Origin of the sequence: Lysobacter panacisoli (genome assembly GCF_009765165.1) — a bacterium.
In the GTDB taxonomy this organism is placed as follows: domain Bacteria; phylum Pseudomonadota; class Gammaproteobacteria; order Xanthomonadales; family Xanthomonadaceae; genus Lysobacter_J; species Lysobacter_J panacisoli.
Window position 1 is genome coordinate 1,466,259 of sequence record NZ_VLNU01000001.1, and the last position, 193,742, is coordinate 1,660,000.

The 193,742-nt window shown below is 68.4% G+C and carries 168 protein-coding genes and 3 pseudogenes (2 of these 171 cut by a window edge); 101 read left to right on the forward strand and 70 right to left on the reverse strand.

Annotation, left to right across the window (positions count from 1 at the left end; genetic code table 11):
• The 5 genes from FOF45_RS07030 to dnaA all read right to left on the reverse strand — a co-directional run.
• Positions 1 to 591, reverse strand: the 5' portion of a protein-coding gene (locus FOF45_RS07030) for a M48 family metallopeptidase (protein ID WP_158983359.1). Its footprint begins 216 nt before the window's first position; the window shows 591 of its 807 coding nt (coding positions 1-591); the start codon lies at positions 589 to 591; its stop codon lies off the left edge, out of view.
• 127 nt (positions 592 to 718) lie between these two features.
• Complete coding sequence (gene gyrB, locus FOF45_RS07035) at positions 719 to 3,184, reverse strand: DNA topoisomerase (ATP-hydrolyzing) subunit B (RefSeq protein WP_158983361.1); 2,466 nt, start codon at positions 3,182 to 3,184, stop codon at positions 719 to 721.
• Positions 3,185 to 3,308: 124 nt separating this feature from the next.
• Positions 3,309 to 4,460 carry a DNA replication/repair protein RecF gene (gene recF / locus FOF45_RS07040; RefSeq protein ID WP_158983363.1) on the reverse strand — a complete coding sequence of 384 codons (1,152 nt, stop codon included), beginning with the start codon at positions 4,458 to 4,460 and terminating at the stop codon, positions 3,309 to 3,311.
• Positions 4,461 to 4,539: 79 nt separating this feature from the next.
• Positions 4,540 to 5,640 carry a DNA polymerase III subunit beta gene (dnaN, locus tag FOF45_RS07045; protein ID WP_158983365.1) on the reverse strand — a complete coding sequence of 367 codons (1,101 nt, stop codon included), beginning with the start codon at positions 5,638 to 5,640 and terminating at the stop codon, positions 4,540 to 4,542.
• A 301-nt stretch (positions 5,641 to 5,941) separates the two neighbouring features.
• Positions 5,942 to 7,270, reverse strand: coding sequence for a chromosomal replication initiator protein DnaA (dnaA, locus tag FOF45_RS07050; RefSeq protein WP_158983367.1), 1,329 nt, complete (start codon positions 7,268 to 7,270; stop codon positions 5,942 to 5,944).
• A 481-nt stretch (positions 7,271 to 7,751) separates the two neighbouring features.
• On the opposite strand from dnaA, the gene rpmH reads away from it, so the two are divergent.
• The 6 genes from rpmH to FOF45_RS07080 all read left to right on the forward strand — a co-directional run bounded on the left by rpmH (position 7,752) and on the right by FOF45_RS07080 (position 13,994).
• A complete protein-coding gene (rpmH, locus tag FOF45_RS07055; RefSeq protein ID WP_031374044.1) occupies positions 7,752 to 7,892 on the forward strand; it encodes a 50S ribosomal protein L34 in 141 nt (46 codons plus the stop codon).
• Positions 7,893 to 7,944: 52 nt separating this feature from the next.
• Positions 7,945 to 8,376 (forward strand): ribonuclease P protein component, encoded by a 432-nt coding sequence (gene rnpA, locus FOF45_RS07060; protein ID WP_158983369.1) that lies wholly within the window; start codon positions 7,945 to 7,947, stop codon positions 8,374 to 8,376.
• A 14-nt stretch (positions 8,377 to 8,390) separates the two neighbouring features.
• Positions 8,391 to 10,064, forward strand: coding sequence for a membrane protein insertase YidC (yidC, locus tag FOF45_RS07065; protein ID WP_158983371.1), 1,674 nt, complete (start codon positions 8,391 to 8,393; stop codon positions 10,062 to 10,064).
• Positions 10,065 to 10,144: 80 nt separating this feature from the next.
• Positions 10,145 to 11,488 carry a tRNA uridine-5-carboxymethylaminomethyl(34) synthesis GTPase MnmE gene (mnmE, locus tag FOF45_RS07070; protein ID WP_158983373.1) on the forward strand — a complete coding sequence of 448 codons (1,344 nt, stop codon included), beginning with the start codon at positions 10,145 to 10,147 and terminating at the stop codon, positions 11,486 to 11,488.
• A 96-nt stretch (positions 11,489 to 11,584) separates the two neighbouring features.
• The gene (gene ubiM / locus FOF45_RS07075; RefSeq protein WP_199244450.1) at positions 11,585 to 12,823 is read left to right on the forward strand and encodes a 5-demethoxyubiquinol-8 5-hydroxylase UbiM; all 1,239 of its coding nucleotides are present in this window, start codon (positions 11,585 to 11,587) and stop codon (positions 12,821 to 12,823) included.
• Between the two features lie 130 nt (positions 12,824 to 12,953).
• Positions 12,954 to 13,994 (forward strand): TonB family protein, encoded by a 1,041-nt coding sequence (locus FOF45_RS07080; protein WP_158983375.1) that lies wholly within the window; start codon positions 12,954 to 12,956, stop codon positions 13,992 to 13,994.
• A 373-nt stretch (positions 13,995 to 14,367) separates the two neighbouring features.
• Here the strand turns inward: FOF45_RS07080 and FOF45_RS07085 are convergent, their stop codons facing one another.
• The 4 genes from FOF45_RS07085 to FOF45_RS07100 form a co-directional block, all read right to left on the reverse strand.
• Complete coding sequence (locus FOF45_RS07085) at positions 14,368 to 15,570, reverse strand: ABC transporter permease (RefSeq protein ID WP_158983376.1); 1,203 nt, start codon at positions 15,568 to 15,570, stop codon at positions 14,368 to 14,370.
• On the reverse strand, positions 15,567 to 16,313 hold the full coding sequence (locus FOF45_RS07090) for an ABC transporter ATP-binding protein (RefSeq protein WP_158983378.1): 747 nt from the start codon (positions 16,311 to 16,313) through the stop codon (positions 15,567 to 15,569). The genes FOF45_RS07085 and FOF45_RS07090 overlap by 4 nt, the downstream gene beginning before the upstream one ends.
• A 28-nt stretch (positions 16,314 to 16,341) precedes the next feature.
• Positions 16,342 to 17,868 (reverse strand): alpha/beta fold hydrolase, encoded by a 1,527-nt coding sequence (locus FOF45_RS07095; protein ID WP_158983380.1) that lies wholly within the window; start codon positions 17,866 to 17,868, stop codon positions 16,342 to 16,344.
• Between the two features lie 90 nt (positions 17,869 to 17,958).
• Positions 17,959 to 18,684, reverse strand: a complete 726-nt coding sequence (locus FOF45_RS07100) for an FAD-binding oxidoreductase (RefSeq protein ID WP_233264077.1) — start codon at positions 18,682 to 18,684, stop codon at positions 17,959 to 17,961.
• Positions 18,685 to 18,827: 143 nt separating this feature from the next.
• On the opposite strand from FOF45_RS07100, the gene FOF45_RS07105 reads away from it, so the two are divergent.
• Genes FOF45_RS07105 through panE form a run of 3 tightly spaced genes read left to right on the forward strand, consistent with a single transcriptional unit; the run spans position 18,828 to position 21,582 of the window.
• A complete protein-coding gene (locus FOF45_RS07105; RefSeq protein WP_158983383.1) occupies positions 18,828 to 19,838 on the forward strand; it encodes an ABC transporter ATP-binding protein in 1,011 nt (336 codons plus the stop codon).
• 8 nt (positions 19,839 to 19,846) lie between these two features.
• Positions 19,847 to 20,650 carry an ABC transporter permease gene (locus FOF45_RS07110; protein WP_158983385.1) on the forward strand — a complete coding sequence of 268 codons (804 nt, stop codon included), beginning with the start codon at positions 19,847 to 19,849 and terminating at the stop codon, positions 20,648 to 20,650.
• Positions 20,650 to 21,582 carry a 2-dehydropantoate 2-reductase gene (panE, locus tag FOF45_RS07115; protein ID WP_158983387.1) on the forward strand — a complete coding sequence of 311 codons (933 nt, stop codon included), beginning with the start codon at positions 20,650 to 20,652 and terminating at the stop codon, positions 21,580 to 21,582. Before FOF45_RS07110 ends, panE begins: the two co-directional genes overlap by 1 nt.
• 28 nt (positions 21,583 to 21,610) lie before the next feature.
• On the opposite strand, the gene FOF45_RS07120 is transcribed toward panE, so the two are convergent.
• Entirely contained in the window at positions 21,611 to 22,102 is a 492-nt protein-coding gene (locus FOF45_RS07120; protein ID WP_233264078.1) for a winged helix-turn-helix domain-containing protein, read from the reverse strand.
• Between the two features lie 95 nt (positions 22,103 to 22,197).
• Positions 22,198 to 22,992 (reverse strand): TatD family hydrolase, encoded by a 795-nt coding sequence (locus FOF45_RS07125; protein ID WP_158983389.1) that lies wholly within the window; start codon positions 22,990 to 22,992, stop codon positions 22,198 to 22,200.
• Positions 22,993 to 23,032: 40 nt separating this feature from the next.
• On the opposite strand from FOF45_RS07125, the gene hrpB reads away from it, so the two are divergent.
• Both hrpB and FOF45_RS07135 read left to right on the forward strand, forming a co-directional pair.
• Positions 23,033 to 25,552, forward strand: coding sequence for an ATP-dependent helicase HrpB (hrpB, locus tag FOF45_RS07130; protein WP_158983391.1), 2,520 nt, complete (start codon positions 23,033 to 23,035; stop codon positions 25,550 to 25,552).
• A 25-nt stretch (positions 25,553 to 25,577) separates the two neighbouring features.
• Positions 25,578 to 26,582: a sulfotransferase gene (locus FOF45_RS07135; protein WP_158983392.1), complete on the forward strand. Its 1,005-nt coding sequence runs from the start codon at positions 25,578 to 25,580 to the stop codon at positions 26,580 to 26,582.
• Between the two features lie 26 nt (positions 26,583 to 26,608).
• On the opposite strand, the gene FOF45_RS07140 is transcribed toward FOF45_RS07135, so the two are convergent.
• Positions 26,609 to 27,226, reverse strand: a complete 618-nt coding sequence (locus tag FOF45_RS07140; protein WP_158983394.1) for a hypothetical protein — start codon at positions 27,224 to 27,226, stop codon at positions 26,609 to 26,611.
• Between the two features lie 153 nt (positions 27,227 to 27,379).
• Positions 27,380 to 28,045 (reverse strand): Fe2+-dependent dioxygenase, encoded by a 666-nt coding sequence (locus tag FOF45_RS07145; protein WP_158983396.1) that lies wholly within the window; start codon positions 28,043 to 28,045, stop codon positions 27,380 to 27,382.
• Positions 28,046 to 28,179: 134 nt separating this feature from the next.
• Here FOF45_RS07145 and FOF45_RS07150 point away from each other — a divergent pair, with 134 nt between their 5' ends.
• The gene (locus FOF45_RS07150) at positions 28,180 to 28,545 is read left to right on the forward strand and encodes a hypothetical protein (protein ID WP_158983397.1); all 366 of its coding nucleotides are present in this window, start codon (positions 28,180 to 28,182) and stop codon (positions 28,543 to 28,545) included.
• A gap of 1 nt (position 28,546) precedes the next feature.
• On the opposite strand, the gene FOF45_RS07155 is transcribed toward FOF45_RS07150, so the two are convergent.
• Positions 28,547 to 29,659: a hybrid sensor histidine kinase/response regulator gene (locus FOF45_RS07155; RefSeq protein ID WP_158983398.1), complete on the reverse strand. Its 1,113-nt coding sequence runs from the start codon at positions 29,657 to 29,659 to the stop codon at positions 28,547 to 28,549.
• Between the two features lie 229 nt (positions 29,660 to 29,888).
• On the opposite strand from FOF45_RS07155, the gene FOF45_RS07160 reads away from it, so the two are divergent.
• Both FOF45_RS07160 and FOF45_RS07165 read left to right on the forward strand, forming a co-directional pair.
• The gene (locus FOF45_RS07160; RefSeq protein ID WP_158983400.1) at positions 29,889 to 30,842 is read left to right on the forward strand and encodes an aldo/keto reductase; all 954 of its coding nucleotides are present in this window, start codon (positions 29,889 to 29,891) and stop codon (positions 30,840 to 30,842) included.
• Positions 30,839 to 31,792: a DMT family transporter gene (locus tag FOF45_RS07165; RefSeq protein WP_158983401.1), complete on the forward strand. Its 954-nt coding sequence runs from the start codon at positions 30,839 to 30,841 to the stop codon at positions 31,790 to 31,792. Before FOF45_RS07160 ends, FOF45_RS07165 begins: the two co-directional genes overlap by 4 nt.
• A 3-nt stretch (positions 31,793 to 31,795) precedes the next feature.
• Here FOF45_RS07165 and FOF45_RS07170 read toward each other — a convergent pair whose 3' ends face one another.
• The 4 genes from FOF45_RS07170 to FOF45_RS07185 form a co-directional block, all read right to left on the reverse strand.
• Entirely contained in the window at positions 31,796 to 33,220 is a 1,425-nt protein-coding gene (locus tag FOF45_RS07170) for a nicotinate phosphoribosyltransferase (RefSeq protein WP_158983403.1), read from the reverse strand.
• A 28-nt stretch (positions 33,221 to 33,248) separates the two neighbouring features.
• The gene (locus FOF45_RS07175; protein WP_158983405.1) at positions 33,249 to 33,785 is read right to left on the reverse strand and encodes a pseudouridine synthase; all 537 of its coding nucleotides are present in this window, start codon (positions 33,783 to 33,785) and stop codon (positions 33,249 to 33,251) included.
• 198 nt (positions 33,786 to 33,983) lie between these two features.
• Positions 33,984 to 34,835, reverse strand: coding sequence for a class I SAM-dependent methyltransferase (locus FOF45_RS07180; protein WP_158983407.1), 852 nt, complete (start codon positions 34,833 to 34,835; stop codon positions 33,984 to 33,986).
• 64 nt (positions 34,836 to 34,899) lie between these two features.
• The gene (locus FOF45_RS07185; RefSeq protein WP_158983409.1) at positions 34,900 to 35,874 is read right to left on the reverse strand and encodes a LysR substrate-binding domain-containing protein; all 975 of its coding nucleotides are present in this window, start codon (positions 35,872 to 35,874) and stop codon (positions 34,900 to 34,902) included.
• A 165-nt stretch (positions 35,875 to 36,039) separates the two neighbouring features.
• Between FOF45_RS07185 and FOF45_RS07190 the strand changes: the two genes are divergently transcribed.
• From FOF45_RS07190 to FOF45_RS07225, 8 genes are all read left to right on the forward strand, one after another.
• Entirely contained in the window at positions 36,040 to 36,249 is a 210-nt protein-coding gene (locus tag FOF45_RS07190; RefSeq protein ID WP_158983410.1) for a hypothetical protein, read from the forward strand.
• Between the two features lie 345 nt (positions 36,250 to 36,594).
• Positions 36,595 to 38,655, forward strand: a complete 2,061-nt coding sequence (locus tag FOF45_RS07195) for a TonB-dependent siderophore receptor (protein ID WP_233264079.1) — start codon at positions 36,595 to 36,597, stop codon at positions 38,653 to 38,655.
• Between the two features lie 32 nt (positions 38,656 to 38,687).
• Positions 38,688 to 38,969, forward strand: coding sequence for a hypothetical protein (locus FOF45_RS07200; RefSeq protein ID WP_158983414.1), 282 nt, complete (start codon positions 38,688 to 38,690; stop codon positions 38,967 to 38,969).
• The gene (locus FOF45_RS07205) at positions 38,969 to 39,232 is read left to right on the forward strand and encodes a hypothetical protein (protein ID WP_158983416.1); all 264 of its coding nucleotides are present in this window, start codon (positions 38,969 to 38,971) and stop codon (positions 39,230 to 39,232) included. The genes FOF45_RS07200 and FOF45_RS07205 overlap by 1 nt, the downstream gene beginning before the upstream one ends.
• Positions 39,233 to 39,236: 4 nt before the next feature.
• Entirely contained in the window at positions 39,237 to 40,847 is a 1,611-nt protein-coding gene (locus FOF45_RS07210) for a PepSY-associated TM helix domain-containing protein (RefSeq protein ID WP_158983418.1), read from the forward strand.
• Positions 40,848 to 40,877: 30 nt separating this feature from the next.
• Positions 40,878 to 41,702 carry an AraC family transcriptional regulator gene (locus FOF45_RS07215; RefSeq protein ID WP_158983419.1) on the forward strand — a complete coding sequence of 275 codons (825 nt, stop codon included), beginning with the start codon at positions 40,878 to 40,880 and terminating at the stop codon, positions 41,700 to 41,702.
• Between the two features lie 53 nt (positions 41,703 to 41,755).
• Positions 41,756 to 42,724, forward strand: a complete 969-nt coding sequence (locus FOF45_RS07220) for a DMT family transporter (protein WP_158983421.1) — start codon at positions 41,756 to 41,758, stop codon at positions 42,722 to 42,724.
• Positions 42,725 to 42,843: 119 nt separating this feature from the next.
• Complete coding sequence (locus FOF45_RS07225) at positions 42,844 to 43,887, forward strand: DUF4344 domain-containing metallopeptidase (protein WP_233264080.1); 1,044 nt, start codon at positions 42,844 to 42,846, stop codon at positions 43,885 to 43,887.
• Between the two features lie 73 nt (positions 43,888 to 43,960).
• Here the strand turns inward: FOF45_RS07225 and FOF45_RS07230 are convergent, their stop codons facing one another.
• Both FOF45_RS07230 and FOF45_RS07235 read right to left on the reverse strand, forming a co-directional pair.
• Positions 43,961 to 46,186 (reverse strand): NADP-dependent isocitrate dehydrogenase, encoded by a 2,226-nt coding sequence (locus tag FOF45_RS07230; protein ID WP_158983425.1) that lies wholly within the window; start codon positions 46,184 to 46,186, stop codon positions 43,961 to 43,963.
• Positions 46,187 to 46,402: 216 nt separating this feature from the next.
• The gene (locus tag FOF45_RS07235; RefSeq protein WP_158983427.1) at positions 46,403 to 47,110 is read right to left on the reverse strand and encodes a UPF0149 family protein; all 708 of its coding nucleotides are present in this window, start codon (positions 47,108 to 47,110) and stop codon (positions 46,403 to 46,405) included.
• 99 nt (positions 47,111 to 47,209) lie between these two features.
• Here FOF45_RS07235 and FOF45_RS07240 point away from each other — a divergent pair, with 99 nt between their 5' ends.
• A complete protein-coding gene (locus FOF45_RS07240) occupies positions 47,210 to 47,593 on the forward strand; it encodes a YchJ family protein (RefSeq protein WP_158983429.1) in 384 nt (127 codons plus the stop codon).
• Between the two features lie 79 nt (positions 47,594 to 47,672).
• Here FOF45_RS07240 and FOF45_RS07245 read toward each other — a convergent pair whose 3' ends face one another.
• The 3 genes from FOF45_RS07245 to queF form a co-directional block, all read right to left on the reverse strand.
• Positions 47,673 to 48,170, reverse strand: coding sequence for a hypothetical protein (locus FOF45_RS07245; protein WP_233264081.1), 498 nt, complete (start codon positions 48,168 to 48,170; stop codon positions 47,673 to 47,675).
• Between the two features lie 47 nt (positions 48,171 to 48,217).
• Positions 48,218 to 48,532 (reverse strand): LysM peptidoglycan-binding domain-containing protein, encoded by a 315-nt coding sequence (locus FOF45_RS07250; RefSeq protein WP_158983431.1) that lies wholly within the window; start codon positions 48,530 to 48,532, stop codon positions 48,218 to 48,220.
• A 108-nt stretch (positions 48,533 to 48,640) separates the two neighbouring features.
• Positions 48,641 to 49,465 carry an NADPH-dependent 7-cyano-7-deazaguanine reductase QueF gene (queF, locus tag FOF45_RS07255; RefSeq protein WP_158983433.1) on the reverse strand — a complete coding sequence of 275 codons (825 nt, stop codon included), beginning with the start codon at positions 49,463 to 49,465 and terminating at the stop codon, positions 48,641 to 48,643.
• A gap of 120 nt (positions 49,466 to 49,585) precedes the next feature.
• Between queF and FOF45_RS07260 the strand changes: the two genes are divergently transcribed.
• A complete protein-coding gene (locus FOF45_RS07260; protein WP_158983435.1) occupies positions 49,586 to 50,227 on the forward strand; it encodes a glutathione S-transferase family protein in 642 nt (213 codons plus the stop codon).
• 179 nt (positions 50,228 to 50,406) lie between these two features.
• On the opposite strand, the gene FOF45_RS07265 is transcribed toward FOF45_RS07260, so the two are convergent.
• The 7 genes from FOF45_RS07265 to FOF45_RS07295 all read right to left on the reverse strand — a co-directional run bounded on the left by FOF45_RS07265 (position 50,407) and on the right by FOF45_RS07295 (position 60,982).
• The gene (locus tag FOF45_RS07265) at positions 50,407 to 51,750 is read right to left on the reverse strand and encodes a M20 family metallopeptidase (protein WP_158983437.1); all 1,344 of its coding nucleotides are present in this window, start codon (positions 51,748 to 51,750) and stop codon (positions 50,407 to 50,409) included.
• Between the two features lie 153 nt (positions 51,751 to 51,903).
• A complete protein-coding gene (locus tag FOF45_RS07270; protein WP_158983439.1) occupies positions 51,904 to 53,211 on the reverse strand; it encodes a M20 family metallopeptidase in 1,308 nt (435 codons plus the stop codon).
• Between the two features lie 91 nt (positions 53,212 to 53,302).
• Positions 53,303 to 53,662 carry an MmcQ/YjbR family DNA-binding protein gene (locus FOF45_RS07275; RefSeq protein WP_158983440.1) on the reverse strand — a complete coding sequence of 120 codons (360 nt, stop codon included), beginning with the start codon at positions 53,660 to 53,662 and terminating at the stop codon, positions 53,303 to 53,305.
• Between the two features lie 263 nt (positions 53,663 to 53,925).
• Positions 53,926 to 57,612 (reverse strand): indolepyruvate ferredoxin oxidoreductase family protein, encoded by a 3,687-nt coding sequence (locus tag FOF45_RS07280; RefSeq protein ID WP_158983441.1) that lies wholly within the window; start codon positions 57,610 to 57,612, stop codon positions 53,926 to 53,928.
• Between the two features lie 346 nt (positions 57,613 to 57,958).
• On the reverse strand, positions 57,959 to 59,110 hold the full coding sequence (gene nagA / locus FOF45_RS07285) for an N-acetylglucosamine-6-phosphate deacetylase (RefSeq protein WP_158983443.1): 1,152 nt from the start codon (positions 59,108 to 59,110) through the stop codon (positions 57,959 to 57,961).
• A gap of 2 nt (positions 59,111 to 59,112) precedes the next feature.
• Positions 59,113 to 60,126 (reverse strand): SIS domain-containing protein, encoded by a 1,014-nt coding sequence (locus FOF45_RS07290; protein WP_158987316.1) that lies wholly within the window; start codon positions 60,124 to 60,126, stop codon positions 59,113 to 59,115.
• Between the two features lie 112 nt (positions 60,127 to 60,238).
• The gene (locus FOF45_RS07295; RefSeq protein ID WP_158983445.1) at positions 60,239 to 60,982 is read right to left on the reverse strand and encodes a GntR family transcriptional regulator; all 744 of its coding nucleotides are present in this window, start codon (positions 60,980 to 60,982) and stop codon (positions 60,239 to 60,241) included.
• Positions 60,983 to 61,313: 331 nt separating this feature from the next.
• Between FOF45_RS07295 and zwf the strand changes: the two genes are divergently transcribed.
• Genes zwf through eda form a run of 4 tightly spaced genes read left to right on the forward strand, consistent with a single transcriptional unit; the run spans position 61,314 to position 66,037 of the window.
• Positions 61,314 to 62,762: a glucose-6-phosphate dehydrogenase gene (gene zwf / locus FOF45_RS07300; protein ID WP_158987318.1), complete on the forward strand. Its 1,449-nt coding sequence runs from the start codon at positions 61,314 to 61,316 to the stop codon at positions 62,760 to 62,762.
• The gene (gene pgl / locus FOF45_RS07305) at positions 62,746 to 63,516 is read left to right on the forward strand and encodes a 6-phosphogluconolactonase (protein ID WP_158983447.1); all 771 of its coding nucleotides are present in this window, start codon (positions 62,746 to 62,748) and stop codon (positions 63,514 to 63,516) included. The genes zwf and pgl overlap by 17 nt, the downstream gene beginning before the upstream one ends.
• A gap of 6 nt (positions 63,517 to 63,522) precedes the next feature.
• Entirely contained in the window at positions 63,523 to 65,355 is a 1,833-nt protein-coding gene (edd, locus tag FOF45_RS07310; RefSeq protein ID WP_199244451.1) for a phosphogluconate dehydratase, read from the forward strand.
• A gap of 55 nt (positions 65,356 to 65,410) precedes the next feature.
• Positions 65,411 to 66,037, forward strand: a complete 627-nt coding sequence (gene eda, locus FOF45_RS07315; protein ID WP_158983449.1) for a bifunctional 4-hydroxy-2-oxoglutarate aldolase/2-dehydro-3-deoxy-phosphogluconate aldolase — start codon at positions 65,411 to 65,413, stop codon at positions 66,035 to 66,037.
• A gap of 72 nt (positions 66,038 to 66,109) precedes the next feature.
• Here eda and FOF45_RS07320 read toward each other — a convergent pair whose 3' ends face one another.
• From FOF45_RS07320 to FOF45_RS07335, 4 genes are all read right to left on the reverse strand, one after another.
• Complete coding sequence (locus FOF45_RS07320; RefSeq protein WP_158983451.1) at positions 66,110 to 66,475, reverse strand: cupin domain-containing protein; 366 nt, start codon at positions 66,473 to 66,475, stop codon at positions 66,110 to 66,112.
• Positions 66,476 to 66,661: 186 nt separating this feature from the next.
• Complete coding sequence (locus FOF45_RS07325; RefSeq protein WP_158983453.1) at positions 66,662 to 67,981, reverse strand: peptidase MATCAP family protein; 1,320 nt, start codon at positions 67,979 to 67,981, stop codon at positions 66,662 to 66,664.
• Between the two features lie 73 nt (positions 67,982 to 68,054).
• Positions 68,055 to 69,089, reverse strand: a complete 1,035-nt coding sequence (locus FOF45_RS07330) for a LacI family DNA-binding transcriptional regulator (RefSeq protein WP_158983455.1) — start codon at positions 69,087 to 69,089, stop codon at positions 68,055 to 68,057.
• Between the two features lie 153 nt (positions 69,090 to 69,242).
• Complete coding sequence (locus tag FOF45_RS07335; RefSeq protein ID WP_158987323.1) at positions 69,243 to 70,538, reverse strand: sugar MFS transporter; 1,296 nt, start codon at positions 70,536 to 70,538, stop codon at positions 69,243 to 69,245.
• Positions 70,539 to 70,928: 390 nt separating this feature from the next.
• Here FOF45_RS07335 and FOF45_RS07340 point away from each other — a divergent pair, with 390 nt between their 5' ends.
• The 6 genes from FOF45_RS07340 (at position 70,929) to FOF45_RS07365 (ending at position 80,861) form a co-directional block, all read left to right on the forward strand.
• A complete protein-coding gene (locus tag FOF45_RS07340) occupies positions 70,929 to 71,927 on the forward strand; it encodes a glucokinase (protein ID WP_158987325.1) in 999 nt (332 codons plus the stop codon).
• Between the two features lie 132 nt (positions 71,928 to 72,059).
• A complete protein-coding gene (locus FOF45_RS07345; RefSeq protein ID WP_158983456.1) occupies positions 72,060 to 74,834 on the forward strand; it encodes a TonB-dependent receptor in 2,775 nt (924 codons plus the stop codon).
• A 100-nt stretch (positions 74,835 to 74,934) separates the two neighbouring features.
• On the forward strand, positions 74,935 to 77,304 hold the full coding sequence (locus FOF45_RS07350; RefSeq protein ID WP_158983458.1) for a family 20 glycosylhydrolase: 2,370 nt from the start codon (positions 74,935 to 74,937) through the stop codon (positions 77,302 to 77,304).
• A gap of 177 nt (positions 77,305 to 77,481) precedes the next feature.
• Positions 77,482 to 78,111: a tetratricopeptide repeat protein gene (locus FOF45_RS07355; RefSeq protein WP_158983460.1), complete on the forward strand. Its 630-nt coding sequence runs from the start codon at positions 77,482 to 77,484 to the stop codon at positions 78,109 to 78,111.
• 331 nt (positions 78,112 to 78,442) lie between these two features.
• Positions 78,443 to 80,158, forward strand: coding sequence for a gamma-glutamyltransferase (gene ggt, locus FOF45_RS07360; protein ID WP_158983462.1), 1,716 nt, complete (start codon positions 78,443 to 78,445; stop codon positions 80,156 to 80,158).
• A gap of 4 nt (positions 80,159 to 80,162) precedes the next feature.
• Positions 80,163 to 80,861 (forward strand): 2OG-Fe(II) oxygenase, encoded by a 699-nt coding sequence (locus FOF45_RS07365; RefSeq protein WP_158983463.1) that lies wholly within the window; start codon positions 80,163 to 80,165, stop codon positions 80,859 to 80,861.
• Position 80,862: 1 nt separating this feature from the next.
• Here FOF45_RS07365 and FOF45_RS07370 read toward each other — a convergent pair whose 3' ends face one another.
• On the reverse strand, positions 80,863 to 82,014 hold the full coding sequence (locus FOF45_RS07370; RefSeq protein ID WP_158983464.1) for an MBL fold metallo-hydrolase: 1,152 nt from the start codon (positions 82,012 to 82,014) through the stop codon (positions 80,863 to 80,865).
• 77 nt (positions 82,015 to 82,091) lie between these two features.
• Positions 82,092 to 83,579: an AAA family ATPase gene (locus tag FOF45_RS07375; RefSeq protein WP_158983465.1), complete on the reverse strand. Its 1,488-nt coding sequence runs from the start codon at positions 83,577 to 83,579 to the stop codon at positions 82,092 to 82,094.
• A gap of 108 nt (positions 83,580 to 83,687) precedes the next feature.
• Between FOF45_RS07375 and FOF45_RS07380 the strand changes: the two genes are divergently transcribed.
• The 14 genes from FOF45_RS07380 to FOF45_RS07445 all read left to right on the forward strand — a co-directional run bounded on the left by FOF45_RS07380 (position 83,688) and on the right by FOF45_RS07445 (position 95,960).
• The gene (locus tag FOF45_RS07380; protein ID WP_158983466.1) at positions 83,688 to 84,593 is read left to right on the forward strand and encodes an AEC family transporter; all 906 of its coding nucleotides are present in this window, start codon (positions 83,688 to 83,690) and stop codon (positions 84,591 to 84,593) included.
• A gap of 58 nt (positions 84,594 to 84,651) precedes the next feature.
• Entirely contained in the window at positions 84,652 to 85,284 is a 633-nt protein-coding gene (locus FOF45_RS07385) for a ParA family protein (protein WP_158983467.1), read from the forward strand.
• A 59-nt stretch (positions 85,285 to 85,343) separates the two neighbouring features.
• A complete protein-coding gene (locus FOF45_RS07390) occupies positions 85,344 to 85,820 on the forward strand; it encodes a SixA phosphatase family protein (protein ID WP_158983468.1) in 477 nt (158 codons plus the stop codon).
• A gap of 83 nt (positions 85,821 to 85,903) precedes the next feature.
• Positions 85,904 to 86,425, forward strand: a complete 522-nt coding sequence (locus FOF45_RS07395; RefSeq protein ID WP_158983470.1) for a YceI family protein — start codon at positions 85,904 to 85,906, stop codon at positions 86,423 to 86,425.
• Complete coding sequence (locus tag FOF45_RS07400) at positions 86,422 to 88,440, forward strand: phospholipase D family protein (RefSeq protein ID WP_158983472.1); 2,019 nt, start codon at positions 86,422 to 86,424, stop codon at positions 88,438 to 88,440. Before FOF45_RS07395 ends, FOF45_RS07400 begins: the two co-directional genes overlap by 4 nt.
• A 359-nt stretch (positions 88,441 to 88,799) precedes the next feature.
• On the forward strand, positions 88,800 to 88,985 hold the full coding sequence (locus FOF45_RS07405; protein ID WP_158983474.1) for a hypothetical protein: 186 nt from the start codon (positions 88,800 to 88,802) through the stop codon (positions 88,983 to 88,985).
• A gap of 34 nt (positions 88,986 to 89,019) precedes the next feature.
• Complete coding sequence (locus tag FOF45_RS07410) at positions 89,020 to 89,205, forward strand: hypothetical protein (RefSeq protein WP_158983476.1); 186 nt, start codon at positions 89,020 to 89,022, stop codon at positions 89,203 to 89,205.
• A gap of 189 nt (positions 89,206 to 89,394) precedes the next feature.
• A complete protein-coding gene (locus FOF45_RS07415; protein WP_158983478.1) occupies positions 89,395 to 89,841 on the forward strand; it encodes a hotdog fold thioesterase in 447 nt (148 codons plus the stop codon).
• A gap of 102 nt (positions 89,842 to 89,943) precedes the next feature.
• Positions 89,944 to 90,750 carry a lysophospholipid acyltransferase family protein gene (locus tag FOF45_RS07420; protein WP_158983479.1) on the forward strand — a complete coding sequence of 269 codons (807 nt, stop codon included), beginning with the start codon at positions 89,944 to 89,946 and terminating at the stop codon, positions 90,748 to 90,750.
• A gap of 134 nt (positions 90,751 to 90,884) precedes the next feature.
• Positions 90,885 to 91,871 carry a YheT family hydrolase gene (locus FOF45_RS07425; protein ID WP_158987327.1) on the forward strand — a complete coding sequence of 329 codons (987 nt, stop codon included), beginning with the start codon at positions 90,885 to 90,887 and terminating at the stop codon, positions 91,869 to 91,871.
• Between the two features lie 128 nt (positions 91,872 to 91,999).
• A complete protein-coding gene (locus tag FOF45_RS07430; RefSeq protein ID WP_199244453.1) occupies positions 92,000 to 92,494 on the forward strand; it encodes a hypothetical protein in 495 nt (164 codons plus the stop codon).
• A 79-nt stretch (positions 92,495 to 92,573) separates the two neighbouring features.
• Positions 92,574 to 94,646, forward strand: a complete 2,073-nt coding sequence (locus FOF45_RS07435) for a tetratricopeptide repeat protein (RefSeq protein WP_158983481.1) — start codon at positions 92,574 to 92,576, stop codon at positions 94,644 to 94,646.
• Between the two features lie 78 nt (positions 94,647 to 94,724).
• Complete coding sequence (locus FOF45_RS07440; protein WP_158983484.1) at positions 94,725 to 95,351, forward strand: YbhB/YbcL family Raf kinase inhibitor-like protein; 627 nt, start codon at positions 94,725 to 94,727, stop codon at positions 95,349 to 95,351.
• A gap of 81 nt (positions 95,352 to 95,432) precedes the next feature.
• Positions 95,433 to 95,960, forward strand: a complete 528-nt coding sequence (locus tag FOF45_RS07445) for an RDD family protein (RefSeq protein WP_158983487.1) — start codon at positions 95,433 to 95,435, stop codon at positions 95,958 to 95,960.
• A 22-nt stretch (positions 95,961 to 95,982) separates the two neighbouring features.
• Here the strand turns inward: FOF45_RS07445 and FOF45_RS07450 are convergent, their stop codons facing one another.
• The gene (locus tag FOF45_RS07450) at positions 95,983 to 96,816 is read right to left on the reverse strand and encodes an META and DUF4377 domain-containing protein (RefSeq protein WP_158983489.1); all 834 of its coding nucleotides are present in this window, start codon (positions 96,814 to 96,816) and stop codon (positions 95,983 to 95,985) included.
• 85 nt (positions 96,817 to 96,901) lie between these two features.
• A complete protein-coding gene (locus tag FOF45_RS07455) occupies positions 96,902 to 97,756 on the reverse strand; it encodes an undecaprenyl-diphosphate phosphatase (protein ID WP_158983492.1) in 855 nt (284 codons plus the stop codon).
• Positions 97,757 to 98,056: 300 nt separating this feature from the next.
• Between FOF45_RS07455 and glnA the strand changes: the two genes are divergently transcribed.
• The 5 genes from glnA (at position 98,057) to FOF45_RS07480 (ending at position 102,935) form a co-directional block, all read left to right on the forward strand.
• Positions 98,057 to 99,466, forward strand: coding sequence for a type I glutamate--ammonia ligase (gene glnA, locus FOF45_RS07460; protein ID WP_158983495.1), 1,410 nt, complete (start codon positions 98,057 to 98,059; stop codon positions 99,464 to 99,466).
• A gap of 79 nt (positions 99,467 to 99,545) precedes the next feature.
• Positions 99,546 to 100,001: a GNAT family N-acetyltransferase gene (locus FOF45_RS07465; RefSeq protein ID WP_158983498.1), complete on the forward strand. Its 456-nt coding sequence runs from the start codon at positions 99,546 to 99,548 to the stop codon at positions 99,999 to 100,001.
• Positions 100,002 to 100,183: 182 nt separating this feature from the next.
• A complete protein-coding gene (locus FOF45_RS07470) occupies positions 100,184 to 100,942 on the forward strand; it encodes a TorF family putative porin (RefSeq protein WP_158983501.1) in 759 nt (252 codons plus the stop codon).
• Between the two features lie 24 nt (positions 100,943 to 100,966).
• Positions 100,967 to 101,305 (forward strand): P-II family nitrogen regulator, encoded by a 339-nt coding sequence (locus FOF45_RS07475; RefSeq protein WP_158983504.1) that lies wholly within the window; start codon positions 100,967 to 100,969, stop codon positions 101,303 to 101,305.
• 181 nt (positions 101,306 to 101,486) lie between these two features.
• Complete coding sequence (locus FOF45_RS07480) at positions 101,487 to 102,935, forward strand: ammonium transporter (protein ID WP_199244454.1); 1,449 nt, start codon at positions 101,487 to 101,489, stop codon at positions 102,933 to 102,935.
• Between the two features lie 55 nt (positions 102,936 to 102,990).
• Here the strand turns inward: FOF45_RS07480 and FOF45_RS07485 are convergent, their stop codons facing one another.
• A complete protein-coding gene (locus FOF45_RS07485; protein ID WP_158983510.1) occupies positions 102,991 to 104,391 on the reverse strand; it encodes an amino acid permease in 1,401 nt (466 codons plus the stop codon).
• Between the two features lie 121 nt (positions 104,392 to 104,512).
• On the opposite strand from FOF45_RS07485, the gene FOF45_RS07490 reads away from it, so the two are divergent.
• The 8 genes from FOF45_RS07490 to FOF45_RS07525 all read left to right on the forward strand — a co-directional run bounded on the left by FOF45_RS07490 (position 104,513) and on the right by FOF45_RS07525 (position 117,115).
• On the forward strand, positions 104,513 to 104,752 hold the full coding sequence (locus FOF45_RS07490; RefSeq protein WP_158983513.1) for a hypothetical protein: 240 nt from the start codon (positions 104,513 to 104,515) through the stop codon (positions 104,750 to 104,752).
• A gap of 275 nt (positions 104,753 to 105,027) precedes the next feature.
• Positions 105,028 to 106,062 (forward strand): NAD(P)H-dependent flavin oxidoreductase, encoded by a 1,035-nt coding sequence (locus tag FOF45_RS07495; RefSeq protein ID WP_158983516.1) that lies wholly within the window; start codon positions 105,028 to 105,030, stop codon positions 106,060 to 106,062.
• A gap of 140 nt (positions 106,063 to 106,202) precedes the next feature.
• Complete coding sequence (locus FOF45_RS07500) at positions 106,203 to 106,946, forward strand: endonuclease/exonuclease/phosphatase family protein (RefSeq protein WP_158983518.1); 744 nt, start codon at positions 106,203 to 106,205, stop codon at positions 106,944 to 106,946.
• Positions 106,943 to 108,181, forward strand: coding sequence for a cardiolipin synthase ClsB (gene clsB, locus FOF45_RS07505; protein WP_158983521.1), 1,239 nt, complete (start codon positions 106,943 to 106,945; stop codon positions 108,179 to 108,181). Before FOF45_RS07500 ends, clsB begins: the two co-directional genes overlap by 4 nt.
• Positions 108,178 to 109,131 carry a lysylphosphatidylglycerol synthase domain-containing protein gene (locus tag FOF45_RS07510; RefSeq protein WP_233264082.1) on the forward strand — a complete coding sequence of 318 codons (954 nt, stop codon included), beginning with the start codon at positions 108,178 to 108,180 and terminating at the stop codon, positions 109,129 to 109,131. Before clsB ends, FOF45_RS07510 begins: the two co-directional genes overlap by 4 nt.
• A gap of 69 nt (positions 109,132 to 109,200) precedes the next feature.
• The gene (locus tag FOF45_RS07515) at positions 109,201 to 114,747 is read left to right on the forward strand and encodes a HAMP domain-containing protein (protein ID WP_199244455.1); all 5,547 of its coding nucleotides are present in this window, start codon (positions 109,201 to 109,203) and stop codon (positions 114,745 to 114,747) included.
• Complete coding sequence (locus tag FOF45_RS07520) at positions 114,744 to 116,453, forward strand: response regulator (protein ID WP_158983527.1); 1,710 nt, start codon at positions 114,744 to 114,746, stop codon at positions 116,451 to 116,453. The genes FOF45_RS07515 and FOF45_RS07520 overlap by 4 nt, the downstream gene beginning before the upstream one ends.
• Positions 116,450 to 117,115, forward strand: a complete 666-nt coding sequence (locus FOF45_RS07525; RefSeq protein WP_158983530.1) for a sensor histidine kinase — start codon at positions 116,450 to 116,452, stop codon at positions 117,113 to 117,115. The genes FOF45_RS07520 and FOF45_RS07525 overlap by 4 nt, the downstream gene beginning before the upstream one ends.
• Before the next feature lie 42 nt (positions 117,116 to 117,157).
• Here the strand turns inward: FOF45_RS07525 and FOF45_RS07530 are convergent, their stop codons facing one another.
• The 4 genes from FOF45_RS07530 to FOF45_RS18265 all read right to left on the reverse strand — a co-directional run bounded on the left by FOF45_RS07530 (position 117,158) and on the right by FOF45_RS18265 (position 124,848).
• A complete protein-coding gene (locus FOF45_RS07530; protein ID WP_158983533.1) occupies positions 117,158 to 121,483 on the reverse strand; it encodes an ATP-binding protein in 4,326 nt (1,441 codons plus the stop codon).
• Between the two features lie 216 nt (positions 121,484 to 121,699).
• A complete protein-coding gene (locus FOF45_RS07535) occupies positions 121,700 to 122,599 on the reverse strand; it encodes a DUF2950 domain-containing protein (protein ID WP_158983536.1) in 900 nt (299 codons plus the stop codon).
• Positions 122,600 to 122,612: 13 nt separating this feature from the next.
• Positions 122,613 to 124,022 carry a DUF3300 domain-containing protein gene (locus FOF45_RS07540; RefSeq protein WP_158983539.1) on the reverse strand — a complete coding sequence of 470 codons (1,410 nt, stop codon included), beginning with the start codon at positions 124,020 to 124,022 and terminating at the stop codon, positions 122,613 to 122,615.
• A 55-nt stretch (positions 124,023 to 124,077) separates the two neighbouring features.
• Entirely contained in the window at positions 124,078 to 124,848 is a 771-nt protein-coding gene (locus FOF45_RS18265) for an OmpA family protein (RefSeq protein WP_158983542.1), read from the reverse strand.
• A gap of 593 nt (positions 124,849 to 125,441) precedes the next feature.
• Between FOF45_RS18265 and FOF45_RS07550 the strand changes: the two genes are divergently transcribed.
• From FOF45_RS07550 to FOF45_RS07565, 4 genes are all read left to right on the forward strand, one after another.
• On the forward strand, positions 125,442 to 126,500 hold the full coding sequence (locus FOF45_RS07550; RefSeq protein WP_158983545.1) for a two-component system sensor histidine kinase NtrB: 1,059 nt from the start codon (positions 125,442 to 125,444) through the stop codon (positions 126,498 to 126,500).
• A 34-nt stretch (positions 126,501 to 126,534) separates the two neighbouring features.
• On the forward strand, positions 126,535 to 127,947 hold the full coding sequence (gene ntrC / locus FOF45_RS07555) for a nitrogen regulation protein NR(I) (RefSeq protein WP_158983547.1): 1,413 nt from the start codon (positions 126,535 to 126,537) through the stop codon (positions 127,945 to 127,947).
• A gap of 88 nt (positions 127,948 to 128,035) precedes the next feature.
• Entirely contained in the window at positions 128,036 to 128,611 is a 576-nt protein-coding gene (locus tag FOF45_RS07560) for a superoxide dismutase family protein (RefSeq protein ID WP_158983550.1), read from the forward strand.
• A 43-nt stretch (positions 128,612 to 128,654) separates the two neighbouring features.
• Positions 128,655 to 129,146, forward strand: a complete 492-nt coding sequence (locus tag FOF45_RS07565; RefSeq protein WP_158983552.1) for a GNAT family N-acetyltransferase — start codon at positions 128,655 to 128,657, stop codon at positions 129,144 to 129,146.
• A 506-nt stretch (positions 129,147 to 129,652) separates the two neighbouring features.
• Here FOF45_RS07565 and FOF45_RS07570 read toward each other — a convergent pair.
• Complete coding sequence (locus tag FOF45_RS07570) at positions 129,653 to 130,564, reverse strand: hypothetical protein (protein ID WP_158983555.1); 912 nt, start codon at positions 130,562 to 130,564, stop codon at positions 129,653 to 129,655.
• Between the two features lie 120 nt (positions 130,565 to 130,684).
• Here FOF45_RS07570 and FOF45_RS07575 point away from each other — a divergent pair, with 120 nt between their 5' ends.
• Together FOF45_RS07575 and FOF45_RS07580 are read left to right on the forward strand one after the other, a co-directional pair.
• Positions 130,685 to 131,962, forward strand: coding sequence for an acetyl-CoA C-acetyltransferase (locus FOF45_RS07575; RefSeq protein WP_158983557.1), 1,278 nt, complete (start codon positions 130,685 to 130,687; stop codon positions 131,960 to 131,962).
• Positions 131,963 to 132,174: 212 nt separating this feature from the next.
• A complete protein-coding gene (locus FOF45_RS07580) occupies positions 132,175 to 132,675 on the forward strand; it encodes a hypothetical protein (protein ID WP_158983560.1) in 501 nt (166 codons plus the stop codon).
• A gap of 34 nt (positions 132,676 to 132,709) precedes the next feature.
• On the opposite strand, the gene FOF45_RS07585 is transcribed toward FOF45_RS07580, so the two are convergent.
• Genes FOF45_RS07585 through FOF45_RS07595 form a run of 3 tightly spaced genes read right to left on the reverse strand, consistent with a single transcriptional unit; the run spans position 132,710 to position 135,785 of the window.
• On the reverse strand, positions 132,710 to 133,960 hold the full coding sequence (locus tag FOF45_RS07585; RefSeq protein ID WP_158983563.1) for a heme biosynthesis protein HemY: 1,251 nt from the start codon (positions 133,958 to 133,960) through the stop codon (positions 132,710 to 132,712).
• Positions 133,961 to 133,994: 34 nt separating this feature from the next.
• Positions 133,995 to 134,975: a uroporphyrinogen-III C-methyltransferase gene (locus FOF45_RS07590; protein WP_158983566.1), complete on the reverse strand. Its 981-nt coding sequence runs from the start codon at positions 134,973 to 134,975 to the stop codon at positions 133,995 to 133,997.
• 48 nt (positions 134,976 to 135,023) lie between these two features.
• Entirely contained in the window at positions 135,024 to 135,785 is a 762-nt protein-coding gene (locus FOF45_RS07595; protein ID WP_158983569.1) for a uroporphyrinogen-III synthase, read from the reverse strand.
• 65 nt (positions 135,786 to 135,850) lie between these two features.
• Between FOF45_RS07595 and FOF45_RS07600 the strand changes: the two genes are divergently transcribed.
• The 5 genes from FOF45_RS07600 (at position 135,851) to FOF45_RS07620 (ending at position 139,091) form a co-directional block, all read left to right on the forward strand.
• On the forward strand, positions 135,851 to 136,321 hold the full coding sequence (locus tag FOF45_RS07600; RefSeq protein WP_158983572.1) for a YiiD C-terminal domain-containing protein: 471 nt from the start codon (positions 135,851 to 135,853) through the stop codon (positions 136,319 to 136,321).
• Between the two features lie 54 nt (positions 136,322 to 136,375).
• Entirely contained in the window at positions 136,376 to 136,804 is a 429-nt protein-coding gene (locus FOF45_RS07605; RefSeq protein ID WP_158983575.1) for a hypothetical protein, read from the forward strand.
• A gap of 97 nt (positions 136,805 to 136,901) precedes the next feature.
• A complete protein-coding gene (locus FOF45_RS07610; protein ID WP_158983578.1) occupies positions 136,902 to 137,339 on the forward strand; it encodes a rhodanese-like domain-containing protein in 438 nt (145 codons plus the stop codon).
• A gap of 194 nt (positions 137,340 to 137,533) precedes the next feature.
• A complete protein-coding gene (gene secB, locus FOF45_RS07615) occupies positions 137,534 to 138,049 on the forward strand; it encodes a protein-export chaperone SecB (RefSeq protein ID WP_158983580.1) in 516 nt (171 codons plus the stop codon).
• Between the two features lie 13 nt (positions 138,050 to 138,062).
• Positions 138,063 to 139,091 (forward strand): NAD(P)H-dependent glycerol-3-phosphate dehydrogenase, encoded by a 1,029-nt coding sequence (locus tag FOF45_RS07620; protein WP_158983583.1) that lies wholly within the window; start codon positions 138,063 to 138,065, stop codon positions 139,089 to 139,091.
• Positions 139,092 to 139,148: 57 nt separating this feature from the next.
• On the opposite strand, the gene FOF45_RS07625 is transcribed toward FOF45_RS07620, so the two are convergent.
• The 4 genes from FOF45_RS07625 to FOF45_RS07640 all read right to left on the reverse strand — a co-directional run bounded on the left by FOF45_RS07625 (position 139,149) and on the right by FOF45_RS07640 (position 142,114).
• The gene (locus tag FOF45_RS07625) at positions 139,149 to 139,784 is read right to left on the reverse strand and encodes an outer membrane beta-barrel protein (RefSeq protein WP_158983585.1); all 636 of its coding nucleotides are present in this window, start codon (positions 139,782 to 139,784) and stop codon (positions 139,149 to 139,151) included.
• 162 nt (positions 139,785 to 139,946) lie between these two features.
• The gene (locus tag FOF45_RS07630; RefSeq protein WP_158983588.1) at positions 139,947 to 140,603 is read right to left on the reverse strand and encodes a hypothetical protein; all 657 of its coding nucleotides are present in this window, start codon (positions 140,601 to 140,603) and stop codon (positions 139,947 to 139,949) included.
• Between the two features lie 191 nt (positions 140,604 to 140,794).
• Positions 140,795 to 141,403, reverse strand: coding sequence for an outer membrane beta-barrel protein (locus FOF45_RS07635; protein ID WP_158983591.1), 609 nt, complete (start codon positions 141,401 to 141,403; stop codon positions 140,795 to 140,797).
• Between the two features lie 291 nt (positions 141,404 to 141,694).
• On the reverse strand, positions 141,695 to 142,114 hold the full coding sequence (locus FOF45_RS07640) for a nuclear transport factor 2 family protein (RefSeq protein WP_158983594.1): 420 nt from the start codon (positions 142,112 to 142,114) through the stop codon (positions 141,695 to 141,697).
• A 400-nt stretch (positions 142,115 to 142,514) separates the two neighbouring features.
• On the opposite strand from FOF45_RS07640, the pseudogene FOF45_RS18515 reads away from it, so the two are divergent.
• Both FOF45_RS18515 and FOF45_RS07645 read left to right on the forward strand, forming a co-directional pair.
• Positions 142,515 to 143,150, forward strand: a pseudogene (locus tag FOF45_RS18515) (ESPR-type extended signal peptide-containing protein); the annotation flags it as partial.
• Between the two features lie 159 nt (positions 143,151 to 143,309).
• Positions 143,310 to 145,628 (forward strand): YadA family autotransporter adhesin, encoded by a 2,319-nt coding sequence (locus tag FOF45_RS07645; protein WP_233264085.1) that lies wholly within the window; start codon positions 143,310 to 143,312, stop codon positions 145,626 to 145,628.
• A gap of 77 nt (positions 145,629 to 145,705) precedes the next feature.
• Here FOF45_RS07645 and FOF45_RS07650 read toward each other — a convergent pair whose 3' ends face one another.
• Both FOF45_RS07650 and FOF45_RS07655 read right to left on the reverse strand, forming a co-directional pair.
• Complete coding sequence (locus FOF45_RS07650; RefSeq protein WP_158983599.1) at positions 145,706 to 146,188, reverse strand: tRNA (cytidine(34)-2'-O)-methyltransferase; 483 nt, start codon at positions 146,186 to 146,188, stop codon at positions 145,706 to 145,708.
• A gap of 30 nt (positions 146,189 to 146,218) precedes the next feature.
• Positions 146,219 to 146,932, reverse strand: coding sequence for an SDR family oxidoreductase (locus FOF45_RS07655; protein WP_158983602.1), 714 nt, complete (start codon positions 146,930 to 146,932; stop codon positions 146,219 to 146,221).
• A gap of 197 nt (positions 146,933 to 147,129) precedes the next feature.
• Between FOF45_RS07655 and FOF45_RS07660 the strand changes: the two genes are divergently transcribed.
• The 4 genes and pseudogenes from FOF45_RS07660 to FOF45_RS07675 all read left to right on the forward strand — a co-directional run bounded on the left by FOF45_RS07660 (position 147,130) and on the right by FOF45_RS07675 (position 152,766).
• On the forward strand, positions 147,130 to 149,982 hold the full coding sequence (locus tag FOF45_RS07660; RefSeq protein WP_158983605.1) for a M16 family metallopeptidase: 2,853 nt from the start codon (positions 147,130 to 147,132) through the stop codon (positions 149,980 to 149,982).
• 168 nt (positions 149,983 to 150,150) lie between these two features.
• A pseudogene (locus FOF45_RS07665) lies at positions 150,151 to 150,450 on the forward strand (DUF4156 domain-containing protein); the annotation flags it as partial.
• A gap of 308 nt (positions 150,451 to 150,758) precedes the next feature.
• The gene (locus FOF45_RS07670) at positions 150,759 to 151,781 is read left to right on the forward strand and encodes a 3-oxoacyl-ACP synthase III (protein WP_158983611.1); all 1,023 of its coding nucleotides are present in this window, start codon (positions 150,759 to 150,761) and stop codon (positions 151,779 to 151,781) included.
• Positions 151,782 to 151,866: 85 nt separating this feature from the next.
• Positions 151,867 to 152,766 carry an alpha/beta fold hydrolase gene (locus tag FOF45_RS07675; RefSeq protein ID WP_158983614.1) on the forward strand — a complete coding sequence of 300 codons (900 nt, stop codon included), beginning with the start codon at positions 151,867 to 151,869 and terminating at the stop codon, positions 152,764 to 152,766.
• A 151-nt stretch (positions 152,767 to 152,917) separates the two neighbouring features.
• Here FOF45_RS07675 and FOF45_RS07680 read toward each other — a convergent pair whose 3' ends face one another.
• Positions 152,918 to 153,301 (reverse strand): YkgJ family cysteine cluster protein, encoded by a 384-nt coding sequence (locus tag FOF45_RS07680; RefSeq protein WP_158983616.1) that lies wholly within the window; start codon positions 153,299 to 153,301, stop codon positions 152,918 to 152,920.
• A gap of 99 nt (positions 153,302 to 153,400) precedes the next feature.
• Between FOF45_RS07680 and oleC the strand changes: the two genes are divergently transcribed.
• The 6 genes from oleC to FOF45_RS07710 all read left to right on the forward strand — a co-directional run bounded on the left by oleC (position 153,401) and on the right by FOF45_RS07710 (position 159,504).
• Complete coding sequence (gene oleC / locus FOF45_RS07685) at positions 153,401 to 155,050, forward strand: olefin beta-lactone synthetase (RefSeq protein ID WP_158983619.1); 1,650 nt, start codon at positions 153,401 to 153,403, stop codon at positions 155,048 to 155,050.
• Between the two features lie 49 nt (positions 155,051 to 155,099).
• Positions 155,100 to 156,110, forward strand: coding sequence for a 2-alkyl-3-oxoalkanoate reductase (gene oleD / locus FOF45_RS07690; RefSeq protein ID WP_158983621.1), 1,011 nt, complete (start codon positions 155,100 to 155,102; stop codon positions 156,108 to 156,110).
• Between the two features lie 62 nt (positions 156,111 to 156,172).
• Positions 156,173 to 156,331, forward strand: coding sequence for a DUF1328 domain-containing protein (locus FOF45_RS07695; protein WP_158983624.1), 159 nt, complete (start codon positions 156,173 to 156,175; stop codon positions 156,329 to 156,331).
• A gap of 85 nt (positions 156,332 to 156,416) precedes the next feature.
• Positions 156,417 to 157,058 carry a ubiquinone biosynthesis accessory factor UbiJ gene (locus FOF45_RS07700; protein ID WP_158983627.1) on the forward strand — a complete coding sequence of 214 codons (642 nt, stop codon included), beginning with the start codon at positions 156,417 to 156,419 and terminating at the stop codon, positions 157,056 to 157,058.
• Complete coding sequence (ubiB, locus tag FOF45_RS07705; protein WP_158983630.1) at positions 157,055 to 158,746, forward strand: ubiquinone biosynthesis regulatory protein kinase UbiB; 1,692 nt, start codon at positions 157,055 to 157,057, stop codon at positions 158,744 to 158,746. The genes FOF45_RS07700 and ubiB overlap by 4 nt, the downstream gene beginning before the upstream one ends.
• Complete coding sequence (locus FOF45_RS07710) at positions 158,743 to 159,504, forward strand: pseudouridine synthase (protein WP_158983632.1); 762 nt, start codon at positions 158,743 to 158,745, stop codon at positions 159,502 to 159,504. The genes ubiB and FOF45_RS07710 overlap by 4 nt, the downstream gene beginning before the upstream one ends.
• Here FOF45_RS07710 and FOF45_RS07715 read toward each other — a convergent pair.
• On the reverse strand, positions 159,491 to 159,835 hold the full coding sequence (locus FOF45_RS07715) for a hypothetical protein (RefSeq protein ID WP_158983635.1): 345 nt from the start codon (positions 159,833 to 159,835) through the stop codon (positions 159,491 to 159,493). The genes FOF45_RS07710 and FOF45_RS07715 overlap by 14 nt on opposite strands.
• 104 nt (positions 159,836 to 159,939) lie before the next feature.
• Between FOF45_RS07715 and arfB the strand changes: the two genes are divergently transcribed.
• Together arfB and FOF45_RS07725 are read left to right on the forward strand one after the other, a co-directional pair.
• Positions 159,940 to 160,359 carry an alternative ribosome rescue aminoacyl-tRNA hydrolase ArfB gene (arfB, locus tag FOF45_RS07720; protein ID WP_158983638.1) on the forward strand — a complete coding sequence of 140 codons (420 nt, stop codon included), beginning with the start codon at positions 159,940 to 159,942 and terminating at the stop codon, positions 160,357 to 160,359.
• Positions 160,360 to 160,410: 51 nt separating this feature from the next.
• Positions 160,411 to 161,019: a lysophospholipid acyltransferase family protein gene (locus tag FOF45_RS07725; RefSeq protein WP_158983641.1), complete on the forward strand. Its 609-nt coding sequence runs from the start codon at positions 160,411 to 160,413 to the stop codon at positions 161,017 to 161,019.
• A 49-nt stretch (positions 161,020 to 161,068) separates the two neighbouring features.
• On the opposite strand, the gene FOF45_RS07730 is transcribed toward FOF45_RS07725, so the two are convergent.
• Positions 161,069 to 162,037 carry a LysR family transcriptional regulator gene (locus FOF45_RS07730; protein WP_199244549.1) on the reverse strand — a complete coding sequence of 323 codons (969 nt, stop codon included), beginning with the start codon at positions 162,035 to 162,037 and terminating at the stop codon, positions 161,069 to 161,071.
• A gap of 110 nt (positions 162,038 to 162,147) precedes the next feature.
• Here FOF45_RS07730 and aceB point away from each other — a divergent pair, with 110 nt between their 5' ends.
• From aceB to FOF45_RS07750, 4 genes are all read left to right on the forward strand, one after another.
• Positions 162,148 to 163,770, forward strand: a complete 1,623-nt coding sequence (gene aceB, locus FOF45_RS07735) for a malate synthase A (RefSeq protein WP_158983644.1) — start codon at positions 162,148 to 162,150, stop codon at positions 163,768 to 163,770.
• 68 nt (positions 163,771 to 163,838) lie between these two features.
• A complete protein-coding gene (aceA, locus tag FOF45_RS07740; protein ID WP_158983647.1) occupies positions 163,839 to 165,140 on the forward strand; it encodes an isocitrate lyase in 1,302 nt (433 codons plus the stop codon).
• A gap of 171 nt (positions 165,141 to 165,311) precedes the next feature.
• On the forward strand, positions 165,312 to 166,364 hold the full coding sequence (locus FOF45_RS07745) for a GGDEF domain-containing protein (RefSeq protein WP_158983650.1): 1,053 nt from the start codon (positions 165,312 to 165,314) through the stop codon (positions 166,362 to 166,364).
• Between the two features lie 22 nt (positions 166,365 to 166,386).
• A complete protein-coding gene (locus tag FOF45_RS07750; protein WP_233264087.1) occupies positions 166,387 to 169,035 on the forward strand; it encodes a putative peptide modification system cyclase in 2,649 nt (882 codons plus the stop codon).
• Here FOF45_RS07750 and FOF45_RS07755 read toward each other — a convergent pair.
• The gene (locus FOF45_RS07755; protein ID WP_158983655.1) at positions 168,975 to 169,352 is read right to left on the reverse strand and encodes an NHLP-related RiPP peptide; all 378 of its coding nucleotides are present in this window, start codon (positions 169,350 to 169,352) and stop codon (positions 168,975 to 168,977) included. The two genes, FOF45_RS07750 and FOF45_RS07755, sit on opposite strands and share 61 nt — an antisense overlap.
• 114 nt (positions 169,353 to 169,466) lie before the next feature.
• Here FOF45_RS07755 and FOF45_RS07760 point away from each other — a divergent pair, with 114 nt between their 5' ends.
• On the forward strand, positions 169,467 to 170,636 hold the full coding sequence (locus FOF45_RS07760) for a putative peptide maturation dehydrogenase (protein ID WP_158983658.1): 1,170 nt from the start codon (positions 169,467 to 169,469) through the stop codon (positions 170,634 to 170,636).
• A gap of 9 nt (positions 170,637 to 170,645) precedes the next feature.
• Here the strand turns inward: FOF45_RS07760 and FOF45_RS07765 are convergent, their stop codons facing one another.
• Both FOF45_RS07765 and ubiK read right to left on the reverse strand, forming a co-directional pair.
• Positions 170,646 to 172,160 (reverse strand): YifB family Mg chelatase-like AAA ATPase, encoded by a 1,515-nt coding sequence (locus tag FOF45_RS07765; protein ID WP_158983660.1) that lies wholly within the window; start codon positions 172,158 to 172,160, stop codon positions 170,646 to 170,648.
• 10 nt (positions 172,161 to 172,170) lie between these two features.
• The gene (gene ubiK, locus FOF45_RS07770) at positions 172,171 to 172,437 is read right to left on the reverse strand and encodes a ubiquinone biosynthesis accessory factor UbiK (RefSeq protein ID WP_158983663.1); all 267 of its coding nucleotides are present in this window, start codon (positions 172,435 to 172,437) and stop codon (positions 172,171 to 172,173) included.
• A gap of 182 nt (positions 172,438 to 172,619) precedes the next feature.
• Between ubiK and FOF45_RS07775 the strand changes: the two genes are divergently transcribed.
• The gene (locus tag FOF45_RS07775; protein WP_158983665.1) at positions 172,620 to 172,958 is read left to right on the forward strand and encodes a P-II family nitrogen regulator; all 339 of its coding nucleotides are present in this window, start codon (positions 172,620 to 172,622) and stop codon (positions 172,956 to 172,958) included.
• A 15-nt stretch (positions 172,959 to 172,973) separates the two neighbouring features.
• Here FOF45_RS07775 and FOF45_RS07780 read toward each other — a convergent pair whose 3' ends face one another.
• On the reverse strand, positions 172,974 to 173,630 hold the full coding sequence (locus FOF45_RS07780) for a phosphotransferase (protein WP_158983668.1): 657 nt from the start codon (positions 173,628 to 173,630) through the stop codon (positions 172,974 to 172,976).
• Between the two features lie 232 nt (positions 173,631 to 173,862).
• Complete coding sequence (gene speE, locus FOF45_RS07785) at positions 173,863 to 174,714, reverse strand: polyamine aminopropyltransferase (RefSeq protein WP_158983670.1); 852 nt, start codon at positions 174,712 to 174,714, stop codon at positions 173,863 to 173,865.
• 199 nt (positions 174,715 to 174,913) lie between these two features.
• On the opposite strand from speE, the gene speA reads away from it, so the two are divergent.
• A complete protein-coding gene (speA, locus tag FOF45_RS07790; protein ID WP_158983673.1) occupies positions 174,914 to 176,803 on the forward strand; it encodes an arginine decarboxylase in 1,890 nt (629 codons plus the stop codon).
• Between the two features lie 117 nt (positions 176,804 to 176,920).
• Positions 176,921 to 177,781, forward strand: a complete 861-nt coding sequence (locus FOF45_RS07795; protein ID WP_158983675.1) for an NAD(P)-dependent oxidoreductase — start codon at positions 176,921 to 176,923, stop codon at positions 177,779 to 177,781.
• 25 nt (positions 177,782 to 177,806) lie between these two features.
• Here the strand turns inward: FOF45_RS07795 and FOF45_RS07800 are convergent, their stop codons facing one another.
• From FOF45_RS07800 to radC, 4 genes are all read right to left on the reverse strand, one after another.
• Entirely contained in the window at positions 177,807 to 178,199 is a 393-nt protein-coding gene (locus FOF45_RS07800; RefSeq protein WP_158983677.1) for a hypothetical protein, read from the reverse strand.
• A 117-nt stretch (positions 178,200 to 178,316) separates the two neighbouring features.
• Positions 178,317 to 179,135 carry an SPOR domain-containing protein gene (locus tag FOF45_RS07805; RefSeq protein WP_158983679.1) on the reverse strand — a complete coding sequence of 273 codons (819 nt, stop codon included), beginning with the start codon at positions 179,133 to 179,135 and terminating at the stop codon, positions 178,317 to 178,319.
• Complete coding sequence (argS, locus tag FOF45_RS07810; protein ID WP_158983681.1) at positions 179,136 to 180,824, reverse strand: arginine--tRNA ligase; 1,689 nt, start codon at positions 180,822 to 180,824, stop codon at positions 179,136 to 179,138.
• Between the two features lie 71 nt (positions 180,825 to 180,895).
• Complete coding sequence (gene radC, locus FOF45_RS07815) at positions 180,896 to 181,570, reverse strand: RadC family protein (RefSeq protein ID WP_158983683.1); 675 nt, start codon at positions 181,568 to 181,570, stop codon at positions 180,896 to 180,898.
• Positions 181,571 to 181,777: 207 nt separating this feature from the next.
• On the opposite strand from radC, the pseudogene coaBC reads away from it, so the two are divergent.
• The 3 genes and pseudogenes from coaBC to FOF45_RS07830 all read left to right on the forward strand — a co-directional run bounded on the left by coaBC (position 181,778) and on the right by FOF45_RS07830 (position 185,868).
• Positions 181,778 to 182,994, forward strand: a pseudogene (gene coaBC / locus FOF45_RS07820) (bifunctional phosphopantothenoylcysteine decarboxylase/phosphopantothenate--cysteine ligase CoaBC).
• A gap of 83 nt (positions 182,995 to 183,077) precedes the next feature.
• On the forward strand, positions 183,078 to 183,536 hold the full coding sequence (dut, locus tag FOF45_RS07825; protein WP_158983685.1) for a dUTP diphosphatase: 459 nt from the start codon (positions 183,078 to 183,080) through the stop codon (positions 183,534 to 183,536).
• Between the two features lie 13 nt (positions 183,537 to 183,549).
• Positions 183,550 to 185,868 carry a phosphomannomutase/phosphoglucomutase gene (locus tag FOF45_RS07830; RefSeq protein WP_158983687.1) on the forward strand — a complete coding sequence of 773 codons (2,319 nt, stop codon included), beginning with the start codon at positions 183,550 to 183,552 and terminating at the stop codon, positions 185,866 to 185,868.
• 189 nt (positions 185,869 to 186,057) lie between these two features.
• Here the strand turns inward: FOF45_RS07830 and FOF45_RS07835 are convergent, their stop codons facing one another.
• The 3 genes from FOF45_RS07835 to FOF45_RS07845 all read right to left on the reverse strand — a co-directional run bounded on the left by FOF45_RS07835 (position 186,058) and on the right by FOF45_RS07845 (position 187,995).
• A complete protein-coding gene (locus FOF45_RS07835; RefSeq protein WP_158983689.1) occupies positions 186,058 to 186,717 on the reverse strand; it encodes a hypothetical protein in 660 nt (219 codons plus the stop codon).
• An 82-nt stretch (positions 186,718 to 186,799) separates the two neighbouring features.
• Positions 186,800 to 187,462: an orotate phosphoribosyltransferase gene (pyrE, locus tag FOF45_RS07840; RefSeq protein WP_158983691.1), complete on the reverse strand. Its 663-nt coding sequence runs from the start codon at positions 187,460 to 187,462 to the stop codon at positions 186,800 to 186,802.
• Positions 187,459 to 187,995: a GNAT family N-acetyltransferase gene (locus tag FOF45_RS07845; protein ID WP_158983693.1), complete on the reverse strand. Its 537-nt coding sequence runs from the start codon at positions 187,993 to 187,995 to the stop codon at positions 187,459 to 187,461. Before FOF45_RS07845 ends, pyrE begins: the two co-directional genes overlap by 4 nt.
• A gap of 77 nt (positions 187,996 to 188,072) precedes the next feature.
• Here FOF45_RS07845 and FOF45_RS07850 point away from each other — a divergent pair, with 77 nt between their 5' ends.
• From FOF45_RS07850 to FOF45_RS07860, 3 genes are all read left to right on the forward strand, one after another.
• A complete protein-coding gene (locus FOF45_RS07850; protein WP_158983695.1) occupies positions 188,073 to 188,846 on the forward strand; it encodes an exodeoxyribonuclease III in 774 nt (257 codons plus the stop codon).
• Positions 188,843 to 190,174, forward strand: coding sequence for an AmpG family muropeptide MFS transporter (locus tag FOF45_RS07855; RefSeq protein WP_158983697.1), 1,332 nt, complete (start codon positions 188,843 to 188,845; stop codon positions 190,172 to 190,174). The genes FOF45_RS07850 and FOF45_RS07855 overlap by 4 nt, the downstream gene beginning before the upstream one ends.
• Before the next feature lie 203 nt (positions 190,175 to 190,377).
• A complete protein-coding gene (locus FOF45_RS07860; protein WP_158983699.1) occupies positions 190,378 to 190,713 on the forward strand; it encodes a hypothetical protein in 336 nt (111 codons plus the stop codon).
• Positions 190,714 to 190,720: 7 nt separating this feature from the next.
• Here FOF45_RS07860 and FOF45_RS07865 read toward each other — a convergent pair whose 3' ends face one another.
• Both FOF45_RS07865 and FOF45_RS07870 read right to left on the reverse strand, forming a co-directional pair.
• The gene (locus FOF45_RS07865) at positions 190,721 to 191,884 is read right to left on the reverse strand and encodes an anhydro-N-acetylmuramic acid kinase (protein ID WP_158983701.1); all 1,164 of its coding nucleotides are present in this window, start codon (positions 191,882 to 191,884) and stop codon (positions 190,721 to 190,723) included.
• Positions 191,885 to 191,891: 7 nt separating this feature from the next.
• Positions 191,892 to 193,331, reverse strand: coding sequence for a peptidoglycan DD-metalloendopeptidase family protein (locus tag FOF45_RS07870; RefSeq protein ID WP_158983703.1), 1,440 nt, complete (start codon positions 193,329 to 193,331; stop codon positions 191,892 to 191,894).
• Between the two features lie 193 nt (positions 193,332 to 193,524).
• On the opposite strand from FOF45_RS07870, the gene tyrS reads away from it, so the two are divergent.
• Positions 193,525 to 193,742, forward strand: partial view of a tyrosine--tRNA ligase gene (gene tyrS / locus FOF45_RS07875; RefSeq protein WP_158983705.1) — the start only. Its footprint extends 1,003 nt past the window's final position; only the first 218 of its 1,221 coding nucleotides appear in the window; the start codon lies at positions 193,525 to 193,527; its stop codon lies beyond the right edge, outside the window.

Genomic DNA, 193,742 nt, shown 5'->3' on the forward strand with positions numbered 1-193,742 from the left:
GACCACATCGGCCTCGGTTTCCTGCGTGCGCGAGTTGGGCAGCAGGTAGAAGGTCTGCGCGGCGGCACCGCCGAGCTGGCCCGCGGCGTTGCCGACGTTCGAGCCATAGGCGCCGCCGAGGATGGCACTGCCGATGCCCAGAAGCGTCGAGGTGCCCTGCTGCTTGGTGATGCGCTCGTCGTGGTGCCGCGAAACGACGTGGCCGATCTCGTGGCCGATGACGGCGGCGAGCTGGTCCTGGTTCTTGGCGACGGTGAAGATGCCGGTGTTCACGCCGACCTTGCCGCCAGGCAGTGCAAAGGCGTTGGGCGAATCGTCGACGAACAGCGCGACGTCCCACTGCGTCTGCCAGCCGGCGGGAAGCTCGCGGGTGATGTCGTCGACCACGCAGCGCACGTAGGCGTTCTGGCGGGCGTCGGTGCTGACCTTCTGCTTGGCCTTGGCGTCAGCGAAGGCCTGTGCGCCGAGCTGGTCGAGCTGTGCCTGCGACACGGCGCCGACGTACTGCGTCCGGCCAGTGGGCGATTGGGTGGTGGCGCAGGCGGTCACCAGGCAAGCGGTGACGGCCGCAACAAGCAATGCACGCTTCATCGTCGAAAACCCCCGGGACAGGTGGCTGACTGCGTTGTAGCCTTCGTCGGATTAACACATCGTCAATGGCGGCCCCGGCGCCGCGAGGCCGCCTGGGGCGGCCCGCGGTGCAGGTGCGGCGCGACGATCACACGTCGAGGTTGGCGACCTTGAGCGCGTTGTCCTCGATGAACACCCGGCGCGGTTCGACCACGTCGCCCATCAGGGTGCTGAAGATCTGGTCGGCGGCGACCGCGTCCTCGATACGCACCTGCAGCAGGCGGCGGGTTTCCGGGTTGACGGTGGTTTCCCACAGCTGCTCGGGGTTCATTTCGCCCAGGCCCTTGAAGCGCTGGATCTGGCGGCCCTTCTTGGCCTCATCGAGCAGCCAGGCCTGCGCCTGGGCGAAGCTCGCGATCGCCTGCGCGCGATTGCCGCGCACGATCTGCGCGCCTTCGCGCACCAGACCGTGCAGCTGCGAAGCCGCTTCGCGCACCGAGCGCAACTCGCCGCCTTCGAACACGGTCAGCGGCAGCACCTGGGTGAGTTCCTCGCCCATGTGCAGGCGCTTGACCAGCAACGCCGGCTGGCGCGATTCGCCGCCTTCGTGCAGTTCGAGCTTGTAGCGGGGCTTGCCGAGGCCGCCACGGTTGAGGCGCGCTTCGAGCGCATCGAACTCGCGACGCAGTGCGGCGTGATCGGCGAGCGCGGCGGCATCGAGCGGGATCGAATCGATCAGCGCTTCGATCACGTTCGGATCGTAGCGGTGCGCGTTGCGCTGGATCGCTTCGCGCGCGCCGGCATAGGCCAGCAGCAGCTTTTCGAGCGAGGCGCCTTCGATCGCCGGTTCGTTCGCGGCCGGCACCAGCGATGCGCCTTCCACGGCGTTGCTCGCCAGGTAGGCGTCGAGCGCCGCATCGTCCTTGAGGTAGAGCTCGTTCTTGCCCTGCTTGATCTTGTACAGCGGCGGCAGGCCGATGTAGACGTGGCCGCGCTCGATCAACTCCGGCATCTGCCGATAGAAGAACGTCAGCAGCAGCGTGCGGATATGGCTGCCGTCCACGTCCGCGTCGGTCATCAGGATGATGCGGTGGTAGCGCAGCTTGTCCGGGTTGTACTCGTCCTTGCCGATGCCGGTGCCGAGCGCGGTGATCAGCGTGCCGACTTCGGCGCTGCCGAGCATGCGGTCGAAACGCGCGCGCTCGACGTTGAGGATCTTGCCCTTGAGCGGAAGGATCGCCTGCGTCTTGCGGTTGCGGCCCTGCTTGGCCGAGCCGCCTGCGGAGTCACCCTCGACGATGAACAGTTCCGACAGCGCCGGATCCTTCTCCTGGCAGTCGGCCAGCTTGCCGGGCAGGCCGGCGATGTCGAGCGCACCCTTGCGGCGGGTCAGGTCGCGCGCCTTGCGCGCGGCTTCGCGGGCGCGGGCGGCGTCGACGATCTTGCCGGCGATGGCACGGGCCTCGTTGGGGTGTTCCTGCAGGAACTCCTCCAAACGTGCGCCGAACGTGCTCTCAACGACCGGGCGAACCTCGGAACTGACCAGCTTCTCCTTGGTCTGCGACGAGAAGCTGGGGTCGGGCACCTTCACCGACAGCACCGCGATCATGCCTTCGCGCATGTCGTCGCCAGACAGCGTGATCTTGGCCTGCTTGGCGATGCCGTTCTGTTCGATGTAGTTCGACAGCGTGCGCGTGAGCGCGGCACGGAAGCCGATGAGGTGCGTGCCGCCGTCCTTCTGCGGGATGTTGTTGGTGAAGCAGAACATCGTTTCCTGGTAGGCGTCGGTCCACTGCAGGGCGACGTCCACCGTGATGCCGTTCATTTCGCCCGACACCGAGATCACGTTCGGGTGCAGCGGGTTCTTGAGCTGCGCCAGGTGCTCGACGAACGAGGCGATGCCGCCCGCGTACTGGAAGACATCGCGCTTGCCTTCGCCGCGCTCGTCGATCAGCGTGATCTTGACGCCGGAATTCAGGAACGACAGTTCGCGCAGGCGGCGCGCCAGGATGTCGTAGTGGAATTCGATGTCGGTGAAGATCTCGCGCGCCGGCAGGAAGCGCAGCGTGGTGCCGCGACGCGTGGAGGCTTCGAGCTGCTTGAGCGGATAGACCGGCTCGCCTAGCGCGTATTCCTGCTGGTGGTGGTGGCCATCGCGCCAGATATCCAGCCACAGCTTCTCGGACAGCGCGTTGACCACGGACACGCCCACGCCGTGCAGGCCGCCGGAAACCTTGTAGCTGTTGTCGTCGAACTTACCGCCGGCGTGCAGCACGGTGAGGATCACCTCGGCCGCGGAAACGCCTTCTTCCTTGTGGATGTCGACCGGGATGCCGCGGCCGTTGTCCGACACCGAGCAGGAACCATCGACGTGCAGGGTGACGGTGACTTCGTCCGCATGACCGGCGAGGGCTTCGTCGATCGAGTTGTCGACGACCTCGAACACCATGTGGTGCAGGCCGGTACCGTCGTGCACGTCGCCGATGTACATACCCGGTCGCTTGCGCACGGCTTCCAGACCACGCAGCACCGTGATCTTGCTGGAGTCGTAGGTCTGGGAGACAGGGGGCGTGGCGATCGGGTCTTGCGGGGTTTCGTGCTCGGTATGGGTCATGCGGCAACAGGCTCCGTCGACACGGATCGCGGCGGGGCCGGGCGCGTCGAGACACATTAGCTATATGGATTGGGAGTATAGCAGCCGTACCCCAAAGGCTGGTTGACTCGCCGTTTCGGGCGGGCTAAGGGACCGGTGCTCCGTGCGAGCGCGAGATCGCGCCATGTTCCACGTGGAACCACTCGAAAGGCATCATTGAGGGCATGCCGGGAGGAACGTCTGTGCCGGTCACGAACACCTGTGCCCGGCTGGCCTGCAAACGGCCCAGTACGCGCGCCTGGTGTTGCCGGTCGAGTTCCGAAGCCAGATCGTCGAGCGCCACGACTGGCCATTCGCCGTGGACCGCGTCGTGGTGCTCCGCCTGCGCCAACAACGTGGAAAGGGCTGTCAGCTTGGCCTGCCCACGCGACAGGGCCTCACGGCCGGGAAGATTGCCGTAGGCGATGCGCCAGTCGGCCCTGTGCGGACCGACCGTGGTGTAGCCGGCGGAGAGGTCGCGTTCGCGGGCGACAAGGAGCGCGTCGGCCAACGGCATGTCCTCGCGACGCCAGCCGGGCTGGTATTCCATGCGGCTGGCACCGAGCGCGGGCGCCAGCTCCGCCAGCAAGGCCGAGAATCGTGGCTGCAGGTCTTCCAGATAACGTTCACGGAATCGATCCAGGGGCTCACCAGCGTCCGCCAGCTCCCGATCCCATGAATCCAGCTGTGTATCGCGAGCGCGGGCCTTCAGGAGTGCATTGCGTTGCTTGAGTGCCCTCGCATAGCGCCGCCAGACCGGGAGGAAGCCCTGTTCCACGTGGAACAACCCCCAATCGAGGTACCGTCGCCGTGATTCACCGCCTCCCGTGATAAGGGCATGGCTTCCGGGCTCGAACGTCACCACCGCCAGGGCCGCGCAGAGGTCGCCGAGCTGGGCGACGTTCGCGCCATCGAGCCGTCCCGTCCAATCCTGCCCGGAATGCCGAAGTCCGGCCTTTCGGGCGCGGCCGGCAGTTTCCGCCGAAGAGTTCCCGTCGCCCAAGCCGACGTCTCGCGTCCCTAAGTCACGCTCGCGCCACTCAACGAACACTTCCAGCGCCGGATCACCGGCGCGGATCAGCCCATCCCGCACACGACCACGAAAGCTGCGGCCATAGGCCATCAGATGCAGGGCTTCGAGCACGGACGTCTTGCCGGCGCCGTTGTCGCCGGTGATGAGGTTAAGACCCGGGGTCGGATCCAAACGGAGTTCTTCGAACCGGCGCAGGTGGCGCAGCTCAAGACGGGTGACGTGCATTGTTCTCAGTGTACCGGGAGCCCAAAACGAAACGCCCGGCCAGAGCCGGGCGTTTGATGTTCCACGTGAAACCTGCCGGTCAGAGACGCAGCGGCATCACGACGTGGCGGCAACGGTCGTTCGCGGCCTCGCGCACCAGCGCCGAGGAGTTGGCGTCGCGCAGCGCGATCACCACGTGCTCGTCGCGCAGGGCGGTGAGGGCGTCCAGCAGGTAGTTGACGTTGAAACCCACCGCCAGATCGTCGACGCGGGTCTCGGCCTCGACTTCTTCCTGCGCTTCTTCCTGTTCCGGGTTGTGCGCGCTGATCTTCAGCTGGCCCGGCGAGACTTCCAGGCGAACGCCACGGTACTTCTCGTTCGACAGGATCGCGGCGCGCTGCAGCGAGGCGCGCAGCACTTCGCGGTCGATCCGCACTTCGCGGTCCGCGCCGATCGGGATCACTGCTTCGTAGTCCGGAAAGCGCCCGTCGATCAGCTTGCTGGTGAAGGTGACATCGTCGCGCTTCACGCGCAGGTGGCCACGACCCATCTCCAGCTCCAGCTCACGCTCGCCGCCTTCCAGCAGGCGCTGCAGTTCCTGCACGCCCTTGCGCGGCACGATGATCTGGCGCTTGGTCTGGGCACCGTTCTCCAGCGGCGATTCGCACAGCGCCAGGCGGTGGCCGTCGGTGGCCACGCAACGCAGGCTGGCCTCGCGCAGGTCGAACAGCAGTCCGTTGAGGTAGTAGCGAACGTCCTGCTGCGCCATCGCGAACGCCGTGCGCTCGATCAGTTCCTTCAGCGCAGCTTCGCCAACGCGTACGCGCTCGGTCGCTTCGACTTCGTCGATCGAGGGGAAGTCGTTGGCCGGCAGGCTCGCAAGGGTGAAGCGCGAACGTCCCGCCTGCACCGTGATCTTCTCCGCCGACTGCGACACCGTCACCTTGCTGCCGTCGGGCAGGGCGCGAACGATCTCGAACAGCTTGCGTGCCGGGATCGTGGTTTCGCCATCCTGCGCGTCATCGACGAGCACGCGCGAGACCATCTCCACTTCCAGATCGGTACCGGTCAGCGAGAGCTGCCCGTCCTGCACCTGGACCAGCAGGTTGGCCAGGACCGGCAAGGTCTGGCGGCGCTCGACGACGTTGACGACCTGGGCGAGCGGCTTGAGAAAGACTTCGCGTTGAAGGCTGAAACGCATGCGGACCCCGTCCCCTTGCCATTACTAAGATGTGGAATAAATCAAAAGCATGGTGGTGATGGTGTCGCCGAAAATCCGGGAAAACCATCTCAAGCTTTTGATTCTGAAGATTTTTATTACTGGTGAAACTTCGGTAGAACCGACCGGGCAACCAGCGGACAAACTGTGGACAACTTTACCTCACCGCGCGGGCGGCAAAAGTGTCCACAACTTGTGCCCGCACGATACACGGGTTGCCCGATCTTCCTGAGGATAAGTATGTCGCGGCCCGCGCGATTGCGCTGCGACCCGCGCATCGGCCTTACTCGCTGAGCTTGCGGATCAGCTTGTCCCAGTCCTCGCGCAGCTTGCCGTCGGTTTCCATCAGCGTGCGGATCTGCCGGCAGGCGTGCAGCACGGTCGTGTGGTCGCGGCCGGCGAACGCGTCGCCGATCTCCGGCAGGCTGTGTTCGGTCAGTTCCTTGGCCAGCGCCATCGCCATCTGGCGCGGACGCGCCAGCGAGCGCGTGCGGCGCTTGGACAGCAGGTCCTTGATCTGCAGGCCGTAGTAGTCGCCCACGACCTTCTGGATGTTCGGGATGCCGATCGCCTGCTGCTGCGCGCGCAGCAGGTCGCGCAGGGTTTCCTGGGCGAACTCGACCGTGATCGCGCGGCCGGTGAAGTTGGCGCGAGCGGCGAGCGTGTTGAGCGCGCCTTCCAGGTCGCGCACGTTGCTGCGCATCTTCTTGGCAAGCAGGAACGCGACTTCCTCGGGGATGTTCGCGCCGCGCTCGCGCGCCTTGGACAGCACGATCTGCGCGCGCGTCTCGAAGTCCGGTGGCTCGATCGCCACGCTCAGGCCCCAGGCCAGGCGCGACTTCAGGCGCGGTTCCAGGCCTTCGACTTCGCGCGGGTAGCGGTCGCAGGTCAGGATGATCTGCTGCCTGCCGTCGAACAGCGCGTTGAAGGTGTGGAAGAACTCCTCCTGCGTGCGGTCCTTGCCGGCGAAGAACTGGATGTCGTCGATCAGCAGCGCGTCGACCTGCTGGAACTGACGCTTGAACGCGTCCATCGTCTTGTCCTGCAGCGCCTTCATCATGGCGCTGAAGAACTGCTCGCTGCGCAGGTACAGCACGCGCATGTTCGGATTGGCATCGCGCATGGCGTTGCCGGCGGCGAACATCAGGTGGGTCTTGCCCAGGCCGGTGCCGCCGTACAGCAGCAGCGGGTTGTGCGCACGGTCTCCGGGCTTCTGCGCGGCCTGCCAAGCGGCGGCGCGACCGAGCTGGTTGCTGCGGCCTTCGACGAAGTTCTCGAAGTTGTAGTGGTTGTCGAGGTGGCCGTTGAACGGCTCGGTCGGCACGGAGGTGCGCGCGACGACGGGCACGAACTCCGGCTCGCGCGCCGGCATGGCGCGCGGCAGCGAACCGATCTCCAGGCTCACCTCGCCGGTGCCGGCGAAGTGCGCCAGCAGCTCGCGGATGCGGGCCAGGTAACGCTCGCGCACGTGCTCGACCACGAAGGCGTTGGGCGCGTACAGGACGGTCACGTCGTTGCGTTGCGTCGCCTGCAGGGGCTTGAGCCAGGTATGGACATCCTCGGCCGGCAGTTCGGCTTCAAGGCGTTCGAGGCAGCGGGGCCAGGCATCCATCTGTCGGGGATCTTCTTCTCTGAGCAGCCGTCGCGTGGGCGCGCCGGCAAAAACCTTGGCGAAAAGCGTCCCGCCGCGCGATGCGGCCATCGCGGCGAACGGTTCGGGGGGTGGCGGCCAGACTATCACCGCGGCCGGGCTCGGAACAGGACTTGTCCACAGGGCGGTGAACAAGGTAGTCCACAGGCAAGGCCGGCCTCGCCGGCCTTGCCCCCAAAGTTCGCACGCGAACTTTGGGCCCCGTGTTCGTGCCTGCCAAACCCCATTCGCGCTGCGCGCGAATCGCCCCCTGACTCAGGGGGCTAGTTGGCCGCGACTGACGCGTGCGTCGCTTGATGCGGGGGTTCGCGGCGACCATGATGGCGGTCATCAGGCGAGGCGTTCAGTGCCCGCAACTTCCGCGCGCTGATTCCAGTTGACCTGCCCGGCAAAGTCCCGCTAGAATCCGCGGTCTTTTCCGCCGTTTACGCAGAGCCGGACCATGGCCACCAAGCGCACCTACCAGCCCAGTAACCTCAAGCGCAAGCGCGACCACGGCTTCCGTGCCCGCATGGCGACCGCCGATGGCCGCAAGATCCTTGCCCGTCGTCGCGCCAAGGGCCGCAAGCGTCTCTGCGCCTGAGCCCCGCTGCCGCTTCGCGCGGCAGCCGACCGGCCTTAGCCGGTAGCTCGTCATGACATCGGCCCGCTTCCCGCGCAGCGCGCGGGTTCGCGCGAAGCCCGATTTCGACCGAATCTTCCAGCACGGGCGGCGCGTCGCGCTGCCCGTGCTGGCGTTGCATTGGCAATCCAGTCAGGACGCTCCGCGTCTGGGCTTGGCCGTGTCACGCAAGGTCGATCCGCACGCCGTCGGTCGCAACCGCATCAAGCGCGTCCTCCGCGACACCTTCCGCCACCTGCGCGCTGAGCTCGCCGCGGGTGACTACGTCGTGGTCGCGCGTTCCCCGGCCGCGCGCGCCGACAGCGCGGAACTCGCCGCCGCCCTGCGCGGTCTGTTGCAGCGCTGCGGCGCCCTGGCGCCGGCCGCGTTGCCCCTGTCTCCCGCGACCGGCACAATGCCGGCCGCTTCCCCTTCCGTCCCCACGCCCGACTCCGGTCGCGGCTGAGCTGCCTGTCGCCCATGAACCAGACCCGTGTCTTCCTGATCTTCGCCTGGCTGATGGTGGCGACCCTGTTGTGGATGGAGTGGGGCAAGGAGAAGGCCACGCCGGCTCCTGCGCCCGAGCAGACCTCGTCGGTCGCATCCAGCAACCCGGCCGTGCCGAGTGCGTCCGGCACCAGCGTGCCGAGCGCACCGGGCATGGCCGCCGCGCCGCAGGGTGCCGCGCCCAACGCCGCCTCGCCGACCGTCACCGTCACCACCGACGTGCTGAAGGTCGTGCTCGACGGCGGTGAGCTGCGCGAAGCCGACCTGCTCAAGTACCCGACCACCGCCGACAACAGCAGCGCGCCGGTGCGCCTGTTCGCGCAGGACGGTGCCAACTACTTCGTCGCGCAGAGCGGCTGGGTCAGCGAGAAGGGTTCGCCGGCGCCGGATCGCTACGGCTTCCAGCCCGAAGGTGGCAAGAAGGACTTCGTCCTCGCCGACGGCGCGCGTTCGATCGACGTGCCGTTCGTGTGGACCGGCGCGGACGGCGTGACCATTCGCCGCACCTATACCTTCAGCCGCAGCGACTACGTGGTGAAGGTCCGCGACGAGGTGATCAACGCCGGCACGCAGCCGTGGCAGGGCTACATCTACCGCCAGCTCAGCCGCGTGCCGCGCGCGCTGGTGAAGAAGGGCCCGATGAATGCCGAGCAGTACAGCTTCCAGGGTGCTGCGTGGTACTCCAGTGTCGACAAGTACGAGCGTCGTCCGTACGACGACTTCGTCGACGGCCCGCTCGACAAGCAGGTGACCGGTGGCTGGATCGGCATGCTGCAGCACCACTTCTTCGCCAGCTGGATCCCGCAGGCCGACCAGGCCGCGCTGTTCCGCCTCGACCAGAGCAACGGTCGCTACACCATCGAGTCGCGTGGCCCAGCGTTCGACGTGCCGGCCGGCGGCAAGGCCGAGACGGCCGCGCGCCTGTGGGTCGGCCCGAAGCTGGTCAAGGCGATCGAAGCGCAGAACGTCGCGGGCCTGGACCGCGCGATCGACTTCAGCCGCTTCAGCGTGATGGCCGCCATCGCCGGCTGGCTGTTCTGGGTGCTGGAGAAGATCTACGGCCTCGTCCACAACTGGGGCTGGTCGATCGTCGGCCTGGTGCTGCTGATCAAGCTCGCGATGTATCCGCTGTCGGCCGCGCAGTACAAGTCGATGGCGAAGATGCGCAAGTTCCAGCCGCGCATCGCCCAGCTCAAGGAACGCTACGGGGACGACAAGCAGAAGTTCCAGATGGCGATGATGGAGCTGTACAAGAAGGAGAAGATCAACCCGGTCGGCGGCTGTCTGCCGATCCTGCTGCAGATGCCGGTGTTCCTGGCGCTGTACTGGATGCTCTCCGAGTCGGTCGAGCTGCGCCACGCACCGTGGATCGGCTGGATCCACGACCTGACCTCGCGCGATCCGTACTTCGTGCTGCCGATCATCAACGTCGCGGTGATGTGGTTCACCCAGAAGTTGAACCCGACCACCGGCATGGATCCCATGCAGGCCAAGATGATGCAGTTCATGCCGCTGGTGTTCGGCGTGATGTTCGCCTTCTTCCCGGCCGGCCTGGTGCTGTACTGGGTCACCAACGGTGCGCTCGGCCTGCTGCAGCAGTGGTGGATGATCAAGAAGTACAGCGAGGCTCCGGCCAAGGCGACCTGATCGCCTCCGCCGGCAGTTTCCGAAGCCCGCCGCAAGGCGGGCTTCGCGTTTGCGCAATGCGATTCTGCGACCATGACGCCATGAGCGATCCCGACCGCGACACCATCGCCGCCATCGCGACCGCGCCCGGTGCGGGCGGCGTCGGCATCGTGCGCCTGTCGGGCCCGCGCGCCCGCGCGATCGGCGAAACGCTGGGCGGTCGCACGCTGTCGCCGAGGCAGGCGCATTACCTGCGCTTCACCGATGCGGCGGGCGAAACCATCGACGACGGCATCGCGCTGTTCTTCGCCGCGCCGGCCAGCTACACCGGCGAGGACGTAGTCGAACTGCAGGCGCACGGCAGTCCGGCCGTGTTGCACGAACTGGTCGCGCGTTGCGTCGCGCTCGGTGCGCGTCGCGCGCGGCCGGGCGAGTTCAGCGAACGCGCTTTCCTCGAAGGCCGCCTCGACCTCGCCCAGGCCGAAGCCGTCGCCGACCTCATCGCCGCCGCCGACGTGCGCGCCGCGCGCGCGGCACGACGCGCGCTCGACGGCGAATTCTCACGCCGCGTCGATGCGCTCGGCGACGAGTTGCTCGCGATCCGCGTGCACGTGGAAGCGGCGATCGATTTCGCCGATGAGCCGATCGACACGCTCGGCGGCGCGCAGTTGCGCGCGCGGCTGGGCGCCGCCGTGCAGGCGCTCGATGAACTGCTGCGTGCGGCCGAACGCGGCCGCCGCCTGCGCGATGGCCTGCATGCGGTGATCGTCGGCCCGCCCAACGCCGGCAAGAGCTCGCTGCTCAACGTGCTCGCCGGCAGCGACCGCGCCATCGTCACCGACATCGCCGGCACCACGCGCGACCTGCTGCACGAGACCATCCGCATCGATGGCGTCGAACTGACCCTCGTCGACACCGCCGGCCTGCGTGAGGGCGGCGATGCGATCGAACGCGAAGGCATGCGTCGCGCGCGCGGCGAACTCGGTCGCGCCGACCTCGCCATCGTCGTGCTCGACGCGCGCGATCCCGCAGGGGGGCGCGTCGCCGTCGCGGACGCCATCGCCGAGGTGCCGACGCGGCTGTGGCTGCACAACAAGTCGGACCTGCTCGACAAGGCGTCGCCACTCGGCGACGACGCGCTGCGGGTTTCCGCGCGCACGGGCGAGGGCATCGACGCCCTGCACGCCCGCCTGCGCGGCCTCGCGCAGGGCAATGCCGATGCGGCAGGCGAGGGCGCGTTCACCGCGCGAGCACGCCACGTCGATGCCCTGGTCGAGGCCAGCGAACACCTTGCCCTCGCCCGGCAGGAACTCGACCGCGAATCGCTCGACCTCGCCGCCGAATCCCTGCGCCTGGCCCATGACGCGCTCGGCGAAATCACCGGGCGCATCCACGCCGACGACCTGCTCGGCCACATCTTCTCGAGCTTCTGCATCGGCAAGTAGCCGGTCCTACACGCCCGGCGCGTGCTTGATCCGGATCAAGGCCCGACCCGTGGCCGCGGGGGCACAGTGACGTCCCGCACCGCGCAGGAACGCAGCATGGATCCGATCCACTCCGACGTGACCATCATCGGCGCCGGCCCCGCGGGCCTGTGCCTGGCCCGGGCGCTGTCCGGCGCAGGCCTGCGCATCGTGCTGGTGGAACGCCTGCCGGAAGACGCGCTGCGCGCGCCTGCCTTCGACGGCCGCGAGATCGCCCTGACGCATCGTTCGCGCACGCTGATGCAGCGCCTCGACCTGTGGCGGCGCCTGCCGGTGGACGAGATCCATCCGCTGCGACATGCCCACGTCTTCAATGGCGATTCTCCGCACGCGATGCGCATCGCCGCCGACAGCACTGGCCGGGATTCGCTGGGCTTCCTGGTCCCCAACCATGAAATCCGCCGCGTCGCCTTCGAGGCGGCGCTGGACTCCAACGACGTCACCCTGCTCGCGTCCGCCAAGGTCGTCCGGATCGAGCGCCACGCGGACCGCGCCGAAGTCCACCTCGACGACGGCCGCCGCATCGTGTCGCGCCTGCTGGTCGCGGCCGACAGCCGCTTCTCCGAAACGCGCCGCGCGGCCGGCATCTCCACGCGCATGTTCGACTTCGGCCGTTCCATGCTGGTGTGCCGCGTGACCCAGCAGGAACCGCACCACGACACCGCGTGGGAATGGTTCGACCACGCGCAGACGCTCGCGCTCCTCCCGCTCGGACGCGCGACCCCGCACGGCCATCGCGCCTCCGTCGTGCTGACCCTGCCCGCGCCGCGGATGCGCGAGGTGCAGGCGCTCGACGACGAAGGCTTCGCGCGCGACATCGCACAGCGCTTCCACGGACGCCTGGGACGCATCGAGAGTGTCGGCGAGCGCCACGTCTATCCGCTGGTCGGGACCTACGCCGACCGTTTCGTCGCCGAACGCCTGGCCCTGATCGGCGACGCCGCGGTCGGCATGCATCCGGTGACGGCACACGGCTTCAACCTCGGCCTGCTCGGCGTGGAACGCCTCGCCGATGAAGTCCTGGCGGCGGCCGCCAGCGGTGCCGACATCGGCGCCGGCGCACTGCTGGCCCGCTTCGATCGCGGCCACCGTCGCGCGACGCTCCCGCTCTACCTAGCCACGCGCGGCATCGTTGGCTTGTTCACCGACGACCGCTGGCCGGCGCGGCGTCTGCGCGCGGGATTGCTGCGGGCCAGCGAGGCCCTGACGCCGTTCAAGCGCCTGTTGGCGGCGACCCTGGCCGACGAAGGACGCCCCGGTCGGAGGCGCGGTCGGGTTGCGCAGGCGGGCGACTGAACAGGGCACGGACCGACCGGAACCCGGTCGATGTTACGCTGCGACCGTCGTTCGCTTGACAAACACAGGCCGGTCACGCGATTTAAGTGCCTGTGTGCTCGTGACGGCGCACTTCAGGGGAGCTTTGCCAATGACCGTCGTAAATCCACAAGCCCGGCGCTCGCGTCGGCTTTCTGTCGTATCGCAGTTGACCATCGCGCTCGCCATCGGCGTCGTGCTGGCCGCTTGCCAGAAAGACCAGCCCGCGCAGGACAGCGCGGCTGCCCCGGCCGCGACTGCGGCCGCTCCCGCGGTGACGGCGGAAACCGCCGTATCGGCCAAGGTGTCGGCCCTGACCGCGGACCAGCTGCGTGAGGCCGCCCGCAAGGCCTACGCGGAGAACCGCCTGTACGCACCGGCCGAAGACAACGCGGTCGAGTACTACCTCGCACTGCGCGACAAGGCGCCGGGCGATGCGGCGGTGTCCAGCGCGCTGACCGACCTGCTGCCGATGACGGTGATCGCCACCGAGCAGAGCGTGAACCGCGAGGACTTCACCGAAGCGCAGCGACTGGCCGCGTTGCTGGAGAAGGCCGATGCGCAGCATCCGGCGCTCGCGCGCCTGAAGGCGAGCATCGCCCAGGCCCAGGACTCCGCCGGCAAGCGCGCGGCGCAGCAGCAGCTGACCGCCGAGGAAGAGGCCAAGAAGAAGGTCGACCTCGAGAAGAAGCGCCTGGAAGACCAGAAGAAGCAGCAGGAAGACGCCGCACGGCAGCTCGCCGCGCAGCAGAGCCGCCAGGCCGAGGACAAGGCTGCCGCCGACAAGGCCGCCGCCGACCGCGCCGCCGCGGAACAGCGCGCTGCCGACCAGCGTGCGGCCGAGGCCCGTGCCGCTGCCGCCCGCCAGGCGGCCGCGACGCCGGCCACCGCCGACGCCAGCGACCTGCGTCCGCTCTCGATGCCGCCGCCGCGCTATCCACCGGAAGCGCTGCGTGCCGGTACCTCGGGCGAAGTGCAGGTCGAGTTCACCGTCGGCACCGACGGTTCGGTGACCGCGGCCCGCGTGGTGCGCTCCAACCCGGCGCGCATCTTCGACCGCGAAGCGGTGAACGCCGTGCGCAAGTGGCGCTTCCAGCCGGTGGATTCACCGGTGACGACGCGCCGCACGATCGGCTTCAACCCGCAGAGCTGACGCAACACGCGCGGCGACGCAGGTTGGGGAACCGGCGTCGCCGTGTCGGCGACAGAACGAAGAAAGCCCGGCTTTGGCCGGGCTTTTTTTTGGGTTCCTGAGCCCCTCTCCCCGTTCGAGAGGGGTTGGGGTGAGGGCACGGGACGTGCGATGCGTTGGCGATCGCGGTGTGGACTCGCTTTGAAGCTGGAAAGTCCCGGGGCCCGGTCCTCGGGGACGACAAACTAAAGTCCAACGGTTCTTTAGGACGCAGCTCGGATGACGTGGTCGCTGCCGTCCGTGGCGGTGCGCGACCGGCTTCGGGTCGCCCGGCCCGGCCATCCTTGGCCGGGCGTTCGCATGGCCACGCGGCATGCCGCGTAAGCGGCCATGCTCACCCCGAAATCGCCAGTCGTTCCTGGTGGTAGCGGCGCACCGCGGCGAACCACAGCAAGGCGACGAGGCCGAAGCCGGCGCCGAGGTAGATGCCCCACACCTGCATCGTGATCGCCTCGCCGCGGATCACCTTCAGCAGCATCTGGTTCTGCGCGAGGAACGGCACCATGAACTGCCACGACTGCGTCTTGATCGGGTTCACCATCAGCGCGATGGTCGGGATCATCGGCAGCAGCATCAGCCAGGTCATGTGGCTCTGCGCTTCCTTCATGCTCTTGGCCGCCGCCGACAGGTAGGTCAGCAGCGTGGTGCCGATGAACAGCATCGGCAACAGGATCAGCAGCATCCGGCCCATCGCGACGAAACGCACGTCCAGCATCTTCGCCGTGCCGCTGCTGAACTGCGCGCTGATCTTGAACGCCATCAGCGTCAACAGCAGCGACAGCAGGCCGAGCGCGCACGCAGCGGCGATCTTGCCGCTGACGATCGCGCCGCGTCGCGCCGGCGTTGCGAGCAGCGGTTCCAGCGACTGGCGTTCGCGCTCGCCTGCGGTCGCGTCCATGATCAGGTACGCGCCACCGAGGAACGACATCAGGATCAGCAGGTACGGCATGATCGCCGACAGCACCAGGCCGCGCTTGGCGTCCTCGGTGGCGAGGTCGCGACTGCCGACGTTGATCGCGCGCGTCACCGACGGTGCGATGCCTCGCGCAAGCAGGCGCAGCGCGCTGACCTGGTCGCCGTAACCGGCGAGCGCCGCACGCACGCGTGCCGCGGGGATCTCGCTGTCGCGTCGCGTCGTGTCCTGCACGACTTCCACCAGCGCCGGACGACCCGCGCGCCAGTCGCGCGCGAACGACTCGTCGATGCGCAGTGCGACGTCGACGTCCTGGTTGCGGATCGCCGCATCCAGATCCTTCGGCGCCGCGACCGCGCGAATGCCCTGCGTGCCGAGGAATGCCACCAGATTCGGCGCGCGTTCCATGCCCACCGTCGGCACGTCCAACACCTTGTCCAGCTGCGTGCGTGCGCGGTTCTCCGCGAGCGAACCGATGCCGATCATCAACACCGGATACAGCAGCGGCCCCAGCAGCAACGCCAGCGCAAGCGTGCGTCGATCGCGCGAGATGTCGCGCAGCTCCTTGCGCATCACCGCCCACACGGTCGCGAGCACGCCGAGTCCCGAATTCGATGCGCTCATGTGTGCAGGCCCTCCTCGGAGCCGATCGCCTTGACGAAGGCGTCTTCCAGGTTGGCTTCACCGGTCTGCGCGCGCAGTTCGTCGGCGGTGCCGGACGCGACCACGCGACCGTGCGCGATGATCACGATGCGATCGCACAGCGCGGCGACCTCCTGCATGATGTGGCTGGAGAAGATCACGCAGCGCCCTTCCGCGCGCAGCTGCTGCAGGAAGCCACGCATCGCGCGCGTGGTCATGACGTCGAGCCCGTTGGTCGGCTCGTCGAGGATCACGTTCTTCGGATCGTGGACCAGCGCCCGCGCGATGGCGGTCTTGGTGCGCTGGCCCTGCGAGAAGCCTTCGGTCTGGCGGTCGAGGATGTCGTGCATCTGCAGCGCATCGGCGAGCACCTGCGTGCGCTGCGCAATCTGCTGCGGCGTCATGCCGTGCAGCTCGCCGAAATAGGCGATGTTCTCGCGCGCGGTCAGGCGCTTGTACACGCCGCGCGCGTCGGGCAGAACGCCCAGTGCGCGACGCACCGAGGCCGGATCACGCGCCGCGTCGATGCCGTCCACTTCGATCCGGCCCGCGTCGGGCTTCATCAGCGTGTACAGCATGCGCAGCGTGGTGGTCTTGCCCGCGCCGTTGGGGCCGAGCAGGCCGGTGATCTGGTCGTCGTCGGCGCGAAATTCCACGCCGTCGACTGCGCGCACCACGCCGGTCTTGGTCTTGAAGCTCTTGTGCAGATCGTTCGCGATGATCATCGGTTCGATTCCTGGCGGAGCGCGCGGCTCACGGTTCCCATCCGTTGAAGCCGGTGAACGGCGGCACGTAGCCGATCGCGTCCAGGCACGTGGCATCGAGCTGCTTGGCATCGCGCGACTCGATGAACTGTCCGACCAGCTTGGGCAGGCAGCCCACGCCGCCGACGTTGTGGCCCTGTCCGCGCAGCACCAGGTGGCGGCCGTTGGGCAGGCCCTTGAGCACGCGTTCGGCGTACTCCGGCGGCGTCACCGGATCGATCTCGCCCGACAACAGCAGCGCCGGCACGTTCGAGCGCAGCGGCTGCGTGAAATCCGCCGGACGCTCGCCTTTCGGCCACGCCTGGCATGCGGCGAAGAACGCCTTGGCCATCTCCGGCCCGAGCACGGTGTTGGCGTCGGACGCTTCCGGGCGATAGCGGTCCGCGTCCTCGGCGCAGATGACCGACCACTGCATGCCGCGCGACATCTGGTCACCGACCGAACGCGTCATCAGGTCGGCCAGCGCCATCAGCGGTTCGTAGTGGCCGCGATCGGCCTCGTCGATCACCACCGGCAGCAGCGACGCCATCTGCGGCATGTACGAGAACAAGTGCGTGAGCCCGACCACCGTGTCGGCGGTGAGCGTGTCGCGCTTGCGCTGCGCGGTGGACGGATCGCGGTACTCGACCTCGACCGGCGCCGTTTCCAGTCGCGTTTTCAGCTCGATCAGCTGGGTGCGCAGGTCCTTGGCGAAACGTTCGCGGCAGCTCGGATGGCTGCTGCACTGCGCGACCTGCAAGCCAAGCGCGCGCTCGAAGGTACGCGCGAACTCGCCGCCGACGACAAGATCGTCCGGCGCTACGCCATCGAGCACGATCGAACGCGTATGTTGCGGATACCGCCGCGCGTACTGCTGCGCGACGCGCGTGCCGTACGACACGCCGACGAGGTTGATCTGCGACACGCCCAGCGCCTTGCGCACGGTATCGAGGTCGGCGATCGTGCGCGTAGTCGTGTACTGGCGTGGATCGGCCTTGCCTTCCAGCGCCTGCGCACACTTCGTCGCGTAACCGACGATCGCGTTGGCGTCGGCCTCGTCGTCGGTCGGCAGCTCCAGCGGACGGCCGTTCGCGTCGCGACATGCAAGCGGACTGAGCTTGCCGGTGCCACGCTGGTCGATCAGCACGATGTCGCGCTGCTTGCGCACATCGCGCAGCGCCATGTCGATCTGAGCCGCGTACTCCGTGGCCGCCTGGCCCGGGCCGCCGGCGAGGAAGAACACCGGATCCGGCGTGCCGCCGGCCTGGTCCTTCGCGGGCAGCCACGCGATGTTCAGCGCGACCTGCCGGCCCTTCGGCTGCGCGGGATCCTCTGGCACTTCGAACCGCGCGCATTGCGCGTCGGTGCTGGCCTGCGCCATGTCGCTCGACAGCGTGCACGGCTCGAATGCGATCGAACCGAATTTCCTCTGCGCGGCATCGCCGTCCGCGCCTGCATCGTCCAGTCCCGGCCCACTGCAGCCGGCCAACCACCAGACCGCCGCCAGTGCGACGATCCATCCTTGGGTGTTGCGCATGATCCCCTCAGCTCCGAAGGCACATCGCCTTCAGCATGACACAGACACCGCTGCGCGAAGCGTGCGGGTCGGCAGGGGAACGCGGGGGACTTACTTGCTGCTGACGTACTTCTCGCGACGGATCTGCGGCACCGGCAGGCCGTACGCCTTGAGCGCGTCGAAGCACGCATCGACCATGTTCGGATTGCCGCACAGGTAGGCGATGTCGCCGTCGGCGCTGGGGCCGAACTCGTCGAGGAACTGCTGCACGTAACCGTGGCGCACATCGGCATGCGCCTGCGCGGAACCCGGTGCGGGCAGTTCGCGCGAGAAGCACGGGACGAAGCGGAAATGCTCCGGATGCTTGGCGGCGAAAGCGCGGAACTCATCGCCGTAGAGCAGCTCCTCCGGCGTGCGAGCGCCGAACAGCAGCACGGCGCGGATACCGCGTTCGCGGATCAGTGCGTCGAGTTGCGGCAGCATTGCGCGGTACGGCGTGACGCCGGTGCCGGTGCCGATCAACAGGTAACGCGCGTTGGCATCGCCCGGCATCAGGCAGAAGCGGCCGAACGGGCCACTCGCATCGACCTGCCCGCCTGCATCCAGACCTTCGAACAGCGCCGTCGCCGCGCCGCCCTTCACGTAACTCACCGCGATCTCCACCGCCTCGCCCGGACCCAGCGCGTGGTCGTGGATCGTCGCCAGCGAATAGCTGCGCTTGGTGGCGGTGCCGTCGGCGTACTGGAAATGCACCTGGATGAACTGTCCCGGGATGAAATCCAGCGGCTGGCCATCGTCGCGCACGAAGGTGTAATGGCCCACGGTCGGGGCCAGCATGCGGCGGGAGACGAGCTTCAGAGGGAAATGCTGGATGGCCACGAGACACCGACGGTGATGCAACAGACTGTGGCCGGGGTGCCGCCACGGGGCCGCCTATACTACCGTCTATCGCCGCGCGGCTCGCGGCGCAGGCCTTGACGATGACCCCGGATTCACGCTCTTCCCCCGCGGCTGCGGCCGTTCCCGCCCTTTCCGTGCGCGACCTGCGCAAGACCTACGAGGGCGGCTCCGGCAAGGCGGGGGTGCAGGCGCTCAAGGGCGTTTCGCTCGACGTGGCGCCCGGCGATTTCTTCGCGCTGCTCGGCCCCAACGGCGCCGGAAAGAGCACGCTGATCGGCATCGCCAGCTCGCTGGTGAACCTGAGCGCAGGATCGGTGTCGATCTTCGGCGTGGACATCACGCGCGACCGCAGCGCCGCAATGCGCCTGATGGGCCTGGTGCCGCAGGAACTGAACTTCAACATGTTCGAGAAGCCGCTCGACATCCTGGTGAACTACGCCGGTTTCTACGGCGTGCCGCGCGAGGAGGCGATGCGCCGCGCCGAGGTCGAACTCAAGCGCGCGCATCTGTGGGAAAAGGCCACGATGATGAGCCGCACGCTCTCCGGCGGCATGAAGCGCCGCCTGATGATCGCGCGAGCGATGATGACGCAGCCCAAGCTGCTGATCCTCGACGAGCCCACCGCGGGCGTGGACATCGAGATCCGCCGCGGCATGTGGAAGACGCTGAAGGAGATCAACGCCGCCGGCACCACGATCATCCTCACCACGCATTACCTGGAGGAAGCGGAGAGCCTGTGCCGCAACCTCGCCATCATCGACCGCGGCCGCATCGTCGAGCAGGGCCCGATGAAGGCACTGCTGGCCAAGCTCGACGTCGAAGGCTTCCTGCTCGACATCGACGGCAGCCTGCCGGACACGCTGCCGCTGATCGAAGGCACCACGCTGGTGGCGACCGACGACCACACGCTCGACATCGAGATGCCGCGCGCGATGGACCTCAACCGCGTGTTCGCCGCGCTCGGCGACGCGGGCATCCGCGTGCGCTCGATGCGTACCAAGTCCAACCGCCTCGAAGAACTGTTCGTGCGCCTGACCGGCGAGAACGCGCAGGACAGCACCGCCCAGACGCCGCCGGAGCAGGTGGCGTGAGTACCGGAATGAACACCACGATCGCGACCACCGAACCCACCACGATGCAGCGCAACCTCGTCGCGCTGGGCACCATCGTCCGCCGCGAAGTCACGCGCATCCTGCGCATCTGGGGCCAGACGCTGGTGCCACCGGCGATCACGATGACCCTGTACTTCCTGATCTTCGGCGGCCTGATCGGCTCGCGCGTGGGCTCGATGGACGGGATCAAGTACATGGACTTCATCGTCCCCGGCCTGGTGATGATGAGCGTGATCCAGAACAGCTACGGCAACATCTCCTCGTCGTTCTTCGGCGCGAAGTTCGGCCGCCACGTCGAAGAACTGCTGGTCAGCCCGATGCCGCACTGGGTGATCCTCACCGGTTACGTCGCCGGCGCGGTCCTGCGCGGACTGATGGTCGGCGCGATCGTGCTGGTCATCGCGATGTTCTTCACCAAGGTGCGCATCCCGCATCCGCTGGTCACGCTGACCACGGTGCTGCTCGGCGCGACGATCTTCTCGCTGGCCGGCTTCGTCAACGCGGTGTACGCGCGCAAGTTCGACGACATCGCCATCGTGCCGACCTTCATCCTCACTCCGCTGACCTACCTCGGCGGCGTGTTCTATTCGGTGAAGCTGCTGCCGCCGTGGGCCGAGGCGATGACCCACGCGAACCCGATCTTCTACATGGTCAACGCGTTCCGCTACGGCCTGCTCGGCGTGTCCGACGTGCCGGTGTGGGTGGCATATGCACTGATGCTGGCCTTCGTCGCCGCACTCGCCACGCTCGGCCTGTGGCTGCTCAAGCGCGGCGTGGGCCTGCGCAGCTGATGCGCATCCTCGTGCTCGGCGCCGGCGGCACCGGCGGTTACTTCGGTGGCCGGCTGGCGCAAGCGGGCGTCGACGTCACCTTCCTCGTGCGTCCCGCGCGCGCGGCGCAACTGGACGAACACGGCCTGGCGATCCGCAGTCCGCTCGGCGATGCAGACGTGCGCGTGGCCCACGTCACGGCCGATGCGTTACCGGAGCTCGTCGCGCAGCGTCCGTTCGACATGGTGCTGCTGAGCTGCAAGGCCTACGACCTCGACAGTGCGATGGACGCGATCGCGCCCGCGATGGGCGAGGGCACGTGGCTGCTGCCGATCCTCAACGGCCTGCGCCATTACGCGCCGCTGGACGAGCGCTTCGGCGCGGACGCGGTGGTCGCCGGGTTGTGCTTCATCAGCGCGATGAAAGGTCCGGGTGGCGAGATCCTGCACCTGGGCAAGCCCGCTTCGATCACGTTCGGTGAAAGACGCGGAGATGGCGACGGCACGCGCACCGAAGCCTTCGCGCAGGCATGCGCGAAGGCCGGGATCGACCATGTGCGGTCGCCGCGCATCGCGCAGGAACAGTGGGCGAAGTTCACCTTTCTCGCCACGCTCGCCGCGGGCACCTGCCTGATGCGCACCAGCGTGGGCGGCATCGTCGCCACCGAAGGCGGCGAGGCGTTCATGCAGTCGCTGTATCGCGAGTGCCTCTCCGTCGCCGAAGCCGAAGGCCAGCCCGTCGCCGACACGGCACGGCAGGCCGCGCTGACCACGCTCACCCAGTCGGGTTCGGCGCTGAAGGCCTCGATGCTGCGCGACCTCGAAGCCGGACAGGCGGTGGAGGCGATGCAGATCGTCGGCGACATGCTGCATCGCGCGCACGCCGCCGGACAGCACGCGCCGCTGCTCGCGGCGGCATGGTGCCATCTGCAGGCCTACGAAGACGCGCGCTGAGCCAAGTCGCCAGTAACCGCCACTGCGCTCAGTGGCTGAAATCGCGAGCCATCAGCACGACCCGCGGGGTCCACGGCCGGGACGACGAGACATCGCCGCGATCGCCGGTCCGCTGCAGTGGGCGATCCGGTCCGGTCTCGTCATCCCTGGGCGAGTCGGCCGACGCGGGCGTGTCCGTCGCGAGCGGCGGGCGATCGAAGCGGTAGCCGTAGCCGTGCACCGTGTGCAGGTAGCGCGGATGTTCCGCGTCGTCGCCGAGCGCGTGACGGAGCAGGGCGATGGTCCGGATCAGCGCACCCGCCGGGACCAGTCGTTGACCCCAGGCCTCCTCGGCGATCTCGTCGGGCGAGAACACCTGGCCCGGTGAGCGCGCCAGCAGGCACAGCACGGCGAAGGCGGCGGGATCGAGCCGTTGCAGGATTCCGCCGCGCAGCAGGCGTCGGCCGGCGAGGTCGAGCCGGATGTCGTCGAATTCGAGGACGGGCGGGTCGGGTCGGTTCATGCGGAAGGTCGGGATCACCCATCCAGGAATACGCGGACCGCGTCGTGGCGCGGCCCCTGTTTTCCCAATCCCGGGATGAACGCGGCGTCATGGCCGCGGACCCACCCCTCCGGTCAGCGCGGCGGCAGGCGGAAGAATGCGCGCGCGGTGTCCGTGGTCCGCTGGGCCGTGGTCGCGACGTCCTCGCCGCGGTCGCGGGCCAGTTCCTCGACGATGTGCGCCAGGAACATCGGCTCGTTGCGCCGGTGCGGCGGCGCCGGCTTGATCGTGCGCGGCAGCAGGTAGGGCGCGTCGGTCTCGATCATCAGCCGGTCGGCCGGGATGTGCCGGACCAGCTCGCGCAGGTGCTGGCCGCGGCGCTCGTCGCACAGCCAGCCGGTGATGCCGATGTGCCAGTCGCGGTCGAGGTAGTCGAACATCTCCTCGCGCGTGCCGGTGAAGCAGTGCACCACCGCCGGGCCGAGACGGCCGTCGAAGTTGTGCATCATCGCCATGAAATCCGCATGCGCATCGCGCTGATGCAGGAACAACGGCTTCTTCGTATCCACCGCGATCTGCAGCTGCAGTTCGAACGCGCGCCGCTGCGCCGGCCGCGGCGAGAAGTCGCGGAAGTAGTCCAGCCCGCATTCGCCGACCGCGACGACTTCGGAATGCGCGTGCAGCTCGCGTATTTCCGCGTCGCATTCGGCCGTGTACTCGGTGGCGTGGTGCGGATGCACGCCGGCGGTCGCGAACAGCTCGCCCGGATGTCGCCTGGCCAGCTTCAGCGCCAGCGGCGAATGCTCGCGGCTGGCCCCGGTGATCACCATCTGCGCGACACCGGCCTCGCGCGCGCGCGCCAGCACCGCGTCGCGGTCGTGGTCGAAGGAGTCGTGGGTGAGGTTGGCGCCGATGTCGATCAATTCCATGTGCGAAGTCTAGCCGAGCGCAGCCAGTAGACTGTCGCGCGTGAATCGCCCCGCCTTCCCCATCGACGAGCTGCTCCCGCGCATCCGCGAGAGCCTGGCCGCCCATCCGCGCCTGGTGCTGGAAGCGCCGCCCGGCGCCGGCAAGACCACGCAGGTGCCGCCGGCGCTGCTCGACGAGCCGTGGCTGCAGGGGCGCAGGATCGTCATGCTCGAACCGCGCCGCGTCGCCGCGCGCGCCGCCGCGAACTTCATGGCACGCCAGCGCGGCGAGGACGTGGGCGAGACCGTCGGCTACCGGATCCGCTTCGAGAACCGCGTCTCGGCGCGCACCCGGATCGAAGTCGTCACCGAGGGCATCCTCACCCGCATGCTGCAGGACGATCCGATGCTGGAAGGCGTCGGCGCGCTGCTGTTCGACGAATTCCACGAGCGCCATCTCGCCGCCGACCTCGGACTTGCGCTCGCGCTCGACGTGCAGTCCGGGCTGCGCGAAGACCTGCGCATCGTGGTGATGTCGGCCACGCTCGACGGCGAACGGCTGGCGACGTTCCTCGACGCGCCGCGCCTGAGCAGCGCAGGACGCAGCTTTCCGGTCTCGATCGCGCATTTCCCGGCGCGTCGCGAAGAAGCGCTCGAACACCAGACGCGTCGCGCGGTCGAACATGCGCTGACGCACCATCCGGGCGACGTGCTGGTGTTCCTGCCCGGCCAGCGCGAGATCGCACGCACGCACTCGGTACTGGAAAACAGCGACGCGACGCGTGGCATCGACGTGCTGGCGCTGCACGGCGAACTGCCGGTGGAACAGCAGTCGCGCGTGCTGCAACCCGATCCCGACGGCCGTCGCCGCGTGGTGCTGGCGACCAACGTCGCCGAATCCAGCGTGACGCTGCCCGGCGTGCGCGTGGTGGTCGATTCCGGCCTCGCACGCGAACCGCGCTACGACCCCAACAGCGGCTTCGCGCGGCTGGACGTGGCCAACATCGCGCAGGCCTCCGCCGACCAGCGCGCCGGCCGTGCCGGCCGCGTCGCCGAGGGCTGGGCGTGTCGGCTGTGGCCGGAATCGCAACGGCTGGAACCGCAGCGCCGTCCCGAGATGGCGCAGGTGGAACTGGCAGGACTCGCGCTCGAACTCGCCGCATGGGGCGACGCCAACCTGCGCTTCGTCGATGCGCCGCCGCCCGGTGCGCTCGCCGCCGCGCGCGAACTGTTGCAACGACTCGGTGCGCTCGACGGTGGCACGATCACACCGCTGGGACGACGAATGCTTGGCCTCGGCACGCATCCGCGTCTGGCTGCGATGCTGCTCGCGCCATCGAATCGCGACGAACAGGCGCTTGCCTGCGACCTCGCTGCGTTGCTCGAAGCGCGCGACCCGCTGCGTTCGCGCAGCGATGCCGTCGCCGAACGCTGGCAGGCGCTGGCGGCGTTCCGCGCGGGACGCGTCGCCGCGGACGCCTCGCGTTCGGCGCTCGCCGCGCTCGACCAGCAGGCACGGCAGTGGCGACGTCGCCTGCGGCTGGAGCATGCGCCGCCTTCGAATGCACCCGCGCACCTGCTCGGCGACGTGTTGCTGCATGCATTCCCGGATCGCATCGCGCGCCAGCATCCGTCCGATCCCTACCGCTACCAGCTCGCCAACGGGCGCAGCGCGAAACTGTTCGACGACAGTGCGCTGTACGGCGAACCGTGGATCGCGATCAGCGAACTGCGCGACGATCCGCGCGATGCGCGCGTGCTGCGCGCCGCGCCACTCGACGAACAACGCCTGCGCGAGGACTTCCAGCGACGTTTCGTCACCGAGGACCGCGTCGTGTGGGACGCGAACGCGCGTGGCATCGCCGCGGTGCGCGAAACGCGTTTCGACCGCATCGTGATCGAGAGCAAGCCGCTGGCGAAGCCGGATCCATCGCGCTATGCCGATGCGCTGGTGGACGCCGTGCGCCAGCTTGGCCTGCGCGCGCTGCCGTGGACGCCATCGCTCGCGCAATGGCGGGCGCGCGTGCGTTGCCTTCGTGCATGGCTGCCCGAACTCGCGCAGGGACCAGCGGCGCTGCCCGACCTGTCCGACGCGGCGTTGCTGGACACGCTCGACGCGTGGCTGAAGCCCGCGCTGACCGGCAAGACGCGACTGGACGCACTTGGCGAGCAGGAACTCGGCGAGGCGCTGCGCTCCACGCTCGAGTGGTCGCAGCGCCAGCGCATCGACGCGCTCGCGCCAGTGCGCATCGCGGTGCCCTCCGGGATGGAACGCGCGATCGAGTACGACTACGACGACGAGACTGACGCGCCTGTTGCGCCCGTGCTCGCCGTGAAGCTGCAGGAACTGTTCGGCCTCGCCGATACGCCGCGCATCGCCGACGGTCGAGTGCCGCTCACGCTGCACCTGCTTTCGCCCGGCGGCAAGCCGCTGCAGATCACCCAGGACCTGCGCGGCTTCTGGGATCGAACGTACCCGGAAGTGAAGAAGGAAATGAAGGGTCGTTACCCCAAGCACCCGTGGCCCGACGATCCGTGGACGGCGGCCGCGACCCACCGCGCCAAGCCGCGCGGAACCTGACCGGCGCAGTCGCTACACTGCGCCCATGCCGCCTCTCGACGCCGAGTACCTGCCCTTCAAGCTGGACCCGATCGCGCGCCGCGTGCTGTGGCTGCGGTTGAATGCGCAGCAGCGTCGCGAGGCCGCGTTCCTCGACGATCGTGCGATCCCGCCGCGCGCCGATGGTGCGTGGCGGCCGCTTGAATCGCTGATCGAACACAACGACGGTGACGACGCGCCGCCCGCGCATGCGATCTTCCACATCGGACATTGCGGCTCGACGCTGCTGAGCCGGTTGCTCGACAGCTGGCCCGACGTGCAAGGCCTGCGCGAGCCGCTGCCGCTGCGCACCCTGGCCGAGGCATGGCCGCTGCTCGACTCGCCGCAGTCGCGACTGTCGCCACGACAGGCCGACGACCTTCTGCGCGCGCTGTGGCGAACGTGGTCGCGCGCGCTGTCGCCACAGCGACGCAGCATCGTCAAGGCCACCAGCGGTTGCAACGGACTGGTCGCCGCTTTACTCGCACAACAGCCGGCGATGCGCGTGGTCCTGCTCGACATGCCGCTACGCCCGTACCTGGCGACGCTGCTGAAGGCGCCGGCCTCGATGCATGACGCCGCCGCTGCCGCCGGCGAACGCCTGCGCGACCTGCACGCGCGCGGCATCGCGCGCGACGTCGCGCTGCATGCACTGTCGCTGCCGCAGCAGTGCGCGATGGGATGGCTGGCCGAGCGCCTGCGCTTCTGTGCACTCGCGCAGGGCGAACATGCCGGACGTGTGCTGCGCGTCGATTTCGAGACGCTGCTCGCGCAGCCGGAGCGGGAACTCCGTCGTGTCGCCGCGCACTTCGACCTCGATGTCGCGCGTGTGGAAGACGCGCTCGCGTCGGACGAATGGAATCGCTATTCCAAGGCGACCGCACACGGCTACGGCCGCGACGATCGCGCGCACGACCTCGCATTGTCGATGCAGCAGAATGCCGCTGCGATTGCCGATGGTGAGGACTGGGTCGCGCGCTGGTCGCCGACTCCACATCGCGCGACCGTCTGATCGAACGGCCGCGCGTACGTATTGAGTCAGTGCTTGCGCATCCGGTCGCGCGACTGCTCCGCACGTGCCGCACCGATCGCGGTCTCGACCTGCTTGACCTCTTCCGGTGGCGGCAGCACCGCGGGGATGCCCAGCGACTGCAGCCACAGTTCGCGACTCCAGCCGCGCGTATGGTAGAGGTGGTGGTCCTCGTCCTTCTCGACCGCTTCGTGCGCCTGCTTGAGCACGCGCGACACATCACCGGTGGTGTTCTCGGCGACCTTCCCGATCAGCTCCCAGTTCGCATGGTCCTTGGTCTCGGCCAGGACCACGCACTCGGTCGCGACGAGTTCTGCTGCGATAGCGTCGCCGCTGGCCTTGGCGATCTCCATCGCCTTCACCAGCGACTTGCCGATGTGTCCGACGACCTCGCGGCCGGGCGTCTTCTGCTCCGGGTCCAGTCCCAGGGACTGGAACACGTTGAGCAGCACCTTGCGGTGAGTGCGCGTCTCCTCCAGGTATTCGCCCCATTCCTTGCGCAGGTCGTCGTTGACCGCGCAGCTCACCGCCGTTTCGTACACCTGGATGCCACCGAGTTCGGTTTCCAGGGCCTGGTAGAGCAGCTCGTGGACCTGCTCCTGTTCGATGGAAGCCTTCTTCGCCATCGTCCGTCTCCGTCGCTTTGCTTGGGCGCACACGATTACCGGCACGACGTTAACCGTCTGTCACGCGATCCTTGAATGCGCGTGACGAGCGTCGCGCGGGCGTCACATGAACGCGCTGGTCACACCGAATCGAAGCTCGGCCTGTCGTGAGCCCTATGTGTCGGCCCACATCCGGAAAAGGTTGGTGCGCAGCGATTCGAGCAACACCTGCAGGCGTTGCCGATCGCCACCGCTCGCGGCGAGTGCGCGCGCTTCTTCCAGCTGTATCAGCAGTTCGCGGCGGTTGCTGTCGGCCACCCAGCTCTGCAGCCAGGTGATCGCCGCGATGCGCACGCCGCGCGTCACCGGCGTGACGCGATGGATCGTGGTGGAGGGATACAGGATCGCGCTGCCGGGTTCGAGCTTGTACGACAGCTCCTGCGCGCCGAGCTGGATGGTGAGTTCGCCGCCGTCGTAGTCGGCGGGATCGTTGAGGAACACCGTGCACGACAGATCGCTGCGGATCGGCGGCTGCGACGGGAACAGCGCCTCGTCGACGTGCCAGCCGTAGTTCATCCCGGGCTCGTAGCGCACGACGGTGGTGCGCGCCATCGTGCGCGGATGCGCGAACACGCGCAGGTCCGGATAGCGCATCAGCGCGTCGCGCGCGATCAGCGCGATGCGCTGGTTGGCCGGGTCGTCCTGTGGCGCTTGCAGGTTCTGCTTGATCGTCGATTCGGGATTGGTGATGCGCCCGTCGGCGAAGCGCACCTGCGGAAGCAGCTCGCGCACGGCGTTGAGCTCGGCGGCGGAGAGCACATTGGGCAGGACTCGGATCATGTCGGCTCGCGCGAGGCTCGGCTGGCGCCATCATCGGCATTCAGTTACGGGCCGGCAACCGCGCCCTCCGCTCACGCCGCTTCAACGATGCGCCGGGGACACTGGATGCCCTCCGCAGCCGCCGGAACGCCATGATGACCAAGCTGACTTCGCTCCCCGAACGCGCCCTGGAACTGGCTTCCGCGGTCGGCGACAACCTGCGACACGCCGTGCCCGCGGTGAGCCAGCACGCCGGCAAGTGGCTGGAGACCGGAGCCAAGCTCGGCGCGCTCAAGGGCGGCGCTCGCATCGCGGGCGGTTTCGTGCGCCGGAATCCGGTGTTGATCGCGGCGGCGGTCGCCGGTGCGGGCCTGCTCTGGTACGCGGCCAAGCGTCGTGCGCGCCAGGCCGAGAACGGTGAAGGCGAGGCGATCGAAGGTCAGTCGCGCCGGATCGAAGCCCGCCGCGCCGCGCGCGCATCGACCCCGCGCCGGACGACCCGGCACACCCCGCCGTCGTAACTCAGGCGAACGCGGGCGACGGCGCTTCGGGCAGTTCGATGATGAACCGGGCGCCGCCACGGCGTCGCGGTTCGTACCACAGCTGCCCACCCGCGCCGGCAATGATGCGCTTGGCCAGCGACAGGCCCAGTCCGCTCGACAGGCCGTTGTCCTCGGCGTCGTCGTGCAGGCGCACGAACGGCTTGAACAGTTCGCGCTGGCGTTCGGGCGGAATGCCCGGCCCACGGTCGGCGACGATCAGCTGCCAGTAGCCCGGTGCGCCGACGCGTGCACTCAGCAGCAGCTCCGTACCCGGCGCGTACTTCATTGCGTTGGTGACGAGGTTCTCGGCGACCTGGCGCAGCACGCGCGGGTGGATGCACACCTGCGCCGGCACCGGCGGCGGATGCAGTTCGACGCGGATGCCGCGCGCTTCCAGCTGCATCTCGTAGCGCTGCAGCAGCCAGTCCAGCGTCTCGCCGAGATCGGCGCGCTCGAGCAGGATGTCTTCCTCGCGCGGCTCGGCCTCGGCCTGACTTTCCAGGTAATGGCGGATGTAACCGAGCGCGTCGTCGGCGCTCTCGTGGATCATCTGAAGGTAGCGCGGGATGCGCTCGGACTTGCACAGCCCGCTGCGCAGCAGTTCGGCGGCGAACACCACGCTGCTGAGCGGATTCTTCAGATCGTGCGCGACCAGGTTGACCAGTTCCTCGCGCTCACGCGCCACGCGTTCGAGTCGGTCGCGCGTGAGCTTGAGGCCGACGTGCGCGTTGACGCGCGCCAGCAGTTCCTCGGGCAGGAAGGGCTTGGTGACGTAATCGACGACGCCGGCGTCGAAGGCGCGCAGCAGCAGGTCGCGGTCGTGCGCGGCGGTGACGAACACCACCGGCACCTGCAGCGGACCCAGTTCATGCAGCGCGGCCAGCACGTCGAAGCCGTCCATGCCGGGCATCATCATGTCCAGCAGGATCAGGTCGGGCGGGGTTTCCACGTAGCGCTGCAGCGCTTCCTCGCCGCTGCCGGCGGAGATCACTTCGTAACCCTGCCGGGCCAGCAGCGTGCCGACGACGCGCAGGTTCACGCTCTGGTCGTCGACGACCAGGATCCGGCCCGAATTGCCTGCGGCTATGGCCATGCGTCCCTGTCCCCGGGGCAGCGTCGACCCCCTTCGCGCCGCGGTTTCATCGTGGCCAAAGTTAGCAGAAAGGAATCGGATTGCGAGCATGGCCCCTCCCTGGATCCCCGATCGGCGCGCTTCCGGTCCGTCATGGACCTCTCCCGCAACACGCTGTCGCGATCGCACGCCTGTGCACCGCCTGTAACGCATCGCATCATGTGTCCCCCTACTCGTCCCGGAGCCGCCGATGCGTCCGACCCTTCGCCCCATCGGTCGATCCGCCCTGCGGGTGGCGCCTTTCGCGTTCGGCGGCAACGTGCTGGGCTGGAGCGTGGATGAGGCGGAGGCCTTCGCCCTGCTCGATGCCTTCGTCGACACCGGTTTCGACCTGGTCGACACCGCCGATTCCTACTCGTACTGGGTGCCCGGCAACGAGGGCGGCGAATCGGAGACGATCCTCGGCCGCTGGTTCCGCCGCAGCGGCAAGCGCGACCGGGTCACGCTTGCGACCAAGGTCGGTAAGTGGGAACGCCACCGCGGCCTCGCCCCGGCCACGGTGCAGGCGGCGGTCGAGGGTTCGCTGCGTCGCCTGCAGACCGACGTCATCGATCTCTATCAGGCCCACCAGGACGATCCCGACACGCCGCTCGCCGACACCCTGGGTGCATTCGCGCGGCTGATCGAACAGGGCAAGGTGCGCGCGATCGGCGCGTCCAACTACGAAGCCGCCCGCCTGGCCGAAGCGCTGGACACCTCCGAACGCCTCGGCCTGCCGCGCTACGAATGCCTGCAACCGCACTACAACCTGTACGACCGCGCCGGCTTCGAGGCGGAGCTGGAACCGCTGGCGCGCGAACGTGGCATCGCGGTGATCCCGTACTACGCTTTGGCCAGCGGTTTCCTCAGCGGCAAGTACCGCAGCGCGGACGACCTGGGCAAGAGCGCCGCGCGCGCCGGCGCCGTGAGTCGCTACCTCGAACCGCGCGGCCTGCGCATTCTGCAGGCGCTGGACGACGTCGCCGCCGATCATCGCGCCACTCCGGCGCAGGTCGCGCTGGCCTGGCTGATGGCGCAGCCGGCCGTCACCGCGCCCATCGCCAGCGCCACCAGCGTCGTGCAGCTGCACGAACTGCTCGCCGCCGCGCGCCTGTCGCTCACGCAGGAGAACCTCGCCCAGCTCGATGGAGCGAGCGCGCCATGACATCGTCCGTACCCGCTACCGATGCGCACGCCGCGAACACGCGTCGCGTCGGCCTCGCGCTCGCCGCAACCGGCGCGGTGCTCTTTTCGGCCAAGGCGATCCTGGCGAAGTTCCAGTACCGCCACGGCATCGATGCACTCGACGTGCTGGCGCTGCGCATGCTGCTGTCGTTGCCGCTGTTCGTCGCGCTCGGCGTGCGCGAATCGCTGCGCCCGGGCCATGCACGCATCACGCGCCGCGACTTCGGCCGGATCCTGGTGCTGGGCGTGCTCGGCTACTACCTCTCCAGCCTGTTCGATTTCTGGGGACTGGAATACGTCCCGGTGTCGCTGGAGCGGCTGATCCTGTTCCTCAATCCGACCTTCGTGCTGCTGATCGGCGTGTTCGCGTTCAAGCGCAAGGTCGCGCGGCGCGAGTGGGTCGCGCTGGCGGTGAGCTACGCAGGCGTGGCCTTCGTGTTCGTCGAAAACCTGCGCGTGCAGGGCGACCATGTGCTGTTCGGCAGCGCGCTGGTGCTGTTGGCGGCGCTGAGCTACGCGCTGTACCTGTCGATGTCGGGACAGCTGATCTCGCGCATCGGATCGCTGCGGCTGGTCGCGCTGGCGATGTGCGTATCCACGGCAGCGACGCTGCTGCATTACGTCATCGCGCGCGATCCGACGCGACTTCTGCACCTCTCGCCGGAGGTGTACGGCCTGGCCGCGATCAACGCGGTGTTCTGCACGTTCCTGCCGGTGACGTTCACGATGGGTGCCGTCGCGCGGCTGGGCGCGGGAACGGCAGCGCAGCTCTCCGTGCTGGGGCCGGTATCGCTGGTGTTTCTCGGCGCATGGCTGCTGGGCGAGGCGATCACGCCGATCCAGCTGATCGGTACGGCCGTGGTGCTCGGCGGCGTTCTCCTGCTGACGCGACCGGGCGCGAACTCGGTGCCGGTGGCGCCGCCGCGCTGATCGTTACAGGCGCTCGGCGGCGGCGCGCTCGCGCACCTGCGCCAGCGTCCAGTCGCGCAGCAGCGTGCCGTTCTCCCACACGGTGACCATCGCGTCTTCGTAACCCGCCGGTGCGTCGGCCACATCGAGGGACACCGCTTCGTCGGCCAGCGGCACGGTGCGGTAATGACCGGTGGCGGCATTGCGCGCCAGCGTCATGCGTCCGCGCTTGCTGGTCTTGCCCTTGTCGGTCACCGGTTCCTTGTAGACGTCGATCCAGCATCCATCGACACGCGCGGCCGAGCACTTCAGCGCGAACTTCTGCGTGTCGCGATCCAGCCGTTGCAACAGCGCGCCGCCCATGCCGAAGGCGAGATTGTCGGTCGCGTAGCCGGCGCTGGTGATGCGTTCGAGGATCGCGCGCAGGCTGGTTGGATCGATACCGTCGCCCTGGATCACGCGCACGTGGTTGAGCACCTTGAAACCCTTGCCGTTGACGACGTGGCCGAAGGCCTCGTCGAGTCGCTGCAAGCATTGATGGACGACGTCGGCCGGATCGCCGGAGTCGGGACGGATCACCACCGTAGCGCCCGACTCGATGACTTCGTCACGCAAGGTCTGGCCCCAGTGCTCCGACACCGCCTTGAAGATGTCGTAGCTGTCCGACACCACCGCGACGATCGAACCCGGGCGCGCGAACTGGCGCAGCATGTTGCGGTACGCATCGACCTCGCGATCGCGGCCCCACGCGGTGATCGTGCTGTGCTCGGCGGCGGGAATCGAGAAGCCCGCCATCGGTTCGTGGTAGTACGCGCGCGCCGCGAGCAGGCCCGCCACCGTGTCGGTACCGAGGAAATTCACCAGGTGCGACAGGCCGCCGATCGCCGCGGATTCCGCGCTGGACACGCCACGCGCGCCGAAGTCGTGCAGCTTGAACGGCAACTGCGCCTCGACGTCGTCGCTGGTGCGTTCCAGGAACTGGCGCAGCGTCTGCCGTGCGTGCCAGCTCACCGTCGCGACCGTCACCGGATACCACAGGCGCAGCAGCAATGTTTCGATGTAGGACGGTACCCAGAACGCGTCCGGATCGGTGGATTCGATGGTCACCAGCGCCTGGTGCGTCGGTACGACGCTGCCTTCCGCGACCGCGCGGATGCGCAGCGGCAGGCGGCCTTCGTGGCGATCGACGACGCGCCGCCAGCCGGCTTCGTTGAACGGCTCGCCGTGGGCGGCGAAGAGATCGCGCGCCTCGTCGACGTGCGCGTGCGTCACCGGTCGGCCGAGGTACTCCTTGAGGATGGTCTGCAGCCCGAAGAAAAGCGTGCGGTCGTACACGCCGCCGCGCGACTCGACGTAGAAGAACGTCGCGTCGGTGCGCGGCGGATACTGCAGCCAGTGGCTCGCCTTGTAGCTGTCGGTGTTGAGCAGCAGGTTGTCGAGGTAATGCATGGCGGCTCCAGCATCGTGCCCCGCGCGCTCAGTCGCAGATGCGCCACTCGCCGGGCATCAAAGTATCCAGCCGATGCGCGCCGATCGCCACGCGCACCAGTCGCAGCGTCGGCAGTCCGACCGCGGCGGTCATGCGCCGTACCTGGCGATTGCGGCCTTCGCTGATGGTCAGTTCGAGCCAGGCATCGGGCACGGTCTTGCGAAAACGCACCGGTGGATCGCGCGGCCACAGGGCCGGATCGTCGATGCGTCGCGCCTTGGCAGGACGGGTCGGTCCGTCGTTGAGTGTCACGCCGCGGCGCAGCGCGTCGATATGGTCATCGTGCGGTTCGCCCTCCACCTGCACGAAGTAGGTCTTGGGCGACTTGTGGCGCGGATCGGTCAAACGGTGCGCGAGCGCACCGTCGTCGGTGAGCAGCAGCAGTCCTTCGCTGTCGTGGTCCAGCCGGCCCGCCGCGTAGACATCGGGCGGCAGGCCGAACTCCGCCAGCGTGCGTCGCGGCGGCGTGCTGCGGTCGGTGAACTGACACAGCACGCCGTAAGGCTTGTTGAACGCGATGAGCATGGGAAGCGACGGCTCGAGATGGACGATGCCGTCATCCCCGCGAAGGCGGGGATCCAACTCGACGGCCTATCTCCGGTCTCCGCAGAGGTGATGCATCGGACAGTTGGATTCCCGCCTTCGCGGGATGACGGCCTTGGCGGAAGCGACGGATGAACGCCCGGATTCCCGCTTTACAGCAATGACGAACTCCGCGACCCGTTACGGCTTCACGAAGCGCAGCGTCATGCGATCGCTTTCGCCGATCGCCTTGTACTTGGCGTCGTCCTTGGCGTCGTGCTGGTTGGTCGGCGGCAGCGTCCACACGCCATTGGGATGGTCGGCGGTGTCCTTCGCATTCGCATTGACCTCGCTCTTCGCGTCAAGCTTGAAGCCGGCCTTTTGCGCCAGTTCGATCACCAGCGCTTCGGTGAGGTAACCGGACGTCTTCATCTTCTCCAGGTCGGTGCCCGGCTTGGCGCGATGGTCGACCACGCCAAGCGTGCCGCCCGGCTTGAGCACGTCGAAGAACGCCTTGAAGTACGCATCCGCCGTGCCGTCGTCGACCCAGTTGTGCGCGTTGCGGAACGTCAGCACCAGGTCGGCCGAACCGGCCGGACCGAAGTTCGGTGCCTTCGGATCGAAGTTGCGCACCGCCGGCTTGCCGTACACCGCGGTGTTGGCGAAGCGCTCGTCGAGCGCCTTGCTCTGGCGGTAGCGATACTGCGGCTGGTTCGGGATCGCGGGGTCGTACATGGCCGCGACGTACTGGCCGCCGTCCTTCAGGTACGGCGCGAGTATCTCGGTGTACCAGCCGCCGCCAGGCGTGATCTCGATGACGTTCTGGTTCGGCTTGAGGCCGAAGAACGACAGCGTCTCGGCCGGATGGCGGTACTGGTCGCGCAGCACGTTCTTGGCATCGCGCGCGGGCGAGCGCAGCGCGGCCTGCAGTGCGGGATCGACCGCAGTCGCGGCAGTCGCCTTGGCGGCGGGCTTCGACTTGGCCTGCGCGGCGACGTCGGCGTGTGCGATCAGCAGGGCGGGAACCAGTGCGGCGAGCAGCAGACGTTTCATGCGGTGCTCCATTGCCTTCGGGAAGGGGCCGCCAGACTAGCGCGTGGACGTGAAGGCGGCCACGTCAACGAACGGCACGTGCGCCGGGCTTGTTCGCCTTCTTCGGCTTGGCGCGCGCCGTCTTCTTCGCGGCGCGGGCGCCGGCGGGCGCCATCGCATCGCTGCTGGCGTAAACCTCCGCTTCGCCGAGCAGCCAGTCGCGGAACGTCGCCAGCCCGCGATGGTCCGCCGAGCGCGACGGGTAGACGAGGTAGTGCGCGAATTCCGTCTTCAGCCGCTCGTCGAACAGCTCGACCAGCCTGCCGGCCTCGATCAGCGGGCGCGCCAGGGTGATGCGCCCGAGCACGATGCCCATGCCTTCGGCAGCGGCACGGTGCAGGTTCTCCGAATCGTCGAAGATCGCCACGAAGCGCGCCGGCGGCGAACCGCCATAACGCGCGAACCATTCGCTCCAGCGCCCGCCCGGCGCACCGAGCAGCGGGAACTCGCTGAGCGTGGCGAGCGTCGGCCGGCCGAGGCGTTCGATCAGCTTCGGGCTTGCGGTCGGCGTCATCCAGTCGTCGAACAGGTGCACCGCTTCCAGTCCCGGCCACTTGCCCGGACCAAAGCGGATGCCGGCGTCAATCGAGCTCTCGCGCGCGAAATCGATCGGATCGATGTTCGACTGCAGGCTGATCTCCAGCTGCGGGTGCGCGGCGAGGAAACTCGGCAGGCGCGGCACCAGCCAGCTGGATGCGAACGAGGGCATCAGGGTCAGCGCGAGCGCATCGTCGCGGCGTCCGCGTCGCGGCTGCAGGGCCTGCTCGATCGCTTCCAGATGCGGTGCGATGCGGTCGAACAGGGCTTGGCCGTGCTCGGTGAGTTTCACGCCGCGCGCGCCACGCACGAACAGGCGGCGGTCGAGGCGTTCCTCGATCGCGCGGATCTGGTGGCTCAGGGCGCTGACGGTCAGATGCATCGACTCGGCCGCGCGGGTCAGGTTGCCGGTGCGTGCGGCGGCGATGAAACCGAGCAGTGCCTGCAGCGGTGGACGGCTCATGCGACCCCTCCGGAAAGCCGCGTCCTGCGGCCCTCAGCGTTTAGATGGATTCAAGCCTGACTTGCGAAACGGTCGCTTTTTCGGGCGATCCGGCGGGCGTATCTTGCAACGCACTCAAGGAAGTTGTCCACGCCAGGACGCCGCCAAGCGCACCAGGAGTACGCCATGAACGTGTTCACCAATCTGCTGTTCCTGCAGGGCCATCTGGCCGACCCGCACCTGTTCGACGACGAAGACGACCGTTACGCCAAGGGCTATGGCAACCGCATTGCCTCGGAACGCTTCTTCGCGCCGCTGGGCCATCACAAGACCGTCCGTACTCGCGATGCCGACGCGCCGCAGGGTCTGGACCTCGCCCTGGACGGCTGTCGCTGATCCCATCGCGAGCGTCTGACGCGCACGCCAACCCCATACCCGCCTTCCTCCCCCAGCGCGCCGCCGGCCTCGTCCGCGGCGCGTTTTCTTTTGCGCGTCGCCGAGCGGCCCATCCCGAGTTCCCGGCCATCCAGCCATCGGCGTCGGGCGCCGGCCCTGCTTGGTCCTGAACGGGGTCCTGCCTTACAATCGATAACGATTCTTATTTATGTTGGCCACCGGTGCCATGCCGGTCGCGGCCCAGGGACGGGCAGGTCGACTCCTTCCTTCAGGCCCCCTATGTCCATCCGTCCTCGCGTTCGCTCCCTGCCGGCCTCGGTCCGGCTCGTCCTGACCGGTCTCTTCATGGCCGGCGCTTCCTCTGCCGCATTCGCCCAGTCCGCGCCGGCGCGGGACAGCGCCACCGACCTCGACTCGGTCGAAGTCCGCGCGCCGATCGCCCGCAGCAGCGGCACCGTCACCAAGACCGACACGCCGATCCGCGAGATCCCGCAGTCGATCTCGGTGGTGACCGACCAGCAGATGCGCGATCGCGCAGTCCACGGCGTCGAGGAAGCGGTGTGGTACACGGCCGGTGCGCAGGGCGGCGGCTACGGCGGCGATCCGCGCAGCGACTGGTTGCTGCTGCGCGGCTTCACGCCGGCGCGCTACATGGACGGCCTGTCGCTGGCGGAAGGTTCCGGCACCGGCATCACCCGCATCGAACCGTACGGCCTGGAGCGCATCGAAGTACTGAAGGGCCCGTCGTCGGTGACCTACGGCGCGATGCCTCCGGGCGGCATGATCAACTACGTCAGCAAGCGTCCGACCGAAGAAGCGCTGCGTGAAGTCGAACTGCAGGTCGGCAGCTACGACATGTTCCAGCTCGCCGGCGATTTCGGCGGCAAGCTGACCGACGATGGCGTGTGGACATATCGCCTCACCGCGCTGGCGCGCAACAGCGACGACCAGGTCGACTACGTGCACGACGACCGCTACTACTTCGCGCCCTCACTGACGTGGAAGCCGGACGAGGCCAACTCGCTGACGCTGCTCGCGCGCTGGCAGAAGAACGACACCGTCGCCGGCGCAGGCTTCCTGCCGGCGGAAGGGACGCTGCTGCCGAACCCGCACGGCAAGATCCCGGCGGACCGTTTCACCGGTGAGCCGGGGTACAACAATTACGACAAGACGATGGCGTCGGTCGGCTGGGAGTACTTCCACGACTTCGGCGGCGGCACCACGTTCCGCCAGAACCTGCGCTACGGCGAGACGACGATCGACCCGAGCACGTCGGTCGGCGCGTTCGGCCTGCTGGCCGACCAGCGCACGCTGTTCCGCTACCTGTGGAACACCGAGGAAGAGAGCAAGACTTTCGGCGTCGACAACCAGCTGCAGTTCGAGTTCAACACCGGCGCGGCGCAGCACACGCTGCTGACCGGCCTGGACTACCGTCGCCTGCGCAATGAGTACGCCTCGGCATTCGCGTTCACCGCACCGACGCTGGACATCTTCAATCCGGTGTACGGCGCGCCGATCGTCGAGCCCGACTTCACCTCGCGCACGCGCCAGGAGCAGTCGCAGTTCGGCCTGTACGCGCAGGACCAGATCAAGGTCGGTCGCTGGGTGGCGACGCTGGGCGCACGCCAGGACTGGGTCGGCACCGATACGCATGAAGTCATCGGCGGTGCGCAGGGCCATCAGAGCGACGACAAGTTCTCCGGTCGTGTCGGTGTGAACTACCTGTTCGATAACGGCATCGCGCCGTACGTGGGCTGGTCGCAGTCGTTCCAGCCGACGGTGGGCACCGACTTCGCCGGCAACGCGTTCGTGCCGACCACGGGCGAACAGATCGAAGCGGGCGTGAAGTACCAGCCGGCCAGCAACCGCATCCTCGCCACGCTGGCCGTGTACAAGCTGGTGCAGGAGAACACGCTGGTGGTCGATCCGAACCACACGCTGTATTCGATCCAGCAGGGCGAAACGGAAGTGCAGGGCGTCGAGCTGGAAGGCCGCTGGAACATCGGCAACGGCCTGAGCGTGTACGGCGCGTACGCGTACATCGACTCGGAAGTCACCAAGTCGACCGATCCGCTGTCGCTGGGCGCGGAAATCCCGCTGCAGCCCAAGCAGTCGGCCTCGCTCGGCGCGGACTACACCATCACCTCCGGCGTGCTGGCAGGCCTGGGCTTCGGCGCCGGCGTGCGCTACACCGGCGAGCACTTCGGCGACGCGTACAACCTGTGGGAAACGCCGTCGTACACGCTGTTCGACGCCGCCGTGCACTACGACATCGGTGCGTGGCGCCTGCAGCTGAACGCGGCGAACGTGGGCGACAAGGAGTACGTGAGCGCCTGCAACAGCGTCACCTGGTGCTACTACGGCTATCCGCGCACGATCACCGCGACCGCGCGACTGCAGTGGTAACCGGATAGAACTTACTCGCTAGAGTCGTACGCATGAGCCTGCTCGTCGCCATTGCCGCCGCCACCACCGCGATGCTCTCCGCCGCTGCGTTCTACGCTGCATCGGAGCATTGCCGTTGGCCAGCGTGGAAGCGCCGCGGCGCGAGGGGCCGCGTCGTCGGCAGCGCGCTGGCGGTGGCTTCGCTGGCGTTGTGGATCGCGCAGCTCGGTGTCGGCGCCGGGCTGTGCGCGATGATGGGCAGCTGGATGCTGGTGGTGATCGCGTTGCCCTACATCGCGTGGCGCACCGCGCCGGCCGACGGGAGCGCGCGCTGATGTGGGCGCGCGCGCTGGCCGGCATCGTGCCCGGGTTCCTGCTGTCGGCGGGACTCGTGGGCCTGCTCACGTGGTCGCTGCCGGGTTCGTGGCAGGGCACGCTGGTGCCCGGCATCGTCGCGTTCTTCGCGGTGTGGATCGGTGTGATGGCGGCGAGTTTCCAGTTCGCCAACGGCAAGCGCGCCTGGGCGTGTCTCAGCGCGCTGGCCCTCGCGACGCTCGGTGCGTTGTGGGTGCTGCAAACCCTGCGCTGGATCGAGTGACGTCATGAAACTCTCCTCCAACACGCTGCGTACGTTCACCACGCTGCATACCTGGGTCGGACTGGTCGCGGGCTTCGCGCTGTTCGTCGCGTTCTACGCCGGCGCGATCACGATCTTCCACCACGAACTGCAGGCGTGGCAGTCGCCGCATGGCGTGGAGCGTCCGGTCGAAACACTGGACGACGCGCAGCACCTGCTCGACGAAACGCTGTCGCGACATCCGGAAGCGCGAAAGCACGTCGGCATGGTGTTCCCGGGCGATGAGTACCCGGTCACCGCCACGTACTGGCAGGACGCGCAGGGTCAGTGGCGTTTCGCCACGCTCGACGCACTCGACGGCACCGACGAGATGCCTGGCGGCGCGCTGTCGGAACTGGTCAACGCGCTGCACTACTCGCTGGGCATTCCCGTCGCCGGCGCCTACCTGATGGGCATCGTCAGCCTGCTGTACGGGCTGGCGCTGGTGTCGGGCGTTATCATCCATCTGCCGAAGCTGGTGGACGACCTGTTCGCGCTGCGTCCGGGCCGCAACCTCAAGCGGCTGTGGCAGGACGCGCACAACGTCATCGGCGTGCTGAGCCTGCCGATGCACGTGATGTTCGCCGTCACCGGCGCCCTGCTGTGCCTGGTGATGGTGGTGATGTTCGCGCTCAACCCATTGGTGTACCGCGGCCAGCTGATGCAGGCGCTGGGCCCGGCGATGGACACCGCGCCGCAGATCGCTGCGGCCGGTCGCGCGCAGGCGCCGGGTTCGCTGGCGATGTGGCAGGCACGCTCGATCGAAATCGCACGCGCGCAGGGGCTGGAGTCGTTTGAACCTGCGTACCTCAAGCTCGCCAACGCCGGCGATGCCAACGCCACGGTCGAGATCACCGGCGAATCGCCCGGCGCGCTGGGCCCGCTCGGCGCGGTCGCACTCAACGCTAACACCGGCGCGCTGCTGAGCACGCAGCTGCCCGGCCAGCGCGACGCCAACCACGTAACGCTCGCGGCGGCTTACGCGCTGCACTTTGGCGAGTACGGCAACGTGTGGGTGCGCTGGCTGTACTTCCTGCTCGGCCTCGGCGGCGCGTTCCTGTTCTACTCCGGCAACCTGTTGTGGATCGAGTCGCGCCGCAAGCGCCGGCAGGCGCAGCAGGGGCGCGCGCAGTTGTGGATGGCGCGTGCCACGGTCGGCGTATGCATCGGCGTGTGCGTGGCGATCTCGGTCGCGTTCGTCGCCACGCAGTGGCTGCAGTCCGGTGCGATGCGCGATGCGGCGCAGCTCGGCTTCGGCGTGAACCTCGCGTGCTTCGTCGCGTGGGGGCTGTGCGCGCTGTGGGCTGCGCTGCGACCGCCGATCCGCGCGGCGCAGGAACTGTTGTGGCTGGCCGCGATCGTCACCACGGCAGTGCCGTTCGCGCATGGTCTCGCCACCGGTGCGTGGTGGTGGACCAGCGCGGCGGCGGGGCATTGGGACCTGTTCGCGATCGACGCCGGCGCGCTGGCGATCGCGGTCGGTTTCGCCTGGCTCGCACGCGTGACCGCGCGTCGCGCGCGCGAGGGCGAACCCAACAGCGTGTGGACGGCGGTGCCGAGCACCGCGACCGCACCGGTCGAGGCGCCGCAGACCTAAGGCTTCGCCGTCGCGTGGCATGATCGGGCCATGCAGGGCGTTCCCGGACAGTTCGAGCACACCCAGGACCGGGCGCAGTTCAGGCGCCCGGCGCACCGTGACGGCATCGAGCTGTACCGCGCGCACATCGTGCGCCACGAATTCGATCCCCACACCCACGACGCCTACGGCCTCGGCGCGATCGAATCCGGAGTCGAGCGTTTCCGCTACCGCGGCAGCGAGCACCTGGCGCCGCCGGATTCGCGGGTGATGATGAATCCGGACGTGCTGCACACCGGCCACGCGGAAACCGAAGGCGGTTGGCGTTACCGCATGGCGTACATCGATGCGGATGTCGTGCAGGCCGTGACCGGCGACGACAGCTGGTGGTTCCGCGATGCCGTGCACCACGATCCGGCGCGCGCGCATCGCGTGACCGCGCTGCTCGATGCGTTGTGGCACGCCGACGAACCGCTGGCCTTCGACAGCCTGTTGCTGTCGTTGCTGGGCACGTTCCGCGACCAGGCGCGCATCGGCCGGCCCGACACACCTACCGCCGCGCCGCGTTTCGCGAATGTCGTCGAGTACCTTCGCGCGAACCTCGCCGAGCGCGTGACGCTGGAGGAGCTCGCCGCCGTCGCCGATCTCAGTCCCTTCCATTTCCTGCGCGCCTTCCGCGACCACCACGACGTCACGCCGCAGCAGATGCTGATGGCGATGCGGCTGGCCGAGGCCAAGCGTCGCCTCGCCGCGGGCGACACGCCGGCTCGTGTCGCCGCCGCGGTGGGGCTGAGCGACCAGGCCCACCTGACCCGGGCCTTCGCACGCCGTTACGCGGTCACGCCTGCGCGCTACCGGCAGCAGCTGCGCGGCTAGCCACCGCAATCTGGTTCAAGACTTTCGCGCGCGCGTCGCGCACGCTGCCCGCCATGTGGACAGGAACCCTCTACGCACTCGCCGCCGGCCTGATGTGGGGCCTGGTATTCGTCGGCCCGCTGCTGCTGCCGGAATATCCGGCGGCGTTGCAGTCGGTCGGTCGCTACCTCGCCTTCGGCCTGATCGCCCTGCCGCTGGCGTGGATGGACCGCGCCGCGCTGCGGCGGCTGGTGCGCGCGGACTGGATCGAAGCGCTCAAGCTCGTCGCGATCGGCAACCTGCTCTATTACGTCTGCCTTGCCAGCGCGATCCAGCGCGCCGGCGCGCCGTTGCCGACGATGATCATCGGCACGCTGCCGGTGGTGATCGCGATAAGCGCGAACCTGCGCGACCACCGTCGCGACGGCCGCCTGCCGTGGGCGAGACTACTGCCCTCGCTGCTGTTGATCGCAGCGGGCATCGCCTGCGTGAACCGAGTCGAGCTGGACGCGCTGCGCGCCGATCCGGAGGCCGATCTCAAGCGCTACGTGCAGGGCGCGCTGCTGGCGCTGGTCGCGGTGGCCTGCTGGACCTGGTACCCGCTGCGCAACGCCGACTGGCTGCGCGCGCACCCCGATCGCAGTCCACGCACCTGGGCGACCGCGCAGGGAGTGGCGACGCTGCCGCTGGCGCTCGCCGGCTACGTGGTCGTGTGGGTCGGGACGAGTCTGCTCGGCCGTGATTTCCCGATGCCGTTCGGCCCGCGCCCGTGGTTCTTCATCGGCCTGATGGCGGCGATCGGCCTGTTCGCGTCGTGGATCGGCACGCTGTGCTGGAACGCCGCGAGCCAGCGCCTGCCGACCGCCGTGGCGGGACAGTTGATCGTGTTCGAGACGCTGGCCGCGCTGGCGTACGCGTTCATCCTGCGCGGGCGTGCGCCCGAGGCGCTGACCCTTGTCGGCATCGGCTTGCTGATCGCCGGGGTGATGTGGGCGCTGCGCATCCGCCCCGAGCCGCGCGCCGTGGAAGGCCATACCGGCTGAGGGCGTTCGCGCATGCGTGAAGGCGATGCAGTTCCGCCATCACGCGCGAGCCGCTAGGATCGCGGCACGGCGCATGGGATCCACGTGCGCCCTTGTCCGCAAAGCGCATGGGGAAGCGCATGTCGACCCGACTCCTGATCGTGTTGTTGTCATTGGCGCTTGGCGCCGTAAGCGGGGCCTTTGGCTATTCATTGATCGCCGGCAAGCGCAAGGCGGTCGAGCTGGCGGCCGCGCGTGAGGAAGGCCGCAAGGAAGCCGAAAAGGCGCTCCAGGACGACCTTGCCGCGCTCAAGCCAGTCACCTTCGCCAAGGCCGCCGATGCCGAGGGCAAGGCCGGCGGCGTGGTGTTCGGCTACGAGTACGTCAAGCCGAAGAGCGCTGCGCTGGAACCCTTCTACAAGATGGCCCACGACACCGACCTGCTGCGCAAGCTGCCGGAAGTGCACGCCATCGACGGCATGTTGATGCTGCCGCGCCCGATCAACTACGTCACCGCCGAATGCGGCGAGGTCAACGCGTTCTATTCGCCCGAACGCGGCGAAGTGGTGATGTGCTACGAGACGATGAAGGTGCTGCAGGAGCGCGGCCGCGAACTGGCCGCGACCAACAAGCTCGACGAGGGCTACGCGCAGCGCTACCTGGATGCGAACGTGCGCTTCATCCTGCTGCACGAGACCGGTCATGCGCTGATCCAGTTGCTGCAGGTCCCGATCACCGGCCGCGAGGAGGATGCGGTGGACCAGCTCGCGACCACGCTGATGCTGCGTTTCGCCGGGCTGGACGAATCCACGACCACGGTGACGGAGAACCTGCGCATGGCATCGAACTGGTTCCTCGCGCGCAGCACCGGCGAGTACAACCTCGATGCCTACGCCGACGAGCATGCGCTCGGCGAGCAGCGCTATTTCAACCTGCAATGCCTGCTGTACGGCAGCGATCCGGCGCGCTATCTCAGCGTGGTCACCGACGGCGACCTGCCCGAGGCGCGCGCCAAGGGTTGCCCGGAAGAAGCGCGACGGATCAGTCGTTCGTGGCTGCGCCTGCTGCTGCCGTACGTGGCGCCGAAGTTCGAGATGACCGAAGAGAAGGCGAACCGCCTGTTCGAACAGCGCGAAGAGGAACGCGACCGCAACACCAGCATTCCCTACGTGCGCGGCGAGTAGCGCCCAACCGTCGATCAGAAAAGAAAAGGCCCGGCATTGCCGGGCCTTTTGCTTTCCACTGGGAGGCGCCGGATTACAGCGCGGCCACCGCGGCGTTGAGCGTCGCGCTCGGGCGCATGGCCGACGCCAGCTGCGCCATGTCGGGGTGGTAGTAGCCGCCGATCTCCACCGGCTTGCCCTGCACCGCGATCAGCTCGTCGACGATCTTCTGCTCGTTGCCTTCCAGCGACTGCGCGAGCTTGCCGAAGCGCGCCTTCAGTTCCGCGTCGCCGTCCTGGTCGGCGAGTGCGCGCGCCCAGTACATCGCCAGGTAGAAGTGGCTGCCGCGGTTGTCGATGCCGCCGACCTTGCGCGAGGGCGACTTGTCGTTGTCGAGGAACTTCGCGTTCGCCTCGTCGAGCGTGTCGGCCAGCACCTTCGCGCGCGCGTTGCCGGTCTGGTTGGCGAGGTGCTCCAGCGACGCGGCCAGCGCGAGGAACTCACCCAGCGAATCCCAGCGCAGGTAGTCCTCTTCGACGAACTGCTGCACGTGCTTCGGTGCCGAACCGCCCGCACCGGTCTCGAACAGGCCGCCGCCGGCCATCAGCGGCACGATCGACAGCATCTTGGCGCTGGTGCCCAGCTCCATGATCGGGAACAGGTCGGTGAGGTAGTCGCGCAGCACGTTGCCGGTGACCGAGATCGTGTCCTGGCCCTGGCGGATGCGCGCGAGCGCATGCTTCATCGCATCGACCGGCGCGAGGATGCGGATGTCCAGGCCCGCGGTGTCGTGGTCCTTGAGGTAACGCTCGACCTTGGCGATCACGTTGGCGTCGTGCGCGCGCTGCGGGTCCAGCCAGAACACGGCCGGCGTGTTCGACAGGCGCGCGCGGTTCACCGCGAGCTTGACCCAGTCCTGGATCGGCGCGTCCTTGGTCTGGCACATGCGCCAGATATCGCCAGCCTCGACCTTGTGTTCCATCAGCACGTTGCCGGACTCGTCCAGCACGCGCACCACGCCGTCGGCGGGGATCTGGAACGTCTTGTCGTGGCTGCCGTACTCCTCGGCCTTCTGCGCCATCAGGCCGACGTTGGGCACCGAGCCCATCGTCGCTGGATCGAACGCACCGTGCGCACGGCAGTCGTCGATCACGGCCTGGTAGATGCCGGCGTAGCAACGGTCCGGGATCAGCGCCTTGGTGTCCTGCAGCTTGCCGTCGGTGTTCCACATGCGGCCTGAGTCGCGGATCATCGCCGGCATCGAGGCGTCGACGATCACGTCGCTCGGCACGTGCAGGTTGGTGATGCCCTTGTCGGAATTGACCATCGCCAGCGCCGGGCGGCGCGTGTACTCGGCGACGATGTCCGCCTCGATCGCGGCCACGGTTTCCGGCGGCAGCGACGACAGGCGCGCGTACAGGTCGCCGATGCCGTTGTTGGCATCGAAGCCGGCGCGGGCCAGCACGTCGGCGTGCTTGGACAGCGTGTCGCGGTAGAAGCGCTTGACCACGATGCCGAACATGATCGGGTCGGAGACCTTCATCATGGTCGCCTTCAGGTGCAGCGAGAACAGCACGCCCTTGGCGAGCGCGTCGTCGATTTGCGCGTCGACGAAGGACGACAGCGCGTTCGCGCTCAGGCTGGAGGCGTCGATCAGCTCGCCCGCCTGTACCTTGATGTTGGTCTTGAGCATGTTGCGGCGGCCGTCGGCGCCGGTCAGCTCGATCGAGACCGTGCCGGCCTTCTCGATCACCTTCGACTGCTCGCTGCCGTAAAAATCGCCGCCGTCCATGTGCGCGATGTGCGAGCGCGATTCAGCGCTCCACGCGCCCATCCTGTGCGGGTGCTTGCGTGCGTAGTTCTTCACCGAGGCCGGGGCGCGGCGATCGGAGTTGCCTTCGCGCAGCACCGGATTCACCGCGCTGCCCTTGACCCGGTCGTAGCGCGCCTTGATGTCGTTCTCCTGCTCGCCCTTGGGCTCTTCCGGATAGTCCGGCAGTGCGTAGCCCTGCGCCTGCAGTTCGGCGATGGCGGCCTTGAGCTGCGGCACCGAGGCGCTGATGTTGGGCAGCTTGATGATGTTGGCTTCCGGCGTGGTCGCCAGGCGGCCGAGCTCGGCGAGGTGGTCGCCGATCTTCTGGTCGTCCTTCAGGAACTCGGGGAACTGCGAGAGGATGCGGCCCGACAGGGAGATGTCGCGCGTTTCCACGCGGATACCCGCGGTGGCGGTGTACGCCTCGATGATCGGCAGCAGCGACTGCGTGGCCAGGAACGGCGCTTCGTCCGTCAGCGTGTAGATGATCGTGGGCGTGTTGGACATGTCGGCGGGGACTCGTGCGGCTGTTACGTGGGCGGAAGGCCTGTGCAGGCCGGACGCCGCGCGGGGCGGCATCGTCTACGCGCGCGCCGGCTCGGCGCGCAACCTTCGCATTGTCGCGGTTTCGGCCGGGGGCGGCAAAGCGCGTGGGTGCAACGCTGCAGGCTGCGGGCGAACGCCGGCGTCACCGCACGCGGCAGTATGGCGACGTGGTTCGACTCAAACCGCGCCGCAGCACTTCTTGTACTTCTTCCCGCTGCCGCACGGGCACGGCGCATTGCGGTCGGGCGTCGCCTCGCGGCGGATCGGTTCGCGCGGCGTGAGCGCATCGATGCGCAGGTGGTGCAGGTCGGCGAGCATGCCCGGCAGGCTCGCGATGACCTCCAGCCGTTCGCGGTAGCTCACCGCCTCGCCCGGCTGGTCCGGGTCTTCGCCGATGATCTCGCCGCTGGCCAGGCGATCCAGGCGCAGGAAGATCTCGTCGACCCATTCGTGCTCGTCGAGCCACTTGTCCCAGGCGATCTCGCTCAGCTCCGCGCCGCGGAAGAAGCCGAAGGCCCAGTCGCGGCCCACGTCGAGTTCGTCATCCTGCTCCTGCTCCGGATCCTCCGGCAGCCACAGCAGCGGCGCGAGATGGTCGGGCAGGTCGTCGTCGCCGTGGCGCACGCGCTGGCTGACCATGTTCCAGTGGCCCTGCAGCAGTGCTTCGACCTGCAGGCGCTCCTCGTCGTCCTTCCAGCGCGGCGGCGTGCCCCACACGGCGACCTGCCACTGCTCGAACGGCACCGTCTCCGGACCGACCGCGAGCGCCGACAGGTAGCCGTCGAGGGCCTCCAGATTGAATCCCTTGAACGGGACCGCGCGCTGTTCCAGCAATTCGGCCAGGCGTTCGATCTGATCGTCGTCGAGGTAGGCGGGAGCTTTCATGGGGGACTCGGCGTGGGGGAAACAACACGACATGGTAGTCGCACCGGCCCCGGGTCGCCGAGAATTCCGCCCGTCCACCCGCATTTCACGCGATCCGCCATGTCCGACTGCCCCTGCGGCTCACGCCGCGCCTACGCCGCTTGCTGCGGCCCGCTGCACGCCGGAACGCCCGCGCCCGACGCGCAGGCGCTGATGCGCTCGCGCTACAGCGCCTATGTGATGGGCGATCTCGATTACCTGCGTGCGAGCTGGCATCCGACCACGCGGCCGGCCGACCTCGACCTCGGCGACACCCGCGCGACGCGATGGCTGGGTCTTGAGGTGCGTCGGCATACGGTGATCGATGCGGACCATGCGACGGTCGAATTCGTTGCGCGCTACAAGGTCGGCGGTGCGGCCGCAGTGCGCCTGCACGAACTCAGCCGCTTCGTTCGCGAGGACGGGCGCTGGTACTACGTCGATGGCACCTTCCCGGCGAAGTGACGCCGGGACACCGAAAAAAAAGGGCGCGGTGGGGAGGCCGCGCCCATGCTTGCCCACCACGTGGTGGGGAGAGAGGGCTTTACTTCACTTCGAAGTCGCGCGTCTGTACGACCGCGCCATCGAGCGAGATCTCGACCTTGTACTTGCCGGCCGGGAATCCCTTCGGACTGTTGATGCTGAAGTCGGTGTTGCCGGCGCCGGTGAGCGTCGCGTCGGCGCTGTCCTCCTTCACCGTCTGGCCGTCCTGGTAGGTCCACTTCGCGCCGAGCTTGGCCGGCACGGCGGCCGCAGGATCGGACGTACTGGTGGCGACGGACGCGTAGATGGTGTCGGTCGGCTTGAACGTCGCGGTCGGTGCGCTGACCTTCTTGTCGGCACCTACGGCGGTGCCGAGGTCGACCGAAGTGACGGTGGCCGTCGCGGCCGGTGCGGGCGGCGGCGTCGCAGGCGCGACCGGTTCGGTGCTCGCCGGCGGCGGCGCGACGACGGCTTCTTCTTTCTTCTTGCAGCCCACCAGGGCCAGCGATGCAAGCAGCGCGGCGGCGATGGCGTACTGCAGGCGGTTGCGGATCATCATCGGATCTCTCCTGACGTCGATGGTGTTGGGGGAACGCGGTGGCCGGCTCAGTCGCCGGCGGGCGGAATGCGCAGCACCTGGCCGGGCTGGATGCGGTCGGGATCGTCGAGCTGGTCGCGGTTCGCGTCGAAGATCGCGTTCCACTTACCGGCCTTGCCGTAGAAGCGCTTGGCGATGTGCGACAGCGTGTCGCCCTTCTCGACCGTGTAGGTCTGCACCTGCTCTTCGCCCGCGGTGGCGGAGGTGATGGTCTCGGTCGAACTGATGTTCGACTGGACGTCGCTGAAGTCCGCCTTGAGCTGCTCGGTGCTCTCGACCTTGCTCTGGACGTCGGAAAAATCGGCTTTCTTGTCCGGTGTCATGGATGGAAGCTCCTGCCGGAATGGCGGAGGCAACATCGCACGCACCCTGTTAAGGAAAGGTCATTCCAACGGCAAAAAACGCGCCTTAAGGAAAACTTCCCAAATACTTCACTGACGTTCGTCGCGACCCGCTGCAGGACGTGCGTGGCCCGGCGTGGCGCGCCACGGATTGATGTCGAGACCGCCGCGACGCGTGTAGCGCGCCTCGACCGACAACTGGCGCGCGCCGGTGCGCGCGAGCAGGTCGACGAACACGCGCTCCACGCACTGTTCGTGGAACTCGGCGTGGTCGCGGAACGACACGAGATAGCGCAGCAACCCCGCGCGATCGATACGCGGGCCTTCGTAGGAGATGACGATGCGCGCCCAGTCGGGCTGGCCGGTGACCGGGCAGTTCGATTTGAGCAGCGAACTGGTCAGCGTCTCGTTGACGATGCGCGTGTCGTCGGCCATCAGATGCGAGGCATTCGGCGGGCCGTAGTCGGTGATCGCGACATCGAGCCCATCGATGCAGTCCATCACCGCTTCTTCAGGCGCGGCTTCGTCGATCGGCGGCAGGCCGAAGGCCACTTCGACCGCGGCACCGGCCGAGCGCGACAGGTCCTGCGCGATGCGTGTGCGCACGTCCTCGTCGGAATCGAAGCGTGTCGCGTTGAAGGAGTTGAGATAAAGCTTGAGCGACTTGGACTCGACCAGGTTCGGGGATGTCGCCGGCACGGTGATCGTCGCGGTGCCCACGCGCGGCTTGCCGCGCGCGTCGAGCCAGCTCAGTTCGTACGCGTGCCAGCGGTCCAGCCCGTCGAACGGCAGCGAGGCGGCGTCGATGCCGATGTCGGCGCGGCCAAGCGTGCGGGCGATCGGGAACAGCAGGCTCGCGTCGTACTCGCGCGGGTAGTCGACGTGGCGGCCGAGCGGAAGGTCATGGGTGTCCATGCGGCGATTTTACCGGCCCGCGACGCCCCGAACCTGACCGGACGCATCCGCAGCAAGCTCCGGATATCGCGGTGCCGTGGCGACGCCGAGACTGCGGCCACCCCACCCGGACGCGATCCCATGCTCACCCTCCACGACTACCTGCCCTCCCAGAACGCCTGGAAAGTGCGCCAGCTGCTGCATCACCTGGAGCGGCCGTACCGCACGCACCTCGTCCGAATCTTCGAGGGCGAGGGCCGCGATGCGGCGTACCGGGCGATCAGCCCCACCGGCACCGTGCCCGCGCTGGTGCTGGAGGACGGCCGCGCGCTGGCCGAGTCGAACGCGATCCTGATGTACCTCGCCGATGGCACGCCGTACCTGCCGGACGACGCGTACGGGCGTGCTCGCGTCTGGCAATGGCTGTCGTTCGAGCAGGAGCGCGTCGAAAGCCAGATCGGCGCGCTGCGGCATTGGATGCTGACCGGAAAACTGGCACGCCGACCCGAAGCGCTGGTCGCGATGAAGCGCGCCGCGGGAACGAAGGCGCTGGAGATCCTCGAAGCGCAACTGGCGTCGCGCGACTACATCGCGGGGGATACGTACACGATCGCCGACACCGCGCTGTATGCGTATGCCGGCGTGGCCGATGAAGCGGGTTTCGACCTTGATCCATGCCCGCGACTGCGCGCATGGTTCGAGCGCGTGCGCGCGCAGCCGCGACACCTGGCGGAGCGGTTCCCGTACTCGATGGATCCGCATTCGTCGAAGGAACTCGTTTGACGTTGTTCTTTCGCCGTCATTCCCGCAAAGGCGGGGTCTTCTGTCCCGCCGAAAGGCGGCACTATCCATGTCGCCGACGCCATTCCGCTTTCAGTAAGACGTGATACTCGCACCGTTGGATCCCCGCCTTCGCGGGGATGACGACCTGCATGGATCTTCGGAAAGAACGCTGAAGCCTCTCAGCCGCCCGCGCCTGCAACGCTCTGGCGTGGCGCGCCATGCAGGTAGTCCAGCGTCACCTGCAGCAGTGCGCGCAGGCCGAGGTCGAGCGACGATTCGTCGAGCGCGAACTTCGGCGAGTGGTTGCTCGGCGCGGTGACCGGATCGATGCCCTTCGCCGTCGCGCCGACGAAGAAGAACATCGACGGCACTTCCTTCGCGTAGTACGAGAAGTCCTCCGCGCCCATCTGCAGCGGCGGTTCGATCACGTTGTCCTTGCCGACCACGGCCTGCAGGCTCGGGATCATGCGCGCGGTGAGCGCCGGATCGTTCACCGTGACCGGGTTGCCGTCGTTGTCGGGGACGCTGGCCACGGCGGTCGCGCCGTTGGCGGCGCTGACGTGCTCGGCGACGTTCTTCAGGTCGGCGAAGATGCGCTGGCGCATGCCTTCGTCGAAGGTGCGGATGGTGCCGACCAGTTCCACTTCGTCGGGAATGATGTTGTAGCGGATGCCGCCCTTGATCGCGCCGAAGCTCACGACCGCCGGTAGTTTGGCGATGTCGGTGCGGCGGCTGACGATGGTCTGCGCAGTGCCGACGACATCGGCCGCGGCGACGATGGGATCGATGCCGCCCCACGGACGCGAACCGTGCGTCTGCCGGCCCTTCACCTTGATCGTGAACTTGTCCGAGGCCGCCATCAGCGGGCCCTGGCGCACGCCGATCTGGCCGACCTGCAGGGTCGAGAACACGTGCAGCCCGAACATCGCCTCGGGCTTGAAGTCCTTGAACAGGCCTTCTTCCAGCATCAGCGACGCGCCGCCTTCCTCGCCGTCGGGTGCGCCTTCCTCGGAGGGCTGGAAGACCAGCATCACCGAGCCCGGCAGGTCGGCCTTCATCTTCACCAGCGCATCGGCGATGCCGAGCAGGATGCCGGTGTGGGCGTCGTGGCCGCAGGCGTGCATCACGCCGACGGTCTCGCCGCGGAAGGTGGCGGTGGCTTTCGAGGCGAACGGCAGGTCCACCTGTTCGGTCACCGGCAGCGCATCCATGTCCGCACGCAGCGCGATCTTCGGACCGGGTTTGCCGCCTTCGATGATCGCGACCACGCCGTGGTGCGCGATCCCGACCTTCGGCTTCAGCCCGAGCGCGCGCAGGTGTTCAGCGACCTTGGCCGCGGTGCGTTCCTCGCGGTTGGACAGTTCCGGATGCTGGTGGAAATCGCGGCGCCAGGCGACGACCTTCTGCTGCACGGACTTCGCTGCGGCGGCGACCTCGGGGCGCTCCGGCGGCGCGGCCTGCGCGTGCGCGAACAGCGGAGTGGCAAGCAGGGCGCAGCTGAGCAGCGCAGGCATCGGACGCATCGGTGGAACTCCCCAGGGTGATCGGCCGATCCTAACGCAGGGCGCTTTGCCGGAACGGGTCGGAACTCCGAACGTAGCCCGGGTAAGCGGAGCGCACCCGGGTTGTGCGTCCGGGGGCTCCCGGGTGCGCTGCGCTTACCCGGGCTACGGGCGTCAGTTCGCGCTGTGCAGGTAATCCAGCGCCAGCTGCAGCATTGCGCGCGTGCCGACGTCGAGCGATTGCTCGTCGAGGAGGAACTGCGGCGAATGGTTGATCGGCGCCTTCGCCGGATCGATGCCCTTCGACGTCGAGCCGACGAAGAAGTACACGCCCGGCACGGTGTTGGCGAACTGGGCGAAGTCCTCGGCCACGGTCACCATCGGCATCTCGACCACATTGGCTTCGCCGACTGCGCGCTGCAGCGACGGACGCACCCGCGCGGTGAGCGCGGCGTCGTTTACGGTCGCCGGTGCGTTCGCCGCGACATCGAGCGTCGCGGTCGCACCACTGGCGTGGGCGAAGTCCTCGGCCGTGCGACGGAAGCGGGCGATGATGTCCTCGCGCTGCTTCGCATCGAAGGTGCGCAGCGTGCCGACCATGCGCGCTTCGTCGGGAATGATGTTGAAGCGCACGCCCGCGTTGAACTGGCCGGCGGTCAGCACCGCAGGCGTGGCGGCGATGTTGACCTGACGCGCGATCAGGCTCTGCGTGCCGAGCAGGATCTGCGCGGCGACGGTGATCGGATCCACACCGTCCCACGGACGCGAACCGTGCGTCTGCTGGCCGCGCACGGTCAGGCTCCATTCGTCGGCGGCGGCGAGCATCGGTCCGCTGCGCACCCCGATCTGGCCCACTGGCAGACCGGCCCACACGTGCAGGCCGAACACGGCGTCGGGCTTGAAGTCGCGGAACACGCCCTCGTCGAGCATGAGCTTGGCGCCGAAGTTCTCGCCCGGATTCGGCGGGCCTTCCTCGGACGGCTGGAACACGAACATCACCTCGCCGGGGAGATCGTTCTTCTGTGCCGCCAGTGCGGTCGCGACGCCAAGCAGGATCGCCACGTGCGCGTCGTGGCCGCAGGCGTGCATCACGCCGACGTCCTGCCCGCGATAGGTGGCCTTCACTTTCGATGCGAACGGCAGGCCGGTCTGTTCGGTCACCGGCAGCGCGTCCATGTCGGCGCGCAGCGCGATGCGCGGGCCGGGCTTGCCACCCTTGAGCACGGCGACCACACCGGTATGCGCGATGCCGGTGCGCGGCTGCAGGCCGAGTCGGCGCAACTGGTCGGCGACGAGCTTCGCCGTGCGCACTTCATGGTTGCCGAGTTCGGGATGCTGGTGGAGGTCGCGTCGCCATGCGACGACCTGCTGCTGCACGCTTTTCGCGCCTTCAGTGGCCTCCGGACGCGGCGCGGAATCCTGTGCGAAGGCGGGCGAGGCGAGGAGCGCGGCGAGCAGGGCCGGGAGAATCAGCGGGCGCATGGGCGTCGTCGGGCGTAAGGGCCTTCGATGCTAGCGGCAAAGCGGTCTCGCGGCGTGCACGATTGGTTGGGTCGTCATGCGGTTGCGGGCATCACGCCCCCAGCAGTTCCTTGCGCCGCTTGCCGCTCAAGGTTCCCAGCGCGCGCCGGTACGACCACGTCACCAGCTCGCGCAGGTAGTCCTCCGGGACACGGCGCACGTCGACGACGGTGACCCAGTACCAGCGGCCCATCCAGCGCGCGGGCTTGATGCCGGGCTGATCGGTGAGTTCGACAAAGCGCTCGGGCGTGGCGCGGAAGCTGAAGCGCCAGCGTTCGGGTTCGCTGGTCTTGAAGTAGGCGAAGGTCTTTCCGCCGACCGAGTACACCAGGATGTTCGACGGTTCGCCGTGCAGGACGACGTCCGTGGCGGGGAAACGCGCGCAGAAGCGTTTGAGCTGGCCGGTGTCCATGCGCGGCGGGTCCTCATCGACGAGCTGCGACGATCATGTCGCGTAGCTGCTGACACCCCTGTGGCAGGAGCGACATGCCCCTCTCCCCTTGCGGGAGAGGGACAGGCCGCGAAGCGGCCAGGGAGAGGGGGATGTTGGGGCAGCCCACGATGGCCAGCGGTCCGCGCCACCCCTCTTCCGCCTTTCGGGCACCTTCTCCCGCAAGGGGAGAAGGGAAAGCAGGCGCGGGCTGCGCCTGCGCTGATACGCGATCGTCGCGCGGCTTACGCCACCTTCACGATCCGCAGCGGGTTGTCCCACTCCTTCAACAGCTCGGCCTCGCGGGCCTTGGCCTTGTGCAGGTGGTCTTCCTTGACGTGGCCGTAGCCGCGGATGTGCTCCGGGATGCTGGCGATTTCCGCCGCGAGGTCCACGTTGGCGCGGTCGAGCTTGCCCAGCAGGCCTTCGATCGTGCGGAAGTAGTCCTCGATCAGCTGGCGCTCCATCTTGCGCTCCTCGGTCTTGCCGAAGATGTCGAACGTACCGCCGCGCAGGAAGCGCAGTTTCGCCAGCCACTTGAACGCGGTGAACACCCACGGGCCGAATTCCTGCTTGATCAGGCGGCCCTGTGCGTCCTTCTTCGCCAGCAGCGGTGGGGCGAGGTGGAACTTGAGCTTGTAGTCGCCTTCGAACTGCTGCTCCAGCTTCCGCTGGAAATCGCCGCTGGTGTACAGGCGCGCGACTTCGTACTCATCCTTGTACGCCATCAGCTTGAACGCGTAACGCGCGACGGCTTCGGTGAGGTCGGTGGTGCCGGCGACGTTGCGCTCGGCCGCGTGCACGCGCGCGACGAAATCGCTGTAACGCTTGGCGTACGAGGTGTCCTGGTAGTCGGTGAGGAACTTCACGCGACGCTCGACCAGCTCGTCGAGCGAGCGCGACAGGCGCGCGTCGTCCAGCGGCAGGAACGCAACGTTGTCGCCGCCGTGCGCGGGCACGTGGCGCAGCTCGTCTTCCTTGCGCGTCGTGCGCGGCGCGGAGGTCGCACCCCACTCGGTGCTTTCCCACGGGCCCGGCGAGAGCATCGGCAGCTCGTGCGGCGTGGCTTCTGCCGTGGTCTGCGCGTTGCGGATCAGGCCGGCGGCCTCGCCGACCGCGTTGGGATCGATCACCGCCAGGCGGCCCCATGCGAACGCGGTCTTGTTCATCTCGATCGCCGCGCCGTTGAGCTCGATCGCGCGCATCAGCGAATCCATCGACAGCGGCACCAGGCCCTGCTGCCAGGCGTAGCCGAGGATGAACAGGTTGGTCGCGATGGCGTCGCCCATCAGCGCGGTCGCCAGCTGCGTCGCATCGACCACGTGCGGATCCGTACCGCCAAGGGCGACCTTCACCGCGGCGATGATGTCCGTCGCCGGGAACTGCATGTCGGGACGCGTGGTGAACGTGCCCGGCATCGCTTCGTAGCTGTTGAGCACGACGTTGGAACGGCCCGCGCGCACCTTCGACAGCGCCCAGTAGTCGTTGACCACCACCATGTCGCAGCCGAGCACGAGGTCGGCTTCGCCCGCGGCGATGCGCACGGCGTGGATGTCGTCCGGCGTGCGCGCGATGCGGATGTGCGTGGTGACCGCGCCGCCCTTCTGCGCCAGGCCGGTCTGGTCGAGCACCGTCGCGCCCTTGCCTTCGAGGTGGCCGGCCATGCCGAGCAGCGCGCCGATAGTGACGACGCCGGTGCCGCCGACGCCCGTGATCAGGATGTTCCAGGGCTGCGACAGGTCGCTGGCGACCTTCGGCATCGGCAGGTCGGCGAGGCGGTCCTTCGCGCTGGAGCCCTTCTTCTTGCGCAGGCCGCCGCCCTCCACCGTCACGAAGCTCGGGCAGAAGCCGTTGACGCAGCTGTAGTCCTTGTTGCAGTTCGACTGGTCGATCTCGCGCTTGCGGCCGAACTCGGTTTCCTTCGGCAGCACGGAGACGCAGAACGACTTCTTGCCGCAGTCGCCGCAGCCTTCGCAGACCAGCGAGTTGACCATCACGCGCTTCTGCGGATCGACCATCTTGCCGCGCTTGCGGCGGCGGCGCTTCTCGGTGGCGCAGGTCTGGTCGTAGATCAGGACCGTGGTGCCCTTCACCTCGCGCAGGCGCTTCTGCACGTTCTCCAGTTCCTTGCGGTCATGGAATTCCATGTCGCCCGGGAAGATCTCGCGCTTGCTCCACTTGGCGATGTCGTCCGAGACCAGCACGATCGTCTGCACGCCTTCGCTGCGCACCTGGTGCGCGATCTGCGGCACTGACAGCGTGCCGTCCACCGGCTGGCCGCCGGTCATGGCGACCGCGTCGTTGTAGAGGATCTTGTAGGTGATGTTCACGCCGGTCGCGACCGACTGGCGGATCGCCAGCGAACCGGAGTGGAAGTAGGTGCCGTCGCCGAGGTTCTGGAACACGTGCGGCGTATCGGTGAACGGCGCCTGGCCCGACCACGTCACGCCTTCGCCGCCCATGTGGGTGAAGGTGTCGGTGCTGCGGTCCATCCAGGTCACCATGTAATGGCAACCGATGCCGCCGAGCGCGCGCGAGCCTTCCGGCACGACGGTCGAAGTGTTGTGCGGGCAGCCCGAGCAGTAGTGCGGCACGCGCGGGAACTGCGCGCGCGGCAGGGCCAGCTCGGATTCCTTCTCGGCCATCCACGCCATGACGTTGCGGATATGCTCGGAGTCATGGAAGCGCTGGATGCGACGGCCGATCACGCCGGCGATCGTCGCCGGCGTCAGCTCGCCGGTGGAGGGCAGGATCCATTCGCCGTTCTCGTCGTACTTGCCGACGATCGACGGGCGCTGGCCGCTCCAGTTGTACATGGACTCCTTCATCTGCCGCTCGATGAAGGCGCGCTTCTCTTCGACGACGACGATGTCCTCCAGGCCCTGCGCGAACCTGGTGATGCCCACCGGCTCCAGCGGCCAGGTCATGCCGACCTTGTAGACGCGGATGCCGAGGTCGGCGCAGGCCTGCTCGTCCAGGCCCAGGTATTCCAGCGCCTGCAGCACGTCGAGATAGCTCTTGCCGGTGGTGACGATGCCCAGGCGCGCGCGCGGCGAATCGATCACCACGCGGTCGATGCCGTTGGCGCGGGCGAACGCCTGCGCGGCCTTCACCGCGTAACGGTGCAGGCGCATCTCCTGGTTCATCGGCGGATCCGGCCAGCGGATGTTGAGTCCGCCTTCGGGCATCTCGAAGTCTTCCGGCAGCACGATGCGCGTGGCCATCGGGTCGACGTCGACCGAGGCCGAGGATTCGACGGTCTCGGCGATCGTCTTGAAGCCGACCCAGCGACCCGTGTAGCGCGACATCGCCCAGCCAACCAGGCCCATGTCCAGGATGTCCTGCACGCCGGCCGGATTGAGGATCGGCATCATCGCGCTGACGAACTCGTCTTCCGAACCGTGCGGCAGCGTCGAGGAGCGGCATGCATGGTCGTCGGCCGCGAGCGCGAGCACGCCGCCATGCTGCGAGGTACCCGCGGCGTTGGCGTGCTTGAACACGTCACCGGTGCGGTCCACGCCCGGACCCTTGCCATACCACATGCCATACACGCCCTGGACCTTCGCGCCCGGGAACAGGTTGGTCTGCTGCGTGCCCCAGACCATCGTCGCGCCGAGGTCCTCGTTGAGACCCGGGGTGAACTTCACGCCGGCGTTCTCGAGGAACTTGCGCGCGCGCCACAGCTCCAGGTCGAACCCGCCCAGCGGCGAGCCGCGATAGCCGGAGATGAAGCCGGCGGTGTTGAGTCCGGCGGCCTCGTCGCGCAGGCGCTGCATCAGCGGCAGGCGCACCAGCGCCTGCACGCCGCTGAGGTAGATGCGGCCTTTCTCGCGGCTGTACTTGTGCTCGAGCGTGTAATCGGCGTCGAGCACCGAGTTCGTGAGCGCGGTGTTCGCCGAGGACGGCGAGCTGAGTTCGGCGGTGCTGGTCATGCGTGGCTCCGGCGCGGCGGGGGCCGCGGAGGTGGCTGCGGACGCTCGGCAACGGCCCCGAGACAAAGTCGCGAGGCTAAAAGTCCCGAGCAAAGACTCGGAATTGTAGCAGTCCGGCCCGTTTCGGCCGGGTGGCCGACTTGGGGCAGGGCGTGAGGAGCCGCCGTTGCCTGTTCAGGCAGTCCTCCCTCTCCCCTTGCGGGAGAGGGACAGGCCGCCATAGGCGGCCAGGGAGAGGGGTAGGCGTGGTGGCCAGCAGCTCATTGCCGCCAAGCGCTTCGCGCGCCCCTCTTCCGGCGCTTTGCGCCCCCTTCTCCCGCAAGGGGAGAAGGAAAAGAGTCACGGTTTACGCGGCAACAACGTTCCCTTCGCCCGCGATCCACGTCCCGCGCACCTGCAGGTCGGTATCCAGCGCGACGAGGTCGGCGCGGTAGCCCGGGGCGATGCGCCCCAGTTCCCCGCCCAGCCCGATGAACTCGGCCGGGTATTGCGACGCCATGCGGCAGGCCTCGTCGAGCGGCAGGCCAAGACGGTGCACGGTGTTGCGCACGGCGCCGGCCATGTCGAGCGCCGAGCCGGCGAGGGTGCCGTCGGCGGTGGTGCACTGGCCGTCGCGGCAGGTCATGGTCACGCCGTAGAGCTCGAAGTCCTCGCGCTCGCCGCCCACTGGCGGCATCGCGTCGGTGACCAGCATCATCTTCCCGCGCGGGCGCGCGGCGATCGCCACGCGCAACGACGCGTCGTGCACGTGGTAGCCGTCGACGATCAGGCCGCACCACGCGTCGGCATTCTCCAGCGCCGCGCCGACCGCGCCGGGTTCGCGCGAACTCATCGGCGTCATCGCATTGAACAGGTGGGTCACGCCGGTGATGCCGGCGGCGAAGCCGTCGCGCAGCTGTTCGTAGTTGGCGGCGGTGTGGCCAGCGGCGAGGATGACGCCACGCGCGACCAGTGCCTTGATCGTGTCCGCGTCGAAGCGCTCCGGCGCGAGCGTCAGCAGTGTCACGCCGTCCTTGCCGAGCGAGGCGACGATATCGAGTTCGTCCGCGCCCGGTGTGTGGAACTTGGACGGATCGTGCACGCCCTTGCGCGCGGCATTGAGGTACGGACCTTCCAGATGCAGGCCGAGCACGCCCGGCACCTTCTGCGCGATCGCCTCGCGCGTGGCCGCGATCGCGCGGCACATCACCGCGACGTCGTCGCTGATCAGCGTCGGCAGCAGGCCGGTGGTGCCGTACTTGCGGTGCGCCTGCGCGATCCGGCGCAGGCCGTCGACGGTCGGCTCGTCGTTGAACAGCACGTCGCCGCCGCCGTTGACCTGCGTGTCGATGAAGCCCGGCACGAGATAGCCGCCGCGCAGGTCCACCGCCGTCGCGCCCTTCGGCGCCGGGCCGGGCAGCATCGCGACGATGTGGCCGTCCTCCACCAGCACGCTGAGGTCGGACTCGAAGCCGCGCTCGGTCAGGACGTGGCCATTGGTGAAAGCGAGGGTGCTCATGGTCAGACCGTCTCGGTGACCTTGTTGAGATGCGGCGGTACGTCCGGGTTGTGGCCGCGCGCGATCGCCAGCGCGTTCACCGCCTTGTAGAAGCTCTGCACCGCCAGCAGCGGCGTCATCGCCGGATGTTGCGAGGACGGCATCGGCAGCACGCCTTCGCGCGCGGCCGCGCCCGGCCAGGTCAGCCATACCGGCGCACCGCGTGCGCGGAATTCCTCCGCGACCGCAGCCGTGCCGCTGCCGGTGTCGTCGTCCTGCGCGAACGCCAGCACGGGGAAGCCCGGTCCGACGATCGCCATCGGCCCGTGCTTCACCTCGGCCGACGAGAACGCCTCGGCGTGCAGGCCGCAGGTTTCCTTGAACTTCAGCGCCGCTTCCTGCGCCGCGCCCAGACCCAGGCCACGACCGACCACGAACAGGTTGCGCGCATCCTTCAGTCCATCCACCAGCGGCGACCAGTCCTGCGACCATGCCGCGCGCAGCGCATCGGGCAGCGCATCGACCGCGGCGAGCAGTTTCGCGTCGCCGCTCCAGCGCGCAGTCAGCTGCAGCAGGGCGGCGAGCGAACACAGATAGCTCTTGGTCGCCGCGACGCTCTTCTCCGGGCCCGCGCGCAGCGGGATCACCGTGTCGGCGAGTTGCGCCAGCGGGGAATCCTCGACGTTGACCAGCGCGACCACGGTCGCGCCGGCGGCCTTGGCGATCTCGGCGTTGCGCACCAGGTCCGGGCTCTTGCCCGACTGCGAGATCGCCACGAACAGTGCGCCGAGCAGGTGCGGGCGCACCGCGTAGACCGAGCCCACCGACGGCGAGGCCGACGCGGTGACCAGGCCGAGCGTGGTCTCGAACAGGTACTTGCCGTAGGTCGCCGCGTGATCGGAGCTGCCGCGCGCGCAGGTGACGATGAACGGCGGCGGATTCTTCTTCAGGCGCTGCACCAGCGCGTCGATGACCGGCGCGTTGGCGGCGAACTGTCGCGCGACCGCGTCGGCGGCCTCGTGCGCTTCGGCGTGCATCTTCGTCGCGGTGGGATCGATCACGGTGTCGGGTCCTGTCGTTGCCGTCCCGGCGCCTGCGCAAGGCTGCGTCCGGGTGGTCTGTGGAATCGGTGCATGCCGCGCGCGAGGGTCACTCGCTCTGCAGCTCGGCGACGAAGTCGTAGGCGTCGCCGCGATAGAAGGAACGGGTGTATTCGACGACGCGGCCGTCGTCGAGGAAGGTGCGGCGCTCGATGAACAACCCGGGACTGCCCTCGGGCAGGTTCATCAGCCGGGCCTGCTCCGCGTCGAAGGCGATCGCGCGCAGACGCTGCAGCGCGCGGGTCGGGCGCAGGCCGAGCTTCTGGAACGTCTCGTACAGCGAGTTCTCCACCAGCGACGGATCGGCCAGCACCGACTGCGGCACCACCGTGCGCTCCAGCGCCAGCGCGGTGCCCTCGGCGATGCGCAGGCGGTAGTAGCGCACCACCTGCGCGCCAGGCGAGAGATTGAGCGCCATCGCCTCGTCGGGCGTGACTTCGCCGATGCCGCGTTCGATGAAGCGCGACTTCGGATCGAGCCCGCGCGCGCGCAGGTCGTCGGTGAAGCTGGTCAGCTTGGAGAACGACTTGACGATGCGTTCGGCGACGAAGGTGCCCGAACCCTGTCGCTGCACCAGCAGGCCATCGGCGACGAGGCCGGAAATCGCCTTGCGCACGGTCACGCGCGACAGGTCCAGCAGCTTGGTCAGCTCGCGCTCGCTCGGCAGCGCCTGCCCCGGCGTCAGCTCGCCGTTCTCGACCGCGTGCTGGAGGGTGCGACGCAGGTGCTGGTACGCCGGTGCGCGTCGCGCGTCGGCCTGGCGATGGAACTCGTTGACCAGATACTGCTGCATGGCATGACGATACCAGTGGCATACCACTCAGGGCAAGCCAACCCCGCGGTCTCAGCGCCGGGCTCGCCGGGAGCGCGCCCCCGCGAGGCTCCGTCCGTCGGGTGGCCGACGGGTCTTCGCGCCCGCATAACGCCAAGTGCTTGAAGTTCAAGGATGGAGCCGGCCCGAACCCTCAGGGAAGGGGCGATTCCAGCCCCGCGGCAGTGCCGATGCCTACGCCAAACGGCGGATTGCACCTCTGGTATTTGACTGGTATCGTCACTGGTATGGTTCTGGTCTACATTCAACGGCAGTCCTTCCGGAGCGTCCCGTGAGCCCCCTTGTCGCGCCGATGGCGCCTTTCGACCTGATCATCTTCGGCGGCACCGGCGACCTCGCCCTGCGCAAGCTCCTGCCCGCCCTGTTCCATCGCTACGTCGACGGCCAGATCGTCGCCGGCACGCGCATCTTCGGTCTGGCCCGCGACACCCAGACCGACGAGGCCTACCGCGAACGCGTGCGCGAGGCGCTGCAGAAGAACCTCGCCTTCGACATGCGCGCCCCCGCGGCGCTGGAACCGTTCCTGCAGCTGCTGTCGTATCGCCGCATCGACCTGTCCACCGATACCGGCTGGGCCGAGCTGGCCGGCGAGCTGTCCGACGAATCGCGCGTGCGGGTGTTCTACCTCGCGGTCGGCCCGGACCTGTTCGGCAGCGTCGGTGCGCGCCTGCAGGCGCACGGCCTGACCGGTGCGAACACACGCGTGGTCGTCGAAAAGCCGATCGGCCACGACCAGGCCAGCGCCGCGGCGATCAACGATGCGCTCGGCCAGGTGTTCGCCGAATCGCAGATCTATCGAATCGACCACTACCTCGGCAAGGAAACGGTGCAGAACCTGACCGCGCTGCGCTTCAGCAACGCGCTGTTCGAACCGCTGTGGAAGGCCGAGCACATCGACCACGTGCAGATCACCGTGGCCGAGACCGTCGGGCTGGAGCGTCGCGCCAGCTACTACGACAAGTCCGGCGCGCTGCGCGACATGGTCCAGAACCACATGCTGCAGCTGCTGTGCCTGGTGGCGATGGAGCCGCCGAGCTCGCTCGCCGCCGACGCGATCCGCGACGAGAAGCTGAAGGTGCTGCGCTCGCTGCGCCCGATCGAGAACGGCGCGACGGCGCACGCCACCGTGCGCGGCCAGTACCGCGCCGGTGCCGTCGAAGGTCGCCCCGTCCCGGGCTACCTCGAAGAACTCGGCAGCAACGATTCGCGCACCGAAACCTTCGTCGCGCTCAAGGCCGAAGTGCGCAACTGGCGCTGGGCCGGCGTGCCGTTCTACCTGCGCACCGGCAAGCGCCTGGCCGAGCGCCAGTCCGAGATCGTGGTGACGTTCCGCCAGGTGCCGCATTCGATCTTCGGCGACGAACCGATCGCGCAGAACCAGCTCGTCATCCGCCTGCAGCCCGACGAAGGCGTGAAGCTGTGGCTCAACAACAAGGTGCCCGGCCCCGGCGGCCTGCGCCTGCGCCGCGTGCCGATGGACCTGAGCTTCGCCGAGACGTTCGGCGGCCGTCAGCCTGAAGCGTACGAACGCCTGCTGATGGACGTCGTGCGCGGCAATCCGATGCTGTTCATGCGTCGCGACGAAGTGGAAGCGGCGTGGGCGTGGATCGATCCGATCCTCGCCGCGTGGCAGGCCAGCAGCGATGCGCCCAAACCCTACACCGCGGGCAGCTGGGGACCCAGCGCGGCCGTGGCCCTGATCGAACGCGACGGAAGGACGTGGCATGAGGACGCTGTCTAGAACTGCCCTGTCCAAGAGCGCGCTGGCGGAGCGACTGACCGTGCTGACACCCGACCCGTTGCCCACGCGCGAGCACCTGTTCGACGACAAGGCGCAGCTAGCCGTCGCACTGGCGAAAGCTGTCGCCGCCGACCTGCGCGGCGCGATCGCGCGTCGCGGCGTCGCGCGGCTGGCCGTCTCCGGTGGCACCACGCCGCGCGCGTTCCTGACCGAACTGTCGAAACAGACGCTCGACTGGGCGCACGTCACCGTCGTGCCGGTCGACGATCGCTGGGTCGCATCCGACCATCCGCGTTCGAACGAACGCCTCCTGCGCGAGACGCTGTTCCAGGGCGCCGCCGCGCAGGCGCAGCTGCTGCCGTTGCGTCGGCCGACGTCCACGCCAGAAGCCGCGCTGCTGCCGGTGCTGAGCCAGGTCGCCAACGAAGCGCTGCCGCTGGACGTGGTGGTGCTCGGCATGGGCGAGGACGGCCATGTCGCATCGCTGTTCCCCGATCTCGAACGCCGCGACGTCGGCCTGCAACCGCGTGGCCGCGCGCCGGTGCTCGCGATCCGCAGCGCCTCCGCGCCGGAACCGCGCATGACCCTCACGTTGAGCGCGATCTTCACCGCGCCGTCGCTGTACCTGCACATCGAAGGCGCGAAGAAGCGACAGGTGCTGGACAACGCCGCACGCGATCCGCGCTCGACCCTGCCGATCCGTTCCGTGCTCGCCGGTTCGCCGGTCGTACCGCTGCTTTACTGGAGTCCGTAAGCCGAAGTGGACACGTATCCCGCCCTGCATCCCGTCGTCGCCGACGTCACCGAACGCATCCGCAAGCGCAGCGCCAGCAGTCGCGCCGCGTACCTGGCGCGCATCGACGCCGCCTGCGGTCGCGGCCCGCACCGCGCCACGCTGTCGTGCGGCAACCTCGCCCACGGCTTCGCCGCCTGCGGCACCGACAAGACCGCGCTGCGCGGCGGCCACGCGCCGAACATCGGCATCGTCACCGCGTACAACGACATGCTCTCGGCGCACCAGCCGCTGGAGCGCTTTCCGTTCCTGATCAAGAATGCCGCGCGCAGTGTCGGCGCGACCGCACAGGTCGCCGGTGGCGTGCCGGCGATGTGCGACGGCGTGACCCAGGGTCGCGCCGGCATGGAGCTGTCGCTGTTCTCGCGCGAAGTGATCGCGCTGTCGACCGCGGTGGCGCTGTCGCACGACATGTTCGACGCCGCGCTGTACCTGGGCGTGTGCGACAAGATCGTCCCGGGCCTGCTGATCGGTGCGCTGAGCTTCGGCCACCTGCCCGCGATCTTCGTGCCCGCCGGCCCGATGACATCGGGCCTGCCGAACGACGAGAAATCGCGAGTGCGCCAGCGCTACGCGACCGGCGAGGCCACGCGCGAGGAACTGCTCGAAGCCGAGGCGCAGAGTTACCACGGCCCCGGCACCTGCACGTTCTACGGCACCGCCAATTCCAACCAGATGCTGATGGAACTGATGGGCCTGCACCTGCCCGGTTCCAGCTTCATCAATCCCGACAATCCGCTGCGCGATGCGCTCACCGCGCAGGCCGCGCGACGTGTCGCGCAGATCACGGCGCTGGGCGAGGACTACCGCCCGATCGGCCGCATCGTCGACGAGCGCGCGATCGTCAACGGCGTGATCGGACTGCACACGACCGGTGGTTCCACCAACCACCTGCTGCACCTCATCGCGATCGCCGCAGCTGCGGGCATCGAACTGCGCCTGGAGGATTTCGACGCGCTGTCCTCTGTGGTGCCGCTGCTGGCTCGCGTGTATCCCAACGGCAGCGCCGACGTGAACCACTTCCATGCGGCCGGCGGCCTCGCGTTCCTGATCGGCGAGCTGCTCGATGCGGGCCTGCTGCACGGCGATGTCGAAACCATCGCCGGCCCGGGCCTGGCGCGCTATCGCGTCGAAGCGCGGCTCGCGCCGGAGCAACAGGTCGACTACGTGCCGGCAACCGGACGCAGTGGCGATCCCACGGTCCTGCGTCCGGTTGCCGAGCCGTTCCGTCCCGATGGCGGCCTGCGCGTGCTGCACGGAACGCTGGGCACCGCGGCGATCAAGGTCTCGGCGGTGCCGGAAGACCGGTGGCAGATCGAGGCGCCGTGCCGGGTGTTCTCCGACCAGTCGCAGGTCAAGGCCGCGTTCGATCGTGGCGAACTGGATCGCGACGTCATCGTCGTCGTGCGCTTCCAGGGACCGCAGGCCAATGGCATGCCCGAGCTGCACCAGCTCACGCCAACGCTGAGCGTGCTGCAGAAGCGTGGCCATCGCGTCGCGCTGGTCACCGACGGACGCATGTCGGGCGCGTCGGGCCAGGTGCCCGCGGCGATCCACATCAGCCCCGAAGCCGCCGTCGGCGGTCCGCTGGCGAAGCTGCGCGACGGCGACGTCGTGCGCGTCGATGCGGTCGCCGGCGCGCTGCAGGTACATGTGCCGAAGGACGAATGGGATTCGCGCGAGAACGCCAGCGCCGACCTGTCGCCCTCGCACGTCGGCATGGGCCGCGAGCTGTTCTCGGTGTTCCGCCAGATGGCGGCGCCGGCGGATCGCGGCGGCGGGATCTTCAATCCCGCCTGAGCTTCAGGACAACGCATCAAGGCGCGCACGCGCCGCACTTTCCGGAGAAGAAGAGATGGGCCTGCTGGAATCCGTACTGCACGTCGCGCCGGTGATGCCGGTGGTGGTGATCGAGGACGCGAAGCACGCGGTGTCGCTGGCGCGCGCGCTGGTCGCCGGTGGCATTCCCGCCATCGAGATCACGCTGCGCACGCGCGCCGCGCTCGATGCGGTGCGTGCGATCGCCAACGAAGTCGACGGTGCGATCGTCGGCGTGGGCACCGTGCGCAAGCCGCAGGACCTGCTCGATGCACAGCAGGCGGGCGCGCGCTTCGCGGTGTCGCCGGGTTCGACGCCGAACCTGATCGCCGCGGCCAAGGACCAGCCGCTGCCGTGGCTGCCGGGCACCGCCACCGCGAGCGAGGCGATGACGCTGGCCGAGCACGGCTTCATCTTCCAGAAATTCTTCCCGGCCGAAGCCGCCGGCGGTGCGCCGGCACTGCGCTCGCTGCACGGCCCGCTGCCGGAGATCCGTTTCTGCGCGACCGGCGGCATCGGTGCGCACAATGCGCGCGACTACCTCGCCACGCCGAACGTGGCCTGCGTCGGTGGCTCGTGGATCACCCCGTCGCGCCTGGTCGCCGCGGAGGAATGGGGCGCGATCGAAGCCCTCGCCCGCGCCGCGACGCTGCTGCGCGCGTAAGCGGCATTGCAGAAGCGATAGCCCACTGATCGGTTGCGGCGAAGGCATCCCTGCCTTCGTCGCGCGCCGTAGCTACTTCTTCAACTCGATCACCAGCGTCCGCACCGCGGTCGCGCTTTCGTTCTTCGTGTCGTGCGTGACCGGGCCGCTCCAGGCGACGTCGCCGGCCTTGCGCTCGAGTTCCTTCACCGCACCGCTGGCATCGGTCTGGCGGGCCTTGCCTCCGGTGAGGAAGACGACGACGTGGTCCTGGTGCGAATGCATGCCGGTGGTGGCGCCCGGTGGCATGTTGAGCTCGATCACGCGCACTTCGTCGTTGTCCAGCACGACCTTGGCGTTCTTCGCCGCGGTCTTGGCCAGGTCCTGCGCCGTCGCCGCGGGCAACCACGCCAGGACGGCAAGGGCCGCGCATGCGGCCGTCGCGATGGATCGCTTCATGGTGGATCTCCCTACTCGTTGCGGCGAGCGGGAACGTCCGGCTTCGGGTACCCGCGGGGCAGGGCGGGCGGTGCGGCGGAGTGGCGGTCGGGCGCTCGCGGAATGACCCGACGCGTGGCATCCCCGCGCGGGTCGGGCTGCCGCGCGGGCACCGATGCAAACGCGGCGCGTCCGCGCGACCGGCCTTCAGCAGATGCCGGATTCCTCGATCATCTCGTCCTCGAAGGCGACGAAGCGCTGCAGGTCGAGCCGGTCCAGGCGCAGCCGCTGGGCGGCCGTGGAGAATGCCATCGTCGCAAGCACGCGCTGCGGGTCGCGCGCCCACGGCGGCACGTACAGCGGCGGCGCGATCAGACCGCTGTCGCGATACGGCGCCAGCTCGATCACGTCGGCGGTGGTCAGGCGCCCGGCGAACAGCATCGGCAGCAGGTCGCCGCGGCCTTCCTGCAGCGCCTTGCGCATGAACACGTGCACGATCATCACGCCTTCCAGGTACGCGCCGTCCTTGGTGAAGCACACGCGTCCGCGCACGTCGCCGCCGCGGAAGATGCGCGACGCGCTGCGGTAGCTTTCGACCTCGCTCTGCCCGGCTTCGAGGAAGCCCTTGAACACCTCGATGAAGTCGGCGCCGTCCAGCGCCTGCTTCACCATCATCACGCGCAGCGCGATGCGGCGCAGGCGGGCGATGTCGAGCGCGCCGGTGACGATCTCGGAGAACGTCGCCAGTCCTTCCTGCACGCGCGTAGTGCGCGGCGAGCCGATCCCGAGCGCATGCAGGTGCGGCTGGTGCATGCCGTTGAGCAGCGTCGCGGTATGGATGAAGGCCTCGTGTTCGACCAGCTGCTCCAGGTCGCGCTCAGAGAACATCGCCGTGGCGCGCAGGCTGATGCGGCGGCTGCCGGCGGTGGCCTTGGACGACAGTTCCGGATCGAGCACCACGCGCACGTCGTCGTGCTTGAAGAACGGGCCGATGCGTTCGCGCAGGCGTTCGGCGAATTCCTGCGCGGGGATGTCGAACGGCACCTCCGGCAGCAGGCGGTCGGAGATCAGCTCGTCGGTGATCGCCAGCATCTCGCGCGCGCTGTCGACGTTGTTGACGTCCTGGCTGCGGTAGCGGAAATCCGGCCGGCCGTAGAGCAGGGCCGAGCAGCGGGTGAATTCGGGGGTGCCGATCGCGCCGAGCATCTGCGCGGCGACCCGGTAGCTCCATGCGGTCTTGTAGAGCCAGCGGCCGATCGGATGGCGCTGGTCGATCTCGCACATCAGCGTGCGCAGGCCGTCGATGGTGTCTATCAGGGGCAGCGGCTGGGTGCCCGGCTGCGGCAACTCCGGCTTGCCGGCGCGCCATTGCGCGAGGAAGCGTTCCTCCAGCCCGCTCGCCCAGCCGATGGCCTTGAGCACGCACACCTTGCGACCCAGCGCGACCAGTCGCCGGTCCTGCTCGAACAGGCGCTCCAGCGCCGGGTCGTTCTGTATGGGGGAGACGATCTCGGCGGTCGCGTTCATGGCCCTGCTCCCGATACCTGCGCTCAGGAGCGGTAGCAGAGCACCGGCCGCGTTTGCCGGCCGTGAGCGCGGATTACGGCTTCGGGCGCGGCGGGGCGGTCGATCCGCGCACCACCAGCTCGGGGCTGAAGCCTTCGTTGGGCAGCGCACGGGCGGGCGAGTGCTCGCGGACTTCCTGCAGCAGTCGCTGCGCCGCGTGGCGAGCGATCTCCTGCGTGGCCTGCTTGGCGGTGGTCAGCGCCGGCCAGCTCTGCTTGGAGAACGGGCTGTCCTCGAAGCCGGCGATCGACAGGTCGTAGGGCACGTTCATGCCGCTGGACTTGGCCGCCGCGAGCACGCCGGCGGCGATCTCGTCGTTGCTGCCGAAGATCGCGGTCGGGCGGTCGGGCAGCGCCAGCAGGCGACGCGCGCCGCGGAAGCCGTCGTCGAAGGAGTAGTCGCCTTCGACCACCAGTTCCGGATCGAGCGCGATGCCGTACTCGCGCAGCGCGTCCTCATAGCCCTTGTAGCGTTCCCACGACGAGCCATGCGACTTGCCGCCCCAGAGGAAACCGATGCGGCTGTGGCCGAGCTGGATCAGGTGTTCAGTGATGTCGTAGGCGGCGTCGCGGTCGTCCACGTACACGCACGCGCTGCCGTCCTGCGGATCGGCCGCGGCGGAGACGATGCGCACCAGGCGCACGCCGTGCGCGACCAGTTCGGTCACCAGCTCGTTGCGCTCGGACATCGGCGGCGCCAGCACCAGGCCGGCGAGGCGCGAATGCTGGACCAGATCGATGAGTTCGGCGGCGAGGTTCTTCGACGACGAATCGCAGGGATGGATCTGCAGGCCGTAGCCGGTCTCGCGGCACACCGACAGCACACCAGCCTGCACCGCGATGACGTAGTACGGGTTCGGGTTGTCGTAGACCAGGCCCAGCGCGTACGGCTGCGCGCTGCGCAGGCTGCGTGCGGACGGATCGGGCTGGTAGCCCAGGTCGGCGATCGCCTGCTGCACGCGTTCGCGGGTGCGCGCCTGCACGCTGGGTTCGTCGTTGATGACGCGCGAGACCGTCTTGAGCGACACCTCGGCGCGCTCGGCGACGTCTTTGATCGTGGGTCTGCGCACCGGGGTTCCGTGTGGTTTCGACATGCCTGCCGCCGATGGAGCCGCCGCGTCAGGGACGCGGCGGAAGTGCGTAAAGCGTAGCGACACGTCCCCGCGATGGGAATGACGTGCGCTGGCGTGTGGTCCGCATGGACGCGACAGTCGCGACGGCCGTCACCCGTTCTGCGCGGCCGGCACGCCGGCGACGCCGTGGCCGATGGCGTGTCCGCGCAGCGCGAAGTACAGGATGTACAGGTAGCACGGCAGCATCAGCACCAGGAACACGAGCTGGAAGTCGTACGCCTGCTTCAGGTGTACGAACAGCTGCGGGATCACCGCGCCACCGGCGATGCCCATGATCAGCAGCGCCGAGCCGTATTCGGTGAAGCGGCCCAGGCCCTGGATCGCGAGCGGGAAGATCGCCGGCCACATCATCGCGTGGGCGAAACCCAGCGCGGCGACGAAGCCCACCGACACGTAACCCTTGGTCAGGAACGCGCCGAGCGTGAACAACACGCCGAGCACCGCGGAGAAGCTGAGGTAGCGTTCCTGCGAAATGAAGCGCGGGATCGCCACGAGGCCGACCACATAGCCGGCGAGCATGCCGAACAGAGTGAACGAGGTGAAGAACTTGGTGCTGTCCAGCGGCAGGCCGAAGCCCTGGCCGTAGGTGCCGATGGCGTCGCCCGCCATCACTTCCACGCCGACGTACACGAAGATGCACAGCGCGCCCAGCCACACGTGCGGGAACTGGAACAGGCTGGTCTTCCGCGCACCGTGCGCACCGTCGGTATCGGCGTTGACGTCCTCCGGGCGGATTTCAGGCAACGGCGAGAACACGATGCCGACCGCCAGCAGTGCCAGCAGGCCGGCCATGAACATGTACGGGTCGTGGATGCGCGCGGCGAACTCGTTGAGCAGCTGCTCCTTCGTCGCCGCGTCGGCGTTGGCCACCTGTGCGCTCAGGTCGCCCATGCCGTGCATCACCAGCGTGCCGATCACCAGCGGTGCGAGGATGCCGGCGACCTTGTTGCAGATGCCCATCACCGCGATGCGCTGCGCCGCGCCCTCGATCGGTCCGAGGATGCTGATGTAGGGATTGGAAGCGGTCTGCAGGATCGCCAGGCCCGCGCCGATCACGAAGATGCCGGTGACCGCGCCGCCGTAGACGCGCGCCGTCGTGTACTGGCCGAACACCACCGCGCCGACCGCCATCAGGAACAGGCCCAGCGCCATGCCCTTCTTCATGCCGGTCTTCTTGAGGATCAGCGACGACGGCAGGGCCAACACGAAGTACGAGATGTAGAACGCGAACGGAATCAGGAATGCGAGCGACTCGCTGACGTTGAAGGCGAGCCTGGCGAACGAGATCAGCGGGCCGTTGAGCCAGGTGACGAAGCCGAAGATGAAGAACAGCGCGCCGATGATCGCGATGGATCCGTAGTGGCTGCGCGGATTGGCCGAAGGCATGGACATGCGGATTCCCCTCCCAAGGAACTCGGTTTGGACGTCGCCCCTGACTTGCACGACATCCGGTGGAGCAACGTTGTCACAAGTCGCCCCCGCAGGCCAGCCACCCCCTGAGAGGTCCACTGGGCGGGCCATGCAAGCGTTTTCATGCTGTTGCGCCGCAACAAGAATGGCCGCTCGTCGGCGCTGACACCGGTGTTTCTGACAAATTTGTAACTTCTGGTTGACAACGTTGTCAGAGGCGAGCCAATCTCGGTCGCGTCGGTGGGGAGCCGGCGGAAACGGAGGGCTCATGCGGTGGGATTCGACGCAAACACCAGTCCGGTCAAGCCACTACGCGAGCGCATCCCGCATGCGCGACGTCCGCGGGTGAGCGCCGTGCCGCCGCTGATGCAGCCTGAGCCGCGCTTCATCGCGGCCGACGTGGGTGGAACGCATACCCGGGTCGGGCTCGTCCGCGCCGGCGGCGCCGGTGAATCGGCCGTCGTCGTCCTGGCCCACCGCAAGTATGTCTGCGCCGATTACCCCAGCCTGGCCGCGATCCTGGCCGACTTCATCGCCGGCAACAGCGCCTGCGCGGGCATCGACCGCGTGGCCATCGCCTCGGCGGGAGTCGTGCTCGACGACGCGGTCATCAATTCCAATCTTCCCTGGCGCATCTCCCTGTCGGAGCTGCGCAGCGAACTGCGCCTGAGCGAGTTGCAGTTCATCAACGATTTCCAGGCCGCAGCGCACGCCGCGCAGTGCATGGACCCCGCCGATTCGCTGCTGCTGACGCCCGGCGTCAGCGCCGGCGCGCGCGGTCCGGTGCTGGTGGTCGGTCCGGGCACGGGCCTGGGCGCGGCGGTGCGCATCCCGCATCGCGGCGGCACCGTGGTGCTGCCGACCGAAGCCGGCCACACCGCCTTCGCCCCCGGCAACGCGCGCGAGATCGCGATCCTGGAATGGGTCCGCCAACGTGGACAGACCCACGTGCCGACCGAGCGCTTCGTGTCCGGTCCGGGCCTGGTCAATCTGTATGAAGCGATCTGCGCGATCGACGGCGTCGAAGCCAGCCTGCGCGCACCGGCCGCGATCACCGAGGCCGCGCGCCGCGGCGACGCCGGCGCACGCGAGGCCGTGCTGACCTTCTGCGGCCTGCTCGGCAGCGTGATCGGCGACCTGGTCATCGTCAGCAGTGCCAAGGCGGTGTTCATCGCCGGCGGCATCCTGCCGCAACTCAAGGATTTCCTGCCGCACAGCGCATTCCATGCGCGACTGCTGGACAAGGGCGTGATGCACGCAGCGCTGGAACGCGTGCCGGTGCGCCTGATCGAGAACGAGCGCCTGGGCGTGATCGGCGCCGCCAGCTGGTACCTGGAGCATCTGTCGCAGGAGCGCGACGCGTGAGCGTCGCCATGCAGCGCAAGACAACGGAGCCGGGCCCGCCGTTGCGGGAACGGCCCAGAAAACTGGCTCCGTAACGCCGGCACGAAGAAACGGCATAGCGGAGTCGCACATCAGCCCGTGGGAGGGAGAGCAATGAAACTTCGCAAGACCATGCTATCGGCCAGTATCGTCGCCGCGCTCGGCTTTGCCGGGACCGCCGTGGCGCAGGAAACCGCGACCGTCGCGCAGGCCTCGTCGGCCTCGCAGGAAGCAAAGGACCTGGACGCAGTCGTCGTGCGCGGCATCCGCGGCTCGATCGAGGAGTCGCTGCAGACCAAGCGCGATGACGTGACCCGCGTGGAAGTCATCACGTCCGAAGACATCGGCAAGATGCCCGACAAGAACGTCGCCGACTCGCTGGCGCGCATTCCGGGCGTGAACATCTCGGCGGCCAGCGCCAACGAAGGCGCGTTCGACGAGAACGACCGCGTCTCCATGCGCGGCACCAGCCCCAGCCTCACCCAGACCCTGATCGACGGCCACAACATCGCTTCGGGCGACTGGTTCGTGCTGAACCAGACCGGCACCGTGGGCCGCAGCGTCAGCTATTCGCTGCTGCCGTCCGAACTGGTCGACAAGGTCATCGTGCGCAAGTCGTCGGAGGCCAAGGTGGTCGAAGGCGGCGCGGTGGGCAGCGTGGACATCATCACGCGCAACCCGCTGAACTTCGACGACGGCTTCAGCATCTTCGGCTCCGTGGGCGCCGTCTACGCCGACAAGCCGGGCAAGACCGACCCGCAGCTGTCCGTGCTGGGCAACTGGAAGAACAGCGACGGCACCTTCGGCCTGACCGTGCAGGCGTTCAGCGAAGAGCGCCACCTGCGCCGCGACGGCCAGGAGCTGCTGGGCTACGAGCCGATCACCGCCGGCACCGCCGCGGGTCAGGCGCATCCGGACCTGGTGGGCGTGTACTTCCCGGTGCTGATCGGTTCGGCGCTGTTCGAGCAGGAGCGCAAGCGCACCGGCGGCATGTTCACCGCGCAGTGGAAGCCCACCGACACCGTCGAACTGGAAGCCAACTACTTCCGCTCCGACATGAAGGCGGACAACTACAACCGCAACTACATGATCTGGGGCCGCCGCATCATCAACGGCTCCAGCGCGACCGACATCGGCCAGGTGCCGCTGCCCGGTTACGTCGTGCGCAACAACACGCTGGTGTTCGCCGAGTTCGCGCCGACGCCGGGCCAGGATCATGCGTTCGGCATCTACGACATGATCAACCGTCCCAATGCGAAGTCCTCGACCGAGTACTTCAGCCTCGAAGGCAAGTGGGATGTCAGCGAGAACCTGCGCCTCAGCGCGCAGGGCGGCACCTCCGAAGGCCACGGCGAAACGCCGACCCAGGACGTGATGGAGTTCGACACCGGCCTCAACACCGGTGGCGGCTGGAACATCCACGGCGTCGGCGCGGCCGACTGGAACCTGGGTACCGCCAACACGGCGCAGCCGGGCGTTCCGAACGTCGACTACCGCCTCGACTGGGTGTTCGGCGACAACGACATCGACGTGGAAGACCAGGAAGACTGGGGCCAGATCGACGGCTCGTACTTCTTCGAGGGCGGCACGATCTCCTCGCTCGACTTCGGTATCCGCGCCGCCCGCCACGAGCGCGAGCTGCCGCAGGTCACCGGTCAGGGCCCCGGCCCGGGCGCGTTCGATCCGGCCAGCTGGCCGCAGGGCTTCCGCAACTATCCGGGCGATTTCGCCGACGGCTTCGGCGGCAGCTTCCCGCGCGACATCTGGTACTTCTCCGACGGCGACGTCCACAACTTCGGCACGAACTTCAGCAACCGCGATCCGATCACGCGTTTCCGCTACAGCGGCGCGTACGGCCTGAAGGAGCGCAGCGACGCCGCCTACGGTCAGCTGAACTTCCGCGGCGATCGCTGGACCGGCAACCTGGGCGTGCGTTTCGTGCGCACCGAGGAAGAGGTCAAGAACTACGTCCAGACCACCGCGATCGATCCGGCCGCCGTCACCACCTCGGCCTTCGGTCCGTACAAGCAGGTCATCACCAAGAACAGCTACAACGACTGGCTGCCGAGCGCGAACTTCAAGTACGACGTGAGCGACGACTCGGTGCTGCGCCTGGCCCTGTCGCGCACGCTGACGCGTCCGGACTTCTCGTCGCTGGCCGGTTCGGTGAGCCTGTCGCCCCCGGCGAACGTGGGCGGCGTGGGTACCGGCACGGGTGGCAACCCGAACCTCGAGCCGATCCTGTCGACCAACTTCGACGCGACCTACGAGTGGTACTACAGCGAGCGCGCGCTGCTGTCGGTCGGTGCGTTCTACATGGACATCGACAACTACGTGTCGCTGGGTAACGATCGCCAGTCGTACTTCACCGTCGATGCGCTGCACCCGCAGGGCGCCGACGTGCCGTACGACCTGGCCGTGCCGGTCAACACCAGCGCCAAGGTCAAGGGCATCGAGCTGGCCTGGGAAGCGCCGCTGGGCGACTACTTCGGCGCGTTCGCCAACTTCACCTACGCCGATGGCGAGGCGGACAACCCGGACGACGGCAACCCGCTGACGGTCGAGACCGACGCGATGCTCGGCACGTCTGAGTACACCTACAACCTGGGTGGCTACTTCGAGAACGAGATGTTCAACGCCCGCGTGAACTACACCTGGCGCGACGAGTTCTTCAGCGGCCTGGATCGCGCCTCGGCGTTCTGGCAGGACAGCATCGGCACCCTGTCGGCGTCGTTCGGCTGGAAGATCAACGAGAACATGTCGTTGCAGCTCGACGCGATGAACCTCAACAACCCGAAGATCAAGTACTTCGCGGAGAACAAGGACCGTCCGCGTTCGATCTACGAGAACGGCCGCCAGTACTATCTGAACTTCCGCTTCAACTACTGATGCACCGTGGTTTGACGGTGTAAGGCAACACAGCGGGCCCGGTCATGCCGGGCCCGCTTGTTTGGGCGCCCAGGGGCGCAACCGAAACGATGAGGACGCGATGAGACTGCAATCCGCATTGAGCGTGGTGGCCGGCGTGACCCTGGCGCTGGGCCTGGGCGCGTGCCAGCGCGACGCCGCACCGTCGGCGACCCCGGCGAAGGAAACCAGCCCGGCGACAGCACCGGCCGTGGCGGCCGCGACCACTCAAGTCATTCCCCGCCCCGCGCAGGTCGAAACCCGCGAGGGACAGCTGCGGCTCGGTCCGCAGGCGCGCATCGCGGTGGTCGGCGACAACGCCGAGGCCACGCGCATCGCCAACGATTTCGCCGCGCGCGTGAACACGTCGCGCGGCTTCGCCCCGCAAGTGGGCGGCGCGGTCGACGGCGCGGCCGTCGTGTTCGCGATCGATCCGGCCATCGCCCCCGCGGGCGACGAGGCCTACGTGCTCGACATCACCCCGCAGGGCGCGAAGATCAGTGCGCGTGCGCCGGCGGGCCTGTTCTACGGCGCGGTCACGCTGTGGCAACTGGCCACCGCCGACGGCGGCAAGGGCGACGTGGCGATTGCCGCGCAACGTATCGAGGACGCACCGCGCTTCGCCTGGCGCGGCCTCATGCTCGACGTCGCGCGCCATTTCCGCACGCCGGACGAAGTGAAGGCGCTGATCGACCAGATGGCGCTGCACAAGCTCAACACCTTCCATTGGCACCTGACCGACGACCAGGGCTGGCGCATCCAGATCCGCCAGTACCCCAAGCTCACCGAAGTCGGCGGCTGCCGCATTCCCGCTGGCGCGGCCGGTCGCGATGCGAAGGGCAAGCCGAAGCCCTACTGCGGCTTCTACACGCAGGACGAGATCCGCGACGTGGTGAAGTACGCCGCCGAGCGCTACGTCACCGTGGTGCCGGAGATCGACCTGCCCGGCCATGCGCAGGCGGCGATCGCCTCGTATCCCAAGCTGGGCGTGACCGGCAAGACGCCGCCGGTGTCGCCGGACTGGGGCGTGCACACATGGTTGTTCAACGTCGACGACGGCACGTTCACGTTCCTGGAGAACGTGCTCGACGAAGTGATGGAGCTCTTCCCCGGCCGCTACATCCACCTCGGCGGCGACGAAGCGGCCAAGGACCAGTGGGAACAGTCGACGGCCGTGCAGGCGAAGAAGCGCGAGCTCGGCCTGAAGGACGAAATGCAGCTGCAGGGCTGGTTCATGGGGCGACTCGAGAAGTACATCGAGTCCAAGGGTCGCCGCATGATCGGCTGGGACGAGATCCTCGAAGGCAACCCGCCAGAGGACGCCACGGTGATGTCGTGGCGCGGCACCGACGGCGCGATCGAAGCCGCGCGCGCCGGCCACGATGTCGTGCTCGCACCCGCGCCGAACCTCTACCTCGACCACCTGCAGAGCGACGCGCCCGACGAGAACCCGGGCCGGCTCGACGTGATGTCGCTCAAGAGCGTGTACGAGTTCAAGGTCGTGCCCGTGCAGTTGAGCGCGGAACAGGCCAGGCACGTGCTTGGCGCGCAGGCCAACCTGTGGACCGAGCACCAGCGCACCCTCGAGCGCATGCAGCGGGCGATGTTCCCGCGCGCCGCCGCGCTGGCCGAAGTGACGTGGACGCCGGAAGCGCGCCTGGACTGGAACGACTTCCTGCAGCGCATGGCGCCGGACATGGCGCGCTACCGCACGGCGGGCTTCAACGCGTCGGACAGCGCCTTCGCCGTGCGTTTCACCCCGCAGGCGGGTGAAGGCGGGAAGGCGACGCTGGCGATGTCGAACCAGACCGGCTTCGGCACGCTGCGTTACACCACCGACGGCAGTGATCCGACCGCGGTCTCGCCCGAGTACACGCATCCGCTGGACCTGCCGCTGCCGAGCACTGTCGTCGCCAACGCTTTCGCCGACACCCGCGCGCTGGCCGCACCGCGCCGCTTCACGCTGGACGCGCGCAGCCTGCTGGCGCGCGGCGGCCCTGCCCTGCGCTCGTGCAAGAAGGGCCTGCTCCTGCGGATGGAGGACGACGCACCGGCCGACGGCAAGGAAGGCGAACGCACGCTGCTGATGAGCGACGTGTTCGATCCGTGCTGGCTCTACGACGACGCGCCGCTCGACGGCATCGCCACCCTGCAGGTCCGCGTCGGCCAGCTGCCGCACAACTTCCAGCTGTGGAAGGACGCTCGACTGGTGGTGACGCGCGAGGCCAAGGTGCCGGGCGGTGCGCTGGAAGTGCGCGTCGACGGCTGCGAGGGCGAACCGGCGATCACGTTGCCGCTCGCACCGGCGCGCAAGTCGCAGGGCCTGACCGTCCTGGAAGCGCCGATGCCGACGCTCGCCGGACGCCACGACCTGTGCTTCACCTTCGCCTCCGGCGAACACGATCCGATGTGGGTGATCGACGAGGTCGCCCTGCTGCCCAAGGGCCCTTGAGGCCCGTCCGCACCGTTCCGGGCCGCGGGGAGGCGGTCCGGAGCGGGGCGGACCTTTGCCGAAACGGGCCCTTCGGAATGCGGCGGCCCTGCCGTTATCACGGACAGATATGTCGCGAGGCGGCGATCCCGGCCCGAAGCGGGTTAGGATTGCTGCGTTGCACAGGGGGATTCACGCATGCTTGCTCGCAGTCTTTTCGCGACGGCGCTCTTGGCCGTCTCCAGCGCCGTGTCGGCGCAATCCATTACCCGTCCGTCGGAGTTCTACTTCGACGCCGACGCCAATACCGTCAAGCCCGTGGTCGCCGTGCGCGAGACCGGCGACGTGGCGATGGAAAAGCTGGTCAAGATCGTCGAGCGCAATCCGCGCGCCAAGGCCGAAGTCGCGCAACTCGCGCACATGGCGATGGCAGCCGGTCGCGTCGATCTTGGCCGCCAGCTCTATGGTCGCGCGCTCGGCGCGATCGACCGCAGCGATGGGCTGTGGCGTTCGGTCGTCTGGAACTACGGTTGGGACCTGTATCGCGCCGGCGATTCCGAAGGCGCGCTGGCGCAGTGGCGTTCGCTGGTCGAAGGCCGCAGCGTGACCGCCGCCTGGATGCCGCCGACGCTGGCACTGGCGCTGTGGTCGGTGGGTCGCAAGGACGAAGCCGTGCAGTGGTACGCCGCTGCCGTCCGCACCGAGCCGCAGCAGTGGAACACCACCGCCCAGTTCACCCGCCTGCTGCCCGAGTGGCGCGAGACCGACCGCACCGTGCTGACCGAGGTGCAGGCGGCGTGGGCGTTGAATCCGCCGAGCTGGCCGTAACCCCGTTCCCTGGCCGCCTTTGGCGACTAATGCTTTTCCCTTCTCCCCTTGCGGGAGAAGGTGCCCGTAGGGCGGAAGAGGGGTGCGCGCGCAGCGCGTAAGCAGGAGCCCGACCCCCTCTCCCTGGCGCTTCGCGCCTGTCCCTCTCAGCTCTGCACTCCCTGCGGTCGCCGAAGGCGAGAAGGGCGAACGTCAGCGTGGCGGCTCAGAAGCGTCGAACCAGACCGCGCGCACGATACGCCACCGCCCGGTCCCCTGAGCGCACGATCGGCACGTCACGCCGCACAAACCTCGCGCTAGGATGCGGCGTCATCCCGCCGATCACCCGCCCATGCGTCTGCTGTTCACCGCTGCCCTCCTGAGTCTCCCGTTCACCGCCATGTGCGCCGACCGCATCACCGGCAAGCCCTTCGCGACGCGCAGCGAGGTGTATGCGCCGCATGCGATCGCCGCGACCTCGCACCCGCTCACCACGCAGATCGCGCTGGACGTGATGAAGGCCGGCGGCAGCGCGGTCGACGCCGCCATCGCCGCCAACGCGGCGCTCGGCCTGATGGAACCCACCGGCAACGGTGTCGGTGGCGATCTGTTCGCCATCGTCTGGGATCCCAAGACGAAGAAGCTCTACGGCTACAACGGCTCCGGTCGTTCGCCCAAGTCGCTGACGCTGGCCGAGTTCCAGCGCCGCGGCCTGACCGAGATCCCGGCGCACGGCCCGCTGCCCGTGACGGTGCCGGGCACGGTGGACGCCTGGTTCGCGCTGCATGGCCGCTTTGGCCGCAAGCCGATCGCCGAGGATCTCGCGCCGGCGATCCGCTACGCGCGCGAAGGCCATCCGGTGCACGAAGTCATCGCGTATTACTGGGGCCGCAGCGTGCCGACGCTGTCGAAGTGGCCGGGCTTCACCGAACAGTTCACCGTCGCCGGTGATGCGCCCGGTAAAAGACGCGGCCCGCGCACCGGCGAGATGTGGAAGAACCCCAACCTCGCCACCACGCTGGAGAAGATCGCCAACGGCGGCCGCGACGCGTTCTACAAGGGCGACATCGCGCGCACCATCGACGCGTACTTCAAGGCCAACGGCGGCTTCCTGAGCTACGACGATCTCGCCTCGCACACCGGCGAATGGGTCGAGCCGGTCAGCACCAACTACCGTGGCGTCGACGTGTGGGAACTGCCGCCGAACGGGCAGGGCATCGCCGCGCTGCAGATCCTCAACCTGCTCGAACCCTACGACCTGAAGTCCTACGGCTTCGGCAGTCCCGAACACGTGCACCTGTTCACCGAGGCCAAGAAGCTGGCCTTCGCCGACCGCGCCGCGTCGTACGCCGATCCCGACTTCTACAAGAGCCCGACCGCGAAGCTGATCTCCAAGCCGTATGCGCGCGAGCGCGGCAAGCTGATCTCGATGGACCGCGCCGCAAGCGCGGTCGAGCCCGGCGTGATCCCGCAGCTCAACGAAGGCGACACCATCTACATGACCGTCGCCGACGCCGACGGCATGATGGTCTCGCTGATCCAGTCCAACTACCGCGGCATGGGCAGCGGCATGGCGCCTCCCGGGCTGGGCTTCATCTTCCAGGACCGCGGCGAGCAGTTCGTCCTGAAGGAAGGCCATCCCAATTCGTTCGCGCCGGGCAAGCGTCCGTTCCACACCATCATCCCCGCCTTCGCCACGAAGGATGGCAAGCCGTGGCTGAGCTTCGGCGTGATGGGCGGCGCGATGCAGCCGCAGGGCCATGCGCAGATCATCATGAACCTGGTCGATTTCGGCATGAACCTGCAGGAAGCCGGCGACGCGCCGCGCATCCAGCACGACGGCAGCACCGAACCGGCCGGCCAGAACACCGCGATGAACGACGGCGGCGAGCTCGACCTGGAAACCGGCTTCTCCTACGAAACCGTGCGCGCGCTGATGCGCAAGGGTCATTCCGTGCGCTTCGCCGACGGTCCCTACGGCGGCTACCAGGCGATCATGGTCAACCCGAATGGCGGCTACATCGGCGCCAGCGAATCGCGCAAGGACGGCCAGGCCGCCGGGTACTGAGCGCATGATCGGCGACCGCGTCGACGTCCCACTGTGCCGCGAGCGCCTGCTCGCGCAGGGACGTGCGCAGGTCCCCGATTACCTGCAGCCCGAGGTTGCGCAGCGCCTCCACGACTGCCTCGCACGGGAAGTGCCGTGGACGCTGGCGGTGCGCGACGGGACCGGCGCGCGCACCATCGAGCACGCCGCCTACGCGGCGATGGATGCGGAGCAGCGCGCGCGCCTGCTCGCCGACGTGGCGGATGCAAAGGGTGCATTCCGCTTCGCCTACGAGAGCTACATGATGGTGACCGCGTACCAGGAAGGGCGCGATCCCGACCTGGCGCTGCACCGCGTGCTGGAAGTGTTCAACTCGCCGCAGTACCTCGCCTTCCTGCGCGAGCTGACCGGCGACGTGCGCATCCGTCGCGTCAATGCGCAGGCCACGCGCTACCGCGCGGGGCATTTCCTGCGTTACCACACCGATGCCGAATCGCGCGAAGGCCGGCTCTACGCCTACGTGCTCAACCTGACCCGCGACTGGCACGCCGACTGGGGCGGACTGCTGCAGTTCGTTGACGGCGAAGGCCGCGTGACCGACACCTTCCTGCCGCGCTGGAACACGCTGTCGCTGTTCAAGGTGCCGACCGGCCACGCGGTGTCGCTGGTCGCGCCGTGGGCCGAGCAGGACCGCATGGCGATCACCGGCTGGTTCCTTTCCTGACTCAGCCTTCGCCCTGTTCGATCGGCTGGCCGTTCGCTTCACGGTACGCCGCATCGACGAAGGGTTGCGTCCAGTAGCGGTCGAACCAGCGCGACAACCACGGATCGTCGCCGACGAACCGCACGCGCGCGTCCGACAGATCGATCTTCGCGCGCACCTGTTCCAGCGTCAGCCTTTCTTTCGCCAGCGGCGCGACGGCGGCGCGTGTCTGCTCGACCAGCGCGATCACTCGCTGGACATAGGCGTCGTCGTGCATCGCCGCGCCGTGGCCGGGAAGCCACAGCGTCGGGCGCTTCGCCTGCAGCGCGCGCAGCGAGTCCGCCCAGTCGCGGGGATATGCGTTGAAGCCGAAGGGAACCGGCGCGACCAGCAGATCGCCGGTGGCCATCGCGCGCTGCGCGGGCAGCCATGCGACCAGATCGCCGTCGGTGTTGGCGCGGCCCGGATGCCAAAGCTCGACCGGACGTTGCGGATCGTCCAGCCGCAGCGCCGTATCGAACATCCGCGTCGGCGCGACGAGATACAGCCCACGCGTGTCCTCGCGGTACTGGCGGAACAGCCGCTGAGACGCTTCGAAGCCTTCGCGCTCTGCGCGCGCGAGATCGGGTTTGGCGAGCGTGTCGCGCAGGAAGGCGTCCGCGCCATCCAGTCGCTCGTCGAACGCCGCCTGCGCCGTGGAATCGGGCGCGCCCTTCGGATACGCCTTCATGGAGCGACCGGTCAGGTGTCCGGCGGTGGTCGTGGTGGTGATCACGTCCGCTTTCGGCCAGCGCTCGACGATCGCCGGAAGCCCGAGCACGTGGTCGCCGTGCCAGTGGGTGATCGCGACCGCCTTCACCGGTTTGTCGCTGACGCCGCGCACCAGCTCGACGATGCGCCGGCCCGCGCCGGGCGAGCCGCCGGCGTCGATCAGCACCAGACCGTCGCGTTGCTCGATCACGACGACGTTGCCGATCGGCTGGATGTGGAACGGCTGCGGTTGCGCGATCAGCCACACGCCGTCGGCGACGCGATGGATCTGCTGGAAATAGCCGTCGCGTGGCAGCGGGCCCGACACGGGCGCCGCCGTGCCGGGCGCGACGGTGGCCGTCTGCGCCGGCGTGGTTACGCAGGCAAGCGACAGGACGAGGAACCAGGCGAGCTTCGTTCGCATGACGACGACCCCGGATCAGGTGCCGCCATGCTGGAACTTGCCGGGCCGCGATGCGCGACCCGGAAGTCATGGCGAACTCAGTCGGCCGGGACCGTGCGTCCGTTCGCCCACTCGCGCAGCGCCTGCACCTGTTCGCCCATCAGCACCGAGAGCGGACGCGTCTGCTTCAGCTCGTTGCGCAGGGTGAAGTCGACCAGCGGCGCCTTCGCCGCATGCGCGGCATACAGCGCGGCCACGATGGCCTGTTCGATTTCAGCGCCGGAGAACCCGTCGCTCGCCGTCGCCAGCCCTGCGAGATCGAACGTCGAAGGGTCGAGCGAGCGCTTGCGCAGGTGCAGCGCGAACAGCTGCTCGCGCACCGCGGGCGAGGGCAGGTCGACGAAGAAGATCTCGTCGAAGCGACCCTTGCGCAGCAGTTCCGGAGGCAGCTCGTCGATCTGGTTCGCGGTCGCGACCAGGAACACGCGCGAGCGGCGCTCGGCCATCCACGTCAGCAGGTAGCCGAGCACGCGCCGCGACACGCCGCCGTCGGAATCGCCGCCATCGCCGGCCAGACCCTTCTCGATCTCGTCGATCCACAGCACGCACGGCTCCAGCTGCTCGGCCGAGGCCAGCGCGGCGCGCAGGTTCTTCTCGGTCTCGCCGTGGAACTTGTCGTACAGCGTGCCGAAGTCCAGCCGCACCAGCGGCACGCCGAAGCCGGCGGCGACGGCCTTGGCCAGCATCGACTTGCCGCAGCCCTGCACGCCCAGCAGCAGCACGCCCTTGGGCGGATCGAGTCCCGGCGGCGCATCGCCGCTGACGAACACGCCGCGACGCTGCTCGATCCAACGCTTGAAGCGTGCCGCGCCGGCGACCTCGTCCATGCGCGCGCTGTCGTATTCGTAATGCAGGTGGCCGCTGCGGTTGAGCAGTTCGAACTTCAGCTTCGCCAGCTGCGGCAGGTCGTCCGGACCGAGCGCGCCGTCTTCGAAGATCAGGTGCCGGGCGATGCGGCGCGCGTCGATCGGATCGAGCCCGCGCAGGTTGCGCACGATCTGCTGCACCGCTTCGCTGTCGACTTCCACGCGCTTGCCGCCGTGTTCGCGCGCGTAATTCTCGGCTTCCTCGCGCACCAGTTTGAGCAGCGCGTTGGCATCGGGCAGGCGCGGCGCGTAGCGCACGGCGATGGCATCGAGCTCCGGCGGCAGCTCGACTTTGTGCCCGACCAGCACCAGCACGTGCGGCTGGCAGTCGCGGCGCTGCACGATGTCGCGCAACTGGCGCTGCGTGCCGGCGTAGCCCAGGTACGGATGGAAATCGAGCAGCACGTAGATGCCGCGCTGGTCGGCGTTGCGGATCGCCTGCAGCGTGTTGGAGGCGTCGGGCGCGATCTCCGCCGCATCCTCGCGGTCCAGATCGATGCGGCGCAGGCCCTCGGTGATCGACCAGCGGTGCAGCGCGCGCCACACGTGCATCAGTGCCTGGCGGAACAGTTCGACCACGCGTGCTTCGTCGCGGGTCTCGATGACGATCAGTGGCGTGTTGGCGCGGATCAGCGCGGTGAGGTCCTGCAGTTCGGTCATCGTGGCCGCGCATCCATGTCGGAGCGGCGATCATAGCGGGCAGGATGGATACTTGAGCCGTCCCGCCGCGACCGCGACCATGTGCGCTGGTCCGCACGGAATGTCCCATTGGCCTTCGACGCTTTCGCGCTCGTGCTGGCGATGCTGGCGCTGGGCTACCTGTTCCAGCGCCTGCGCGTGCTGCCCGGCGACGCCGCGCTGACGCTGAACCTGGTCGTCCTCTACGTCTGCCTGCCCGCGGCGGTGCTGCGTTACGTGCCGCGCCTGCATCTGGAGCCGGCGCTGCTGGGCGTGGCCGCGGTGCCGTGGCTGTTGCTGGGCGCGACCGTGCTGCTGGTCGGCGCACTCGCGCGCTGGCTGCGTTTCCGTCGTGACGAGACTGCGGTCCTGATGCTCACCGTCGCGCTGGGCAACACCAGCTTCCTCGGCTATCCGCTGACCCGCGCGCTGGTCGGCGAACACGCCCTGCCGTACGCGGTGGTGTACGACCAGTTCGGCACCTTCCTGGTGTTGTCGACGTTCGGCCTGTGGGTGCTGGCGCACTACAGCGGCGAACACGCGCCGTCGCCGCGGCAGATGGTCGTGCGGGTGCTGAAGTTCCCGCCGCTGTGGGCGCTGGTGGCGGGGTTCACGGTTATGCCGGTCGATCCGCCGGGCTGGCTCGCCGGTGGCCTGCAGCGTCTGTCCGATGCTCTGTTGCCGCTGGCGATGCTGACCATCGGCCTGTCGGTGCGCCTGACCCTGCCGCGCGACGAGCTCAAGCCGCTCGGCATCGGCCTGCTGCTGAAGCTGGCGGTGATGCCGGCGCTGGCCTGGCTGCTCGTGCCGCTGCTCGGGCTGCAGGGCGAGATGGCCCGTACCACCGTGCTCGAAGCGGCGATGCCGTCGATGGTCACGGCCGGCGCGCTCGCCATCGCCCACGGCCTGGCCCCGCGCCTGGCGGCGGCGATGGTCGGGTACGGCCTGCTCCTTTCGCTGCTGACCCTGCCGCTGTGGGCGACGGTCGGCACCTGAGCGTGTCGCGCGGCCGGGCCCGGTGTACGCTGCGGCTTCCATCCAGAGGGGAGTCCGCATGAAGACCGTGCTGGTGGCCAGTTCCAAGGGGGGCGTGGGCAAGACCACGATCGCCACGCACCTCGCCGCACAATCGGCGCTCGACGGCCTGCGCACCGCGCTCGTCGACGCCGATCCGCAGGAATCCTCGACGCGCTGGGCGCAGCGGCGCGCGGTCCTCGACAGCGCCGTGCTCCCGCTCGACGGCACCCGCCGCAAGGCGTGGCGCAAGCAGCTGCCCGACGACACCCAGCGCCTGATCATCGATGCGCCCGCCGGTTCGATGGCGGACGACCTGGAGAACTTCCTCGAAACCGCCGACGCGGTGGTCGTGCCAGTGCAGCCGTCGGCGCTCGACATCGAAGCCACCGTGCCGTTCCTCGACTCCCTCGCCAAGCATCCGCGCGTCCGCCGCGGCCAGTTGCGGGTAGGGCTGGTGGGAAACAAGCTCAAGCCGTGGACCCATGCCTCGCAGCAGGCGATGGAACTGCTCGGCGCGTGGCCCTATCCGGTGGTGGCCCGACTGCGCGACAGCCAGGCCTACGTAATGCTGACCGGACTGGGAAAAAGCCTCTTCGACTACCACTCCGCCCAGGTGCGCGAGCACCAGGAGGACTGGGAGCCTTTGCTGAAGTGGTTGAAGAAAGCCTGAGCCATCACGCGGCTGCGCGATAATGCCGGCCGAGCCTCAGCCCTGGAGTTGCCGCGCGCATGCGTGAACTGATCCTGCTACGACACGCCCACGCGGAACCTGCCGCCAACGGACAGGCCGACCTGGACCGCCCGCTCTCGGCCGAAGGCCTGGCCGAGGCGGAAGCCGCCGGTCGCTGGCTGGCCGAGAACAAGCTGATCCCCGACTGTGTCCTGTGTTCGCCCTCAAGGCGGACGCGCGAGACGCTGGAGGCGGTGCTGGCGGCCATCGGCTACGTCGACCAGCGCATCGAACCGTCGATCTACGACGCCACCCCGGGCACGCTGATCTCCCTGGCCGACACTCACGGCGAGGCCGAACGGCTGATGCTGGTTGGCCACAACCCCGGACTGGAACGGCTGGCGGCGCTGCTGCACAGCGGCCAGTCCGGCGACTATCGCGGCATGCCTCCGGCAGGGATTGCCGTGCTCACCGTGCCGACCGGCACGGGACTGGAACCGGGGGCAGCCCAGCTCAGCGCGTTCTGGTGGCCGTGACCGTCCGATCCAGGCACCCGGTCCTTGTACTGCTGTGCGCACTGTCGGCCTGTCCGGCGGTCGCGCAATCGCCTGATGTGCCCGTGCCGGAAGCGGCGGGCGTATCGATCAGTCCCTTCGATCCTGCCCACACCCGCTTCGGCTTCGAACTGCGCACGCGCTGGGGCCAGCGCGTCGCCGGTACCTTCCCGCGTTACGAGGGCGACGTGACCACGCTGGCCGACGGTCGCCACCGGGTGCGCATCGTGCTGCGCACCGATGGCGTCGTCGTCGAAGGCTCCGAGCGCTACACCGCGCTCGCGCGCGGTCCCAGCTTCTTCGACGCCGCCCGCTATCCGTACATCGAATTCGTGTCCGATCCGCATCCCGAATCCCTGATCCACACCGGCGGTCGCATGCGCGGCCGGCTGTCCATGCACGGCGTCAGCCGCATGGAAGTGTTCTACCTGTCGGAACCCGAGTGCGACGCGCCGGGCCGTGAATGCGACGTGGTCGCCGGCGGCAGCATCAGCCGCGAGGACTATTCGCTGGACGGCTGGCAGTTCGCGCTGGTGGACCGCGTGCGGTTCAGCATGCGCGTGCGCGTGGTGGAGCCGGCTCCATGAGCTTGACCCAGCGTGCCGTCCTGGCGCTGCTTGCCCTTGCACTGAGTGCCTGCGCCTCGCTCTCCAACGCCCAGCGCGACCGCGCTTCGGAGATCGTGGTGGCCGCGCGCTCGACCCAGGTCGAATGCGAGCGCCGCGACGCCTGTGCGCAGCCCTCGCCGCTGCGCGCGCTGGCCGCGCGTGCCTTCGCCGAATCCACGCCGGAACAGCCGCGCCATTACGCGCTGATCCTCGATCGTGGTCCGGACGCGCTGCTCGCGCGCGTCAACCTGATCCGCAGCGCGACCACCGCGATCGACCTGCAGACCTACATCTTCGACGAGGACGACGCCGGGCGGCTGGTGCTCGACGAACTGCTCGCGGCGGCGCGACGTGGCGTGCGCGTGCGCGTGCTGATCGACCAGCTCTCCGCGCTCAAGCACATCGACACACTGGCGGCACTCGCCGGCGCGCACGTCAACTTCGAGCTGAAGCTGTACAGCCCGGTTCTCGGTCGTGCGCAGATCAGCTATCCGCAGTACGCGCTGGCCGCCGCGTGCTGCTGGCGCACGCTCAACCAGCGCATGCACACCAAGCTGCTGCTGATCGACGGCGCGGTCGGCATCACCGGCGGACGGAACTACCAGGACGACTATTACGACTGGGACGACGAGTACAACTTCCGCGATCGCGACCTGCTCGTGGCCGGTCCGGTCGCGCGGGTGATGGGCGAGGACTTCGCGCTGTTCTGGAACGATCGACGCAGCACGCCGGTGGAGCGCCTCAACGATGTCGGCGGCCGCGTCCTCTCCGGCGGCGTGCCAGCGTTGCCGGCGATGAAGTTCGAACGCCCCGAGCGCGCGCTGGCGATGCTGGCCGACGCCAGCGACGGAGCTCTGGTCGAGGAGCGGCTGGTACAACAGGCGTTGCCAGTGGGCGCGGTGCGCTACATCTCCGACACGCCGGAAAAACATGCGGCGGTGAACGCCGAGCAGCAGGCCGTCGCATCCGGTTCGCTGCGCAGCCTGATCGAATCCGCCCAGGACGAAGTGATCCTGCAGACGCCGTACCTGGTGTTGTCGGATGCGGCGCAGGAGATGTTCCGCGGCCTGCACCAGCGTCCGCGCGAACAGCGTCCGCGCGTGATCATCTCGACCAACAGCCTCGCCGCGACCGACGCCTTCATCGCGTACGCGCTGTCGTACAAGTACAAGCGCCGTTACCTGCGCGAGTTCGGATTCAACATCTTCGAATACAAGCCGTTTCCGCGGGACGCACCGATCGACGTGGCCACCACGGGCGCGACACTGCCCGACCTCGACACGGACGAGGCCTCCAGCGCCGACCCGGGCACTGTGTCGCCATCGCGCGCGCTCGCGGGCGAAAGCGGCACGCCGCCGTCGGCCGAGTCGTTGAAGCAGACTCGCCGCGAGCTGCGCAACCAGTACGATCGCAGCAGTGTCGTCGAGCGCGAGCAATACCGGCGCGCGCTGTCGCGCGAGTACACCGCGCTGCGCTACAGCACGCGCGGCGCCAACCGGCCGGTGCCGCTGGAGCGCGCCGGCGTGCGCATCGGCCTGCACGCCAAGTCGATGGTGATCGACGAGAAGATCGGCGTGGTCGGCACGCACAACTTCGATCCGCGCGGCGACCACTACAACACCGAGAGCGCGGTGGTGATCGAGGACCCCGCGTTCGCGCAGGCGCTGGCGGCGAGCATCCGCCGCGACATGGAGCCGGCCAACTCGTGGGTGATCGCACGGCGCGACAAGCCGCCGGTGTTCTCGGGCCTGGATTACTCGATCGGCAAGATGTTCGAGGCGATGCCGGTGTTCGACCTGTGGCCGATGCGCTACGCCACCAGCTACGAGTTCGTGCCCGGCCCCGAATGCCCGGAGCCGTTGCTGCCGAGCGATCCGGGTTTCCGCGCGTGCTACACGCCGGTCGGCGATTTTCCGGAAGTTTCCGCTGGCCTGAAGGGCGTCACCACGCGCATCTTCACCGCCTTCGGCGCAGGACTCGCGCCGATCCTCTGACCTGAGGGTGCCGTTCGCGGGTGTTCCGTCGCCCGTGTGTGGACCGCTTTTGCGCAGTGGCCGCTGCGGCCCCCATCCCGGCCTGCCTGTTCAGGCCGATGAACGTGACGCTGGTCACTCTGGCTGACGACCCAAGCCCGGCCCGGGAGGCGTCATCGCGGGTCCGGCGAGGCGACCCCTGCCATCAGTCATGGCAACGCTTCGCCAGAAATAGCTATCTATATCAGCAAGTTCCGGCTGCGGCCGCACCCCTGGCAAGTAGGTCTTCGGTGGGGTGACTTCTGGCCCATGTTGGAAATGATCTGGTGTTGTACTTTACCAACACACCAAGTCACACCCCCACTGACAAGGACACCGCCATGAACGCTCTTCGCACCTTCTCCGCCTCGTTTGCCAAGTCCGCCAAGGTTCCGCCGGCCGTCCTGGCCAATGCCCGCGCCCACCGTGAACGCGACTTCGGCGTCGGCTACGGCAACAGCTCCGGCTACGCCAGCAACCGCCGCTACACGTCCGAGTGGGCGCCGCCGCGCTTCCGCTTTGCCTGACCCACCGCACCACCCGCCACAGCAGGAAATCGCCATGAACGCCTCCCGTCCCAGCCCGAACGCTTCCGCCCCCAGCGCCCGCTCCAACGTGATCCCCCTGCCGGAGCGCCACATCCATCGCGATCGTGATTTCGGCGTCGGCTACGGCAACAGCAGCGGTTACGCCGCCAACCGCCGCTATGCCCAGGACTGGATGCAGCCCCGTTTCCGCTGCGCATGAGCCGTCGCCAGCGACCCATGCGTGATTCCCACCCCCAGAACCACGGCAACGCTCTCTCTTTCCCCCTGGCCCGGACCCGGCGCGTCGGTCTCTCTCCGTAACCGCGCACCGGCTCCCGGGCCCCTTTTTTTGCCGGCCGCCACGCCCTTCCGACTGGCCGCCGCCCGCGACCGCCGCTAAGGTGGCGCGATGAGCGACACACCCCACGCCCCCCGCTCGCCGTTCCGCGGCACGCCCCGTCTCGACGATCTCAACGCGCTCTCGCGCGGCACCGCGATGGAGCCGCTGGGCATCGTGTTCACCGAGGTCGGTTTCGATTTCGTCCGCGCGACCATGCCGGTCGATGAACGCACCCGTCAGCCCTATGGCCTGCTCCACGGCGGCGCATCGGTCCTGCTCGCCGAAACGCTGGGCAGCAGCGCCGGTAACCTGAGCGTCGGCGACGGCGAGGTCTGCGTCGGCATCGAGATCAACGCCAACCACGTGCGCGCCGTGCGCGAAGGCCTGGTCACCGGGACCGCGCGTCCGCTGCACGTGGGCAGTCGTACCCAGGTATGGGAAATCCGCATCGAGGACGAACGCGGCCGGCTCGTGTGCATCTCGCGGATCACGCTCGCGGTGGTCGCGCGCGACTGAACCGGCCTGCGCGCGCCGTCCGGGCAATGCGCCTGCGTATTCACCACTGTGTGTCGTTGCCGGCGCTGGTCGCGACGGCGGCGCTTCGGTATCTTGCATTCAATGAATGCGCCGTCCCCCCACGCCGGCGCGACGGCGCCGACCACGGCGCCCGCCGCGCGCGCGCTCCGTTACCTCGTCCGCGTGCCGCTGCTGCTGTGGCACGTCGTCGTCGATCTGCCGCTGACCCTTATCTGGACCACGCCGCTCACCGTGGGCCTGCGCGTGGGCGACGAACCCATCGCCAATCGCGCGATCCGCGCCTGGTCGGCCGGGTTGATGTGGATCTTCGGCTTCCGCCTGCGCCGCTTCGGTGAGCCGTTGCCCGGCGCGGCGATGTTCGTCGCCAACCACGTCAGCTGGATCGACATCGAGACGCTGCACAGCCAGCGCATGATGGGTTTCGTCGCCAAGCGCGAGATCGCCAGCTGGCCGCTGGTCGGCTGGCTCGCCTCGCGCGGCGAGACGATCTTCCACTCGCGCGGCAGCACCGAATCGCTGGGCGGCGTACTGCACACGATGCTGGCGAGGCTGCGCGAGGGGCGTTCGGTCGGCGTCTTCCCCGAAGGCGGCACCCGTGGCGGCCGCGAGATCGGCCCGTTCCATGCGCGCATCTTCCTGGCCGCGGTCGAGGCCGGCGTGCCGGTGCAGCCGGTCGCGCTGCGCTACGGCGAGGGCGGCGACGCCCAGCAGGTGGTCGCGTTCCAGCCGGGCGAAAGCTTCCTGGCCAATTTCCTCCGCCTGCTCGGTGAACCGGCGCGCCTGGCCGAGGTCCATTTCCTGGAACCCATCCTGCCCGGCGAGGCCGATGGCCGCCGGCGCATCGCCGAGCTGGCGCGCGCGCGCATCGTCGAGGCGATGACCAGCTGAATCGCGGGCGCGCGCGGCAGGGTTCGACGCCCGCCTGCGTTGTAACGGACATGGGGATTTCACGAATCGCGCATGAAGCTCCTGCTTAAGCTGTCCAGAGGCCGAGACTTATGTTGCTGGTGTCCACGCCGATGCTGACCGTCGCCGATTACCAACCCCCGAGCTGGCTGCGCAACGCGCACGTCCAGTCGGTGCTGGGGTCCAGCCTGCTGCGCCGGCGGCACGGCGAACGCAGTCTCGCCGCGCTCGGCGCGGTGCATACCGACCACATCGTCGATGCCGGCGATGGCGTGCGCCTGCAGGGCGTGCACAGCGCAATGCCCGACACGCCCACGCGCGGACTCGTGCTGCTGCTGCACGGCTGGGAGGGCAGCGTCGATTCCAGTTACATGCGGCTGACCGCGGTCGAACTCCTGCGCGCGGGCTTCGAAGTGTTCCGCCTGAACTTCCGCGATCACGGCGGCACCCACCACCTCAACGAAGGCCTGTTCCATTCCAACCGCATCGACGAGGTCGTGCGCGCCGCGACCGAAGTGGCGCGGCGTTTCCCGGGTCATCCGATGGCGGTCGCCGGCTACTCGCTCGGCGGCAACTTCGCGCTGCGGCTGGCGTTGCGCGCGCCGGACGCGGGCCTGCAACTGGCCCACGTCGCCGCGGTGTGCCCGGTGCTCGATCCGGCGAGCACGATGGATTCGATGGAACACGGCCTGCCGCTGTACCTGTGGTATTTCGAGCGCAAGTGGCGCGGCTCGCTGGCGCGCAAGCGCGAGCTGTTCCCGCAGACGCACGCGTTCGACGACAACGTCCTGGGCCTGCGCATGCGTCCGCTCACGCAGTGGATGGTCGAGCGCCACACCGACTTCGGCACGCTGGAACGCTACTTCGACGGTTACTCCATCGCCGGCGACCGTCTCTCCGCGCTGCAGGTACCGGCCAGCATCCTGATGGCCGAGGACGATCCGGTGATCCCGGTCGACACCTTCCGCGTGTTGCGCCTGCCGAACGGGGCGCGTCTGGAAATCTCGCCGTGGGGCGGCCACTGCGGCTTCCTGCAGAGCGCGCGATTGGACGGTTTCGCCGAGCGCTGGATCGCGCGGCGGGTGCTGGAAGCGATCGACTGACCGGCTCGCGCCGGCGAATGTGTCGACGCCGACAGGAAAAAGGCCTGCCGGCGACAGCACGCATTCAACTTCACGGCACTAGTGTCGTGGCAACGACACGACGACCGCGGCGAACAGGGGACGATCCAATGAAGCGCACGCTCCTCTGGTTGCTGGTGGCATGCGCACCGGCGACGGCTTTCGCCCAGGACGAGGCGGCGAAGCTCGACCTCGCCGTGCCGACCACGCCGATCCAGTTCGCCAGCAACAGCGGCGAAGCCCAGGCGCGTTACCGCAACGATCCGCCCGGCACCTATTACGGCGACATCGGCGGCGCATCGGCGATGAACCCCGACGTCGCGGACGCCGCCGAGGGCTGGCAGGTCCACGGCAGCCTCGAGGCCGGCATCGGGTATTCGAAACAGACCGGCAGCAGCCAGTGGCAGGCCGCGCATGTGCAGCTCGACAAGACCTACGTCGACGAGGACGGCGACACCAGCCACGTCAACCTGAGCCTGAGCGTGGGCCAGGGCGACGGCCCGATGTTCGGTTCGGGGTATTTCCACCCGGGCTACTACGGCTATGGCGAGCCCATGCCAATCGACGAACCGCCGCCGGGGCCGCGCGCGCCGTTCAGGCGCTGAGGACGCGCTTCCGCACGCCACGCCGGGCCGGCCGGCGCAAGCCGCTACAATCGCGGTTTTCGCCGCTTCCGAGCCGTCCATGTACGAACCGATTCTCGACGCCCTGCGCCGCGGCGCCGCCCCTGAAGCGCTCAACGCCGCGCGCGAGGCCGTCACGGCCCAGCCGCAGGACGCCACTTCCCATCGCCTGCTTGCCGCCGCGCTGCGGCTGGGTGGCGACCGCGATGCGGCGATGGCCGCCATCGACCAGGCCATCGAACTGGCGCCGGACGATGCCAACCTGCACCTCGAACGCGCCGGCCTGCTGCTGCACGAGCGCCAGCTCGACGAGGCGCAGGCTGCGCTGGCCCGCGCCACCGGCCTGGATCCGAACCAGTTCCCGGCCTACATCATCCAGGGCCAGCTCGCGGTCGGCCGCGGCGATCTCGACGAAGCCGAGCGCCTGACCCGCACCGCGGCGCGCATCGCGCCGGACCACCCGCACGTGGCCGCATTGCAGGGCACGCTGGCGCTGCGCCGCGGCGATGCCGACCAGGCGCTCGCGATCCTCGGCACCGCCTCGCAACGCGCGCCGAACGACCTGCAGCTGCGCCATGCGCTCGGTTTCGCGTACCTCGCCAAGGGCCACTTCGCGTTCGCCGAACAGGCGTTCCGCGCGCTGCTGGAGAAGGACGGCGGTTCGCGTCCGCTGCGCATGGTCATCGCCGACCTGATGCGTCGCCAGGGCCGCCCGGGCGAGGCCGCGGAAGAACTCGCGCCGCTGCTCGAACGCGAAGGTCCGAGCCCCGCACTGCAGCGCCTGATGGGCGAACTCGAACTCGAAGCCGGCCGCAACGAGCACGCTCTGGAACTGCTGCGCAGTGCGTTCGACGCCGACCCGCGCAACGTGCGCAACATCCTGCCGCTGGTCGAAGCCTGGCGCCGCCTGGGCCTGCACGACGACGCACGCACGACGGTCGACGCCGCGCTGCGCGAGCACGCGCAGTCGCCTGAGTTGTGGCATGCGCGACTGCTGTTCGAGGAATTCGCCAGCGAGCCGGCGCGCGCGGTGATCGCGCGCTGGCGCGAGGCGATGCCGGAGTTCATCCCGGCGATCGAAGCGCAGGTCGTCGTCCACGACCACGCCGGCGAATCCGATGAAGCCGACGCGCTGGTGCGTCGCATCGTCGAACTGCGCCCGGGTTACACCCAGGCCGAGATGCGCATCGTCGATTCGCTGCTGCGGCGCGATCCCGACGCTGCGGTCGAACGCGTGGAAGGACTGATCGCGCAGGCGCCCGACGCGAACGTGAAGCGCAGCCTGCGCCAGCTGCTCGGCCGCTGCTTCGATGTCGCCGGCCAGCCCGCGACCGCGATCGCGACCTGGGCCGAACTGCACGCCGAAGTGGTGGACCAGCGCTTGCCGCTGCCCGAAATCAGCCAGGGCGAACGCGAATGGCCGGCGGTGGGACCGCTGCCGGAACCGACGCCGGCGGTGGTGCTGTTGTGGGGCGCGCCGGGTTCGCTGGTCGAACGCCTCGCCGTGACCCTGGACCAGGCCGGTGCGCCGCTGCGCGTTGATCGCCTCGGCCCACAGCCGCCGACCGATCCGATGCAGCGCTACACCACGGTGCCGGGCCTGCTCGACGGTTCGCTCGACCCGGCCTACGTGGCGGGTCTGTGGCGCGCGGCACTGCCGGCGCGCGGCATCAACGACGGCAACATCATCGACTGGCTGCTGTGGTGGGACAACGCGCTGCTGCTGGCGCTGCGCCCGCACCTGCCGGAGGCGATGGTGCTGGTCGCGCTGCGCGATCCGCGCGACATGCTGCTGGACTGGCTGGCCTACGGTTCGCCGGTGCCGTTCGCGCTGCCGTCGCCCGAAGCCGGCGCGCGCTGGCTCGCGCAGACGCTGTCGCAGATCGCCGACCTGCACGAGCATCAGCTGTATTCGTACCGGCTGGTGAAGCTGGACACCATCGCGCAGGACGCCACCGGACTCGCGCAGGCGATGGCCGACGCGCTCGGCATCCGCATGCCGATCCCGCCGCAGGAAGCGCTCGGCCCCGCGCACTTCGAGGCTGGACGTTGGCGCGAGTACCGCGATGCGCTGGGCGATGCCTTCGCGCTGCTCACCCCGGTCGCGGAACGCCTGGGTTATCCGGCCGAGTGACCGGACTCCGCCTTCGTCCGGATGCGGGCGAAGGCGGTAGTGCTCGACGTCCGCGCAAGATCAAGAACGGAGACGACCATGCAGATCCGCAGCCAGAGTTTCCAGCACCGCGAACGCATCCCGGCCGATTTCGCCGCCGGCCAGGCCACCGCGGATGGTTTCGGCTTCGCGCCGAACCGCAATCCGCACCTGGCCTGGGACGACGTGCCCGCCGGTACGAAATCCTTCGCGCTGGTATGCATCGATCCGGACGTGCCGACCGTGCCGGAAATGGTCGGCAAGGAAGGCGTGCTGATCCCGTCCGAGCAGCCGCGCTGCGATTTCGTGCACTGGGCGATGGCCGACATTCCCGCCGACGTGCGCGAGATCGCCGCCGGCAGCTGCAGCGACGGCGTAGTCCCGCATGGCAAGCAGGCGCCGTCCGGTCCGGCCGGTTCGCGCCAGGGCGTCAACGACTACACGGGCTGGTTCGCGGGCAACGCCGACATGGACGGCGACTGGAAGGGCTACGACGGCCCGTTCCCGCCGCCGAACGACCTGCGCCTGCACCGCTATTTCTTCCGTCTGTTCGCACTCGACGTCGAACGGCTGGACTTGCCCGCGCGCTTCACCGCCACCGACGTCTTCAAGGCGATGCACGGGCACGTGATCGACGAAGCCGCGTTGCAGGGTACGTACTCGCTCAATCCGTCGGTCAAGGGCTGATGCTGCCAACCCTGCGCTGCAGGTGAAGCGGGTAGGATCGAGCGCGGGGATGGCCGCCATCGCGGCCCACGCGCTGACAACATGGACGACCTTCCGTATGCCGCGCCGAAGGCCGTGGTGGCCGACAACGCCGGCGCACCGCGGTCGTTCCACATCGCCGGTCGCTGGCGTCGACTGTTCAACTGGCTGATCGACAAGATCGTGATCATGATGCTGGGCGCGCTTGTCTTCGCCCTGCTGTACGCGTTCGGTTCCAGCGCGGTGGTCGCGTGGCTCGACGGCCTGACCCTGGTCACGGAGCAACTGGCCTGCCTGCCGCTCTACCTCGGCTACTACATGGCGATGGAAGGCCTGTTCGGCGTCACGCTGGGCAAGCTGTTGACCGGCACGCGCGTCGTCGATGAGCGCGGGCATCGGATCCTCCTCCGCCACGCGCTCCTGCGCAGCATGTGCCGGCTGATTCCGTTCGACGCGCTTTCGGTGCTGATGAGCGACGACAGCCGCATCCGTGGCTGGCACGATTCGCTGGCGGACACATATGTGGTGCTGCGCGTGGCTCCGGCGATGGCGGTCGCCGCATCCGGATCCGAACCCGTCGCCGCCTCCTGACGGCGACAGGCCATGCGCGGCGTTACTTGCGCGGCGCGTCCTTCACCAGCTCCGACTCGACCACCATGTCGAGCACGTACGCCGTCGACGGTGCGTCGGCCGGTGGGTTCTTGATCGCATAGCGCTTCACGCGCACGACGTTGCGCGTGCCGGCGACGTGTTCGAAGCCTTCGATGTCCTGGTACAGCGGTTGCCATTCGCCCGGCGTGCCGGTCTTGAGGCCCTGGGCGTCGTAGTGGACTTCGCGCACCTGCAGGCACTGCTTGTCCGGGATCAGCGGATGGCTGCACGGCTTGGTTTCGGGCGCGACTTCGTAGAACGCCGTCTCGCCCGCGCCGCCGTAGCGCGTTTCGGCGGTGGCTTCGCCGCGGAAGGTGAGCACGTCGCCGCCCGCACCGGTCAGGGTCAGGGTCGGTGACTCGCCGCCTGCCAGCGCGGCCGTCTGCGGACCCTGCAGGCGCTTGCCGACTTCCTGGTCCAGCGCCATCAGCTTCGGATCCGCGCAGGCCATCAGGGTCGAGGCGAGGTCGGCGACGGTGAGACGCTCGCCTTCCAGCGTGTAGCCGCCGCCCATGCGATTGCAGGTGTTGGCGACGCCGATCCGGTTGTCGCGGAAATCCAGCTGCACCGGCTTGTCTGCGCGCGCGAACAGCGACTCGATGCGCTGCCCCTTCGCGTCCACGGCCTGATCGAGCTTCCAGTGGTACGCGCTGAGCATCGCCGCATCGACGGTGGTCGTTGCGGGTGTCGCCGCCGCGGGCGTGGCGGCGGGTTCCGCGGCCGGCGGCGTTTCCGGGGCGCGCGAACACGCGGTGGCCAGCGCCACGGACAGGGTGAGAAGGGCGAGTCGCTTCATGGGTGTCTCCTGAAAAGGCGACTCATGGAAACGAACCAACGCTTAGGACGGGGTGAAGGCGCGCGAGCCGCCGTCACGCCGGTATTCAGCTTCCGGCTGGAACCAGGTACAGCAGCGCTGCGCCGAGCACGAAGCGGTAGATCGCGAACACCGTGAAACGGTGGCTCTGGATGTAGTGCAGCAGCCACTTCACCGCGATGAAGGCGGTGATCGCAGAGGCGACAAAGGCCACGCCCAGCGCGGTCCAGTCCTCGTGCGCGGCTTCGCCGTTGTGCAGGACCGAGACCAGCTCGTAGGCCGTCGCCGCGAACATCGTCGGGATGCCGACCAGGAACGCGAACTCCGTCGCTGCCGCGCGCGAAGTGGTACCGGCCAGCAGCGCCACGAAGATCGTCGCGCCTGAGCGCGAAGTCCCCGGGAACACGCCGGCCACGACCTGCGCGATGCCGACCAGGATCGCCACCGTCCAGGTGATCGTCGCTCGCTCGCCGAGCACGGCCGCGCGCTTGGCCGCGAAATGCTCCGCCGCGATCATCCACACGCCGCCCAGCACCAGCGCCCACGCGATCGGCGTCACTTCATCGGGCAATTCGAAGCCGAGCTTCTTCACGATCACGCCCAGCACCGCGGTCACGCCGAATGCCACGGCGAGCTTGAACGCATAGTCGCGCGCCTGCGTCGCGTCCAACGGCATGCCGGCCGGACTGTGCTCGGCGAGCGCGCGGCGGCCGACGAAGCCCATCGCCAGGTCCCACAGTCGCTGGCGGTAGATCAGCACCACCGCGAGGATCGCGCCGGCCTGGATCGATATGTTGAACAGATCGCTGCGATGGCCCAGCCAGCGCTCGGCGATCAGCAGATGGCCGGTGCTGGAAATCGGCAGGAATTCGGTGATGCCTTCGATGATGCCCAGGAGCAACGCGGCGAGCAGTTCGGTCATGGGAGCGGGAGGGCCTGTTCGTGTGTCGGATTGCGCGAACGCGCGGCGGTGCTGCTGCGCGCATGCGCGAAACGGCGCAGCATACCGGATGGCCACGTGTGCACCGGGTTGATGCATGCAACGGTCACATTGCACCAATAAGGTGCAGTTCGGCCGCGACACTGTCGCGCAGCCGAGAAGAATCAATGCGTTACGAGCGTGTGAAAGTTGGCACGACCTGTGCGTCATCCAAGACAGTCACCGCCCCCGCGGCCGGCTTTCCCGAATCCCGAAATCCCCGAATCACATCCCGGAGTTCCCATGTCGATCGAACACGTAGAAAAGCTCATCAAGGACCACAAGGTCGAATTCGTCGACCTGCGCTTCGTGGACATGCGTGGCGTGCAGCACCACGTCACCTTCCCGAAGTCGATCGTGGAGCCGAGCCTGTTCGAGGACGGCAAGATGTTCGACGGTTCCTCGATCAGCGGCTGGAAGGGCATCAACGAGTCCGACATGGTGCTGCTGCCCGACGCCAGCACCGCGTTCCTGGATCCGTTCACCGCCGATCCGACCCTCGTGCTGACCTGCGACATCCTCGACCCGGCCACCATGCAGGCCTATTCGCGCGATCCGCGCGGCGTCGCCAAGCGCGCCGAGGCCTACCTGAAGGCCAGTGGCATCGCCGACCAGGCCTTCTTCGGTCCGGAGCCCGAGTTCTTCATCTTCGACTCGGTCCGCTTCGCCAACGACATGGGCCACACCTTCTTCCACATCGACTCGGAAGAAGCTCACTGGAATTCCGGCCGTGAGTACGACGGCGGCAACACCGGCTACCGTCCGATGGTGAAGGGCGGCTACTTCCCCGTCGCGCCGCTGGATTCGCTGCACGACATCCGCGCCGAGATGTGCAAGACGCTGGAACAGGTCGGCATGGAAGTGGAAGTGCACCACCACGAAGTGGCCAACGCCGGCCAGTGCGAGATCGGCACCAAGTTCAACTCGCTGGTGAAGAAGGCCGACGAACTGCTGACGATGAAGTACGTCATCAAGAACGTCGCCCACCGCAACGGCAAGACCGCGACCTTCATGCCCAAGCCGATCGTCGGCGACAACGGCAGCGGCATGCACGTGCACCAGTCGCTGGCCAAGGGCGGCGTGAACCTGTTCTCCGGCGACGGCTACGGCGGCCTGTCGCAGATGGCGCTGTGGTACATCGGCGGCATCTTCAAGCATGCCCGCGCGATCAACGCCTTCGCCAACTCGACCACCAACAGCTACAAGCGCCTGGTGCCGGGTTACGAAGCGCCGGTGATGCTGGCCTACTCGGCCCGCAACCGCTCGGCGTCGTGCCGCATTCCGTACGTCGCCAACCCGAAGGCCCGTCGCATCGAGATCCGCTTCCCGGATCCGATGAACTCCGGCTACCTGGTCTTCGCCGCGCTGATGATGGCCGGCCTGGACGGCATCAAGAACCAGATCGACCCGGGCGCGCCGAGCGACAAGGACCTGTACGACCTGCCGCCGGAAGAAGAGAAGAACATCCCGACCGTGTGCCACAGCCTCGACCAGGCGCTGGAAGCGCTCGACAAGGATCGCGACTTCCTCAAGGCCGGCGGCGTGTTCACCGACGACTTCATCGACGGCTACATCGCGCTGAAGATGCAGGAAGTCACGCGCTTCCGCGCGGCGACGCACCCGCTCGAGTACCAGATGTACTACACGATCTGATCCATCCGCGGCCCGGGGCGAATGCTCCGGGCCGCGTTCGTTCCGCACCCTGCTTTCCGGGTTCCCACGGAGATTCGCGATGGAGATCCGCACCGGCGGTCTCGACCATCCCGATGTCGTCGCGCTGCTGCAGGAGCACCTGCAGGGCATGGCGCTTCTGTCTCCGCCGGAGAGCATCCACGCGCTCGACCTCGACGGTCTGCGGGATCCGCGGATCACCTTCTGGTCGGCATGGGAGGGCGGGGAACTCGTCGGCTGTGGCGCGCTGAAGCAGCTCGATGGCGTGCACGGAGAGATCAAGTCGATGCGCACCGCATCCAGGCACCGCCGCAAGGGGGTGGCGGCCGGATTGCTGGAGCACATCCTCGCCGAAGCCGGGCGTCGCGCTTACCGGCAGTTGAGTCTGGAAACCGGCTCGATGCAGGGCTTCGCACCGGCGCGCGCGCTGTACGCGCGCTTCGGTTTCGCACTGTGTGGTCCGTTCGCGGATTACAGGCAGGACCCGAACAGCGTCTTCATGACGCGGGCCGTGTAGCCACAAGCACGGCGCAGTACCACCACGACAACCAGAGAGAGGGAAACGAAAACGACGGGCTGCGCCCGCCGCAAGGCGAGTGCGTCTCCGAAGAACGCGCGGGAACGACGAAACGACGCCCGCGTGGCAAGAGCACGAAGCAATGACCGGGGAGGGGCCACCGCTTATGAGGAGCCTGCGTCATGTCGTCTCGCACCAATGCAAACAAGTTCGTCGCCGCTTCGCTCGTCTCCGCCGCCCTGTGCGGCCTGGGGATGGCCTCCGCACACGCCGGCGTCGCCGGCTCGGTCTCGCTGACCAGCGACTACATCTTCCGCGGCATCTCGCAGAACAACCAGGAACCGGCGCTTCAGGCCGGTGTTGAATACGCCGCCGATAGCGGCTTCTACGTCGGCACGTGGGGCAGCAACGTCAGTTGGCTGTCCGACACGCCCGTGCCCGACAACGACATCTCCAACAGCGTGGAGCTGGATTTCTACGGCGGCTACCGCGGCAAGTTCAACGACACGTTCGGCTACGACGTCGGCGCGCTGTACTACTGGTATCCCGGCGACTATCCCTCCGGCTTCAACAGCCCCGACACCGGCGAGATCTACGTCGGCATCACCGCGGGCGTGTTCGCCGCCAAGTACTCCTACGCCGTCACCGACCTGTTCGGCTACGCCGATTCGGACGGCAGCGGCTATCTCGATGCCGCGGTGAACTGGGAATTCGTTCCGACCTGGACGCTCAACGCGCACGCCGGCAAGCAGTGGATCGAGAACAACGAGGACTTCGAGTACCTCGACTGGAAGGTCGGCGTGACCAAGACCTTCGAAGGCGGCTTCGCCGTCGCCCTGGCGTACACCGACACCGACGCCGAAGAGGCGTTCTACACCAACGTCCACGACAACTTCCTGGGCGACAACACGGTGGTGCTCACCCTCACCAAGACCTTCTGACACCCATCCACACGGAGCTGCGAGATGAAACTGATCACCGCGATCATCCGGCCGTTCAAGCTCGACGAGGTGCGCGAAGCGCTCACCGAAGTCGGCGTGTCCGGCATCACCGTCACCGAAGTGAAGGGCTTCGGCCGCCAGAAGGGCCACACCGAGCTCTACCGCGGCGCCGAATACGTCGTCGATTTCCTGCCCAAGCTGAAGGTCGAATGCGCGGTGGCCGAGGCCACGCTGGAGGCCGCACTGGAGGCGCTCGCCAATGCCGCGCGTACGGGCAAGGTCGGCGACGGAAAGATCTTCGTGCAATCGCTCGAGCGCACGGTGCGCATCCGCACCGGCGAGCTCGACGACGACGCGTTGTGAGGAGGGCGACATGAACCGTCCAGTCCCACTCACCAGCGAACCGAACGGTGTCGAGCCGTCATTCCCACGCACGCGGGAACCCAGCGCGAACGTCACCTCAACCGAGCAGAACGAAGGAGCCCCGAACGTGATGCACTCAAAGATGGATCCCCGCCTTCGCGGGGATGACGGATCCGGGGCGATGGCGCTTTCCCGCCCGGACCGGCAGCGCGCCATCGACGCGCTGCGCAAACCGCGCCTCGCGGGTCTCGCCGCGTTGTTCGTACTGGCCACGCCAGGCCTCGCATTCGCGCAGGAAGCCGCCGCCGCTGCCGCACCGGTCGCTAACAAGGGCGACGTCGCCTGGTTGCTGGTGTGCTCTGCACTGGTGATCTTCATGACCCTGCCGGGCCTGGCGCTGTTCTACGGCGGACTGGTGCGCAGCAAGAACGTGCTGTCGGTGCTGATCCAGTGCCTGCTGGTGTTCTCGCTGGTGGCGGTGCTGTGGGCGCTGTACGGCTACTCGCTGGCGTTCACGTCGGGCAATGCCTTCATCGGCGGCTTCGACCGCTTGTTCGCCAAGGGCCTGGACGCGACGGCGATGGGCGCGACCTTCACCAAGGGCGTGTACATCCCGGAACTGGTGTTCTTCGTGTTCCAGGGCGCGTTCGCGTGCATCACCTGCGCGCTCATCGTCGGCGCGTTCGCAGAGCGCGTGAAGTTCGCCGGCGTGATGCTGTTCACCGTGCTGTGGTTCACCTTCGCCTACACGCCGATGGCGCACATGGTGTGGTTCTTCCCGGGGCCCGATGCGTTCACCAGCAACGACGCGGTGCCGGGCGTGCTCGCGCAGTCGGGATTCCTGTTCGCCAAGGGCGCGCTCGATTTCGCCGGCGGTACGGTGGTGCACATCAACGCCGCGATCGCTGGCCTGGTCGGTTCGTACGTGATCGGCAAGCGCGTGGGCTACGGGCGTGAAGCGATCAAGCCGCACAACCTGACCCAGACGATGGTCGGCGCGTCGATCCTGTGGGTCGGCTGGTTCGGCTTCAACGCGGGTTCGGCGCTGGAAGCGAACGCGGTGGCCGCACAGGCCTTCGTCAACACCTTCCTCGCCACTGCCGCCGCGGTGCTGGGCTGGACCGCGCTGGAATGGATCAGCAAGGGCAAGCCGTCGATGCTCGGCGCGGCGTCGGGCGCGGTCGCGGGACTGGTCGCGATCACGCCGGCTGCAGGCTTCGTCGGCCTGTGCGGTGCGCTGATCATCGGCGCGCTGGCCGGCGTGGTGTGCCTGTGGGGCGTGAACGGACTCAAGCGCCTGCTCGGTGCGGACGATGCGCTCGACGTGTTCGGCGTGCACGGCGTCGGCGGCATCCTCGGCGCGCTGCTCACCGGCGTGTTCGCATCGCCCTCGCTGGGCGGCGCGGGCATCTGGGACTACGTCACCGAAACCGCGCTGCCGGACTACAGCATCGCCTCGCAGGTGTGGATCCAGCTGCAGGGCGTGCTGGTGACGGTGGTCGTCTCGGGCGTGGTCGCGCTGGTTTCGTTCCTGATCGTGAAGTACACGGTCGGCCTGCGCGTGGCCGAGGACGCGGAGCGCGAAGGCCTGGACATCACCTCGCACGGGGAATCCGCGTACGAGAACTGAGGCACGGCGGCGTGTGCGAACCCCTCCCCGCGCACGCCGCGGCAACGCGCGACGGTCAACCCGTCGCGCGTTTTTTGTTGCGGATGCGGCGCGCGGTCTCGCTCGCGATCGCGATCGCCGCGGTCAGAGCGGCCATCGACAGGAACTGCATGCGTGTCTGCGCCGACGACAGCAGCAGGCCGAAGATCAGCGCCAGGATCACCAGTGCCGACACCGTCAGCCACGGGAAGCCGCGCATGCGGAACGGCAGCGGCGTGCCGGCGCGGTCCGCGCGGCGACGCAGGATCAGCTGCGAGAGCAGCGAGATCGTCCACACCAGCAGGCAGGTCGAGCCGACGATGTTGAGCAGCACCGGCAGCACGCGGTCGGGGTACCACAGCTCCAGCACGGTCGCGACGAAACCGAACAGCACGCACGACATGACGGCCAGCGCGGGCACCTGGCGACGGTCCACGCGCGCCAGCCAGCGCGGCGCTTCGCCACGCTGGGCGAGCGAATAGATCATGCGCGAGGCGCCATAGAGGTTGGCATTGAGCGCAGACAACAGCGCGATCACCGCGATCAGGGTGATCGCGGTGGCCGCCCCCGGGATCCGCGCCGCTTCCAGCACCGCCGCGAACGGTGAGCGCAGCGCCTCGCTGGTCCACGGCACCACCGCGATGATCACGCTCAGCGAACCGATGTAGAACACTAGGATGCGCCAGGCCACGGTGCGGATCGCACGCGCAAGGCTGCGCGAAGGATCGGCGGTTTCGGCCGCGGCGACGGCGACGATCTCGGTGCCGCCGAAGGCGAACACGACCACGAGCAGCGCCGCGCCGATGCCCGCCCAGCCCTTCGGCGCGAAACCGCCTTCGGGCGTGAAGTTCGACAGCCCAGGCGACGCCACGTTGGGCAGCAGTCCGAACACGAGCGCGGCGCCGATCACGATGAAGGCGACGATCGCGACGACCTTGAGGATCGCGAACCAGAACTCGAACTCGCCGAAGTTCTTCACGCCCATCAGGTTGATCGCGGTGAACACCAGCATGAAGGTCAGCGAAGCCAGCGGCACCGACATCCCGGGCCAGATCGTCGACAGCAGGCCAGCCGCGCCGACCGACTCGGCCGCGATCACGATCACCAGCTGCGCCCACCACAGCCAGCCGACCGTGGCGCCCGCGGTCGCGCCCATCGCATCGGCGGCATAGACCGAAAACGCACCGCTGGTGGGTCGCGCCGCGGCCATTTCGCCGAGCGCGTTCATCACGATGATCACCAGCGCGCCGGCGACCAGGTACGACACCAGCACGGCCGGGCCCGCCGCCTGCACGCCGACGCCGGAGCCGAGGAACAGGCCGGCGCCGATCGCGCTGCCCAGTCCCATCATGATCAGCTGGCGCGGCTTGAGCGCGTGGCCGAGTTGCGAAGCATCGCTGGCGCTGTCGGTCCGCGCGGAAGTCGTGGGCTGGGGCATCGGGACAGGTCTGATGAAGGCCGCACACCATACCGCGTCGCGTGGCCCGCGCCCTGTGCCGCGCCTCACGCGCCGCTTCCCCGCGTCGCGCTAGGGTTTTCCATCACGACCGGAGCGCGCGATGGACATCCGCACCCAGACCCTGCCGCCGGGCTGGCGCATCGAAGCCGCCGGACCGTTCCCCGACACACGTCGCTGCGTGTTGCGGCTGATCGGTCCCGACGGCGAGGACGCGAGCTGGGACGTCGACGAGCAGGCGCCGCAATGCGACGCGGTGAAACGGTTGGCCGTGGCGCTGGCGCTGACCGGCGAGAGCTATCGCGACGATGACGACCGTCCCGGCCAGCTGCTGGTGCCCTGAGTGTCCGTGGAGGTTTTCGCCCCGGCGCCGGGTCGCAGCCGATGGGATTCGGAAGGGGAGGTCCGAGGGGATGGGAATCGGCCTCGGCGCCGGGGCTCGCGCAGTGTGAACAGGGGGCGGTCGAAGCGCTGTCGGGAAGAACGGAAGGCGACGTCGGTCGTTCCCCGACATGCCGACCGCACGGCATCGCCGGCTTTGCCGGAGTTGTCGGCATGGCCAATCCATCGCCGGATCGGCCTGCCGCGATCCATCATCCCGGCACGGAGGATCGAACCATGACCTTGCGTGAGTTGTTCGGCATCGAGCTGCCCATCGTCCAGGCGCCGATGGCCGGCGTGCAGGACAGTGCGCTGGCGATCGCGGTGACTGGCGCGGGCGCACTGGGCTCGCTCCCGGCGGCGGCGTTCGGCATCGATGCACTGCGCGATCAGCTCGCGCGACTGCAGGCTGCGGGCGGGGCGTTCAACGTCAACTTCTTCTGCCATGCGCCGCCCACGCCCGATGCCGCGCGCGACGCAGCCTGGCGTCAGGCGCTCGCGCCGTACTACGCCGAGCTCGGCGTCGATGCGCAGGCCGCACCGTCGGGCCCGGCGCGCGCGCCCTTCAGCGACGATGCGGCGCAGGTGCTGGAAGCGTTCCGTCCCGCCGTGGTGAGCTTCCATTTCGGATTGCCCACGCCGGAACTGCTCGCGCGCGCGCGTGCCACCGGCGCGAAAGTCCTGTCGTCGGCGACGACCGTCGAAGAAGCACGCTGGCTGGAGGCGCACGGTGCCGACGCGGTGATCGCGCAGGGTCTGGAAGCCGGTGGGCATCGCGGGCACTTCCTCTCGCACGATCTCGACCGGCAGATGGGCACGTTCGCGCTGCTGCCGCAGATCGTGCGCGCGATCGACGTGCCGGTAATCGCGGCCGGCGGCATCGCCGATGCGGCCGGCGTCGCAGCGGCTATCGCGCTGGGCGCGGCCGGCGTGCAGGTCGGTACCGCCTACCTGCTGTGCGACGAAGCCACGACCAGCACCGTCCATCGCAACGCACTCCAGGGCGACGGTGCACGCGCGACCGCGCTCACCCACCTGTTCACCGGCCGCCCCGCGCGCGGCATCGTCAACCGGCTGATGCGCGAACTCGGCCCCGACCATCCCGTCCCCGACTTCCCGCTCGCCGCGACGGCCGTCGCGCCGCTGCGCACACGCGCCGAAGCGCAGGGCCGCGGCGACTTCTCGCCACTGTGGGCGGGACAGAACGTGGACGGTTGCCGAGCGGTATCCGCCGCGCAACTCTCGCGCGATCTCGCCGCAGGATTGAGGTAACCCGTCAACGCCACGGTTCAGCGCGGTGAAGCGCGCGTGCAGCGGCCATCGACGCGATCGATCGCGCGCGCCCGCGCATCCTCACGCGACCGCCCGTGACGCCAACGCAGAATGAGCCCGGATCACTCGCGCAAGACCGCATGGCCTCGATCAACGTCCTGACCGTCAACATGCACATGGGCTTCAACCTCCTCAACCGGCGCTTCGTGCTGCCGGAGCTGCGCGAGGCGATCCGCGGCGTTTCCGCCGACATGGTGTTCCTGCAGGAAGTGCTGGGCGAGCACGCGCTGCATGCGCGCCGCCACGCCGACTGGCCGCAGGCGACGCAGTACGAATTCCTCGCCGATTCGATCTGGACCCAGCATGCCTATGGTCGCAATGCCGTGTACCCGCACGGCCACCACGGCAACGCGCTGCTCTCGAAGCTGCCGATCGTCTCGCACGCCAATCGCGACGTCTCCGTGCACGGCCATGAGCAGCGCGGTCTGCTGCACGCGATCCTGCGCCTGCCAGACCATGCTCGGCAGGTGCATGCGATCTGCGTGCACCTGGGGTTGCGCGAATCGCACCGCCAGCGCCAGCTCCGGCTGCTGTGCGCGATCGTGCGCGACGAGATCCCCGCCGACGCACCGCTGATCGTCGCCGGCGATTTCAACGACTGGCGCGCGCGCGGCCATCCGGTGATGCGCGACTGCGGCCTGATCGAAGCCTTCGAAGTGATGCACGGTCGGCTCGCGCGCACGTTCCCGTCGCGCTGGCCGACGCTGCCGGTCGATCGCATCTATCTGCGCAACCTGCGCATCACTGCCGCGCAGGTACTGTCGTCGAAACCGTGGTCGCACCTGTCCGATCACGTGCCTTTGCTGGCGAGGGTCGAGCCGTGAAGTGGACCCGCGCGGTCGATTCGTGCTGGCGCGCGGGCAACCGGGTGCGCGTTCTGGAGAACGGCGAGGAGTACTTCGCGCGCGTGTTCGAGGCCATCGACGCGGCGCAGCGCGAAGTGCTGATGGAAACCTTCATCTGGTTCGAGGACAAGGTCGGCATCGAACTGCAGGAGCACTTGCTGCGCGCCGCACAGCGTGGCGTGCGCGTGCATTTCCTGGTCGATGCGTACGGCTCGCCGGACTTGTCGGAAGAGTTCCTCGCGCCACTCACCGCGGCGGGCGCGACGCTACGGCTGTACGACCGCCAGCCGACGCTGATGGGCATCCGCCTCAACGTGTTCCGGCGCATGCACCGCAAGCTGGTGGCGGTGGACGAAACGACCGCCTTCGTCGGCGGAATCAACTACTCGGCCGACCATCTCGCCGACTTCGGCCCGACCGCCAAGCAGGATTACGCGGTCGAGGTGGAAGGGCCTGTGGTGGCGGACATCGTCGCCTTCATGCGCCACGCCATCGCCACGCGCGGCACGGGCGAGCGCTGGTCGACGGCGGAACCAGTCGACGGCGAGCCCGTCGGCGATGCACATGCGTGCTTCGTCACCCGCGACAACGGCCGTCGCTCGCGCAGCATCGAACAGGCCTACCGCGAAGCCTTCCGCGCCGCGCGCAAGGACATCGTCATCGCCAATGCCTACTTCTTCCCGGGCTACGGGTTCCTGCGCGACCTGCGCGCCGCGGCGAAGCGCGGTGTCGAAGTACACCTGATCTTCCAGGGCGAACCCGACACGCCGCTGGCGTTGATGGCGGCGCGCGTGCTGTACCGACACCTCGTCGACGCAGGCGTGCGCGTCCACGAGTACTGCGAGCGGCCGTTCCACGGCAAGGTCGCGGTGATCGATGGCGAATGGAGCACGGTCGGTTCGAGCAACCTCGACCCGCTCAGCTTCTCGCTCAACCTAGAAGCCAACGTCTTCGTGCGCGATCGCGACTTCGCGCGCGAGCTGCGCGGGCGACTGGATCGCCTGATCGAGAACCACTGCCGCGCGATCGATCCGACCAGCGTGCCGCGCGGGCGCTTCTGGCAGCCGCTGACGCGACCACTGCTGTTCCATGTGCTGCGGCGATTCCCGCGATGGGCCGGTTGGCTGCCGGCGCACACCCCGCACACCGCGCGGGTGCCCCCGCCGGAATCGCCACCGCAGGCGAGCCCGACCGATGTACAGGCGTCGCGATGAGCCGGCCGCGCTTGCGCTGGCTGCGACGGCTGGTGTTCTATGCGTTCCTCGTGTTGGTCGCGTACCTGCTCGTGCGCCAGGCGCGCGCGGTGGACTGGTCGCAGGTGCGCGCCGCACTGGCCGCGTACGATGCGGCGACACTCGCCGTCGCTGCCTCGCTCACGCTGGCGAGCTACGTGCTGTATGCATGCTACGACCTCGGCGCACGCCGCTACGCACGCCACACTTTGCCGGCGTCACGGACTACGGCGATCTCGATGACCTGCTACGCGTTCAGCCTCAACCTCGGCGCACTCGTCGGCGGTGCCGGACTGCGCTACCGGCTGTACATGCACGCGGGACTGGGCATCGGCACGATCGGCCGCATCGTGGCGTTCACCATCAGCACCAACTGGCTGGGCTACCTGCTGCTGGCCGGCGGACTGTTCATCGCAGGGCAGGTCGTGGCGCCGCCGCAATGGCACCTCGGTGCACGCGCGCTGCCGTGGCTGGGTGCCGCGATGCTGGTGGTCTGTGTGCTCTATCTCGTTGCCTGTCGTGCCATGCACGGTCGCGTATTCCATGTGCGCGGACACCATTTCCGCCTGCCATCGGTACCGCTGGGCCTGCTGCAATTCGCGCTTGCGGCCTGCAATTGGTCGCTGATGGCGGCGCTGTTGCATGTGCTCATGCCGCACGGGACGCCGTACACGGCGGTACTGGGCACGCTGTTGCTGGCTGCGGTGGCCTCGGCGGTCGCGCACATCCCGGCCGGCATCGGCGTGCTGGAGGCGGTTTTCATCGCGCTGCTGGGCCATCGCATCCCCGCGCCGCAGCTGCTCGCGGCACTTCTCGCGTACCGTGCCTTCTACTACCTGGGGCCGTTACTGTTGGCCGTCGTGGGCAATGCGTTGCTGGAAGCGCGGCCCCGGGCGGATGGACGGCGTCATTCATCAAGCCAATCGGTGTGAACGCCCCGTCACTGTTCGTGCGATAACCTCCGAAAATTTTCCGCAGCCGCGTGGCAAGAGGGGATGTAGGTGACTACGGGAACGAAAACGCGCCGACCGCCTGCGGGGAGCAAGGCGAAGGCCGCGGCGAAGCCTGCCGCCAAGACCACCGCCAGGACGGCGACGAAGACAACGGCCAAGCCGGCGCGCAACGCGAGTGCGAACGCCGCGCTGCCGCCGCGCGAACGCATCGACATCCTCATCGAGGCGATGGATGCCGTAGCCGCCGGCGACTTCTCGGTACGCCTGCCGCTGAACTGGGAAGGCAGCGAAGGCCGGCTCGCGAACATCCTCAACGAGATCGTCAGCCAGAACCGCCGTCTCGCCGCGGAGCTGTCGCGCGTGGGCGAAGCGGTCGGCCGCGACGGCCAGACCCGCCAGCGCATCGTCCCGGCCAACCGGCAGGGTGAATGGGCCGGCATGGAACATTCGGTCAACGCGCTGATCGACGACCTGGTGCGTCCGGTCGAAGCGATGTCCGAAGCGATGGCCGGCGTGGCCAAGGGCGACCTCACCCGCACCGTCCCACTGGAAGCCGACGGGCGTCCGCTCAAGGGCGAATTCCTGCGCTCGGCGAACATCGTCAATCGCATGATCGAACAGATGGGCGAGTTCAGCTCCGAGGTCACGCGCGTGGCGCTGGAGGTCGGCACCGCCGGCCGCCTCGGCGGCCAGGCCAAGGTCAAGGGCGTGTCGGGCGTGTGGAAGGACCTGACCGACTCGGTCAACCAGATGGCGTCCAACCTCACCGCGCAGGTGCGCAACATCGCCGACGTGACGATCGCCGTGGCCAACGGCGACCTCTCGCGCAAGATCACCGTGGACGTGCGCGGCGAGATCCTGCAGCTGAAGGAAGCCATCAACACGATGGTGGACCAGCTGCGTGGCTTCGCTTCGGAAGTGACGCGCGTGGCGCGCGAAGTGGGCACCGAAGGCAAGCTCGGCGGCCAGGCGATCGTGCCGGGCGTCGCCGGTACGTGGAAGGACCTGACCGACTCGGTCAACGCGATGGCGTCGAACCTGACCTCGCAGGTGCGCAACATCGCCGAAGTGACCACCGCCGTGGCGCGCGGCGACCTGTCGCGCAAGATCACCGTGGACGTGCGCGGCGAGATCCGCGAACTCAAGGACACCATCAACACGATGGTGGACCAGCTCAACGGCTTCGCTTCGGAAGTGACGCGCGTGGCGCGCGAAGTCGGTACCGAAGGCCGCCTCGGCGGCCAGGCGCAGGTGCCGGGCGTCGCCGGCACGTGGAAGGACCTCACCGACAACGTCAACTCGATGGCGTCGAACCTGACGCTGCAGGTGCGCAACATCGCCGAAGTCACCACCGCGGTGGCGAAGGGCGACCTGTCGCGCAAGATCACCGTGGACGTGCGCGGCGAAATCCTGGAACTCAAGGACACCATCAACACGATGGTGGACCAGCTCAACGGTTTCGCCGCGGAAGTGACGCGCGTGGCGCGCGAAGTCGGTACCGAAGGCCGACTCGGCGGCCAGGCGGTCGTGCCGGGCATCGCCGGTACGTGGAAGGACCTGACCGACTCGGTCAACGCGATGGCGTCGAACCTGACGTCGCAGGTGCGCAACATCGCCGAAGTCACCACCGCCGTCGCGCGCGGCGACCTCTCGCGCAAGATCACGGTGGACGTGCGCGGCGAGATCCTGGAACTCAAGGACACCATCAATACGATGGTGGAGCAGCTGCGAGCGTTCGCCGCGGAAGTGACGCGCGTGGCGCGCGAGGTCGGTACCGAGGGCAAGCTCGGCGGTCAGGCGCAGGTGCCGGGCGTAGCGGGCACGTGGAAGGACCTCACCGACAACGTCAACTCGATGGCGTCGAACCTCACCGCGCAGGTGCGCAACATCGCCGAAGTCACCACCGCGGTGGCGAAGGGCGACCTGTCGCGCAAGATCGCGGTGGACGTGAAGGGCGAGATCCTGCAGCTGAAGGAAACCATCAACACGATGGTGGACCAGCTCAACGGTTTCGCCGCGGAAGTGACGCGCGTGGCGCGCGAGGTCGGCACCGAAGGCAAGCTCGGCGGCCAGGCGCAGGTGCCGGGCGTGACCGGCGCATGGAAGGACCTCACCGACAACGTCAACTCGATGGCGTCCAACCTCACCACGCAGGTGCGCAACATCGCCGAGGTCGCGACCTCGGTGGCGCGCGGCGACCTCTCGCGCAAGATCGCGGTGGACGCGGAGGGCGAGATCCTCCAGCTGAAGGAAACCCTCAACACGATGGTGGACCAGCTCAACGGTTTCGCCGCGGAAGTGACGCGCGTGGCGCGCGAGGTCGGCAGCGACGGCAAGCTCGGCGGCCAGGCGCGCGTGCCGGGCGTGGCCGGCACGTGGAAGGACCTCACCGACAACGTCAACACGATGGCGTCCAACCTCACCACCCAGGTGCGCGGCATCGCCGCGGTGGTGACCGCGGTCGCGAACGGCGACCTGCACAAGAAGCTCACCGTGGAAGCCAAGGGCGAAGTCGCCGAACTGGCCGACACCATCAACGCGATGACCAACACGCTCGCGATCTTCGCCGACCAGGTAACGACGGTGGCGCGCGAAGTGGGCGTGGAAGGCCGCCTCGGCGGTCAGGCCAAGGTGCCGGGCACCTCGGGCATCTGGAAGGACCTCACCGCCAACGTGAACCAGCTCGCGGCGAACCTGACCAACCAGGTGCGCGCGATCGCCGAAGTCGCCACCGCGGTGACGCAGGGCGACCTCACGCGATCGATCCAGGTCGACGTGCGCGGCGAAGTCGCGGACCTGAAGGACAACATCAACGCGATGATCGCCAACCTGCGCGGAACGACCGAGTCGAACCGCGAACAGGACTGGCTGAAGACCAACCTCGCCAAGTTCGGCTCGATGATGCAGGGCCAGCGCGACCTGCTCACCCTCGGCCAGATGCTGCTCTCGGAGCTGGCGCCGCTGGTGGATGCGCAGCAGGGCGTGATGTACATCGTCGACGAAGGCGTCGATGGCGCGGCGCCGCGACTGCGCCAGCTCGCCGGTTACGCCGACAGCGGTCAGGGCGACCTGCGCACGATCGATTTCGGCGAAGGCCTCGTCGGCCAGTGCGCCGCGCAGGCGCGGCTTATCCTGCTGGAGAACATGGACACGCACGAGGTGCGCATCCAGTCCGGCCTGCTGCAGGCGGTGCCGCGCAGCGTGATCGTGCTGCCGGTACTGTTCGAGGACCAGGTCAAGGCGGTGATCGAGCTGGCCTCGCTGCACGAGTTCACGCCCTCGCAGCGTGCCTTCCTCGAACAGCTGTCGGGCTCGATCGGCATCGTGCTCAACACCATCGAGGCGACGATGCGCACCGAGCGCCTGCTCTCGCAGTCGCAGCAGCTCGCCGGCGAGCTGCAGGCGCAGCAGGACGAACTGCAGCAGACCAACGAGGAAATCGCGCTCAAGGCCTCGCTGCTGGCCGCGCAGAAATCGGAAGTGGAGCAGAAGAACCTGCAGATCGAGCAGGCGCGACGCGCGCTGGAGGAAAAGGCGGCCGAGCTCGCGCAGACCTCGCGCTACAAGTCCGAATTCCTCGCCAACATGTCGCACGAGCTGCGCACGCCGCTCAACAGCATCCTGATCCTGAGCCAGCAGCTGGCCGAGAATCCGGACGACAACCTCAGCGACCGGCAGATGGAGTACGGCAAGACCATCCACGCCGCCGGTACCGACCTGCTGCACCTGATCAGCGACATCCTCGACCTGTCGAAGATCGAGTCCGGCACGGTCACCATCGACATCGAGACGATCAGCTTCTCGCTGCTGCGCGAAAACCTCGAGCGCGGATTCCGCCACGAAGCGGAGCGGCGCAAGCTGGATTTCGGCCTGGACTTCTCGCCGGAACTCGGGCCGACGCTGCGTTCGGATCCCAAGCGCCTGCAGCAGATCCTCAAGAACCTGCTGTCGAACGCCTTCAAGTTCACCGAGCACGGCAGCGTCAACCTGCGCGCGCGACCGGTCACGCGCGGCTGGAGCGAAAGCCATTCGGTGCTGTCGCGCGCGCCCGTCGTCGTCGCGATCGAAGTCACCGACACCGGCATCGGCATCTCGCCGGACAAGCAGCGCATCGTGTTCGAAGCGTTCCAGCAGGCCGACGCCGGTACCGCGCGCAAATACGGCGGCACCGGTCTGGGCCTGGCGATCAGTCGCGAAATCGCCGGCTTGCTCGGCGGCGAGCTCAAGCTCAACAGTGCCGAGGGCGAGGGCAGCACGTTCACGCTGTACCTGCCGCTCAACTACGTGAGCAGCGAAGACCGCAACATCGCGCGCGATTCCAGTCGAGTGCGGGTCGAACTGCCGATGCCGGCCGAGCACGTCGCTGGCGCGACCGAAGGCCAGGAGAAGCTCGACGACGACCGCGAACACCTGATCTCGGAAGTGCCGACGCTGCTGATCGTCGAGGATGACGCGCACTACGCGTCGGTGCTGCGCGACATGGCGCGCTCGCGCGGTTTCCAGGTGCTGCTGGCGGGACGCGGCGACGAAGCCCTGCGGCTGGTGCGCGAGTACCGACCGACCGCGATCACGCTCGACATCTTCCTGCCCGACATGCTCGGCTGGACCGTGCTGGCGCGACTCAAGCAGGACGCGTCCACGCGCCACATCCCGGTCCAGATCGTGACCGTCGAGGAAAGCCGCCACCACAGCATCGAACGCGGTGCGTTCTCGTACCTCGCCAAGCCGTCCTCATCGGAAACCATCGGCGAGGCGCTGGAGCGCATTAAGGCCTACGCGATGCCGCGCGTGAAGCGCCTGCTGGTCGTGGAGGACGATGCGAACGAGCGCGTCAGCATCGTCGAGCTGCTTCGCCACGACGACATCGTGATCGACACCGTCGGTACCGGCGAAGAAGCGATGGAGGCGCTGCACGAAGGCCACTACGACTGCGCCGTGCTCGACCTGCGCCTGCCGGACATGAGCGGTTTCGAGCTGCTCGACCGCATCCACGCCGACGAGTACCTGCGCGCGGTGCCAATCGTGGTGTTCACCGGCAAGGACCTGACCGCCGAGGAAGACGAGCGCCTGCGCCGCGTCGCCAAGAGCGTGGTGCTCAAGGGCGTGGAATCGCCCGAGCGCCTGCTGGACGAGACCGCGCTGTTCCTGCACCGCGTGATCGGCAACCTGCCGCCGGCCAAGCAGCGCATGGTGCGCAGCCTGCACGAGTCCGACGAAGGCCTGCGCGGCAAGAAAGTGCTGGTGGTCGATGACGACGTGCGCAACATCTTCGCGTTGTCGAGCGTGCTCGAACGCCACGGCATGAGCGTCCACACCGCCGGCAACGGCCGCGACGCCATCACGAAGGTCGGCGAGATGCCCGACCTCGACCTGGTGCTGATGGACATCATGATGCCGGGCATGGACGGCTACGACACGATGCGCGAGATCCGCACGCGCCAGGATCGCCGCACGTTGCCGATCGTCGCGCTCACCGCCAAGGCGATGAAGGGCGATCGCGAGAAGTGCCTGGAAGCCGGCGCGTCCGACTACCTCGCCAAGCCGGTCGTCACCGACCAGCTGCTCGGCGTGCTGCGTCAGTGGTTGCAGCGTTGAACGCGATCGCGCCCGCACCGGTGAAGATCCTGCTGGTCGACGACCAGCCGGCCCGGCTGTTGACCTATCGCACCATCCTGGAACCGCTGGGCGAGGAGCTGGTGGACGCACACTCGGGCGTCGAGGCGCTGAAGCTTCTGATGGAGGACGAGTACGCCGTCATCCTGCTCGACGTGAACATGCCACTGATGGACGGCTTCGAGACGGCGACGCTGATCCACCAGCATCCGCGCTTCGAGAACACGCCGATCATCTTCGTCACCGCGGTCAACATCAGCGACCTCGACCGCCTGCGCGGCTACAAGCTCGGCGCGGTGGATTACGTGATGGTGCCGGTGATCCCGGAGATCATGCGCACCAAGGTATCGGTGCTGGCCGAACTGCACCGCAAGCGGCGCGAACTGCAGGAAGCCAACGCCAGCCTGGAGGCCGCGCACGACGCGCTCCAGCAGGAGAACACGCGCGAGCTGGAACGGTTGAACGCCTCGCTGCGCGAAGCCAACGCCAAGCTCGAACTGCGCAATCGCGAACTGCAGGCCGAGAACCGCGAGCGTGTCCGCGCCGAGGCGCGCCTGCGCGAGGCCGACCAGCGCAAGGACGAATTCCTCGCCACGCTCGCGCACGAGCTGCGCAATCCGCTGGCACCGTTGCAGAACGCGCTGGCCGTGCGCCGCCTGCGCGAGTCGGGCGACAGCGATCCGCTGCTGGCGATGATGGAACGCCAGTTGTCGCTGCTGGTGCGGATGATCGACGACCTGCTCGATATCGCACGCATCACTCGCGGCAAGCTGACCCTGCGCCGAGCCGCAACCACGTTGCAGGACGTCGTGTCCGCGGCGGTGGATACCGCGCGCCCGCTGATCGAGGAAGGCCGGCACGACCTGCAGGTCCACCTGCCCGAAGCGCCGGTGCCGCTGGATGCGGACCACGCGCGCCTGTCGCAGGTGTTCGCCAACCTGCTCAACAACGCCGCGAAGTACTCCGATCCAAGTGGACGCATCGAGCTCGGCGCGAACGTGCACGACGGTGACATCGAAGTGTGGGTGACCGATGCCGGCATCGGCCTGGCACCGGAAGAACTGGCGGTGGTGTTCGAGATGTTCCGCCAGGTGGACACGACGGTGGAACGTTCGCGCGGCGGACTCGGCATCGGCCTGACGCTCGTGCAGCGGCTGGTCGAAATGCACGGCGGCCGCATCGAGGTGCAGAGCGAAGGGCTTGGCCACGGCTGCACGTTCCGTCTGCGCCTGCCGCGCGGCGGTGAGCTTCCCGCGCCGCGTGCGCCGCATGCCGCCACGCCGCAGGCGACGCAGGAGTTAGCGCAACGGCGCGTGTTGGTGGTCGACGACAACCGCGATTCGGCCGACACGCTCGCGATGATGTTGCGCCTGCTCGGCCACGACGCGCATGCGATCTACGATCCGGCCGCGGTCGAGGATCACGTCGCGAGCTTCACGCCGGATATCGTGTTCCTCGACCTGGGCATGCCGGGCCGCAGCGGTTATGAAGTCGCGCGTGCGTTGCGCGGATGCGTCGGCGAGCGGCTGGTGATCGTCGCGGTCACCGGCTGGGGCCAGCCGGAGGACCGCCAGCGCACGCTGTCGGCCGGGTTCGACCACCATCTGGTTAAACCACCGGACATTCAGGCCGTTACCGACATCTGTCGAAGGGGCGCCCGCCCGTTCGCGGAGGACCATGCACCATGACTGGCAACAGCCCTTCCTGGATGAGCAAGTGGGCGCACGACCTGCGCGGCCCGCTTGCGCCGATCCAGTCCGCCCTGTTCCTGCTGCGCCACGGCAGTGCCGACGGCGCCGAGCGCGATGAACTGTTCGACCTCGTCGATCGCCAGATCCGCCGGCTCACCGGGATGATCGACGAGATCGGCGACTGGGTTCGCGCCGACCAGGGTCGCCTGCTCACGCGTCGCGGCCCGATCGACCTGGCGCTGCTGATCGAGGCCAGTCGCGGCATTGGCGCCGCGGCCGTCGACGTGCACTACGCCGGCGACAGCGAGAACGTGACGCTCGAAGGCGACGCGTCGCGGCTGGCGAACCTGCTGACCACGTTCTTCTGGCTGCTGTCGTCGACCGAGGAAGGCGCGACGGCCGGCAGTGCGACCGTCGAAAGCGACGCCGAGGCGATCCGGCTGTCGGGGCGCATCAGTCCGGCGGTACTCGCAGGCGCGACGGTGGACACGCTGTTCACCGAGCCGCAGCCCGCGCCGCTGGGCGACGGTCTTGGCCTGCGCCTGCTGATCGCCGGTGCGATCGCCAGCGGACACGGCGGCGAACTGCGCACGCAGGCGACGGAGGATGGTGCCACCCACGTCGTGCTGACGCTGCCGTTGACGCAGAAGCCGGCCTGACGTCGGCGAGTTGCGCCGACGGGGCCGCGTCGAGCGGAGCGACTAGAGCGCGGACACGATCGCCTCGACGCGACGCAACTTGTCGGCGATCGCGTCGCGTCGCTGGTGCGGATCGGAATCGTCCGTATCGGTGCCGGCGTCGCTTACGATCAGGGTCAATGCGCCTTCGATCCGGTGCAGCAGTTCGCGCTGCTTCACTTCGTCGTTGCCCGCCAGCAGGCGATCCAGCTCGTCCAGCTCCTGGCGGCTGATGGCGACGAGGTCCTCGAGCATCCGCTTCACGTCGTCGCGGCTGCCGTATACGGCGAGGAGGCGGTCGAGTTCGGCCTGCGGCCGGCTCGATTCGACATACACCGATTCGGTGACCGATGTGCTCAGCAGTGCGGAGAGCTTTGTCGCGAGCGCGTCGATCTGGATCGGCTTGGCCAGGAAGTCGTCCATGCCGGCCTCGCGGCATCGATGGACCTGTTCGGGCGAGGCGCTGGCCGACAGCGCGATGATCGGCAAGCGGGCGCCGTTGCCCTCCGTCTCGCGTACGCGCCGCGTGAGGACATAACCGTCCATCACCGGCATGTGGCAGTCGGTGATGAGCAGGTCGTAGTGGGCGCGCTGCAGTTCCGCCAGGGCGGCCTTGCCGTGTTCGACCAGGGTGTGCGCGTAGCCGAGCCGTTCCAGTTGGCGTGCGATGACGGCGCGGTTCACCGGATGGTCCTCGGCGACGAGGATGCGCGCGTGCTGCCGCGCCACGACCGGTTGCATCGACGCCGTCGCGTGTGCCGGCAGCCCCAGCGCGAGGCGGCAACTTTCCAGCAGATGGCGCATCGTCTCGGGATTGCCGCGCAACACGCGGGCCTGGGCGGCGGATGCGGGCGGATGCGTGTCCGCGTTCGAGGCCACGCGCAGGCACGGCCCGAGCGAGAGACAGGGCGCGTCGATATCGACGTCGACCACGAACAGGTCCGCTTCGTCGGCGGCGACGTCGGCCAGGTCCGACGCTTCCATTTCCATCACGCTGAAGCCGAACGAACTCAGACCATTGCTGATTTCCTGTGCGCGCAGTTCGTCGTGCACGCACACCACCACGCTGCGGCCTTCGAACTCCGTCACCGTGCGCAGTGGGCCCGCCACCGGCAGGCGGATGTCGAACGCCGCCAGTGTTCCCACCTGCGGCGTGCTTTCAAGATGCAACGTGCCGCCCATCATCTCCGCGAGGCGACGGCTGATCGACAGGCCCAGACCGGTGCCGCCGAAGCGGCGCGTTGTGGATGCCTCCGCCTGGGTGAAGGCCTGGAACAGGCGCGCGAGGTTCTCCGGTGCGATGCCGATGCCGGTATCGACCACTTCGATCCGCACGTGCTGTTCGTCCCCGGTTTCGCCGAGCAGGCGCGTGTGCAGAACGACATGGCCGTGTTCGGTGAACTTGAGCGCATTGCTCAGCAGGTTGGTCACGACCTGGCGGATGCGGGTGGCGTCGCCGCGGAACGCACCCGCGAGGCGCCAGTCCTGGATGGAGTAGAAGCGCAGCTGGCCTTCGCGTGCGCGCGCAGCGAACAGCCCCGCGATGCTGTCGACCAGCTCGCGCAGGTCGAACTCGGCGTCCTCGATCACCAGCCGACCGGATTCGATGCGCGAGTAGTCGAGGATGTCGTCGAGGATCTGCAGCAGCGCCTTCGCCGAGTCGCGCGCCATGATCGCCATGCCGGACTGCTCGGCGTCCAGCGGCGTGTGCGAGAGCAGCTCGACCATTCCGAGCACGCCCGTCATCGGCGTGCGGATCTCGTGGCTCATCGAAGCGAGGAAGATGCTCTTGGCCGCCGTGGCCGATTCGGCCTGCACCTTGGCGTCGCTCAAGGCCTGTGCCTGCTCGTGGGCCTGCGTCGTGTCGACCCAGTACCCGCTCCATTCGGCTCCACCGCCGGGTAGCGGGCGAGGCGCGCCGCCCTCGGTGCGCAACCAGCGCCAGCGTTCGCCGACGAGGACGCGGAAGTCGAACGCTGGAAGGGGCTTCAGTTCGGAAGCCGCCCGTTCGATTGTCTGCCGGAGCGGGCCCTGGTCGTCCGGATGGACGCGCGCGAATCCCACGGCTTCGTCGCGGAGCAGTTCCCCGGCGGAAACGCCAAGCATCCCCATGACGTCGCCGCCAAGGTAGCTGAAGCGTCGGTATCCGCGCGCGTCGACCTGAAACTGGTAGACGGTGCCGGGCATCGCCTGGGTGATGTCCGACAGGCGCTGCTCCGATGCGCGTGCGCGGGCCTCGGCGTTCTTGATGTCGCTCACGTCGACGATGGTGCCGAGCAGGCGCGAGGAATCGTCCTCCAGCCGGAAGGGCTGCAACCACAGGATCGTATGGCGCGTTTCAGCGTGCGCGTGGTCGGGGTGGACAACCAGCTCGCGACGCGCGCTCTCACCCGAGCGCAGCAACGCCATGTCTTCCTCGTGGAGGCCTTCGAGGTCGTCGCAATGCAGGTGCCAGTTCTCGATCAGCGTGCGGCCAAGCAGATCCGACCGCGTGCAGGCGAACATCGTCTCGTACGCGCGATTGACGGCGAGGTATCGTCCGTCCTGGTCCTTGACGAAGACCGCATAGGGAATGGTTTCCAGCAATGCCTGCTGGAAGCCGAGTTGCGCTTCGAGCGCGAGTTCCGCCTTGGCCCGCGCTTCGGATGCGCGACGCAGGCGCATGTAGGCCAGGCCGATCGCGCCGAGCACCAGCAGCGTGACGATGGTGCCGGCGATCACCCACCGCCACGGCAGGCCGTACACGTAGGCAGTGGTCAGCCAGCGCGCGCGGATTGCCTGGCGCTCTCCCTCGCCGAGGCCTCCGAAGACGCGATCGATCACCGGCAGCAGGGCGTCGTGCTCGCGGCGCACGCCCATCGCCAGTTCGACATCGAGTCCCGCCGGGCCGACCACACGCAGTTCGGCGGCGTAACGGTTGCGGATCAGCGCATCGATGGCGGGCAGCGTGCCGATGTAGGCGTCGGCGTTGCCGTCCGCGACCAGGCCGAGGCCGACCTCGTTGCTGCCGACAGGATGCAGCCTCGCCTTCGGCAGCAGCGCGCGCAGTCGCGCGATCAACCCGATCTCGTCGCGCACTGCCACGACCTTGCCCGCCAGATCCTGCGGGCCAGCGATCGGTGGACCCTGCAGGCGCGCGACGATCACTTCAGGGAAGTACTCGTAGGGCTGGCTGAAGCCCATCTCGCGACTGTCCAGATCGTTCGGGCTGCCGACCGCGATGAGGTCGACCTCGTGCGCGAGCACCATGCGCTGCAGGCTGTTCCAGTCGTCCGCGGGTATCAGCTGCAGACGCAGCCCGGTCCGCTTCTGCAGCAGGCGGACGTAATCCGCGGCGAGGCCGTCGAATTCGCCCTGGCCGTCGGCGAAGCTGTAGGGGTAACGGTCGATCTCGTAACCGATCTTCAGGACCGGCAATGTCGCCAGCCACGCCTGTTCCTTCGCCGTGAGCGTCGGGCGGGGAGCGGCGCTCGCGCCGGCCACTGCGCGAGCGGACTGCGGACGCTCGTCGGCCGCGCCCCAGCGGGATCGCAGCCGCGCCACTTCGTCGTCGCTGATCGTCGACTCGGCCTTGCGCAGGATCGCCGTCAGTTCGTTGCGATCGCGCCGTACGGCCGGGGCGATATCGATGCGCGGGCTGTCGAGCATGTCGATCATCACCAGGTCCGCCGTCGGACGCCGACTGAGCAGCGCCGCCGTGCGCGAGGCGATGAGTCCGATGTACGCGTCGGCTTCACCGCGCGCGACCATCTCCAGCGCCTGTCGCCCGTCGTCGGCGAACAGAAGCGTCGCATCCGGATAGCGGCGATCGAACTCCACCGCACCTTGCCGGAAGCGCCGTTCGAGCACGACGCGCGCGTTCGCGAGGTCATCCACGCTGCGGATCTGCAGGTCGCCCTTGCGCGCGACCAGCACCGGATAGCCGGACACGAACGGACGCAGGAGATGGAAGTGCTCCAGCCGTTGCGAGGAGATCGGTTGCGCGAGCAAGAGGTCGTAGGGGATGGGCTCGGGACCGAACGCCATCGCGCCCCAGTCGGTGTAGGGGTGGAACTCCAGCTGCAGGCCCGCGCGGCCTGCGAGCAGTCGCAGGTAATCCACGCCGAGACCTTCGGGCTGGCCGCCGTGCCAGGTTTCCAGCGGCATGTGGTCGCCAGCGAAGACACCGACCTGCAGCACTGGATGCGCCTGCCGCCACGCTTCCTCGGACGGTGAGAGCGCGAGGGTCCGCTGCGCCGCCGCCGGATACGTCTGCGCGGTCGCGATGTGTGCCATCAGCAGGAACAGCGCGCCAAGCACGGCCCGCAGGCGATCGCGGAACCGGGACGACTGGCCTGACGCAAACGGCATGGCGGTTATCGCGAAAAACGGGAAGAACCAGCGTAGACCCGGCACCCATCACGCACCATCGGACGGTTCCGAACCTGACTTCGCGGTCGATGCGCGATCCACATGCAGGAGGATCGCAAGTGCGGCATTCCGCTTAACAGGTGCTTCACGAATCGACTGCTTCGTCGCTCGACTCGCCAGTTGCGATGGCCGCGGACGGCATCGCTACCGCTGCAGTCAGGGCGAAGCCTTCGCGATATGCCGCGTGTCCACGTCCTTCCAGCTGCTGTCCGGATCGAACGCGGCCATCGCTTCGGCGAGCTTCGCGCTGTCGGGCCCGAGGTCCTTCTCGAACACTTCGCCGTCGTGGCTGACGATGAACGTCATCACGCCGCTGTCGCCGTAGCGCGCCGGCCATGCGACGAGGGCGAAGCCGCGACTCATGTGGTCGCCGATGAGGTAGCTGTATGCGCCACGCACGGCGGACGGGCCCTGCGCGGTGAGGATGCGGAAGTGGTAGCCGTTCCATTCGCCCGTCGGGGTGTCGTCGCCGAACAGCGGACCGAGCGGGCTTTCCTCGTCGTCCTGCGCCCAGTACAGCCCATCGTGCTGGCCGTCGGTACTGACGAACTTGCGTGCGTACTCGAGCACGCCATCGCCGTTTCGGTCGATCGTCGCGTAATCCATCTGCGCGTCGTGATACGCGAGTGCGGCCTGCACCGCGTCGCGTTCGTTCCGTCCGATGCGGCGCGCGCGGATCTCCGCTTCGCCGGCCTTCAGATCGAACGCCCAGCCGCTGCCGCTCTTCGCCAGCGGTACCGGCATGGTCCACGCATCCTTGCCGACGGTGAGCAGCTGGTGCGTGGCATCGGTCTTCTGGAACCAGTGCTTCTCGCGATAGCGCGTGAGGAAGGCATCGACGTCGTCGCGTTCGACGCTGCCACTGGGGACGTAGCGCGTCCAGTCGGAGCCGAGCACGGTCTGCAGCTGTGCCGGGTCGGCGGCGGTCGTGCCGAGCGCCGTCACCAGCGCATCGGCCGCGGCCTGCGGCGTGGCGTAGGACTGCTGCGCCATCGCCGGCATCGCGCACGACGACGCCAGCAGGAACACGACGATCAGGCGGATGGTTGCGGTCATCGGCATGCTCCTTTCAGCGACGGCGTCCGCCGCCGCCGCGCGACGGCGCGCGGGCCGGACGGCTCATCTGCCGCCCGCCGCCGCGCGAACTCTGCGGGCGCTGCGATGCGGAGAAACTGTTGTGGCCGCGACCGGAGTCCATGCGCGTCTGCGACGGATTGCGCGCACCGGAGAAGGCGTTGTCGTGCTGCCTCGCCTGCATGCCCGCGTTGTCGCGCGCACCCTGTCGCGCCTGCATGTTGTTGGCCTGCGTCGGACGCTGCATGTCGCCGCGGTTCTGGCCCGCGCCGGCCTGGCGCGAACGCGGCTGCTGGCTGATCTCGCGCGAGGCCTGTCCGGCCCGGTCGCGCGCTTCGCGATTGCTGGTCGCGGGCGTCTGGAAGCCGCGCTGCTCCATCGTCTGTCGCGCGCGGTCGCGATCGGCGGTGCGCGCGCCATCGCGCGTGCCCTCGCGACCGCGGAACGCATCGCGCTGGCCGGCGCCGTCGAGCTGGCGCCCGAACTTCTCGCGGCTGGCGTTATCGCGGTACGGCACGCCGTCGCGATTGGCCGCGTTGTGGCGCCACGTGTTGTCGTTGCGGTTGATCTGCCGGTTCGAGTTGATGTTGTTGTAGCGATTGACGTCGATGTCGACGTCGCCGCCCCACCAGTTGCAGTTGCCCCACAGCGCACCGCCGACCGCGACGCCGATGCCGAAACTGAAGAGCGCCGCGCCCGGGTAGTAGTACGCCGGCGGCGGATAGTAGTACGGCGGATACGACGGATACGCCCAGCTGCCGTAGACCGAACTGGGGTAGCTCGGCACGTACACGACCTGCGGATCGGCGGGTTCGATCACGATGGTCTGCGTGCCGGCCGGAACGGTGGTCGTGGTTGCGGTCGTGCCCGGTGGAGGCGCGGACTGCTTGGTGACCTTCTGCTGTTCGTTCGACTTGAGGTTGCCGGCCGCATCGGCCTGGCGGCGCAGCCGCTGCACCGATTCCATCACCGCTTCGGGCTGCGCGAGGAACGCATCGCCCATGCGCTGCACCCACGACGGATCCTGTCCGAGCACCGCAAGCAGCTGCGGGAACGCCACCAGCGACTGCACGCTGGGATCCCACGGCTGGTTGGCGACCTGCTTCACCGCCTCCTCGCCCTTGGCGTCCTTGTGCGCCTTCGACCACTCGACCGCATCGGCGACGTCGCCGGGATAGGTCGAGGCCATCAGCACCTGCGCCAGCAGCGTGTCCGGATACAGCGCGACCGGCGCCATCATCTGGTCGAGCTGCTCGCGACTGAACGTCTGCGACGAGGCGGTGGACGCCGCGGCAGGCGTGGCGGCGGGCTTCGATGCCTGTGCGCGTACGTCCGCGTCGAACGGTACGTCGACGAACGTCAGCAGCAGCGCGGCCGCCAGTAGATTGGGCACCCGTGTGCGCATGGGATCCTCCAGTCGCGCGGCGCGAGCGCGAAGCGCGCCGCGCGCGGTTCGTCGCCTACTTGCCGGCCTGTACGCCCTTGTCGACGATCAGCTTCACCACGACCTTGCGTGCGTTGGCGTTGCTGCCGCTGCCTGCGTCGGGCGCGATGCCCATTCCGTCGCCCGCACGCACGCGACCCGGCATGAGGCCGGCCTTCTGCTGCAGGAAATTGGCGACGGCATTGGCGCGGCGGATGCTCAGGCGCTGGTTCGCCTCGGCATTGCCGGTCGAATCGGTGAAGCCCTGCATCACGACCTGGTAGTCCTGGGTTTCCTTCGCCTTGGCGGCGAACGCCATCAGGTCGGACTGCGCGGTCCCGGACAGCTTCGTGCTGCCCGAATCGAACAGCACCTCGGCCGTTGCGAGCGCTTCGTACTTGCCGAACTCGTTCATGCGCGCCGTGGTCGGCGCCAGTCCGGCCTGCACCTGCTGCGCGGTCTTGAAGTCCTCCGACTTGAAGGAGACTTCGCTCGCGCTGAAGCCACTGCCCGCGGCGACGGCGTCGACGGTCACCGGCAGGCCGGGGATCAGCGCGCCCTGCTCGACCTTCTCGTGCACCACGCCGGTCAGGCCCTTGGTCTTCTTGTAGGTCGTGGACGGCGACAACGTGATGGTCTGCTCGACGTTGTTCGCGTCCTTCACGACGATCGTGTCGCCCTGGACCGAGGTGATCAGGCCCTTGATCTTGCTCTTGTCGCCGTCCGCGGCGAAGGCGGAAACGGCGGCCAGCGCGCTCGCGAGCGCAACGGTCAGGATCAGCGGCGACCGCAACTTCTGGATACTCATGGGGGAAGTCCTCGTAGTGGACGGCGGGGCGTCCGGCCCCGTCCAACGCCCCTTCTACGCCGTTCAGGGCGGGCCTCAATTGGCCTTTGGCCCCATCGGTGGGCGCATCGCGCCGGCGTCACGGCCTGTCCGCCGGATCCGCCGGTACGGCATCCGTGCTCGTTGCCCGGAACGTGGGAATCCAGACTTCACGCGCCGTATTCCGAGCCCGGATGGCCGAGCGCTGGGCTCCGCTGCCCAGTGTCATCGCTCGGAGCGCCGGGAAGGGAAGCCCCGCACGCCGGCCCCGCAGCTCGAATCGCCGTGCGACGAGCCCCGTGTGCCGGGTTCCGAGCCCGGATCGTCGAGCGTCCAGCCTCGCCGGTCGGGCTCGTCGCCCGGAGTGCCGGGCACGGGAGCCCGGCGCGCCGAGCTCGGAGCTCCGCCTGCCGGGCGACTGGCCCGGCGTTCCGGGCCCTTCGCTCCGACCGCCGAGCACTCCTGCCTCGCGCGCCGAGCAGAAGGCAGCGACCGCCGTGTTCCGCCCCTCGCGCGCCGATTGCCTGGTGTCCAAGCCCACTTTCGGCGCAACGCGCTTGCACTAAGATGGTGCAATGTCCGCGCACCCACTGCCCGACGCCGAACGACCCGACCTCGATGGCCTGACCACGCCGATGGCGTGGAGCGACGAGGAAGGCGCGATCGTCGGCTGCAATGCCGCGTTCTCGCGCTGGCTCGGGGTCGGTGCGCGGCGCCTGATGGGCTGGCCACTGGCCGGACTCGACGGTGGCGACAGCCACCTGGCCGAAGCGATGGCCCGGCTCGACGCCGCCGACGCGCCGCTGCGCCTGCGCCGCAGCCGGCTGCGTTACGCCGACGGCGAGGAATGCTTCGCCGACCTGTGGCTGAGCCGGCGCGATGAAGGCGGCTGGCTGCTGGAAGCGCATCCGGTCGACGAATTTCCGGGCGACGATCCGGCGCTGCTGTTGCCGTCCGTGTTGTCCGCCTCGCTCAAGGGTCTCGCCCACGAACTGCGCAATCCGCTCGCCGGCCTCAAGGGCGCGGCGCAACTGCTGTCACGCCGGCTCGAAGCCGACCCCGGCGATTCGCGCGAACTGGTGGCGATGATCGGCAGCGAAGTCGAACGCCTCACCGGTCTGGTCGATCGCCTGCTCACGCCCGCGCCACCGCGCCCGCACGCGCCGCTCAACATCCACGCCGTGCTCGAACGCGTGCTGCGCCTGGGCGAAAGCGACGCCGGCTGGGCGGTGCGGCTGGTGCGCGACTACGACCCGAGCCTGCCCGAATTCGCCGGCGACGCCGACCGCCTGATGCAGGCGGTATGGAACCTGGTGCGCAACGCCATCGAGGCCGGCGCCACGCACGTCACGCTGCGCACGCGCGCCGAGCACGCGGTGCGCATCGCCGACACCGTGCATCCGATCGCATTGCGGTTGGAAATCATCGACGACGGCCGCGGCGTGCCGGAAGAACTCACCGAACGTTTGTTCCTGCCGCTGGTGTCGGGTCGCGCCGAAGGCAGCGGTCTCGGCCTCGCGCTCGCGCAGCAGGTCGCGCGCGAGCATCGCGGCTCGCTGGCGTACCGCTCGCGACCGGGCCACACCGTGTTCACCCTGCTGCTGCCGTTGCAGATCGAGGAAGAGGAGACGTGATGCCTGCATCGTCGTGGTCATCGAGGGCAGGCGCATGAGCGGCGCACGCGTGTGGGTGGTCGACGACGACCGCAGCGTGCGCTTCGTGCTCGCCACCGCGCTGCGCGAAGCGGGGTATCGCGTCGACGGTTTCGAGAACGCGCGCGACGCACTCGACGCCCTGTCCGAACGCGGCGCACCGGACCTGCTGTTCACCGATGTGCGCATGCCCGGCGATGACGGCCTGGTGCTGCTCGACAAGCTCAAGGCGCAGGCGCCGAAGCTGCCGGTGATCGTGATGAGCGCGTACACCGACGTGGCCAGCACCGCCGGTGCGTTCCGCGGCGGTGCACACGAATTCCTGTCCAAGCCGTTCGACCTCGACGAAGCCGTAGCGCTGGCCGAACGCACGCTCGCCACTACCGCCGAGGCCGCGCCGCAGCGCGAGGACGCCGCCACGCAGGAAGATGCGCTGATCGGCGACACGCCGGCGATGCGCACGCTGTTCCGCGCGATCGGTCGCCTCGCACAGGCACCGCTGTCGGTGCTGGTGACCGGCGAGACCGGCACCGGCAAGGAGCTCGTCGCGCGCGCGCTGCACCGCGAGTCGCCACGCGCGAAATCGCCGTTCGTCGCGCTCAACACCGCCGCGATTCCGGCCGAACTGCTGGAAAGCGAACTGTTCGGCCACGAGGCCGGCGCGTTCACCGGTGCGCAGCGCCGCCACACCGGCCGCTTCGAACAGGCGCACGGTGGCACGCTGTTCCTCGACGAGATCGGCGACATGCCGTTGTCGCTGCAGACGCGGTTGCTGCGCGTACTCGCCGAGGGTGAGTTCTTCCGCGTCGGTGGACGCGAACTGATCCGCGTCGACGTGCGCGTGATCGCGGCCACCCACCAGGACCTGGAGACGCTGGTCGCCGACGGACGCTTCCGTGCCGACCTGCTGCATCGCCTCGACGTCGTGCGCCTGCGCCTGCCGCCATTGCGCGAGCGTCGCGAGGATATCCCGCGCCTGGCGGAACGTTTCCTCATCGCCGCCGCCGGACGCTTCGACGCACCGGCCAAGCGCTTCGCGCCCGCCGCGCTGGAACGCCTCATCGCCTACGACTGGCCCGGCAACGTGCGCCAGCTCGAGAACCTGTGCTGGCGACTCGCCGCGCTCGCACCGGGCGACACCATCGGCCGCGAGGATCTCGACGAAGCGCTTGCGGCCACACCGGGCAAGGACAGCCCGCACGTCGATGGCGATGATGACTGGGATCGGCGCCTGTCCGCATGGGTGCGCGCGCAGCTGGAGCTCGGCCGCGACGACATCCACGCGCAGGCGCGCGAACGCTTCGAGCGCGCGTTGTTCGACGCGGCGCTCGAGCACACCGGCGGGCGTCGCACCGAAGCGGCTGCGCGCCTGGGCCTGGGCCGCAACACGCTGACGCGCAAGCTGGGTCCGGGACGTCGGCGTTCGTAGCCGCACCGAGTTTCACCGCTGCACGACCCCGGCGCGATTAGGCTGCGTCGTGTCCGGGTCGTATCCGCATCACCGAATGGAGACGTTGATGAACACCTCGCTGACCACTGCCCTGCTCGCCGCGTCCGTCGTGGCCCTGTCCGCCTGCAGCTCCACGCCCTCGACGAAATCCTCGTCGTCCGCGGCCGGCCCCGCGCCCGTCTCCACCGCGAAGGCCGCCAACGTGAACCTCGCCGCGGCGTCGGCGAGCCTGGTCAGCGGCAAGCTCAGCGTCGTGCCGATGAGCGATGGCGTGCATATCACCGGCGAAGTCGGCGGCCTGGCGCCCAACAGCACGCACGCGATCCACATCCACGAGAAGGGCGATTGCAGCGCGGCCGACGCGAGCAGCGCGGGTGGCCATTTCAATCCGTCCGGCGCGCCGCACGGCAAGGTCAGCAGCGGCGCGCACCACGGTGGCGACATGGACAACATCGTCGCCGACCGCGAAGGCGTGGCGAAGGTCAACGTGCATGCCAGCGGCGTCACGCTCGGCGGCGGCGCGACGAACGACGTCGCCGGCAAGGCGGTGATCGTCCACGCCTCGCCCGACGACTACAAGACGCAGCCCACTGGCAACGCCGGCGGCCGCATCGCGTGCGGCATCATCACCGTCACGCAGTAAACCTCGCATCGGAGGCCGCATCGTTCGGGGTTAGGATGCGGCCATGACCCGACTGCGCATCCGCGAAGCCCACGCCCACGACCGCGACCTGCTCGCGCAGTGGGCGATGGCGATGGCGCTGGAAACCGAGCACAAGCACCTGGACGAAGCGACGGTGCGCGCCGGCATGGCGGCGGGCATCGCCGATCCATCGAAGGCACGCTATTTCATCGCGATGCAGGAGTCCGACATCGCCGGCCGCGAGACCATCGCGGCGCCGGTCGGCACACTGATGCTCACGCGCGAATGGAGCGACTGGCGCAACGGCGACTGGTGGTGGATCCAGAGCGTTTACGTGCCACCGGAGCATCGGCGGCAGGGCGTGTTCGCGACGTTGTACCGGCACGTCGAGGCACAGGCGCGCGCGACGCCGGGAGTGATCGGCCTGCGCCTGTACGTGGAGCGCGGCAACGCGAATGCACAGCGCACGTACCAGTCGCTGGGCATGGTCGATGCGGGGTACGACATCTTCGAGGCGGAGTTTGCGCGGGGGTGATCGGGCGCGGACACCTTGCGATTGGAGATCGGCTGAGTGCAATCGCACGTTCGACTGAGGGTGTCTGAGCCACAGAGCCCGAGTGACAGCCTTGAGCCACAGCGTTGAGCAACAACAGTGCCGTAGCCCGGGTAAGCGAAGCGCACCCGGGGAGTGCAGGGAATGCCCCGGGTGCGCTCCGCTTACCCGGGCTACCAGAATGACGTTGCTGTTGCCGTGCACTGCTCGCGCTCTTCGCCCTTCAGCGACTTCCGAGCGAGCCGAGCACCGGAGCCGGAAAGGGGCCGAAGAGCCGCCCACTGTTTGAGCGCAGCGAGTTTGGGCGGCGTGCCCCTTTACGGCGTAGGCGCGCAGGGCACCGCCGCGTAGCGGCGGCTCGTGAGAGGAGCGAACGGTTTTGGTTACTTTTGCCAGGACAAAAGTAACCCGCTCGCTTGCGAGCGGAAGCTGTTGCTGTTGTTGCTCAAGAGCTGTTGCTCAGAGCTAAAGAGCGAAGGCCCCGACAATCACGCCAGCGCCGCGCGCCCCTCATCCGTGCAATGCACGAAATTCACCGGAATCCCGTGCGCGCCCAGCACCGCGGCGATCTGCCGCTGCCGTGCCTGGAAATGCCGGTGCTGCTGCTCCAGCCGGCTGCGGCATTCGGGTGTATCGCAGGGCGCTTCGGTCGCATAGCGCTGCTTCCACGCGCGCGGTTCGAACAGCGCGATGCGCGCTTCGCCGTCGGCGTAATGCACCAGCGGTTCGGGCGGCGCGTCGAGCCAATGTTCGCCGGCCGGTTCCAGCAGCGCGGTTTCCAGCAGCGGCCACAGCGGCGAAAGGCCAGCGTGGTCGTACTGCATCGCCATCATCGCGGCGAGGTCGTGCACGGTCAGGTAGCGCGCGTGTTCGACCTGCAGGCCGAAGGCGTGCTGCGCGGCCAGTGCGGTCGCCGCGCCAGCCATGCCGCGCTCGAGCAGTTCGCGCTCGAACGCATCGCCGACACGCGCGGCGATCGCTTCGTCGCCGCCGAGCACGAACGGCACCAGCCGGAACGGGCCGCCGGCGTGGTCGGGCGACGGCGTGAGTGCGCCCGGCAGCTGCGATTCGTGCGATCCGAAGGCGATGATGCGGCCGGCTTCGGCGCCGGCACGCGGTGCGCGCGCGGCGAGCTGTTCCAGTTCACGGTGCAGCGGCCAGCCGGGACGCAGCAGCTCGACCGGGTCGTAATGCGCGCCGACGGTGACCAGGTCGAGTGAGCTGGCCTCGGAGGCGAAACCCGCCAGGTCCTGCGCGATCAGACCGGCCAGCGCCCCGACCTCGTTCTGCGCCAGGGCCTGCCGGACCACCGGTGCGTCGCCCCGAAGCTCGAGCGCGAGCGCCCCGAGCACGTGCAGGGAAGCGGGCGGGGCGGGCAGGGCGGACTCGGCTGGCGTCATGGATACGGTGGCGTTTGGTCGCTCGCGAAGGCGGCGCTACACTTCGGTCCATTATGCCCGCCCGGGCGTCAACGCCCGGGCGACTCTCTCTTTTCCGATGTTCCCCCGCGAGGTGTAGCGATGCGTCCTGCCCGTCCCGTTGCCGTGCTTGGTGGCGTCCGTATCCCGTTCTGCCGCCAGAACACGGCCTATTCGGACGTCGGCAACCTGGGCATGTCGGTGCGCACACTCGGCGCGCTGGTCGAGAAGTTCGGCCTGCACGGCCAGCAGCTGGGCGAAGTCGCGATGGGCGCGGTGATCAAGCACTCCAGCGACTGGAACCTCGGCCGCGAGGCCGCATTGTCGTCGGGCCTGTCGCCGTTGACCCCGGGCATCACCCTGCAGCGCGCCTGCGGTACCTCGCTGGATTCGATCGTCCACATCGCCAACAAGATCGCCGCCGGCCAGATCGACTCCGGCGTCGGCGGCGGTTCCGACACCACCTCCGACGTGCCGATCGTGTACGGCCGCAAGTTGCGCCGCCGCCTGCTCGAAGCCGCCCGCGCCAAGACGCCGCGCGACAAGCTGGCCGCGTTCAAGGGCTTCCACCTGCGCGAGCTCAAGCCCGAATTCCCGGGCGTGGCCGAGCCGCGCACCGGCAAGTCGATGGGCGAGCACTGCGAGGACATGGCGAAGGAGTGGAACATCTCGCGCGACTCGCAGGACGAGTGGGCGCTGTCCTCGCACCTGAAGCTGGCCGCGGCCTACGAGCGCGGTTTCTTCGACGATCTGGTGGTGAGCTTCCGCGGCGTGTCGCGCGACAACATCCTGCGCGGCGACAGTACGCTGGAGAAGCTGGCCTCGCTGAAGCCGGCGTTCGACAAGACCTCCGGTCGCGGCACGCTGACCGCGGGCAATTCCACGCCGCTGACCGACGGTGCGTCGGCGTGCCTGCTGGCGTCGGACGAATGGGCGCTGTCGCACGGTCTGGAGCCGCTGTGCTACCTGCGCGATGCGCATGTCGCGGCGGTGGACTTCGTGCACGGCGAGGGCCTGCTGATGGCGCCGACGGTGGCCGTGCCGGAGATGCTCAAGCGCAACGGCCTGACCCTGCAGGACTTCGACTTCTACGAGATCCACGAGGCCTTCGCCGCGCAGGTGCTGTGCACGCTGCGTGCGTGGGAGAGCGAGGAGTACTGCCGCAACCGCCTCGGCCTGGACGCGCCGATGGGGCGCATCGACGTCAGCAAGATCAACCCGAACGGGTCCTCGCTGGCGGCCGGCCACCCCTTCGCCGCGACCGGTGCGCGCATCGTCGCCACCGCCGCCAAGGAGCTGAAGCAGCGTGGCGGCGGCCGCTGCCTGGTGTCGATCTGCACCGCCGGCGGCATGGGCGTGGTCGCCATCCTGGAGCGCTGACCGCCCGAAAACGCGAACTGCAGCACAGAAATGTTGCAGGTCGCCGGGCCCAGGCCTAGGATCGGCGCGCGGGCTGGGCGGTGTGGGGACACCGTCCGAGATCGGCCCGCGAACGCTCCCAGCGGGCGCTACCGCTGGCAACGCACGTTTCGGGGGAAACGATGTCGACGATCCAACCGCACGGGTCCACGAGGGCCCGGCTCGATGCCGCCTTGGCCGAGTTCTCTACCGACGCATGGCGCGACGGCAAACAACTGGTGGTCCGACCCGGCTGCACGCTGCCCGACCGCTGCATCAAGTGCAACGAGCCGGCGCAGCGGCTCACGCGCCGCAGCTTCTACTGGCACCACCCGGGGCTGTACGTGGTGGCCCTGCTCAACCTGCTGATCTACGCGGTGATCGCCATCTTCGTGCGCAAGCGCACGCCGGTGACGGTCGGCCTGTGCCGCCAGCACCAGACGCGGCGGAGCATCGTCCTCGCGCTGGCGACGGTGGGCGCGCTGGCGGGAACGGCGGTCGCGTTCAAAGGGCTGATCGACATGAGCTACGTGGTCGTCGGCATCGGCGCATTCGTGACACTGGCGAGCCTGGTGTTCGGCATCGTCGCCGGACGCGTGCTCGTGGTGACGCGCATCGGCGAGAACTACACCCGGTTCGACGGTGCAGGCGCGGAATTCCTCGCCAGCCTGCCGACGTTCTACCGCACGCGCTGACCGCATCGCACCCTCGCCCGAGGGTGCGGACGGCTCATTGCCGCAGGCGCGGCACGCCGTGTTCGTCGCGTTCCTCGACCACGGCCTGGTCGAAGATCGTCTGGCGCATGTCGCGTCCGGGCAGTTCGAGCGCGGCCTCGCCGCGCGCGGAACGCAGCGCGTTCGCATAGCACAGGCGCGCGAGTTTCTCCTCGCCGGCCTCGGCGAAGCCGGCACCGAGTTCCTCCCACGCCTCGCTGTGCGCACCCTGCGCGAGTGCGCGGTGCAGGTAGGCCTCGGCCTGCGGCCACTGGCCCTGCGCGCGTGCGATGCGCGCCAGTGTCGACAACAACGCCGGGCTGCCCGGATGCGACGGCAGCCAGCGCTCGGCGTTGGTGCGGCGTTCGTCGAGGCGACCGACCGGAAGCCGTCCGTACAGCGCGACCAGCGATTCGTCCCAACGCGCATCCAGCGCCTGTTCGACGCTGCGCGTGGCGGCTTCGTCCCAGCGCATCGCGGCGGCGCGTTCGGCGTAGGCGGACACTGCGGCCGGATCGTGGCGCAGCGGCTTGGGCAGCGCTTCCCAACGGTCGGCGAGCACATTGGCGTCGGCCGCTTCGCGCAGCGATGCCGCGCCCCACTGTGCTTCGAGCGTGGCGAGGCGTTCGTTCGACAGCGCCTGCTGCTGGCGCAACGCGCCGAGCAGGCCGTAGGCCTCGCCGCTGCGACCGAGCGCGGCCAGCGCTTCGCCGCGCAGCACCAGTCCACGCGGCGGTAGCGGTGTCGCCGACGGTGCATCGAGCAGTGCGAGTGCATCGGCGGGGCGGTCGTGCGCGAGTGCGAGCTCGGCTTCGGCGATCGCGCGAGTACCGGCGTGGTCCAGGCCGATCGCGGCCAGATGCGCGCGCGCCGCGGCATCGTCGCCGCGCGCCTGCGCGGCACGCGCCGCACCGACACGCGCGACGGCGAGGGCGTCGGGTTCGTCCGCGGCCTGCGCGAGCAGCTTTTCCGAACGCGTCCATTGCCCCTGGTGCAGCGATTCGAACCCGTCGATCAGGCGTGCGCGTGCCTGCCGGCGACGGTGTCGGCGCATCGCCGCGAACGGCAGGTTGGCCAGCTTCCACACCAGCCACAGCACCGCCAGCGCGACCAGGAGCAACGCGATCGCCTTGGGGACGTTGGTGGTGTAGTCGTTGCCGCCGTAGCGAACCAGCACGTAGCCGGGGTCCTGGACGAGCAACTGCGCGAGCAGTGCGCCGACCAGCGCCAGCACGATCCAGAACAGCACGTTGCGGAAGAGGTTCATGGCGACTTCGGCTCCTTGCGTCGCGAATGGCCGTTCAATGCGCGGTGCGCAGCTGGCGCAACTGCTGCAGTGTGCTGCCCAGCGTCGGAAGCGTGAGTGAAAGCGGGCGCGTGGCGATGGCGCGCAGGCGCGCGCGCTGTTCGTGCAGGGTCGGCGATTCCGGCCACAGGCGCGCCATCCACGTCTCGGCGCGTTGCAGCGCGGCGCGGAAACCGGCTTCGTCGCGACGCTCGGCGGCGGCGCGAGCGAGCGAGATCTCCAGCTGCAACCCGGCGGCCGCGGCGATGCGATCGGCCGGCTGCACCGCGACCGCGCGATCGCTCGGGCGCACGTCGATCAATCCGGCGAACGCGCGGCGCCACCACGGCGCATCCGGTGTCGACGTCGCGGTCGGCTCGACCGGTGCGGCCGTGATCGTCTGCGCGAGTGCGTCGAGTTCGGCCATCGCGCGCACGCGCGGTTCGGTGCCGAGCGCCTCGATGCCGGCGCGCTCCTGCTGCAGGGTCTGGCGCAGGCTGAGGTAGGCGGGATCGACGACGCCGTCGAGCACGTGCCCGGCCAGCGCATAGGCGCGGCGTGCGCCTTCCAGGTCGCCGGCGATCAGCAGGCGCTGCTGGCCCAGGCTGAGCAGCAGTTCGGTCTCGTCCAGGCGCAACGCCTGCGCGCCGTGCAGGTCGGGATCGGCGAGCTTGGACACGGTGTCTTCGATCAGCGCCGCGCGCTGGCCGATGCCGAGCAGTTCGTCGCGCAGCACGCGGTTGGTCGCGTCGGCCTGTTGCAGGCGTTGCAGCTGCGCGCGCTGGTCGCGGCGGATCGCATCGATGCGGCCCTGCAGTGCTTCCACGCGCTGGTCGGCATCGAGCGCGGCCTCGCGTTCGCGATCGCTGCGCGCCTGCCATTGCATCCAGCCGTACCCGCCCGCTGCGGCAACCAGCAGCACCAGCAGCAACCAGGCCCAGCCACGCGAACGTCGCGGTGCAGCCGGAGAAAGGGTCGGATCGGGAGTGGCGGACACGGCGGTACGGGGCGGGAAGACCGCGCCATGCTACCGGAGCGCCACGCGTCACGCCGGAGGCGCGGTTCCGCTGGCGGCGGCGAAAAGGTCGGCGGGACGCGCGCTGCGGGCGACGATCGCCTCGGCGAAACCGTGCGCGCGGGCGAGGTCGGCGAGGCGCTCGCTGGCCGCGACGACGCGGGCACGGCGCAGGCGTTCCAGCGCATCCGGCGGCAGCGTCGCCAGCAGGTACTCCAGGGCTTCGCCGCTGGACAACGCCAGCGTCGCCCGCTCGCGCAAGGCCAGCAGGTGCGCGATCGACTGCGGCGAGGGCGCGATCGGCACGCGTTCGTACACGTCGGCGCGCAGCACGTTCGCGCCGCGCGCCTGCAAGGCCGGGATCAGCACGCCGCGACCGCCCGGTGCCGTGACGAACCCGATCGTCTGTCCGTCGATGTCGATCAGACCCGGCAACGCGAGCAGTCCTTCGCTGTCCATCCGCGTCGGCGCTTCGACCTCGGCGATGCCGGCGCGATGCAGAGCCGCCGCCGTGCCTGCACCGACCGCGAACCAGCGTTGCCCCGCGCGCGAGGCCAACGGCTGCAGCGCGCGTGCCGCACGCACCGCGACCGGGCTGGTGAACAGCACACGCGGTGCATCGAGTGCGGTGCGCAGGGCGCGGCGCGAGGCCTCGTCGTCGCGCCAGCGCAGTCGCCACGGCGACAGCGCGATCACGCCCAGACCCACGCGCGCGGCGGCGCGGCGCATCGGCGCATGCTCGCCGCGCGGGCGCAGCGAGATCACGAACCGCTCGGGCGTGCGTACTGGCATCGCACCAGCATAGCCGCCGGCGCGCGGACTCCTACAATGGGCACGATTCCCCCACCGATCCCTGCATGAACCTCCACCACGAACACGACGCCGCACTGCGGCGCCTGCACGAGCACTACCAGTCGATGCCGCCGGTCGCGGCGATGGACGTGCGCGTCGCCGGTTACGACGGCAACCGCCTGCGCCTGCACGCGCCGCTGTCCACGCACGTCAACGACAAGGGCTGCGCGTTCGGCGGGAGCCTCGCGTCGATGATGACGCTGGCCTCGTGGGGACTGGTCTCGCTGCACGTGGAAGCGGCGGGGCTGCAGGCCGAGGTGTTCGTGGCCGACAGCCAGATCCGCTACCTGGCGCCGTTGTTCGCCGACCTGGATGTCGAGGCCGAACTGGCGCCCGACTCCAGCTGGCCCGGCTTCATCGCGACCCTGCGTGAACGCGGTCGCGCCCGTACCGGGCTGGTCGCGCGCGCGCGGCTTCCGGACGGTGGAATCGCGACCGAGTTCACCGCCCGCTACGTCGCCATCGCCAAGTCCTGAGCCAAGCCCGCGGCGACGGGCTAGGATGGCCGAAGTTCCGGAGGGGAATGCCCGATGCGCCGTCTGACCCAGCTTGCAGCCCTGGCGCTGCTCGCCCTGCTGTCCACCTTCAGCGTGTCCGCGCTGGCCAAGAGCAAGATGGAACAGCTGCAGAGCAACCAGTACGCCTGGTCGGGCGCGATCCGTTGGGGTGATTTCGAAGGCGCTCTGAGCCTGATCGACCCGGCCTACCGCGAGGCGCACCCGGTCAGCGACCTGGAGCTCAAGCGCTACGAGCAGGTCCAGATCACCGCTTATCGCGAGCGCAATTCCAGCGCCGACAAGAAGGGCGGCGTGGCGATGCGCGACATCGAGATCGGCGTGGTCAACCGCCACACCCAGGCCGAACGCACCGTGCGCTACCGCGAAGAGTGGCGCTGGAACGATGCCGACAAGAACTGGTGGCTGGTGACCGGACTGCCGGACCTGTGGGGCGGCGAATGACGCGCTGAGCGCCCGTCGCGGGGCCGGACCGCCCCGGTTTTGCGCCACCGCCGGCACTGGGCGACAATCCCGGCCCCGTTTCCGTCGCCGTGATGCCGTGAACTTCCAAGAACTGCTGGCCTTCGCCGAGCGCCACCCCCTCCTGTCCCTGGCGCTGGTCGGCCTGACCCTGGCGATCATCTACACCGAGGTCGCGCGGTTGTTCCGTGGCTACAAGGCGCTGCGTCCGGCCGAACTGACCGGACTGATGAACCGCGACAACGCACTGGTCGTCGACCTGTCGGCGAGCGGCGATTTCGAGAAGGGCCACATCGCCGGCAGCAAGTCGGTGCAGCCCAGCCAGTTCGATCCGGAAAACAAGCTGCTGGCCAACGCCAAGTCGCTGCCGGTGGTGGTCGTGTGCCGCAACGGACAGGCGTCCGGCGATGCGGCCAAGCGCCTGAAGAAGGCTGGCTTCGAACAGGTGTACTGGCTCGACGGCGGCATCGCCGCGTGGCAGAACGCCGACCTGCCCCTGGTCAAGGGTCGCGCCTGACCCTCGCGACGGCCGGTTCGTTTTTCTCAAACGGCCGGCCTTGATCGCCTCGCGGGACGCCCCAACACCGTCTTTGGGGACAGCACACACCGCTTGCCGCGGACGCGCCGACTCGCGCAATCTGAACAGCCGGGCGCGCCAGGGGCGCGTGCCATAATCGACCACTTTCCGCATTTATTGCCTGGAGTTACGAGATGTCCGAAGAAAACGTCAACGGCGCCGCCGCGTCCACCGAAGCCAACGGTCCGGCGTTCACCGTCGAGAAGATCTACGCCAAGGACGTCTCCTTCGAGGTTCCGGGCGCACCGGCCGTGTTCAACGAGCAGGCCCAGCCGCAGCTGCAGATGAACCTCAACCAGAGCGTGCAGCGCCTCAACGACAACGCGTTCGAAGTGGTCCTGGGCATCACCCTGACCTGCAACGCGAACGACAAGGCCATGTACGTCGTCGAAGTGAAGCAGGCCGGCGTGTTCGGCCTGGCCGGCTTCGACGCCCAGACCCTGGACGGCATGCTCGGCACGCATTGCCCGAACGTCCTGTACCCGTACGCACGCCAGCTGATCAGCGACCTGATCCAGGCCGGCGGCTTCCCGCCGTTCTTCCTGCAGCCGATCAACTTCGACGCGCTGTACGCCGAAGGCCTGCGCCAGCGCGCGGCGCAGCAGGCCGGCAGCGGCCTGGCCGACGCCGAGACCGCCGGCAACGCCTGATCGCGTCCGCGGCATGGAAGCGAACGCACTTCCTAGCGTCGCGGTGCTCGGTGCGGGTTCCTGGGGCACCGCCCTCGGAGCCCTGATCGCGCGGCACGGTCATCCGACCGTGCTGTGGGGGCGGGATGCCGACGGCATCGCCGCCATCGACCAGCGCCACGAGAACCCGCGCTACCTGCCCGGCATTCCGTTGCCGGACTCGCTGCGCGCGACCACCGACCTGGCCGACGCCCTCGTGGGCGCCGATCTGGTGCTGGTGGTCGTTCCGTCGCACGCCTTCGCCGAAACCCTGCGCAAGCTCGCGCCGCACCGACCGGCGCATGCCGGCGTGGCGTGGGCGACCAAGGGTTTCGAGCCGGGCAGTGGCCGGTTCCTGCACGAAGTCGCCGAAGAGGTGCTCGGCAGCGACGTGCCGCTGGCCGTCGTCACCGGCCCGTCGTTCGCCAAGGAAGTCGCGCAGGGCCTGCCCACCGCGCTGACCGTCCACGGCAGCGATGCCGGCTTCGCCCAGGCGGTCGCCGATGCGCTGCACGGTCCGGCGTTCCGCGCCTACACCGGCAACGACATGCTCGGCGCCGAACTCGGCGGCGCGATGAAGAACGTGCTCGCGGTCGCCACCGGCGTCGCCGACGGCATGCAGCTCGGTCTCAACGCGCGCGCGGGCCTGATCACGCGCGGGCTCAACGAAATGCTGCGGCTCAACCACGCGATCGGCGGCAAGGCCGAGACGCTGATGGGCCTGGCGGGTCTGGGCGACCTGGTGCTCACCTGCACCGGCGATCTCTCCCGCAACCGTCGCCTGGGCCTCGCCCTGGGACGCGGGCAGTCGATCGACGAAGCCGTGCGCGAGATCGGACAGGTGGTCGAATCGGTGCAGACCGCCGACGAAGTGATGCGCCAGGCCGAACGCCACGGCATCGAGCTGCCGATCTCCAGCGCGGTGCAGTGCGTGCTGCACGGCGAGATCACGCCCGCGGAGGGCCTGCGCCTGCTGCTGGCGCGCGAGCAGAAGCCGGAATATCCGCGCGACCTGTTCGGTTGATGAAACAAAAAAGCCCGGCGCGAAGCCGGGCTTTTTCTTTTGCATCGAAGGCGGCGCTCAGAAGCTCGCGCGCATGCCCACGGCGACCTGCGAGAACTCGCTGCCGGCTTCGAATTCGCCGACGATGCCCCAGGTCGAACCCAGCTTGTACTGCAGGCCCGCGCTCACGCTGCCGGCGCTGTCGTACACGTCGCCGTCGGTGTAGTTGGCCTTGACCCACACCTCGACCGGATCGGCGATCAGATGGCGCACGCCCACGGCGATGCGCACGTCCGTACCGTCCTGGCTGCCTTCGCCGTCGTTGTCGATGTCGATCTCGGTGCCGAGCACGCTGAGCTCGGCGACAAGGTCGGTGCGCTCGCGCAGGCTGTGGTGGTAGCCCAGGCCGACGTTGTACTGCGACATGTCGATGCCGACTTCGCCCAGCTGGCCCACGAACGGCGCGGACACGCCCAGGTCGTCGTCGCCGGCGCGGTAGCCGCCGAAGATGTGCCAGGACGGCGCGATCTCGGCCGAGCCGGCGATGAAGAAGCCCGCGGCTTCGATGTCGTCGATCTCGAAACCATCGACCTGCGGCAGGTCCTGGTTGAGCTGGGCGTAGCCGCCTTCGATATAGGTGTAGCTGTGGCCGTCGGCCATCGCGGCGAACGGCGCCGTCGCCAGCGCGAGCGCCAGTGCGAGTTGCTTCTTCATGTTTTCCCCAGTGATGTTCTTGTAAGTGCGTGCCGCAGGGCGGCGACGCACCTTACCGCGACCCCGGGCGAACCGTGAGTGCCGCCTGCGCGAACTGCAACCGGGCTCCCGATACGAAAAACCCGGCCTTGGCCGGGTTCTTCGTTGCCGCATGGAGGCGTCTCAGAAGCTGGCGCGCACGCCGGCCGAGAAGCGGCTCAGGTCGTCGATGACTTCGACTTCGGCCACGATGCCCCAGGTCTTGTTGAACTTGTACTGGCCACCGGCGGTGCCGATGAAGTCGCCGCTGACTTCGCCAAGGTCGATGTAGCCGAGCTTGACCCAGCCCTCGAGGGTGTCGGAGCCGCCACGCAGGCCGAGCGCGGCGCGGCCGCCCTTCGACGTCAGGTCGTCGGAGCCGCTATCGCCGTCGGAGGTCGAGAACGAGAAGTCCTCGTCCAGACGCACGTAGGCCAGCTCGCCGATGAAGTCGACCTTCTCGCCCATCGCCATGTGGTAGCCCAGGCCGAACTCGCCCTGCTTCAGCTCATCCTCGACGTCGAAGGTGACGACGTCGCCGCCGCCGAAATCGATCGCGACGGAGTCGTCGTCCTTGCCCTGGCTGTACGAGCCGAACACGTAGAACGACGGGCTGAGCTCGAACGAGCCGCGGATGTAGCCGCCGTCGGCGGTGAAGTCGCCGAGCAGTTCGTCGTCGTAATCGATGTTGGCCTGGGTGTAGCCGCCCTCGACATAGGTGTAGCTCAGGCCGTTGCCCTGCGCGGACGCAACGAACGGCGCGGCCGCCAGCACGGCGGCCAACATGAGACGCTTCTTCATGAAATCCCCTGATCCTTTGGTGATGTGGTCCTACCGCCATTGCAGCGGCGCGCGCACGATATCCGAATGCGCTGGTTGTCACAATCTGTCCGGAACCCTGTCAAAAAAGAAGCCCGGCCTAGGCCGGGCTTCCAGTCGCGATAGTGGGGGAGAGAGAGATATCGCGATGAAACAGTTGCTGGCAGCGGCGCTTAGAAGCTGGCGCGCGGACCGATGAAGTACGCGGTGTAGCCGTCGACGAACTTCACTTCGCCGTTGATGCCCCAGGTCTGGTTGAACTTCACCTGGGCGCCGACCTTGCCGTAGAACTCGCTGTCGGCGTGTTCGTAGTCCTCGAAACCAGCCAGGGCGTAGCCCTCGAAGTTCGGGGTGAACGCGCCGCGCACGCCGGCTTCGACGCTCCAGCCGTCGGCATCGGTGCCGCTGAAGTCGATGCCGCCGACGCGCACGCCGTCGGTTTCGGACTTCTGGTAGGCCACGCGGGTCAGCAGGTCGAGCTGCGAGTTGAGCTCGTGGTTGTAGCCGACACCGATGTTCCACTGGTCGACGTCCACGCCATTGACGCGGCCGAGCACGGTGTCGAAATCGTCGGTTTCCTGGCCGCTGTAGCCGCCGAAGATGTGGAAGTTCGGGGCGATCGCAGCCGAACCGTTGATGGCCCAGCCATCGGCGTCCGGACCGCTGTCGACGCTGGTACCGGCGTAGCCGGCTTCGACGTAGGTGTACGACACGCCTTCCGCGGCCGAAGCGGCGAACGGCAGGGCAGCCAGGAGGGTCAGGGCAAGCAGGGAACGCTTCATTGGGTCTCAGCCTCTTGTGTTCTTGGTTGCCGGGGCCGGGCTTCATCAGAAGCACATCGGGGGCGGCTCCGGTGACGTGAAGTATCCGGAGCTAACCGAAATTTAACCTGAATACTAAACTGCAAGGTGCAGGAACTTCCCCGGCGCAGGCCGGTCGCGCCTGGCGCGCCAGGGGTTCAGATGGGGGTACGCGCCCGCTGTCAGGCCCGTAGCCCGCGCTCAAGTCCGCGCGAACCGGCGTCGAGGTGGCACCGCCACGCGGGGCCCGACGTGCATGCAACGGCCTTGCCTTCAAGGACTGCGCACGGACTCCTGCGTCGAGATCACGCGCCAGGCGTTGCCTTCCTTCAGATACACGTCGGTGTAGGCGACGCTGAGCGGTTGCGCACCCGGCGCGCGGTAGTCGTTGATGCCCGTCACCACGGCCACGTTGCCGTGCATGCGTACCTGCACGTTGCGCAGCGTCTGCGTGGCGCCCTTCGGCAGCGGTGGGGCCGCCACGGTCGTCGCCTTGTCGCGTACCTGCCCACGCATCGTGGTGTTGACGTACGCCGGATGCAGCAGCTTGTCGACGAAGACCCGATCGCCGCGACCCACCGCGTCGATCCATTGCTGCTCGAGTGCCTTGATCGTCGCCGCGTCGTCGGCGTGCGCCGACAGCGATGCAAGCACCAGTGCGAGCGCGAAGAAAGTTCGGAAAGAAGTACGCATGGCCGTCTCCGAATGTAGGGACGAACGAACTGCCGACCGCAGCGGCGCTGCCCATCGGGCGGACGAGTATGCGGCAGCGAAAGTTATCCCACCGTGCGTGTCGGCCGCCGCTGGATGACATTCGGAAAGTTCCTAATTTCAGGGGTTTCCGTGGGCCCGCGCACGGTGAACGCCAGCGCAATCGATCCGGTGGAAAAAAAGCCAGATTAAGAAAAATCCCATGTTGGTGTGGATGCGCGGTTCCTAGCATTTCTCCCGCACTCCCGACTTGTTGCATCTCGACGAAAGCGTGGCAGCACAACGCCGCGCCGGAGGGGCTTTACCGCCCGCCCACGGATGAGCTCTCCGATGAACGCCGCCGGCCGAGTGAAACCCCTCCAGGACAAGAGTTTCTTCTGAAATGAACACCATCTATCGCATCGTTTGGAACGCCTCTACCGGCTCGTGGGTAGTGGCCTCGGAAATGGCCAAGGGCCGAAAGAAAGCATCGAGCCGCACCGCAACCCTGGCGGCGGCCGTCATGCTTGGCATGAGCGGCCTCGCGTCGGCGGGCTCGCTCGACGGCGGTTCCGCGCCGGGTATCAACTCCGAAGCCATCGGCAACGCAACGTCAGGGGGAACAGACTCCATCGCTATCGGATCGTCGACTTTGCGCACCGATGCAAACGGCCAGGCGGCCATCGCGATCGGCCAGAACCAGCACGCGAACGGCAAATGGGACGTCGCACTGGGCGCCGACAGCACGACGTCAGGCATCGCGTCCGTCGCGATCGGCCAAGGCGTGACGGCTAACCAGGATCAGGCAGTCGCGATCGGCCAGGGATCGCAAAGCACCGGGCTGGCGGCAGTGGCAATGGGCGCCAACGCAAAGGGTGCCGGAACCAACGCGGTAGCCCTTGGCGCCAACGCAAACAGCGCTTCTGCCAACGCGGTGGCACTGGGCTTCAATACGATGGCCCAGACCAGTGCCGTCGCCATCGGCGACCAGAGCGTTGCTTCCGGTTCGATGTCGATCGCCATGGGCAAGTCCGCTCAGGTCAGCGGTCTGAACAGCGTCGCGATTGGTGGCTCGACGCTGGTAACGGGGATGCAGTCCGTAGGCCTTGGTCAGGCCGCGTCGGTGGACGCGAACAGCGCCATCGCGATCGGCACGGGTGCCAAAGTGACCGGCGCCAGCTCTTCATACGCAGTTGCCATGGGCGCGAACTCCGACGCTACCGGCGTGGGTGCGGTGGCGATCGGCAACAGCGCCAAGGCCAGCAAGGGCATCGCCGTGGGCGACGGTGCACAGGCTGCGCAGGGTGCCGTCGTACTCGGTGCTGCAGCGCAGGCAACGGCCATCGGCGGCTCGGCGATCGGCAACCAGTCCACTGCTTCAGGTATCGTCGGCACGGCGCTGGGTGTGGCTGCACAGGCGAACGATGATTACAGCGTCGCCCTCGGTTCGTACTCGGTAAGCGCGGCTCCCGTCGCCACGTCCAGTGCGATCATTGCCGGCCGTACTTACAACTTCGCAGGCGCTACTCCGACCGCAACGGTCAGCGTAGGCGGTGGCGTTCAGGCGCCGTATCGCACCATCACCAACGTCGCCGCCGGTCGCATCGATGCCAGCAGCACCGACGCCGTGAACGGTTCGGAGCTGTTCGCGACCAACACGCAGGTCGGCATCAACACCGCGGCCACCAACGGCCTGGCGGGCGTCCTCGGCACGACCGTCAACCCGGCCACCGGCGCCGTCAATGCGCCGACCTACGCGCTGGCAAATGCCGGCGCGATCAGCGGCATGCCGGGTGCGGCGACCAACGTCGTTAACGGCTTCGCCAAGGTCGACGCGGCGCTGGGTGCGATGAAGACTTCAATCGTCAACGGCACGGTTGGCCTCGTCCAGCAGGATCCGACGACCCGCGACATCACCGTCGCCAAGGCCACTGATGGCACGAAGGTGAACTTCGCAGGCACCGCGGGCGACCGCGTGTTGACGGGCGTGGCCGACGGCGCCATCTCGTCCACCAGCAACGAGGCCATCAACGGTTCGCAGCTGTATGCGACGAACCAGACCGCTATTGGCCTGGCGACCGCTCTGGGTGGCGGCGCGGTGGCCGATCCGGTCACCGGCACCGTTGCTGCGCCGAGCTACGCGCTGACCAACGCCGACGCGATCACCAATGACACCACCGGTGCAGCGACGGACGTAGGCGCGGGCTTCGGCAAGGTCAACGCGGCACTGGGTACGATGAATACGTCCATCGCCAACATCGCCAACGGTACGATGGGCCTGGTCCAGCAGGATGCGACCTCGCGCCTCATCACCGTCGCCAAGGACACCGACGGGACGCAGGTCAGCTTCGCCGGTACGGCGGGCGATCGCGTGCTGGCCGGCGTGGCCGCGGGCACCGCGGATACCGATGCGGTCAACGTATCGCAGCTGAGGCAGATCAAGGCCCAGGCTGCCGGTGCCGGTGAGCGTTCCGTCAAGTACAAGTGGAACGACACCAACAACGACGGCGTGATCGATCCGGGCGAGGTGGACTACAGCGTCGCCATGCTGGAAGGCGCGCAGTCCACGGACGGTGGCGTCACCGATGGCACCTCGATCACCAACCTGCACCGCGGTGCGGTCAGCGCCCTGAGCACCGACGCCATCAACGGCAGCCAGCTGTATGGCACGGCCAACAGCATCGCCACCCATCTGGGCGGCGGCGCGGCGGTGCAGACGGACGGCACGGTGTCGGCTCCGGCCTACACGCTGGCCAATGCGTCCGGCGGCACCACCACGTACAACAACGTCGGTGACGCCCTGGGCAACCTCGATCAGCGCACGACTGGCAACACCACCCAGATCAACAACCTGGACGGTCGCGTCACGAACATCGAAGGCGATGTCACCGACATCAGGAACGACATCACCAACATCGACGGTCGCGTGACCAACGTGGAAGGCGATGTCACCAACCTCGACAACCGTGTGACCAACGTGGAGGGCGATGTCACCAACCTGACCACGCAGATCAACAACGGTGGCGTCGGCCTCGTGAAGCAGTCCACCCCGGACGGCGTCGTCACCGTTGCGGGCAGCACGGGCGGCAACGAGGTCAGCGTGGCCGGCACCGGCGGTCCGCGTCGCATCAGCGGCGTGGCGCCTGGCACGCAGGACACCGACGCGGTGAACCTGGGCCAGATCCGCCAGACGGCGGCGCAGACGCTCGGCGAAGCCAACGCCTACACCGATCGTCGCGTCGACGACTGGGGCTATGCGATGGACCACCGCATCGATGCCGTCAACCGCCAGGCGAACCGCGGTATCGCGGCGGCTTCCGCCCTGGTCAACGTGACGCCGTACGTGCCCGGCCATACCGTGCTCAATGCGGGCGTGGCGACCTACCGTGGCGAAGGCGCACTGGGCGTCGGCGTCTCGCGCTGGACGAAGGACGGTCGCGTGAACTTCAACGCGGGTGTCTCGGCGGCGCAGAACGACGAGCCGATCTACCGCGTCGGCATCGGCGTGATCTTCTGATCCAAGCGCGGTCGAGGGAAACAGGAACGGCGGAACCGCGAGGTTCCGCCGTTCTTCTTTGGGTTCCCTGGAACGGATCAGTTTGCGCTGCCCGCGTATCCCATCTGCCGCCACGCCTCGAACACCACCACCGCCACCGCGTTGGACAGATTGAGGCTGCGATTGTCCGGACGCATCGGCAGGCGCAGGCGCTGCGCGGCGGGAACGCTTTCGAGCACATCCGTCGGCAGCCCGCGCGTCTCCGGGCCGAAGAGGAACACGTCGCCCGGTGCATAACGCGGCATGTCGAAACGCACCGTGCTTCGCGTGCTCAAGGCGAACACGCGCGGCGTCGCGCCATTCGCACGCTCGATCGCCACCAGCGCGGCGGCGAGATCGTCGTGCACCTGCAGCGATGCGTACTCGTGATAGTCCAGGCCGGCGCGCTTGAGCTGGCGGTCCTCCAGCGTGAAGCCCAGCGGTCGCACCAAGTGCAGGCGCGCCCCGGTGTTGGCGCACAGGCGGATCACGTTGCCGGTGTTGGGCGGGATTTCCGGCTGGAACAGGATGACGTCGAGCATGCGATCAGCGTTGCGTGCGAAGAGAGGGCATCACCACGGCAGCGCCTTGCCCTGCCAGTCGATGAAACGACCACTGTCGTCGATGGACGCGCCGTCGATCGCCTTGAGCAGTCCGCGTACCGACGTCTCCGCGGAAATCTGCGCACCGCTGCCGCCCATGTCGGTCTGCACCCAGCCCGGATGCAGCGCGACGACTGCGATGCGGCGCTCGCGCAGCGCGCTGGCGAGCAGCACCGTCGCCATGTTCTGCGCCGCCTTCGAGATCGCGTAACTGGGTGTATGGAAGCCGTCGGTGGAGGCGATGGAGCCGAGGACCGACGACAGGTTCGCGACCTTGCCACCGTCTACCAGCAGCGGCGCCAGCGTCTGCGTGAGCAGGAACGGCCCGCTTGCGTTGGTGCGCAGCGTTTCGTCGAGCTGTGCCGGCGGCACGTCGCCGAAACGCTCGCCGGAATGCAGTACGCCGGCGTTGTTGATGAGCAGGTCGATGCCGTCGATCACCAGCGGCAACTCGCGCGCGAGTTCGGCGTGGGACTTCGGATCGGCGAGATCGAGCGGAAGCACGTGCAGTCGCCCGGGATGTTCGCCGACGAGCCGGTTCAATGCGTTCGCGCGGGCCGGATGCCGGCAGGTGGCGACCACATGGTCGCCGTGGGCGAGCAGCTGGCGGACGAACTCCAGTCCGAGGCCGCGGTTGGCGCCGGTGACCAGGCTGCGTCGCGGGGGGCGCTTGGCGGAGGGCATCGGGGCATCCGGCTGGGGCGGGCGCACAGTGTAAAGAGGTCGGTGTGGAGTGCCCGCCGCGGCTTGCGCCGACCGTCGCCTGCGACAAAGGCCTACCGGGGCAGGGACTTGTGGCCTAGTGCCTGCATTCACGCAGCGCGGCTAGGATGCTGGATCGGCCCGGCGGTCACGCCCGGCCTTCGCCTGAGGAGTCCGCCATGTTCCTGTCGCCCCGCCCGCGCGCCGCCGCGCTCGCCCTGGCCCTCGCCGCCGCGCTCGGTGGCACCGCCTTCGCGCCGACCGCCGTGTTGGCCGCGCCGAAGGCGACGGTGGACATCCCGTACGAGGAATTCACCCTGCCCAACGGCCTGCGCGTGGTCGTGCACACCGACCGCAAGGCGCCGATCGTCGCCGTGAACCTGTGGTACCACGTCGGCAGCAAGGACGAACCCGCCGGCCGCACCGGCTTCGCGCACTTGTTCGAGCACCTGATGTTCAACGGTTCGGAGAACCATCGGGGCGAGTTCTTCGAACCCTTCGAGCTGGTCGGCACCACCGACCAGAACGGCACCACCAATTCCGACCGCACCAACTACTTCCAGAACGTGCCGACCACCGCGCTCGACATGGCGCTGTGGATGGAGTCCGACCGCATGGGCCACCTGCTCGGCGCGATCGACCAGAAGGTCCTGGACGAGCAGCGCGGCGTGGTCCAGAACGAGAAGCGCGAGAACGAGAACCAGCCCTATGGCCAGGTCTGGGATGCGCTGGGCAAGGCGCTGTACACCAAGGACCATCCGTACCACCACAGCACCATCGGCTCGATGGCCGACCTCAACGCGGCCTCGCTGGAGGACGTGAAGAACTGGTTCCGCACCTGGTACGGCCCGAACAACGCCGTGCTCGTGCTGGCCGGCGACATCGACGTCGCCACCGCGCGCAAGAAGGCGGCGAAGTACTTCGGCGACATCCCCGCCTCGCCGACGATGGCGCAGCCGAAGGTCGACGTCGCACCGCTGGCCACGAGCACGCGCGCGACCATGACCGACCAGGTCCCGCAGGCGCGCATCCACCGTGTCTGGAACGTCGCGCAGACCGGCACGCCCGACATCGACAAGCTGCAGCTGTTCGCCCAGGTGCTGGGTGGCAGCAAGTCCTCGCGCCTGGACAAGCGTCTGCTGCACCAGGACAAGCTGGTCGACAACGTCGCCGCCGCTGCTTACGGCTCGCAACTCAGCTCCAACTTCATCATCACCGCCGACGTGAAGCAGGGCGTCGATCCGGCGAAGGTCGAGGCGATCATCGACGAGGAGCTGAAGAAGCTGCTCAAGGATGGCCCGAGCAAGGCCGAAGTCGAACAGGCGCGCACCGTGTTCAAGGCCGGCTTCGTGCGCGGCATCGAGCGCGTGGGCGGTTCCGGCGGCAAGGCCGATGCGCTGGCCGAGTGCACCGTCTACACCGGCGATCCGGGGTGCTTCCGCGACAGCCTGAAGATCATCGACACCGTCACCGTGGGCGAACTCAAGGCCGTGGGCAACCAATGGCTGACGCGCGGCAGCCACACGCTGGTCGTCGTGCCGGGACCGCGCACCGCCGTGGAAGAAGATCCCTCGGTCACGCCGGCACCGCTGACCCTGCCGACCGTCGATCCCAGGTTCACCACCACGCCCAGCACGGTCGACCGCAGCACGGGCGTGCCGCAGACGTCGCGCTTCCCCGACCTCAAGTTCCCCTCGCTGCAGCGCGCGACGCTGAAGAACGGGACCACGGTGATCCTCGCCGAGCGCCACGAGATCCCGGTGGTGCAGATGAGCTACGAGTTCGCTGGTGGTTTCAGCGCCGACGAGGGCCGCAAGCTGGGTACGTCCAGCTTCGCAATGGGCATGCTCGACGAAGGCGCGGGCGATCTCGACGCACTGGCCTTCGGCGACCGCGCCGAATCGCTGGGCGCGAACCTTGGCGCGAGCGCGTCGCTGGATGGCGGACGCGCGTACCTGTCGTCGCTGAAGGAGAACCTCGATCCGTCGGTCGGCCTGTTCGCGCAGATGCTGCGCCAGCCGCGCTTCGACCAGAAGGAAATCGACCGGGTGAAGGCGACCTGGATCGCCGGCATCCGCCAGGAGAAGGCGCGGCCGAACGGTGCCGCGCTGCGCGTGCTGCCGCCGCTGCTGTACGGCGAGGGCCATGCCTACGCGATGCCCTTGAGCGGCAGTGGCACCGAAGCGTCGATCGGTTCGCTGACACGCGACGACCTGATGGCGTTCCATCGCGCCTGGGTGCGCCCGCAGAACGCCACCCTGATCGTCGTCGGCGACACCACGCTGAAGGAGATCGTCCCGCTGCTCGATCGCCATCTCGGCGACTGGGCGTCCGACGGCGCATCGCCGACGCGTCCGCAGGTCGGCCAGGCGCCGCGCCCGAAGAACTCGCGCGTCTATCTCATCGATCAGCCCGGCGCGGTACAGGCGACGATCTTCGCCGGCCAGGTCGTGCCCTCGACCAAGGATCCCGAATCGGTGCGCTTCGACATCGCCAACTCGGTGCTCGGCGGCGAATTCTCCTCGCGCCTCAACATGAACCTGCGCGAAGGCAAGCACTGGGCGTACGGCGCCTACAGCTTCTCGGTCAACGCGTTGGGCCCGCGCCCGTGGATGGCGTTCGCCCCTGTGCAGATCGACAAGACCGCCGATTCGCTGAAGGAACTGCAGCGCGAAATCAGCGTCTACGCCACCGGCAAGGCGCCGCCGACCGCGGAGGAAGTGGCGAAGATCCAGGCCACCGAGATCCGTGGCCTGCCCGGCGCGTTCGAAACCGCATCGGCGGTGATGGGCGCGGTGAGCGGCATCGTCCGCTACGACCGTCCGGACGATTACGTGTTCAAGCGCAAGGCGGAGATCGAAGCGCTCACGCCGGAGCAGGTCAAGGTCGCAGCCGCCACGCTCGATCCGAATGCGCTGACCTGGGTAGTGGTGGGCGACCTCAAGCAGATCGAGAAGCCAGTGCGCGCGCTGAAGCTCGGCGACGTGCAGGTGCTCGATGCCGATGGCAAGGCGGTCGGCACCGCACCTTGAACGACTGCGAGCGGAGCCACCTGTTGCGCAAACTTCGACCGCGGCCTCAGTCGCGGTTCACCACGCACCGTTCACAACCGTGGCGGACACGGCGACAATCGCGCCCCGTCCTCAATTGACGTGCGGCGCCTGCGCCGCCAACCGGAGTAATGGATGCGCAAGTCCGCGGTGGGAGTGGTCCTGATGACGGCCCTGGTGGCCGGCGGTTGCACCTGGGTGCACATGGCGCCGGGTGCTTCGTCCGTGCGCGTGGTCGACGGCAGCGGTCCGCCGGCGGGTTGCGAGAAGCGCGGCGAAGTGGAGGTGTCGGTGAAGAACAGCGTCGCCTTCTACGAGCGTAACCACCTGCGCGTGCGCGAGGAACTGGAAACCCTGGCGCGCAACGAAGCGCCGGGCCTGCAGGCCGACACCGTGCAGCCGATGGGCGATCCGCTCAACGGTTCGCAGCGTTTCTCGGCCTGGCGTTGCGGCACGGGTCGCGGCGCGGCGACGGGTCCCGCCTCGACCGGCGGTACCGCCCAGACCTATCCACTGGGTCGCTGACGCGCAATTCGCCCCGAAACCGACGCGAAGGGCTGAATGCCGGGTCACCGCATGACCCGGCGGGTCGCGGCTTGGCAGACCGCGCGCCCCTGCTACGAAGGCTTCCGGTCGCAGTCTTGAACGGACGCCGCCCGCTGGTCGGTCAGACCCGCCGACCATGCGGTGCCGAATGGCGGCTTGGCGGCGTAAAGCGTTAACATGGCGTGTTCTTTTCCGTTTCCGGTAAAGCCTCCATGTTGTTCCAGCACGTCGCCATCGCCGGCCTTGCCCATATCGACGCACCTCGCCGGCTGACGTCGGATGAAATCCACGCACGCCTCAAGCCCACGCTCGACCGTCTCGGCATCAAGTACAACGTGCTTGAGGAAGTCGCCGGCGTTCGCGAACGCCGTCTGTGGGACGGCGAGGTCAAAGCCTCCGACGCCGCCACGCTCGCCGGCGTGAAAGCGCTGGCCGACGCCGGCATCGACGCCGACCGCGTTGGTCTGCTGGTCAACACTTCGGTCAGCCGCGACTACCTGGAGCCGTCCACGGCGTCCATCGTCTCGGGCAACCTGCGCCTGCCGGACACTTGCCAGAACTTCGACGTCGCCAATGCGTGCCTCGCGTTCCTCAACGGCATGGACATCGCCAGCCGCATGATCGAGCGCGGCGAGATCGACTACGCGCTGGTCGTCAACGGCGAAACCGCTGATCTCGCCTACGAGAAGACGCTCGACCGCCTCAGCCGCGACGACGTCACCGAAGAGCAGTTCCGCGACGAGATGGCAACGCTCACGCTCGGCAGCGGTGCCGCGGCGATGGTGCTGGCGCGTAGCGAGCTCGCGCCGGGCGCGCCGCGCTATCGCGGCAGCGTCACGCGTTCGGCCACCGAGTGGAACCAGCTGTGCCGCGGCGACCTCGTGCACGACCGCATGATCGCCGACGGCCGCATGCTGCTGGTCGAAGGCATCAAGCTCGGCCAGAAGACCTTCACTGCCGCGCGCGCCGCGCTGGGCTGGGTGGTCGAGGAACTCGACGAGTTCGTCATCCACCAGGTCAGCAAGGCCCACACCAAGGCCTTCCTCAAAGCGTTCCGCATCGATCCGAAGAAGGTCCTGACCATCTTCGGCGAGCACGGCAACATCGGTCCGGCGTCGGTGCCGATCGTGCTGAGCAAGCTGCGCGAGGGCGGTCGCCTGAAGAAGGGCACGCGCATCGCGCTGCTGGGCATCGGCTCGGGCCTGAACTGCTCGATGGCCGAAGTGGTCTGGTAAGCGACTGCGTCGCCCGACGAAGAACCCGGCCGCGCGCCGGGTTTTTCTTGCCTGCGCTTCGTGCGCGCACGCCAAGATTGAAACGATGACCATCCGCCTGCCGCTGCCCGATTACCCGTTCACGCCGAAGCGCTTCGAAGTGCGTCCCGGCATCGCGATGAGTTTCCTCGACGAAGGCCCGCGCGACGGCGAAGTGGTGGTGATGCTGCACGGCAATCCGTCGTGGAGCTATTACTGGCGCAAGCTCGTGCTCGGGCTGCGCGACCGCTATCGCTGCATCGTGCCGGACCATGTCGGCATGGGCCTGTCCGACAAGCCCGACGACGATCGCTACCGCTACACGCTGCAGTCGCGCATCGACGACATCGAAACGCTGCTCGACCAACTCGGCATCACCGGCCCGGTGACGCTGGCCGTGCACGACTGGGGCGGCGGCATCGGCTTCGGCTGGGGCCTGAAGCATTCCGCGCGCATCCGCCGGCTGGTGATCACCAACACCGGTTCGTTCCCGCTGCCGGCCGCCAAGTCGCTGCCGAAGTCGCTCAAGCTCGGTCGCGATCTCGGCCTGGGCACGTTGCTGATCCGCGGCCTCAACGCGTTCTCGTCGGTCGCCTCGTTCGTCGGTGTCGAGAAGAAGATGCCCGCCGACGTGCGCCGCGCCTACGTCGCGCCGTACGACACGTGGGCGAACCGCATCGCGACCTCGCGCTTCGTGCAGGACATCCCGCTGGGCGAGGGCGATGCCGCGTGGCCGCTGGTGCAGGCGATGGGTCGCAAGCTGCCCGAGTACGCCGATCGTCCGGTGTTCATCGCATGGGGCCTGCGCGATTTCGTCTTCGACCGGCATTTCCTCAAGGGCTTCACCGACGCGCTGCCGCGCGCGCAGGTGCATGCCTTCGAAGACGCGAACCACTACGTGCTGGAAGACAAGGCCGACGTGCTGGTGCCGGCGATCCGCGCGTTCCTCGACGCGAACCCGCTGTAATGCTGTTGCTCCCTCTCCCCTCGAGGGAGAGGGACAGGCCGGAAAGCGGCCAGGGAGAGGGACGGGTGCTGAGTCGCCACTGGTACGCGTCCGCGACACCCCTCTTCCGCCCTTCGGGCACCTTCTCCCTCAAGGGGAGAAGGAAGAGCGTTCACCCCTCCGGCAACGGATTCTTCTCGTCCTCGCTCACGCCGGTCCAGTCTTCGGGCGTGAGCACCGGCAGTCCGTGCCCGAGGCGCGCCTTGTCGCATTGCGGGCTGGCTTCGCCGAATTCCCACGACGCCGGCACCAGCGCGCACACCGACGGACGCCGATCGTGGATGGTGCAGCGGCTGTAGCGGCCGATGTCCGCGTCCAGCGCGATGCAGCGCGGCTGCGACTGCGAGGTGCCGCGCATCACCCGTTCATGCGTGCGCAACGGCTCGGTGAGTTCGATCGGGACGTGCCCGCCCATGCCCGGGTCCGCCTCGGACCAGTGGAAGCTCACGCGGAAGAAGGCGCAGCAGGCGCCGCAGGTCAGGCAGGGGTGTTGCATGGGCGGACCGGCGCGGTCACGACGGAATTGCGGGCAGGTGCGCGATTCTGAGGCTTTCCGCGCCCGACGCAAGGGCTCCGGACAGGCGAAAATGAACCGATGAACGAGCCAAGCAACATCGCCGCGTCGCTGCCCGCCCTGGCGGCCCGATTTCCCGACCGCATTGCCATGCGCTGCCCCGGCACGCGCGGTCCGGACGGTTTCGCGCGCTTCGACCTGACGCTGACCTACCGCGATCTCGACGCCCGCAGCGACGCCATCGCCGCCGGCCTGGCGATGCGCGGCATCGGCCGCGGCACCCGGACCGTGGTGATGGTGCGACCCTCGCCCGAGTTCTTCCTGCTGATGTTCGCCCTGTTCAAGGCGGGCGCGGTGCCGGTGCTCGTCGATCCGGGCATCGACAAGCGCGCGCTGAAGCAGTGCCTGGACGAAGCCCAGCCCGAAGCCTTCATCGGCATTCCGCTGGCGCATGTCGCCCGCGTGCTGCTGGGCTGGGCGAAGTCCGCGCGTACCCGCATCACCACCGGCGCGCGCGCATGGCTCGCCGACGCGACACTCGCGCAGGTCGAACGCGACGGCGCACACGCTGGTTCGCAACTCGCTGCGACGCAACCCGACGATGTCGCCGCGATCCTTTTCACCAGTGGTTCCACCGGCGTGCCCAAGGGCGTGGTGTATCGCCATCGCCACTTCGTCGCGCAGATCGCGATGCTGCGCGACGCGTTCGGTATCGAGGCCGGCGGCGTGGACCTGCCGACGTTCCCGCCGTTCGCCTTGTTCGATCCCGCGCTGGGGCTTACCTCGATCATCCCCGACATGGACCCGACCAAGCCCGCGCTGGCCGATCCGCGCAGACTGCACGATGCGATCGCGCGCTTCGGCGTGGACCAGCTGTTCGGCTCGCCTGCACTGATGGCGGTGCTGGCGAACTTCGGCGCGCCTTTGCCGACCGTGAAACGTGTGACGTCCGCCGGCGCGCCGGTACCGGCCGGCGTCGTCGAGACCATGCGCTCGCTGCTGCCCGAGGACGCGCAGTTCTGGACGCCGTACGGCGCGACGGAATGCCTGCCGGTCGCAGTGATCGAAGGTCGCGAGCTGCAATCCACGCGCGCGGCGACGGAGACCGGCGCCGGTACCTGCGTCGGCCGCGCGGTCGCGCCGAACGACGTGCGCATCATCGCGATCACCGACGAGCCCATCGCGCAGTGGCGCGACGCGGCGGAGGTGGCCGATGGCGTCGTCGGCGAGATCACCGTCGCCGGACCCACTGCCACGGACACCTACTTCAACCGCGACGCGCAGACGCGCGCGGCGAAGATCCGCGAACGCCTCGCCGATGGAAGCGAACGCATCGTGCATCGCATGGGCGACGTCGGCTATTTCGACGCGCAGGGACGGTTGTGGTTCTGCGGTCGCAAGACGCATCGCGTGGAAACCGCCGAGGGCCCGCTCTACACCGAGCAGGTCGAGCCGGTGTTCAACACGCATCCGCAGGTGCGTCGCACCGCGCTCGTCGGTGTTGGCGTGATGGGTGCGCAGCATCCTGTGCTGTGCGCGGAACTGGCGGCCACGGTCGACGCACGCGAATGGCCGCGCGTCGAGCGCGAGCTGCGCGAGATCGGTGCACGCCATCCGCACACCGTGCGCATCGAACGCTTCCTGCGCCATCCGAAGTTTCCCGTCGACATCCGCCACAACGCCAAGATCGGCCGCGAGAAGCTGGCGGTGTGGGCTGCGGAACAGGGCTGACCGCAGGCGATTCCGCTATCGTGTGCGCCTTCCACGGAGACGACCATCCATGAAGATACTGGTGACCGGCGGTGGCGGCTTCCTTGGCCAGGCTTTGTGCCGCGGCCTGCGCGAGCGTGGCCATGAAGTCGTCAGCTTCAACCGCGGGCGCTACCCGGCGCTCGATGCGATCGGCGTGACTCAGGTGCAGGGCGACCTCGCGCAACGCGATGCGGTGATCGCGGCCGCGGCCGGCTGCGATGCGGTCTTCCACAACGCCGCGAAGGCCGGCGCGTGGGGCAGCCATGAGAGCTACCACCTCGCCAACGTCGTCGGCACGCAGAACGTGATCGACGCGTGCCGCGCGAACCGAATCGGTCGGCTCGTCTACACGTCCACGCCCAGCGTCACCCATCGCAAGACGCATCCGGTCGAAGGCGGTACCGCCGACACCGTTCCCTACGGCGACCATCTCAAGGCGCCCTATGCAGCGACCAAGCAGGTCGCCGAGAAGATCGTCCTCGCCGCCAACGACGCGGCACTCGCCACGGTCGCGCTGCGTCCGCGCCTGATCTGGGGCGTCGGCGACAACCAGCTGCTGCCGCGCCTGGTCGAACGCGCGAAGGCCGGCCGACTACGCTTCGTCGGCGACGGCAACAACCGCATCGACACCACGTACGTGGAGAACGCGGCCCAGGCGCACTTCGATGCATTCGAACACCTCGCACCGGGAGCGGCCTGCGCGGGCCGCGCGTACTTCATCAGCAACGGCGAGCCGCGCACGGTGCGCGAGATCGTCAACGGCCTGCTCGAGGCCGCCGGTGCGCCGCAGGTGACGAAGACGATTCCGTTCGGTGTCGCGTACGCGGCTGGCGTGGTCTGCGAAGGACTCTGGCATGCGCTTCCGTTGAAGGGCGAACCGCCGATGACGCGCTTCCTTGCCGAGCAGTTGAGCACGACGCACTGGTACGACATGACGCCGGCGCGCAACGATTTCGGCTACATGCCGAAGGTCAGCATTCACGAGGGCCTCACCCGACTGAAGGCTGCCTGCACGAACCGGCCAATCGTCACCGCGTAACGACTGGTGCGTACCTAGCATCGACCACACCCAGTCAGGCGCACCGCGCCCGGAGTGCTTCGATGCTGAACTACGCCATCATCTTCTTCGTCATCGCGATCATCGCGGCCGTGCTTGGCTTCAGTGGCATCGCCGGTGCGGCGAGCAACATCGCCTGGATCCTGTTCGTCGTCTTCCTGATCCTGGCCGTCATCTCGATGCTGCGCGGCCGACGCGTCTGACCGGCCGCCACCCTGCGTCGGGCGACCGGTCGGTCCGGGTCGTCCGGCGCGGAAGGGGTCGGCGCGGCGCGGCTACAATGCGCGAATGACCGACCCGACCTCCTCGCCACTGGCCGCCCTCAAGCCGCTGGCCGGGCGCGCCCTCGAAACCGCCCTCAACCGCGCCCTCGCGCTCGATCCCGACACCCGCGACAGCCTGCGGACGCTGGACGGCCGCCGCGTCGCCGTGCGCCTGGCCTCGCCGCCGCTGGCGCTGCAGATCCGCGTCGCCGGTGAGCGGCTCGAAGTCGGTCCGGTCCAGGACGACGAACCCGATCTCTCCGTCCGCAGCACCCTCGGCGGACTGCTCTCCCAGTTGCCGTTCCTGCGCGACGACAACGCACCGCCGGTGGGCAAGCTGCGCATCGAGGGCGATGCCGACCTCGCGCGCCGCTTGCAGAAGCTGGCCGAGCGCTTCGATCCCGACTGGCAGCAGCCGTTCGTGCGGGTGTTCGGTGAGATCCTCGGCGTGCAGGTCGCCAACGCTTTCGCCGCTGGACTGCGCCATGCGCGCGACGCGGCCGGTGCCTTCGCCAGCAACGCCGCCGAGTTCGTGACGGAAGAATCGCGCGACGTAGTGCCGCGCGAAGAACTCAACGCATTCCTCGACGACGTCGACACGCTGCGCGACGACGTCGAACGCATTGCCGTACGCATCACGCGCCTGCGCGCGGGAGTGGGCGCATGAAGCCCGTCTTCCGCGCCTGGCGCATCGGTCGCGTGCTGCTGCGTTACCGCCTCGATGATCTGCTCGATGACACGCCGGTCGAACCGTGGCTGCGCCTGGCGCGTCCGTTCGTGCCGCGTGCCTCGTCCGAAGTCGCGTGCCTGTCGCGCGGTGCGCGCCTGCGCATGGCGCTGCAGGAACTCGGCCCGATCTTCGTCAAGTTCGGCCAGATCCTGTCCACGCGCCGCGATCTCGTGCCGCCTGACGTGGCCGAGGAACTCGCGCAGCTGCAGGATCGGGTGAAGCCGTTCGACGGCGAGACTGCGCGCACCATCGTCGAGCGCGCGCTGGAGCGCCCGGTGAGCGAGGCGTTCGCGCAGTTCGACACCACGCCACTGGCGTCCGCATCGATCGCACAGGTGCACGCGGCGACACTTCCGCCGGACGCGGACGGCGTCTCGCGCGAAGTCGTGGTGAAAGTGCTGCGTCCCGACATCGAGAGGCAGATCGCCGGCGACATCGCGCTGCTGAAGGCCGTGGCGAGCATCGTCGACCGCACCCATCCGAGCGCGGACAAGATCCGTCCGCGCGCGATCGTGGAAGAGATCGAGAACACGCTCGCGGCCGAACTCGACCTGCAGCGCGAAGGTGCGAATGCCAGCGTGCTGCGACGTTTCTGGACCGGGCCGAACGGCCAGCCCAGCGACGACCTGTACGTGCCGGAAGTGATCTGGTCACACACCGCCGAGCGCGCGCTGACGCTGGAACGCGTGCGCGGCATTCCGTCCGACGACATCGAAGCGCTCGACGCGGCCGGCATCGATCGCCACGCGCTGGCGGCGAAGGGCGTGCGCGTGTTCTACACGCAGGTGTTCCGCGACAACTTCTTCCACGCCGATGCGCACGCGGGCAACATCTGGGTCGACAGCGATCCGGACCGTCGCGGCAATCCGCGCTTCATCGCGCTGGACTTCGGCATCATGGGCCAGCTTTCGGACGAGGATCAGTACTACCTCGCCGAGAACTTCATGGCGATCTTCAACCGCGACTATCGCCGCATCGCCGAACTGCACGTGCGCGCCGGCTGGATGCCATCGCACATCCGCATCGACGAGCTCGAAGCCGCCGCGCGCGCGGTGTGCGAACCGTACTTCACGCGGCCGCTGAGCGAGATCTCGCTGGCCGAGGTGCTGCTCAAGCTGTTCCGCACCGCACAGCGCTACGAGCTGACGCTGCAGCCGCAGCTGATCCTGCTGCAGAAGACGCTGCTCAACATCGAAGGCGTGGGTCGTCTGCTCGATCCCAAGCTCGATATCTGGGCCGTCGCCCGGCCGGTGCTGTCGAAGATCCTGGTCGAGCGCTACAGCCCGCAGCGGCTGGCGAGCGAGTTCCGCAAGCGGCTCCCCGAGCTGGTCACGCATGCGCCGGAAATGCCGCGCCTGCTGCACGCGTGGCTGACCCAGCAGGTCGAGGGGCGACACGAACTGCATCTGCACTCGCGCGACCTCGCACAGCTCAACCGCACCATCCGCTCGGCGCAGCGACGCACGGTCGCGGCGGTTCTCGGCGTCGGCCTGCTGGTCTGCGCCGCGGTGCTGTACGGACTGGAAGCCGGCGGACCGCGCCTGCTGTCGATTCCCGCCGCCGCCTGGATCGCCGGCATCGGCGGTGCGTGGGCGCTGCTCGCGGCCTGGCCGCGCGGGCAATGAGTCCCGAAACGCACGAGCTTCCTCCTCATGAAGTTGGGGAGGAGGTGCTGCATCTCGACGTCCTGTACATCGACGACTTCATCGCCGTGGTCAACAAGCCGGCGGGGTTGATGGTGCACGACAGCGCGCTGGCGCGTGGCGAGACCGACTTCGCCGCCGACCGTCTGCGCGACCAGTTCGGCAAGCCGATCTTCCTCGTGCACCGGCTCGATCGCGCGACCAGTGGTTGCCTGTTGCTGGCGTTCGATCGCGACAGCGCGTCCGCGCTCGGCAAGGTGCTGATGTCGCGCGAGGTGGAGAAGGACTACTGGGCCGTGTGCCGCGGTTGGCCGGAAGAGAATTTCGTCGTCGACCATCCGCTCGACGGCGGTCCGGGCAAGCCGCAGAAGAAGCCGGCGGTCACGCGCTTCCAGAGGCTGGCGACGACCGAGCTGGAGATCCCGTCGGCGGGCTTCGAGACCTCGCGCTACGCGTGGCTGTGCGCGCAGCCGGAAACGGGTCGTTTCCGCCAGATCCGTCGCCACCTCAAGCACCTGTCGCATCACCTGATCGGCGACACCAGCCACGGCGACGGTCGGCACAACCGTAGTTTCCGCATGCTCGGCATCCATCGCATGCTGCTGCACGCGCGCCGGCTGGCGTTCGTGCATCCGGCAAACGGCGAGCGGGTCGAAGTCGTTGCGCCGGTCGATGCGGAATTCGCCAAGGCGCTGGCGCTGTTCGGCGAGGCCGGCGCAGGGGCTGTCAGAGCGCGGTGATCGCGTCCTGCGCGACGCCGATCACCACGCCCGAGGCGAGCAGCACCAGGCCCCACAGGAACAACCGGATCGCGCGCGAGTACGACGCGATCTTCAGCGAGTCCGGATGCAGCAGCCGCTTCAGCGCGACCAGCTGCGCGGCGATGCCGACGACCATCGGCGCCACGACCGCGAGGTCGGTCACGTGCCAGGGCGTGGGATCGTCGGTCCACTGTGTGAGGATTCCCAGTGAGAACGCAGCGAGCACGCCGACCACCGTCATCGAGCCGTTGCGGAAGGTCGGGTCGACGGACTCGTCGGGTCGCGTGGTCGGGTCGGGGGCAACGGTCATGGCGCGTCCCGTGTCGTGTCACCGCGCGCGAATGTAGCGCCGCGCCGTTTGCGCCCCGTGACGAAGGCGCGACGATGCGCGACGGGCTGGTAAAGTCGCGCCCCATGCTCGAGATCGCGCCCCATCTGACGATTCCCGATTCGGAACTGACCGAGCGTTTCGTGCGTTCGGCCGGGCCGGGCGGACAGAACGTCAACAAGGTCGCCACGGCGGTCGAGCTGCGTTTCGACATCGCCGGATCGCCGTCCTTGCCCGAACCGCTGCGCGCGCGCCTGCTCGCGCGGCGCGACCGGCGCATCACCGACGAGGGCGTGCTCGTGATCAGCGCGCAGCGCTTCCGTACCCAGGAGCGCAATCGCGAGGACGCGCGCGAACGCCTGGCCGGTTTCATTGCCGCCGGTCTGAGCGTTCCCAAGCCGCGCGTTGCGACGAAGCCATCGCGCGCATCGAAGGAACGACGGCTGAGCGGCAAGCGCGAACGCGGTACGATCAAGCGCGAGCGGACCCGGCGCGACTGGGACTGACTAAAGAAGAAGGGGTCCGCCGCGACGGACCCGTGCAACACCCGAGGGGACATGTCCGACACCGCCCAATACCCGGTACTGCCACTGCCGCCGAGCGCGCCACGCAGCCAGCGCAACGCACTCGTCCGTTGGATCGGCCGCACCGTGTTGCGCCTGGGTGGCTGGCGCATGGAAGGCGCATTCCCGGACCTGCCCAAGGTGGTGCTGATCGGCGCGCCGCATTCGTCCAACTGGGACGGCATCTGGGGCTTCGCCGTGCTCATGGCGACGGGGCTGGACCTGAAGGTGCTCGGCAAGGACTCGCTGCTGAAGGTGCCGGTGATGGGCCCGATCCTGAAGCGCCTGGGCGTGATCCCGGTCGACCGCAAGGCCGCGCAGGGCGTGGTGGAGCAGGCGGCGCGGATGATCCGCGAGGCGGACCGGTTCTGGTACGGACTCGCGCCGGAAGGTACGCGCAAGGTCGTGGAGAAGTGGAAGCCGGGCTTCTGGCGTATCTCCAAGGCCGCGGGTGTGCCGGTGGTGCCGGCGTACTTCCATTACGGCCGGAAGATCATCGGCATCGGTGCGCCGTTCGAACTGACCGACAACTACGATGCCGACGTCGCCCGTATCCGCAGCTGGTACCGCGCCGTCTCCAACGGCAAGAACCACGAGGCCTGACCCCGCCGGTGTGCACGCGGCCGTGAGCTTTCCGGCCGCATCGTGAACCTCAGCGCTCGGATTGCCCGGTCGAGTAGTAGTCGCCTCGCTCGAACAGTGCCGGCTTTATAAGTTCGGTAAATGCACGGGCATGGGGCGATAAGTATTTCCCCTTGCGAACCACGACACCGTAGGTGCGGGAAGGGAAGTACTCGGCCAGCGAGCGCGCCGACAGGCGTTCGCGGTCGGCCTCGGTCAGGCAGATCGCGGTGACGATGCTGATGCCCAGGCCCATCGCGACGTACTGCTTGATGACCTCCCAGCCGCCGACTTCCAGTGCCACGGTGTACGGCACGCGGTTCTGCTGGAACACCAGGTCGATCAGGCGGTAGGTGGTCAGGCGTTGCGGCGGCAGGATCAGCCCGTAAGGCGAGAGATCCTGCAGGGTCAGGTCTTCCTTGCGCGCCAAGGGATGGTCGCGCGGCGTGATCAGCATCGGCTCGAAGCGGTACACCGGCTCGTAGCTCAGGTCCGCCGGCACGTCGAGCATCGAGCCCACCGCCAGGTCCACCGCGTCGGAGCGCAGTAGATCCAGGCCGCTGGCGCCGGTGACGTTGTGCAGGCTCAGCCGCACCTCCGGATGCGCGGCACGGAACGCCTCCACGATCGGCGGCAACAGATAGAGGATGGTGGAACTGCCGGCGGCGACGTTCAGCTCGCCCGCGTCCAGGCCGCGGATGCGTTCGCGGAACACCGCATCCAGGCCATCCAGGCCCTCGACCAGCGGGCGGGCGAGGTCGTATAGCTCCTGGCCCTCGCGGGTCAGGGCGATGCGGCGGCCGCTGCGCTCGAGCAGGCGCACGCCCAGTTCGCGTTCCAGGGCCTGCAACTGCAGGGTCACGGCTGGCTGGCTGAGGTACAGCGCCTCGGCCGCGCGTGAGACGGATCCCAGCCGCGCGGTCTGGCAGAAGGCGCGCAGCGGCTTGAGACGGTCCCCCTTGTAGGCGAATCGGGGGCTGGTGGGCGGATGCGTGGCCAATAGTTTCAACGCATATTAGGTTAGCTAATGGTATGCATTGATAAGTATTCATTGTCAAATAACAAACGCCAGCGCATGGTGAACTCCCACGGTTACCACGGAGTTACAGCATGTCGGCAGTCATGGCGCAGCCTCATCAGGCGGAGATCGAGCTCATCGGCCAGGCCGACGGGCAGGCCGAGGTCCTGACCCCGGCGGCCCTGAACTTCCTCGCCGGCCTGCATCGCCGTTTCGAACCGGTCCGCCAGGCCCGTCTCAAGGCTCGCCGCGAACGCCAGGCGTTCTTCGACGCAGGCGGGCTGCCCGATTTCCGTGAAGACACGAAGGCCATCCGCGCCGGCGACTGGAAGGTGGCGCCTCTGCCGAAGGCGCTGATGGACCGCCGCGTCGAGATCACCGGCCCGGTCGATCCGAAGATGGTCATCAACGCGCTCAACTCCGGCGCGAAGGTCTACATGGCCGACTTCGAGGACAGCACCTCGCCGACCTGGGACAACCTGATCCTCGGCCAGCGCGCGCTGATCGCCGCCGTGCGCGGCACGTTGGAGTTCACCGCGCCCAGCGTCACGCCGGACGTTCCCGGCAAGCATTACGCGCTGCGACCGTTCGAGGAGCAGGCGGTGCTGATGGTGCGCCCGCGTGGCTGGCACCTGGACGAGAAGCACCTGCGCATCGACGGCGTGCCGATGTCCGGCGGCCTGTTCGATCTGGGCCTGTTCGCTTTCCACAATTCGGACGTGCTCGCCGCGAAGGATCGCGGACCCTATTTCTACCTGCCCAAGCTGCAGTCGATGGAAGAGGCGCAGCTGTGGAACGACGTGCTCGACGTCGTCGAGCGCGAACTCGGCCTGCTGCCGGGCCAGATCAAGGTCACCGTGCTGATCGAGACGCTGCCGGCGGTGTTCGAGATGGACGAGATCCTGCACGCGCTGCGCACGCGCATCGCCGGCCTCAACTGCGGCCGCTGGGATTACGTGTTCTCGTACATCAAGACCTTCCGCCGCCATCGCGACAAGGTGCTGCCGGAACGTGCGCAGGTGACGATGACGCAGCCGTTCCTGAAGGCGTATTCCGAACTGCTGATCCAGACCTGCCACAAGCGCGGCGCTCATGCGATGGGCGGCATGGCCGCGCAGATCCCGATCAGCGGCGACGAAGCGGCGAACGAGGCCGCGCTGGCCAAGGTGCGCGCCGACAAGCTGCGCGAAGTCACCGCCGGCCACGACGGCACCTGGGTCGCGCATCCGGCGCTGATCCCGCTGGCGAAGGCGATCTTCGACGAACGCATGCCCACGCCGAACCAGCGCCAGGTGCTGCGCGAGGACGTGTGGGTCACGCGCGACGACCTGATCAAGCCGTCGCTGGGCACGATCACGCGCGCCGGCTTCGAGGGTAACGTCGAGGTGTGCGTGCGCTATCTCGCTGCATGGCTCGACGGCAACGGCTGCGTGCCGATCCACTGGCTGATGGAGGATGCGGCGACCGCCGAGATCGCCCGCACCCAGCTGTGGCAGTGGCTGCACAGCGATGGCCTGCACCTGGACGACGGCACGCCGGTCGACTTCGCCCTGCTCGAACGCGCCTTCCTCAATCTGCCCTCGCGCCTGGGCGACCGCACGAAAGTGCCGGGTGCCAGCCGCATCAACGAGGCCATCGGCGTGCTCGATCGCCTCACCCACGCCGACACGCTCGAGGACTTCCTCACCCTGCCCGCCTACGCGCGGCTGGACTGATCCCGCATTCCGCATCCGCTGTTCCGCACGCCGTTGTTTCCCAATCCGATATCGAAAGGAACGCCGCCATGAGCACCGCCCTGCAGACCGCCGAACAACTCCGCCACGACTGGGCCACCAATGCTCGCTGGGCCGGCATCACCCGTCCGTACTGCGCGCAGGACGTCGTGCGCCTGCGTGGCACCGTGCCGGTGGAGCATTCCATCGCCAAGCTGGGCGCGAACAAGCTGTGGAACTCGCTGCACAGCGAGCCGTTCGTGAACGCACTCGGCGCGCTCACCGGCAACCAGGCGATGCAACAGGTCAAGGCCGGCCTCAAGGCGATCTACCTGTCGGGCTGGCAGGTCGCCGCCGACGCCAACATCGCTGGCGAGATGTACCCCGACCAGTCGCTGTACCCGGCCAACTCGGTGCCGCAGGTCGTGCGCCGCATCAACAACACGCTGCTGCGCGCCGACCAGATCCAGTGCGCCGAAGGCACCGGTGACATCGACTTCCTGCAGCCGATCGTGGCCGACGCCGAGGCCGGCTTCGGCGGCGTGCTCAACGCCTTCGAACTGATGAAGGGCATGATCGAAGCCGGCGCTTCCGGCGTGCATTTCGAGGACCAGCTCGCCAGCGTCAAGAAGTGCGGGCACATGGGCGGCAAGGTACTGGTGCCCACGCGCGAAGCGGTCGAGAAGCTCGTCGCCGCGCGCCTGGCTGCCGACGTCATGGGCGTGCCGACGCTGATCGTCGCGCGCACCGATGCCGAAGCCGCGGACCTGCTGACCTCCGACGTCGATCCGAACGACCAGCCGTTCTGCACCGGCGAGCGCACCGTCGAGGGCTTCTACAAGACCCGCAACGGTATCGACCAGGCGATCAGCCGCGGCCTCGCCTATGCGCCGTACGCCGACCTGGTGTGGTGCGAGACCGGCAAGCCGGACCTGGAGTTCGCCCGCAAGTTCGCCGAAGCGATCCACGCGAAGTTCCCCGGCAAGCTGCTGGCCTACAACTGCTCGCCGAGCTTCAACTGGAAGAAGAACCTGGACGACGCGACCATCGCGAAGTTCCAGAAGGAAATCGCCAGCTACGGCTACAAGTTCCAGTTCATCACGCTGGCCGGCTTCCACAGCCTGAACTACGGCATGTTCAACCTCGCCCACGGCTACGCGCGCCGCCAGATGAGCGCGTTCGTCGAGCTGCAGGAAGCCGAGTTCGCCGCGGCCGACAAGGGCTTTACCGCGGTCAAGCACCAGCGCGAGGTCGGCACCGGCTACTTCGACGCGGTGACCCAGACCATCCAGGGCGGCCAGTCGTCGACGGTCGCGCTGAAGGGTTCGACCGAGGAAGAGCAGTTCCACGAGAAGCGCGCCGCCGCGGCCTGATCGCTTCGCTGCGCACTCGCGACGCCCTCCCGCGACCCGGGAGGGCGTTTTCGTTGGCGCCTAGCAAGCCCAGGGAGGGCCCCGGCCACTCGTCCGGTACGGTTCCCGTCCAACGTTGGAACTGTGATTCAGGTGCTATTCTCCAGCCTCACCAAGGACTGGGTTCGTTGGATGACTCGTGACACCGCGGCGTCGGTCCGGACGCGCGATCTCCTCAATCCCAGCAAGGCCAGCTCGGCGCCTGCGGACGTGGCGACGGCGGTGCTTACCGAAGAGGAATACGAGCTCTTCGCCGAACTCGGCCGCCCGCGTCGTGTCGAAGCCGGCCAGCTGCTGTTCCGTCGCGGCGAACTGGGCACGACCATGTTCGTCATCGCCCGTGGCGTGGTCGATCTGGACTTCGGCGACGACCTCGTCGGCAAGCGTCTGGGCCCGAGCGAATTCTTCGGCGAACTGGGCCTGCTGATCGGCGACCACGTGCGCAGCGCCGACGCCGTCGCCGCCAGCGACGGCCTGCTGATCGAACTGCGCCATGAGGAATTCCAGCGCCTGGTCGATCGCGATCCGGGCCTGGTGTCCTATTTCCTGCGCCGCGCGATCCTGCGCGTGGTGCTGAACGAACAGAGCCTGATCCGCCGACTGCGCCGCCGCAACGAAGAGCTGCAGTCCGCGCTCGACAGCCTCTACGCCGCCACGCACCAGCTCAACCAGACCGAAGAGCTGATCCGCACCGACGAGCTGACCAGCCTGTACAACCGCCGCGGCCTGACCCTGCACCTGCAGGAATGCCGCCAGCGCACCGTGCCGCGCACGATGGGCCTGCTGCTGGTCGACTGCGACCGCTTCAAGCAGGTCAACGACGACCACGGCCACCTGATCGGCGACCGCGTGCTGCAGGGCGTCGCCAACATCCTGCGTTCGATCGCCGGCCCCGACGACCTCGCGTGCCGTCTCGGCGGCGACGAGTTCTGCCTGCTCGTGGTGACCGACCAGCGCGAGGAACTGCTGCGCTTCGCCGAGTTCATCGTCGCGACCGCGCAGGGCCTGATGCAGATGTCGCACGGCACGCCATTGATGTGCCCGCTCAGCGTGGGCGCGTGCCTGGTCGATCCGGACAAGGACTGGACCGACTGGTACGCCCGCGCCGACGCCGCGCTCTACCAGGCCAAGCGCCAGGGTGGAAACCGCGTGCAATGGCACGACACGGAACTGACCTCGGCCTGATCGACGGAGCGGAATGCGCGCGATGAACGAGATGACCCAACGTCCCTCGATCGACGCGCCGCAGCTGCGCACGCTGCTGCTCACCGATCTGTGCGACTCGACCACGCTGGTCGAGCGCATCGGCGACGTCGCCGCGGCGACACTGTTCCGCGACCACGACCGCCTCGTGCTCGACCTGCAGCAGCGCTGGCGCGGTCGCCTGATCGACCGCTCCGACGGCCTGCTGCTGCTGTTCGAACGTCCGATCGACGGCCTCGGCTTCGCCCTCGACTACGTGCGCGGACTGCGCGAGATGGGCGCCTCGCGCCGCCTCGACCTGAAGGTCCGAGCGGGCCTGCACGTGGGCGAAGTACTCACCTGGCGCAACAGCGAGGAAGCCGTGCAGGTGGGCGCCAAGCCGCTGGAAGTCGAAGGTCTCGCCAAGCCGATGGCCGCGCGCCTGATGGCGATGGCGCGTCCGGGCCAGATCCTGCTGTCCGCCGTCGCCGAGCCGCTGGCGCATCGCGCCGCGCGCGAACTGGGTGAACGCGGCCAGCATCTGTTGTGGAAATCGCACGGCCGCTGGCGCTTCAAGGGCATGCCCGACAGCCAGCAGATCTACGAAGTCGGCGAACCGGGCATCGCGCCGCTGCGTGCGCCGACCAACTCTCCCAAGGCCTGGCGCGACGTTCCGTTGTGGCGTCGTCCGGCCGCGCTCGCCGCTGAAGCGGCGGTGATCGTCGGCATCGGCGTGGGTGTGTGGTTCGCCACGCGACCCGCGCCGGCGATCGCGTTCAACCAGCGCGACTGGGTGGTGGTGGCGGACCTGCGCAATCTGACCGGCCAGACCGTGCTCGATGATTCGATGGAGCAGGCGTTCCGCATCAGCCTGGAGCAGTCGCGCTACGTCAACGTGCTCAGCGACATGAAGGCGCGCGACACGCTGGCGCGCATGCAGCTCAAGTCCGACACCGTGCTCGACCGCTCCGTCGCCTCGGAAATCGCGCTGCGCGACGGCGCGCGCGCGGTGATCCTGCCGACGGTCGCGGAAGTCGGCGGCAAGGTGCGCGTCAGCGCCGAGATCATCGACCCGAACACGCAGGCCACGGTGTACGCCGAAACCGCGGACGGCGCGGGCGTGAATTCCGTGCTGGCCTCGATCGACGAAGTGACCGGTGAACTGCGCGCGAGCCTGGGCGAGACGGTCAAGGCGATCGAGAGCGACTCGGCCGAGCTGCCCAAGGTCACCACGTCGAGCCTGGAAGCGCTGCGTGCGTATTCGCTGGCGACCAAGGCTTACGCGCGCCGCGATTTCGGCGAGGCGTCGCAGTACTTCAGCGAAGCGATCCGTCTGGATCCGAATTTCGCGCTGGCCTACATGGGCCTGGCTCGCATCCATATCAGTCGCGCCGAGAACGAGGCGGCCAAGCCGTTCCTGCAGAAGGCGCTCGACCGCAAGTCGCGGCTGACGCGGCGCGACGGACTCTATCTGGACGCGTGGGCGGCGGAGTTCGGCGACAAGGCCGCCGTCGAAGCACCGCTGCGGTGGAAGACGCTGGCGGGCATGTATCCGGATTTCTACGCGGGCCATTTCCAGTACGCGTGGTCTGCATTCGTCAACAACCGTTTCGACGAAGCGCTGAAGTACGCCTCGATCGCCACCGCGCCGCAGGAACCCATGCGCGGTACCGCGATGGAACTGGTCGGCCGCATCGAACTCGCCCGCGAAGAACGCCTGAAAGCGTTGCGTTCGCTGCAACAGGCGCAGGCCATCGGCGGGTACCCGGCCAATCGCCGGCAGGCGGCGGCGCTTGCCGCGCTCGAGCGTTTCCCGCAGGCGCGACAGGTGCTGCAGACGCTGCCCGCGAACGGCTCGCCCGATGGGCAGCTGACCAACCAGCTCGAACGCATCGCCATCGAAGTCGACCAGGGGCGCTGGAAGGACGCACACACGGTCGCCGCCTCGTCATCGAACGCGGCGAAGCGCGCGACGCCGCTGATGGCCAACGAATTCCGCGCGATCGAACTGATGGTGCAGTCGATGCTCGATCCGGCGCGCCTGCGCGAGGCCGACCTGGAGCAACTCGCCCAGAACGCGCTGACCGAGGCGGAGCGTTCGAGCAATCGCGACAGCACGCCGCAGGCGTTCTTCGCGCTGGCCGCGCTCAAGCTGGACCAGCGCGCCGGTCGCACCGCTCTCGCCGATCGGCTGATCCCGCGCATCCGCACGCTGGCCAACCGGGTCGGCGAGCCGGTCCTGCGGCAGATGGTCGTGGTGGTGGAAGCGGGGCAGCAGCGCCTGAAGGGCCAGCCGCAGGATGCGATCGCGACGTTGCGACCGCTGATCGATGGCAGCGAACTGTTCCAGGTGCACGTCGCGCTGCACGACGCCTATCGCGCCGCTGGCCAGAACGAGAAGGCGCTGGCCGAGCTGAACTGGATCGCCGAGCACCGCGGCCGTGCGTACAGCGAAGTGGCTGGCGACCAGGTGTTCCAGAGCCTCAACGTCGCCGACACGCGCCTGGCGCGACTCAGCCGTGCCGAGATCCTGTGGCAGGGCGGCAAGACCGCGGACGCCCGCCAGGAACTGGATCTGTTCCTGGCAGGCTGGCCGCTGGATCAGCTACCCGATCACTTGCGCCGCAGGGCGGCAGTGATGTTGTTGGATTCGAAGGCGAAGACGACGGTGTGATTGCCCGACGAGGTGAGGTGCGCGTGCAGCTCTTCGCGAGCCGCCGCGAACTCTTCCTTCGACGCGAGCGAATTCACGCGCATGCACGAGAACGCATCTTCGCCGGGCTGGGCCGCCGCGAAACCCATCGAGGCGTTCTTGCTCAGCGCGCCGCTCGCCGCCGGATAGCCGATCTGAGCCAGCGCACCGACCGGATTGCTCGAGAACTGGTCGCGGAAATCGTCGTCGGTGGCGAGCTTGTCCAGCAGGTCGCTGGCGACGCGTGAATCAAAAGGTGAATGACCGGAGCCCGAGGCTCCGCCGCTGTTTCCGATCATGGAAGTCCCCTTGGCAAGCCGGCGCCGTTGCCGGATCGTGCGAATCTAGCTCGGTGTGAGGTCCGTCACAACCCCGACGTGACCGGGTCCGGCCTGACGGAGTGGATCGGAAGGATGAAGATCAGACGTTGCAGTTGTGTGTTTATGGAACCGAGGGAGCAGGTCCGGGTGGACCTGATGTCGATCCTTTCCGGTGGCGACGGCCTGGCCCGCTCGATGCAGTGGTTCGCGCTCGCGCCGCATCTGGCGGGCGAAGTCGCGGTCACGGACGCGGAATGCCGGTTGCTCGGCCAACTCGGCACGGAGCAGTGGGTCGGCTTCGACGACATTCCTGCCGAAGATCGCGATGCGTTGCGACGCCTGATCGACGTGGGCCTGGTCGTGAGCGCGGACGACATCGACGGCCACCACGCAGACGACGAACGCCTGCGCGCCGCGCGCTGGCATCCGCTTTCGGCGACCTTCCATGCGTTCACGCGCTGGAGCGGCATCGACAGCGTGAGCGAAATGAAGCTCGCCGGCACCGACAACGCCGCGACCATGCGCGAACGACTCGGCGAACCACCGCCGGCATCTTCGCAGTGCGGAGATGGACAGCGCCTGCCGTTGCCGCGCATCGCGCCGAACGAGTTCGACGACCTGCTCGCGCGTCGCGCGACGTGCCGCAACTTCGATCCGTCACGCCAGGTGCCGTTCGATGTGTTCGCGCAGTTGCTGCAGCGCGTCTTCGCAGCGCAGGCGGAGGTGCGCGTCGCCCACGACACCGTGTTCCTGAAGAAGAACGTGCCCTCAGGTGGCAGCCTGCATCCGATGGAGTGCTACCTGATCGTGCAGCACGTCGAAGGCGTGGCGCCCGGCCTGTACCACTACCAGGCGCAGGAACACGCGCTGGAACCGCTGGCCGCGCCAGCCACGCCGCTGCGCGAACTGGTGATGGATGCGGTCGCGCGCCAGCACTGGTTCGCCGACGCACACGTCGTGGTGCTTATGTCGCCGCGCTTCGATCGCACGTTCTGGAAGTACCGCCAGCATGCGAAGGGTTATCGCGTGATCGCGCTCGAGGCCGGGCACATCTCGCAGACGCTGTACCTCGCCGCGACCGAAGCGGGGCTCGGCGCGTTCATCACCAGCGCGATCAACGAAGTCGAACTGGAGCAGGCGTTCGGACTGGATCCGATCCGACAGGGCGCAATCGCGGTCTGCGGTTTCGGCTGGCGCGCGGCGACGATGGAGACGGCCGAGCTGGATCCGGCCGAGCGCGTCTGGGTGAGGGCGGACGCCTGAGTCGCGCCGTCACGCGGTCGCGGCATCGATGCCGCGCATCGCACGGCGCAGGCCGATCGCTTCGGTGAGATGCGGCGTGGCGATGTCGTCGGCGCTGGCGAGATCGGCGATGGTGCGCGCGACGCGCAGGATGCGGTGCATGGATCGCGCGGACAGCTGCAGCGCTTCGACCGCGCGTTCGAGCAGCATGCGATCGGCCTCGGCGAGGCGGCAGCTCGTGAGCGTGTCTGCCTGGTTGAGCGTCGCGTTGGTCGTCCCGCTGCGCGCGAGCTGGCGTTCGCGTGCGGCGATGACGCGCGAACGCACGACCTCGCTGGATTCGCCCGCGGGTGCGTCGGGACGCAGTTCCGATGCCGGAAGACGCGGCACTTCGACGTGCAGGTCGATGCGATCCAGCAAGGGCCCGGAAATGCGGCCGCGATAACGGCGCACCGCGTCCATTCCGCAGCGGCAACGACCCGACGCATCGCCGGCCCAGCCACAGGGGCAAGGATTCATCGCCGCGACGAGCTGGAAGCGCGCCGGGAACTCCGCGCTGCGCGCCGCGCGCGAGACCGTCACCACGCCCGATTCGAGCGGTTCACGCAGCACTTCCAGCGCTCGGCGATCCCACTCGGGCAATTCGTCGAGGAACAGCACGCCCTGGTGCGCGAGCGAGATTTCGCCGGGACGTGGCTGCGTTCCGCCGCCGACCAGTGCGACCGCGCTGGCGGTGTGGTGCGGCGAGCGGAACGGTCGCTCGCGCCAGCGCGAAGGATCGAGTCCGCGCCCGCTGACCGAGGCGATCGCCGCCGCCTCCAGCGCTTCGTCCTCGCTCGCCTCGGGTAACAGGCCGGGTAACCGCGATGCGAGCAGCGTCTTGCCGCATCCAGGCGGGCCGATCAACAGCAGGTGGTGGCCTCCGGCCGCGGCGATCTCCAGCGCGCGCCTTGCGTGCGACTGGCCGCGTACGTCGGCGAGGTCGGGGCCGGGCGATCGTGACGACGCCGGCGCCTGTGCGAACGGCAGCGACTTGCGGCCGTCGAGCTGCGCGCAGACTTCGAGCAGCGTGCGTGCGGTCCGCACTTCGACGGCGCTGGCCAGCGCGGCTTCGGCGCCGTTGCCTTCCGGCACGATCAGACGCCGCCGCGCCTGTCCCGCAGCGAGCGCCGCCGGCAATGCGCCATCGACCGCGCGCAGCTCGCCGGTGAGGCCGAGCTCGCCGATGAACTCGTAGTCGCCGAGCGGTTCCAGCGCTATCTGCCCGCTTGCGGCGAGGATGCCCAGCGCGATGGGCAGATCGAAACGGCCGCCGTCCTTGGGCAGGTCGGCGGGCGCGAGGTTCACGGTGATGCGACGCGCGGGGAATTCGAACTGCGCGCACAGGATCGCGGCACGCACGCGATCCTTGGCTTCGCGCACCGCCGCTTCCGGCAGGCCGACGATGGACATCGCCGGCAGGCCGCCGGCGAGGTGCACTTCCACGCGTACCGCAGGCGCACGGACGCCCGTTCGCGCACGGCTGTGCACGAGTGCCAAATTCATGGAAGGAAACTCAGTGCTGCGCGGGCGGCGTGCGGCCGAGCTGCGCCTCGAGCTCGGCGACGGTGCGCTGCAGTTCTTCCAGCTTCTCGCGCGTGCGCGCCAGCACCGCGCGCTGCACTTCGAATTCCTCGCGGGTGACCAGGTCGAGCTTGGACAGGCCCGACTGCAGGACCGCCTTGAAGTTCTGCTGCAGCTCTTCGCGGCTCTCGCGCAGGCCCGGAGGAACCAGCGTGCTCAGGCGGCGGGCGAGGTCGTCGATGGGATTGAGGTCGATCATGAGGAGGTTCCTCCGGCATTCACCGCAGAGTGCGGGCTGGGCCGTGAGGATGCCGTCGGCATCGGCCGCGCCGGATTGTGGGGGAATTCTGAAGCGTTGCGGACAGTCACTGTAGCGCAAGGCCACGGTCGGGGGCATCGTCTTTTCGTTATCCTGCCGCCCGGGAACCCGGAGACGCAGCGATGAAGATGGTCATGGCGGTGATCAAGCCGTTCAAGCTCGACGACGTGCGCGAGGCGCTGGCCGAGGCCGGCGTGGCCGGCATCACCGCCACCGAGGTCAAGGGCTTCGGCCGGCAGAAGGGCCATACCGAGCTGTACCGCGGCGCCGAGTACGTCGTCGACTTCCTGCCCAAGATCAAGCTCGAAGTGGCCGTCACCGACGAACAGGTCGACGCCGTGGTCGAGGCGATCATGAAGGCCGCCGGCACCGGCAAGATCGGCGACGGCAAGATCTTCGTCTGGGACCTGGAGCGCGCGGTGCGCATCCGCACCGGCGAGATGGACGGCGACGCGCTCTGACGCGTCGCATCCGCTTCAGCGCTTGACGCGCCGGTAGAACCGCTTCCACCCGTTGCGGATCGCGCCGACCCAGCCAGGCGGCGCGAGCGCCGCGGCCTCGCGCGTGTCGGGCGCGTGTCCAGTAAGGCGCTGTCGCATGCGCGCGACGTTGGCCAGATCGCTGCGACGCAGTTCGCGTGTCAGCGGGAACCCGCGCAGCCAGCGCGGCGTGCGTACGGCGGAGGTGAAATCGATCAGCACCGGCGTGGTGCCGCACACCAGCACGTTGGCCGGATGCAAGTCGTTGTGGGTAATGCCCGCGGCGTGCAGTGAAGCGACTGCGCCGCGCAGCTGCTGGAACACCGCCGAAGCCGCGTCCATCGCCACTTCGCCCAGCGTGACACCAGGGATGAACTCGATGCCCAGTGCGAGTCCTCCGACCGTGCCCAGCAGCGCGGGCGCGTGGCGCCAGCCGCGCAGGCGACGCAGCACGCGGGCCTCGCGTCGCACCAGCAGGCGCGCGAGTGGCGACAGCGGCGTGCCGCGATAGCGTCCGTAGTCCTTGATGACGGCGGGGCGGCCGTCGACCTGGGCGACGTAGACGTCGGGTTCGAGGAAGCGTTCGCCGCGCTTGAGCACGCGCGCACGCGGCGGCAGGGGCTTGCGGCCCTGCAGCGGGGAGATCGTATTCATGGCGGGTCCGGCGACGCGCGTCGTGCTCGGGGGAGGGCGGCGCGGCGGTGATGCGATCGGACCGGAAACGGTCCGGCCGGGCCAGCGACCCGGTCCGCGAAATCTTAACGAGCCATGCCCGCGCGAACGACCGCCCTCGCCGCACGCACTGTTCCGCCGTCGCGACGGAATCGGAAAAGCGAAAGCCCCGCCGGAGCGGGGCTTTCGCGTGGATCGCAGTGGAACGGAGGGCTTACTGGCCCAGTTCCGCGGCCACGAACGGCGGCAGCTTGGCGGCGCCGGTGTGGATGTCGGCGGTGTAGTACTTGGTGTCGAAGCCCTTCGCGCGCGAATCAGCCTCGCGGAAGTCGAAGCCCTTGCCCTTGCGCGCCAGGGTGCAGCTCCACCAGCCAGTCGGATAGCACGGCTGCGGGAACGGCAACGTCTGGAACGTCGTGAAGCCCGCCTTGCCCATCTCCGCGCGCATCTCCTTGATCAGCGAGAGCAGCATCAGTGGCGATTCGGACTGCTGCACGAGGATGCCGTCGTCCTTGAGGGCGCGGAAGCAGCTTTCGAAGAACGCCTTGTTGAACAGGCCTTCCGCCGGGCCGACCGGATCGGTCGAATCCACGATCACGATGTCCAGCGAGTTCGGCTCGCAGTCCTTCATGTAGGCGATGCCGTCGTCGAACAACAGCGTCGCGCGCGGATCTTCGTTGGCGTCGCACAGCTCCGGGAACCACTTCTCGGCCATGCGCGTGACCTGCTCGTCGATGTCGCACTGGACCGCGCGCTGCACGCCCTTGTGCTTGAGGACTTCGCGCAGCGTGCCGCAGTCGCCGCCGCCGATGATCACCACGTTCTTCGGGTCGGCATGGGTGAACAGCGCCGGGTGGGACATCATCTCGTGATAGAAGAAGTTGTCCTTGGTCGTCAGCATCATCGCGCCGTCGATGAGCATCAGGTTGCCCCAGTCGGTGCTCTCGAAGATCTCGATCTTCTGGAACGGCGACTGCACCTCGTCCAGCTTCCGGGTGATGCGGTAGCCGATCGCCGAGCCGGTCGGCTCGAAGTTCTCGTAGTGCCAGGAAGTGTTCGTGCTCATCGATTGCGTCCCAGGGGAAAGGCCGCGTCCGGATGCCGCGTCGCGATGCGACGGCCCGGGCGGGCGGGAGAAGGGGGCGGCATTGTAGCGGACCGTCCGTTACGGGCTGGCGTGGCCGTGGCCTGAACCGTCTGTACGGTCCCGCCCGGCGGGGGGCTGTAGAATGCGCGTCCCCCCGCCTCCCCCCGGTACCCCGCCGATGTCCGACTGGTCGCTCGATCAGGCCCGCAAGACCTATTCGATCCCGCACTGGTCGGAGGGGTATTTCGACGTGGGCGGCAACGGTCAGGTCGTGGTCCGCCCGCGCGGTGCGCAGGGCCCGGCGATCTCGCTGCCGGAAGTGATCGATGCCGCGCGCGCCAACGGCGCCAAGCTGCCGCTGCTGGTGCGCTTCCCGGATATCCTCGGCGATCGCCTGGGCAAGCTGCAGGCCGCGTTCGCGCAGGCCCAGGCCGACTGGGACTATGCGGGCGGCTACACCGCGGTCTATCCGATCAAGGTCAACCAGCACCGCGGCGTCGCCGGCACGCTGGCCTCGCACCGTGGCGAGGGCTTCGGCCTGGAGGCCGGCAGCAAGCCGGAGCTGATGGCCGTGCTGGCGCTGTCGCGTCCGGATGGCCTGATCGTCTGCAACGGTTACAAGGACCGCGAATACATCCGCCTGGCCCTGATCGGCCGCAAGCTCGGGCTGGAGACCTTCATCGTCATCGAGAAGCCCTCCGAGCTGGCGCTGGTGATGGAAGAGGCCGCCGCGCTCGGCGTGAAGCCGGGTCTGGGCGTGCGCATGCGCCTGGCCAGCCTCGGTGCGGGCAAGTGGCAGAACAGCGGCGGCGACAAGGCCAAGTTCGGCCTCTCGCCGCGCCAGGTGTTGGACCTGTGGAAACAGCTGCGCGACAGCGGCATGGCCGACACGCTGCAGTTGCTGCATTTCCATATGGGTTCGCAGATCTCGAACGTGCGCGACATCGCCAACGGCATGCGCGAGGCGACGCGCTACTTCGTCGAGCTCTCGCGCCTGGGCGCGCAGGTGCGCTACATGGACGTCGGCGGCGGCCTGGGCATCGACTACGAAGGCACGCGCTCGCGCGGCTTCTGTTCGATCAACTACGGCGTGCAGCAGTACGCCAGCAGCATCGTGCAGCCGCTCGCCGAAGCCTGCGCCGAGAATGGGTTGGTGCCACCGCGTATCGTCACCGAATGCGGTCGCGCGATGACCGCGCACCACGCGGTGCTTGTCGCCAACGTGTCGGAAGTCGAGGAAGCGCCGGAAGGCCGCATCCCGGATGTGCACGACGACGAGCCGGCGGTGATCCGCCACCTGCGCGAGGTGTACGCCGAACTCGACCAGCGTCCGCCGGTCGAGCTGTTCCACGAAGCCCAGCACCACCACAGCGAAGGTCTCGCGCTGTACGCGCTGGGCCAGCTCGACCTGGTCCACCGCGCGCGCATCGACGACCTGTTCTACGCGATCGCGCACGCGGTGCGTAAGCGTCTGAGCTACGACGAGAAGAACCATCGCGAGCTGCTCGACGAACTCAACGATCGGCTGGTCGACAAGTACTTCGTCAACTTCAGCGTGTTCGAATCGATCCCCGACGTCTGGGCGATCGACCAGGTGTTCCCGATCCTGCCGATCGAGCGCCTCGACGAGGAACCCACGCGTCGCGGTGTGCTGGCCGACATGACCTGCGATTCCGACGGCACGGTGAAGACCTACGTCGAGAACGAAGGCCTGGACACCTCGCTGCCGCTGCATTCGCCGCGCAGTGGCGAGAGCTACCGCCTCGGCTTCTTCCTGGTCGGTGCGTACCAGGAGATCCTCGGCGACATCCACAACCTGTTCGGCGACACCGATGCGGTCGAAGTGCGCGTGGCGGGCGACGGCTACCAGCTGACCCAGCAGCGTCGCGGCGACACCACCGACGTGATGCTGGACTACGTAGGCTACCGGCTCGACGACCTGCGCGCGGCGTACCGCGAGAAGGTCGCCGCCGCCGAACTGCCGGCCGACGAATCCGCGCGTCTGGATGCGGCGCTGGAATCGGGCCTCACCGGCTACACCTATCTCGACGACGCGCCTCTGGCGTAAGCGTCCCCTCGACCGCGCCGGATCGCGCGGAAGACCGTGGTCGCCGTCCGGGACGGTGGATCGCGTTTAACGGTACGTGCGCGGCAGTCGCCGCCGCACGGCCACTCAAGCGGAAAAATGACGATGAAAGTTGGATTGATCGGCCTGGGCGCGATGGGCGCACCGATGGCCCGCTACCTCCATGCGAAGGGCCTGCTGACCGCGGTCGGCAACCGCACGCAGTCCAAGGCCGACGCACTGGCCGCGGAGCTGAACGTGCGTGCCGCGCGTTCGGCGGCGAACTTCGCCGATTGCGACGTGGTGGTCCTGTGCGTGTCGCTCGACGCCGACGTGCTGGAGAACGTGGCCGCGCTGGCGGAGGTGCTCAAGCCCGGTGCAGTGGTGATCGACCATTCCACCGTCGCGGTCGAGACCGCGCGCCGCTGCGCCGCGCTGCTCTCGCCGCACGACATCGGTTTCCTCGACGCGCCGGTATCCGGCGGCGTGGAAGGCGCGCGCAACGGCAAGCTGTCGGTGATGGTCGGTGGCGATGGCGGCGTGCTCGAGAAGGGGCGCGAGGTGATCGAGTGCTATGGCGCGCGCATCACCCACATGGGCGACACCGGTGCGGGCCAGGCGACCAAGGCGGTCAACCAGGTGCTGGTGGCCGGCATCAACGAAGCCGTGTGCGAAGGCCTCGCGCTGGCCGAGAAGCTCGGCCTGGATGCGGACAAGCTGCTGCCGACGCTGATGGCCGGCGCGGCCAGCAACTGGTTCCTCGACAAGCGCGGCGCGACGATGCTGCGCGACGAGTTCGCGCCGGGCTTCAAGAGTGCGCACATGCTCAAGGACCTGCGCATCGTCAGTGCGATCGCGCGCGATACCGGCCTGCGCATGAGCACGCTGGAACAGGCGCTGTCCGATTACGCCGAGCTGATCGAGCGCGGCCAGGGCGAAGCCGATACCTCGGCGCTGATCACCCTCAAGCGCGGCGGTTGATCCGCCGCATCCCGGGCGTGGCGCGTCAGTGCGCCGCGCGCCGCGCGCGATAGCGCGCCAGCAGCTGCGGGCCGAGGATCGCGCCGCCCCAGGCGAGGACCAGGTTCAGCACGATCGCGAGCAGGTTGTACTTCACCACGCCGACCATCGACAGGTTCGGCGCACGCGAGAGCACGAACACGCTGAGCAGCCATACGGCCGAGATCAGCGCGACCGCGATCCAGCGGAAACGCGGGCCGGCGATGGCGCCGCCGACAGTCATCGCGACCAGCACGCCGAACAGGTCCAGCAGCGGCAACTCGCCGAGCGGCGTCATCAGCGCCTGGTTCAGGCGGGTGTGGAAGACAAACGTGAGCAGGGCGAACAGCGTCAGCAGGCCCAATGCCGCGACGCAGCCCCAAAGAATGCGGTTCTTCATGCGATCCCCTCGCAGCTGGCGGCAGTCTAGCCGCGGCCCGACGATGCGCGAGGTGACCGCGGTCGCGTTGTGGGCGGGGTCCGCAAAGCGAACGGGCCGCGATGTGCGGCCCGTCGCTTATTTCACCTTGATCGCCATCGCCGGCAAGCCGCCGCCGGCGAGCTTGCGCTTGGCGTCGGCCAGATCGCTGGCGGTGCCATAGGGCCCCATGCGCACGCGATAGACCGTGTTGCCGTTGATGGCGGCCGATTCGACGCGCGCGCTGAGTCCGAGCATCGCGATGCGCGCCTTCATCTCCTCCGCCTGCCCCGATGCCTGGAACGCGCCGGCCTGGAGCAGGTAGCGGGTGCCGTCGTCGGTGGCGGCCACGGGCTTGGTCTCGCTCGCGGTCGGCGTGGCCGGCGTGACGCTCGCTACGGTGGTGGGTGCGGGCGTCGCCTGCGGCGTACGTGCGGGCACCGTGTCGGATTCGACCGGGCGCGGCAGCGTGGCGGTCGGCTGGGTCGCGACCGGCTTCGGCGCTTCGGCCGGCGCGGGCTCGGGCTTGTTGCGGCCGGCCGCCTGACGACGCGCCTCGGCCTGCTCGCTGGCCGCGAGTTCGGCATCGGACATCGGCACTTCCTTGCCCGGAAGCAGGGTGTAGAAGTCGTAGTCGGTGTCCTTCTTCGCGTCGTCGCGCTTGCCGCCCTTGGCGGGCGCGGGCGCGCTTTCCTCGGCGATCGCCTCGTCCTCGGCGCTCGACACCGTGGCCGGCTGCGCGTCGGGATTCGGCTGCGGACGGAAGAAGCCGTCGCCGCCGGACTTGAGGTACTTCGGTGCGACCAGGATCGCCACTACGGCCAGCAGGATGCCGAGCACCATCCATGCCCAGCCGGGCAGGCCGCTGTCGCCACCGGAATTGCGCTTGGCCTGCGATTTACCACGCCGTGCTGCCACTTACATCACCTCGGGGGCGCTCACGCCCAGCAGTTCGAGACCGTTCGCCAGCACCTGACGCGTCGCCGTGGCGAGCACGAGGCGTGCATCGCGGGTGTTGGCGTCGTCGACCAGGAACTGGTGGTCGTTGTAGTACGTCTGGAAAGTCTGCGCCAGCTCGAGCAGGTACACGGCGATCTGGTGCGGTTCGAGGTCGCGGCCCGCGGTTTCGACGACATCGGGGTAACGCAGCAGCGTGGCGATGAGTTCGCGCGCGGCGGTGTCTTCGAGGTCGAGCGGTTGCGCGATGCCGTTGGCGGCATCGAACGACAGGCCGCGCTCCTTCAGCTGGCGCATCAGGCCGCACATGCGCGCATGCGAGACCTGCACGTAGTACACCGGGTTGTCGAGCGACTGGCTGCGCGCGAAATCGATGTCGAAGGTGAGCTGCGAATCGGGCTTGCGCGCGATCAGGAACCAGCGCGTCGCATCGCGGCCGACCTCGTCGATCAGGTCGCGCAGCGTCACGTAGCTGCCGGCGCGCTTGGACAGCTTCACTTCCTCACCGCCGCGCATCACGGTGACCATCTGGTGCAGCACGTATTCCGGCCAGCCCTGCGGGATGCCGCAATCGAGCGCCTGCAGGCCGGCCTTCACGCGCGCCAGCGAGCCGTGGTGGTCGGCGCCCAGCTCGGTGATCGCGCGTTCGTAGCCGCGCTGCCACTTGCTGCGGTGGTAGGCGACGTCCGGCACGAAGTAGGTGTACGTGCCGTCGGACTTGCGCATCACGCGGTCCTTGTCGTCGCCGAAGTCGGTGGTGCGCAGCCACAGCGCGCCGCCTTCCTCGTACGTGTGGCCGTGGGCGACGAGTTCGCGCACGGTTTCCTCGACCTTGTCGTCGCCGTACAGCGACGACTCGAGGAAGTACACGTCGAACGACACGCCGTAGGCTTCCAGGTCCAGGTTCTGCTCGCGGCGCAGGTAGGCCACGGCGAACTGGCGGATGGCGTCGAGGTCCTGCGCGTCCTTCGCGCCGGTGACGGTGTGGCCTTCGACTTCGACGCTGTCGCCGCGCAGGTACGCGGCCGCGACGTCCTTGATGTAGTCGCCGCGGTAGCCGTCTTCCGGCCAGCTGGGATGTTCCGGGCCGTGGCCGAGCGCGCGGGCCTGCACCGAGATGGCGAGGTTGTTGATCTGCGCGCCGGCGTCGTTGTAGTAGAACTCGCGCGCCACGTCCCAGCCGTTGGCGTCGAGCACGCGCGCGATGCAGTCGCCGATCACCGCCGCGCGGCCGTGGCCGACGTGCAGCGGGCCGGTCGGGTTGGCCGAAACGAACTCGACGCCGGCGCGATGGCCCTTGCCGCCTTCGTTGCGTCCGTAGCGCGCGCCCTGGGTCAGCACTTCGCCGACCTGGCGGCGCCACGCGGATTCGTCGACGTGGAAGTTGATGAAGCCCGGTCCGGCGATCTCGACCTTGGCCAGTTCGCCCGTCTGCGGCAGCGCATCGACCAGCGCCTGTGCGATCGCGCGCGGGTTCGCCTTGGCCGGCTTGGCGAGCAGCATGGCCGCGTTGGTCGAGAAATCGCCCTGCGCCAGCGACTTGGGACGCTCGATCACGAATTCGGGCGTGGCGAGGTCGGCCGGCAGGGTGCCGGCGGCGCGAAGGGCGTCGATGGCCTGCGCCACGAGGGCGCGGAGAGTGGATTTCACGGGAGTTCTGGGGGTGCTGCGGGACCGGGCATTGTACGCGAGGCCCCGCGGGCGGCGGTCTCGGGCCGCCGCTAGATCGCGCCGCGAGAGGCCATCGACAGCGGTGGACCGTCGCCGATCACGAAATGGTCCAGCAGGCGCACGTCCAGCAGGTGCAGCGCCTCCTTGAGCCGGTCGGTGAGCAGGCGGTCGGCGGCGCTGGGCTCGGGGCTGCCGCTGGGATGGTTGTGGCCGACGATGACCGCGGCGGCGTTGAGCGCCAGGGCGCGGGCGGCGACCTCGCGCGGGTGCACCTCGGCGCCGTCGATGGTGCCGCGGAAGAGTTCCTCGAAGGCGATGGCGCGGTGGCGCGTGTCGAGGAACAGGGCCGCGAACACTTCGTGGGGGCGGCCGCGCAGGCGTTGGGCGAAATAGTCGCCGGCGGAGCGCGGATCGCTCAGGAGCAGCCCGCGCTTCAGATCCGCGCCGAGCATGCGGTGACCGAGTTCCAGCGCCGCCGCCAGCGCACATGCGCGCGCCGGGCCGAGGCCGGGCAGGCGCGCCAGTTCCGTGGGCGGGCGTTCGAGCAGGACCCGCAACGGACCGTGCGCCTGCAGGAGATCGCGCGCGGTCGCCACCGCGTCCCGGCCGCGCAGGCCGGAGCCGAGGAAGATCGCCAGCAGTTCGGCGTCGCTGAGGACCGCGGCGCCGTGGGCGAGCAGGCGTTCGCGCGGTCGTTCCTCGCTGGGCCAGTCTCGGATGTGCATGCGGGAACCCGTCGTCGATGTGGCGTCGATGTGGAAGTGGGCGGCCGGCGCCCGACGGTCGGCGCGGTGTGCCGTCGCGCTCCCCTGACCGCCGGGCGCCCGGCCTCCACTGGTGCCTATTCCAGCGAATCGCGGCGGCGGACGCCGCAGGGGTTTCGCATGCCTTCGGGTAAGCTAAATGCGGTTATCGCAGTAGGTATTTGCCCGATGGTCGAGCCCGGTTCCCTGCAAGGACAGAAGGTGCTGCTCTGCGTCTGCGGAGGGATCGCCGCGTACAAGTCGGCGGAGCTGGTCCGCCGACTGCGCGACGCCGGTGCCGAGGTGACCGTGGCCATGACCGAGAACGCCCAGCACTTCGTCGGCGCGACGACCTTCCAGGCCGTGTCCGGCCGGCCCGTGCGCACCTCGCTGTGGGATGCCGCCGCCGAAGCCGCGATGGGTCACATCGAACTCGCCCGCTGGGCGGATCGCGTGGTGATCGCGCCCGCGACGGCCAACACGCTGGCGCGGCTGGCGCACGGTTTCGCCGATGATCTGGTCACCACGCTGTGCCTGGCGACAACCGCGCCGGTGACCGTGGCGCCGGCGATGAACCATCGCATGTGGCTGCACCCGGCCACGCAGGACAACATGGCGACGCTGCGCGCGCGCGGCATGCAGGTGGTCGGGCCGAACGACGGTCCGCTCGCGGAAGGCGAATCGGGTCCGGGTCGCATGAGCGAGCCGGAGGAGATCGTCGCCGCGTTGCGCAGGGGCGGCGCATGAGCGCCTCGCTGCAGGGATTGCGGATCGTGGTCAGCGCGGGGCCGACCTACGAGGACATCGATCCGGTCCGCTTCATCGGCAACCGCAGCAGCGGGAAGATGGGTTTCGCCGTGGCCCAGGCCGCGGCGCAGCGCGGCGCGCAGGTCGTGCTGGTGGCCGGCCCGGTGTCGCTGCCGACGCCCGCCGGCGTGCAGCGCATCGACGTGCGTTCGGCCGCGCAGATGCACGAGGCGGTATTGGCGCAGCTGCCGGCCGACGTTTACATCGGCGCGGCGGCGGTGGCGGATTTCGCGCCTGCGCAGGCCGCTTCCAACAAGATCAAGAAGACCGCCGGGCAGGACACGTTGACCCTGACCCTGGTGCGCACGCGCGACATCCTCGCCGACATCGCCACGCACGCGCAGCGGCCGCGACTGGTGGTGGGATTCGCCGCCGAGACCGACCATGTCGAGGCGTATGCGCGCGGCAAGCTGGAGAACAAGCGCCTGGACCTGATCGCCGCGAACCGCGTCGGCGTGGCCGGCAGCGGTTTCGAGAGCGACGACAACACGCTCACCGTGTACGCGGCCGACGGTCTCGCGCAGGCGCTTGGTCCCGCGCCGAAGACAGCGCTGGCCGACGCGCTGCTCGAACTGGTCGCCGCGCGCATGCCGACCTGACGCGCGCCGCTGGCACGACCCTTGCGTCACCTACCGCGCACCGCGCGCCTTCCATACTGGCTCGATACCCAACGATCGGACGCATGAACCATACGCTTGAACTGAAGATCCTCGATCCGCGCTTCGGCGGCGAATGGCCGCTGCCGACCTATGCCACGCAAGCCAGCGCCGGACTCGACCTGCGCGCCGCGCTGGACGATGCGCTGACGCTGCAGCCAGGCGATACCGCGCTGGTGCCGTCGGGCCTGTCGATCCACCTGGGCGATCCGACGATGTGCGCGGTGATCCTGCCGCGTTCGGGACTGGGCCATAAGCACGGCATCGTGCTGGGCAACGGTACCGGGCTGATCGACGCCGATTACCAGGGGCCGCTGCTGATCAGCGTCTGGAACCGCGGTCGCGAGGCTTTTACGATGCAGCCAGGGGATCGCATCGCCCAGCTCGTCATCCTGCCGATCGTGCGGGCGACGCTGCAGGTGGTGGAAGAATTCGAAACCAGTGCGCGCGGGGCCGGTGGCTTCGGCCACACCGGCGTGCGCTGACAAGGGGAAGTCGATGAAGGGTCTGGAAATGGGACAAGTGTCGGCTTCGGCCGCGCGCCTGAAGGTGCTGCTGCCGGTGCTGGTCGGGCTGTTCGTGCTGCTGGCCGGCTGGTTCGCCTGGAGCGGGTGGGAACTGCACCGCGACGGCGCGCGCCGCGTGTCCGTCACGCAGGCGCGCGACGAGGCGGTCGATGCCGCGCGTCTGGCGCTGTCGTCGGAGCAGAAGCAGTTGACCGCCCGCCTGGCGACGCCGGCCGTGCAGAACGCCATCGCCGCCGGCGATCTGGCGACCGCATCGCAGGCACTCGCCAAGGACTGGAAGGGCGCCGCCGACGTGACGGTGCTGCCGCTGGACCTGTCCGCGGAATACGCCTCGCTGCCCAAGAGCGGCTATGGCCGCATGGGTGTGATCGAGGCGGCGATCGAGGCGGGCAAGCCGGTCGCCGGACTGGTGCGCCACGGCAGCGGCCCGCAGCTCGCGATGGCCGCGCCGGTGCTGAGCGGTACCCAGCCGGTCGCCGTTGCCTACGCGCGCCTGCCGCTGAAGAAGGTCAGTGGCGGCCTCGAAGATGCGTCGGTCGGTGATGACACCTACCTGGCCCTGCGCCAGGGCGGCTACAGCGCCGTGGAGCGCGGCGACAAGCAGCTGGCCGGCGGTGCCGAGGCGTTGGCGGAGAAGATTCCGGGCAGTGACCTGCGCGTGGCTGCGGCGGTGCCGGACGTGGCCGGCGGCCCGTTCGGGCTGGACGCACTGGCCTGCTTCATCGCGGCGGCGGTCATGCTGCTGCTGGCCTTCCTGACCTGGCGCGCACCTCATATCAAATTGCGGCGCAAGGCCGCCGAAGCCGACGAGGAAGGTCCGGTTCAGACGCTGGCGGAGAGCATGGAGGCCAGTCCCCCGACGCCGAAGCCCACGCCCGTGACCCCGCCCAAGCCCGCCAGCCCGTCCCGTCCGGTCGCCATCGACCGCGGCATCTTCCGCGCCTACGACATCCGTGGCGTGGTCGGGCAGACGCTGGATGCCGGCGTGGCCGAGCTGATCGGCCAGTCCGTCGGCTCGCTGATGCACGAGAAGGGCCTGACCGACATCGTGGTCGGCCGTGACGGCCGCCTGTCCGGCCCGACCCTGGTCGAAGGTCTGATCTCCGGCCTGCGCAAGGCCGGCCGCAACGTCATCGATATCGGCCTGGCGCCGACGCCGGTGGTGTACTTCGGCGCCTACCACCTGCGCGCCGGCTCGTGCGTGTCGGTCACCGGCAGCCACAACCCGCCGGACTACAACGGCTTCAAGATCGTGGTTGGCGGCGAGACCCTGTCCGGCGACGCCATCGTCGACCTGTACGCCCGCATCGCCGACGATCGCCTGCAACTGGCCGACCTGGGTTCGCTGGTCCAGCGCGACATCTCCGAGGACTACGTCCAGCGCATCGCCTCCGACGTGCAGATCGACCGCCCGCTGCGGGTGGTGGTCGACGCCGGCAACGGCGTGGCGGGCGACATCGGTCCGCGCGTGCTCAGCGCGATCGGCGCCGAGGTCACGCCGCTGTATTGCGACATCGACGGCACCTTCCCGAACCACCATCCGGACCCGAGCGAGCCGCACAACCTCACCGACCTCATCAAGATGGTGCAGCGCCTGGAAGCGGACCTGGGCATCGCCTTCGATGGCGACGGCGACCGCCTGGGCGTGGTCACGCGCGATGGCGAGAACATCTTCCCCGACCGCCTGCTGATGCTGTTCGCCGCCGACGTGCTCGAACGCAACCCGGGTGCGGTGATCCTGTACGACGTGAAGTGCACCGGTCGCCTGCCTGGCCAGATCCTGCGCCACGGCGGCAGCCCGCTGATGTGGAAGACGGGTCACTCGCTGATCAAGGCCAAGATGCGCGAGACCGACGCGGAACTGGCCGGCGAGATGAGCGGCCACTTCTTCTTCAAGGAGCGCTGGTACGGCTTCGACGACGGCATCTACGCCGCCGCGCGCCTGCTGGAAATCCTCGCCGCGCAGCCGCGCTCGCCGTCGGAAACGCTGGCTGCGCTGCCCAACGGCGTGTCCACGCCGGAGATCAAGGTCGACGCGCCCGATGGCGACCCGCACACCTTCGTCGAGCGCTTCCGCAACGAGGCGCAGTTCGAAGGCGCGCGCCTGTCGACCATCGACGGCCTGCGCGTGGATTACGCGGACGGCTGGGGCCTGGTGCGCGCGTCCAACACCACGCCGGTGCTGGTCATGCGCTTCGATGCCGATTCGCCCGAGGCGCTGGCGCGGATCAAGAACGACTTCCGCACCCAGCTGCTCGCGCTGAAGCCGGACCTCACGCTGCCGTTCTGACGCGCAGCGACCGGGGCGCGCCGTGCGAATGGCATGGCGCGCCTCGCGTGTTTGATCGAAGGAATCGCAGGGACGGCGGGTGACGATGCCCGCTGTGTCGATTCCGGGAGTTCGTCATCCCCACGTGCGATGCGTGGGCAAGCATGGCGGCGAGTCGCCGCCCGCTTCAGGCGATCCGATCGGCTCGGATCAGCCGCCGTCGGCGGGCTTCTTCAGCGCGTTGTAGCGCTCCAGCGCAGCCGCCAGTGCCTCGTCGATCTGCTCGCGCTCGGCCAGCTGCTGGACCAGCATTTCCTGCTGGCGCAGGAGCAGCTCGTGCTGGGTGCTGACCTTCTCGCGCTGGGCCTTGGCGACGACCTTGCCTTCCAGCTCGCTTTCGCCCGCGCGGCGCAGCAGGCTGATCAGGCTCTGGCGGCGGCCTTCGACGCCAAGGCGCGAGGCCTTGATCGTCTCGTCCATCACCGCCTGGCGCTCGCCGAACGCGCGGCGCAGGTCTTCCTCGGTCGAATAGGACTCGGCCATCGCGCGATCGCGGCGGGCTGCAGCTTCGGCGAGCACCGCGGCTTCCTTCTTCGCCTGCGCCTGCGCCTGGGCGGCGACGAGTTCGGCGCCGGTGAGCGCGCGCCCCATCTGGCCGGTGGTCAGGCCGCTCTTGGAGTTGATCTCGGTGCGCGCGCTGTCCACGGCGTGGGCCGGGAGCGCGTCGCCGCAGACCTTCTGGCCGTTCTCTTCCCAGCAGTACAGCTTCTTCGCCTTGGCGTTGCTGCCCTTCTGCGGTTGCGCGGCCAGCGACACGCCGGCGACGGCGAACATCAGGGTGCAGGCGAGCAGCGGCAGGGACTTGTTCATGGGCGCAGTGAGCTTCGAACGTGGACGGTATGAGGCAAGGATCATGCAAGACTCACGCCATCGCGCGCGTCCGGCGAAGGCGTCAGGCATTCGCCTCGCTGCCATAGGCCTGGCGATAGGCCAGCAGGCGCTCGCGCTGTCCGGACAGCTCCGCGCGATCGCCGGCGAAGGCGAGCAGGTCGCCCAGCGTCGCCACCGCGATGACCGGCAGACCGTGGTCGGCTGCGACCGTTTGTGCCGCGGAGCGTCGGGAAGTGGCAGGGTCCACGGCTTCCTGGCGGTCGAGTGCGATGACGATGCCCGCGGCGATGCCGCCGGCGTCGGCGATCAGGCCCAGCGCTTCGCGGATCGCGGTGCCGGCGGTGATCACGTCGTCGACGATCAGCACGCGGCGGCCGGCGAGCGGTGCGCCGATCAGGTTGCCGCCTTCGCCGTGGGTCTTGGCTTCCTTGCGGTTGAACGCCAGCGGCAGGTCGCGGCCACGGCGTGCGTACTCGCAGGCCAGCGCGGTCGCCAGCGGAATGCCCTTGTAGGCCGGGCCGAACAACAGGTCGAACGCGACGCCGTGGGCGTCGATCGCGTCGGCGTAGCAGCCGGCCAGGCCGGCCATCGCCGTGCCCGAATCGAACCGGCCGGCGTTGAAGAAGTAGGGGCTCTGGCGGCCGGACTTGAGGGTGAAGTCGCCGAAGCGCAGGGCGTCGGCCTGCAGGGCCAGTTGCAGGAAGCGGGAGCGGTGGTCGGTCATGGCGTGGCGGTCGCGGGGGCGTGAGTTCGAAGGGTGCGGAGCATGATGTGCTGCGGGCCGGCGCTGCCGCCGTTGAAGAGTTCGCCGGTGTCGACGAAGCCGCTCTTGCGATAAGCCGCGATCGCAGCCGGGTTGGCGACGTTCACGGTGAGCACCAGCAGGGCGCGGTCCGGATGGCGTCGGCGCAGGTCCTCGCAGCAGGCCGTCATGGCCTGCGCGCCGTAGCCCAACCCCTGGCGGCCGTGGTCGATCACGAATGCGCGCAGGCCCACGCTGGGCACGCCGAGCGAACGGCCGACGACCGCGTTGGGTGCGAAATCGAGCCGGTAGAAACCCACGACTTCGTCGCCGGCCCATACCGCCATCGCCTCGCTCATCGGATCGCGCAGGGTGTCGCCGAGGTTGAAGGCCGTCTCGCCGACGAAGCGGTACTGCTCCTGCGTCACCCGCAGCGCCCGGACCGCCTTCGCGGCGGGCTCGTCGGGATCGAGGATGGGCGCGACGCGGACGATGCGGGCGGTGACGACGGACATGCCCGCCATGATAGGCCCTGCGCCCCTTTTGCAGCGCCGCTCCGGGCTATGATCGCCCGACATTCCGTGGAGTGCGCATGCGCATCATCAGCTTCAACGCCAACGGCCTGCGCTCGGCCGCCAACAAGGGGTTCTTCGACTGGTTCCGCACGCAGGACGCGGACGTCCTGTGCGTGCAGGAAACCAAGGCGCAGGAACACCAGCTGGCCGGCCCGCAGTTCCTGCCCGAGGGCTATCGCGCCTGGTTCAAGGACGCGAGCACGAAGAAGGGCTACAGCGGCGTGGCGATCTACAGCCGGCGCGAACCCGATGAAGTGCGCACCTCGATGGGCTGGTCGCCGTTCGACGACGAAGGGCGCTACATCGAAGCGCGCTTCGGCAACCTCAGCGTCGTCTCGTTCTACATCCCGTCCGGCTCCTCGGGCGAGGAACGCCAGGGATTCAAGTTCAAGGTGATGGACTGGCTCAAGCCGCACCTGGACGAATGGCTGGCGAGCGGCCGCGATTACGTGCTGTGCGGCGACTGGAACATCGTGCGCTCGAAGCTCGACATCAAGAACTGGAGCAGCAACCAGAAGAACTCCGGTTGCCTGCCGCCCGAGCGTGACTGGCTCAACGGCCTGTGCGTGGACACCTCCGGCTGGGTCGACGCCTACCGCGCGCTGCATACCGAAGGCCAGGACTACACGTGGTGGAGCAACCGCGGCGCCGCGCGTGCGAACAACGTGGGGTGGCGCATCGACTATCAACTCGTCACGCCGTCGCTCGCGCCGAAGCTGAAGGCGTGCTCGATCCTGCGCGAGCCGCGCTTCTCGGACCATGCGCCGTTTACGGTGGACTACGCCGAATGAGTTCAAGCGACTGGATCCAGCGCGTGCCGATGAGCGTGCGCCCCTACCTGCAGCGAGGGCCGATCGCGGCGCTGTTCCTCGGTATCTCGTCCGGATTTCCGTACAGCATGATCGGCGCGACGCTGACTACGCGCTTGGCGCAGGACGGGATAGACAAGAAGGCCGTCACCGCTTTCTCGCTGGCGTTCCTGGCCTATAACCTGAAGTTCCTCTGGGCGCCGCTGGTCGATGGATTCCGCCTGCCGGTGTTGGGGCGACTGGGGCAGCGCGTGTCGTGGCTGATTCTCGCCGGCGTGCTGGTCATGGCGAGCGTCATCTGGCTCGGCATGCTCGATCCAAGCGCCAGCCTTACCCAAGTGGCGATGGCCGCAGTCGCCGTCGGCATCGCCGGTGCGACATATGACATCGTCATCGACGCGTATCGAATCGAAACGCTGCGCCCCGAGCAGCTCGGCGTGGGCTCGGGCATGTCGCAGTACGGCTGGCGCCTGGGCGCGGTGATCGCCGGTTCTCTGGCGCTGTACGTGGCGGCGCGAGGTGGTTGGGGTTTGGCGTATCTGCTGTGCGCCGGCTTGGCCTTGCCCGCGTTGCTGGTCGGTCTGGTGCTCGGCGAACCGAAGCGCCACATCGTGGTGAGCGAGCACCGCGGATGGCGTCAGGCGTGGCACGCGACGATTGGCCCGCTCAGCGAGTTCCTTCGTCGCCGTGGCGCATTCCTCGTTCTCCTGTTCGTGCTGCTGCACAAGATCGGCGATACGCTGGCCAACCTTACCCTGCGCTTGTTGTTGAACGATCTGGGTTTCAGCAACGACGAGATCGCGACTTGGGACGTAGGCTTGGGCTTCTTCGCGATGCTGATCGGCATCTTCGTCGGTGGCGCGCTATACGCCCGCATCGGGCTCAAGCGGTCGGTGCTGATCTCGCTGGTGATGATGGGCGCGTCGAATCTCAGCTTCGCGTGGCTTGCGGCGCACGGACATTCCAACGCGCTGCTGGCGTTCACCATCGGCTTCGAGAACTTCGCCAGCGGCATCGGCGGCGTGGTGGTGGTGGCCTATCTGTCGGCGCTGTGCAATCTGGCGTACACCGCAACGCAGTACGCATTGCTCTCGGCGGCGGCGAGCGTCGTGGGTCGCCTGCTGACCGGCACCACCGCTGGCGCGCTCATCGAACAGCTCGGTTACGTGCAGTTCTACCTGCTGACCACACTCGCGGCCCTCCCCGGGATACTGCTGTACGTGTTCATGTTGCGCCGGGGCATGATCGACCAATCCTTGGGGAGCGCGGGCACGTCCAGTCCTGAACGATCGGAGGGCGCGGGAGCCTGATGGCCGATCGGAGCGCCCGCAATCGGAAATCGCCCGCAGTTTTTTCCGGGACCGATTCGCTATTCTTCGCGGGAACGGCCCTGATCGGCGTACCTGCCTTGCTCCTGTGCCTGATCCTGGCCGTGCGCCGACCCGGTGCGCGCCTCACCGCGCCTGTTGCGCAATGACCAAGTGCCCCCGTGCTTGATCAAGGGAACGACCGTATGACCGACATCATCCTGCACGACATCGACCCGCTGCTGCTGGATCGCATCAAGCGCATCGCCGCGACGCGCAGCTGGCCGCTGCAGGAAGCCTTGATGCACCTGCTCGAGCACGGCCTGTTCGCGTGCGAGGCCGAGATGGCCGCGCGCTTCAGCGAGACCGACGCGAGTGCGCTGCAGGCGGCGATCAACGCGCTGGAAGGCATCCCCAGCGATCCGGGTTTCTCGCTGATCGGCCGCATGGACCGGCCGGGGGACGTGCAGGCGCAGACGCTCGAATCGAGCGGCCTGACCGACGTCGACCGCGACCTCATGGCCTACGCGCAGAAGAGCTGAGTGCGGCTCAGGCCGCGGGATACACCGCGCCCAGGACACGCGGGCCGACCGCACCGCTGACGCTGGGAAGATTGCCGGGCAGGCCGGCCAGGGTCTGCCGCGCCAGCCACGCGAAACCCATCGCTTCGACGAAATCCGGGTCCACGCCGTGGCGCGCGGTCGATTCCACGATCACGCCCGGCAACTGCGCGCCGATGCGTTCGAGCAGGCGCGGGTTGTGCACGCCGCCGCCACACGCCAGCACGCGCCGCGTGTGCGGCTGCTGTGCGCGCAGGGCATCGGCGATGGTGATCGCGCTCAGCTCCAGCAGCGTGGCCTGCACGTCGGCGGGCGATTCGTTACCGGCCAGACGGCGTTCGACCCAGGCCAGGTGGAACTGCTCGCGCCCGGTGCTCTTGGGCGGCGGCAGCATGAACCACGGCTCGTCCAGCAGGCGCGCTAGCAGGTCGGCGTCGAGTAGGCCCTGCGCGGCGAACGCACCGCCGGCGTCGTAGGCGCGACCGGTGTGACGCAGGCACCACGCATCGAGCAGGCAGTTGGCCGGGCCGGTGTCGAAGCCGCGCACCGCGCCTTGCGCCGGCAGCAGGGTGAAGTTGGCGATGCCGCCCAGGTTGAGCACGGCCCGGTCTTCGTCCGCCGCGTGCAGCAGGGCCGCGTGCAGCCCCGGCAGCAGCGGCGCGCCGTGCCCGCCCGCGGCGACGTCGCGACGACGGAAGTCGGCGACCGTGGCGATGCCGGTGCGTTCGGCGATGAGGTTGCCGTCGCCGAGCTGCCAGGTGAAAGGATGGCGGCCGTCGAAACGTGCGCCTTCGGGGCGATGGCGCACGGTCTGCCCATGCGAGCCGATCGCCCGGACGTCGGCGGGATTCGTGCCGGATTCGCGCAGCAATTCGACCGCGGCCGCCGCGAATGCCTCGGCGATCTGCACGTCGAACGTGGCGAGCTCGTCCAGCGACTGTGCTTCGCCGCCCTGGCCGAGGGCGACCAGTCGCTCGCGCAGGCCTTCGTCCCACGCGTAGGTGCGGCCCAGCACCAGCTCGACGTGGTCGTGGTCGTTGCGAGTGAAGCGCACCAGCGCGGCATCGATGCCGTCGGCGCTGGTGCCGGAGATCAGGCCGACGAAGAGTCCATCGAACGGGCCGCGTGCGGGCCCGGTCGTGAAGGCCGGCATGTCGGGCTCAGGCCTTGGTCTTGGCCGGCTTCTTCGCCTCGGCGGCGGCCGGAGAGGCGCTGCCGGCATCGGCGTAGATGATGTTCTCGACCTTCTGGATCCGCGCCAGCGCGACGGAGGTCTGCGCGCGGAACTGCGCCAGCGCGACACCCGACAGCGGTTCCGGCGGCGGCATGGTGATCGACAGCGGGTTGCGGTGCACGCCGTTGACGCGGAATTCGTAATGCAGGTGCGGGCCGGTCGACATGCCGGTGCTGCCCACGTAGCCGATCACCGTGCCCTGCGCGATGCGCTGGCCCGCGCGGATCTTGCCGATGCGCGACATGTGGCCGTACAGCGTGCTGTAGCCGCGGCCGTGGTCGAGCACCACCGCGTTGCCGTAGCCGCCCATCCAGCCGGCCGACTTCACGCGTGCGTCGCCGGCGGCCATGATCGGCGTGCCCGTGCGTGCGGCGTAGTCCACGCCCTTGTGCATGCGCGTGCGGCCCAGCACCGGATGGCGGCGGGTGCCGAAGTTCGAGGTCAGGCGCGCATACGGGATCGGCATGCGGATGAAGCTCTTCTTCAGCGGACGGCCGTCGCCGGTGAAGTATTCGGACTTGCCGTCGCGCTCGAAGCGGAAGCCGGTATGCAGCTTGCCGCCGGTGGTGAACGTGGCGGCCAGCACCGGACCGGTGCGCAGCAATTCGCCTTCGCGCCAGGTCTGCTCGACGACGACGCTGAAGCGGTCGTTCGCGCCCACGTCCTCGTTGAAGTCGATGTCGTACTTGAAGATCTCGTCGGTCAGCGTGTTGAGGTTGCTGCCGGTCAGGCCGAGCTTGCGGCCGGAACGGAACAGCGACTTGCCGACCTTGCCGCTGATGACGACGGTGCGGGTCTCGGTCGGGCGCACGAGCACCTTCTCGGTGACCTTGTCGCCGGCGAGGGTCAGTTCGACGCGGTGGCTGTCGTCGCGGTCGTAGCGGAACGTGCGCAGCTCGCCGCTGACCGGAAGGTCGAAGGCGAGTTCGGTGCCGGGCTTGAGCCGGGTCAGCACCGACTTGTCCTGCGGGACCGCGTCGAGGAGCAGATGCATGTCCGAGGCGGAGATGTCCATGTCCTCGAACACCGCGCCCAGGGTCTGGCCGCGCTGGATGCGGACGATCTGCCAGCTGTCGCCGCTATGGCCCTTCAGGCGCGCCAGCGGAAGCGGCGGCAGCGCGAGCGCGAGCGAGCTGCGCTGCGCATGCATGGGCTGTGCGTTGGAAGTCGGGCCGAAACCGGGCACGATCGCAGCGACGAGCACGCCGAGCGTTGCGAACAGGCTCGCGTGCGCCCACTGGCGACGCGACCAGCGGCCGGTGAATCCGTCGGAATTCTGGCGGGCGAGCACCGTGCGGTGCAGAGCGGCTTCGCGCTTCGCCTTGAGGCGTTGGCGTCGATCCGTACCGCTGTCGGATGCTGTCATGTTGGAAATCCCGCGCAGGTGTGAAGGCTGTGTAGCGGCGTTACCATAGTGACGCGAGCAGTGTGCGTCAAACCCTTGAGCTGAATAGGGTTTTTCGTCACAAACCCGAGCGGTTATGTTTAACCCGCATTTAACCCAAATCCATGATCGTGATCGCATTGCGCGTTCACCATTCACGTAGCGAGTCCCAGCTTTGGCCCCCCAGACCCCCCACCAAGAAGCCCTCGACCTGATCGGCCGCGGTGCCGACGAGATCCTCAAGCGCGAGGAGCTCGAGGCCCGCCTCAAGCTCGGCCGCCCCCTGCGGATCAAGGCCGGCTTCGACCCGACCGCGCCGGACCTGCACCTGGGGCACACGGTCCTGCTGAACAAGATGCGCCAGTTCCAGGACCTGGGGCACCAGGTGATCTT

Coding starts and splice junctions, on each gene's coding strand:
- FOF45_RS07085 (WP_158983376.1), bottom strand. CDS start 15,570: ATGAGCGCATCGAATTCGGGACTCGGCGTGCTCGCGACCGTGTGGGCG.
- FOF45_RS07150 (WP_158983397.1), top strand. CDS start 28,180: ATGACCAAGCTGACTTCGCTCCCCGAACGCGCCCTGGAACTGGCTTCC.
- FOF45_RS07455 (WP_158983492.1), bottom strand. CDS start 97,756: ATGACCGAACTGCTCGCCGCGTTGCTCCTGGGCATCATCGAAGGCATC.
- FOF45_RS07260 (WP_158983435.1), top strand. CDS start 49,586: ATGCTCACCCTCCACGACTACCTGCCCTCCCAGAACGCCTGGAAAGTG.
- FOF45_RS07435 (WP_158983481.1), top strand. CDS start 92,574: ATGTACGAACCGATTCTCGACGCCCTGCGCCGCGGCGCCGCCCCTGAA.
- FOF45_RS07335 (WP_158987323.1), bottom strand. CDS start 70,538: ATGCCTTCGGCCAATCCGCGCAGCCACTACGGATCCATCGCGATCATC.
- pgl (WP_158983447.1), top strand. CDS start 62,746: ATGAGGACGCTGTCTAGAACTGCCCTGTCCAAGAGCGCGCTGGCGGAG.
- dnaA (WP_158983367.1), bottom strand. CDS start 7,270: ATGGATGCCTGGCCCCGCTGCCTCGAACGCCTTGAAGCCGAACTGCCG.
- rpmH (WP_031374044.1), top strand. CDS start 7,752: ATGGCCACCAAGCGCACCTACCAGCCCAGTAACCTCAAGCGCAAGCGC.
- FOF45_RS07270 (WP_158983439.1), bottom strand. CDS start 53,211: ATGCGCCCGCTGATTCTCCCGGCCCTGCTCGCCGCGCTCCTCGCCTCG.
- panE (WP_158983387.1), top strand. CDS start 20,650: ATGCGCATCCTCGTGCTCGGCGCCGGCGGCACCGGCGGTTACTTCGGT.
- FOF45_RS07680 (WP_158983616.1), bottom strand. CDS start 153,301: ATGCAACACCCCTGCCTGACCTGCGGCGCCTGCTGCGCCTTCTTCCGC.
- aceB (WP_158983644.1), top strand. CDS start 162,148: ATGTCGGCAGTCATGGCGCAGCCTCATCAGGCGGAGATCGAGCTCATC.
- FOF45_RS07595 (WP_158983569.1), bottom strand. CDS start 135,785: ATGCCAGTACGCACGCCCGAGCGGTTCGTGATCTCGCTGCGCCCGCGC.
- FOF45_RS07375 (WP_158983465.1), bottom strand. CDS start 83,579: ATGACCGAACTGCAGGACCTCACCGCGCTGATCCGCGCCAACACGCCA.
- FOF45_RS07405 (WP_158983474.1), top strand. CDS start 88,800: ATGAACGCTCTTCGCACCTTCTCCGCCTCGTTTGCCAAGTCCGCCAAG.
- FOF45_RS07365 (WP_158983463.1), top strand. CDS start 80,163: ATGATCGGCGACCGCGTCGACGTCCCACTGTGCCGCGAGCGCCTGCTC.
- oleC (WP_158983619.1), top strand. CDS start 153,401: ATGAACGAGCCAAGCAACATCGCCGCGTCGCTGCCCGCCCTGGCGGCC.
- FOF45_RS07670 (WP_158983611.1), top strand. CDS start 150,759: ATGTTGTTCCAGCACGTCGCCATCGCCGGCCTTGCCCATATCGACGCA.
- FOF45_RS07325 (WP_158983453.1), bottom strand. CDS start 67,981: ATGAACGCGACCGCCGAGATCGTCTCCCCCATACAGAACGACCCGGCG.
- FOF45_RS07640 (WP_158983594.1), bottom strand. CDS start 142,114: ATGCGTACTTCTTTCCGAACTTTCTTCGCGCTCGCACTGGTGCTTGCA.
- FOF45_RS07750 (WP_233264087.1), top strand. CDS start 166,387: ATGAACGAGATGACCCAACGTCCCTCGATCGACGCGCCGCAGCTGCGC.
- FOF45_RS07430 (WP_199244453.1), top strand. CDS start 92,000: ATGAAGCGCACGCTCCTCTGGTTGCTGGTGGCATGCGCACCGGCGACG.
- dut (WP_158983685.1), top strand. CDS start 183,078: ATGAACCATACGCTTGAACTGAAGATCCTCGATCCGCGCTTCGGCGGC.
- FOF45_RS07655 (WP_158983602.1), bottom strand. CDS start 146,932: ATGCCCTCCGCCAAGCGCCCCCCGCGACGCAGCCTGGTCACCGGCGCC.
- queF (WP_158983433.1), bottom strand. CDS start 49,465: ATGGACACCCATGACCTTCCGCTCGGCCGCCACGTCGACTACCCGCGC.
- FOF45_RS07190 (WP_158983410.1), top strand. CDS start 36,040: ATGAACGTGTTCACCAATCTGCTGTTCCTGCAGGGCCATCTGGCCGAC.
- FOF45_RS07715 (WP_158983635.1), bottom strand. CDS start 159,835: ATGACCGTTGCCCCCGACCCGACCACGCGACCCGACGAGTCCGTCGAC.
- FOF45_RS07660 (WP_158983605.1), top strand. CDS start 147,130: ATGTTCCTGTCGCCCCGCCCGCGCGCCGCCGCGCTCGCCCTGGCCCTC.
- FOF45_RS07440 (WP_158983484.1), top strand. CDS start 94,725: ATGCAGATCCGCAGCCAGAGTTTCCAGCACCGCGAACGCATCCCGGCC.
- FOF45_RS07210 (WP_158983418.1), top strand. CDS start 39,237: ATGAAACTCTCCTCCAACACGCTGCGTACGTTCACCACGCTGCATACC.
- FOF45_RS07450 (WP_158983489.1), bottom strand. CDS start 96,816: ATGAAGCGACTCGCCCTTCTCACCCTGTCCGTGGCGCTGGCCACCGCG.
- FOF45_RS07400 (WP_158983472.1), top strand. CDS start 86,422: ATGAGCTTGACCCAGCGTGCCGTCCTGGCGCTGCTTGCCCTTGCACTG.
- FOF45_RS07780 (WP_158983668.1), bottom strand. CDS start 173,630: ATGAATACGATCTCCCCGCTGCAGGGCCGCAAGCCCCTGCCGCCGCGT.
- FOF45_RS07635 (WP_158983591.1), bottom strand. CDS start 141,403: ATGAAGCGTTCCCTGCTTGCCCTGACCCTCCTGGCTGCCCTGCCGTTC.
- FOF45_RS07620 (WP_158983583.1), top strand. CDS start 138,063: ATGGAAGCGAACGCACTTCCTAGCGTCGCGGTGCTCGGTGCGGGTTCC.
- FOF45_RS07355 (WP_158983460.1), top strand. CDS start 77,482: ATGCTTGCTCGCAGTCTTTTCGCGACGGCGCTCTTGGCCGTCTCCAGC.
- speE (WP_158983670.1), bottom strand. CDS start 174,714: ATGAGCACGAACACTTCCTGGCACTACGAGAACTTCGAGCCGACCGGC.
- speA (WP_158983673.1), top strand. CDS start 174,914: ATGTCCGACTGGTCGCTCGATCAGGCCCGCAAGACCTATTCGATCCCG.
- FOF45_RS07860 (WP_158983699.1), top strand. CDS start 190,378: ATGACCGACATCATCCTGCACGACATCGACCCGCTGCTGCTGGATCGC.
- FOF45_RS07475 (WP_158983504.1), top strand. CDS start 100,967: ATGAAACTGATCACCGCGATCATCCGGCCGTTCAAGCTCGACGAGGTG.
- FOF45_RS07420 (WP_158983479.1), top strand. CDS start 89,944: ATGAATGCGCCGTCCCCCCACGCCGGCGCGACGGCGCCGACCACGGCG.
- yidC (WP_158983371.1), top strand. CDS start 8,391: ATGAACCAGACCCGTGTCTTCCTGATCTTCGCCTGGCTGATGGTGGCG.
- FOF45_RS07540 (WP_158983539.1), bottom strand. CDS start 124,022: ATGCGCACACGGGTGCCCAATCTACTGGCGGCCGCGCTGCTGCTGACG.
- FOF45_RS07180 (WP_158983407.1), bottom strand. CDS start 34,835: ATGAAACGTCTGCTGCTCGCCGCACTGGTTCCCGCCCTGCTGATCGCA.
- FOF45_RS07175 (WP_158983405.1), bottom strand. CDS start 33,785: ATGCTCATCGCGTTCAACAAGCCTTACGGCGTGCTGTGTCAGTTCACC.
- FOF45_RS07230 (WP_158983425.1), bottom strand. CDS start 46,186: ATGTCCAACACGCCCACGATCATCTACACGCTGACGGACGAAGCGCCG.
- FOF45_RS07220 (WP_158983421.1), top strand. CDS start 41,756: ATGTGGACAGGAACCCTCTACGCACTCGCCGCCGGCCTGATGTGGGGC.
- FOF45_RS07625 (WP_158983585.1), bottom strand. CDS start 139,784: ATGAAGAAGCAACTCGCACTGGCGCTCGCGCTGGCGACGGCGCCGTTC.
- FOF45_RS07500 (WP_158983518.1), top strand. CDS start 106,203: ATGGCCTCGATCAACGTCCTGACCGTCAACATGCACATGGGCTTCAAC.
- FOF45_RS07870 (WP_158983703.1), bottom strand. CDS start 193,331: ATGACAGCATCCGACAGCGGTACGGATCGACGCCAACGCCTCAAGGCG.
- FOF45_RS07645 (WP_233264085.1), top strand. CDS start 143,310: ATGGGCGCGAACTCCGACGCTACCGGCGTGGGTGCGGTGGCGATCGGC.
- FOF45_RS07550 (WP_158983545.1), top strand. CDS start 125,442: ATGTCCGCGCACCCACTGCCCGACGCCGAACGACCCGACCTCGATGGC.
- FOF45_RS07155 (WP_158983398.1), bottom strand. CDS start 29,659: ATGGCCATAGCCGCAGGCAATTCGGGCCGGATCCTGGTCGTCGACGAC.
- FOF45_RS07605 (WP_158983575.1), top strand. CDS start 136,376: ATGCGCCGTCTGACCCAGCTTGCAGCCCTGGCGCTGCTCGCCCTGCTG.
- FOF45_RS07345 (WP_158983456.1), top strand. CDS start 72,060: ATGAAACTTCGCAAGACCATGCTATCGGCCAGTATCGTCGCCGCGCTC.
- FOF45_RS07370 (WP_158983464.1), bottom strand. CDS start 82,014: ATGCGAACGAAGCTCGCCTGGTTCCTCGTCCTGTCGCTTGCCTGCGTA.
- FOF45_RS07585 (WP_158983563.1), bottom strand. CDS start 133,960: ATGAACCTCTTCCGCAACGTGCTGTTCTGGATCGTGCTGGCGCTGGTC.
- FOF45_RS07205 (WP_158983416.1), top strand. CDS start 38,969: ATGTGGGCGCGCGCGCTGGCCGGCATCGTGCCCGGGTTCCTGCTGTCG.
- pyrE (WP_158983691.1), bottom strand. CDS start 187,462: ATGACCGACCACCGCTCCCGCTTCCTGCAACTGGCCCTGCAGGCCGAC.
- FOF45_RS07245 (WP_233264081.1), bottom strand. CDS start 48,170: ATGATGATCCGCAACCGCCTGCAGTACGCCATCGCCGCCGCGCTGCTT.
- dnaN (WP_158983365.1), bottom strand. CDS start 5,640: ATGCGTTTCAGCCTTCAACGCGAAGTCTTTCTCAAGCCGCTCGCCCAG.
- FOF45_RS07240 (WP_158983429.1), top strand. CDS start 47,210: ATGTCCGACTGCCCCTGCGGCTCACGCCGCGCCTACGCCGCTTGCTGC.
- FOF45_RS07080 (WP_158983375.1), top strand. CDS start 12,954: ATGACCGTCGTAAATCCACAAGCCCGGCGCTCGCGTCGGCTTTCTGTC.
- FOF45_RS07135 (WP_158983392.1), top strand. CDS start 25,578: ATGCCGCCTCTCGACGCCGAGTACCTGCCCTTCAAGCTGGACCCGATC.
- FOF45_RS07385 (WP_158983467.1), top strand. CDS start 84,652: ATGAAGACCGTGCTGGTGGCCAGTTCCAAGGGGGGCGTGGGCAAGACC.
- FOF45_RS07560 (WP_158983550.1), top strand. CDS start 128,036: ATGAACACCTCGCTGACCACTGCCCTGCTCGCCGCGTCCGTCGTGGCC.
- recF (WP_158983363.1), bottom strand. CDS start 4,460: ATGCACGTCACCCGTCTTGAGCTGCGCCACCTGCGCCGGTTCGAAGAA.
- FOF45_RS07830 (WP_158983687.1), top strand. CDS start 183,550: ATGAAGGGTCTGGAAATGGGACAAGTGTCGGCTTCGGCCGCGCGCCTG.
- FOF45_RS07410 (WP_158983476.1), top strand. CDS start 89,020: ATGAACGCCTCCCGTCCCAGCCCGAACGCTTCCGCCCCCAGCGCCCGC.
- FOF45_RS07235 (WP_158983427.1), bottom strand. CDS start 47,110: ATGAAAGCTCCCGCCTACCTCGACGACGATCAGATCGAACGCCTGGCC.
- FOF45_RS07105 (WP_158983383.1), top strand. CDS start 18,828: ATGACCCCGGATTCACGCTCTTCCCCCGCGGCTGCGGCCGTTCCCGCC.
- ubiM (WP_199244450.1), top strand. CDS start 11,585: ATGGATCCGATCCACTCCGACGTGACCATCATCGGCGCCGGCCCCGCG.
- FOF45_RS07095 (WP_158983380.1), bottom strand. CDS start 17,868: ATGCGCAACACCCAAGGATGGATCGTCGCACTGGCGGCGGTCTGGTGG.
- FOF45_RS07290 (WP_158987316.1), bottom strand. CDS start 60,126: ATGCACGCCGAAGCGCACGAGGCCGCCGACGCGGTCGCGCGACAGTTC.
- FOF45_RS07760 (WP_158983658.1), top strand. CDS start 169,467: ATGAAGATCAGACGTTGCAGTTGTGTGTTTATGGAACCGAGGGAGCAG.
- FOF45_RS07390 (WP_158983468.1), top strand. CDS start 85,344: ATGCGTGAACTGATCCTGCTACGACACGCCCACGCGGAACCTGCCGCC.
- FOF45_RS07295 (WP_158983445.1), bottom strand. CDS start 60,982: ATGCAGCAGTATCTGGTCAACGAGTTCCATCGCCAGGCCGACGCGCGA.
- FOF45_RS07195 (WP_233264079.1), top strand. CDS start 36,595: ATGGCCGGCGCTTCCTCTGCCGCATTCGCCCAGTCCGCGCCGGCGCGG.
- zwf (WP_158987318.1), top strand. CDS start 61,314: ATGGCGCCTTTCGACCTGATCATCTTCGGCGGCACCGGCGACCTCGCC.
- FOF45_RS07700 (WP_158983627.1), top strand. CDS start 156,417: ATGACCGACCCGACCTCCTCGCCACTGGCCGCCCTCAAGCCGCTGGCC.
- FOF45_RS07165 (WP_158983401.1), top strand. CDS start 30,839: ATGACATCGTCCGTACCCGCTACCGATGCGCACGCCGCGAACACGCGT.
- FOF45_RS07470 (WP_158983501.1), top strand. CDS start 100,184: ATGTCGTCTCGCACCAATGCAAACAAGTTCGTCGCCGCTTCGCTCGTC.
- FOF45_RS07445 (WP_158983487.1), top strand. CDS start 95,433: ATGGACGACCTTCCGTATGCCGCGCCGAAGGCCGTGGTGGCCGACAAC.
- FOF45_RS07650 (WP_158983599.1), bottom strand. CDS start 146,188: ATGCTCGACGTCATCCTGTTCCAGCCGGAAATCCCGCCCAACACCGGC.
- rnpA (WP_158983369.1), top strand. CDS start 7,945: ATGACATCGGCCCGCTTCCCGCGCAGCGCGCGGGTTCGCGCGAAGCCC.
- glnA (WP_158983495.1), top strand. CDS start 98,057: ATGTCGATCGAACACGTAGAAAAGCTCATCAAGGACCACAAGGTCGAA.
- radC (WP_158983683.1), bottom strand. CDS start 181,570: ATGCACATCCGAGACTGGCCCAGCGAGGAACGACCGCGCGAACGCCTG.
- FOF45_RS07795 (WP_158983675.1), top strand. CDS start 176,921: ATGACGATGAAAGTTGGATTGATCGGCCTGGGCGCGATGGGCGCACCG.
- FOF45_RS07855 (WP_158983697.1), top strand. CDS start 188,843: ATGAGTTCAAGCGACTGGATCCAGCGCGTGCCGATGAGCGTGCGCCCC.
- FOF45_RS07200 (WP_158983414.1), top strand. CDS start 38,688: ATGAGCCTGCTCGTCGCCATTGCCGCCGCCACCACCGCGATGCTCTCC.
- FOF45_RS07480 (WP_199244454.1), top strand. CDS start 101,487: ATGGCGCTTTCCCGCCCGGACCGGCAGCGCGCCATCGACGCGCTGCGC.
- FOF45_RS07110 (WP_158983385.1), top strand. CDS start 19,847: ATGAACACCACGATCGCGACCACCGAACCCACCACGATGCAGCGCAAC.
- FOF45_RS07530 (WP_158983533.1), bottom strand. CDS start 121,483: ATGCCGTTTGCGTCAGGCCAGTCGTCCCGGTTCCGCGATCGCCTGCGG.
- FOF45_RS07280 (WP_158983441.1), bottom strand. CDS start 57,612: ATGACCAGCACCGCCGAACTCAGCTCGCCGTCCTCGGCGAACACCGCG.
- FOF45_RS18265 (WP_158983542.1), bottom strand. CDS start 124,848: ATGAGTATCCAGAAGTTGCGGTCGCCGCTGATCCTGACCGTTGCGCTC.
- FOF45_RS07745 (WP_158983650.1), top strand. CDS start 165,312: ATGACTCGTGACACCGCGGCGTCGGTCCGGACGCGCGATCTCCTCAAT.
- FOF45_RS07695 (WP_158983624.1), top strand. CDS start 156,173: ATGCTGAACTACGCCATCATCTTCTTCGTCATCGCGATCATCGCGGCC.
- FOF45_RS07565 (WP_158983552.1), top strand. CDS start 128,655: ATGACCCGACTGCGCATCCGCGAAGCCCACGCCCACGACCGCGACCTG.
- ubiB (WP_158983630.1), top strand. CDS start 157,055: ATGAAGCCCGTCTTCCGCGCCTGGCGCATCGGTCGCGTGCTGCTGCGT.
- secB (WP_158983580.1), top strand. CDS start 137,534: ATGTCCGAAGAAAACGTCAACGGCGCCGCCGCGTCCACCGAAGCCAAC.
- ubiK (WP_158983663.1), bottom strand. CDS start 172,437: ATGATCGACCTCAATCCCATCGACGACCTCGCCCGCCGCCTGAGCACG.
- FOF45_RS07125 (WP_158983389.1), bottom strand. CDS start 22,992: ATGGAATTGATCGACATCGGCGCCAACCTCACCCACGACTCCTTCGAC.
- FOF45_RS07100 (WP_233264077.1), bottom strand. CDS start 18,684: ATGCTGGCCCCGACCGTGGGCCATTACACCTTCGTGCGCGACGATGGC.
- FOF45_RS07215 (WP_158983419.1), top strand. CDS start 40,878: ATGCAGGGCGTTCCCGGACAGTTCGAGCACACCCAGGACCGGGCGCAG.
- FOF45_RS07755 (WP_158983655.1), bottom strand. CDS start 169,352: ATGATCGGAAACAGCGGCGGAGCCTCGGGCTCCGGTCATTCACCTTTT.
- FOF45_RS07145 (WP_158983396.1), bottom strand. CDS start 28,045: ATGATCCGAGTCCTGCCCAATGTGCTCTCCGCCGCCGAGCTCAACGCC.
- FOF45_RS07490 (WP_158983513.1), top strand. CDS start 104,513: ATGGACATCCGCACCCAGACCCTGCCGCCGGGCTGGCGCATCGAAGCC.
- FOF45_RS07495 (WP_158983516.1), top strand. CDS start 105,028: ATGACCTTGCGTGAGTTGTTCGGCATCGAGCTGCCCATCGTCCAGGCG.
- FOF45_RS07265 (WP_158983437.1), bottom strand. CDS start 51,750: ATGCGTCCGATGCCTGCGCTGCTCAGCTGCGCCCTGCTTGCCACTCCG.
- FOF45_RS07535 (WP_158983536.1), bottom strand. CDS start 122,599: ATGACCGCAACCATCCGCCTGATCGTCGTGTTCCTGCTGGCGTCGTCG.
- gyrB (WP_158983361.1), bottom strand. CDS start 3,184: ATGACCCATACCGAGCACGAAACCCCGCAAGACCCGATCGCCACGCCC.
- FOF45_RS07800 (WP_158983677.1), bottom strand. CDS start 178,199: ATGAAGAACCGCATTCTTTGGGGCTGCGTCGCGGCATTGGGCCTGCTG.
- FOF45_RS07570 (WP_158983555.1), bottom strand. CDS start 130,564: ATGACGCCAGCCGAGTCCGCCCTGCCCGCCCCGCCCGCTTCCCTGCAC.
- FOF45_RS07600 (WP_158983572.1), top strand. CDS start 135,851: ATGAACCTCCACCACGAACACGACGCCGCACTGCGGCGCCTGCACGAG.
- aceA (WP_158983647.1), top strand. CDS start 163,839: ATGAGCACCGCCCTGCAGACCGCCGAACAACTCCGCCACGACTGGGCC.
- mnmE (WP_158983373.1), top strand. CDS start 10,145: ATGAGCGATCCCGACCGCGACACCATCGCCGCCATCGCGACCGCGCCC.
- FOF45_RS07340 (WP_158987325.1), top strand. CDS start 70,929: ATGCAGCCTGAGCCGCGCTTCATCGCGGCCGACGTGGGTGGAACGCAT.
- FOF45_RS07775 (WP_158983665.1), top strand. CDS start 172,620: ATGAAGATGGTCATGGCGGTGATCAAGCCGTTCAAGCTCGACGACGTG.
- ntrC (WP_158983547.1), top strand. CDS start 126,535: ATGAGCGGCGCACGCGTGTGGGTGGTCGACGACGACCGCAGCGTGCGC.
- FOF45_RS07485 (WP_158983510.1), bottom strand. CDS start 104,391: ATGCCCCAGCCCACGACTTCCGCGCGGACCGACAGCGCCAGCGATGCT.
- FOF45_RS07765 (WP_158983660.1), bottom strand. CDS start 172,160: ATGAATTTGGCACTCGTGCACAGCCGTGCGCGAACGGGCGTCCGTGCG.
- FOF45_RS07835 (WP_158983689.1), bottom strand. CDS start 186,717: ATGAACAAGTCCCTGCCGCTGCTCGCCTGCACCCTGATGTTCGCCGTC.
- nagA (WP_158983443.1), bottom strand. CDS start 59,110: ATGAGCACCCTCGCTTTCACCAATGGCCACGTCCTGACCGAGCGCGGC.
- FOF45_RS07725 (WP_158983641.1), top strand. CDS start 160,411: ATGTCCGACACCGCCCAATACCCGGTACTGCCACTGCCGCCGAGCGCG.
- FOF45_RS07350 (WP_158983458.1), top strand. CDS start 74,935: ATGAGACTGCAATCCGCATTGAGCGTGGTGGCCGGCGTGACCCTGGCG.
- eda (WP_158983449.1), top strand. CDS start 65,411: ATGGGCCTGCTGGAATCCGTACTGCACGTCGCGCCGGTGATGCCGGTG.
- FOF45_RS07465 (WP_158983498.1), top strand. CDS start 99,546: ATGGAGATCCGCACCGGCGGTCTCGACCATCCCGATGTCGTCGCGCTG.
- FOF45_RS07710 (WP_158983632.1), top strand. CDS start 158,743: ATGAGTCCCGAAACGCACGAGCTTCCTCCTCATGAAGTTGGGGAGGAG.
- FOF45_RS07160 (WP_158983400.1), top strand. CDS start 29,889: ATGCGTCCGACCCTTCGCCCCATCGGTCGATCCGCCCTGCGGGTGGCG.
- FOF45_RS07090 (WP_158983378.1), bottom strand. CDS start 16,313: ATGATCATCGCGAACGATCTGCACAAGAGCTTCAAGACCAAGACCGGC.
- FOF45_RS07415 (WP_158983478.1), top strand. CDS start 89,395: ATGAGCGACACACCCCACGCCCCCCGCTCGCCGTTCCGCGGCACGCCC.
- oleD (WP_158983621.1), top strand. CDS start 155,100: ATGAAGATACTGGTGACCGGCGGTGGCGGCTTCCTTGGCCAGGCTTTG.
- FOF45_RS07170 (WP_158983403.1), bottom strand. CDS start 33,220: ATGCATTACCTCGACAACCTGCTGCTCAACACCGACAGCTACAAGGCG.
- FOF45_RS07575 (WP_158983557.1), top strand. CDS start 130,685: ATGCGTCCTGCCCGTCCCGTTGCCGTGCTTGGTGGCGTCCGTATCCCG.
- FOF45_RS07510 (WP_233264082.1), top strand. CDS start 108,178: ATGAGCCGGCCGCGCTTGCGCTGGCTGCGACGGCTGGTGTTCTATGCG.
- FOF45_RS07140 (WP_158983394.1), bottom strand. CDS start 27,226: ATGGCGAAGAAGGCTTCCATCGAACAGGAGCAGGTCCACGAGCTGCTC.
- FOF45_RS07865 (WP_158983701.1), bottom strand. CDS start 191,884: ATGCCGGCCTTCACGACCGGGCCCGCACGCGGCCCGTTCGATGGACTC.
- arfB (WP_158983638.1), top strand. CDS start 159,940: ATGCTCGAGATCGCGCCCCATCTGACGATTCCCGATTCGGAACTGACC.
- FOF45_RS07525 (WP_158983530.1), top strand. CDS start 116,450: ATGACTGGCAACAGCCCTTCCTGGATGAGCAAGTGGGCGCACGACCTG.
- FOF45_RS07675 (WP_158983614.1), top strand. CDS start 151,867: ATGACCATCCGCCTGCCGCTGCCCGATTACCCGTTCACGCCGAAGCGC.
- FOF45_RS07275 (WP_158983440.1), bottom strand. CDS start 53,662: ATGGACACCGGCCAGCTCAAACGCTTCTGCGCGCGTTTCCCCGCCACG.
- FOF45_RS07630 (WP_158983588.1), bottom strand. CDS start 140,603: ATGAAGAAGCGTCTCATGTTGGCCGCCGTGCTGGCGGCCGCGCCGTTC.
- FOF45_RS07185 (WP_158983409.1), bottom strand. CDS start 35,874: ATGAGCCGTCCACCGCTGCAGGCACTGCTCGGTTTCATCGCCGCCGCA.
- FOF45_RS07225 (WP_233264080.1), top strand. CDS start 42,844: ATGTCGACCCGACTCCTGATCGTGTTGTTGTCATTGGCGCTTGGCGCC.
- FOF45_RS07850 (WP_158983695.1), top strand. CDS start 188,073: ATGCGCATCATCAGCTTCAACGCCAACGGCCTGCGCTCGGCCGCCAAC.
- FOF45_RS07320 (WP_158983451.1), bottom strand. CDS start 66,475: ATGAAGCGATCCATCGCGACGGCCGCATGCGCGGCCCTTGCCGTCCTG.
- ggt (WP_158983462.1), top strand. CDS start 78,443: ATGCGTCTGCTGTTCACCGCTGCCCTCCTGAGTCTCCCGTTCACCGCC.
- FOF45_RS07845 (WP_158983693.1), bottom strand. CDS start 187,995: ATGTCCGTCGTCACCGCCCGCATCGTCCGCGTCGCGCCCATCCTCGAT.
- FOF45_RS07250 (WP_158983431.1), bottom strand. CDS start 48,532: ATGACACCGGACAAGAAAGCCGATTTTTCCGACGTCCAGAGCAAGGTC.